Genomic DNA, 224198 nt, shown 5'->3' on the forward strand with positions numbered 1-224198 from the left:
TCCGTGGAGGGCGCGGCCGAGCTGGCGCCGCGGCTGCCGTCGTCGAGGCGCGCGGCCAGCGTATCGGCCCGTTCCGCCATCACGCGGTAGCGCCGCTGCAAGAGCAAAATCGAGCGCGCCAGTTCCGGCATGTTTTCCACCAGCATTTTCAATTCCGCCATCGAGGTGGGCGGCGCGTCGGGCAATTCGCCGAACACGTCGCGCACGTCCGCCACCAGGCTGGCGCTGTCGTGTTCGGAAAAGATTTGCGGGTCAACGCCCAGCACCGTGCCGATGCGCAGCAGGATCGGCACCGTCAGCGGGCGCTGGTTGCGCTCCATCTGGTTCAGGTAGCTGGGCGAGATGCCCAGGGCCTTGGCCAGCGCCACCTGGGTCATGCGCCGCTCCTCGCGCAGCCGCTGCAGGCGCACGCCCATGAAAACCTTTGCCATCGCGTTTCCTCTTCCCCGTTTGTGGAATCTGCAAATTTACAATCTTTGCAGATTAACAGATTCGTCTTTGCATTATCTCGCATTTTCACGCCTTGTTTGCGTTGGGGATTGTGCGAATAATGCAAACAGACCTATACCAACCAGGAGACTCCGAGTGACCACGCAAAACACAATTCCGACCGTTCCCCTCTTGATCAACGGCGAATGGGTTGAATCCCGCACCACCGTCTGGCGCGACGTCGTCAACCCCGCCACGCAGGAAGTCCTGGCCAAGGTACCGTTCGCCACGCCCGATGAAGTCAACGCGGCCATCGCCTCGGCCCAGCGCGCCTTCAAAACCTGGCGCAAGACGCCGATCGGCGCCCGCGCGCGCATTTTCCTGAAATTGCAGCAGCTGATCCGCGAAAACATGGCCGACCTGGCCGCCACCCTGACGATGGAACAGGGCAAGACTTTGCTGGACGCGGAAGGCGACGTCTTCCGCGGCCTGGAAGTGGTGGAACATGCGGCCAATATCGGCACCCTGCAAATGGGCGAATACGCGCAAAACGTGGCCGGCGGCGTCGACACCTACAGCGTGATGCAGCCGCTGGGCGTGTGCGCCGGCATTACCCCATTCAATTTCCCCGCCATGATCCCCCTGTGGATGTTCCCGATGGCGATTGCCTGCGGCAATACCTTCGTGTTGAAACCATCGGAGCAAGACCCGCTCGTGACGGAAAAACTCGTGCGCCTGGCCTTGCAGGCGGGCATCCCGGCTGGCGTGTTGAACGTCATCCACGGCGGCGAAGACGTGGTCAACGCCCTGTGCGACCATCCGGACATCAAGGCGATCTCGTTTGTCGGCTCCAGCAAGGTGGGCACGCATGTGTACCAGCGCGCCAGCCTGAACGGCAAGCGCGCGCAATGCATGATGGGCGCCAAGAACCACGCCGTCGTCTTGCCGGACGCCAATAAAGAACAGACCCTGAACCAGTTGCTGGGCGCCGGTTTCGGCGCGGCCGGCCAGCGCTGCATGGCGGCGTCCGTCGCCGTGCTGGTGGGCGAGGCGCGCGAGTGGCTGCCGGAACTGGCCGCCAAGGCGCAAACCCTGACGGTGGGCGCGGGCAAGGATAATCCGGACCTGGGCCCCGTGATCTCGTGCGCGGCGAAAGAACGCGTGTTTGGCCTGATCGCCAAGGGCGTGGAGCAGGGCGCCGTGCTGACGCTCGATGGCCGCGACGTGAAGGTCGATGGCTATCCGAACGGCAACTTCGTCGGCCCGACGATCTTGTCCGGCGTAAAACCCGGCATGGTCGTGTATGACCAGGAAATCTTTGGTCCCGTCCTGATCGTCGTCGAAGTCGATACCCTGGACGAAGCCATTGAACTGGTGAATGCGAATCCGAACGGCAACGGCACGGCCCTGTTCACGCAGAGCGGCGCGGCCGCGCGCTATTTCCAGGAAGAAATCGACGTGGGCCAGGTCGGCATCAACGTGCCCATTCCCGTGCCCGTTCCCCTGTTCAGCTTTACGGGCTCGCGCGGCTCCAAGCTGGGCGACCTGGGCCCGTTCGGCAAGCAGGTCGTGCTGTTCTACACGCAGACGCAGACGATTACCCAGCGCTGGTTCACGGATGCGGCCTCGGTGGGCAAGGTCAACACCACCATCAGCCTCAAGTAAGGAGCTGCCATGGACTTTGAATTGAGCGACGAGCAGCGTGAGTTCCAGCAGGCGGCGCGTGCGTTTGCCGAAGGCGAACTGACGCCGCACGCGGCGCATTGGGATGCGGAATCGATCTTCCCCGTGGAAACCATCGCCAAGGCGGGCGAGATGGGCTTTTGCGGCCTGTACACGCCGCAGCGCTGGGGCGGCCTGGGCCTGTCCCGCCAGGATGCGGCCATCGTGTTTGAAGAGCTGGCCGGCGGCTGCACTTCGACCACGGCCTACATCACGATCCACAACATGGCCACCTGGATGCTGTCGCGCTGGGGCCAGGAAGCCCTGTGCGACGAGTGGGGGCCGGCCCTGGCCGCCGGCCAGAAGCTGGCCAGCTATTGCCTGACGGAACCGCAGTCAGGATCGGATGCGGCGTCCTTGCGCACGAAAGCCGTCAAGGAGGGCGACTTTTATGTGCTGGACGGTACGAAAGCGTTTATCTCGGGCGCGGGCCAGACGGACATGCTGATCGTCATGGCGCGCACGGGCGGCGAGGGCGCGGCCGGCATTTCCGCCTTTGCCGTGCCGGCGAATTTGCCCGGCATCGTGTATGGCAAGAAAGAAGAAAAGATGGGCTGGAACAGCCAGCCCACGCGCATCATTAGCTTCGACCAGGTGAAAGTGCCTGTCGGTAACTTGCTGGGTGCGGAAGGCGAAGGCTTTGCCATCGCCATGAAGGGCATCGATGGCGGGCGCATCAATATCGCCGTGTGCTCGGTGGGCACGGCGCAGGCGGCCCTCACGCGCGCGCAAACGTACATGAAGGAGCGCACGCAGTTCGGCCGCGAGCTGGCCCAGTTCCAGGCCCTGCAATTCAAGCTGGCCGACATGCTGACGGAACTGGTGGCGGCGCGCCAGATGGTGCGCCTGGCGGCCTGGAAACTCGACCAGGAAAGCCCGGACGCCACGGCATATTGCGCCATGGCAAAGCGTTTCGCCACGGACGTGGGTTTCAATGTGGCCAACGATGCGCTGCAGTTGCACGGCGGCTACGGCTACATCCGCGAGTACCCGCTCGAGCGCCACGTGCGCGACACGCGCGTGCACCAGATCCTGGAAGGGACGAATGAAATCATGCGCCTGATCGTCGCGCGAGCGATTTTGAAAGACGGCGCCACGGAGACCTTACGATGAGCAAAGTGTATACAAATTTACTGCTGGAACGCCGTGGCCACACGGCCCTGGTGACCCTCGACAACCCGCCCGCCCATACGTGGACCCTGGCCAGCCTGAACGCCCTGAAGGAACTGGTGGCCGACCTGAATGCGGACGCCGACGTGTACGCTCTCGTGATCACGGGCGGCGGCGCCAAGTTCTTCTCGGCCGGCGCCGATCTGAACGTATTTGCCGACGGTAACAAGGACACGGCATTCGCCATGGCCGCCGCGTTTGGCGAGGCGTTCGAGGCATTGTCCGCGTTTCGCGGCGTCAGCATCGCCGCCATCAATGGCTATGCCATGGGCGGCGGTCTTGAATGCGCGCTCGCGTGCGACATCCGCATCGCCGAGGAACACGCGCAGATGGCCTTGCCGGAAGCCTCGGTCGGCTTGCTGCCATGCGCGGGCGGCACGCAGCACTTGCCGTGGCTGGTGGGCGAAGGCTGGGCCAAGCGCATGATTTTGTGCGGCGAGAGAGTCGATGCGGCCAAGGCCCTGGCCATCGGCCTCGTCGAGGAAGTTGTTCCAACCGGCAAGGCTGCCGCCACGGCGTTGGCCCTGGCCGCCAAGGTGGCGCGCCAGAGCCCGAGCAGCGTGACGGCATGCAAGACCCTGATCCAGGGCGCGCGCAGCCGTCCGCTCGTCGATTCCCTGCCCGATGAACGCACCCTGTTCCTGGGCCTGTTCGATACGCAAGACCAGAAAGAGGGCGTGCAGGCGTTCCTGGAAAAACGTCCGGCGGAGTGGAAGAATGGTTGAGACTTTGCTTGAAACCGTGAAAATCGAGGAGCGCGACTGTCCTGGCGGCATGAAGCTGGGCGTCATCACCCTCGACGCGCCCAAATCCCTGCACGCGCTGACCCTGGACATGATACGCGCCATCGACGGCGCTCTCGTGCGCTGGGCCGCTGACGACGCCGTCGCCTGCGTGGTGCTGCAGTCGTCGACCGACAAGGCCTTTTGCGCGGGCGGCGACGTGCGCAGCCTGCGTTCGGCCGTGGTGGAACAGCCTGGTGTCGTGCCGAACCCGCAGGCGCTGGCCTTCTTTGCCGAGGAATACCGGCTCGACCACCGCATCCATACGTATGCGAAACCGCTGCTGGTGTGGGGCGGCGGCATCGTCATGGGCGGCGGCCTGGGCCTGATGGCCGGTGCCAGCCACCGGGTCGTGACGGAAAGCACGCGTATCGCCATGCCGGAAATCACCATCGGCCTGTTCCCCGACGTGGGCGGCAGCTGGTTTCTGGGCCGCATGCCGGGGCGCAGCGGTCTGTTCCTGGGTTTGACGGGCGCGCCCTTGAACGGGGCCGACGCCCTGTTCGCGGGCCTGGGCGACTATTTCCTGCGCCAGGAAGAGCGAAACATGGTGCTCGACGCGCTGACGCTGGCGCAATGGCAAGCCAGTCCGCAAGCGAACAGCGAGCAGCTGGACCGCCTGCTGCGCGGCTTCTCGGCGCCATCCTCCATGCTGCCCGTGTCCGAAGTGCGCGCTAACTTCGACGCCATCGCCGCGCTGACGCAAGCGCCCACCTTGCCCGAAGTGGTGGCCGCCATTGCCGCGTATGACGGCGATTCGGTCTGGTTGCAAAAGGCGGCCCACTCGCTGGACAAGGGCGCGCCCACTTCGGCCGCGCTGGTGTGGGCCATGCGCGAGCGCACGCGCCATCTGAGCCTGGCGCAAGTGTTCCAGCTGGAACTCATTGTCGCCGTCCAATGTTGCGCCCATGCAGACTTCAGCGAAGGCGTGCGTGCCTTGCTGATCGACAAGGACAACGCGCCGCAGTGGCAGCCGGCCAGCCTGGCCGAGGTCAGCGAGACGTATCTCAATGAATATTTCACGGCGCCATGGGATAGCCATCCTTTGCGCGACCTGCATTAAAAGAACAACAGGAGACACATATGCAACATATCGCTTTTATCGGCCTGGGCAACATGGGCGCGCCAATGGCCCGCAACCTGGTGGCCGCCGGCTTCCACGTGTCCGTGTTCGACCTGGCGCCGGCGGCTGTGGCGTCGCTGGTCGAGGCGGGCGCCACGGCAGCCGCGTCCGCCAGCGCGGCCGTGCAGACGGCGGACGCCGTCATCACCATGCTGCCAGCCAACAAGCACGTGCAGGAACTGTACCTGGCGGCAGGCGGCGTGCTCGATTCGGCCAAGCCCGGTGCCCTGTTCATCGACTGCAGCACCATCGCCGCCGACGTGGCGCGGCAAGTGGCGCAGGCGGCCAGCGAACGCGGTTTTGCCATGATCGATGCGCCCGTCTCGGGCGGCACGGCGGGCGCGGCGGCCGGCACGCTGACCTTCATCGTCGGCGGCAGCGAGGCGGCCTTGCAGCAGGCGCGTCCCCTGCTGGAAAAGATGGGTAAGAACATCTTCCATGCTGGCGAGGCGGGCGCGGGCCAGGTGGCGAAGATTTGCAACAACATGCTGCTGGGCATACTGATGGCGGGGACGGCCGAGGCGCTGAACCTGGGCGTGGCGCATGGCCTCGATCCGAAAGTCTTGTCCGACATCATGGCCAAGAGTTCGGGGCGCAACTGGACCCTGGAAGTGTACAACCCGTGGCCCGGCGTCATGGACGGCACGCCCGCGTCGCGCAATTACACGGGCGGCTTCGGCACGGCGCTGATGCTGAAGGACCTGGGTCTGGCGCAGCAGTCGGCCCTGTCGGCGAACGCGCCCACGCCCTTGGGCGGGCTGGTGCGCCAGCTGTACCAGATGCATGCGCAAGCCGGCTATGCGCAGCAGGATTTCTCCAGCATCGTGCAGATGCTGCAGCCGGGCTTGGATAAACCCGCCTGAGGAATTTTGGACAAAAAAAAGCCCGCTGGTGAAAGCGGGCTAAATCCAATTCTTGGAAGAGTTGGAGGAGACAGATGCATTATGCTGCATCGCCACATATAACTCCAATTTATCTTTCGAATATCAAATATAGATTTTCGTGATATCTCTTCCTGGCAGCCGCGTCGCGGCTGCCAGCGCCACAGTCTTAGCCTGGATTGCAGGCGATCTGCACGGTGGTCACGTTTGCTTCACCCATCACACCGACGCCCGTGTTGGGTGCCACGGTGCATTTCAAGCCGGTAGGCTGGGTAAATACGCTGATGCCATACTTGTCGCCATCGGCAACAGGCGACGCCAGAGTGAAGGTCGTGCTGCCTTTGGCCACCGTGGTTTGCGCATTGCCGTTGATCAGGACCAGGCCGTCGGCTGTCAGGCCAGTCACCGTGCCGCCTACCGTGTACGCGTTTCGCGCACAGGAAACCGATGCCTGGATACTGACGTAGTGACCGGCCGAGCCGGTTCCGCCACTGACGGTGCAAGTCATGTGGGCTGGCTGGGTCTGTACGGTGATGTTGTAGTCGGTGCCATAGTCGATGCGCTTGCCAAAGGTAAACGAGGTCTGGCCGGCTTTGATCGGGAGCGGATCGCCGCCATTGACCAGGACCAGGCCTTCGGTGTTCAAATTGCTGACGGTGCCACCGACATCATACGAGGCCTTGCCGCCGCAAGCAGCCAATCCCAGGGTCAACAGCAGCGCGGCGATAAGGCGCAGGCAGGATAACTTCATGTATTTCTCCAATCCAATATAGTGGTGACGAATCGCGTGGCTTACTGCGCCGTGCAGTTCAGTGCGGCGCCGGTCGTGGCGGCTGAGCCCATGGTGCCGACGACATCGCGGCCGTTGGCACTGGCAGAACCCACGAAACTGCACGTCTGGCCTGTTGGATACGTCGCGATGGAAATATTGTAGGCGATGCCGTCATTGACATTCGGGAACGTATAGCTGGTGCTGCCTTTCAGCGGGCTGGTGGTGATATTGCCGATGGCCAGGGTCAAACCGTCGGCGGTCAGGCCCGTGATCGTGCCGCTCAGCGGGTAGGTATTGGTCACGCAAATCACCTGGGCCGTGGTCACGGTATAGCTCGATGCCTTGCCGGCGCCATTGGTAATCGTGCACACGGCGCCTTTTGGCTGTTGCGCGATGGTGATATCGTAGCGGTCATCGGTGCTGACCAGCTTGGTGAAAACAAAGGAAGTCTGGCCTGAGGTGACAGGCAGGCGTTCGCCGTCATTCAGCAGAATCAGGCCATCTTTTGCCAGATTGACGACTTGGCCGCTCAGATACAGATTGCCGCCGCTGCCGCCGCAGGCCGCCAATGTGACGGCGCAAGCCGCCGCCAGCATCGAGCGCAGGTACAAATTTTTCATACATTCTCCAAAACGAATTAGGTTGGGTAGCGCAACGCGGACGCTGGCGCCGCATTGGAATGGCGCCTATTTTAGTCTATCTGGCAAGCCGGATGATCTTGCCTTGTATCACCCTGTAACAATTTTTCGCCGGGAAGCGCCGGCCCGGCCCCATTTCATGGGGGCGCCGCCATGCCGGCGGCGGCGATCGGTGCGACAATAGCTGCGGGCTGCGCACCGTGACGCGGCATCTATATAGTGAGTTCCATGTCTCTTGCCCCTGTAAAACCTGCCGTGCCGCCCAAGGCCATCCTCTTCGACCTCGACGATACCTTGTGGCCCATCGCGCCCGTGATTGCCGCCGCCGAAACCCTGCTGCACGACTGGCTGGCCACGCATGCGCCCAAGGTGGCGCAGCAGTTTTCCATCGAGCTGTTGCGCCAGCACCGTCTGGCCATGCTCAATGAACAACCGCATTTCCATGGCAATTTGATCGAGCTGCGCCGCGCGGGCTTGCTGACCGCCTTCGAGGCCGCCGGCGAAGATCCCGCCCTGGTCGACGGCGCCATCGCGCAGTTCCTGGCCGCGCGCCATCGCGTGCAGCCGTATGACGATGTCTTGCCCGGCCTGGCCTGGATGGGGCAGCGCATGCTGGTCGGCTCTATCTCGAATGGCAATGCGGACCTTGAAATTATCGGCCTGGCGCAGCATTTTAAAGTGTCGATTGCCGCCAGCGATTTTGGCGTCGCCAAGCCTGACGCCAGCATCTTCCTGGCCGCTTGCGCCGCGCTGGGCGTGGCGCCGCATGAGGCCGTGTATGTCGGCGACGATCTGTATTTCGACGTGACGGGGGCGCAAGGGGCGGGCATGCGTGCCGTGTGGATGAACCGCAAGGGCAGCGACGCTCACCTGGCCGCCGGCGTGCAGCCCGACGCCATCTGCGCCAACTTTGATGAATTGCTGCTGTGGCTGCAGGGGCAGCTGGAAGATTGATCGCCGTCGGACGGGCGAACGTGCATAATAGGCGCTGTTGATGCACGTTCGGCCGCTTTCGTTGCCGCTTGCTTAACAATATGCTTGTTTAAAGAATATTTGCTTACCTAAGACACCATGCAACTCGATACACGTGCCCAAACACTGCTGAAAGCCCTGGTCGAGCGATATATCGCCGACGGCCTGCCGGTCGGTTCGCGCGCCTTGTCGAAAATTTCCGGCCTCGACCTGTCGCCGGCCACGATCCGCAACATCATGGCCGACCTGGAAGAGCTCGGTTATGTGTCCAGTCCGCATACTTCGGCCGGACGCATCCCCACGCCGCGTGGCTACCGCATCTTTGTCGACACCTTGCTGACCGTCCGGCACCTGGACGAGCACCTGGTGGAGTCGCGCATGCGCCTGCAGACGCCGCAGCCGCAAAAAACCATCGCCAACGCGGCGCAGATGCTGTCGTCGCTGTCGCAGTTCGCCGGCGTCGTGCTCAGCCCGCGCCGCGAATCCGTGTTCCAGCAAATCGAATTCCTGCGCCTGTCCGAAAAGCGCATCCTGCTCGTCATCGTCGCGCCCGGCGGCGATGTGCAGAACCGTTTATTGCTGACGGAGGCCGACTATACGCCGGCGCAACTGGTGCAATCGGCTAATTACATCAACCAGAATTATGGCGGCCTGTCGTTCGACGCCGTGCGCGTGCGCCTGCAAGGCGAGCTGCGCCAGTTGCGCGACGACATGGGCAGTTTGATGCAGGCGGCCGTGGAGGCGGGCAGCGAAGCGATGGCCGACCATAGCGACGACATGGTCATTTCCGGCGAGCGCAACTTGCTCAGCGTGAGCGATCTGTCATCGAATATGCATTCGCTGCGCCAGATGTTCGACATGTTCGAGCAAAAGACGGGCTTGATGCAGCTGCTCGACGTGTCGAGCAAGGCGACGGGCGTGCAGATTTTCATCGGCGGCGAATCGAACCTGGTGCCGATGGATGAGATGAGCGTGGTGACGGCGCCGTATGAAGTCAACGGCAAGATCGTGGGAACGCTGGGAGTGATCGGACCGACGCGCATGGCTTACGAGCGCGTCATTCCGATCGTCGACATCACGGCCAAGCTGCTGTCGAGCGCGCTCAGCCATCATTGATGCGGTTCAATGCTGCGCCGGCCGGCCCCTTGCGGGAACGGCCGGCGTGGGTCAGGCTGTTTTGTGCGGGCAAGCTGTCTTGGTGCAGTTGCCGTAGATGGCCAGGGCGTGTTCGGCGATCTTGAAGCCGCGCTCTTCGGCCACTTTTTGCTGGCGGATTTCGATTTCTTCGTCGAAGAATTCTTCGACCCGGCCACAGTCGAGGCACACCAGGTGGTCGTGGTGGGAGCCTTCGTTGAGTTCGAAAATCGCCTTGCCGGTTTCAAAATGGTTGCGGTTAAGCAAGCCGGCTTGTTCGAATTGCGTGAGGACACGGTAGACAGTTGCCAAGCCGACATCCATATTGTCGGCCAGCAGAATCTTGTAGACGTCTTCCGCGGTCAGGTGGCGTACCGGGCTACTCTGGAAGATATCGAGTATCTTCAGCCGTGGCAGGGTGGCTTTCAGGCCGCTTGCCTTGAGATCACTAGGATTGTTACTCATGTTTGTTGCTCGTATGTGGGTCAGGTGCTTTATCATATAGCGTTTTGTCGGGGAGTGCCAAAATATGCTTTTTTTTGGCGGGCCGGTCACTCCTGGCGTTTTGTTCATCCAATTGAGGTCATTTATGCGCGTAACCCCGGCTGTATTGCCATCTCTCTGGCACCGTATTTCATTTCGAGCACCAGTCGTGGCAGGCATGGTCTGTGTCGCGCTGGCCGTGTCCGGCTGCGCCAACCGTGGCATTCTTGGCGAAAAGCCGGCAGCTGCTCAAAAAGAAGGCAAGGCACTGGTTCCCGAACAGGGCGCACAAACGACCACCATTACGCCGCTGCAAAAATTCATGTGGTTTTTCTCGCCCTACCGTCCTGACATTCAACAAGGCAACTTTGTCTCCGAAGAGATGCTGGCCCAGTTGAAAGTAGGCATGACGCGCGACCAGGTGCGTTTCGTCCTCGGCACTTCGCTGCTGACCGATATCTTCCATGCCGACCGCTGGGATTATCCATTCCGCCTGGCGCGGGGCAGTGGCGAAACCACCAGCAGCCGCGTGGTCGTGTACTTCGGCAAGGATGGCAAGGTTGAACGTTTCGAAGGCGGCAACTTGCCGACGGAGAAAGAGTATATCGACCGCATCGCCGGTCCGTCGCCATTCGCCAAGGTCGCCAAGGCTGACGTGCCTGCCGCCGTCGTGCCATCGCCCGTGGCGCCAAGCGCCGTGCCGGTACCGGCCGATGCCGCTCCTGCCATTCCTGTGAGCAAGCCTGACGTTGCACCAGCACCAGCAACGGCGCCTGCCGCCGAGCCAGCACCGACGCCTGCCGCCGAACCCACCAAATAAGTTGTTGTAAGAGAATAAAATGACTGAACTGAAAATTGCCATCGCTGGCGCCAGCGGCCGCATGGGCCATATCCTGATCGAAGCGGTCAGCAACGCACCCGACGCCGTGCTGGCCGGCGCCCTCGACCGCGCCGGCTCGCCGTCCGTCGGCCAGGATGCCGCCGCCTTTCTCGGCAAGCCTGCCGGCGTGCTGATCGCGTCGGACCTTGCCACCGGCCTGGCCAATGCCGATTACCTGATCGACTTCACGCGCCCCGAAGGCACTTTGCAGCACCTGGCGTATTGCGCCGAGCATGGCATCAAGATGATCATCGGCACCACCGGTTTCGATGACGCGGGCAAGGCCGCCATTGCCGCCGCCGCCGAAAAGACGGCCATCATGTTCGCGCCGAACATGAGCGTGGGCGTGAATGTCACCATGAAGCTGCTGGAACTGGCCGCGAAAAGCCTGTCCGAAGGCTACGACATCGAAATTATCGAAGCGCATCACCGCTTCAAGGTCGATGCGCCATCGGGCACGGCCCTGCAAATGGGTGAAGTGGTGGCCGGCGCCCTGGGCCGCGACCTGAAGGAATGCGCCGTGTACGGCCGCGAAGGCGTGACGGGCGAACGCGATCCGTCGACCATCGGCTTTGCCACCATCCGCGGCGGCGATATCGTCGGCGACCATACGGTGCTGTTTGCCGGCATCGGCGAGCGCATCGAGATCAGCCACAAATCGAGCAGCCGCGTCACCTACGCCCACGGCGCCCTGCGCGCCGCGCGTTTCCTGGCCGACAAGCCGACGGGCCTGTTCGACATGCAGGATGTGCTGTCGCTGAAGAACTGAGGAGTACCATGGCCACTGCCCTCCTGAATGGAAAAGACATCACCGATGAAGCGAGCTTTCACGCACAATGCGTGCAAGCCTTCGGTTTCCCCGCGTTCTACGGCAACAGCATGGATGCCTGGGTCGATTGCCTCAGCTACCTGCGCGACGATGAAAACATGACGCAGTTCCGTTTGAAACCGAACGAAGTGCTGGACATCGTGGTGCAGGACGCTGACGTGATGAAGGCGCAAGTGCCTGATTTGCTGGAAGAAATCACGTTTTGCATCGCCGGCATCAATGAGCGCTATGACGATTACGGTGAAAAACCGGCATTGAAACTGGTACTCAAGTGAATGGAATCGTAGGTCGGATTAGGCCCTGCGGGCCGTAATCCGACAACATTGTTGGCTGTGCAGGTCGGACTGCGCGCAAGCGCCTCGGCGGCCCCGCTAATCCGACCTACGTCCAGACGACCAACATTTACACCACCTTGCGCTCACGCAAGCCGTCAATCTCCGCACCGTCCAATCCCAGCCACTGCTGCAATACCTCGTCCGTATGCTGCCCCAGCAAGGGCGGCGGCAAGCGGTATTGCACCGGCGAGCCGGACAGGCGCACGGGATTGGCCACCAGCGCCACCGTGCCCGCCGTCGGATGCGGCATCTCCACTTTCAAGCCACGCGCCACCACTTGCGGGTCGGCAAAGACCTGGTCGATGCGGTTGACGGGGCCGCACGGCACGGCTTGCGCCTCGAACGCGCTGATCCACTCTGCCGTCGTGCGCATGACCGTGGTCTGGCGCATCAACGGTATCAACACCGCCCGGTGCGCCACGCGCTGCGGGTTGGTGGCGAAGCGTTCGTCCTGTGCCCATTCCGGGTGGCCGGCGACGGCGCAAAAACGCGAAAACTGTCCATCGTTGCCGATCGCCAGAATCATGTCGCCATCGGCCGTGGGAAAGTCTTGATACGGAACAATGTTCGGATGCGCATTGCCCATGCGCTGCGGCACCTTGCCTCCGCATAAGTAGTTGGCGGCCTGGTTGCCCAGCGCGGCCACTTGCACGTCGAGCAGGGCCAGGTCGATATGCTGGCCCAGGCCCGAGCGCTCGCGTTCGGCCAATGCGGCCTGCACGGCGATGGTGGCGTACAGGCCCGTCAGGATGTCCGTTTGCGCCACACCCACTTTTTGCGGTCCGGCGCCCGGCTGGCCATCGGGCACGCCCGTGATGCTCATCAGGCCGCCCATGCCCTGGATTAAGAAGTCATAGCCGGCGCGCGCCGCATACGGCCCATCCTGGCCGAAACCCGTGATGGAGCAGTACACGAGGCGCGGGTTGAGCGCCAGCAAGCTCGCCGCATCGAGGCCGTATTGCTTCAATCCGTCCAATTTGAAATTTTCCAGCAGCACGTCCGATTCGGCGGCCAGCTTGCGCACCAGGGCTTGCCCTTCAGGGGCAGCCAGGTCGATGCACAAGGAGCGCTTGTTGCGGTTGGCGCACTGGAAGTAGGCGGCCTCGGCCGTATCGCGGCCGTCCGCGTCTTTCAGATACGGCGGCCCCCAGGAGCGCGTGTCGTCGCCGCGTCCCGGCTGCTCGACCTTGACGACGTCGGCGCCGAGGTCGGCCAGCATTTGCCCGGCCCACGGGCCGGCCAGCACGCGCGACAGGTCGAGCACGCGCAAGCCGCTCAACGGCGCGGGCCGCAGGGTGGAAGCCAGGGCGTCCATCAGTTGCTGAAGGCGGCGATGCCGGTGATGGCGCGGCCGATGATCAGCGCGTGCACATCGTGCGTGCCTTCATAGGTGTTCACCACTTCCAGGTTGACCAGGTGGCGGATCACGCCGAACTCGTCGGAAATGCCGTTGCCGCCCATCATGTCGCGCGCCATGCGGGCGATGTCCAGTGCCTTGCCGCAGCTGTTGCGTTTCATGATGGACGTGATTTCCACGGCGGGCGAGCCCTCATCCTTCATGCGGCCCAGGCGCAAGCAGCCTTGCAAGCCCATGGTGATTTCCGTCAGCATGTCGGCCAGTTTCTTTTGCACCAGCTGGTTCGCAGCCAATGGGCGGCCGAATTGCTGGCGGTCCATCGTGTACTGGCGCGCCTTCAGGTAGCAGTCTTCGGCCGCGCCCAGCGCGCCCCAGGCGATGCCGTAGCGGGCGCTGTTCAGGCAAGTAAATGGACCTTTCAGGCCGCGCACGTCGGGGAAGGCGTTTTCTTCCGGGCAAAATACTTCATCCATGACGATTTCGCCGGTGATGCTGGTACGCAAGCCCACCTTGCCGTGGATTTCCGGCGCCGACAGGCCTTTCCAGCCTTTTTCCAGCACGAAGCCGCGGATCGCGCCTTCATCGTCCTTGGCCCAGACGACGAACACGTCGGCGATCGGGCTGTTGGTGATCCACATCTTGGCGCCGGAGATACTGTAGCCGCCCGGCACCTTGCGCGCGCGCGTGACCATGCTGCCCGGGTCGGAGCCGTGGTTTGGTTCCGTCAGGCCGAAGCAGCCGATGAATTCGCCCGTCGCCAGTTTCGGCAGGTATTTCTGCTTGGTTTCTTCGTTGCCGAAGGCATTGATCGGCACCATCACCAGCGACGATTGCACGCTCATCATCGAGCGGTAGCCCGAATCGACGCGCTCGACTTCGCGCGCGGCCAGGCCGTAGCAGACGTAGTTCAGGCCGGCGCCGCCGTATTCTTCGGGTATCGTCGTGCCCAGCAAGCCCAGCTCGCCCATTTCGCGGAAGATGGCGGCGTCCGTGCGGCCATGGCGGAACGATTCAAGCACGCGCGGCACCAGGCTGCCCTGGCAATAGTCGCGGGCCGCTTCCAGCACGGCGCGTTCGTCGCCCGTCAGTTGTTCTTCCAGCAGCAGGGGGGAATTCCAGTCGAATACGGTTTTGCTCATCACAGGCCTCGCAGGTGAGCGCCGGTGATCGGCGCAAGATTGAATATGGCTCATGGTAGGTTTTTGCCTAGCCTTGCGCAAACGATTTTTTTGCACCCAGACATGCGTGATGCGCATATCTTGCGGCATACTGGAGCCTTTCACCGGCCCGATACCCCCATGTCACGCAAAATTCCCATGCTGCAAGCGCTAAATTGTTTCGAAGCGGCCGCGCGCCACCAGAGCTATACGCATGCGGCGCGCGAACTGTCGCTGACGCAAAGCGCCGTGTCGCGGCAGATATCTTCCCTGGAAAGCTTTCTTGGCGTGCAACTGTTTCAGCGCACGCGCCATGGCGTGCTGCTGACCAGCGCCGGCGCCGCGTATGCGCGGCAGATCGCGGCCCGTCTCGACGGCCTGGAGCGCGACACGCTCGACACCATGGCGCGCCAGGGCGGTGGCGGCGCCTTGCAGCTGGCCTCGGTACCCACGTTTGCCACGCGCTGGCTGATGCCGCGGCTGTCGTCGCTGGCCGGTTTGCACCCCGATATCGTCGTGCATATCGATGCCTATACAAAGCCGTTCATGTTTGCCGATACGGAATACGACGGCGCCTTGTACGCGGGTACGCCCGAGCAGCTGGCGCGCTGGCCCGGCACGCGCGCCACCTTGCTCATGCACGAAGAAATCGTGCCTGTCGCCAGCCCGCGCCTGCTGGCGGCGCGCAGCGCCTGGCAGCCGCAGGATTTATTGGAACTGACCTTGTTGCAGCAAAGTACGCGCCCGGGCGCCTGGCGCCAGTGGTTTGACGCCATGCAGGTCGATGGGGAACTGGCGCGCTACGGCGCCCGCTATGAGTTGTTTTCCATGCTGGCCATGGCGGCCGTGCAGGGGCAGGGCGTGGTCTTGCTGCCCCGTATGCTGGTCGAAGCGGAACTGGCGCGCGGCGAGCTGCGCATCGCATGCGAGCGCCCACTGCGCGGCCAGCGTGCGTATTACCTGATCACGCCCGAGGCGGCACATGAGAAACTGGCCTTGCAGCAGTTCCGCGTATGGCTGCAAGACGAGGCGGCCTAGACGACCTTGGCCGTATCGAAGTGGGGATTGTCGATCAGGCCGATCTGGTTGCCGAAGGGGTCGAGCAATTCCACCGTGCGGATGCCGTCGCCCACGTCCGTGATCGGATGGTGCAGGCTGCCGCCCAGTGCAACGATGCGTTCGACTTCCTGCTCGATGCCGTCCACGCCCCAGTACGTCACGCTGCCCTGCGTGCCAGGCTGGCCGTCCGGCAGCAGCCCCAGCTCGAAGCCGCCGATGGCAAAGCCGACATAGAACGGCTGGTCGAAATACGGTGCCGTGCCGAATACCTGGCTGTACCAGGCTTTGGCCTTGTCCAGGTCGGGGACGGGATAGGTGACGGTACGCAAGCCCTTGATCATGTTCTGCTCCTGGTGAATGAAGAATAACGCCATCATGCCACCGGCGTGCGCGTGGCGATTGGAAAAATGGAAGGCGCTCACGCGCGCCGGCCCGCCAGCCACGCGTCGGGCGAGCTGCGGGCGAATTCCTGGAAGTCGTGGATCAGGTGCGACTGATCGAAATAACCATATTGCAAGGCCATCTGCGCCCAGTCCTGCTGTCCCGCCATGCTTTGCATGGCCTGGCAGGCGGCGCGGAAACGACAGATGCGGGCAAACAGCTTCGGGCTGATGCCCACTTGCTGGCGAAATTGCAGCGCCAGGTGCTGGCGCGACACGCCCAGCTGCTGCGCCAGTCCATCCACGCGCACCTGCCCCGATGCCGCCTCAATGGCCGCGATGGCATGGTCGGCCGCGCCGGCCTGGCGCCGTGGCGGCGCGGCGCGCAGGCGCAGCAGCAGATATTCTTGCAAAATGGCAATTCTTTGTGCGTTGGACAAGGGCTCGCTCCATAGCGCGTCGCCCAGGCGCGCCGCCAGCTCGCGGCCCCATAGCTGCTGCAATCCCGTGCGGCCATCGTTGAGTTCGCACAAGGGCAGCTGGAAGAAGCGTGCCGCCGCGCCCGGCTTGAAGCGGGCCGCCACCGTCTGCACCAGACCCTGGCTGACGACGGTAATCGGCGCCGTCATCATGCCGACGGCAAAGCTGGCGTCCTGCTGGTCCTGGCACAGAATATCGATGCAATTGTCGGGCAAGACCTGGTGCGTGAAGGGCGTGGCGCCCGTCTGCACGCGGCAGGTCCAGACGCAGTCCAGCCAGGGGCGCAGGGCGGGGAGGGGCGGATATTCCTGGTAGACGATCATGGCCGGCTTTGATGCAAAGAACAAGATTGCCCATATATTACACAGCATAATTGTGCGCTTGCCAAAATTTGCCGGCCCGGGCCGCCAGCGCGCCGCGCTATCGGGCGGCGACAACCAGTATAATGCTCGGTTCATATCCACTATTGGCCGCACATCATGCAAGATAAATATAGTCCCGCCGACGTCGAACAAGCCGCCCAATCGCACTGGAAGGCGATCGACGCCTATAAAGCCGTCGAACACGACCCGCGTTTCCCAAAAGGCAAGTATTTTGCCTGCTCGATGCTGCCTTACCCTTCGGGCAAGCTGCACATGGGTCACGTGCGCAACTATACGATCAATGACGTGATGTACCGCTACCTGCGCATGAACGGCTACAACGTGCTCATGCCGATGGGTTGGGATGCGTTCGGCATGCCGGCGGAAAACGCGGCCATGGCCAACAACGTGCCGCCTGCGCAATGGACGTATTCGAACATCGCCCACATGAAGCAGCAGATGGAATCGATGGGCCTGGCCATCGACTGGTCGCGCGAAATGACCGCCTGCAAGCCCGAATACTACAAATGGAACCAGTGGATGTTCCTCAAGATGCTGGAAAAAGGCATCATCTACAAGAAGACGGGTACCGTGAACTGGGACCCGATCGACCAGACCGTGCTGGCCAACGAACAAGTGGTCGACGGCAAGGGCTGGCGTTCCGGCGCGCTGATCGAAAAGCGCGAAATCCCCATGTACTACGCGCGCATCACCGATTACGCGGAAGAGCTGCTGGCCTATGTCGATGACAAGCTGCCGGGCTGGCCCGAGCGCGTGCGCATCATGCAGACCAACTGGATCGGCAAATCGACGGGCGTGCGCTTCGCCTTCCCGCATGCGATCAAGGACGCGAACGGCGCCCTGATTGGCGACGGCAAGCTGTACGTCTTTACTACCCGTCCGGACACCGTCATGGGCGTGACCTTCTGCGCCGTGGCCGCCGAACACCCGCTGGCCATCCACGCCGCGCAGACGAATCCTGCTCTGGCCGCGTTCAACGCCGAATGCAAGCTCGGTTCCGTGATCGAGGCAGACATGGCAACGATGGAAAAGAAGGGCATGCCGACCGGCCTGTTCGTCACCCATCCGCTGACGGGCGCGCAAGTGGAAGTCTGGGTCGGCAACTACGTGCTGATCACCTACGGCGACGGCGCCGTGATGGGCGTGCCGGCGCACGACGAACGCGATTTCGGCTTTGCCAAGAAATACAATCTGCCGATCAAGCAAGTGATCGAAGTCAAGGGCCAGGAATTTTCGACGGACGCCTGGCAGGAATCGTATGGCAGCAAGGATGGCGTGTGCATCGCCTCCGGCAAATACGACGGCCTGCATTTCGCGTCCGCCGTCGATGCGGTGGCCGCCGACCTGGCGGAGCTGGGCCTGGGCGAAAAGAAAACCACGTTCCGCCTGCGCGACTGGGGCATTTCGCGCCAGCGCTACTGGGGCACGCCGATCCCGATGATCCATTGCGCCGACTGCGGCGTGGTGCCGGTGCCGGAAAAAGACCTGCCGGTGGTGCTGCCGGAAGACTGCGTGCCGGACGGCACGGGCAACCCGCTGAACAAATATGAAGCCTTCCTGCAGTGCGACTGCCCGCAGTGCGGCAAGCCGGCGCGCCGCGAGACGGACACCATGGATACCTTCGTCGATTCGTCGTGGTACTACATGCGCTATACCTCGCCAGGCTCGAACGACGCCATGGTCGACGCGCGCAACGATTACTGGATGCCGATGGACCAGTACATCGGCGGCATCGAACACGCCGTCATGCACTTGCTGTACGCGCGCTTCTGGACCAAGATCATGCGCGACTTCGGCCTGGTCAAGTTCGACGAGCCGTTCGTCAACCTGCTGACGCAAGGCATGGTGCTCAACGAAACGTACTTCCGCAAGGACGCCGCCGGCAAGACCACCTGGTTCAACCCGGACGACGTGCGCTTGTCGCTCGACGACAAGGGCCGTCCGCAGTCCGCCGTCCTGGTGGCCGACGGCCAGCCTGTGGAAATTGGCGGCACGGAAAAAATGTCGAAGTCGAAGAACAACGGCATCGACCCGCAAGCGCAGATCGAGCAGTACGGCGCCGACACGGCCCGTCTGTTCACTATGTTCGCCTCGCCGCCGGAACAGACCCTGGAATGGTCGGGCAGCGGTGTCGAAGGCGCGAACCGCTTCCTGCGCCGCGTGTGGAACTTCGGCTATGCCCAGTCGGCAACGATCCAGGCCGCACTGGCTGGCGGCGCCGCACCGGCCACGGGCGACGCGCAGAAAAACCTGCGCCGCGAATTGCACAAGCTGCTGCAGCAAGCCGATTACGACTTGAAGCGCATCCAGTACAACACCGTGGTGTCGGCCTGCATGAAGATGCTCAACACGCTGGAATCGGCCAAGCTGGACGATAGCGCGCAGTCGAAGGCGCTGATCGCCGAAGGCTTCTCGATCTTCCTGCGCCTGCTCAATCCCGTCGCGCCGCACATCACCCACGTCTTGTGGGAAGAGCTGGGCTATGCGGGCGTGCACGGCGATCTGCTGAACGTGGCCTGGCCGCAGGTCGACCCGCAAGCGCTGGAGCAGTCCGAGATCGAGATGATGATCCAGGTGAACGGCAAGCTGCGCGGCTCGATCACGGTGGCCAAGGATGCGGACAAGGCCAGCATCGAAGCGGCCGCGCTGGCGTGCGAAAGTGTGCAGAAGTACGTCGAGACCACGCCGAAGAAGATCATCGTCGTGCCAGGCAAGTTAATCAGCATCGTGGTGTAATCATGACGACTTCCTCTCAAGTATCGCTGTTGGGCCGCCGCGCCGTGCTGGCGTTGGGCCTGACCGTCCTGCTGTCGGCCTGCGGCTTTCACTTGCGCGGTTCGAACGGCAGTTTCATGCTGCCGTTCGCGACGATGTACATCGGCTTGCCCGAGTCGTCGCCGCTGGCGATCGGCCTGAAGCGCTATATCCGCGCCATTGGCAGCACGGAGGTGGTCAATACCAGGGATGGCGCCGACGCCGTCCTTGAAGTGATCTCCGATCCGGAGATGAATCGTACCAAGACCATTTTGTCCCTGAACACCAGCGGCCGCGTACAAGAGTATCAACTCGGCTATTCGATCAATTTCCGCGTGGTGGACAAGGCCGGCAACCAGTTGCTGGCGCCGACGACCATCAGTCTGGTGCGCCCCATCACCTTCGACGACAGGCAGGTACTGGCCAAGGAAACCGAGGAAGCGGCGCTGTACCGCGACATGCGCAACGACCTGGTGCAGCAGATCATGCGCCGCCTGGCCGCCATCAAGCCGGTGCTGCCGGCCATGTCGGTGGCGCCGGTGACGCCGGCCGCGCCGGCCGCCCCGCAGCAGTAACGGGGACGCCATGCAATTGCGGATAGATGCGCTCGATGGGCATGTGGCCAAGCCGCTGGCGCAGCTGTATGTGATCACCAGCGACGAACACTTGCTGGCGCTGGAAGCGGCCGACAAGATCCGCCGCGCGGCGCGCGCGCAGGGCTACTCCGAGCGCGACGTGCTGACGGTGGAGCGCAGCTTCAAGTGGGGTGAACTGCTGGCGGCGAACCAGGAGCTGTCGCTGTTCGGCGATAAAAAACTGATCGAACTGCGCATCCCCACGGGCAAGCCGGGCAAGGATGGCGGCGCGGCGCTGCAAAGCTACGCGAAAAACCTCAGTCCCGACAACCTGACCCTGATCACCTTGCCCAAGCTGGATTGGGCCACGCAAAAGGCGGCCTGGGTCGCCAGCCTGCAGCAGGCGGCCGTGTATATCGACATTCCGAATGTGGAACGGGCACAGTTGCCGGCGTGGATATCGCAGCGCCTGGCCGCGCAGGGGCAAAGCGCCGAGCGTGCCAGCATCGACTTCATCGCCGAACGGGTGGAAGGCAATTTGCTCGCGGCGCACCAGGAAATCCAGAAACTGGGCTTGCTGCACGCAGCGGGCAAGCTGACGTACGAACAAGTGCAGGACGCGGTGCTGAACGTGGCCCGCTACGATGTCTTCAAGCTGTCCGAAGCCATGCTGGCCGGCGACCCGGCGCGCCTGGTGCGCATGCTCGAAGGCTTGAAAGGCGAGGGCGAGGCGCTGCCGCTGGTCTTGTGGGCCGTCTCCGAGGAAATCCGCACGCTGTTAAAATTGAAGGCCGGCATGGCGCAAGGGCGTCCGTTGGGCGCGCTGCTGAAGGAATACCGCATCTGGGGTCCGCGCGAGCGGATGATGGAACCGGCCCTGCGGCGCATTTCGCTGCCCGTGCTGGAAGCGGCGCTGCAGCAGGCGGCGCAGGTGGACAAGATGATCAAGGGTTTGCGCGCCAAGGGCTACGCGGGCGATGCCTGGGACGCCATGCTGCAACTGGGTCTGAAGATCGCCCGAGGCTAGTTTTTTACTATATGGATACGAGCATGGACATCACAGAATATATGCAGGACGTGGGCACGCGCGCGCGCGTCGCTTCGCGCGCCATGGCGCGTGCCGACAGCGCCACGCGCAACCGCGCCTTGACCCTGATCGCCGCCGCCATCGTGCGCGATGCCGATCTGCTGCGCGCGGCCAACCAGCGCGACCTCGATGCGGCGGCCGCCGCCGGCTTGGCGCCGGCCATGCTCGACCGCCTGACCCTGTCCGACGCCGCCATCGCCACCATGGTCGAAGGCTTGACGCAAATCGTGTCGCTGGCCGACCCGATCGGCGAAATCTCGAACATGAAATTCCGTCCGACGGGCATCCAGGTGGGCCAGATGCGCGTGCCGCTGGGCGTCATCGGCATCATCTATGAAGCGCGTCCGAACGTGACGGTGGACGCGGCCGGCCTGTGCATCAAGAGCGGCAACGCGACGATCTTGCGCGGCGGCTCGGAAGCGATTCACTGCAACCGCGCGCTGGCCAAGCTGGTGGCCGAGGGCTTGCTGGGTGCCGGCCTGCCTGCCGATGCCGTGCAAGTGATCGACACCACCGACCGCGCCGCCGTCGGCGCTTTGATCACCATGCCGCAGTATGTGGACGTCATCGTGCCGCGCGGCGGCAAAGGCCTGATCGCGCGCCTGATGGAAGAGGCCACCGTGCCGATGATCAAGCACCTCGACGGCATCTGTCACGTCTACATCGACGCCAAGGCGGACCTGAAAAAAGCCGTCGATATCGGCTTCAACGCGAAGTGCCACCGCTACGGCACTTGCAACACCATGGAAACCCTGCTGGTGGCGCGCGCCATCGCACCGGCCGTGCTGCCGCAGCTGGCCGAACTGTACCTGACCAAACAGGTGGAACTGCGCGCCGATCCGGAAAGCCATGCGATCCTGGCCGCCGCCGCTTATCCGCACCTGGTAGCGGCCACCGAGGAAGACTGGTCCACCGAATACCTGGCCGCCATCCTGTCGGTGAAGGTGGTCGACGGCATTGACGAAGCGATGGACCACATCAACCGGTATTCGTCGAAGCACACGGAGTCCATCATCACGGAAGACTACAGCGATGCGCTGCGCTTCCTGCGCGAAGTCGATTCCGCCTCGGTGATGGTGAACGCCTCGACGCGTTTCGCCGACGGCTTCGAATATGGCCTGGGGGCCGAGATCGGCATCTCGAACGACAAGCTGCACGCGCGCGGCCCGGTGGGCCTGGAAGGCCTGACCTCGCTCAAGTACGTGGTCTTCGGCCACGGCGAAGTACGCAAATAGTCTCATTCGAGGGCGGCCCACAAGGCGGCCCGCGCTCTTGTTTCTCTCCACCTCTGACATTGGGAACCCCATGCTCTTTCTCTGGACCAAAGCCTTCCACATCATCTTCGTCATTTCCTGGTTCGCCGGCCTGTTTTATTTGCCGCGCATCTTCGTGAACCTGGCGATGGAGACGGAAACGGTGGCCACCGAGCGCCTGCTGCTGATGGCGCGCAAGTTGTACCGCTTCATGTCGCTGCTGGCGCTGCCGGCGATGGTGCTGGGGCTGGCGTTGATGTGGATGCTGTATGGCGGGAGCCAAGGCGGCATGAAGATGCCGGGCTGGATGCACGCCAAACTGACCTTCGTGGTGCTGCTGCTCGGCTATCACCACGCTTGCGGTTCCATCCTGCGCAAGTTTGAAAAAGGTCTTAACAAGCGCAGTCACACCTGGTTCCGCTGGTTTAATGAAGTGCCGGTGGTGATGCTGCTGGCCGTCGTCGTGCTGGTCGTGGTCAAGCCTTTCTAAGGGAGTCGAAATGAGTGCAAGCCAGAGCAAAGTCGTGCAGTATTTTTTTGCGCCCCACTCGCCATGGACCTACCTGGGGCACGCGCGCCTGATGGCCATCGCCGCGAAGACGGGCGCACAGATTGACGTGCGGCCCTTTGACCTGGGCAAGGTCTTCAGCGTCTCGGGCGGCCTGCCGCTGGCCAAGCGCGCACCGCAGCGCCAGGCGTACCGCCTGGCCGAACTGGCGCGCTGGTCCGCCTTTTTGCAGGTGCCATTGACCCTGCAGCCGAAGTTCTTCCCCGTGTCGCCGGAAGCGTCGGCCAAGCTGATCATCGCCACGCGCCTGGCGCACGGCGTGGAAGCGTCGCTGAAACTGGCGCACGCCATCATGCGCGGCCTGTGGGCTGAGGAGCGCAATATCGGCGACGAGGAAACCCTGGTGCAGATCGCGTTTGACGCCGGTTTCGACGGCCGCCAGTTGCTGAAAACGTCGGAGACGGCCAGCGTGCAGGCGGAATACGACGCCAACACGGAAGCGGCCACCGCCGCCAGCGTGTTCGGCTCGCCGTGGTACATCGTCGATGGCGAAGGGTTCTGGGGGCAGGACCGCCTCGATTTTGTCGAGCGCGCGCTGGCGAAATAATTATGGAAAGATGTCAATGTAGGTCGGATTAGCGCTTTGCGCGTAATCCGACAAGCTCAGTCGGCAGCGGTGTTTGTCGGCTTACGCCCTGGCGGGCTAAGCCGACCTACGCCGACCTACGCCGACCTGCGCCGACCTGCGCAAGATATTGGATGTAGGTCGGATTGGCGCTGCGCGCGTAATCCGACAAGTTTTGAAATTTTTAGTTAATTGTTTTTCAACGGATAAAAGGTACACCATGGCTTCATATTTTTGCCCATGCCCGCGCGGCATGGAAGCGGCGCTGGCCGAAGAGCTGGGCGAGATCGCCCAGGATAGTGCGACCATGAAGGTGCACAACCAGGTGCCGGGCGGCGTCCATTGCTCCGGCGACCTGCTCGATTCCTACCGCATCAACCTGCATTCGCGCATCGCTTCGCGCGTGCTGATGCGCATGGCCCATTCCGGCTACAAGACGGAAAACGATATTTACGACCTGACCCTGGCGCAAGCGTGGGAAGACTGGTTCGGCGTGCACCACACGATCCGCGTTGACGTCACGGCCGTGAAATCGCCGCTGCGCAGCCTGGAATTCACGACACTGAAAATCAAGGATGCGATCTGCGACCGCTTCCGCGACCAGTTCAACGAGCGTCCATCGGTCAACACCAAGACGCCGGACATGCGCATCGTCGGCTTCCTCGACGCGCATACCTTCACCGTCTATCTCGACACCTCGGGCGAAGCCTTGTTCAAGCGCGGCTGGCGCGAAGAGACGGGCGACGCGCCGCTGCGCGAAAACCTGGCCGCCGGCCTGCTGCGGGTGTCGGGCTGGAAGCCTGGCATGGTGCTGTTCGACCCGATGTGCGGTTCCGGCACCATCCTGGCCGAAGCGGCGCAGATGCTGCAAGGGATTCCGCCGGGCGCCTCGCGCCAGTTCGCGTTTGAAAACTTCCACGACTTCGATCCGGCGCCGTGGAATGCCATGAAAAACGCCATCAAGGTCAATCCGCTGCCGGCCGAACCGACCATTTTCGGCAGCGATATCTCGGGCGACATGGTCGCCATGACGCGCCATAACCTGCGTTGCGCCGGCGTGCGCTTCGACGTGCCCCTGAAACAGATCGAGGCGCAGGAAGTCAAGCCGCCGAGCGACGTGCCGGGCATCATGCTGACCAACCCGCCGTACGGCGAGCGTATCGGCGTGCGCGGCGACAGCACCATCCCGGAAGATGAACTGTCGACGTCGTTCTATTCGGCCATGGGCACGACCCTGAAGCAGCGCTTCGCCGGCTGGACCGTGTTCCTGTTCACGGCCGACCTGGGCCTGCCCAAGCTGCTGCGTCTGAAGGAAGCGCGCAAGACGCCATTCTTCAACGGTGCGCTGGAATGCCGTTTGTTCCGCTTTGATATGGTCGCCGGTTACAACCGCCGCGAAGAAGCCAAGCCAAAAAATAACTGATCAAACCTGCTGCGCGTCGGGATAGGCGGCCTGTGATGCTCGCCGTACTCGTGTACGGCTGCGCTTCTCGGCCACCTCTCCCTTCCGCTCGCGACGGTTTTATCAGCTATTTTGGCGTCTGTAGACGTCTGTAGTAACGCAGTACCTCGCGCGGACCGCAACCGGTCCGCGCGCCACTTTGGATCCGCCATGTTTCCCACCCCTCCGGCCGATGTGCCGCCCGACCCGGTCACGCCCGTTCCGCCTCCCACACCGAGCCACATGGCGCCGCTGAGCCGCGGTGCGCTGGCGATGATGCTGGCCGGGCTGTCGATGCTGGGCCCCCTGTCGATCGACACCTATCTGCCCGCGTTTGGCGCGATCCAGGGTTCGCTGCAGGCGTCGCCGCTGGAAGTGCAGCAGTCGCTGACGTTCTACATGCTGGCCTTTGCCGGCATGGTGCTGTGGCATGGCGCGATCTCGGATACCTTCGGCAGGCGCAATGTCATTCTCGTGTCGCTGCTGATGTTTGCCATCGGTTCGCTCGGCTGCGCTTCGGCGCACACGGTGCATTACCTGTGGTTCTTCCGCATCATGCAGGGCGTCTCGGCCGGCGCCGGCGTGGTGATCAGCCGTGCCATCATCCGCGACCTGTATGCCGATGCGGCGGCGGCGCGGCTGCTGTCGCTGGTGACGATGATCTTTTCCATCGCGCCGGCCGTGGCGCCGATTCTCGGCGGCTGGATCGTCATCTGGTTCGACTGGCGCTCGATCTTCCTGTTCCTCGCCTTCTACACGGTGGTGCTGCTGGCGTTCTGCTACTGGCGCCTGCCGGAAACCCTGCCGATGGAAAAGCGTCAGCCCTTCAATCCCCGCTTCCTGGCGTCGAGCTATGGCCAGATCCTGCGCTCGCCGCTGTTCCACATCAAGGCCGGCATCGTCGCCCTCAATTTCGCGGGCCTGTTCCTGTTCATCACGGCCGCGCCGGAAATGCTGCCCAAGCAGCTGGGCCTGGGACCATCGCAATTCGCCTGGCTGTTCATTCCCTGCGTGAGCGGCATCTTCATGGGCGCCGCGGCGGCCAACCGCATCGCCGGCAAGGTCACGTTCGCGCGCCAGATCGGCATCGGCTTTGCCTTCCTGCTGTGCGCCGCCAGCGTCAATGTCGTGTATCACCTGTTCCTGCCGCCATCCTTGCCCTGGTCGGTGCTGCCCCTGTTCTTCTATACCTTCGGCATGTCGCTGGTGGGTCCGGGCGCGACCCTGCTGGCGCTCGACCTGTTCCCGCACATCCGCGGCACGGTGGCCTCGTGCCAGTCGTTTGCCAGCACCTTGCTGGGCGCCGTGGTGGCCGGCGTGATCTCTCCTCTGCTGTCCGGTTCCGTGCTGTGGCTGGCGTCGGGCCAGCTGGCGTTTACGGGCCTGGCGCTGGCGCTGTGGCTGATATCGCGGCGCTTCCGCCACCGTTTGCTGGGTTCCTTCAAGGCATAAGTTTCCATCGCAGAACGCTGGATTTATTTCAACTTAATTTTCTATATTGCAAGTAATATCCGGCGCTTATGATAAGATGACTGCTTTTCCCGGCATCCTCTCAGGCGACATTTTTTGGGTTACAGGAGTGGAGGATTCCTCTGAACGTGGCCGCGCTTCGCTGCTGAGCGCTCTTCCTTTTCAAACCGGCAATGCCTGATACGATGCATCAATCTGATCAAGATATTCGCAATCGCCTGCTGATTGCCCGCCTGCCGGCCATGCCGCAGATCCTCCTCAAACTGATCGCCCACCTGCAGGCCGACGATGCCGGCATGCCGGAGCTGGCCGCGCTGATCGCCAAGGATGCGGGCATGACCAGCAAGATCCTCGGCGTGGCCAGCAGCTCGGCCTACCATCGGCAGAGCAAGGTCGTCAGCCTGGAACAGTCGCTCGTGTCGCTGGGCACGGACATGATCAAGACCCTGGTCATCAGCGAATCCGTCTTCCAGACCTTCAACAGCTTTCCCCATTCCGGCAGCACGGATTTGCGCGCCTTCTGGAAGAGTTCGCTGTCGGCCGCCGTCATGGCGCGCGCGCTGGCCAAGGCCATGGCCTATCCGCACGTCGAGGAAGCATATCTGGCGGGCTTGCTGCACAACGTGGGCCGCCTGGCCCTGCTGGCCACGGCGCCGAAGGAATACGCGTTCAATTTCACGGCGCGCGACGATGCCGCCCTGTGCGCGGTGGAGCAGCGTACCTTGCAGATCACGCATGCCGAAGCGGGCGCTTGGCTGATCGAGCGCTGGCATCTCGATTCCTTCCTGGCCGACAGCGTGCTGTATCACCATGAGCCGCTGGCGCGCCTGGAAGCGAGCCATCCCCTGATCCGCATCGTGCGCCTGGCGCACCTGCTGTGCTGCCATGCCGACGATGCGGAGTCGATCACGCAGGCGGCAAGCCTGTGCGCGCTGGACGTCGAGACACTGGACGAGCTGGCCGGCAGCGTCGCGCGCCAGGTGGAGCAGGCCGCGCAGCACCTGGGCATCGACCTGGCCGGCGCGGACGATATCGCCACGCCGCCCGCCTATGCGCCGCCAGCCGTCGATCCGGTGCAGCGGCGCCTGTCCGACGAAGTGCGCAATATGGTGCTGGTGTCCGAAGTGGGCCAGACCTTCGCCCGGCAGCAGGGCGAGAGCAGCCTGCTCGAAGCCATCACGCGCTCGGCGCGCATTCTGTTCGATTTCGACACCGCCGTCATCCTGCTGCAAAACCCCACCGGCCATGCGCTCGTCGGCGTGGCGGCGGGCGAACATCAGCAGCGCCTGGCCGGCTTCTCGATCCCGCTGGCCAAGGGCGGCCTCCTGGCCGCCTCGGCGCTGGAGTGCCAGCTGGCGTTCCTGAAACGCGACATGCCGGCGCTGGGCATCGTCGAGGAGCAGCTGTTCCGCATTCTCGGTACCGACAGCCTGGTCTGCGTGCCCTTGGCGTCGGGCCAGCGCAGCCTGGGCGTGCTCATTGGCGGCGTGGCGGCGTGGCAGATTCCCGCTTGCCAGAAGCGCGAGGGTTTTCTGCGCGCGTATGCCAACCAGGCCGCCACGGCGCTGGAAACGGCCATCAGCGCGCGCGGGCTGGCGCGGCGCCAGCTCGATCACGTGACCGAGGAATACCGCGCCGCGTCGCGCCGCGTCGTGCACGAAGTGAATAACCCGCTGTCCATCATCAAGAACTATCTGAGCGTGCTCGATCACAAGCTGGAGAAGCAGGAACCGGTGTCGGGCGAAATGGCGATCCTGAACGAGGAAATCGACCGGGTCGGCCAGCTGATCGGCGGCCTGGCCGATCTGCAGCCGGCGGCTGCCAGCGGCGTGACCGATTGCGCGCGCGTGGTCGACGATGTGCTGCGCCTGTTCCGCGCCACCGACTTCCTGCCGCCGAAGATCGAGGTGGTCACGCGCATGCAGGACGCGCCATGCGAGGTGGAGGCCGATGCCGACATGCTCAAGCAAATCCTGCTCAACCTGCTGAAAAACGCCGTCGAAGCGCTGCCTGATGGCGGGCGCATCGAAGTGGCGAACCGTGGCCACGTGAACCGCGACCGCCGCCTGTACCTAGAGCTGTGCGTCAGCGACAATGGCGCCGGCCTGGCGCCGGAAGTGCTGGCCAATCTGTTTTCCCCCGTGCGCAGCAGCAAGGCAGGCGCGCATCACGGCCTGGGCTTGTCCATCGTGCATGACCTGGTCACGCGCCTGCATGGCGTGATCGGCTGCCGCAGCAGCAAGTCCGGCACCTCGTTTGAAATTTTACTGCCCATTCCCTTGCCGGCAAGCGCTGCAGCCGCGCTGCCCTCGCCCGGCAATACCGCCATGTCTTCGTAACGTCCATGAACTCCTCCGCCATTCCGTTTGACCTGGAAAACAGCCCGCGCATTTTGCTGGTCGACGACGAGCCCCGCCTGCTCGCCTCTCTCCACGAATTGCTGAAGGACCGCGGCTACCAGCTGCACACGGCCACCTGCGGCAGCGAGGCGCTGGCGCAGTTGTCGAAACTGCGCTTCGACCTGATCCTGCTCGACTTGCGCCTGCCCGACATGAGCGGCCATGAAATCATGGACCACATCAACCGGCGCGGCATCGAGGGCGACGTGATCGTCATGAGCGGCGACGTCGGCATCGAGGCGGCCATCGGCGCCCTCAAACGCGGGGCCTACGATTATCTGCGCAAGCCCTACAGCCGCGAGGAGCTGCTCAAGACGGTGGAGAACGCGCTGCAAAAGAGCCAGCTGGCGCTGGAGAACGAGCGCATCGCGCTGCAGCTGGAAAACTCGGAAAAGATGTACCGCTACCTGGTCGACAGCTCACCCGACATCATCTATACGCTGAACCACGAAGGCCGCATCACTTTCATCAACGACAGGGTGCACCAGTTGCTGGGCTTTAGCCGCGAGGAGCTGATCGGCAGCCATTACTCGATTCTCGTACACGATGAAGACCAGGAGCGGGCGCGCTATGCCTTCAACGAACGCCGCCTCGACGAGCGCGCCTCGCGCAATGTGGAACTGCGCCTGAAGTGCCATAGCGGCAGCGGCAGCGACCGGACCTTCAACAACACCCTGATGACGATTCCGCTCAATTCGATCGGCATGCACGGCCACGATCAGGAAGCGAAAAAGCAGGAGTACTTCGGCACCTACGGCGTGGCGCGCGATATCACCGACCGCAAGCGCGCCGAGGAAGTCATCTCTTACCAGGCCTATCACGACATCCTGACGGACCTGCCGAACCGCATGCTGTTCAAGGACCGCCTGGGGCTGGCCGTGATCCAGGCGCGGCGCAAGCTGACGGAACTGGCCGTGATGTTCATCGACCTCGATCGTTTCAAGCTGGTCAACGACACCCTGGGCCACGTGAAGGGCGACGAGCTGCTGCAGCAGGTGGCGCTGCGCCTGAAGGATTGCCTGCGCCGCGGCGATACCCTGGCGCGCCAGGGCGGCGATGAATTCACCATCGTGCTGCCGGAACTGCGCGACCGCCAGGATGCGCGCCTGATCGCCGACAAATTCCTCGAATGCCTGCACCAGCCGTTCGACCTCGATGGCAACCAGGTGCATATTTCGGCGTCCATCGGCATCGCCATCTATCCGGGCGACGGCGAGACCATCGACGAGCTGCTGCGCCACGCCGACATCGCCATGTACCAGGTCAAGGCGCTGGGCAAGAACGGCCACAGTTTCTATCACGAGTCCATGCTCGACGTGTCGCACCAGAAGATCGCGCTCGAGCAGAGCCTGCGCAAGGCGCTGGAGCTGAATCAGCTGGAGATGTATTACCAGCCGCAGGTGGATGTGATGACGGGCCGCATCGTTGGCGCCGAAGGCCTGATGCGCTGGAACCACCCGCAGCGGGGTTTGCTGACGGCCGGCGAATTCCTGCCGTTCGCCGAGGAAAACGGCTTGATGCTGCCGATCTCGGACTGGATGCTGGGCGCCCTGTGCCGCGACCTGGTGCAGTGGAACGCGGCTGGCGGCGAAGCCGTGCGCCTGTCGCTCAATTTGTCGCCGCAATACCTGGACCGGGGCGACTTTTTCGAGAAGATGCGCGGCGCGCTGACGCGCTACGGCATCGCGCCGGAAAAGATCGAAGTCGAGATCACGGAAAACATCTGCATCCGCAACCCGCAGTACGCGATCGAGCAGTTGAACAAGCTGTGCCAGCTGGGCGTGTCGGTGGCCATCGACGATTTCGGCACCGGCTATTCCTCGCTGTCGTACCTGCACCGCTTCCCCATCCACACCATCAAGATCGACCAGTCGTTTGTGAAGGAAATCCACGACGAGCACGGACACTATCCCGTCATCCTGGCCATCATCTCGATTGCGCGCGGCCTGGGCCTGCACCTGATCGCCGAGGGTGTGGAGACGGAAGGGCAGGCGCGCTACCTGCAGGACAAGGGCTGCACCACGATGCAGGGCTATCTGTACCACCGGCCCATTTCGCTGGGCAGTTTTATCGGCGTGCTGCAGGAGCAGAACCGCCTGATCGCCGATGCCGCTCCCGCGCCGTCCCCGACGCTGACCATCGAGGCTTGACCGTGTCGCTTGCCGATCCCCGCTACACGGCTGCTCATTACACGGCTGACTACCTGCGCCTGAAAGGACTGGCCGAGAAAGGCAATGCGAACGCCCAGCACAGCCTGGGCTTCATGTATTTCAATGGCCAGGGTATCGGGCAAAGCTATGCGCTGGCGCTGCACTGGTACGGCCTGGCTGCCGCGCAGGGACTCGAGCATGCGCAATACAACCTGGGCGTGATGTGCCAGAAGGGCCAGGGCGTGCCGCAGGATTTTGCGCAGGCGGCGCACTGGTACCAGCAGGCGGCCGAACAGGGCTACGCGGCGGCCCAGTACAACCTGGGCTGGCTGTATGCCAAGGGCCAGGGACTCGCGCAAGATAGCGGGCAAGCCATGCTGTGGTTCAGCCGCGCGGCGGAACAGGGCGACGCGGGCGCGCAAAACAACCTGGGCATGATGTATGACAATGGCAAGGGCGTGCCGCAGGACTTCGTGCAAGCCATCGCCTGGTACCGCAAGGCGGCCGAACAGGGCTATGCGCGTGCGCAGTTCAACCTGGGTCTGCGCTACGACAATGGCCAGGGCGTGCGCCAGGATCGCCAGCAGGCGACGGCCTGGATGCGCAAGGCCGCCGAGCAGGGTTATGCGCCGGCCCAGTTCAACCTGGCGCTGCGCTATGAAAATGGCGACGTGCTGCCGCAGGACAGCCGGCAGGCGATCAGCTGGTACCGGCGCGCGGCCGAGCAGGGCCACGCCAGTTCGCAGTTCAACCTGGGCCTGATTTACGACAATGGCCAGGGCGTGCCTTGCGATAAACAGGCGGCGCTGGAGTGGTATGTCAAGGCGGCGGGACTGGGGCATGCGGCGGCCCAGCACAACCTGGGCCTGCATCATGAACATGGCGCCCACGATTACGCGCAGGCGCAAGCGTTTTACCGCCAGGCCGCCGAGCAGGGCTTCCCCGCCGCGCAGTATCAGCTGGGACTGCTGCATGAGCATGGACAGGGCGTGCCTGCCGATGCGCAGGAAGCCATCTTCTGGTACCGCAAGGCGGCCGACCAGGGACATGTGCGCGCGCAGTTCGACCTGGGCCTGCGCTATGAGCATGGCCAGGGTGTGCCGCAGGATCTGTCGCTGGCGCTGGAATGGTACCGCCGCGCCGCCGAGCAGGATTACGCGCCGGCGCAATACATGCAGGGCGTCTTGCACGACCGCGACGATGGTCCTGCACCCGACAGCCAGCAGGCATGCGCCTGTTACTGCCGCGCCGCCGCCCAGGGCCACAGCCTGGCCCAGTTCGCGCTGGGCCTGCGGCACGACAATGGCCAGGACGTGCCGCAGGACTATGCCGCCGCCTGGGACTGGTATGCGCTGGCCGCGCGCCAGGGCCATGCGCGGGCGCAGATGAATCTGGGCTTGATGGCGGCCAGCGGCCAGGGCGCTCCGCTCGATTTGCAGCAGGCGTATATCTGGCTGTCAATGGCCTCGGCGGCCGGCGTGGCCGGCGCGGAAAAATCCCTGCGCCAGACGGCGGCGCGCATGCGCGAGACGGATCTGAACCAGGTGCGCGAGCGCCTGGAAGCGCTGGCCGATTAATTCACGCTCTCATTAAAATCGTCGCGCGCCACGCTGGCATTGAGGATGCCAGGTATGTCAAGAATGGGTCTTTATTTTACTGAAAACGGTTAACGCCATCTTCAAGAAAGATTGCGCATATTAATCCCGAATGAGAGTATCATAATATTCAAAAAAAATATCAAACACATAATATTCTGTCGCAGTAGTACGTTCAGTCAGGTCGTCCATCGACGATTGCACACTCGGGAACGCCTGTGAATTCGTTCAAGTGAGCAAAGGAAAGTAATATGATTTTAGTGACTGGTGGCGCCGGCTTCATCGGTTCCAACTTTGTAAGAGACTGGCTGGCGCTCAACGATGAGCCTGTAATCAATTTTGACAAACTGACCTACGCTGGCAATCTCAGCAATCTGGCCAGTCTGGAGCAAGACCCGCGGCATATCTTCGTACGCGGCGATATTTGCGATACTGCCCACGTCTCCCGCCTGCTGGCCGAACACCAGCCCCGTGCCATCGTGCATTTTGCAGCAGAGAGCCATGTCGATCGCTCGATCCATAGCCCCGGCGAATTCATTACCACCAACGTCAACGGCACCTTCAGCCTGCTCGAGGCCGCACGTGCTTACTGGTCTGGCCTGACAGGCGACGCCAGGGACGGCTTCCGTTTCCTGCACGTCTCGACCGACGAGGTGTACGGCACCCTGGGACCGAACGACCCGCCATTTACGGAAACGACGCCGTATGCGCCCAACAGTCCCTATTCGGCATCGAAAGCGGCGTCCGATCATCTGGTGCGCGCGTATTTCCATACCTATGGCATGCCGGTGCTTACCACCAACTGCTCTAACAACTATGGTTCCTTCCATTTCCCGGAAAAACTGATTCCGCTCATCATCAGCAATGCCCGTGCCGGCAAGGCCTTGCCTATCTATGGCGATGGTATGCAAGTGCGCGACTGGCTGTACGTGGGCGACCATTGCGCGGCGATCCGCCGCGTCCTGGAAGCGGGACGCCTGGGCGAGGTCTACAACGTGGGCGGCTGGAATGAAATGGCCAATCTGGAAGTCGTGCATATCTTGTGCGACATCCTCGATACGCTCGATCCCAAGGCGTCCGGCAGCTATCGCGAACAAATCACCTACGTACTGGATCGCCCAGGCCACGACCGTCGCTATGCCATCGACGCGCGCAAGATCGAGCGCGAACTGGGCTGGAAGCCGGCCGAAACCTTCGCCACTGGCATCCGCAAGACCGTCCAGTGGTATATGGACAACCAGGTCTGGGTACGTGATGTGCAGTCGGGCGATTACCTGAAGTGGGTAGAGAAAAATTACGCGGCACGCGACACAGCCGAGGAGCAGCAATAATGGGAAACGCCATCGAACGCAAGGGCATCATCCTCGCAGGCGGTTCCGGCACGCGCCTGTACCCTGTCACCATGGCCGTGTCGAAGCAGCTGCTGCCCGTGTATGACAAGCCGATGATCTACTATCCGCTGACCACGCTGATGCTGGCTGGCATACGCGACATCCTGATCATTTCCACACCACAAGATACGCCGCGCTTCCAGGAGTTGCTGGGTGACGGCAGCCAGTGGGGCATCAAACTCAGCTACGCCGTGCAACCCACGCCGGATGGCCTGGCACAGGCGTTCATCATTGGCAAAGAATTTGTCGGCAATGCGCCATCGGCCCTGATTCTGGGCGACAACATCTATTATGGCCATGACTTTGAAACGCAGTTGCGCGTAGCCTCGGCACGCACCAGCGGCTCGACCGTGTTCGCTTACCATGTCACCGATCCGCAACGCTATGGCGTGATCGATTTCGACGCGCAACGTCACGCCGTCAGCATCGAGGAAAAGCCGCTCAAGCCAAAATCGAATTACGCCGTCACCGGCCTGTATTTCTACGACAGCCAGGTCTGCGACATCGCCGCCAGTATCGTGCCTTCTGCGCGTGGCGAGCTGGAAATCACGGATGTCAACCGCGCCTACTTGGAACGCGGCCAATTGAACGTCGAATTGATGGGCCGCGGCATGGCCTGGCTTGATACGGGCACCCATGAATCCTTGTTGGAAGCGGGCCAATTCATCGCTACCATTGAAAACCGCCAGGGCTTGAAAGTTGCCTGCCCCGAGGAAATCGCTTACCGCAAGGGATATATCGATGCCGCCAAACTGGAGCAGCTAGCCCGGCCGTTGAAGAAAAACGCCTACGGTCAATATCTGTTGCGTTTGCTCGACGACAAAATATTCTGAGGTGCGCCGCGCTTTCCACCTAGTTCATACGATACCGATATACCATGCAAATCCAGACCACAGCCATACCTGACATATTGATACTCGAACCGACGGTATTCGGTGACGACCGCGGCTTTTTCTATGAAAGCTTTAACCAGAAGCGCTTTGCCGAACTGACCGGCGTTACGCGCTCTTTCGTGCAAGACAATCATTCCAAGTCGGCCAAGGGGGTGTTGCGCGGCCTGCATTATCAGATCCAGCAGCCGCAAGGCAAACTGGTGCGCGTCACCGCCGGCGCAGTATTCGACGTCACTGTCGACCTGCGTAAAAATTCGCCAAGCTTCGGTCGCTGGGTCGGCGTGGTGCTGTCGGCTGCCAACAAACGCCAGCTATGGATTCCCGAAGGCTTCGCCCACGGCTTCCTGGTAACCAGCGACAACGCTGAATTTTTGTACAAAACCACCGATTACTGGGCGCCGGAATTTGAGCGTAGTATCTTGTGGAATGATCCGGCAATCGGCATCGACTGGCCGCTGGACGGCGAACCGCTCTTGTCGGGCAAGGACAAAGCCGCGACGTTGCTGGCCCATGCCGACGTCTTTGCCTGAGCACGGCAAGACAGCCGTGCCGCATTCACTGGAACAATTATGATCCGTATCTTAATTACAGGAAAAACCGGCCAGGTTGGCTACGAACTGGAACGCAGCCTGCAAGGCCTGGGAGAAATCATCGCGCTCGACCGCAGGCAGATGGATCTGGCCGATTTGACCCAGGTACGCGACATGATCCGCCGCCTCAAGCCGACGCTGATCGTCAACCCGGCCGCCTACACCGCCGTCGACAAAGCGGAAAGCGAGCCAGAGTTGGCCATGCGCATCAATGGCGAGGCGCCGGCTGTCATGGCCGAGGAAGCAAAAAAATTAGGTGCTGCAATGATTCATTACAGCACTGATTATGTCTTTGATGGATCGAAAAACGGTCCCTATGTCGAGACCGATCCGACGTGCCCTGTCAATGTGTACGGCAGTAGCAAGCTGTCCGGCGAACAGGCGATCCAGGCAGCCGGCATCCCGCATCTGATCCTGCGCACCAGCTGGGTCTACAGCATGCATGGAAAGAACTTTCTGCTGACCATGCTCCGCCTGGCGCAGGAGCGCGACGAGCTCAGTATCGTTTCCGACCAGGTCGGTGCACCCACCTGGAGCCGCACCATCGCCGACACCACCGCGCATATCGTGGCGCAAAGCGTCATTGCCACGAACCGCCAAGCGTGGTGGGACAAACGCTCTGGTTTATATCACTTGACGGCACAGGGACAAACCAGCTGGTTTGGCTTCACTGAGGCGATCATGGCACATGCCTCGATTGCCAAGAAGCCGCGTCTCAGACCGATACTCGCGCAAGCCTACCCGGTACCCGCACGGCGGCCTGCCAATTCGGTGCTGTCTTCGGAACGGTTGAAGAAGACCTTCTGCGGATTGCCGCAGTGGCAGGATGCGTTGAAGCTATGCCAGGACTGAGGATATAAAACATGTAAGAGAAACAATTGCCGTTGTAAAGCTGAACTAACGGGGCAAGCCAGGCCCCGAGCTGCTCAGGCGGAGCCGACAGAATGCTGGCCAACGACCGGAAGTCCGAAGACCTGATCGTTGAAAACGATATCCATGTTTGCCATATGGTCCAGGTCCTGAAGAGGACGTCGCAGCCATGCGCGGCACTCCACAAATTTGCCAAGTACTCGCCATCCCGCGTAAAATGCAGGCTTCGCGGGTGTAGCTCAATGGTAGAGCAGAAGCTTCCCAAGCTTACGACGAGGGTTCGATTCCCTTCACCCGCTCCATTTTTCGCTGGCGCCTGGCTTGATGCGGCGCGGCTACTTATTTCTCCATTCCCATGTCTTCTGATACCCCAGCAAACGGCCCGGCGCGGCCGATGATGTACGATCCGACCGAACACCGCATCCGCAGTTTCGTCACCCGCGCGGGACGGCTGTCTGTCGCGCAGGCGCGCGCGCTTGAGACCTTGGGGCCGCAGTTCCTGTTGCCATTCGCCAAGGAGTCCATGGACTTCGAGCAGGTGTTCGGCCGCAAGGCGCCCGTGATCCTGGAAATCGGTTTCGGCATGGGCGCGACGACGGCGCATATCGCCAAAGCCATGCCGGAGAAGGATTTCATCGGCGTCGAAGTGCATACGCCTGGCGTCGGCAGCCTGTTGAAGCTGATCGGCGAAGAGTCGCTGACGAATCTGCGCTTGCTGCAGCACGATGCGGTGGAAGTGCTTACGCACATGATCCCAGCCAATTCGCTGGCCGGCATCCATGTGTTTTTCCCTGATCCATGGCACAAGGCGCGCCACAACAAGCGTCGTTTGATCCAGTCGCCATTCGTCAAGCAATTGACCGACCGCCTGGCGCCGGGCGGCTATCTGCATTGCGCCACCGATTGGGAAGATTACGCGGTGCAAATGCTGGACGTGCTGGGCGCCGAGCTGCAACTGCGCAATAGCGCCGATGCCTATGCGCCGCAACCGGCATATCGTCCGCTGACCAAGTTTGAAAACCGCGGTTTGAAGCTGGGCCATGGGGTGTGGGATCTGGTGTTCATCAAGAAATAAACGCATTATGGCGGCTTGCCCACCCCTGCCATTTGCATAAAAATGAAGCCTGCCGCAGCAATGCGGCGGGCTTTTTTATTACTTGCGCAGCCTTGTGCGGGCTTGGCAAAGCGGGGAAATTCCGCTAGTCTTATCTTTTTTGCATTGATTGATATTATGTCCAAGAAAATACTCGTGACCGGCGCATCCGGTTTCATCGGTTCGCATACCTGTATCGAATTGCTGGCTGCCGGTTTTGAGGTGGTCGCGGTGGATAATCTGTGCAATAGCGCGCGCGAAGCGATGGCGCGCGTGGAGCGCATTGCCGGCAAAAGCGTGCCCTTCTATGAAGCGGACGTGCGCGACCGCACGGCCATGGCCGCCGTCTTGCGCGAGCATGCCATCGATGCGGTGATCCATTTCGCCGGCTTGAAAGCCGTGGGGGAGTCCGTGGCCCAGCCGCTGATGTACATGGACAACAATGTGTCGGGCACCGTGGCGCTGCTGGAAGTGCTGGCGGCGGCGAACGTGAAGCGTTTTGTGTTCAGCTCGTCGGCCACCGTGTATGGCGATCCGGAAGCCTTGCCGATCGTGGAATCGTCGCGCCTGTCCGTGACCAATCCGTACGGCCGCTCGAAGCTGATGGTCGAGGAGATCCTGACCGATCTCGTGCATGCCGATGCGCAATGGCAAGTCGGTGTATTGCGCTACTTTAATCCCGTCGGCGCGCATGCCAGCGGCTTGATCGGCGAAGATCCGGCCGGCATCCCGAACAATCTGATGCCCTTCATCGCCCAGGTGGCCGTGGGCCGCCGCGAGCGCCTGGCCGTCTTCGGCAACGACTACGACACGCCGGACGGTACGGGCGTGCGCGACTACATCCACGTGGTCGACCTGGCGCTGGGCCATGTGGCGGCGTTGAACCGCCTGTTCTCCACCGAGGGCGGCTTTACCGTCAACCTGGGCACGGGTCACGGTTATAGCGTGCTTGATACCGTACGCGCCTTCGAGGCCGCCAGCGGCCGCAAGGTGCCATACGACATCGTGCCGCGCCGCCCCGGCGACATCGCCAGCTGCTACGCCTCGGCCGACAAGGCGAAGCAATTGCTGGGCTGGCAAGCGCAGAAAAACATCGACGACATGTGCCGCGACCACTGGCGCTGGCAGCACCAGAATCCGCAAGGCTACGCGGCGTAAAAAAGTCCGCCAGATACAAAAAATCCCGCTCACACGCAAGTGTGGCGGGATTTTTTTAACAGCGCCAGTAACTCAATGGCGCCTGAAAAATGTCTGGGGCCAGGCGCAAATCCGAAGACAGTACGGCGAGGGGCAGGCAACAACGCCCCGGGCATTTTCTCAGGCAGCCATTATGGATACAGGCCGCGTACTTCGCGCGCCTGCAGCACGCGCGTGCACGCCAGGATGAAGGTGGCGGTACGCATCGACACTTTCTTCTCTTGCGACACTTGCCATACCGCGTCGAACGCTTCGCGCATGATGCGGGTCAGGCGGCTGTTGATTTCTTCTTCCGTCCAGAAGAAGCTCGAGAAGTTCTGCGCCCACTCGAAGTAGCTGACGGTCACGCCGCCGGCGTTGGCCAGCACGTCTGGCACGATCAGCACGCCGCGGTCGGTCAGGATGTCGTCCGCTGCAGGCAGGGTCGGGCCGTTGGCGCCTTCCAGGATGATCTTGGCGCGGATGACTTGTGCGCGTTCGGCCGTGATCTGCTGTTCCAGCGCGGCCGGGATCAGGATGTCGCAATCGATGCCCCAGAAATCTTCGCGCGGCACGAATGCCTCGGCGCCCGGGAAGCCTTCGACGCTGCCCACTTCGGCCACGTGTGCCAGCAATTGCGGGATGTTCAAGCCGCCGGAATGCACGACGGTGGTCTTGTGGTCTTGTACCGCGACCACTTTCGAGCCGGCTTCAGCGAACATGCGGGCAGCGACGCCGCCCACGTTGCCGAAACCTTGCACGATGACTTTCGCGCCTTCGAGCGACATGCCGACCTTGGCGGCCGCATCGCAACCGACGACGAACACGCCGCGGCCCGTCGCATCGCGGCGACCCAGGCTGCCGCCCAGCGAGATCGGTTTGCCCGTCACCACGCCGGTCGACATATTGCCGCCGATCATGGCGTAGCTGTCCATCATCCACGCCATGACTTGTTCATTCGTGTTGACGTCCGGCGCCGGGATATCCTTGTTCGGTCCGATGATCATGCTGATCTCGCTCGTGTAGCGGCGGGTCAGGCGTTGCAGTTCGTTGCGCGACAGGGTCTTCGGATCGACGCGGATACCGCCCTTGGCGCCGCCGTATGGCACGTTGACCGCCGCGTTCTTGACCGTCATCCAGGCCGACAGGGCCATCACTTCCGACAGGGTCACGTCCTGGTGGAAGCGTACGCCGCCTTTACCCGGGCCGCGCGACAGATTGTGCTGCACGCGGTAGCCTTCGTAGTGGGCAATGGTGCCGTCATCGCGCTCGATAGGCACGTCGACCGTCAGGATGCGCTTTGGACGCTTCAGCGTTTCCACCCAGCGCGACAGGTTGCCCAGGTACGGCGTGACGCGGTCGATCTGCTCGAGGTAGACGCCCCATGGGCCCAGGTCTTCAGGATTGAGGTAGGAAGGAAGTGCGTGCTTGCTGGTCATGCTTGATAAGCTCCTGGACAAAACGGTGGTGTAATGCCGAAAAATCTACTGCGCGTCGTGCTTTGCGGCCGGCGATGCTCGCTGTACCTTGGTACAGCTGCGCTTCTCGGCCACAAATCACTGCCGCTCGCTACGATTTTTCCTGGCATTCAAAAATGCTGTGGTAGGCGCAATCAATTGAGTTGCGCGCAGCGGAACCGCATCGTAGGCGATAGCCTCATGCCCCGGCCAATGCTTTGTGCGCATCCGGTTATGCATTTATTGCATAGTTAGGAGGTCAGGATGGAATGGTGGTGACAGCCGCGCGCCGGCGTTTTTTTCCGCCGCGCGCGGCGCTTTCCTGCACCTGCACCAGGTATTGCCACAGGCTTTCGACGATCTGCTTGCCGGGGCGCAGGCTGGACGGGCGCTCGCGGTACAAGCGGATTTCCAGCTCGATTTCCCATCCAGGCGCGCCGCCGTCGGCGCGTGCCAGGTGCTTGTATTTGACGTCGCGCATGACGGCCGATTCGGGCAGGAAGGCGATGCCGCGGCCTTCCAGCGCCATCATTTTCAAGCCTTCGGCCATGTCCGTTTCGTAGCAGGTTTCCAGGAACAGGGGCGCCTTGGCGTCGGCCAGCAGCAGTTCCACCATGCGCCCCAGGTAGGCGTTGTTGGTGTAGGAGAGGAAGGGCAGCGGCTCCCTGGCGCTGCCGGGCAGGACGAAGTCCGGCACCTTGTCCTGGCCGCAGCGCGCATATGCGCGCAGGGTTTCGCGGCCCATCACCAGCATGTCGTAGCGGCCCGGATCGAGCTGCACCGGCTGGCGCGGATGGTGATAGCACAGCAGCAGGTCGCAGCCGCCGTCGACCAGCTGCAGTACGGCGTCGTGCACGTTCAGGGCCATCAAACGGCTGTTGATCGGCGCAAAACCTTCTTCCAGCGCCGTCAGCCATTTCGGCATGAAGGTCAGCGACAGGGTGTGCGGCACGGCGAAGTCGACGCTCGTTTGCGTGGCCGCGCGCTTGCCGCGCAACAGGGCGCGCACGCCGTTGATCTGCCCCAGCATTTCCAGCGCCTGCTCGTAGAACACGGCGCCAGCGGGCGTCAGCCGCGTCGGGTACGAGGTGCGGTCGACCAGGTCGATGCCGAGCCAGTTTTCCAGCGACTGGATGCGCCGCGAAAAGGCCGGCTGGGTCACGTGGCGCAGGGCCGCGGAACGGCTGAAATTATGCGTTTCAGCGAGCGAGATGAAGTCTTCCAGCCATTTGGTTTCCATCGCGGCGGCGTTCTCTTGTCAAGGGCAGGGGCTAGGTGGAGTGGTCAGGGCGTCTCGGCCGATGCCGCCGGCCGGTACAGCGATGCCGGCAGGCCGAAGAAGGAGGGCGGACCCAGGGTCGTGCCATCGAGCGAGCCACCCGCGTTCAAGGCCTTGTTGATGGCCGACAGCAAGGAGCTGCGGTCGGCGAGATTTTTTATCAGGGCGCGCGGGCCGTTGTGGAAAGTATGCTGGGCGATATCCGCGGCGACGACAAAGATCGGCTCGCGGCGCAAGGGGAACTCCACCCATTCGCCGTCCTCGTCCTGGGCGCGGAAGGTGGCGGGCAAGGTCATGTTTTCGGCGCCGGGAAGGTGCGACACCAGCACCAGGCCGAAGGCTTCCGGCACCACGTCGGCCAGGCGACGCACCGTCAGGTCGTCGCCGACCAGGGTACGTACTTGCGCTTCCACCGCGTCTTCTGCGTCAGGCTGGGCGCCGAGGATTTTCACGGCCTGGTAAATCAGGTCGGGCGAGAGTGCTTCCATTAAATCATCTCCAGGATCATGGCGACGATTTCGTCGCCGTACGAGGCCAGTTTTTTCTCGCCCACGCCGCTCACGCCGCGCATCTGCTCGAGCGAGGTGGGCTTGGCCTTGGCGATTTCGCGCAGGGTGGCGTCGACGAAAATCACGTAGGCGGGCACGTTGTGGGTGCGCGCCGTTTCCACGCGCCACCAGCGCAGTTTGTCGAAGATCGCCTGCTCGCTGGTGGACAAGTCCGTCTCGACATAACCCTTCGCCACGCTGGTGCTGCGCTTGCTGGTTTTCACCGGTTTCTGGTACTGGCGCAGCTGCACCTTCTGGCCGCCCTTGAGCACGGGGCGCGAGGCGTCCGTCAGTTTCAGCGAGCTGTATTGTTCATGGTCGACCGAGACGAGGCCGAGCGCGATGGCTTGGCGCAAAATCGATTTCCATTCCGCTTCGCCCAGGTCCGAGCCGATGCCGAAGACCGACAGCGAATCGTGGTGCCAGGTCTTGATGCGTTCCGATTCCACGCCGCGCAACACGTCGATCACGTGGCCGCCGGCGAAGCGCTGGTCGACGCGGTAGATGGCCGACAGCAGTTTTTGCACGGGCACCGTGCCGTCGAACGACACGGGCGGCACCAGGCAGGTGTCGCAATTGCCGCACGGCGAAGCCGGTTCGCCGAAGTATTCGAGCAATCGCATGCGGCGGCAGCTGAGCGTTTCGCACAGGCCCAGCATGGCGTCGAGCTTCACGCCCAGCACGCGCTTGAAGGTGTCGTCCGCTTCCGATTCGTCGATCATGCGCCGCTGCAGCACCACGTCCTGCAAGCCGTACGCCATCCAGGCGTTGGCGGCCATGCCGTCGCGGCCCGCGCGCCCCGTTTCCTGATAATAGCCCTCGATGCTTTTCGGCAGATCCAGATGCGCGACGAAGCGCACGTCGGGCTTATCGATGCCCATGCCGAAGGCGATGGTGGCGACCATGACGATGTTTTCCTCGCGCAGGAAGCGCGCCTGGTTGGCGCTGCGCTTGGCGTACTCCATGCCGGCGTGATAGGGCAGGGCGCGGATGCCGCTCTGGTTCAGAAATTCCGCCGTCTCTTCGACTTTTTTGCGCGACAGGCAGTACACGATGCCGCAGTCGCCCGCGTGTTCCGTGTTGATGAAGTCGAGCAGCTGCTTGCGGCCATTCGCCTTTTCCACGATCTGGTAGCGGATGTTCGGGCGGTCGAAGGACGAGACGAACTGGCGCGCGTCTTCCAGCTGCAGGCGCAGCGCGATTTCAGCGCGCGTCTGCGGGTCGGCCGTGGCCGTGAGCGCGATGCGCGGCACGTCCGGGAACTGCTCGTGCAGCACCGACAGCTTGATGTATTCGGGACGGAAGTCGTGGCCCCACTGGGCTACGCAGTGCGCCTCGTCGATGGCGAACAGGGAGATCTTCGACGCCTGGAACAGGTCAAGGCAGCGCTGCGTCATCAGGCGCTCGGGCGCCACGTAGACGACGTCGATGCCGCCCGTGCGCACCAGGCGCTCGATGCGGCTCGCTTCTTCGTAGGTCTGGGTGGAGTTCAGGAAGGCGGCGCGCACGCCGACTTCTTCCAGCGCGTCCACCTGGTCCTGCATCAGTGCGATCAGCGGCGAGACGACGACGCCGACGCCATCGCGCAGCAGCGCGGGAATCTGGTAGCACAGCGACTTGCCGCCGCCCGTGGGCATCAATACCAGCGCGTCGCCGCCATGGCTGACGTGGTCGACGATGTCGGCTTGCTGGCCGCGGAAGGCCGGGTAGCCGAAAACGGTTTGCAGCAGGTGCAGCGCGCGCTGGTTAAGATCTTGATTCATAGTGCCTTATTCTGCCCAAACAACCCAGCCGTAGTGGGCGCTGGCCAACACCAGCAAGCCGAACACAATGCGGTACCAGGCAAAAAACGTGAAGTCGTGCGAGCTGATATAGCGCAGCAGCCAGCGCACGCACAGGAAGGCGGAAATGAAGGCGGCCACGGTGCCCAGGCCGAACAGGGGCACGTCGGTGGCCGACAGGATGTCGCGCGCTTTATACAGAGAATAGGCGGTGGCCGCCAGCAGGGTGGGGATGGCCAGGAAGAACGAGAATTCGGTAGCCGTCTTGCGCGACAGTCCCAGCAGCATGCCGCCGATGATGGTCGAGCCGGAACGGCTGGTGCCGGGAATCAGCGCGAAGGCCTGCGCGCAGCCCACTTTCAATGCGTCGAACGGCGTCATTTCGTCGACCGAGTTGACGCGCACGGTGACGGGATTGGTGCGCGCGCGACGCTCCACCAGCAAAATCACGATGCCGCCGATGATGAAGGCCATGGCGACCGGAACGGGCTTGAAAAGCGCATGCTTGATCATCTTGCCGATAGCCAGTCCGATGACCGCCAGTGGCAGGAAGGCGATGGCCACGTTCAGCACGAACTTGCGCGACTTCGCTTCGCTGCCGAAGGTAGACAGCACGCTGCCGATGCGCTGGCGGTATTCCCAGCATACGGCAAGGATGGCGCCGGCCTGGATGGCGATCTCGAAGACATCCATGACTTCTTTCGAGACATCCTTGGTAAAGTCGAGCAGGCTGCCGGCCAGGATCAGATGTCCCGTGGACGAAATCGGCAAGAATTCGGTAAAACCTTCGACCAGCCCCATGATGATGGCTTTTAGCGCAAGAATGAGATCCATAGATGTATAAACGGGTATAAGTGGCAGGATGGGGTAAGTGCGTGGCGCCCGCAATGTGCGCGGGGTCGAAGCTTACCATGCCGCAGGCCCGTCGAGCCGATTTGGGCGCTGTCGGGCGGCGCTTTTTTAGCATCGTCCGACAGGCAGAAGGAGGATCAGGAACGTTGTTTGGCCGGCGCCACCAGGCGTGCGCTGGCTGCCACCAGCAGCAGGGCGGCGCCCAGCATGGCGAAGGCGATATTCAGGCTGGTGGCGTGCGCCACGAAGCCGATCACGGCCGGACCAGCCAGGATGCCCGCATAGCCGATGGTGGTGATGGCCGCCACCGCCAGGCTGGCCGGCATGGCATGTTGCTGGCCCGCCGCCGTGAACAGGATGGGCACGATGTTCGCCGCGCCCAGACCGATCAGCACGAAGCCGGCCATGGCCAGGCTGGCATGCGGCGCCAGCACGGCCAGGAAGAAGCCTGCCGCCGCGCACAGACCGCCGAAAGTGAGCACCCGCTTGCCGCCAAAGCGTGTGACCACCTTGTCGCCCGTGAAGCGGCCCACCGTCATGGCGATGGCGAAGGCGGCGTAGCCGAGACCGCCCTTGGCTTCTTCCACGCCGCGCGTGGTGGTCAGGAACAGGGCGCTCCAGTCGAGAATCGCGCCTTCGGCCAGGAAGACGATAAAGCACAGCAGACCGATGAAAATGACTGCGCCATGCGGCATGACGAACAGCGGCGTCTTTTCGCCGGAGGCGGACGCCGTCGGCAGCAGATGGCCTTGCGCCGCGCCCAGCACGCCGCACAGCAGCAGCATCACCACCGCGCAGGACCAGGCCGGCGTCAGTCCCAGCCACAACAGCAGGGCCATGCAGGCCGCGCCGGCAAAGCCGCCCACGCTGAACAGCGCATGAAAACCCGACATCATGGCGCCGCCGTTGGCTTTTTCGATGATCACGGCCTGGATATTGATGGCCACGTCGAAGGTGCCCATGGCCGCGCCGAACACCAGCAGCACCAGGCCGAGTTGCAGCGGCGTGGCGGCCAGCGCCAGGCCGGGCAGGATGGCGGTCAGCAGCAGGCCGGCGCCGACAATGACCTTGCGGCAGCCGAAGCGGGCCGTGAGCATGCCCGTAAACGGCATCGCGCACAGCGAGCCGGCGCCCAGGCACAGCAGCAAAATGCCGAGCGTCGCTTCATCGAGGCCCAGGCGCGCCTTGGCATAGGGAACCAGGGGGGCCCAGGCGGCCATGCCGAGGCCGGCGGCGAAGAAAACCAGGCGCGTGGCGCGTTGTTGCAAGGTGCCAGTGAGATGCATGGGGGAGCTTTTCAAGAGTCGGGGTGGATAAGTCAGGCGTGGGCGCGCAACACTTGCACGCCCAGCCGTTCAAAGGCAGCCGCGTGGGCAGCGTCGGCATCGGCTTCGAGCACCAGGTGCTGCAGCAGGCCCGTGGCCAGCACGCCGAAAGGCGCGGCCGTGCCCAGCTTGTCGCTGGTGACGGCCACGACGACCGCCTTGCTGGCGCCGGCGATGCTGCGCTTGAACTCGGCCTCGTCATAGTTGAACGCCGTCACGCCCGCGTCCGCGTCGGCGCCGCAGGCACCGAGGAAGCACAGGTCGGGATGCATGCGCTCGACCGTGCGCAGCGCTTGCGGACCCAGGCTGGCGCCGGCGCGGCGGTCGACCCGGCCGCCAGCCATGATCAGCTCGATTTCGGGACGCTCCATCAGGACCATGGCGATGGATGGCGCATTGGTGATGACAGTGAGCGCCAACTGCGGCAAGGCGCTGGCGATGGCCAGGTTGGTCGAGCCCGCATCGAGAAACAGCACCTGGCCCGTGCGCACGAGGGACACGGCCGCCTGCGCCAGGCGCGCCTTGCGCTCGGGCGCTTCCTGCTTGCGCTGCGTCAAGGTGCCGCCATCGGGCGCCAGCGGCAGGGCGCCGCCATACACGCGCTGGCACAGGCCGGCCGCCGCCATCTCGCGCAAGTCGCGCCGTATCGTGTCTTCGGACACATCGAGCTGGCGCGCCAGGTCCAGCGCCAGCACCCTGCCGTCGGCATGTAATTGTTGCTGGATCAATGCGTGGCGTTGTTTGAGGAGCAGAGTGGCGGACATATGAACTTATAAACGTGCAAGAATGTGCATGAATATACGCAAACGTGCAAACGCGGTCAATGCTTATCTGCGCGTCACGGCGGCCAACGGCTGGCTTACCGTGCAACCGCGGCGGCCTGCTTGCCTGCCTCTTCCAGCAGCCAGCCGCGAAAGGTCGCCAGGCGCGGCAGGCCTGCGGACTCCGGCCGGTAGACCACGTAGTAGGCCAGCGGCGAAAGAAAAGTCATCGCGCCGCACAGGCGTACCAGCCGCCCGGAGGCGATATCGTCATGCGCCATCACGCTGCGCGCCAGCGCCACGCCATGGCCCTCGGCCGCCGCCTGCAGCACCGCCGCCGAATTGTTGATCTTCATGCCGCGCGAGGCGGCGCTATCGCGCACGCCCGCCTTCTGCAGCCACGCTTCCCACGTTGGAAAATCGCCATGGCCATCCATCGACAGGTCGTGAATCAGCGTTTGCCGCGCCAGGTCGGCCGGCTGCCGCAATGGCGCATGCTGTTGCAGAAACGCGGGCGAACACACGGGATAGACTTCTTCATCCATCAATTTGTCGGCGCTCAGTCCCGGCCAGTTGCCGGTGCCGTAGCGCACGCCGATATCGATGCGTTGCGAGACGAAATCGACGGGCTTCAGACTGGTATCGAGCCGCACGTCGGTTTCCGGGCAGATCGATTGAAAGCGTTCAATCCGTGGCAACAGCCACTTGGCGGCGAAGGCGGGACTGACGGTCACCGTCAGCACCCCGTTGAGCGAACCTTCCTTGAGCCTTTCCAGACCCAGCAGCAAGCGGTCAAAGCCGGCGCGCAAATCCGGCAGTGCGCGCTCCGCGGCCTGCGTCGCCACCAGCCGCGTCTTGCCCGCCGTGTGCCGATGGAACAGCGGCGCGCCCAGCCAGTCTTCCAGGGCGCGCACCAACTGGCCCACGGCAGCGGGGCTGACGTTGAGTTCAGCGGCGGCGGCTGAAAAGCTCTGGTGGCGGGCGCTGGCTTCGAATGCCCGCAAGGCGTTCAGATGGATCGGTGTCTTCATGATTTTCTTCCATGGTGTCGCGTGATTGTGCGTCTCTGCGTGGCTATTTTAGTCACTCCGCAGCCGTGCCACTAAAGATTTTCTTTCAATGACTGACATTTAATCTGGTTTGTTCCCGTTTGCCGCCAAGCGCAGAATGCATTGCATCGCGGCAGTACACAACTGCCCGGAAGTTTTTCTTCAACAGCGCCTGCCTGACGGCGGGCATAGGAAAGGAATGAAAATGAGCAAGCAATTCGAAGGCAAGAAACTGCTGGTCGTGGGTGGCACCAGCGGCATGGGTCTGGCGACGGCACGCGTGGTGCTGGAGCAAGGCGGCAGCGCCGTGATCGTCGGCCACCGCGCAGAGAAAACCGAAGAGGCGCGCAAGGCATTGTCGGCGCTCGGCACGGTGTGGGCGGTGACCGCCGACCTGTCGAGCGACGCGGGCCTGGCCGCGCTGCTCAAAACGCTGGACGAACAGCATGCGGACATCGATCTGCTGGTCAACGCGGCAGGCGTGTTCTTCCCCAAACCGTTCCTCGAACACGGCGCCGCCGACTACGACCAGTATATGAATCTCAACAAGGCCTTGTTCTTCATCACGCAAAAGGTGGCCGCGCACCTGGTCGCCGGCGGACGCCCTGGGTCTATCGTCAACATCGGCTCGATGTGGGGCAAGCAGGCGATCGCCGCCACGCCATCGTCAGCGTATTCGATGGCCAAGGCCGGCCTGCACTCGCTGACCCAGCATCTGGCGATGGAACTGGCATCGAAGCAGATTCGCGTCAACGCCGTCTCGCCAGCCGTCGTGCAGACGCCGATCTACGAAGGTTTTATTCCGAAGGCGGAGGTCCATGAGGCGCTGCAGGGCTTCAACGGTTTCCACCCGATCGGCCGCGTGGGCACGCCGCTGGACGTGGCGGAAGTGGTGGCGTTTCTGCTGTCCGACAAGGCCGCCTGGGTGACCGGCGCGGTGTGGGACGTCGATGGCGGCGTGATGGCCGGCCGCAACTAAATACCTGGGGCAAGCCCGCCTTGCCCGCCTTTTCTTCACCTGATCATCAAGGAGCATCGCATGGCTTATCTGCAAATCACCCTCAAGATCGCCAACGCCAACCGCGCCGCGGCGGCTGGCGTCTATCAGCAGTACAAGGCGCCGTTCCTGGCCGGCATCGCGGGCGCGCAGTCGAAGCAATTGCTGATCCGCGAGGAAGACGTGCAAGTGCTGCATGGCTTCGACAGCGTGGGCAACGCCAATGCCTATCTGCAAAGCGCGCTGTTCAACAGCGACGTGGTGGTGGCGCTCACGCCGCTGCTGGACGCGGCGCCCGACGTGCGCATTTATACCGTGGCGTAAGCGGGCACCCGCCCGCTGCTACCTACTATTCCCTTTTTTGGAGCAAAAATCATGATGCAAGACTGGAACACCTACCGCGACTCCCTGCTGGAAAAAGTCGGCGATTACGCCGCGCAGAGCCCCGACGTGATGCGCGGCGTGATGGCCATCGACGGCGCCGCCGCCAAGACCGGCCACCTGGCGCCGAAGATCCACGAACTGATCGCGCTGGCGGTGGCCATCACCACGCGTTGCGACGGCTGCATCTCGGTGCACACGAGGAAAGCGGTGGAAGCCGGTGCGACCCTGGAAGAAATTTCCGAAGCGCTCGGCGTGGCGATCGCGCTCAATACGGGCGCCGCGCTGACGTATTCGGCGCGCGTGATGGAAGCCTACCAACAGCTGCCGAAGCAGTAAGCGCTGGCCGTTTTTTTCAACTGTGGAAGTTTGTCATGCTGATCAATGCCGATTTTTCGCGCCCCGTCATCCTGGCGCCGCACCAGTACCGCTGGGTCGCGTCGCCGCAGGGCGGCGTCGAGCGCATCATGCTCGATCGCATCGGCGCCGAGCAAGCGCGCGCAACGAGCATCGTGCGCTATGCGCCCGAATCCTTCTTCCCGCCGCATCGGCATCCGGGCGGCGAGGAAATCCTGGTCCTCGACGGCACGTTTTCCGAAGACGGCGTGGATTATCCCGCCGGCTGGTATTTGCGCAATCCGCCCGGCTCCAGCCACCGGCCGTCGAGCGGCGCGGGGGCGGTGATCTTCGTCAAGTTGCAGCAGATGCAGCCGCGCGAACAGCGCCACGTCCGCATCGACACCCGCGACCCCGCCAACTGGCGCGAGCAGCGGGGGCGGGCCGTCTGTCCGCTGTTCGACGATGCTGCCGAACAGGTCAGCCTGCAGCGGCTGATGCCGCATGAAGCCTTGCTGGCCGAGGCAGGCGGCAGCCAGGAACTGCTGGTGCTCGAGGGCGAGGTGCGCGCACGCCAGCATGCCTGCGCGCCGCGCAGCTGGATGCGCCTGCCTGCCGGCACCTTGCCCGCCATCGTTGCCGGTGCGCAGGGAGCCACCGTTTACCTGAAAGTCCGGCATGTGGCGGACACGACTTTGAAAGGATCAGCATGCAACACGCACGCATCATCATTATCGGCGCCGGCCTGAGCGGCCTGTACGCGGCCCACTTGCTGGAGCGGCTGGGCGTGGCCAATGTCGTCGTGCTCGAAGCGCGCGATTTCATCGGCGGGCGTATCGCCGGCATGCAGGCAGCTGGCGGCAGCGACCGCTTCGACCTGGGCCCGGCCTGGTTCTGGCCCGAGCAGCAGTGCGCGCTGCACCAGCTGGTCGACGGGCTGGGGCTGCAGCGCTTCGCCCAGTACGACCAGGGCGACATGCTGTACCAGCGCGCCGCAGGGGAAGCGCCGGTGCGCATGCGCACGTACGCGAGCGCGCCGCCATCGATGCGCCTGATTGGCGGCATGAATGCGCTGACCGATGCCTTGCACGGCACCTTGCGCAGCACGCGCATCGTCACCGGACAACAGGTGCTGCGCCTGCGCCATGCGGCCGAGCACGTCGAAGTGGCGAGCGCGGATGCGGCGGGCGCCGTCACCGCGTGGCGCGCCGGCCACGTGCTGCTGGCATTGCCGCCGCGCCTGGCTGCCGCCGGTATCGCGTACGAGCCGGCCCTGCCTGCGGCGCTGGCGCGCGAGTGGACCGCCACCGCCACCTGGATGGCGCCCCATGCGAAGTACGTCGCCGTCTACGAACGGCCGTTCTGGCGCGAACAGGGCTTGTCCGGTTCGGCGCGCAGCCAGAGCGGGCCGCTGGGCGAGATCCATGATGCCTCGATGCCGGGCGGCAGCGCTGCCCTGTTTGGTTTCCTGGCCATGCCGGCACGCACGCGCCAGCGCCTGGACGATGGGGTCTTGCTGGCGCATTGCCGGGCCCAGCTGGTACGGCTGTTCGGCCCGCAAGCGGCCGCGCCGCGCACCGATGCCATCAAGGACTGGTCGCAGGATGCGCTGACCGCCACCGCCGCCGACCTCGACGCCGGCGGCGAGCACGGTCACGCCCCGGCAGCGGCGCCTGCGGCCGGTCCCTGGCAGGGCCGCCTGACGGCCATCGCCAGCGAATGGTCGCCGCGCTTTCCCGGCTATCTGGCCGGCGCGGTCGAGGCGGCCGCTCTGGGCGTGCAAGCCTGGCAAGCGGCGCAGCAGCGCCCGGCGATTCCGTGACTTAACTCAACGAAGGAGAAATGAAGATGAAAGCCACTTACCGCGCCATGCAAGTGAGCCGCCCTGGCGTGCTGGAACTGGTCGAGCGCGCCACGCCGCTGCCTGGCGTGGGCGAAGTCTTGATCGCCGTCGAAGCCTGCGGCATCTGTGGCGCCGACAGCGCCGATATCGACGGCGCCGACCCGGCGCTGCAGCCGCCGCGCGTGCCCGGTCACGAGGTGGTCGGGCGCATCGTCGCGCTGGGCGAACACACGCCGGGCATCTGGCAAATCGGCCAGCGCGTCGGCGTCGGCCGTCTGGGCGGCCACTGCAACGCCTGCCCGCCCTGCCGCCAAGGCCGTTTCCAGTTATGTCAGGACCAGCCGTTCGTGGGCGCCAGCCGCGACGGCGGCTATGCCGAGATGATGCTGGCGCGCGCCACCGGCCTGGTATCCATTCCCGGGCAGCTTGATGCGGAAGAGGCGGCGCCCATCCTGTGCGCCGGACTCGCCACCTTCAATGCGCTCAAGAAGAGCGGGGCGCAGGCGGGCGATACGGTCGCCATCCTGGGCATCGGCGGCCTGGGGCATATGGCCTTGCAGTATGCGCGCCGCATGGGCTTCAAGGTGGTGGCGATCGGGCGCGGCGGCGATATTGCGCAGGACGCGCTGGAGCTGGGCGCGCACGTGTATGTCGACAGCCTGGCCGAGGATGCGGCCGCCGTGCTGCAAGCGCATGGCGGGGCGCAGGCGGTCATCACCACCGTCTCCAGCGCGGCCGCCGTGACGGCGCTGATGGATGGCCTGGCGCCAGCCGGACGGCTGGTCGTGCTGGGCGCGGGCAAGGATCCGCTGCTCGTGTCTTCCGGTAAATTGGTGGTGGGCGAACGCGGCGTGCTCGGCTCGATCACCGGCACGCCGTATGACAATGAAAAGACGCTTGCTTTCAGCGTGCTGGCCGACGTGCGTCCGCGTATCGTAACCATGCCGCTGGAACGTGCGGCCGAAGCCTGTCAGCGCATGCAGTCCGGGGACGTCAAGTTCCGCATGGTGCTGACCATGTTGCCGAAGGCCTAGGCATTCTCTTCAAGTCTGCGGCGCCGTTGCCTGCTCCAGGTCGTCGAGCCAGCGTATCGCCTGTTCGCGGCTGGCGCCGCACATCTCTGCCGACGGCTGCAATCCTGCGCAGAACGCCGGCCGTTCCGGCTGTCCGAAAATGCGGCAGCGGCTATCGTCTCCCAGCTGCACGCAGCGGACGCCAGCGGGTTTCCCGTTCGGCATGCCCGGTATCGGACTGGTGATGGAGGGAGCGATGCAGCACGCTCCGCAGTGGTCGCGGCAGTTCATGGTTATTCTTTAGTGGACGACCAGCTTGCCATCCGGCTGCCAGGGAGCAGGCGCAGGACGGCATGGCGATGGCTGGAAAGGGATCAGGGGCCGACAGTATAGCAAGTCGGCGCGGCCTGCCGCTTCCCGCCGCTTGCCTAGCGCACGATGCTGACGCGCTTGCCCGACAAAGTGCGGCGGGCCGGATCGCCATGCACGGTGATGCGGCCGGAACCGCTGGCGCGGGCGTTGACTTCATTCTGGACGGTCACGTCGATGTCGCCGGAACCGTTGCTCGCCAGATAGGCAACGTCGCTGCGCAGGGCAGCCAGGTTGATGTCGCCCGAGCCATTCACGTTGGCGTCGAGACGCTGCACGGCGCCGCTGGCGCTGATGCTGCCCGAGCCGTTGACGGCCACGTTGACGCGTTCGCCGCGTACATTGCCCAGCTGTATGCTGCCCGAACCGTTTTGCACCGCGTCCGTGTTGCCGCTGGCGAGGGCGGCCGCGTTGATGCTGCCCGAGCCATTGTTGGCCACGTCGAAGCGTCCCACGGTGCCCGACAATTCGCTCTTCATCGAACCGCGCTGCTCCAGGCTGAAATCGTCGCCATTGAAACCGCTGGCCACCAGGCGGCCCGAGCCGGAAATGGTGATCTTCCTCAATTGCGGCGTTGTGTAGATGACGTGGATGCCATTGCTGCTGCGAATGTTCGTATCGCTCCAGATGCGCAGGGTATTGCCGCTCACTTCGCTATGGATGCGCGGCTGCAGGTTGCTGTCCGCTTCGATCACCAGCGACGTTGCCGGCCCCACGCGCACGTCGATCTTGATATCGATGCGCTTCATGCTGTCGATGTCGAGCGTGTTGATGTTGCCGACCTGGCGCACGTCGCGGCTCATTTGCTCGTTGCCCTGAATGGCATTGCCGCCCGAGTCCGCATGGCGCACTTCGCCATCGTTGGAATTGATGACGATGGCGCAACCGCCGAGGGCAACGGCACAGCACAGGGCCAGCAAGGTACGCATGGTGTTTCCTTTATGATTGTTTTAGGTCAGGACAAGAAATAAGCCGGCTGCCGCGCCGCGGCTGCCGTGCTGTCGATGCCAAGATAGCAAAGCGCCTGTCTTTGCTGAACGCCAATGCGATGAACTGCGCAAAACGGGGGATGAAACGCATTCTGGTTCACCCAGCGCCATGGGGCAGGTGCCAGAGGAGGTGTCGCCAACGCCGGCACGGAGCGTACAATACCCGTGTTCGGCGTGCTGGGCGGTGCCCCGCGTCGCCCGTGCTTGACCTTGCCCGTAGACAGGGCTACTATTAATGACTCAAAAGTAAGTTATTTGGAAAGACACATGCAAGCCCCGATTGATACCAAGCCCCGCTGGGAGCGGCGCAAGGATGCCCGCCCGCAGGAATTGCTCGCCGCCGCCCTCGACCTGTTTGTCGAACGGGGCTTTGCATCGACGCGCCTGGAAGATGTGGCCAAGCGGGCGGGCGTGTCGAAAGGCACCCTGTACCTGTACTTTGAGAATAAACAAGAGCTGTTCAAGGCCGTCGTGCGCGACAATATCGTGCAGTCGATCGGCGAGGCGGAAGACAGCATGGCCGCTTCGGACAGCACCAGCGCCGAATTGTTGCGCAAGGTAATGATGCAGTGGTGGGAAGAATTCGGCGCCACCAAACTGGCCGGTTTGACCAAGCTGATGCTGGCCGAAGCGAACAATTTCCCGGAACTGGCGCAGTTTTACAACGAAGAAGTCGTCGCGCGCGGCAATGGACTGATCGTCAGTCTGCTGGAACGGGGCATGCAGCGGGGCGAATTCCGCCAGATCGATCCCGTGCTGGTCAGCACCATCCTCAGCGCACCCGTCACCATGCTCATGATGTGGACGCACTCCTTCGTGCCGTGCGAGGTCAAGGATATCGATCCGCTCGCCTATATGGATGCCTTTATCGACATGAGCTTGCGCAGCCTGCAGGCGGAGGCGCCCGGGAAAAGCTGATGCACCGGGCCTGGCTACTACCGTTCAGTTACCCCTTTTCCAAGGTTCGCCCCCCCAAATCTGCAGATCGTCGCAAATTTCCTCCATTCCCCGCCTTTATGGTTAACATGTGCTTTCAGCCAGTTCAACGATAAAATGGCGGATTATTACTTCACTTACCGAGTCCAAAGATGAATATCGAACAAGCCCGCTTCAATATGATCGAACAGCAGATCCGTCCATGGGACGTACTGGATATCGACGTGCTGGAGCTGTTGAACGTGGTCAAGCGTGAAAATTTCGTGCCGGCCGCCTATAAAAACCTGGCCTTCGTCGATACGGAAATTCCACTGGGCGGCGGCGAATGCATGTTCACGCCAAAGCTGGAAGCGCGTATTTTGCAAGACGTAGCCGTCAAGAAGCATGAAAATGTTCTGGAAATCGGCACCGGCAGCGGTTACATGGCCGCGTTGCTGGCGCACAAGGCGCGTCATGTGACGAGCGTGGAAATCGTTCCCCAATTGAAAACCCTGGCCGAGCAGAACCTGGCCGCCAACGGCGTGACCAACGTGACCGTGGAACTGGGCGACGGCGCCCAGGGCTGGAGCAAGGGTGCACCCTACGACGTGATCGTCGTGTCCGGCGCCCTGGCCGTGCTGCCGGAAGCGCTGTTGCAACAAGTCAAAGTCGGTGGCCGCATCCTGGCCATCATCGGCGAAGCGCCGATCATGTCGGCGCACCTGATCACGCGCAGCTCGGACAAAGCCTATGACACGCGCAAGCTGTTTGAAACCAATGTCACGCCGCTGCAAGCCGTGGCACCGTCGCATTTCCAGTTCTGAGGCGACCGATTCGATGGAGCATTTGAGTGCACCGCAGCTGGCCGCCTGGCTGGCTGACCCTTCCCGCCCGCGTCCGTTCTTGCTGGACGTGCGGGAACAGTGGGAGTTCGACCTGTGCCACCTCGACGGTGCCACCTTGATGCAGATGAACTCGATTCCCGCGCGCATCGATGACCTCGATGAAGACGCCGAAATCGTCTGCATTTGCCATCACGGCATGCGCAGCATGCAAGTGGCGGCCTTCCTGGAGCGCAATGGTTTTGGCAAGATCAGTAATTTGACAGGCGGCGTGCATGCCTGGGCGCTGCAAGTCGACAGCGCCATGCCGAAATACTAAGTGAATTCGCAGTAGATGCACTTCCAGGCATGTTTTTCTGCATGCCTGCGGAGGCCTGTACCCCGCTCCTGCCGGCGCGGCCGCCAGGCAGGCTGTAACCGATTTTTGATTCCATCAACTTTTGACGACTCCAACGGAGAAATGCAATGCGGAAACCCTTTATCGCCGTGCTGATGACCAGCGCCTTTGTCTCGATGACATGCTCGCTGCAAGCGCAGGCGGCCGATCTCATCCAGGTGTACCAGCAGGCGCTGGCCAATGACGCGCAGTACGCCAGCGCGCGCGCGGCCCTGTCTGCCGGGATGGAGCGGGTTCCGCAGGGGCTGGCAGGCTTGCTGCCGCAAATCTCCGCCTCGGGCAGCAATACGCGCGGCAATCAGGAACAGATCATCCAGAACAATGGCGGCAACAAGATCACTTCGCCGTCCGTCAACGTCCGCGCGAACAGCTACAACCTGACCCTGGCGCAGCCGCTGTTCCGCTGGGACCGTTGGGAAACCTACCAGCAAAGCAAGCTGGCGCAGGCGATTGCCGAAGCGCAATTTGCGCAAGTCCAGCAAGACTTGATCACGCGCGTGGCGCAAGCGTATTTCGACGTGCTCAGCGCGCAGGACAACCTGGGCGCCACGCAGGCGCAAAAAGTGGCCACGACGGAGCAGCTGGCATCGGCCAAGCGCAACTTCGAAGTCGGCACGCAAACAATTACCGACACGCACGAAGCGCAAGCGGCCTATGACCTGGTGGTGGCGCAGGAATTTGCCGCCATCAATGACCTGGCCAACAAGCGCAGCGCCCTGCAAACCATCATCGGCGAAGCGCCGACGAGCCTGGCGCCAATGCGCGCGGGCGTGGTCATCAGCGCGCCGGAACCGGCCGCCATCGAGCCGTGGGTGAGCTCGGCGGAAGAGCAGAACTACAGCGTCGTCACGGCCCAGTTCAACGTGGAATCGGCCAAGCGTGACATCGGCCGCAACCGCGCCGGCCACTATCCGACCCTGGATCTGATCGCCAACACGGGCCACACCTACACGTCCGGTGGCGGCAATGGCAGCGGCAATAACAACAACGCCATCGGCGTGCAGTGGAGCATCCCCATCTTCAGCGGCTTTGCCGTGACGAGCAAGGTGCGCGAATCGATCGCGCTGGAAAACAAGGCCCGCAACGATCTGGAAACGGCACGCCGCACGGCATCGCAAGGCGCGCGCCAGGCGTTCCTCGGCGTCAACAGCGGCCTGGCGCAAGTCAAGGCGCTGGAAGCGGCGGAAGTGTCGAGCAAGTCGGCGCTGGAGTCGAACCAGCTCGGCTATCAAGTGGGCGTGCGCATCAATATCGACGTCTTGAATGCGCAGAAACAATTGTTCTCGACGCAAAAAGACCTGTCGAAAGCCCGCTACGACACCATCATGAACGGCTTGCGCCTGAAGGCCGCCGCCGGCACCCTGAAGGAAACGGACTTGATGCCCGTCAACGCCTTGCTCGTCAAGTAAGCGCGCTCTGCTCTACATGAAAACCAGCCCCGGCAACGGCGCTGGTTTTTTTTCGCCTTGACGTGTGCTCACACGGCGCGGCTGTTGGCGAACTGGGTCAGCACGACACCGGCCACCACAAGGCCCGCGCCGGCCCAGTGCAGCGGAGAAATATGCTTGACGGCAAAACCCAGCAAGCCGTAGCGGTCGATGGCCAGCGCGGCCAGCATCTGCCCGCCGATGACGGCTGCCATGAAGGGGCCGGAACCCATGCGCGGCGCCAGCATCAGCGCGGCCGTAATATAAAACACGCCGGCCGCGCCACCGAGCCAGGACCAGCCCGGCCCGCGCACGGCGAGGTGCAAATCGGGCGCCGGCACGCGCCAGGCCAGCATCACGAGCGACGCGAGCACGGCGCTGACGGCCAGCGAGGCGATGGTGGCCCATAGCGGGTGGCCCAGATTGCGGCCCAGCGCCGCATTCGCGCCCGCCTGGAAAGGGACGACGGCGCCGGCCAGCATGGCCAGCGGGGCAAACAAGGTGATCCATCCGTGCATGTGCGACTCCCTGCGTGTTGAGTTGATGCAGTCATCGTATTATGCTGTCATCATTAAATCCAATTCGTATTTTGTCAGCTAACTATGCACCAAATGAATAATCTGCGCGCCGTCGATTTGAACTTGCTGGTGATCCTGGATGCGCTGCTGAGCGAACGCCATCTGTCGCGCGCGGCGGAACGCCTGCACATGAGCCAGCCTGCCGTCAGCCATGCGCTGGCGCGCCTGCGCCATCTGCTCGACGACCCGTTGCTGCTGCGCGGCAAAGGCGGTTTCCAGCCCACGGCGCGCGCCCTGGAATTGGCGCGGCCGCTGGCCGAAGCCCTGCAGAGCGTGCGCTCCGTGCTCGGTGGCGCCGTCTTCGAGGCGGCCACGGCGCAGCGCGTGTTTCGCCTGGCCATGTCGGATTACGGTGCGGCATTGATCTTGCCCGCTTTGCTGCGGCGTTTGCGCGTGGAAGCGCCCGGCATCGACGTGGCCGTCAGCTATGCCAGCCGTTCTGCCGTGGTGGCCGGCGTGCAGGATGGCGAGATCGATCTGGCGCTGGGCGTGTTCCCGCAACTGCCCGAGCAGTTGCACAGGGAAACCTTATTCGAGGAAACGTTCATGTGCGCGCTCGATCCGGCCAGCCTGGCGCCGGGCGAGAGCTTGAGCTTGCAGACCTATCTGGCGCGCCCCCATGTGCTGGTGGCGTCCGGCGAAGGCGGCATGGCGGCCGAAGTCGATGCAGCGCTGGCGCAGCTGGGCCAGGCGCGCCGCATCGCCGTGCGCGTGCCGTACTGGACGGTCGCACCGGATGTCGTGATGGGGACGGATTTGATATTGACGGTGGCGCGGCGTGCCTTGCAGGGCATTGAGGCGCAGGGGCTGGCGCTGTGCTCCGCGCCGTTTGCCATCGCGCCGTTTGCGTTTGAAGCGATACGGCACCGCCGCACGGACGGCGATGCGGGGATCGCCTGGCTGCGCGCGGCCATTGCGTCGGCCGCCGGGCCAGGCTGACGTCTTACAGGCCGGCGCCCTGGCCGTCGAACTTGCGTTCGATCAATTCGATCTTGTAGCCATCCGGATCGGTGATGAAGGCGATGACCGTGTTGCCGCCCTTGACGGGGCCCGGTTCGCGCGTGACGTTGCCGCCATTCGCGCGTGCCGCGTCGCAAGCGGCGACGATATCGTCGGCCGAGATGGCGATGTGGCCATACGCCGTGCCCAGCTCGTAGCTGGTGGTGCCATAGTTATACGTCAGTTCCAGTTCCGCGTGGTCGGGATTCGAACCATAGCCGACGAAGGCCAGCGTGTACTGGTATTCCGGATTGTCGCTGGTGCGCAGCAATTTCATGCCCAGGACGTTCGTGTAAAAGTCGATGGAGCGCTGCAGGTCGCCGACCCGTAACATGGTGTGCAAAATACGCATCGTAAATCCTTGATATGAATAGGGGAATGGCAGGATTTTATGCGTTTTACGGCTTTCTTGCCGAGACCGCCCCGGCTGCCCTGGTGGCAGGACAGCCGCGGACGGTGACGTTAGTGCCTCTGGAATTACTCCAGACGGGCGTCCAGCGTGATTTCCGTGGCCAGCAACTTCGATACGGGGCAACCGAGCTTGGCGCGCAGGGCCGCGTCCTGGAACGCTTCGTCGGTGGCGCCGGGAATGGTGGCCACCAGGGTCAGGTGCACGGCCGTGATGGCATAGCTGCCATCGATCTTTTCCAGGCTGACGTCGGCCGTGGTTTTCAGGGCCGTGGCGCGCAAGCCCGCCTCGCCCAGTTGGCCGGACAGGGCCATGGTGAAGCAGGCCGCGTGGGCCGCGCCGATCAGTTCTTCCGGATTGCTGCCGGGACCGTCCTCGAAGCGCGTGTTGAAACCATAGGCCACATTGTCGAGCGCGCCGCTTTCGGTGGAAATAAATCCTTTGCCATCCTTAAGGCCGCCACTCCAGACGGCTGATCCTGTTTTTTTCATGATGTACTCCTTGCGTGGTTCGAAGGTCCATCATGCGCGCCCCATTCCTGCGCTTCCGTTCGTTGTGCCACACAGGGGGCGCATGCGCGGCGCCCATGCATTCACGGCGCCGGCGTGACGCGCCAGATGACATTGCCCACGTCGTCCGCCACCAGCAGCGCGCCCGCCTTGTCGACGGCCACGCCGACGGGGCGCCCCTGCGCCTTGCCATTGCTGTCGAGGAAGCCGGCGACGACGTCCTGCGGAGGACCGCTGGGCACGCCATCGGTGAACGGAACGAAGATGACTTTATAGCCGCTGAAGGGTTTGCGGTTCCACGAGCCGTGCTGGCCGATGAAGGCGCCGCCCCGGTAGCGTTCCGGCAGCAGCGTGGCATCATAAAACGCCAGTCCCAGCGAGGCCGTATGGGCGCCCAGCGCGTAGTCGGGCGCAACAGCCGTGGCGACCAGTTCGGGACGGGGCGGCTTGACCCGCGCATCGACGTGCTGGCCGAAATAACTGTAGGGCCAGCCATAGAAGGCGCCGTCCTTGACGGACGTCATGTAGTCGGGCACCAGGTCGTTGCCCAGCTCGTCGCGCTCATTGACGGCCGTCCAGAGGGCGCCCGTCCTGGGTTGCCAGGCCAGGCCCACGGGATTGCGCAAGCCCGTCGCATACACGCGGGCCTTGCCCGTGGCCCGCGTAAATTGCCAGATGGCGGCGCGGCCATCTTCGGCCGCCATGCCGTTTTCGCCCACGTTGCTGTTGGAACCGACGGCAACATAGAGAAATTTGCCGTCGGGGCTGGCGATGACGTTCTTGGTCCAGTGGTGATTGATGGGGCCGCCCGGCAAATCCATCACCTTGACGCCGGGCGCCGTGATGGCTGTCTGGCCTTCCTTGTAAGGAAAACGCATCAAGGCGTCGGCATTGGCGATGTACAGCTCGTTACCCACCAGGGCCATGCCGAACGGCGAGTTCAGTCCTTGCAGGAACACGCTGCGCGTCTGCGCCACGCCATTCGCGTCGACGCCGCGCAGCAGGGTGATGCGGTTGGCGCTGGGCGTGGCCGCGCCCGCTTTTTTCATCTGCATCTGCATGATGGCACCCTTGATGCCCTTGCTGTCGTCCGGCTTCGGCGGGGCGTTCGTTTCCGCCACGAGCACGTCGCCATTCGGCAAGACGTACAGCCAGCGCGGATGGTCGAGGTCGCGCGCATACGCATGGATGGCCAGGCCCGCCGCGACAGCGGGGTGCTGCGCGGCCGTCCAGCGCTGCACGGGCGCCACATTCACGGTGGGAATCAGCTGCTTGTCCGGTGCGGGCAGAGTGGGCTGCGGGCCGAAGCCCACGGGCATGGCGGGCGCCTGGGCGTGGGCGAGATGGGCGCCGCAGGCAGCGGCCAGCAGGAATGAACAGACGTAACGGTGCATGGCGTACTCCGTAATATGACCAGTGCGAGTAGCGGGGAGTGACGGTTGGAGTCAGCGCGCCTTCTTTGGTTCCAGTTGCGCGTCGGGACGGGCTTGCTGCGGCGCGGCGGGCTTGACCTTTTCCACGCCCGGCTGGGCGTGCAGGTCCGTATCGACCAATCCCTGCTCCAGGTCGCTGGCCGCTTGCTGCATGATCTTGCGTGGGCGCACGTTCTGCGCATCGGGCGATTCGTCGCGCTCGTGCGGCAGACGGTCGATGCCGTCATTCTTGACCTTTTCATCGGTATTGATCTTGCGTTCGCTATGCTGGGTAACCATATGGCCTCCTGACAGAAGAATTGACGTGGGATCAGTGTCCTGCCGCAGCCAGGCTGCCAGCAAGCGGATTTGTCCATCCAGGGAGCGCTGGCGCACGCATGGATGATTCTTTTTCTGCGCTACACTGCGTGCAACACCAAGAACGCCCCTTGCGGGCACACGGCAGCCGCACTATACTGTGGATATATACAGTATCATGCGATGGCGGCGTGCGACGCGACAGCCTGGGGCGGCTTGCCACCGAATTCATTACCGAGATTTTTATGCCCGTCGATAACTACGCCGACCAGCGAGCCGAACAGCCAGCCGCGACCTTGCCAGCCCCGGGCGAGCGCTTCAACCTGGGCGCCAAGACCATTGCCCTGGTCGTGCGCCAGAATACGGATGGCATTGCCGAACCCGTGAAAAGTATCGTCGATTTCCTGCAAGTGCTGGGCCACACGGTGGTCTTCGAGGCGGAGACGGCCGCGCACCTGAACCTGGCGTTTCCCGGCGTGCGCGCCATGTCGCCGGCCGAGATCGGCGCCGCCGCCGATTGCGCCATCGTCATGGGCGGCGATGGCACCATGCTGGGCATTGCGCGCCAGCTGGCGCCATTCGACGTCCCCTTGATCGGTATCAATCAGGGGCGCCTGGGTTTCATGACCGATATTCCGCTTGAGCGCATGCTGCCCGTGCTGGCGCAAATTCTCGGCGGCCGCTTCAAGGCCGAGCGCCGCACTTTGCTCGAAGGCAGCGTGCTGCGCGACGGCGAGTCGATTCACGTGGGCATGGCCGTCAACGATGTCGTCGTCTCGCGCGGCGGCGGCGCCGGCATGGCCGAATTGCGCGTCGAGGTCGACGGCCACTTCATGTACAACCAGCGTTCGGATGGCTTGATCATTTCCACGCCCACGGGCTCGACCGCATATTCGCTGTCGGCCGGCGGCCCGCTGCTGCATCCGACCCTGGGCGGCATCGTGCTCGTGCCGATCGCCCCGCATGCGCTGTCGAACCGCCCCATCGTCTTGCCCGATTCCAGCCAGATCGTCGTGGAAATCGTGCGCGGGCGCGATATCAGCGTCAATTTCGACATGCAGACCTTTGCCAGCCTGGTGCAGCAAGACCGCATCCTCATCCGCCGTTCGCCCCATACGATTACCTTCCTGCATCCGGAAGGGTGGAGCTACTACAACACCCTGCGTGAAAAACTGCACTGGAATGAGTACCCGTCGGGCGAGGGCAAGCTCAGCTAATAGTTTCTTCACCTCAACCCGCGGTGCGCCGCCTAACCACAGAAGCCATGCTCCATACACTGTCCATTCGCGATTTTGTCATTGTCGATACCATTGAACTGGAATTTTCCGCCGGCTTCAGCGTGCTGACGGGCGAGACGGGCGCCGGCAAGTCCATCCTCATCGATGCGCTGACTTTGGCGCTGGGCGGGCGCGGCGACGCCAGCGTGGTGCGCGAAGGCGCGGCCAAGGCCGACATCACGGCCGATTTTTCCGTCAGCGAAGTGGCGCAGGCCTGGCTGGTGGCGCATGAATTCGCCAACGACGATGGCGGCGCCCTGCTGCGCCGCGTGATCGACAATGCGGGCCGCTCGAAGGCGTATATCAACGGCATTCCCGCCACGGCCGCCCAGCTGCGCGAACTGGGCGACATGCTGGTCGATATCCACGGCCAGCACGCGCACCAGTCCTTGCTGAAAAGCGAAGCGCAGCGTGCCTTGCTCGACGGCCAGGCGACGGCGCGCGAAGCGGGCGCGGAGCAGGATGCGCGGCAAGTGGCGGCGCTGCACAAGCGCTGGCGCGCCCTCGTGCGCCAGCGCGAGGAATTCGAAACGAATGCCGCCAACGTGCTGTACGAGCGCGAACGCCTGGAATGGCAAGTGGGCGAACTGGAAAAGCTGGCCGCCAAGCCCGGCGAATGGACGGAGATCACGAACGAGCACAGCCGCCTGTCGCACGCGGCCAGCCTGCTGGAAGGGGCGCAGGAAGCCCTGGCGATCATTTCGGAACAGGAAGATCATCCGATCGTGTCGCAACTGTCGGCCTTGAACCAGAAGCTGGGCAAGCTCGTGTCCGTCGATGCGGAATTGCAGCCGATCGTCGACCTGATCGAGTCGTCGCGCATCCAGCTGCAGGAATCCGTGTACGCGCTGAACAATTACCTGGACCGCGTGGAACTGGACCCGGAGCGTCTGCACCAGCTCGACGCGCGCATGGAAGCCATGCACAGCACGGCCCGCAAATTCCGCGTCACGCCAGAAGAATTGCCGGAGGAACACGCCAAGCTGTCGGAAAAGCTGCAGCACCTGGCCGACGCTTCCGATATCGAGGGCTTGCTGCGCCAGGAAGCGAAGATCGAGGCCGAGTACCGCGCCGTGGCCGAGCGATTGTCCGCCACGCGCCGCGCCGCCGCCCTGGAGCTGGGGCAAGCCGTCACGCGCGCCATGCAGGAACTGAGCATGACGGGCGGCAGCTTCGAAATCGCGCTGCACCCGTGCGATCCGGCCGCCCACGGCCTCGAGCAAGTCGAGTTTCTCGTTGCAGGCCATGCGGGCACGGCGCCACGTTCGCTGGCCAAGGTGGCCTCCGGCGGTGAACTGGCGCGTATCGCGCTGGCCATTTCCGTCATCACTTCGCACGCCACCACCACGCCGACCCTGATCTTCGACGAGGTCGACAGCGGCATCGGCGGCGCCGTCGCCGAAGTGGTCGGACGCTTATTAAAACGCCTGGGGCAGGGACGCCAAGTGCTGTGCGTGACCCACTTGCCGCAAGTGGCCAGCCAGGCCAATCAGCATTTCCAAGTGGCAAAAAGCACCCTGGACAACGGCAAGACGGCGTCGCGCATCGACATGCTCGACGCCAAGGCCAGGGTGGAAGAAGTGGCGCGCATGCTGGGCGGCCTGGAAATCACGGCCACCACGCGCAAGCATGCCCGCGAATTGCTGGCGATTTGAACGCAGGCTTAAATCCGGGGTCAGACCCCCGGACGCGTTAGCGCTGAGCTTGACGTTAGCGGCATTGAGGGGCTGACCCCCGATGTTGACGCAATGTAACTATAATAACTGCCTAATCCATCCAACGCCTTCGAAGAGCCTTCATGTCATTTCAAACAGAACCGCCGTACACGCATGGCAGCATCGACCGCAGCGCCGTAGTGCTGGTCAACCTGGGCACGCCCGATGCGCCGACCTCGTCGGCCGTGCGGCGCTACCTGAAGCAATTTTTGTCGGACCCGCGCGTGGTGGAGATACCCCGCCTCGTCTGGTGGTTCATCCTGAACCTGATTATTTTGCCATTCCGCTCGGGCCAGTCGGCCAAGAAATACGCGTCGATCTGGACGCGCGATGGCTCGCCCCTGAAAGTGCACACGCAAAAGCAGGCGAAATTGCTGGCCGGCGCCCTGGCCGAGCGAGGGCACGATGGTGTGACCGTGGCCATGGCCATGCGTTACGGTTCGCCTTCCTTGCCCGACGTGCTGGCCCAGCTGAAAAGCGAAGGCTGCGAGCGCATCGCCATTTTGCCGGCGTATCCGCAATACTCGGGCACGACGACGGGGTCCATCTACGACGCCGTATTCGCCCATTACGCTACCGTGCGTAATGTGCCGGAATTGCGTTTCATCAAGCAATATCACGAGCACGACACATATATCGACGCCTTGCGCGATTCCGTGCTGAACCACTGGGAAGCGCATGGCCGTCCGGAAAAACTGGTGATGAGTTTCCATGGCGTGCCCAAGCGTACCTTGCTGCTGGGCGACCCCTACCACTGCCAATGCCTGAAAACGGCGCGTCTGCTGGCAGAAAAGCTGAAATTAACTAAAGAGCAATACGTGGTGACCTTCCAGTCGCGCTTCGGCAAGGCCGAATGGCTGCAGCCGTACACGGCGCCCACCCTGGTGGCGCTTGCGCAGCAGGGCGTCAAGCGGGTCGATCTGCTGTGTCCGGGCTTTACCAGCGATTGCCTGGAAACGCTGGAAGAGATCGCCATGGAAGCCAAGCATGATTTCGAGACGGCCGGCGGCCAGCACTTCCATTACATCGCCTGCCTGAACGAAACGCCGGCCTGGATCGCGGGCATGGCGGAAATTGCGGAGCAGCATATGATCGGCTGGCCGACGATGAAGACGGCGCCGCAGCGCGACGCGGACAAGAAGGCGGGCGAGCAGGCGCGCGCGGCGGCGCTGGCACTGGGCGCGGCAAATTAAAGATAATTAATTTTTCCGCAATGAAAAGCCGCGCTTGCGCGGCTTTGTCATGTGTGGCGCGACAAAAGTACTATTCAGATAGCAACGCCGTCAGTGGCGATGGCCATGGCGGGGCTGGTAGAATGCCCGCTTTGCCCGGGGAAGCCTGGAAAATCAAGGGGGCGCGCACGGCTCACTGGCCGAAATGGGTCACCTTTTGTAATAAGCTGTAACATGAATCGCTGTAATTCTGGTTTTGCCGTGTATACCCCTTGAAACAATAGGATATAGCCCCATCTGCCCGTTAGTGTTGTAAAGATAGTTAGACTAACTCATTTAAGTCATTGATTGTAGGAGCTTTCTAGATGCAAGATCAGGAAAACCAAGCTGTACCTAATCCGCAAGCGGACGCCGCGGCGACTGCCCCATCGACTCCCGCAGAGCCTACTTTGGAAGAGCAGCTGGCGAGTACCGAAGCGCGTCTTGCAGAGATGCACGATGCCTTCATGCGCGCCAAGGCCGATGGCGAAAATATTCGTCGCCGTGCGCAGGAAGATGTTGCTAAAGCGCATAAATTCGCAGTGGAAAGCTTTGCCGAAGCCATGGTGCCGGTGAAAGACAGCCTGGAAACGGCGCTGACGGTGGAAGCACCGACCATCGAATCGCTGAAAGAAGGCGTCGAGATGACCTTGAAGCAACTGAACGCCGCGTTCGAGCGTAACCGCCTGGTAGAAGTCTTGCCAGTGCAGGGCGAAAAGCTCGATCCGATGAAACACCAGGCCGTTGCCGTGGTGCCAGCGGAGCAGGAAGCCAATACCATCGTGTCAGTCTTGCAAAAGGGCTATATGATTGCGGACCGCCTGCTGCGTCCAGCCATTGTCACGACCGCGCAAGCAAAATAATCAGAGTGCGGCATCAAGCAAGCCTTGAAACCATGCCGCTTTGCCACATATAAGAACCATCTGAAATCTAGCAAATAAAAGGAAAAAAATCATGGGTAGAATTATCGGTATCGATCTGGGAACCACGAATTCCTGCGTTTCCATCATGGAAAACGGTCAACCAAAGGTAATCGAAAACGCTGAAGGCGCACGCACGACGCCGTCGATTATTGCTTATCAAGAAGATGGCGAAATTCTCGTCGGCGCGCCAGCGAAACGCCAGGCCGTGACCAATCCGAAAAACACGCTGTACGCAGTCAAGCGTCTGATCGGTCGCAAGTTCGACGAAAAAGAAGTGCAAAAAGACATCGCGCTGATGCCGTATCAGATCATGAAAGCCGACAACGGCGATGCATGGATCGGCGTACGCGACAAAAAACTGGCGCCGCCGCAAATTTCGGCTGAAGTCCTGCGCAAGATGAAAAAAACGGCAGAAGACTACCTCGGTGAAGAAGTCACCGAAGCCGTCATCACCGTGCCTGCGTACTTCAACGACTCGCAGCGTCAAGCCACCAAGGATGCCGGCCGTATCGCTGGCCTGGACGTCAAGCGCATCATCAACGAGCCAACCGCGGCAGCGCTGGCGTTCGGCCTGGACAAGACCGAAAAAGGCGACCGTAAAATCGCCGTGTATGACTTGGGTGGCGGTACGTTCGACGTGTCGATCATCGAAATCGCGGATGTTGATGGTGAGAAACAATTTGAAGTGCTGTCGACCAACGGCGACACCTTCCTGGGTGGCGAAGACTTCGACCAGCGCGTCATCGATTACATCATCGACGAGTTCAAGAAGATCAACGGCATCGACCTGAAAAAAGATCCGATCGCCCTGCAGCGCATCAAGGCTTCGGCCGAGCGCGCGAAGATCGAATTGTCGTCGTCGCAGCAAACCGAGATCAACGAGCCGTACATCGCCATGGCGAACGGCGCACCGGTCCACTTGAACCTGAAGATGACCCGCGCCAAGCTGGAATCGCTGGTGGAAGAGCTGATCACGGCCACGATTGAACCATGCCGCACCGCCATCAAAGATGCTGGCGTGAAAGTGTCGGACATCGATGACATCATCCTGGTCGGCGGTATGACCCGTATGCCGAAGGTGCAGGAAAAAGTGAAGGAATTCTTCGGCAAGGATCCACGCAAGGACGTGAACCCGGACGAAGCCGTTGCCGTGGGTGCAGCGATTCAAGGTTCGGTCCTGTCGGGCGAACGCAAGGACTTGCTGTTGCTGGACGTCACCCCTCTGTCCCTGGGTATCGAAACCCTGGGCGGCGTGATGACCAAGATGATCCACAAAAACACGACGATTCCGACCAAGTTCAGCCAAGTGTTCTCGACGGCCGACGACAACCAGCCTGCGGTGACCATCAAGGTCTTCCAGGGTGAGCGCGAAATCGCCGCCGGCAACAAAGGTCTGGGCGAATTCAATCTGGAAGGCATCCCGCCAGCATCGCGCGGCACGCCACAGATCGAAGTGACCTTCGACATCGACGCCAACGGCATCTTGCATGTCGGCGCGAAAGACAAGGCCACCGGCAAGGAAAACAAGATCACGATCAAGGCCAATTCCGGCTTGACCGAGGCTGAAATCCAGAAGATGGTGAAAGACGCCGAGCTGAACGCGGAAGAAGACAAGAAGGTCAAAGAATTGGCCGAGTCGCGCAACCAGGCCGATGCTCTGGTACACTCGACCCGGAAATCCTTGACCGAATACGGCGACAAGCTGGACGCGGGCGAGAAAGAGAAGATTGAAGCGGCGATCACCGACCTGGAAGCAAGCATCAAGGCGGGCGACAAGGCTGAGATCGACGCCAAGGTGGAAGCACTGTCGAGCGCATCGCAGAAACTGGGCGAAAAAATGTATGCCGACATGCAAGCGCAGCAAGCTGCCGGCGGCGCGGAAGGTGCACAGCAAGCTGCTGGCGCATCGGACGCAGGCGCCAAGCAGGACGACGTTGTTGACGCTGACTTCAAGGAAGTCAAAGACAGCAAGTAATTGTCTTGCGCTCCCATGAACCGGGGGCAGCCGGGCTGAACGCTACATCGCGGGATTAGCCGCGAAGACCGGCCGAGCCGAGTCGCTGCCCAGTGCAGCACTCGACTCGGCTTTTTCGTGTAATTTTTACATCAGTAGATAGACTGCAAGGTGCCGACAACATGGCAAAGCGTGATTTTTACGAGACACTCGGTGTCGCAAAAAATGCTTCGGAAGAAGAGATCAAAAAGTCTTACCGTAAACTGGCGATGAAATACCATCCGGACCGCAATCCGGATAGCAAGGAATCGGAAGAAAAGTTTAAGGAAGTCAAAGAAGCCTACGAGATGCTGACCAATCCGGAAAAGCGCGATGCGTATGACCGTTATGGTCACGCCGGCGTGGACCCGAACATGGGCGGTGGCGGCGGCTTCGGCGGCGGTGCGGGCGGCTTTGCCGACAGCTTCGGCGATATCTTCGGCGACATCTTTGGCGGTGGCGGTGGACGCAGCCGCAATGCGGGACCACAGGTGTACCGTGGCGCCGACTTGCGCTACAACCTGGAAATTACACTGGAGCAAGCTGCGCACGGCTTCGACACGACGATTCGCGTGCCGAGCTGGGACAAGTGCGACACTTGTCATGGCAGCGGCGCCAAGCCGGGCACCTCGCCCACCACCTGCGGTACTTGCGGCGGTCACGGCCAGGTGCGCATGCAGCAAGGCTTCTTCAGCATCCAGCAAACCTGCCCGAAATGCCATGGCAGCGGCAAGGTCATCACCGACCCCTGCACGCCGTGCGGCGGCGCCGGTCGCATCAAGCGCAACAAGACGCTGGAAGTCAAAATTCCCGTCGGTATCGACAATGGCATGCGTATCCGTTCGTCCGGCAACGGCGAACCGGGCACGAATGGCGGCCCGTCGGGCGACCTGTATGTGGAAATCCACATCAAGCCGCACGCCGTGTTCCAGCGCGAAGGCGACGACCTGCATTGCGAAATGCCGATCTCGTTCACCAAGGCAGCCTTGGGCGGCGAAATCGAAGTGCCTACCCTGAACGGCAAGGTGTCGTTCACGATCCCGGAAGGCACCCAGTCGGGCAAGACCTTCCGCCTGAAAGGCAAGGGCATCAAGGGCGTGCGCTCCGGTTACGCGGGCGACCTGTTCTGCCACGTGGCCATCGAAACACCGGTGAAACTGACGGAAAAACAGAAAGACCTGCTGCGCGACTTTGAAAAGTCGACGACCGAGGGCGGTGCCAAGCACAGTCCGCAAAGCAAGACCTGGAAAGACAAGGTCAAGGATTTTTTTGAGTAAGCACACGTAATACCATGCGCCGGGATGCTGAAACATCCCGGCGTTTTTTTCATCACGACTGAACAATGTGCGCGCATCGCCGGCCTATGGGCGCGATCTGCGGCCAATTCAGTCGTACGCACACAATGGGAGCGATATGACCGAACAGAAAAATGGCCCGGCTCTGGCGGAACTGCTGCAGCGTAACCGCCGCTGGGCCGACTCGATGGTGGCGAAGGACCCGAACTTCTTCAAGAACCTGGAAGCGCAGACATCGCCCGAATACCTGTGGATCGGCTGTTCCGATAGCCGCGTGCCCGCCAATGAATTGCTGGGCATGGCGCCTGGCGACGTGTTCGTACACCGTAATATTGCCAACGTGGTCGTGCATTCCGACCTCAATTGCCTGTCCGTCCTGCAATTTGCCGTGGACGTGCTGAAAGTCAAACATATCATCATCGTCGGCCATTACGGCTGCAAGGGCGTGCATGCGGCCATGACGGGCACGCGCATCGGCCTGGTCGACAACTGGCTGCGCCACGTGCAGGACGTTGGCCAGAAGCACGAGCGCTATCTGGGCGACGTATTGACGAGCCGCCAGCGCGGCGACCGTCTGTGCGAACTGAACGTGGTCGAGCAAGTCTTGAACGTATGCCAGACCACCGTCGTGCAAGATGCGTGGGAACGGGGCCAGGAACTCAGCGTCCATGGCTGGGTCTACGGCTTGAAGGATGGCTTGCTGAACGACCTCGAAGTGACGGTCACGGCCGGCCACGAGCTGGCGCCGCGTATGGCGACCCGCCTGGCCCGCTACGAAGCAATCGCGTAAGCGGCGCTGGCGCCGCGTCTATGGCGCCGCGTCTATGGCGCGGCGCCTTCCAGGCGGCCCAGGTAATCGGCCGCCTCCCGCACGCCCTCCTGCGCCGCCTGGCGCAGCCAGGTTCTGGCCTGGGGAAGGTCCTGCGGCGTGCCCCGGCCTTCGGCCAGCGCCACGCCATAGTGATAGCGCGCCAGCCGCGCATAGGCGGCGTCATCGTTGGTATGGGCGCCGCGCCGCATCAGCGCCGTCGCCTGCGCCAGGTCCCTGGGCACGCCGATGCCCGTTTCATACAGCTGGGCCAGCCAAATCATCGAATACACATCGTTCCAGCGCCGGATGCAGTCTTCAAAGATGGCGACGGCCGCCGCATGGTCGCCCGTCTTGTCGGCCGCATAGCCGTATAAACACTTGATGCGCTTGTCGCTGTGCACATAGGCTTTGTAGCTGAGATCACTTTCATCCTGGCTGTCCTGGGCGTGGACGGGAACAGCGAACAGAACGGCGAGCATCAGGGCGTAGGTGCGCATGGTTTTCCTGGTCGATGGTTGAAGATTGGCAGACAAGCAAGTTGCGTGCTAGCTCCCTTTCCGGGTAAAGCCGGTGCCGCTGTGCCATTGCGTGACAGCGCCTGTTGCTGCATGGCGCAACGCGCCGCGCATATCCATAGCAGAAATGCTTCGTTTGCAGGATCGATGCGCAGGCATACAGTGGACTTCCCCAGACTCTAGTCGAGTTCCCATGTCGGCCGTCCTGAAATCCGCGTTTTCTTCCAGCCAGTTCCGCATCGAAACGTTCGACGCGCCGCTCGGCGCGCAAGTGCTGGGGCTGGACCTGTCGCAGCCGCTGTCGCTGGGCGACTTCCAGCGCCTGCACCACGCCCACCTCGACCATCATGTGCTGGTGTTCCGCGACCAGTGCATCACGCCGCAGCAGCAAGTCGATTTCAGCCGCCGCTTCGGTCCCCTGCAAATCCACGTGCTGCGCCAGTTCCAGCTGCCTACGCAGCCGGAAGTGCTGATCATCTCGAACATCGTCGAGGATGGCCAGCCCATCGGCCTGGGCGATGCGGGTCATTTCTGGCATTCCGACCTGTCGTACAAGGAAGTGCCCAGCCTCGGCTCCATGCTGCACGCGCAGGAGTTGCCGGACGAGGGCGGCGATACCGTGTTTGCGAACATGCACCTGGCCTGGGAAAGCTTGCCGGCCGCGCTGCGCCACGCCGTGCGCGGCGCCCGTGCCGAACACAGCTACCTGAGCCAGTATGAGGAGTTGCGTCGCCGCAACCCGTGGCGCCCCGCGCTGACGCAGGCGCAGATCGATGAAGTCAAACCCGTGACGCACCCCGTCGTGCGCGTGCATCCGGAAACGGGACGGCGTGCCCTGTTCGTCAGCGAACATTTCACCACGCGCATCGTCGGCTTGCCCGCCGATGAAAGCCGCGCCCTGCTCGACGAACTGTTCGCCCACAGCGTGCGCCCCGAACACCTGTATGTGCACCGCTGGCAGCCGCACGACCTGGTGTTCTGGGACAACCGCTCGCTGATGCATCTGGCGACGGGGTGTCCTCCAAACCAGCGCCGTAGGTTGTATCGCACGACTATCGAAGGCGATGCACCGTACTGATTTTTGACCGTAGTTGACCAAGGAGTGTCCATGTTGCCGATTTTGACCTTTTCCCGCCCGCGCCGTTTTCTCGCCGCCATCGCCATGCTGTGCATGGCCATGCCCATGGCCCGGGCCGAAGGCCAGATCCGCATCGCGGGCCAGCACGGCATCACCTTCTTGTTGCTCAATATTGCGCAGGAACAAAAACTGATCGAAAAGCATGGCAAGCAGCAGGGCGTCGACGTGAAAGTCGAGTGGATCACCCTGTCCGGCGGCCCCGCCATCAATGACGCTTTGTTGTCGGGCAATATCGATATCGCGGGGGCGGGCCTGGGGCCGCTGCTGACCATCTGGGACCGCACCAAGGGACGGCAGAACGTGCGCGGCGTGGCTTCGCTCGGTAATTTTCCCTACTATTTGATCAGCAACAACCCGAAGGTGAAAACCCTGGCCGACTTGACGGACAAGGACCGCATCGCCTTGCCGGCCGTCTCCGTTTCCGTCCAGGCGAGGATATTGCAGATGGCCGTGGCGAAGCAGTGGGGCGACAAGGAATTTGCCCGTCTGGATAAAATCACGCAAACCCTGCCGCATCCGGATGCGGCGGCGGCCATCATCGCCGGCGGCACGGAATTGAGCGGCCATTTCGGCAATTCGCCGTTCCAGGAGCAGGAACTGGCGCAGAATCCGAACGCCCACATCATCCTCAATTCCTACGACGTGCAGGGCGGACCCAGCTCGTCGACCCTGCTGTATGCGACGGAAAAGTACCGCAAGGACAATCCGAAGACGTACCGCGCCTTCATCGCTGCGCTGGCGGAAGCGGCGCAGTACGCGAGCAGCAATCCGCAGGGCGCGGCCGACATCTATATCAAGGTCAATAAAAGCAAGGTGGACCGTAATCTGCTGCTGAAAATCTTTGCCAATCCGCAAGTGCAATTCAAGATCGCGCCGCAAAACACCTATGGCCTGGCGCAATTCCTGCACCGCGTGAGTGCCATCCGCAACCTGCCCGACAGCTGGCGCGATTACTTCTTTGACGACCCTGCCATCACGCAAGGAGGCTGACATGAACGCACCCGCTTTTCACCTGGTACGTCCTCCGCTTGCGCTGGAACCCTTGCTCAGTGTCAAACATGTCAGCCTGGAATACCGCACGGAACAGCGTACCGTGCGCGCCACGCATGACGTCAGTTTCGACGTGTTCCGCGGCGACCGTTTCGTGCTGCTGGGGCCATCGGGCTGCGGCAAGTCGTCCTTATTAAAAGCCGTGGCCGGCTTCATCGCGCCGCGCGCCGGCAGCATCGCCATGCAGGGCGTTCCTATCAGCAAGCCGGGGCCGGAGCGTGTCGTCGTGTTCCAGGAATTCGACCAGTTGCCGCCATGGAAGACCGTGCTGGAAAATGTCATGTTCCCCTTGCTGGCTAGCAAGCGACTGGACAAGCAGGCGGCCCGCGAGCGCGCCCATCACTGGATCGCCAAGGTGGGCCTGGCCGGCTTTGAAGATGCCCATCCGCATACCTTGTCGGGCGGCATGAAGCAGCGGGTGGCCATCGCGCGCGCCCTGGCCATGCAGCCGGAAGTGCTGTTGATGGACGAGCCGTTTGCCGCGCTCGACGCTTTGACGCGGCGCAAGATGCAGGAAGAGCTGAGCCGCCTGTGGGAAGAGCTGCGTTTTACCCTCGTCTTCGTCACGCATTCGATCGAGGAAGCCTTGGTTGTCGGCAACCGCATCCTGCTGCTGTCGCCCCATCCGGGCCGGGTGCGCGCCGAACTCAACAGCCATCAGTTCGGCTTGCACAGCGCGGGCAGTACGGAATTTCAGGCTGCCAGCCGCCGCATCCACGGCTTGCTGTTCGATGAGGAAGTTGTTCCTGTTCCGCAAGCAGCTGGCGCGCAGCGGGAGGCCGTATGAGCGCGCTGCTGGAGCCGCCCATCCGCCAGGAATTCGTCTATGCGGCACCGCCGCCCGCCGGCCTCACCGTCGAGCGGCCATTGTCGCGCTGGCAGCGCTGGAGCCAGCACGCGCTGTGGCGCAAGGCTTTCATTTTGCTCAGCCTGGCCCTGCTGTGGGAAGGGGCGGCGCGCTGGACGCACAACGATTTATTGTTGCCCAGTTTCATCCAGACGGCGCAGGCGTTTATCGACGGCATCGCCAGCGGTGAATTGCTCACGCGCACGGCCGCGTCCCTCGTCGTGTTGCTGCAGGGCTATGCGGTGGGCGTGCTGGCCGCCTTCGTGCTGACCTTGCTGGCCGTATCGAGCCGCATCGGGCGCGACGTGCTGGAAACCCTGACGGCCATGCTCAATCCCTTGCCGGCGATCGCCCTGCTGCCGCTGGCCCTGCTGTGGTTCGGCCTGGGACGCGCCAGTTTGATCTTCGTCATCGTCCATTCCGTGATGTGGCCGCTGGCCCTGAACACGTATGCGGGCTTCCAGGGCGTGCCCGAGACCCTGCGCATGGCGGGCCGCAACTACGGCTTGAACGGCTTGCGGCTGGTGCTGCACATCCTCGTGCCGGGCGCCTTGCCGTCCATCGTCTCGGGTTTGAAGATAGGCTGGGCGTTCGCCTGGCGCACCCTGATCGCGGCCGAGCTGGTATTCGGCACCACGTCGGGGCAGGGCGGCTTGGGCTGGTACATCTTCCAGAACCGCAACGAGCTGTACACGGACAAGGTGTTTGCGGGCCTGGCGGCCGTCATCGTCATCGGTTTAATCGTGGAAAACATCGGTTTTCGCACCCTGGAGCGCGTCACCTTGAAACGCTGGGGCATGCAGCGGTAGTGATCTCACCATACTTATTTCAGGATCTTGCGCGCCGCCGCAATGATGTGCCGCGACAGCTGCTCCATGCGCGGCGACTGCACCTTCCACGTGTGCCAGTACAGGGCCACGTCGGCCGGGGTTTTGGGCGTGAGCATTTCCACGAGCTCCCCATCCGTGTTCGCTTTCAACAGCAATTCCGGCACCATGCCGTAGCCGAGGCCGTAGCGGATGGCGTTGAAGTGCGAGGTGGCGCCCGGCACGTAATGGCAGGGGTAGGCGCCTTCGGGCAAGCCCAGCGCCTCTAGCAGGAACGACGACTGCAGGGTGTCCTTGCGCGTGTAGGCGACGACGGGCGCCGTGCGCGCCGCCTTGCGCGTCAGCCCGTGCGCAAACCACTGCTGGCGGAACGCTTGTGTGGCCACCAGCCAGTAGCGCATCACGCCCAGCGGTTCGGCCGTGCAGCCGCGCATGGGTTTGGCTTCCGTGCTGATGCAGCCGATGGCCATGCCCGTTTCCAGCAAGGTATACGTGTGGTCCTGGTCTTCCACGGTCAGGTCCAGCAACACGCGTTCGCGTATCAACACCTCGGACAGGGCGGGAAAGAACCAGGTGCCCATCGAATCCGCGTTCAGCGCCAGCACCAGGGTCAGCGGGGCATCCTGCTGCACCGCCAGTTCCGCCTGCAAGTCCGCTTCCAGCAGCTTGGCCCGCTTCAGATACTGCATCAGCCGCTGGCCCATGCGCGTGGCGCGCGCGGGACGGCTGCGCACGATCAGCGCATTGCCGAGCTGGCTTTCCAGCGCCCGCACCCGCTGCGAAATGGCCGGCGACGTCAGGTGCAGCCGCAGCGCCGCCTGTTCGAAACTGCCCGTTTCGACGACGGCGCGGAACGCTTCCGTGTGCTTGGGATTGAGATCCATGACCGCTGCCTTACATAAGAAAAATTTATCAATACTAAATAATACTTACTTTTCATAAGGATGGGTGTGTTGCAGTGCACAATGCCTCTTTGATGGAGTGCCGCGTACGCGTATGCAGCGCGGCCTCCTGGCAGCAAGGGAATCACCTCATGGAAGCACAAGCGCAAGATACAAAGCCCCGCAAGCCGTCATCGAAACTGGCGCGCAATCTGAAATTCGGCCTGGGATTGACCCTGGGCCTGGGTTTGTCCGCCGCGCTGGCGGGCGGCTGGTGGCTGCGCCAGGCATGGCAGGATTTGCCGGCCGTCGAGCACCTGGCCCAGTACAAGCCCGCGCTGCCGCTGCGTATTTTTTCCAGCGAAGGCGAGCTGCTGGCCGAATATGGCGAAGAGCGCCGCGAGTTCCTGCCCCTGAAGGAGATCCCGCTGCGCATGCGCCAGGCCTTGCTGGCCATCGAGGATGCGCGCTTCTACGAGCATGGCGCCGTCGACTTTTACGGCTTGACGCGCGCGACCCTGGCCAACGTCGTCACGGGACACCATGCGCAGGGCGCCAGCACCATCACCATGCAGGTGGCGCGCGACTTTTTCCTGTCGCGCGAAAAGACCGTGCAGCGCAAGCTGACGGAGATGCTGCTCGCCTACAAGCTGGAACAGCACTACGGCAAGGACAAGCTGCTGGAACTGTACATGAACCAGATTTATCTGGGCGAGCGCTCCTACGGCTTTTCCGCCGCCTCGAACATCTATTTCGACAAGCCGCTGGCCGACGTCAGCATCGCCGAAGCGGCCATGCTGGCCGGCCTGCCGAAAGCGCCGTCGGCGTATAACCCCGTCGCCAATCCGCAGCGCGCCACCGTGCGCCAGCATTACATCCTGCAGCGCATGCGCGAACTCGGCTACATCACGCCAGCCGAATACGACGCCGCCGTGGCGGAAAAACTGGCCCTGAACAAGGACCGCAACAGCTCCGTGCACGCGGCCGCGTATGCGGTCGAGGAAGCGCGTCAGCTGATCGTGCAAAGCTATCCCGAAGGCGCCTACAGCATGGGCCTGGACGTGACCACCACCATCCGCATGGCGCCGCAGCGGGCGGCCGACAAGTCGCTGCGCGATGGGCTATTGAACGCGCAGGCGCGGCGCGGCTATCGCGGCCCGGAAGCGCGCCTGGCCGCCTCCGCAGACAGCGTGGCGCGCCAGCTGGCCGCCTACCCGGACAGCGGAGAAGTGCGCGCCGCCCTGGTGCGCAAGGTCGAGACGAGCGGCAAGCGCCAGCTGACGGCGCAGCTGCGCAATGGCGACGAGATCGTGCTGACGGCATCGGACGCGCGCCTGGGCGGCAAGCTGCCGCTCGACGGCAAGCGCGCCATCGTGGAAAACAGCGTCATCCGCGTGGTGCACGACGCGGCGAAAAAGCGCTGGCTCGTGAGCCAGCTGCCCGAGATGGAAGGCGCGCTCATTTCCGTCGAGGCGCACAGCGGCGAAATCGTCGCCATGGCGGGCGGCTTCGATTTTTACCGCAACCACTACAACCACGCCATGCAAGCCTACCGCCAGCCCGGTTCCAGCTTCAAGCCCTTCGTGTATTCGGCGGCGCTGGAAAAGGGCTATTTTCCCGGCACGGCCGTGGACGATACGCAGCGCCTGCTGCTGCCGCGGGAAACGGGTGCGCAGCCGTGGCGTCCGCGCAATTACGGCAACAACTATGAAGGCTTCATCAGCGTGCGGCGCGGTCTCGTGCGCTCGAAAAACCTGGTGGCCGTCAGCCTGATGCAGGCGGCGGGCCCCGGCTACGTGCAGCACTACGCCACGCGCTTTGGTTTCGAGGGCGCGCGCAATCCCGTCTCGCTGCCGCTGGCGCTGGGCGCGGGCGCCGTCACGCCGCTGCAGCTGGCGCAATCGTATGCCGTGTTCGCCAACGGCGGCGTGCAGATGCCGCCAAAGCTGATCAAGGAAGTGCGCAGCCGCAGCGGCGCGGTGCTGTTTTCCGACGCGGCGCCGCGCGCCAAGGGCGAGCCGGCACCGGGCACGCAGGTGATCTCCACGCGCAATGCCTACGTCATGGACAGCATGCTGCGCGACGTCGTCAAGAGCGGCACGGGACGCGGCGCGCTGGCGCTGGGACGCGGCGACGCGGCCGGCAAGACGGGCACCTCGAACAATGCCTATGACGCCTGGTTCGCCGGTTATTCCTCGGGCCTCGTGTCCGTCGTCTGGCTAGGCTACGACCAGCCCAAGAGCCTGGGCAATGCCACCGGGGGCACGCTGGCGCTGCCCGTCTGGCGCGATTACATGCAGGTAGCCGTGCAGGGCCGCCGCGAGCAGGTGCTGGCCGAACCGCCTGGCCTGGCCCTGCTCGACGGCGACTATGTGTATGCCGAATACCTGGCCGGCGACTGCCTGAAGGATAACTTCGCCTTTATCCACAGCAGCGTCGGCTGCGGCAGCGGCGCTGCCGATACGCGCATGGCGCACGGTGACGCTGGCGCTGGCGGCGATGGCGGCTCCAGCACGGGCACGAGCGAGGCGCGCACCCTGAGCGAAGCGCGCGAACGCGAACAAATTCTCAAATCATTTTCGGAAGAGTAAGACCATGCTGTTATATACGATCTACCTGGTGGCGATTGTCGCCGAAGCGATGTCCGGCGCCATCATGGGCATGCGGCGCGGCATGGATTTGTTCGGCATCTGCATGATCGGCACCGTCACGGCGCTCGGTGGCGGCACCGTGCGCGACGTGCTGCTGGGGCACTATCCGCTGGGCTGGATCGCGCATCCCGAATACCTGCTGTTTACCATCGGCGCGGCCATTGTGACGGCCTTTGTCGCGCGCTACCTGCACCATCTGCGCGCCATCTTTTTGCTGGTCGACGGCCTGGGCCTGGTGGCGTTTTGCGTGATCGGCTGCGACATCGCCATGTCGGCCAAGATGCATCCGGCCATCGTCGTGCTGGCGGGGATGATCACGGGCGTTTTCGGCGGCCTGCTGCGCGATATCCTGTGCAACCAGATTCCTCTCGTGCTGCAGCGCGAAGTGTATGCCACCGTGGCCCTGTTTACGGGCGCCCTGTATGTCGGCCTGTTGCACTTCAAGGTCGACAGCTCCGTGGCGCAGCTGTCGTCCATCGGCGCGGGCTTTCTGTTCCGCTTCCTGGCCTTGCACTTCGAGTGGCGCCTGCCGAATTTCAACGGCGACCGGATCCGGGGATTCGAATAGCGGCGGCGCCGTCGGGCATATCGTTAAATACCGCCCATGCAGATGTATTTGATGACCAGGTAATCGTCGATCCCGTACGACGATCCCTCCCGGCCCAGGCCCGACTGCTTGACGCCGCCGAACGGCGCCACTTCCGTCGAGATCAGCCCCGTGTTCACGCCCACCATGCCGGATTCCAGGCCTTCGGCGACCTTCCAGATGCGGCCGATGTCGCGCGAATAGAAATAGGACGCCAGGCCGAATTCCGTGTTGTTGGCCAGGGCGATCACTTCATCGTCCGTCTTGAAGCGGAACAGGGGCGCCAGTGGCCCGAACGTCTCTTCGCTGGCCACCAGCATGTCGCTCGTCACGTCGGCGATCACGGTGGGCTGGAAGAAGTTGTGGCCCAGCGCATGGCGCTTGCCGCCCAGTAGCAGGCGCCCGCCCTTGGCCAGTGCGTCGGCCACGTGCTGCTCCACTTTTTTTACGGCCTTTTCCTCGATCAGCGGACCTTGCGTGACGCCTTCGTCGGCGCCGTTGCCCACCTTGAGTTTTTGCACGGCCGCCACCAGCTTTTGCGCGAAGGCCTCGTACACGCCATCTTGCACGTACAGGCGGTTGGCGCACACGCAGGTCTGGCCCGCGTTGCGGTATTTCGAGGCGATGGCGCCTTCCACTGCCGCATCCAGGTCGGCGTCGTCGAAGACGATGAACGGCGCATTGCCGCCCAGTTCCAGCGACAGCTTTTTGATCGTCGGCGCGCACTGGCGCATCAGCATGCGGCCCACTTCCGTCGATCCCGTGAAACTGAGCTTGCGCACGAGGGGATTGGACGTCATCTCATCGCCGATCTCCTGCGACGAGCCCGTGATGACATTGAACACGCCCGCAGGCACACCCGCGCGTTCGGCCAGCACGGCCAGCGCCAGCGCGGAAAACGGCGTCATGCCGGCCGGCTTGACGAGCATCGGGCAGCCGGCCGCCAGCGCCGGTCCTGCCTTGCGCGTGATCATCGCGGCGGGGAAGTTCCAGGGGGTGATGGCGGCGCACACGCCGATCGGCTCCTTCGTCACGACGATGCGCCGGTCCGGCCACGGCGACTGCAGGGTATCGCCCGCGACGCGCTTGCCTTCTTCGGCGAACCATTCGATGAAGGAGGCGGCGTATTGCACTTCGCCTTTGGCTTCGAGCAAGGGCTTGCCCTGTTCCGCCGTCATGATCAGCGCCAGGTCGTCCGCGTTTTCCAGTATCAGGTCATTCCAGCGGCGCAGCACGGCTGCGCGTTCCTTGGCCGTCTTCTTGCGCCAGGCGGGCCAGGCGGCGTTGGCCGCGCTGATGGCGTTCCTTGTCTCCTGCGTGCCCATCACGGGCACATGGCCGATCACTTCACCCGTGGCGGGATTGCGGACGTCGGCGTGCTGGCCGCCGTCGGCATCGAGCCATAGTCCGTTCAGGTAGCATTGCTGGCGTAGCAGCGCGGGATCTTTCAGTGTGAGCATGGCAGACTTTCAGCAGTGGTTGCGTGATCGTCCATGGTAGTCCTTTTTGCCGGGCGCACGATTGCGTCCCATGTGCGGCGTCTGGCCTTCAAAAATAGTTGACCATTTTTAACCCCGTTTCGCCGCGCATGCCGTTTCATGGTCATTACCCCAATCAACCGGAGCAGAAGCGATGTCCAGCGCCCACAAGATCATATTGATGCTGTCCCTGCTGCTGTCGGCAGGCAGCCACGCCGCCGGCACGGCGCCGCGCAAGACCCTGGCGCCGTTCGCCAGCGAGCAAGCCTTGAGCAGCTACCTGCAGCAGCTGCAGGCGCGCCAGGCGGCCTTGCTGCGGGAGCAGCAGAAACTGCAGCGCGCCACGGCGCAGTATATGGCGACGGCACCCGCGCCGCCGCCAGCGCCGATGGTGGCGAAAGCGGCACCGGCGGCATCGGCAGAGGCGGCCGAATCGGTCACCAATGTGCAGACGGCGGGCGTGGACGAAGGCGGCATCGTCAAGCTGCACGGCAAGCACCTGGTGATGCTCCGGCGCGGCAAGCTGTTTACCGTACAGGTGGGGGGTAATACCCTGCAGCCCGTCGCCTCGCTCGACGCGTTCGCGCCGGGCAGCGACCCGTCGGGCAGCTGGTATGACGAGATGCTGATCGATGGCGACACGGTCGTGGTGATCGGCTACAGCTACAGCCGTGGCGGCACGGAGATCGGCCTGTTCGACATCGCGGCGGACGGCAAGCTGGCCTACCGCGCCACGTATCATTTGCGCTCCAACGATTATTATTCGTCGCGCAATTACGCCAGCCGCCTGATCGGCAGCAAGCTGGTGTTCTATTCACCCCTGTCGCTGAACCTGCGCCGGGGCGACCCGTTCGGCGGCTTTCCTGCGCTGCGCCGCTGGCGTCCCGACGCCGTACCGTCCGACTTCAAGCGCATCGCCCCGGCCACGCGCATCTACCGCACCGATGAAGAACCCGAACCAGGCTTTGGTCTGACCCTGCATACGGTCACCGTGTGCGACCTGGCGCAGCGCGACATGCGCTGCGAAGCGACGGCCGTGATGGGGCCGCAGGGGCGCGTGTTTTATGTCTCGGGCGAATCCGTTTTCGTGTGGACCACGCGCCGGGGCAGCGACTCGGGCGTGTTCCGCATTCCCCTTGACGGCTCGGCGCCCAGCGCCCTGAAGGTGGCTGGCGCGCCCGTCGACCAGTTCTCGTTCCTGGAAAGCATGGATGGCCACCTGAACGTCCTGCTGCGCGCCGAGGGCCAGGGCGACGCGATGTGGGATGGCGCGCGGGGTCGGGGCGACATGGCCCTGCTGCGCGTGCCATTGGCCACGTTTTCCGATGGCCGTGACAGTGCGCCGGCCGGCAGCTACCATCCGCTGCCCGGCGGTGGCGGCTACGGCCTGCAGAACCGCTACGTGGGGCCGTATCTGTTGTACGGCAATCCGGGCAATCCCGGACGCCGCAAGGCAGATCAGGCCTGGCCGCGCCAGCCCCTGTATGCACTGCGCTGGGCCGATGCGGGCAGCGTGCAAGCCTTGTCCCTGCCGCACGGCGTGGAGCGCATCGAGGCGCTGGGCAATGACGCCCTGGTGATCGGCGCGCAGGGCAGGGATCTGCACTTCAGCACCATCGGCCTGGCGGGCCAGGCGGCGGTCGCCACGCGCTACATCCGCGCCGACGCGGCGCAGGGCGAGTCGCGCAGCCACGGCTTTTTCTACAAGCCGCAAACGGCCGGCGAGGGCCTGATCGGCCTGCCCATCCTGGGCGCGGACGAGCGGCCTGGCCTCAACAAGCCAGCCGCCTCCGTCCTGTATCTGCGCAACAGCGGCTTGCAGTTGACGGAACTGGGCGCGCTGGCGGCGCGGCCCGGCGCGGCACCGGACGACGGCTGCCGCGCGTCGTGCGTGGACTGGTACGGCAATGCGCGCCCGCTGTTCCTGCAGGGCCGCGTCTTCGCCCTGCTCGGCTATGAACTGGTGGAAGGGGCGCTCAAGGAGGGACAGATCCGCGAAGTGCGCCGCGTCAGCTATGCGCCCATTGCATCCACTTTACGCTGAAGGCGCAGGGAAATTGTCGCTGCCGCGTAGTTCGGCTACACTGGTCCGCATGCCCGACACTTTATTGACCGCCACGGATGAAGACTTGATGCTGCGCTACAGCGCCGGCGACCTGCCGTCGTTTCGCGAGCTGTACCGGCGCCACAGCCAGGGCCTGTACCGCTTCGTGGCCTGGCGTTCGCCGCGCCGCGCGTGGGTGGACGAGATCGTGCAGGATGCGTGGGCCAGCTTGCATGCGGCGCGCGCCGGCTACCAGCCGCAGGCGGCGTTTCGCACCTATCTGTACCAGATCGCGCGCAACCGCCTGATCGACCTCCTGCGCCAGCGGGAAGGACAGGACCACGGCGAGGCGGGCGAACTGGCGGACGAGGGCGCATCGCCGCCGCAGTCGCTGGAGCAGAAACAGCAGCACGCGCGGCTGCATGCGGCCATCGCCGCGCTGCCGTCGGAACAGAAGGAAGCGCTGGTGCTGCAGCAGTTCAGCGGCATGAGCATCCTCGAGATCGCCGCGGTGACGGGGGCGGAAGCGGAAACCGTCAAGAGCCGGCTGCGCTACGCCATGCAGAAATTGCGCGCGGGCTTGGACAGCGCCGCTGGCGCGGGAGGACAGGCATGAATACGCACGATCACGACGAACCGAATGACGAGGAATTGAACGCGCTGCTGGCCAGCCTGCCGCAGCCGGCGCCTTCCAGCGCGCTCGATGCGGCCATCCTGGCCGACGCGGAAAAAGCCTTGCACCAGCCGGCGGCCGCCAACGACAGCGCCGATGGCGTGCTGCGCACTCTGCCGGCCAAGAAATCACCGGACTACCTGCAGCGCTGGCGCGTTCCGCTGGGGCTGGCCGCTGCCGTGCTGCTGACGGTAAACCTGATCGGCGTAGACTGGTTCGGCTCGAAGCCGGCGCAGTTCCCCGTGGTTGGGGAACCGGTTACGCCGGAGGTGATGCGGGAAGCCGCACCGGCCCCCGCCCCTGCGACAGAGTCCGCGCCGCCGCCGGCACCGCGCGCCATGGCCAAGGCGGCACCGAGGCCGCCGGCGCAGGCCGAGCCAGTACCAGCACATGTGTCAGTACCCGTGGCTCCCCCTGCGCCGCCGCCTCCGCCGGCGCCTGCCGCGGCAATGGAGCCGCAAGCCGTCATGCAGGCGGAAGCCGGCCTGCAGCGCCAGGCGCCCATTCAGCGCGCGCTGGCCATGCCCGCGCCCGTGGCGGCCCGCTCCGCGCCGATGCCGCCGCCCGCAAAACTCGACGCTGGCGTGTGGCTGGTGAAGATCGACGCCCTGCTCAAGGCGGGCGAAGGTGCCTTGGCGCACGAGGAGTGGACGGCGTTCCGGCAGGCGTATCCCGACTATCCGGTGGCCGAGGAGCTGCGGCAGCGGCTGGAAAAAATACCGAAGTAGCGCGTTACACGATCCCCTTCCTGCGCTCCCACACGGCGCTGCCGACGAAAATGGCGGCGCACACCCACATCACGGCCGGCAGGGCGTTTACGCCCGCCGATTGCATCAGGACGCCCGTCAGCAGGGGACCGCCGCCGCTGGTGATACCCCAGGTGGCGTTGACGATGGCGCTGGCGCTGGTCAGCGACAGGCCCGTAAACCGCTCGCCGCAGGCCACCAGGGCCAGCATGTAGATGCCGCCCGCCGCCGCGCCCAGCAACAGCAGCAAGGTCCACCACAGCCACGGCGTGCCGACGGCGAACGGCAGCAGCGGCAGCAGCAGGCAGACGGCCACGCCGCAGCCCGCGTGGACCCTGGCGCGGCCGAAGCGGTCGGCCATCCATCCCAGCGCAAATTGCAGGCCCGTGTCGCCCACCAGCACCACGGTGGCCGACAGCAGGGCCAGGTCCGTGCCGATGCCGTGCTCCATCGCATATAGCGGCAGCAAGCTCAATGCCAGCGTGTCGAACAGGGCGAAGAAGGCGGCACCGAGCACGATCATCGGCATGCGCGGCAGGATCAGGGTCCACTGCACGCCGTATTCTTGCGGCTCCTTTTCCGGGCCGCTGTTCGAGATCAGCATCAGGCCCGGCACGGCCAGCAGAAACAGCAGGCCGCAGGCGGCGAAGCTCCACGCAATCTTGTCGTTGAAGAGGGCCACGAGGGCGGGGCCGATCAGCTGGAAGAAGGTAAAACTGGTGGTGTACATGGCCACCACGCGCCCGCGCGAATTGTCGGGCGCCAGGCGGTTGACCCACGCTTCGCCGATGGTAAACAGCACGCCCATGGCGCCGCCGAACAGGAAGCGCAGCACGCACCACGCCAGCAGGTGGTCGCTGAACTGCATGGCGATCGTCGCCAGCGAGGCCACCCAGACGGCGCCCAGCATGGTGGCGCGCGCGCCGAAACGCCCCACCCAGCCCGAGACGAACGGCGAGGCGGCCAGGATGCCGAGGGCGCTGACGGCCGTGATCATGCCGATGATGTCCGTGCCCACGCCGCGCTGGTGCAGGGTCAGGGCGGTGAGCGGCATGGTGGCGCCCAGGCCCAGGCCGACCACGCCGATGCTGACCACGAGGGCGAAGAAGTCGCGCCATGGCATGGTCTTCATGGCTGCCCCCGCAAGGGATAAAAGGTGTTCGGGAGGGCGGGAAAACGGTGTGGATGCATGGGAAAGTAGGCAACTGTGCCTGCGGCGCTGGTGTTTGGCGCCGGACGGGCATATGATGATTTTAATAAAGGCAATATTGCAAAGCCGTAGTGTAGGCGATGTGCGCCGCCAGTGGCCACGTCCATCGGTGTGGCCGACTCTACCGGCTCTGCTGTACAGTGAAGCGAGCGGCAGCGCTGTCATGGCGCTGTCATTGGATCGTCACGCCAGCGAGGTAGCACCATGCGCCATCCCATCGTTCTCGTTCCCGCCTGCCAGCGCCAGCTGGGCAGCCATGCCTGGCACATGGCGCAGGACAAATACCTGCACGCCGTGCTGCGTGGCGCCGGCTGCATGCCGCTGCTGCTGCCCGCCTTGGGCGCCGATGCCGATCTGGAGGCGGCGCTGCGGATCGCCGACGGCGTCATGCTGACCGGTTCCGCCTCGAACGTCGATGCGCGCCTGTATGGCGAAGAGATCCTGCATCCCGACCTGCCGCAGGACCCCGCGCGCGACGCCACCACCTTGCCCCTGATCCGCGCCGCACTGACGTTGCAGTTGCCGCTGCTGGCCATCTGCCGCGGCTTCCAGGAAGTCAACGTGGCCCTGGGCGGCAGCCTGCACCAGGCCGTGCAGGCGGTGCCGGGCATGATGGACCACCGCGAGAACGTGCTCGATCCGCTGGCGCGCCAGTATGCGCCCGCGCACCGCATCAAGCTGATGCCCGACGGCGTGCTGTCACGGTTGCTGGGCGGCGAGAGCGAAATGATGGTCAATTCCCTGCATGGCCAGGGCATCGCCCGGCTGGCCGATGGCTTGCTGGTGGAAGCGCTGGCCGACGACGGCCTGGTGGAAGCGTACACGGTGGCCAGCGCCGCCGGCTTTGCGCTGGCCGTGCAATGGCACCCGGAATGGCAGGTCGAGGACAATCCGCAGTCCATGCGGCTGTTCGGCGCCTTCGGCCAGGCTTGCCGCGACTACCAGGAGCAGCACAGAAAGACAGAATGACAGGCGCACCGCCCGCAGTACGCGGTGTTTGATCAAGACCAGCGAGAGGGAAACATGGCAATACGCGAAAATTTCACCTATACGGATATGGATTTGTGGCTCAATGAAAAGCGCGTCACGGAAATCGAATGCCTGGTACCCGACTTGACGGGCGTGGCGCGGGGGAAGATCCTGCCGCGCGGGAAATTCACCCAGGAGCGCGGCATGCGCATTCCGGAAGCGGTACTGGGCATGACGGTGACGGGCAATTATCCGGTCGACGATGGCGGCTATGACCGCGCCATTTCCAGCACCGACCGCGACATGATTTTAAAGGCCGATCCCACCACCATCACCATGGTGCCCTGGGCTACGGACCCCACCGCGCAAGTCATCCACGACTGCTATTTTGCCGATGGTGCGCTGGTCGATTTTGCTCCCCGCTCCGTGCTGCGGCGCGTGCTGAAACTGTATGCGGACAAGGGCTGGAAACCCGTGGTGGCGCCGGAGCTGGAGTTCTACCTGACGGCGAAAAACACGGACCCCGATTTGCCATTGAAACCGCCCATCGGGCGCAGCGGCCGGGCCGAGACGAGCCGCCAGGTGTACAGCATCGACGCCGTCAACGAATTCGATCCGCTGTTCGAGGACATCTACGATTACTGCGAACTGATGAACCTTGACGTCGATACCCTGATCCACGAAATCGGCGCGGGTCAGATGGAAATCAACTTCCTGCACGGCGATCCGCTGGGGCTGGCCGACAAGGTCTTCTTCTTCAAGCGCACCCTGCGCGAAGCGGCGTTAAAACACGATATGTACGCCACCTTCATGGCCAAGCCCATGGCGGGCGAGCCGGGTTCCGCCATGCACGTGCACCAGAGCGTCGTCGATGCGAAGACGGGCCTGAACATCTTCAGCAACGAGGACGGTTCGGCCGCGCCCATCTTCAAGCATTACATCGCGGGCCTGCAGCGCTACATGCCGTCGGCCATGGCCATCGTCGCGCCCTACGTGAATTCCTACCGCCGCATCGTGCGCCACACGGCCGCGCCGATCAACATCCAGTGGGGCCTGGACAACCGCACGGTGGGCTTCCGCGTGCCCGAGTCGGGCGTGCAGGACCGCCGCGTGGAAAACCGCATCATCGGCGCCGACGCGAATCCCTACCTGGCCCTGGCCGTCACCCTGGCCTGCGGCTACCTGGGCATGACGGAACAGCTGGAAGCGACGCCGATGATGGTGGGCAGCGCCTATGACATGAAATTCGAGCTGCCGCAAGGCTTGCCCGAGGCCCTGCAGCTTCTGCGTGCGGAAGACAAGCTGCGCACGGTGCTGGGCGAGCGCTTCATCGACGTGTATGCGGCCATCAAGGACCTGGAGCACCAGGAATTCATGACCGTCATCAGTCCGTGGGAGCGCGAACACCTGTTATTACACGTTTAAAAGGAACACGCATGAGCACATCCAACAATCCGCTGGCGCCGAGCGCCGCTTTTGTATCGTCCGTGGCGCAAAAGAACGCGGCGCCGCAGGTGTACGACACGGCCGCCATCCAGAAAATGGACTCGGCCCACTACCTGCATCCGTTCACCGATTTCCAGGACCTGGCAAGCAAGGGTGCCAGGGTGATGGTGCGCGGCGACGGCGTCTACCTGTGGGATAGCCAGGGCAAGAAGATCGTCGACGGCATGTCGGGCCTGTGGTGCGTGAACGTGGGCTATGGCCGCACGTCGATTTCGCAAGCCGTGTACAAACAGATGGAGACGCTGCCCTTCTATAACAGCTTCTTTGGCACGACGAACGTGCCGGCCGCGCAGCTGGCGGCCAAGCTGGCGCAGATATCGCCGCCGCAGTTCCAGCACGTGTTCTTCACCAGTTCCGGCTCGGAAGGCAACGACACGAATTTGCGCATGGTGCGCCGCTACTGGGATATCCTCGGCTACAAGGAGCGCCACACCATCATCAGCCGCCACAACGCGTATCACGGCAGCACGGTGGCGGGAGCATCGCTGGGCGGCATGGACGGCATGCATGCGCAGGGCGGCTTGCCGATACCGGGCATCGCGCATATCGGCCAGCCCAATTACCTGGAATCGGGCCACGGCTTGTCTCCGGAAGCCTTCGGCTTGAAGGCGGCTGGCTGGCTGGAAGACAAGATCCTGGAAATCGGCGCCGACAAGGTGGCCGCCTTCATCGGCGAGCCGGTACAGGGCGCGGGCGGCGTCATCATCCCGCCATCGACCTACTGGCCCGAAATCCAGCGCATCTGCGACAAGTACGGCATCTTGCTCATCGCCGATGAAGTCATCTGCGGCTTCGGCCGACTGGGGCGCTGGTTCGGCTCCGAGCTGTTCGGCATCCAGCCCGACCTGATCACGTTCGCCAAGGGCGTCACCTCGGGCTATGTGCCGCTGGGCGGCGTGCTGGTGGGCGACAGGGTGGCCAAGGTGCTGATCGAGCAGGGCGGCGAATTCACGCACGGTTTCACGTATTCGGGCCACCCCGTGGCCTGCGCGGCCGCGCTGGAAAACATCCGCATCATCGAGGAAGAGCAGCTGGTGGCCAAGGTGGCCGACGACACGGGACCGTACCTGAAGCAGTGCTTCGCCAGCCTTGGCGAGCATCCGCTGGTCGGCTATGCGGACAGCTGCGGCCTCGTCGCGGGTCTGAACCTGGTGCGCCGGAAGGGGGCCACCGTGCACGAGAACGAGCTGTTCGACGAGGACCAAGGCGTGGGCATGATCTGCCGCGGCCACATGTTCGACAACGGCGTCATCATGCGCGCCGTGGGCGAGCGCATGATCGTCGCCCCGCCCCTGGTCATGACGCGCGCGCAGATCGATGAGATGGTGGCGCTGATACGGCTGTGCCTGGACAAGACGTATGCGGACGTGAAAGCGAAGGGCTGGGTTTAGCTCTGAGCTGGCTTAAATACCGGGGTCAGACCCGCCGGGTCTGACCCCAGTCTTTGCCGTTGGGTTTTCACCCAAATAAGCAGCATCTATGCATTTTTTGGACCGCAAAGGCGGCAGTTCCGCTAAACTTCCATCCTGGCCGCTCCTGTAGTGGCCAGTTTTTCATTTTGACACCCTCTTACCCAGAAGCTACCCACACATGACGATAGCAACACCTGCCGCGTCGGCCAGCGACGCCCAAGCGCCTTTCTTGCTGATTGATCAGCTGGTCAAGGAATTCGATGGCGTGCGCGCCGTCGATGGCATTTCCGTGACGATCAACAAGGGCGAGATCTTCGCCCTGCTGGGCAGTTCCGGCTGCGGCAAGTCGACCCTGCTGCGCATGCTGGCCGGTTTCGAGACGCCGACCTCGGGGCGCATCGCCCTGGCGGGCAACAGCATCGTCGACGTGCCGCCGCACCAGCGGCCCATCAACATGATGTTCCAGTCGTACGCGCTGTTCCCCCACCTGTCCGTGTGGGACAACATCGCTTTCGGCCTGCGCCGCGACGGCTTGCCGAAGGCGGAAGTGGCGGCGCGGGTCGAGCAGATGCTGGCGCTGGTGCAGCTGGGCCAATACGCGAAGCGCAAGCCGCACCAGCTGTCGGGCGGGCAGCAGCAGCGCGTGGCGCTGGCGCGCAGCCTGGCCAAGCGTCCGCAGTTGCTGCTGCTCGACGAGCCGCTGGGCGCGCTCGATAAGAAACTGCGCGAACGCACGCAGATGGAACTGGTCAACATCATCGAGCAGGTGGGCGTGACGTGCGTGATGGTCACGCACGACCAGGATGAAGCCATGAGCATGGCCACGCGCATCGCCGTCATGAGCGAAGGGCGCATCCTGCAGGTGGGCGCGCCCGGTGAAATCTACGAGACGCCGAACTGCCGCTTCGTCGCCGACTTCATCGGCAGCGTCAACCTGTTCGACGGCCGCATCACGGAAGACGAACCCGATCACGTGATCATCGACACGCCCGATGGCCGCCACTATGTCGCGCATGGCATCACGGGCAACCTGGGCATGGATGTCTCGGTGGCCGTGCGCCCCGAAAAGATCGGCATCCAGACCGAACCGCCCGCCTTGGAAGAACGGGCTTCGCCAGCGGAACACGGCTACAACTGCGCCCAGGGCGTGATCGTCGCCATGGCGTATTTTGGCAATGAAACGAGCTACCACGTGCGCCTCGACAGCGGCACGGTGGTGAAAGTCTCGCGCACCAACGCGGCCCGCCACGACGCCGCGCGCCTCGAGCGCGAGCAGCGCGTGTGGGTGTGGTGGGATGGCGCCGACATCGTCGTGCTGACCAGCTGAGGCCACCATGACGTCCATTTTGCAATCGCTGCGCAAGCTCGTCACCCTGCGTTGGGTCACTGGACGCAACGCCGTCATCGCCGTGCCCGCGCTGTTCCTGACGGCCGCCTTTTTGGTACCGTTCCTGATCGTGCTGCGCATCAGCCTGTCCGACATGGACACGGCAGGCAGTCCGTTCGGCGGCTTGCTGTCGTATGTCGACGGCATCGTCGTGCTGAAGGTCAAAATCGCCAACTACCTGTTCATCGCCGCCGACGAACTGTATCTGCTCACCTACCTCAGTTCCATCAAGTACGCGGCCATCACCACGGCCATTTGCCTGTTCATCGGCTACCCGTTCGCCTACTTCATGGCGCGCGCCAGGCCATCGATCCGCCCCGTGCTGATGATGCTGGTGATGCTGCCGTTCTGGACTTCGTTCCTGCTGCGCGTGTATGCGTGGAAGGGCATCCTGGCCAACCACGGCTTGCTCAACGATCTCTTGATCGCGCTGGGCGTGGTGAGCGAACCGCTGCACATGATGAATACCTCGTTTTCGCTGGTGGTCGGCATGGTGTATGCCTATCTGCCGTTCATGATCCTGCCCCTGTACGCGAACCTGGTGAAAATGGACGTGCGCTATCTGGAAGCGGCGGCCGACCTGGGCGCCACGCCCTTGCAGGCGTTCTGGCGCATCACCGTGCCCCTGTCGAAGTCGGGCATCATCGCCGGCGCCATGCTGGTGTTCATTCCGTCCGTGGGCGAATACGTGATTCCCGAGCTGCTGGGCGGCCCGGAAACCCTGATGATCGGCCGGGTGCTGTGGGATGAGTATTTCACGAATAACGACTGGGCCATGGCTTCGTCCGTGACGGTGCTGGTGATCCTGCTGATCCTCGTGCCGATGGCCATTTTTAACAAATACAAGACCGACCAGGACGCGGAGGAGCGCACATGAACGGACGTACCTTCCTGCAGCGCTGGTTCGGGCGCGGCTGGCTCTCGCTGGGCTATTTGTTCCTCTACCTGCCCATCATCGTGCTGATCGTCTTCTCGTTCAACAGCTCGCGCCAGGACATGGTGTGGAGCGGCTTCTCGCTGCGCTGGTACAGCGAGTTGATGAGCGATGCGGAAATCATCTCGGGCTTCGGCCTGTCACTAAAAATCGCCTTCATGTCGGCCACGTCGTCCGTCATCCTCGGCACCTTTGCCGCCTTTGCCTTGAGCAGTTACCAGCGCTTCCGCGGCCGCACGGTGTTTTCCGCCATGGTCAGCGCGCCCTTGGTGATGCCGGAAGTGATCATCGGCCTGTCCCTGCTGCTGATGCTGGTGTCCATGCAAAAGGTCTTCGGTTTCCCCGAGCGGGGCGTGCTGACCATCTGGCTCGGCCACACCCTGCTGGGCATGGCGTATGCGGCCGTGGTGGTGCAATCGCGCCTGCAGGAAATGAGCAAGTCGCTGGCCGAAGCGGCCATGGACCTCGGCTGCCGCGCGCACCAGGTGTTCTTCCTCGTGACCCTGCCGAACATCACGCAGGCACTGGCATCAAGCTGGCTGCTGACGTTTACCCTGTCGCTGGACGACGTGGTGCTCTCCGCTTTCCTGTCCGGCCCCGGTTCGACGACGATGCCGCTGGTGATCTTCTCGCGCGCGCGCCTGGGGCTCGATCCGCGCGTCAATGCCATCGCCGCGCTGACCATCCTCGTCGTGACGATTGCCGTGATCGTGTATGCCGTGATGCTGGCGCGCGCCGACCGCAGACGCCGCAAGCAGATGTCTGCGGCGTATTCGGCGGACCAGGAGTAAGCTGCTTGTAAACTGACACAGGAGACGACCATGACGGAAAACACCAGTTGGCATGCACGGGCCGCAGAGATCAAGATCGATGGGCGCGCCTTCATCAACGGCGAGCGCGCCTGGGCCAGGTCCGGCCAGACTTTCGACAATCTGTCGCCCATCGACGGGCGTCTGCTGGGGCAGGTGGCCCGCTGCGACGGCGCCGATGTGGAGGCGGCCGTGCAGGCCGCGCGCGCCGCTTTTGACGACCGCCGCTGGGCCGGTAAATCGCCGGCGCAGCGCAAGCGGGTATTGATCAAGTTCGCCGACCTGGTACAGAAATACGGTCCCGAGCTGGCCCTGCTGGAAACCCTGGACATGGGCAAACCGATCAAGTACAGCCAGAGCGTGGATGTGGGCGCCACGGCCAACTGCCTGCGCTGGTATGGCGAGGCGATCGACAAGGTCTACGATGAAATCGCGCCGACACCCGCCAACAGCCTGGCCCTGATCACGCGCGAACCGGTGGGCGTCGTCGCCGCCATCGTGCCGTGGAATTACCCGATGATCATGGCCGCCTGGAAGATCGCGCCCGCCCTCGCGGCCGGCAACAGCGTGATATTGAAACCGTCGGAAAAATCGCCGCTGACGGCCCTGCGCCTGGCCGACATCGCGCTGGAAGCGGGCGTGCCGGCGGGCGTGTTCAACGTGCTGCCCGGCTACGGCAACGAGGCCGGCGCCGCGCTGGCGCTGCACATGGACGTCGATTGCATCGGCTTTACGGGTTCCACGCGCACGGGGAAACTGATCGTGCAGATGGCGGGCCAGTCGAACCTGAAACGGGCGTGGACGGAACTGGGCGGCAAGTCCGCCAACATCGTGTGCGCCGATTGTCCGGACCTGGACAAGGCCGTGGCGGCCGCCGTCGGCTCCATCTTCTTCAACCAGGGCGAAAGCTGCAATGCGCCTTCGCGCCTGTTCGTGGAAGAATCGGTCAAGGATGCATTTATCGCCAAGGCGCTGGCCATGCTGCCCCGCTTCCAGCCGGGCGATCCGCTCGATGAAGCTACCGTTATGGGCGCCATCGTCGACGCCACGCAGATGCAAACAGTGATGGGCTATATCGCGTCCGGCAAGAACGAAGGCGCACAGCTGCTTGGCGGCGGCGAGGCCGTGCGCGTAGATTCGGGCGGCTATTACGTGCAGCCGACCATCTTCGGCGTGGACGCCGGCATGACGATCGCGCGCGAAGAGATCTTCGGGCCCGTCCTGTCCGTGCTGGGCTTTACGGATATCGCCGAAGCCATCCAACAGGCCAACGCCACGCCCTACGGCTTGCAGGCGGCCGTGTGGACCTCGGACATCAGCAAGGCCATCCAGACGGCGCGCGCCCTGCGCGCGGGCACCGTGCACGTCAACCAGTACGATGGCGACGACATTACCGTGCCGTTCGGCGGCTACAAGCAGTCGGGCAACGGGCGCGACAAGTCGCTGCACGCACTGGACAAGTACACGGAGTTGAAGACGACGTGGATACAGGTGGGATAATTTCTATAAGGGTACTTAAAAGGGCTAATTAAGAGTATTTTTGGCTTAAAATAGTCCTTTTGGGTGCTATTAAATTTTTCATAGCGTTGCACTTGCTAAAATTTGGATCGTATAAGTGCTAATTTAAGGATAAACTGAACACAATTAGCTACTATAAGATCCAATTGGAGCGGCCATGCAATGCCATTTTCAAATTTTTCATGATGATGCGTGGCACGATTGCGCATCGCTGACTTTGCTTGAGCCTGCAGGCGGCAATCCACGTACCGCTGCCCTGTTCGAGTATGATCTCGATTATGCCTTCTTCAAGCTTGAGAGTGGACCTGTCTCGCTGCGTTTTCCCGTCACGGCAGAGATGCAGAAGCTGACGCAATGGCCAGCCTTTATCTTTGACCTGATTCCCCAGGGAAGCGGACGGACATATCTGCTTGGGCAGCTGCAGCTGGCCGATGGTCCGGCTGCCGATTTTCCGCTGATGTGCGCCGGCGCGTTCAATCCCGTCGGGCGCGTGCGCATCGCCGAGGCCGTGCAGTACTACGCACAACATATGCATCGCCATGACAAGGGCAAGCCGCTGAGCGGCTTTTCACTGGACGAGATCATAGGTCGCGGCGATGCCTTCAATGAGCGCATGCTGATGCATGGCATGCTGGCCGCCGGCAGTCTGGGGGTGCAAGGAGCGGCGCCGAAATATCTGCTGACCACTGACCATGCCGGTCTCTGGCATGCCGATGGCGCCCTGGCGGACCAGGACGCGGCTGCCCATTTCATCGTCAAGCGTCCGCGCGGAAAGACCGCCAGCGACGCCAAGGTATTGCGGAATGAGGCCGCATACATGACTGTGGCGCGCGCGGTGGGCTTGCGCACCGAAGGCCAGTTGCGCTACCAGGACGATACTTTGTTCATTCCCCGTTTTGACCGCCGCATCCTCGATGGAAAAGTGCTGCGACTGCATCAGGAAAGCGCCGCTTCGCTGGCAGGTATCGTCGGCTTTGAAGCCACGCCCAGCCAGTTCGACCTATTGCAGGCGCTGCGCGCCGTCGTCAGCGACAAGACTGCGGAAACCATCGAATTTCTCAAACGCGATATCTTGAACCTGGCCATGCGCAATACCGATAATCACGCACGCAATACGGCGGTGCAGCAAATTGGTGCCGAGGTGCGCCTCACGCCGCTGTTCGATTTTGCACCGATGTACCTGGACCCGGATGGCATACCACGCGCGGCCCGCTGGTATCACCCGGATACCAAAAACGAGCTGCATGACTGGACGACGATACTGGCCACGATCGGCATGCCGGACGTGGAGCGCCAGCAGATCCGCCTCGCGCTGTACGGATTTTCCCAGCACGTGGTTGCGCTGGAACAGCATATGCAGGAGGCTGGCGTGGATGATGACATCATTGCTTTCCTCCGGCCACATATCGCCGGGCAGATCGAACAGCTCAAGGCATTGGGAGAGCACTGACATGGCGCGTACAAAGAAGACCGTTGACAAGGAAGAGTTGCGGCAGCGCAGGGCAGTGCTTTACGAAGCCATTGAAGCAGGAGCCGTCACGCTACAGCATGCCGTCAAGGAAATGCGCGCCATCTCGCGCATGACGCAGGCAGAGTTTGCGACGCATCGGGGCGTGAGCACGAAGGTTATCAAGGAGATCGAGAGTGGCAAGGGCAACCCGACCATCCAGACGCTGAACCGTATCGGGCAATTCTTTGGCCTGGAGGTGGCCTTTGTACGGACAGAAACGCTGCGCGAAAAAAAAATCGCCCCGGCGAGTACCGGGGCGATATCGCCTCAATAGACTACATCAGAAGCAGTGTTCCAGCGCCGGGAAGCTGCCATCCTTGACGGCTTTGACGTAGCCGGTGACGGCGTCGTCGATGCTGGCCGCGCCTTCCATGAAGTTGCGCACGAAGCGCGCCTTGCGGCCTGGGAAGACACCCAGCATGTCGTGCATGACGAGGACCTGGCCCGAGCAGTCTGGGCCGGCGCCGATGCCGATGGTGGGAATCGTCAGCATGTCGGTCACTTCCTTGCCCAGCTGCGACGGCATGGCTTCCATCAGCACGATGGCGGCGCCCGCGTTTTGCAGCACCAGTGCGTCGTTTTTCAGCTCGGCGGCGCTTTCCGTGCTCTTGCCCTGCACCTTATAGCCGCCCAGCTGGTGCACGAATTGCGGCGTCAGGCCGATGTGGGCGCAGATGGGGATGCCGCGCTCGGTGAGGAAACGGACGGTCTCGGCCAGCCAGGCGCCGCCTTCGATCTTGATCATGTGCGCGCCCGCCTGCATCAGGATGACGGCGTTGGCATAGGCCGTTTCAGGCGTGCCGTATGCGCCGAACGGCAGGTCGGACAGGATCATGGCCGACTTGCTGCCGCGCGCCACGGACGCCGTGTGGTAAGCCAGCTCTGCCACGGTGACGGGCAGGGTGGAGTTCAGGCCGTTGCAGACCATGCCGAGCGAATCGCCGATCAGCAGGATCTCCACGCCGCAGCGGTCCATCAGCGACGCGAAGCTGGCGTCATAGCAGGTCAGCATGGAGATCTTTTCGCCGGCGGCGCGCAACGTGGCCAGGGTATGGATGGTCACGGCCTTGTTGGCGACAGGCTTGGATGGCGCCGGCGCCGGTGTGGCGGCCTTGTCTTTTGCGGCCAGATCTGTTCCTTGCAAATAAGCGGACATAGGTATTCTCTAGAGTGAAAGGGGGGTGATGCTATTGCGACGCCGCTAGTGTAGTACTTTATAGGGCGGCGTGCAGGGGCGGCATTGTAGAGCAATGTCGCGTGGCGCTCAGAGTTGGCTGATGGCCTGGTCCGCCACGCCCGCCAGGTAGCTTTGCGCCGGGCCGAGGCCGGGCACGGCGATGGCCGGCGCCAGGGCCAGCAGCGGCACCAGCACGAAGGCGCGCTCGGTGAGGCGCGGATGCGGTACCGTCAGGGTGGCGCTGGCGATCTGTGCATCGCCGTACAGCAGCAAGTCCAGGTCCAGGGTGCGCGGGGCGTTGCGGTAGGGCCGTTCGCGCCCGTGCGCCGCCTCGATGGCGTGCAGGGCCAGCAGCAGTTCCTCCGCCGGCAGGGTGGTCTCGATGCGCGCCACGGCGTTGATGTAGTCGTCGCCGCTGGAATCGATGGGTGCCGTGCGGTAGCTGGCCGAGGCGTCCAGCAAGCTGGCGCCGGGCAGGCGCGCCAGACGCGCGATCGCCTCCTGCACATTCGCGCGCGCGTCGCCCAGGTTGGCGCCGATGCCGATGTAAGCGATCACTGACATTATTCGCCGCTGCTGCTGCCGGTGGTGGTGCTTCCTCCGCCTGTGCCCGTCTTGCTGCGCGTGCTGCGGCGCGGCGGGCGCTTCTTCTTGACGGCGCCCGGCGCGGCATTGGCGCTGACGAGCAGCGCTTCGCGCGTTTCCTCGTCGCCTTCATAAAAGGCCGTCCACCATTCGCCGATGTCCGCGTCGATTTCGCCCGAGGCGCAGCGCAGCAGCAGGAAGTCGTAGCCGGCGCGGAAGCGCAGGTGCTCGAGCAGTTTGTACGGCGCCTTGCCGACCCGGCGCTCGAAGCGGGGCTGCATCGACCAGATGTCGCGCATGTCGGAACCGATCTTGCGCTGCAAGGCCAGTTTTTCCGTCTGCGAATCGAGCACGTCGTCGGCCGCCAGGTGCAGCGCGGGGATGGTCGACTCGCCGGCGGCGCGGTAGGCCGTCCATTTTTCCAGCACCTGGTGCCACAGCAGCGAGGCAAACAGGAAGCCCGGCGAGACGGTCTTGCCGGCGGCGATGCGCTGGTCCGTGGCGTCCAGCGCCAGGGTGACGAATTTCGCGCCCAGCGGCTGTTCCAGCACCACGTCGAGCAGCGGCAGCAGGCCGTGATGCAAGCCTTCCTTGCGCAGCTGCTGCAGGCAGGCCAGCGCGTGGCCGCTCATCAGAAGTTTGAGCATTTCGTCAAATACGCGCGGCGCCGGCACGTTGTTGATCAGCGGTGCCATGACGGGAATCGGCGCGGCCGTGTGCGGCTCGATGGTGAATTTCAGCTTGGCGGCGAAGCGCACCACGCGCAGCATGCGCACGGGGTCTTCGCGGTAGCGCTCTTCCGGCTTGCCGATCATGCGCAAGGTCTTGGCGCGGATGTCTTCCACGCCGCCGTGGTAATCGAGCACTTCCTGCGTGGCCGGGTTGTAGTACATGGCGTTGATGGTGAAGTCGCGGCGCAGCGCGTCTTCGTGCTGCAAACCGAAGGTGTTGTCGCGCAGGACGCGGCCATGTTCATCCTTGGGCGCCGAATCGGCGCCGGCACCGCGGAAGGTCGTCACTTCCAGCAAATCCTGGCCGAACATCACGTGCACGATCTGGAAGCGCTTGCCGATGATGAAGGCGCGGCGGAACAAGCGCTTGACCTGTTCCGGCGTGGCGTTGGTGGCGATGTCGAAGTCTTTGGGTTTGACGCCCAGCAGCAGGTCGCGCACGGCGCCGCCGACGACAAAGGCCTCGAAGCCCGCTTCCTGCAGGCTGCTGGTGACGCGGATGGCATTCGACGATACCAGTTTCGGGTCGATTCCGTGTTGCGCAGGACCGAGCACGATGGGTGCCGTGGTGTCGCGCGCTGCCTCTTTTTTAACGCCGAGGATCTTGCGGATGAATTTTTTAATCATTGAATAAGTGGAGTGATGGCCAGCCGTGGAGGGATGCGTGTGCGCTCAAAGCGGTGTTGGGATTGGTCGCGACCGGGTGGGTCACGACCGACAGCAAGGGAATATCGTTGTGCGAATCGCTGTAAAAATAGCTGCGCTCGAACTGCCCCAGTTCCTTGCCCATCTTTTCCAGCCAGGCGTGGGTGTGGGTCAGCTTGCCCGCGCCCAGGGTCGGCGTGCCCAGCAGCTTGCCCGTGACATTGCCTGCGTCGTCATATTCGGGCATGGCAGCCAGCAGGTGCTCGACGCCGAGCGCATCGGCGATGGGTTTGGTGATGAAATGGTTGGTGGCCGTGACGATGGCCAGCAGGTCGCCCGCGTCCTGGTGCTGTTTCAGCAGGGCAACGACTTCCGGGCGGATGGCCGGCAAGACCACTTCGGCCATGAATTGGCGGTGCAGCGCTTCGAGGCGTTCGCGCGGGAATTGCGCCAGGGTGCCGAGCGAAAATTCCAGGTATTCCACCGGATCGAGCGTGCCGGCCTGGTATTGCGCGAAAAATTCGTCGTTGCGGCGGGTGAATTCGGCGGCGTCCACGGCACCGATGCGTACCAGGAATTCGCCCCACTCGTGATCCGAGTCGATGGGCAGCAGGGTGTGGTCGAGGTCAAACAGGGCCAGATTCATCATTCTTTCGCTTCCGCCTGCAGCAACTCGCGCAACAATGGCAAGGTGATCGGGCGTTGGGTTTCCAGGGAGTAGAGGTCGAGAGAGTCCAGCATCGTCGACAGCGAACGCATGTCGCGCCGGAAATGGGACAGCAGATAGGGTAACACGCCGGGCGACAAGGTCAAGCCGCGGGTGGTGGCCGCCTGGGTCAGGGCGGCGATTTTTTCATCGTCCGTCAAGCCGTGGATCTGGTAGATCAGGCCCCAGCCCATGCGCGTGCGCAAGTCTTCGCGCACGGGCAGCACGGCCGGCGGCACGGCGCCGCTGCACACCATGAACGCCTTGTTGGCGCGGATTTCATTGAACAGGGCAAAGGCGTCGATCTGCGCCAGCGGCGACAGCTTTTCGCAGTCGTCGAGCAGGTACAAATCCACGTCGGGCGAATACACGAATTCGGACTCGATCGAGAATGGCGAAATGTAGCGCGCGCGCTCGGTGCTGGCCAGTGCCTTGAGCAGGTGGCTCTTGCCGGCGGCCAGTTCGCCCCACAGGTAGGCAAAATGTTCGCGCGACGTGCGCGCGGCGAACTGGCGCATCAGCTGCGCCACTTCGGCATTCTGTCCCACCTCGAAGGTATCGAGGCTGTGCGCCTGGTCTGTGCCTAAATCGAGCACCAGTTGTTTCATGGCGTACGCCTTGTCCTGTTTTTCATTACTGCTTGTGCGTCGTCGTCGCTGTTGTTAGTTTAACATTTTTGTGTCTGGTGCCTGACAGAGGCGTAGCGAACGGCAGCGATTTGTGGCCGAGAAGCACAACCGTACTTGAGTACGGTGAGCATCGCCGGCCGCAAAGTGCGACGCGCAGTCGCTTATGTCAGTCACCTTGTCACGCATTATAGAAGGTGCTGGACAGGTAGTGGCGTCTTAGATGCTTAAAAGCGACCATCAGGACGGCAGAAGCGGGTAAAGCAAGCAAAACACCGACGAAACCGAACAATTGTCCGAAAGCCAATAAGGCGAAGATCACGGCCAGCGGGTTCAGGCCGATGCGCTCGCCGACCAGACGCGGCGTGAGGAAAAAGCCTTCGATGACCTGGCCGCAGCCATAGATGACGGCCACGGCGATGACGCCGCTCCAGTCGGCAAACTGCAGCAGGGCGGCGATCAGCGCCAGCATCAGGCCCAGGCCGAAGCCCAGGTAGGGGATGAACACCAGCAAGCCCGTGATGATGCCCACAGGCAATGCGACTTCAAAACCGGCGATGGCCAGCGCCACCGAGTAATACGTGGCCAGCACCAGCATGACGAGCAACTGGCCGCGCAGGTATTGCGCCAGCAGGGTGTCGACTTCCTGCGCCATGCCCACCGTGCGGCCGACCCAGCGGCGCGGCACGGCGCCGGCGATGCGCGCCAGCATCGGATGCCAGTCCAGCAACAGATAGAACAGCACCACGGGAATGAGCACGACGGTGGCCAGCCAGCCCAGCACGGCCGTGCCGCCGATGCGGGCCGAGGCCAGCACGGTGCTCCAGATTTCATCGCCGCTGGTGGCCATCTGCTGGCTCAGCATGCGCTTGATGCCCGTGCCGTCCAGGCGCACGCGGATGCCCAGGTCGCGCAGTTTCGGCGCCAGGAACTCGTTCGCCTTGCTGAGGAATTGCGGAATCTGCGCCTGCAGCAAGGGGATTTCCTTTTGCAATACGGGCACGACGATCAGTACGAGCGCCGTGATGGCGAGGAAAAACAACACTACGACGACCAGCACGGCCAGCGGACGGGGCACGTAAAAGCGCCGGTAATGCAGGCGCTGCAAGCGGTCCACGCCGGGATTGAGCACGTAGGCGAGGATGGCGGCGGCCAGGAAGGGCGTCAGGATGGGGCCCAGGCTGACGAGCAGCAGCAAGAATGCCAGCCAGACCGCGATCCAAAATGCTGTTTGCTTCTGTTCGGCGGTGATGGCGAATGGCATGTAGTTTGTGCTGTTGCGTTAAAAAAAGGCAGTTAATTACGAAATGGCGGGGCAGTTTGATAAAATAGCGTCTTGATCGACCGAATTCACCCGCTGGCGCCCTGCCGCACGATGTTGAAGAACATGCTTGCGCGCGCGTGCCGGCGGGTATCCGCCTTCTATTTTACCGCCTCCGCTGCCACCACACCATGAACCAGACTTCTAATGTTTCCCTTTCCTACCGTGACGCTGGCGTCGATATCGACGCAGGCGACGCTTTAGTCGAAGCAATCAAGCCGTTTGCCAAGCGCACCCTGCGCGAAGGCGTGATGGGCGGCCTGGGCGGTTTTGGCGCCATGTTTGAAATCAGCAAGAAGTACAAGGAACCGGTGCTCGTCTCGGGCACCGACGGCGTGGGCACGAAATTGCGCCTGGCGTTCGAACTGAACCGCCACGACACGGTCGGCATCGACCTCGTCGCCATGAGTGTCAACGACATCCTCGTGCAAGGCGCCGAACCGCTGTTCTTCCTCGATTATTTTGCCTGCGGCAAGCTGGACGTGGCCATCGCCACCGACGTCATCAAGGGCATCGCCCAGGGTTGTGAACAAGCGGGTTGCGCGCTGATCGGCGGCGAAACGGCGGAAATGCCGAGCATGTACCCGGCCGGTGAATACGACCTGGCAGGCTTTGCCGTCGGCGCCGTGGAAAAATCGAAAATCATCGACGGCACCAAGATCGCTCCGGGCGATGTGGTGCTGGGCCTGGACTCGTCGGGCGTGCACTCGAACGGTTACTCGCTGGTGCGCAAGATCATCGAAGTGGCGAAGCCGGACCTGGAAGGCGACTTCCATGGCCGTAAGCTGGCCGACGTGCTGATGCAGCCGACGCGCATCTACGTCAAGCCGCTGCTGGCGCTGATGGATGCCATGGAAGTCAAGGGCATGGTGCACATCACCGGCGGCGGCCTGGTGGAAAATATCCCGCGCGTGCTGCAGCCCGGCCTGGTGGCCGAACTGGACTCGAAGGCATGGACCATGCCGCCGCTGTTCACGTGGCTGCAACAGCACGGCGGCGTGGCTGACGCCGAGATGCACCGCGTCTTCAACTGCGGCATCGGCATGACCGTCATCGTCGCGCAGGAAAACGCCGACGCCGCCATTGCGCAATTGCAAGCGGCCGGCGAAACCGTCTCGCGCATCGGCACCATCCGCGCCCGCGTAGGCGACGAGCATCAGACCATCGTGATCTGAGCGTTACTGGCGCTGAGGGCATATGAGGCAAGGCATTCATGCCTTGCCTCACACTGGCAGAAAAAAAGCAGGCACTCGACAGTGTGCCTGCTTTTTTTTATGCAGCTGCTCGCGTTACGCAAACAGGCGGATGTACGATTTTGTCAGCGACCGCGCGCGTGTTTTTTCCCATACGCCATCCCCGCTATTGCTGTCGCGCTCACCTTTGCCGTTGGTATTGCCTTCAATTGTCATGATCGCACCAGCTTGAGAAGGTTGATCCTTGATGACCAAGCCAATATGCGAAAAGTCGTAGACAACGAAGTCGCCGGCCCTGGCGGCTTCTGTTTCTGGTAATAGCTCGATGTTTTTCTGTGCCGCCCACTTTTCCCAGCCAAATGCACTGGCGTCGCGGCAGCGCCACTTTTCGGCAGCGTTGACGGAATCGATGCCCAACGCGTCACGCACGCTTTCTTCGTGCAGCCATTCGCGCATGAGCCAGGCTGTAAAGGCTGCACACCAAGGCCAGGCACCCGGCATCATCCAAGTCGCTGACTGAAACTCTTCGATCCGCTGTCCGGTGTTATTGATGGGGCCTTCGCGCACTCCTTTTTCTTTACGCGCAAGAAAAATGAGTTTTTCTATGCTTGTGTTCATGATCCCGTCCTTTCGTGAAATTGCATACCAGCGCTTGTTCGTTATTGGAATCCGTTATTGATAAGTTTTTCTCCGACTAAATATGCGGACGTAAAGCGTTCCAGGCCATTGCTGCCGTTATTAACCTGCTTTCTGGCTAAAATAAAATTGTGTTGCAATAATGCTTGTTTTATTTCTATTTTTTTATCCGAGAGAAAAAGCGCCAGAATATTGGCCGCACATTCAGGCATATTCGCACGCTCGGGGGCATTCAATAAATCTTGTGATGGTGTCAAACGCGTTCCATAGCGCGCATAATTGTCGCGACCTGTTAGTTGGATGAAGCCACGGCCATGAAAGCGGTCCCCGTCGGGAGGCCCCTGATTACCCAGACTCTTTTTATAGTCATACAAATCGTAGGGCCGTCTGGAAGAGGGAGAGGTGTTGTATCTGGAAATGCCTTCATCGACAGGCAGGAATGCCTCTGTTTCTGCCCGGATTGTGGCTAACGCGGCCAATACCATGATTTTGTCTCCCAGGCCATGATTGCCCAATGCATCGAGTACAGGCGGCAGATAGCGCTTGATGTTATCGATGCGCGTATCGGGAAACATCTGGCTCACCACTTGCACCGAAACTTGTGTCCTGACGTCAGGCAAGTCATCGTTGTCGCACAGGTCAAGCAATGACAAGGTACGGGGGCCAGCTTCGCCATCAATGAGCAAGCCTTCGCTTTCCTGGAAGGCGACCACGGCGGCGGCCGTTGCTTGCCCGAACATGCCATCTTGCGCACCGGGATTGAACCCCCGTTCTGCCAGAGCCAATTGCAGGGCCACAACATCGCTGCCACTGCTATTGATTTTCAATAGACATTTTTTCATTATCTCTCCTTATTAAATTATTTTCTGCGCCAGAAAATTACGTATGATTATTTTTAATTGGCAGGGAGCCTGAAATGTCTATTTTTTTGCCGGGGCATGCGTTATTAAATTCGGAAGGTTATGGTAGGTCCTGCTGGTGCTGGTGGTTTGATGAATGTCAAATGGACTTATTTTTATAAAAAATCCTTTCTGTGAAAATAAGAAAGTTTTTTGAGTGAATATATGTTATGGGGAATTGACTTGCAGTAAATGTGGTGGCGTGCATGATTATTTTGAGACGGCAATGCAGAAAAGCAGGCCTCTTCGAGAGCCTGCTTTTTTACGCCTGTTGCCAGCTTACCTTGCGTGCGCCGGCTTCATGCGGCCATCCGGCTGGGAGCCGCCCCTGCCGATCATGGCCACGCTGACGGCCGAGACGAGGGAGGCGAACAGGATGTAGCCGACGATGTGCCACGGCTCGCCATTGCCCGTCTTGAGCAGGTAGGTGGCGATGATGGGCGTCAGGCCGCTGGCGAAAATGCCCGAGAACTGGTACACGAAGGAGATGCCCGTGTAGCGCACCTTGGCGTCGAACAGGTCGCAGAACAGGGCCGCTTCCGGGCCGTACACGGCCGAATACAGCACGCCCAGCGGGATGATCACGGAACACCACAGCAGCAGCGGATTGCCGGCGTGGTGCAGCATGATCCAGAAGGCGGGGATGGCCGACATGCCCGTGATCAGGGAGCCCCAGAAAAACACCTTGCTGCGGCCGATGCGGTCCGACAGGCGGCCGAAGAAGGGGATGCAGAAGCACATCACGACGGCCGACGCCATCACGCCCATCAGCGCTTCCGTGCGGTCTATCTTGATGGTGTTGGTCAGATAGGTGATGGAAAACACGCCGAAGATATTGAAGAACACGCCGTCGATATAGCGCGCGCCCATGCCTTTTAATACATTGCCCGGATAGCGCTTCAGCAGGTCGAAGAATGGAATCTGCGTCTCCGCGTTCTTTTCCTTGACGGCCTGGAACTCGGGTGTTTCCATCACGTTCAGACGTATCCACATGCCGATGAAGACGAGGGCCGCCGACAGGATGAAGGCCACGCGCCAGCCCCAGGACAGGAATTGCGCGTCGCTCAGGCTGTACGACAGGATGGCCACCACGCCGGAGGCGAGGCACAGGCCGATGGCCAGGCCGATCTGCGGCAGGCTGGCGTAGAAGCCGCGCTCTTTTGGTGGCGCATATTCGTACGCCATCAGCACGGCGCCGCCCCATTCACCACCGAGGCCGATGCCTTGCAGCACGCGCAGGAACAGCAGCAGGCCCGGCGCCCAGTAGCCGATATGGTCATAGGTCGGCAGCAAGCCGATCAGGAAGGTGGAGATGCCCATGATCATCAGGGTCATGACCAGCATGCTCTTGCGGCCGATCTTGTCGCCGAAGTGGCCGAAGATCACGCCCCCGATGGGGCGCGACAGAAAGCCCACGGCGAAGGTGCCGTAGGCCAGCATGGTCGAGACGAGCGGATCGCCGCCCGGGAAATACAGTTTGCTGAATACGATGCCGGCCACGACGCCGTATAAAAAGAAGTCGTACCATTCGATGGTGGCGCCGATCACGCTGGCCATCACGACTTTCCGCAGCTCTTTGGCCTTTTTGGGATTGTTCGGATTGTTATCCATAATATCTAGTCTCCAATCGATATCGATTATGTGTTTGATGCCTGGCTTGTCGCCGGGTCATTGGAGGCGGGGCCGCCTGCCCGCCGCTGACATCCTCCTTGCCGGGAATGGAATGGGTGGGTCAGGCCGCCTGCGGCAGCCGCACGGCGTCCGCCAGGATCATGTCGGCCGCTTTTTCGGCGATCATGATGGTGGGCGCGTTCGTATTGCCCGAGACGATTTCCGGCATGATCGACGCATCGACCACGCGCAGGTTCTGCATGCCGTGCACGCGCAGGCGCTCGTCAACGACGGCCATGGCGTCGTGGCCCATCTTGCAGGTGCCGCTCGGGTGATAGATCGACTGGCTGAAACGCCGTGCCGCGTCCAGCAGCTGCGCATCCGTCTCGAACTGCGGGCCGGGCACGAACTCTGAAATGATGTGCGGCGCCAGCGACGGCGCGGCGGCGATTTTTCGGGCCACGCGCAGGGCGGCAATCGCCGTCCGCTGGTCGCGCGGGTCGGACAGGTAGTTCGGGTAGATGCCCGGATAGGCGAGGGGATCGGCGGACTTGATCGACACGTGGCCGCGGCTGTGCGGACGCAGCTGGCACACGGACGACGTGAAGGCGGAAAACGGATGCGCGCCTTCGCCCGGCTTGTCGGCGCTCAGCGGCTGCATGTGGAACTGAATGTCGGGCCGCTCCACTTCGGGCGAGGATCGGGTAAACACCGTCACCTGGCTGGCTGCCAGAGTGAGGGGGCCGGAGCGGGAAAACACATATTGCATGCCCACCCACAGCTTGCCCCACAGGCTGTTGACTTCATCGTTCAGGGTTTTCAGGCGCGTCTTGAAGACGAGGCGGATTTGCAGATGGTCTTGCAGGTTCTGTCCCACGCCGGGCAAGTCGTGCACGAGCGGCACGCCCACTTGCTCGAGCAGCGTGCGTGGCCCGACGCCCGAGCATTGCAGGATTTGCGGCGAGCCGATGGCGCCCGCGCATAAAATCACTTCGCCGCTGGCGCGCGCCTGGCGCAGCTGGCCATCCTGCCGGAACTCGATGCCGACGGCGCGCTTGCCCTCGAACAGCACGCGCGTGATTTGTGCGCGCACTTCCACGCGCAGATTGGCGCGCTTGCGGGCGGGCCGCAAAAAGGCTTTGGCCGTGCTCCAGCGCAAGCCCTTGCTGGCCGTCTGCTGGAAGTAGCCGACGCCCTCCTGCGTGGCGCCGTTGTAGTCGGCGTTGAAGGGGATACCGCTTTCCGTGGCGCCGGCGATGAAGTGTTCGGCGATGGGGCGGCGCAGCCGCAGGTCCGACACCTTTAACGGGCCGCCCACGCCGTGGTAATCGCTGGCGCCGCGTTCCTGGTCTTCCGATTTTTTAAAATAGGGCAGCACCTCGGCATAGCTCCAGCCTGCGTTGCCCAGTTCGGCCCAGCGGTCGTAGTCCTCTTTCTGTCCGCGCACATACAGCAAGCCGTTGAGCGAGCTGGAGCCGCCCAGGACCTTGCCGCGTGGCCATTGCAACTGGCGCCCGGCGATGCCGGCGTCCGCTTCCGTGCGGTAGCACCAGTCCAGCTTCGGGTCGTGCATGGTCTTGAAATAGCCGACCGGCACGTGTATCCAGGGATTGTTGTCCTTGCCGCCCGCTTCCAGCAGCAATACCCGGTGGTTGCTGTCGTGCGACAGGCGGTTGGCCAGCACGCAGCCGGCGGAACCGGCGCCGACGACGATGTAATCGTAGTGTGTTTGCAACATGGTGCTTGTCTCCTGCGTTGCGGTATCAGCTTGCCTCGGCGGGCGTTTTTTGCGATACACTGGTCTTTATTGATTATTTTTGGAACGTCTGGTTCCATTTATAAAAGACGCGCAGCACCGGGACAAGCGGAAACCGCCGCATACGCGAGAGGTGAAACAGAACATGCATGATGCGTTTCAAAAACGGCAGGCCGAGGCCGAAGAAGATAGCCCGGCGGGTGGAGCGGTTGGGGCCGGCGCGGCGGCCAGCCATGGCGACGAGGCGCGCGGCTTGCGCGTGCTGCGCCTGATCGAGCACCTGGCCAGCGCCAGCCAGCCCCTGACCCTGTCGCAGCTGGCGGCGCGCATGCAGGTGCCCAAGGCCAGCATGATGCGCCTGCTCGATACCCTGGAACAACATGGCTATGTGCTGCGCACGCCCGTGGGACGCGGCTATGTACCGGGTGCCGCATCGACCAACCTGGCGCTGGCGACCTTGCGCAACAATGCCCTGATCCGCGTGAGCCGCAGCATCCTGGGCAGCCTGGTGGCGGCCACGGGCGAGACGTGCAATCTGGCCATTCCCGAGAGCAATGCGATCGTCTACGTGGACCGCGTGGAAACGCAGGAACCGCTGCGCCTGCACCTGGTGCTGGGCACGCGCGCGCCCATGCATTGCACGGCCAGCGGCAAGCTGTTTTTGGCGCACATGAGTTTGCTGGAGCGGCGCGCATTGCTGGCCATGCTAAACCTGCAGGCGCGCACGCCGAAAAGCATCACGGATCCCGTGCTGCTCGAGCGCGAGATCGTGCGCATCGCGCGGCTGGGCATCGGCATCGACGACGAGGAATTCGTGCACGGCATGGTGGCCGTGGCCGTGCCCATCTGCGCGGCGGACGGGCGCATCGTGGCGGCCGTCGCCTGCCACGCGCCCGTGGCGAGAAAGTCCGTGGAGCAGCTGATGCAGCACGTGCCAGAGCTCAAGGAAGCGGCCGTGAAACTGCGGCCGCTGCTGCTGGCAGAAACGGTTCACAACACCTAACAAAACCGTAGCGAGCGGATGTGAGTCGTGACCGAGACGCGCAGCTGTGCTGGGCACGGGGCCGCCGAGGCAGTGAGCATCGCAGGCCGCGACGCGCGACGCGCAGTAGGTTTGGTCAGGTGTTTAAGGTTTCAGGACCTTCGCCACCTTGGCCGCCCGCAGGCGGAATGCATCGGGCATGCCCGAACCCAGCAGCGGGCGCAGATACAGGCGGAAAGCATCGGTCACGTCCGTGCCGCTGGCGCTGATGAATTCGTTTTCCATGGTGCGCGTCTTGCCCGCGACCTCGGTCAGCGGCAGCAGTTCGTAGTCGACGGAATAAAAGCCCGTGCGCTTGATGGCGACGGAGCCGTCGCGGTCGCCCCACATGGCGAACTGCACGGCCTTCTCGCCCACTTCGCGGGCTTCGCGCTGGTCGACGTCGGAAACGCAGCCGATGAAGGAGCGCTGCAGATAGCCGAAGGTATCGCCGCGCACGCGCTTGATGCCGAGCTTGGCCTTGATTTCGTCGCACAGCAGGTCGGCCAGCGCACCCGTGCCCGACAATTGCACATTGCCGTGCGCATCGCGTTCCACCTCATTGCCCACTTGCCTGGCCAGCAGGCTGGCGATCGGCTCGCCCGATGCATCGTGGATGCCTTCCGACACGGCGATCACGCAACGGCCATACTTTTCATAGGTGGCCTTCACGTCGGCAAGGAAATTTTCCAGCACGAAGACGCGCTCGGGCAGGTAGATCAGGTGCGGGCCATCGTCGGGGAACTTTTTGCCCAGCGCCGAGGCGGCCGTCAGAAAGCCCGCATGGCGGCCCATCACCACGCCCACATAGACGCCGGGCAAGGCCGCGTTGTCGAGGTTGGCACCGGCGAACGCTTGCGCGACGAAGCGCGCGGCCGAGGGAAAGCCGGGCGTGTGGTCGCTGCCCACCAGGTCGTTGTCGATGGTTTTCGGGATGTGGATGCAGCGCAGCGGATAGCCGGCCTTGTGCGCTTCCTCGCTGACGATGCGCACCGTGTCGGACGAGTCGTTGCCGCCGATGTAAAAGAAGTGCTCGATTTCGTGCGCGCGCAGCACTTCGAAGATTTGCTGGCAGTAGGCGATGTCGGGCTTGTCGCGCGTGGAACCGAGCGCCGAGGACGGCGTGGCCGCCACCAGTTCCAGGTTGTGGCTGGTTTCCTGCGTCAGATCGACGAACTCTTCATTGATGATGCCGCGCACGCCATGCAGGGCGCCATACACGCGCGTGACGTGCTGAAAACGCCGCGATTCGAGCACCACGCCCACCAGCGACTGGTTGATGACGGCGGTGGGGCCGCCTCCCTGGGCAACAAGAATTTTTCCAGACGGCATGGGATCTCCTCGTAAGTAAAGCGGCCCTCCAGCCTACTCCTTTTTTAGCGGGACGCTGTCTTTTCCCTATGCCGCAAGGGGAATTGATCTGGCGGGCCGGCCTGCCTATTCATTCCGGCGCCCGGATATGCTCGACCAACCCCCTGCTGCGCCGTCCCGGCGCCGGCGTCAGCCAGCTGACGAGGATGGCGGCGGCCAGGCCGGCCGGCACGCCGAAGATGCCGGCGGAAATAGGAGCGATATGAAACCATTGACCGCTGGCATTGCCGCCCAGCATGGTGCTCGTATGCAGCATGTAGTACAGGCAGACGCCAAAGCCCGTCAGCATGCCGGCCAGCGCGCCCTGGTAAGTGGCGCGTTGCCAGAAGACACCGAGCACCAGCGGCGGGAACAGGGTCGAGGCGGCCAGGGAGAAGGCCACGCCCACCAGCGACAAAATGTCGGCCGGCTTTTGCGAGGCCGCATAGGCGGCGATGAAGGCCACGGCCAGCAGCAGCAATTTGGAAATCGTCACGCGCTTTTGCGTCGAGGCGCTGGGATCGACCACCTTGTAATAGACGTCGTGCGACAGGGCGTTCGAGATGGCCAGCAGCAAGCCATCGGCCGTCGACAGGGCGGCGGCCAGGCCGCCGGCCGCCACCAGGCCGGAAATCACGTAGGGCAGGCCGGCAATCTCGGGCGTGGCCAGCACCAGCACGTCGGCGTCGATGGAAATTTCCGCCAGTTGCACGATGCCGTCACGGTTGACGTCGACGATGCTGATCAGGGGACTGAGCTTGTCCACATTGGCCCAGTACGACACCCAGGTGGGCAGGTTCGCGTATTGCGTGCCGACCAGTGCCGAGTAAATATCGTACTTGACCAGCACGGCCAGCGCGGGAATCGTGAGATAGATCAACAGGATGAAGAACAGGGTCCAGAACACGGACACGCGCGTTTCGTGCACGGACGGCGTGGTGTACGATCGCATGAGGATGTGGGGCAGGGCGGCCGTGCCCAGCATCATGCAAAACACGAGGGCCAGGAAATTGTTGCGCTTGATATCGGATTGCTCCCGGTCGGCGGCGGGAAACGGCTGCGCGTGCGGAATGATCGGCTCGGCGCGTTTCTGGTTTTGCGCCTGCATCGCCTGCCACAGCACGCGTGCCTCGTCCGGGCTCTTCGGATAGGCGATCAGGTAGCGCTCCGCGTTGCGGATGTCAAACAGCGAGGTATTACGCTGGCGCAAACTGTCGAGCTGGCGCTGGGCCGCCAGGCGGCCTTGCTCCCAAGAGCCGGGCAAGCCGTCGATGCGCGCCTGGTAGCTTTGCGCGCGCTGGCGGAAGATGGCCCGCACTTCGTTTTCTTTCGGGTCCGTTTCCAGCACGTGTTCGCGCGCGCTTAGTTGCGGCAGCACCTTGCCATAGGCGATCTGCGGCACGGGATTGTCCGCATGCTTGACCGACAGCCACATGGCGGGAATCAGAAAGGCGACGAGGATGATGATGTACTGCGCCACCTGCGTCCAAGTGATGGCGCGCATGCCGCCCAGAAAGGAGCAGACGAGGATGCTGGCCAGGCCCAGGAAGATGCCGACGGAAAAATCCACGCCCGTGAAGCGCGAGGCGATCAGGCCGACGGCGTAGATCTGCGCCACGACATAGGTAAACGACACGATGATGGTGGCGGCCACGGCCACCACGCGCACGCTGGCGCCACGCTTGTCGGTGCCGCTGCCGTAGCGCGCGGCGAGGAAATCGGGAATCGTGTACTGGCTGAACTTGCGCAGGTAGGGGGCGATCAATAGCGCCACCAGGCAATAGCCGCCCGTCCAGCCCATGATGAAGGCCAGGCCGTCGAAGCCGTTCAGGTACAGGCCGCCCGCCAGGCTGATGAAGCTGGCCGCCGAAATCCAGTCGGCGGCCGTGGCCATGCCGTTGAACATGGCCGGCACCCGGCGCCCCGCCACATAGTATTCGGTGACGTTCGAGGTACGGCTGATGACGCCGATGGTGGCGTACAGCGTGATGGTGACGAGCATGAACAGGTAGCCGATCCACGCGCGCGGCATGCCTTCCTGTTCCAGTACCGACAGGGCCAGCAGGAAGGCGGCGAAACCGGCGGTAAACAGCAGGTAGTAGCGGCACAGGCGCGCAAAGAAGCTGCGCTGGCCGCTCATGCTTGCTCCTCGGCATGGAATTCCCGGTCGAGGCGCCGCATGCGCCAGGCATACAAGGCGATGATGGCCAGGTAGACGAGCGAGGCGCCCTGGGCCGCCATGTAGAAGGGCAGGGGCCAGCCGAACAGGTTCAGGTGCAAGAGCTCGCGCGCATAGAACACGGTCAGAAAGCCCGTCAGCAGCCAGACCAGCAGCAGGATGGCCGTCAGGCGCCGCGTCTTGCGCCAGTGGGCGTCGCGGCGCGCCTGCAGCTCGGGGCTGGGTGCGCGCGCGGGCTGCAGCGGCGCCGCAGGAAGGCTGGGCTTATCCATACGTGATGTCGTCCTCTTCTGGCGCTTCCGGCAACAGCAGGGCGATGCTCAGGCGCAGCAGGGTGCCTGGCAACTTCGGCGAAGTGGCGCGCGGATTGTTAAAAATATCGACTTCGGCGCCATGCTGCTGCGCAATCTCGCGCACGATGGCCAGCCCCAGGCCGCTGCCGTCGACATTGCTGCCAAGAATGCGGTAAAAGCGTTCGAACACGTGGGCCCGTTCTGCCGGCGCAATGCCGGGCCCCGTATCTTCCACTTCCAGGATGGCCAGTTCCAGGGTGCTGCGCACGCGCACCGTGACGCTGCCGCCAGCTGGCGTGTAGCGCAGGGCATTGTCGATCAGATTGCTCAGCAGCTCGCGCAGCATCATGGCATTGCCGGAAATCATGATCGAATAGGCGGGCTGTTCGAAGCCCAGGTCGATATGCTGGGCAAACGAGGCTTGCACCCAGTCCTGCACCACGCCGCGCGCCAGTTCGCTCAGTTCGATCGGCTCGAATGCCGTGCCCGCCTGCGGCTGGTTTTCCGCGCGTGCCAGGGCCAGCAGCTGGTTGACCAGGCGCGTGGCCGCTTCCGAACTTTTTGCCAGCTGCAGCAGCGAGCGGTGAATCTCGTCGTGGTCGGTCTGGCGCAGGGCCAGCTCCGATTGCATGCGCATGCCGGCCAGCGGCGTCTTCATCTGGTGCGCCGCATCGGCGATGAAGCGTTTCTGCATGTCGATCGACAGCGACAGGCGCGCCAGCATCTCGTTGAGCGAACCAACCAGCGGCGTGATTTCCTCGGGCACCTGGCCCGATTCGATGGGAGATAAATCGTCGGGCGGCCGGGCGCGTATGCGTTCCTGCAATTGCGCCAGCGGCGACAGCCCGCGCGCCAGGGCGAACCAGACCAGGGCCAGGATCACGGGCAGGATGATGAACTGCGGCAAAATCACGCCCTTGATGATTTCATTGGCCAGCTGGGCGCGCTTTTCCAGCGTCTCGGCCACTTGCACCAGCGCGCGGTGCGGATCATCGTCGTTGCCGGCAGGAATATCGAGATAGCTGAACGCCACGCGCACGGGCGTGCCGTGGATGGTGTCGTTGCGAAACAGCACCATGCCGCTGCGGTATTTGTCGGGGTCCTGCGGCGGCGGCAAGTCGCGGTCGCCGTCGAGGTATTCGCCGCGCGGACCCACCACCAGGTAATACAGGGTATCGACGTCATCGCCGCGCAGGAAGTCGCGGCCCTTGTTATTGCTGTTCTTGTCCGGCACGCGGCGCAGCAGCGCGCCGTCGGCCTGCTTGACCTGTTGCGTCAGCACGGTGACGCTGTCTTCCAGCGCATGGTCGAAGGGCTGATTGGCGATGCCCTTGGCCACCAGATAGGTGATGGCGATGCTCATCGGCCACAGCAGCAGCAGGGGCGCCAGCATCCAGTCGAGGATTTCGCCGAACAGCGAATGCTCGATGGTGTCGTCCTGCTCCGTCGTGGGCGGCTCGAACCAGTCGTCGTCGCCCGGCTCGTCCGCTGGCGCCTCGCGCGCCTTCACTTGCTGGCGGACCCGCTGGCCGGGGCTGCCGACTCGCCCGCTTCGGCGTTCAGGCGCGCCGCTTCCGAGTATTTTTCCAGGCAATAGCCAAGGCCGCGCACGGTGGCAATGCGCACGCCGCCCACCTCGATCTTCTTGCGCAGGCGGTGCACATACACTTCGATGGCGTTGTTCGACACTTCCTCGCCCCATTCGCACAGGTGGTCGACCAGCTGCTCTTTCGAGACGAGGCGGCCGGTGCGGCCCAGCAGGATTTCCAGCAAGCCCAGTTCGCGCGCCGACAGGTCGAGCATCTGGTCGTTGATGTAGGCGCTGCGCCCCACCTGGTCGTAGCTGAGGGGACCATGCTTGATGATGGTGGCGCCGCCGCCGGCGCCGCGGCGCGTCAGGGCGCGCACTCTTGCCTCCAGTTCCGACAAGGCGAACGGCTTGGCCATATAATCATCGGCACCGAGGTCGAGGCCATTCACGCGTTGCTCGATGGAATCGGCGGCCGTCAGGATCAGCACGGGCAGCAGCGAGGCGCGCGCGCGCAGGCGGCGCAGCACTTCCAGGCCGGACATCTTCGGCAGGCCCAGGTCGAGGATCAGCAGGTCGAATTCCTGGGTGGACAGGGCCGTATCGGCTTCCTGCCCATTTTTGACGCAGTCGATGGCATAGCCCGACTGGCGCAGCGAACGGGTCAGGCCATCGGCCAGTACGCTGTCATCTTCGGCAAGTAAAATACGCATGGTGAGACTTCCTCGGCTTGCGGCATAGAAGCTTGTATTGTGTTTCATTTCCCGCAAGGTGGCGAGTTTTTGTGAAAAACCAGGCTTGTATTGATCTGTTTCAAAACAAATCCACGTTCCGCTTGCATTGATCACTGTTTTTTTATACAGTACTGTCTGTGTAAAGAATTTAACCCACTGGCGCTATCGCAGGCTGCACGGTTCACGTAGATGCGTCACGTGAATCCGCAACTGTAGAACGGCTGAAAGAACATATGGACGATAAAAAAGCTGTAGTACCCGCATCGGAAAAAGCCAAGGCGCTCGCCGCCGCACTGGCGCAGATCGAGAAGCAGTTTGGCAAAGGTTCGGTCATGCGCATGGATGCCAGCGCACCGATCGAAGAAGTGCAAGTCGTGTCGACCGGTTCGCTCGGCCTCGATATCGCGCTGGGCGTGGGCGGCTTGCCGCGCGGCCGCGTGGTGGAAATCTACGGTCCGGAATCGTCGGGTAAAACCACGCTGACCCTGCAAACCATCGCCGAAATGCAAAAACTGGGCGGCACTTGCGCCTTTATCGATGCCGAGCACGCGCTCGACGTCGGTTACGCGCAAAAGCTGGGCGTGAACCTGCATGAATTGCTGATCTCGCAACCGGACACGGGCGAGCAGGCACTGGAAATCTGCGACGCCCTCGTGCGTTCGGGCAGCGTCGACCTCGTCGTCATCGACTCCGTGGCCGCACTGACGCCACGCGCCGAGATCGAAGGCGACATGGGCGATTCCCTGCCAGGTTTGCAGGCGCGCCTGATGTCGCAAGCGCTGCGCAAGCTGACCGGTTCCATCAACCGCACGAATACCCTGGTCATCTTCATCAACCAGATCCGCATGAAGATCGGCGTGATGTTCGGTAGCCCGGAAACGACCACGGGCGGCAATGCGCTGAAATTCTACGCCTCCGTGCGCCTGGACATCCGCCGCACCGGCTCGATCAAGTCCGGCGATGAAGTGATCGGCAACGAAACCAAGGTCAAGGTCGTCAAGAACAAGATCGCGCCGCCGTTCAAGGAAGCGCACTTCGACATTCTGTACGGCGCCGGCACCTCGCGCGAAGGCGAAATCCTGGACCTGGGCTCGGATGCCAAGATCGTGGAAAAATCCGGTTCGTGGTACAGCTACAACGGCGAACGCATCGGCCAGGGCAAGGACAACGCCCGTGCCTTCCTGCAAGAGCGTCCGGCGCTGGCCCGCGAAATCGAAAACAAGGTCCGCGCTTCGCTGGGCGTGCGCGAACTGCCGCCGCTGGCCGCTGAAAAGCCGGAAAAAGCGGATAAGGCCGCCGACAAGGCTGCCAAGGCTGCGGAAACCAAGGCAGAGTAGGTCGGATTAGCGCGGCAAAGCCGCGCGTAATCTGACAACACCACAGACATCAACAATGTTGTCGGATCAGACGTCAACAATGTTGTCGGATTACGGCCCAAGGGGCCTAATCCGACCTACGCATGGCTTGTTGCAAGGTGTGACCATGATCGCCGTCCCGCGCTGTTGCGCCGGGCGGCGATTGTGTTTGGGTGATGTGATTGTGGAATGAAAGACAAGGTGGGTGTATGGCCGCAGTACAACTAAGCCTGAAGGGCAGGGCGCTACGCTTTCTGTCGATGCGCGAACACAGCCGCATGGAATTGCGGCGCAAGCTGCAGCGCCATGCGCAGGAAGGCGACGACGTGGAAGCCTTGCTCGACAGCCTGGAACAAGCCAACTGGCTGTCGCAGGAGCGCTTTTCCGAGTCGCTGATCCACCGCCGCTCGGCCCGTTTCGGCAACAGCCGCATCATGGCGGAACTGCAAAGCCATGGCATCGGGGGAGAAGCGTTGCAGGAACTCAAGGCGGGCCTGGCCGAAGGGGAAGTGGCGCGCGCCTGCGAGGTGTGGCGCCGCAAGTTTGGTCAGGTGGCGCAGGATGCCGAGCAGCGCAACAAGCAGATGCGTTTTTTGATGCAGCGCGGTTTTTCGCAGCGCGCCGTGCAGGTGGCCTTGAAGGGGCTGGATCCCGACGAGGAATAGCTCATCCAGGGCTGCCCGGCCGCCACGCCGTGCCGCCAAGAACTGCGCTTTCAAACATCGTCTGATTCCAGTATGGTGACGCTGCGCGATCGGGTATGCTGGCGCTCGAACGCTGTGCGATGCGCGCAGCACCACTGATCGTGACAGGATGCAAGATGAGCAACTGGAATGCCGGCTATGTGGCCGAAATCGCCTATACCTATGGCTATTACGAAGAATTGAATCCTCTGCGCCTGCGCCTGCCCTTGCTGGCCGCCGGCCTGGCCTTGCCTGCCAGCGGCACGGCTTGCGAGCTGGGCTTTGGCCAGGGCATCAGCGCCAACATCCATGCGGCGGCGTCCGCCACGCGCTGGCATGGCAATGATTTCAATCCGTCCCAGGCCGCCTTTGCGCAGGAGCTGGCCAACGCGGCCGACGCTGGCGCGCAGTTCACGGATGAATCGTTCGCGCAGTTTTGTTGCCGCGACGACTTGCCCGATTTTGACTTTATCTGCCTGCACGGGATCTGGAGCTGGGTTTCGGCGGAAAACCGCGCGCTCATCGTCGACTTCCTGCGGCGCAAGCTGAAGGTGGGCGGTGTCGTCTTCATCAGCTACAACACGCAGCCAGGCTGGGCCGCAATGATGCCGATGCGCGACTTGCTGGCCGAACATAGCCGCGTCATGAGCGCCCCGGGCCAGGGCGTGCTGGCCAGAGTCGCTGGCGCCATCGATTTCGTCGACAGGATGATCGCCACGCAACCGCGCTACCTGGACGCCAACCCGCAACTGGCGGACCGCTTCGAAAAACTCAAGGCGATGGATGGACATTATCTTGCCCATGAGTATTTCAATGCCGATTGGCAGCCTATGGCTTTTTCCAGCGTCGCGGCCATGCTGGGCGAGGCCAAGCTCGAGTTCGCCGCGTCCGCCAACTATACCGCTCTGGTCGACATGCTGAACCTGACGGCTGAGCACCAGCAGTTCCTGGCCGAGATACCCGATCCTATTTTTCGCGAGACGACGCGCTCCTTCCTCGTCAACGAGCAATTCCGCAGGGATTACTGGGTCAAGGGCGCACGCAGGCTGACGCCGTTCGCCCAGGCCAGTGCCTTGCGGGCCGTGCGCGTGATGCTGACCGTGCCCCGCGACGAAGTGGTGTTGAGCGTGCATGGCGTGCTGGGCGACGCCGATATGGACGAGCGCGTCTATGCGCCCGTGCTGGACGCCATGGCTGACCATCGCGTGTACACGATAGGCGAACTGGAGCAGCAACTGGCTGGCAGCGAAGCCAGTCTGGCCGCCTTGCTGCAGATCATGCTGGTACTGGCCAGCAAGGGCAGCGTGTCTGCCGTTCAGGACGAGGCCGGCATCGCCGCGGCGCGACCGCAGACGGCGCGCCTGAATGCACACTTGCTGGAGCAGGCGCTGGCAAGAAGCGATTTGCACATCCTCGCCAGCCCCCTGACGGGTGGCGGTGTGGTTGTATCGCATTTACAACAGCTCTTCCTGTGGGCGAAACTGCAAGGTTGTCCAACGCCGCAAGACTGGGTGCGCACGACGTGGCCCGTGCTGCTGCGCCTGAAGCAGCTGATGACGAAGGATGGGCAGCCCTTGCTGACGGAAGAGGAAAACCTGGCCGAATTGTTGGCGCAGGCACAGTATTTTTCCGCGCGCATCTTGCCTGTGTTACGCGCACTGGGTGTGACTGACTGAGGTACGGTGCCGGCCAGCCTGCCGGTGACGGCAAGCCTGCTGCCAAGTTATTTGAATTGTGAATGATCGTCATTGATTTTGCGATTTTCGTTAATGATTTGCGGCGGGCGGCACAAGCAATAAAAAATTATGTTGCGGCGCAACTAGCGCCCTGTGTGCTACACTTTTAGGGTTTTTGCGGCGCCGCAGGTGCGGTTGCTGTTCGTAGAAGCTGCGAACAGAGTGCTTTAGGCACATGGCTGCTTACTAATTATGGCCGCGCAAGCGGCATCGGTCTTATGCCCCTGTCAACTCCCGTATCCCGGCGCGCCCTACGGCACTCCCGCGTTATCGACGTCCAAGCGTATATGCGCGACGACGGCCTGTGGGATATTGACGCCCATATCACCGATATCAAAAGCTATGACGCGACCCTGGCCTCCGGCCTCCGTCCCGCCGGCGCCCCTCTGCATGACCTCCATTTACGCATTACCGTCGATCGCGCCCTGACCATTGTCGAGGCCGAAGCTGCCTCCGATGCCGTGCCCTATCCCGGTTTTTGCGATACCATCGGCCCCGCTTACAGGGCGCTGATCGGATTGAATTTATTGAAGAATTTCCGCCGCGACTTGAAACAGCGCCTGGCGGGAATCGCCGGCTGTACCCATTTGACCGAACTGGCGCAAGTCTTGCCGACTGCGACGGTTCAGGCATTTGCCGGCGATGTCTGGTCGACCCGTGACGGTGCGAATGCTGACTTATCGCATGAAAAGCCGTTTCAACTCGACAAATGCCACGCCCTGCGCACCGATGGCGGGGCGGTTGCACAGTATTACCCGCGCTGGGTAGCCAAAGCGTGACCCCGGCGCTGTATTTCCTGTTTTTTTGCACCACTAACCGTATTTTTACACATCAGTATCAGAAGGGAAGCCAGCATGAAAATCCATGAGTATCAAGCCAAAGAAATCCTCCGGCAGCACGGAGTGACGGTACCACGCGGTATTCCGTGCATGTCCGTCGAAGAAGCCGTCAAGGCTGCGGAAACCCTGGGCGGCCCGGTATGGGTTGTCAAGGCGCAGATCCACGCAGGTGGCCGCGGCAAGGGCGGCGGCGTGAAAGTGGCAAAATCGATGGAACAGGTCAAGGAATACGCTGACCAGATCATGGGCATGCAGCTGATCACGCACCAGACCAGCGCCGAAGGCCAGAAAGTCAACCGCCTGCTGGTGGAAGAAGGCGCCGACATCAAGCAGGAACTGTACGTTTCGCTGGTCACCGACCGCGTTACCCAGAAAATCGTCCTGATGGCATCGTCCGAAGGCGGCATGGACATCGAAGAAGTGGCCGAGAGCCACCCTGAGAAGATCCACCACGTCACCATCGATCCGGGCGTTGGCCTGACCGATGCCCAGGCAGACGACATCGCCGCCAAGATCGGCGTGCCTGCCGGTTCCATCGCCGACGCGCGCGCCAACCTGCAAGGCCTGTACAAAGCCTACTGGGAAACCGACTGCTCGCTGGCCGAAATCAACCCGCTGATCGTCACCGGCAGCGGCAAGGTCATCGCCCTGGACGCCAAGTTCAACTTTGACCCGAACGCCCTGTTCCGTCATCCGGAAATCGTCGCCCTGCGCGATCTGGACGAAGAAGATCCAGCGGAAATCGAAGCGTCGAAATTCGACCTGGCTTACATTTCGCTCGACGGCAACATCGGTTGCCTGGTGAATGGCGCCGGCCTGGCCATGGCCACCATGGACACGATTAAACTGTTCGGCGGCGAGCCAGCCAACTTCCTGGACGTCGGCGGCGGCGCCACGGCAGAAAAAGTGACCGAAGCGTTCAAGATCATGCTGAAAAACCCAGGCCTGAAAGCCATCCTGGTGAACATTTTCGGCGGCATCATGCGTTGCGACGTGATCGCTGAAGGCGTCATCGCCGCAGTGAAAGCCGTTTCGCTGAACGTACCGCTGGTCGTGCGCATGAAGGGCACCAACGAAGACCTGGGCAAAAAGATGCTGGCCGATTCCGGTCTGCCTATCATCGCAGCCGACACCATGGAAGATGCAGCCAAGAGCGTCGTTGCCGCTGCTGCCGGTCAAGCTTAATTAAGGAATCAACATGTCCATTCTGATCAATAAAGATACCAAAGTCGTTACCCAAGGGATCACCGGCAAGACCGGCCAGTTCCACACCCGCGGTTGCCGCGACTACGCGAACGGCAAAGCTGCCTTCGTGGCAGGCGTGAACCCGAAGAAAGCCGGCGAAGATTTCGAAGGCATTCCTATTTTCGCTAACGTTACCGAAGCGAAAAAAGAAACCGGCGCCAACGTTTCCGTGATCTACGTGCCGCCAGCAGGCGCGGCCGCGGCAATCTGGGAAGCTGTCGAAGCTGAAATGGATCTGGCCATTTGCATCACCGAAGGCATTCCTGTCCGCGACATGATGGCCCTGAAAGACCGCATGGCTAAAGCCAACAGCAAAACCTTGCTGCTGGGCCCTAACTGCCCAGGCCTGATCACGCCAGACGAAATCAAGATCGGCATCATGCCAGGTCACATCCACAAGAAGGGCCGTATCGGCGTCGTTTCCCGTTCGGGCACCCTGACCTATGAAGCAGTGGGTCAGCTGACCGCACTGGGCCTGGGCCAATCGTCGGCAGTCGGCATCGGCGGCGACCCGATCAACGGTCTGAAGCACATCGACATCATGAAGATGTTCAATGATGATCCAGATACCGACGCGGTCATCATGATCGGCGAAATCGGCGGTCCGGACGAAGCCAACGCGGCGTATTGGATCAAAGACAACATGAAAAAACCTGTCGTCGGCTTCATCGCTGGCGTAACGGCTCCTCCAGGCAAGCGCATGGGCCACGCCGGCGCGCTGATCTCGGGCGGTGCCGATACGGCGCAAGCCAAGCTGGAAATCATGGAAGCTTGCGGCATCACCGTGACCAAAAACCCGTCGGAAATGGCGCGTCTGCTGAAAGCCATGCTGTAATTTCAGCCTGATTCATGCAGTATAAAAAAAGGAGCTTCGGCTCCTTTTTTTTGTCCGCAAGACAGGCCGATTCCCGCCCTGGGGCGACGGCGCTGGTCCGAATCCGCCCAAATGCGTCGCTTTTCTTTCCATGCCTGCCAACGCCGCCCCGGGGCGCCGCTGGCACGGCGCTTGCACCATGCACGGCGTGACCAACTGCACTCCGGGAGGATGCGATGCGCGCGCAAAGCGGATTTACCCTGATAGAACTGATGATCGTGGTGGCCATCGCCAGCATCCTGGCGGCCGTGGCCATTCCCCAGTACGGCGACTATACGATGCGGGCCAAGGTCAGCAACGTGCTGGCCGCTGCTGCGCCCCTGAAGACGGCCGTGGCCCTGTGCGTGCAGGAAAATGGCGGCGAGGCGGCCGCCTGCAGCACCCCCACCGAAGCCGTGCCCAGCGCCATCCCCGTGTTCAGCCCGACGCGCGAAGTGGCAGGCGCCAAGGTCGACAAGGGCAATATCGAGCTGACCCTGGCGGGCGACCTGGGCAGCGGCTTGGGCGGTCAGAAGGTGAACATGGAGTTGCAGCTCGGCACCAGCAGCCTGAGCTGGTTTAACAGCACCACCGTGACGAATGCGGCAGCCAAGGAAGCGATTACCCGCACGAATATTCCCAAGGTGGTGGCGACGCAGTAAGCGACACCTGCCGCGCCCGTGTCAGACGATTTTTTGCCGGTCCGCGATCAGCGCTTCATAGGTGAGGTTTTGCAGCAGCGTGTAGTGGGTCGGTTCCAGGTCGATGAATTGCACGCCATACGTATAGATTTCGGCCACTCCGGCGGCGTGGCCATTGGACGGCTTGCCCACGCTGACGTTCTGGATGCGGGCGCGCGTGTTGACGCGCATCTGATGTTTGTTCGGCTGCACCAGCAGGGTAAAGCTCAGTGCGACGCCTTCTTCATCGGGCGTGAGCATGCTGGGTGCCTCGATCAGCGCGCCCGAGACGCTGAGGTTGACGATGAACACGGGCACGGCCGCCACGTCGCGGTAGCTCAGCTGCGCGGGAATCTCCACCTTGACGCGCATGGCCGTGCGCAGGCTGGTGCCCTGGATGGCGTCGGGAAAGCTCAGGTGCACATAGTTGAGCGGACGGCCGAAGAGGCGCAGCACGCTGCACGCAAACGAACAGACGGTGATGCCGGAAAACACGCGGATGGTCAGCTTGTCGCCTTCGTTGAGCACGATGGAGGCGCCGTTTTCCATGGGAATCTTGACGATCAGGTACTCGTCCTTCACATAGCCGATCACGGTCGAGAAATGCTGGATCGGTTTGATGGTGCGGTGCGTGATGAACTGGATGCGTCCCCCCACCTGCAGATTCATGGCCTCGAATTCGAAGTCCTGGAGCTTGCTTTCTGCGGCGGGCGTGTTGCTTGTCATGCGATGCTCATCTGTATATGGTCGACTCGCAGTATGCATGATTTCTTGATGAAAAAGCATTCCTATCAATGAAATTCACTTTCGCATCGAAAAATACCATGGGCACGTGCCGGTGCGCGGTGCAGGCTTTACAATTGCGTCAATATTGACGAATGTAAATCTTATGCCACGCAGCTACTTCTGGACCATGTTGTTCCTGATCCTGCATCAAATCGACGCTGCCTACTGGAAAGAGTGGGAGATGTTTCACGTGCCGGGCGGCGTGCAGGGTTTTCTCGTGTTTAACCTGGCGGCGATTGCCGTGGTGCTGGCCGGTTACCGGCACGTGCTGCTGGCCACCCCGCGAGCGCCCCTGTATGCTTGTGTCTGCGCCGCGCTGGGCGTGGCAACGTGCCTGATCCATGCCGGCTTTGCGCTGGCAGGGCAGGAACAGTTTCACTTGCCCCTGTCCGTGGCCATCATCGCGTTGTGCCTGGTCTGCGCCATCTGGCTGCTGTGCGACTTGCGCCGCATCCGGGGCCGGCTGGCGCGCCAGGCGGCATAGTTACACTTCCGCGTGCCAATCGCCCGACTTGCCGCCATGCTTTTCCAGCACGCGCACGTTGGTCATGACCATGCCCCGGTCGACGGCCTTGCACATGTCGTAGATCGTCAGCAAGCCGATCTGCACGGACGTGAGCGCTTCCATTTCCACGCCCGTCTTGCCCGTGGTGTCGACTTGGGCGCGGCAATGCACGCTGTTGGCCGCTTCATCCACGTCGAAATCGACGGTGACGCGCGTGAGGGCCAGCGGGTGGCACAGGGGAATCAGGTCGCTGGTGCGCTTGGCGCCCATGATGGCGGCGATGCGGGCGATGCCCAGCACGTCGCCTTTCTTGGCGTTGCCGGAAATGATCAAGGCCAGGGTGGCCGGCTGCATGCGGATGGTGCCGGCGGCCACGGCGCTGCGGCGCGTGTCTTCCTTGCTGCCCACGTCGACCATATGGGCTTGGCCCGTGGCGTCGAAATGGGTCAGTTCCCCGGCGGGGGCTTGCTTGTCTGCTGTTGTCATGGCGTCAAAATAGGTGAGGAACGGGGGCGCGGCAGGCCGAATCACGGCCCCATGCCACTGGCATGGCGCGTGGGAATGGGCGCCGCTAACAAGGTATGATAGCACCCGTGAATTCAAAAACTCCCCTTCCGATCCTCGTTGAAAACGCCGCTGCGGCATGGCTGCGCCGCTTGCGGCGCGCATCCGTGCTGGCGGCATTGTCGCTGGCGGCGCCCTGTGCGCTGGCGCAAACCTATACGTCCGCGCCAGCGGCGCCATCTGCCGGCGCGGCGGCCAAGCCGGGAAGCGGCTGGACGCCCCTGGCCGTGCCGCCGGCGCCGAACCTGCCGAACCTGGGCGATACCTCGCGCGAAGACCTGTCGCCGGCGATGGAGCGCAAGATCGGCGAGGAAATCATGCGCGGCATCCGCGGCGACCGCGACTATCTCGATGACGCGCCCTTGCTCGAATACCTGAATACCTTCGGCAACGCGCTCGTGGCGGCGCGCCCCAGCGTGCGCGGCGAAACGAATTACGACTATTTTTTCTTTGCCGTGCGCGACCCCCAGTTGAACGCGTTTGCCTTGCCGGGCGGCTTCATCGGCGTGCACTCGGCCCTGGTGCTGGCGGCGCAAACGGAGGCGGAACTGGCTTCCGTGCTGTCGCACGAGATCGGCCACGTGGCGCAGCGCCATATCGCGCGCATGCTGGGCCAGCAGCGCCAGGATGCCCTGATGCCGCTGGCCGCCATGCTGCTGGCGGCGCTCGCGTCGCGTGCGGGCGGCGACGTGGCCATGGGCGTGTTTGCCGCCGGCCAGGGCCTGGCCATCCAGCGCCAGCTCAATTTCGGCCGCGACGCCGAACGCGAGGCGGACCGCATCGGTTTCCAGATCATGGGCGAGGCCGGTTTCGATACCACCGGCATGGTGGCCTTCTTCGGCCGCATGCAGGCGGCCAGCCGTTCGTACAGCGACCTGATGCCCGCCTATCTGCAGACCCACCCGCTGACGACGGAACGCATCGCCGACATCCAGGCGCGCATCCGCGAGCAGCCGTACAAACAGCGTGCGGACAGCCTGAGTTTCCACCTGGCCCGCGCGCGCGCCCGCGTGCTGCAGGATGAAAGCGTGCAAGGCTTGCTGAACGCCAAGGCCGTCTTCAAGACGCAGCTGGAACAGCAAAGCCGCTTCCAGGTGACGGCCGCCCATTACGGCTTGTCCTTTGTCGCCGTCAAGCAGGGCAAGCCGGCGGAGGCGCAAAAGGAACTCGATGCGGCCAATGCCGCCCTGCACCAGCCGGCCGGGCCGAATGTGCTGACGTCGGGCGGCACGCAGGGCCCCAATTCGCTGCTGGCGGCGATGGGGCTGGAAGTGCTGTTGATGCCGGCGCAAAAGAAGGAAGTGGCGCAACAGGCTTTGAAGGCGGCCGATGCGGCGCGCCAGCAGTTTCCCCTCTCGCGCGGCATTGCCCACCAATATGCGGAAGCGCTGATGGCTGCCGGCAAGCTGGAGCAAGCCACCTTGTACCTGCGTGAGCAGGTGCAGCTCTACAAGGAAGAGCCGGAACTGTACGATTTACTGGCGAAAGCCTATGCGGATCAGGGCAAGATGACCTTGCAGCATATGGCGCTGGCCGAATCCTACGTGCTGCAGGGCGCCACCATGGCCGCGCTGGACCAGCTGACGATCGCCCGCAAATCGACGGACGCGACCTTTTATGACCAGGCCGTGATCGATGCGCGCGAGCGCGAATTGCAGGAAAAGCGCCGCGAGCAGATCAAGGACCAGAAGGGATAAGCCTTATTCGGCTTGCGGCATCGGCTGGAAGTCGAAGGTTTGCGGCACGGCGTCGTAGCGCAGCGGCTGCACGGCGATCTCCTTGCCGTCATGCAATAGGGTCAGCTTGCCCCGGCGCTCTTCCAGCCACGCCAGCAAGGCCTCGTCGCTGGCCACCTGACCATCGACGTGCAGGGCGTCCAGCACTTGAGCCATGTCGCGGTCATCGACCTGCGCCACGACCTCGCCCTGGCGCAAGATCAAGACGCCGTTGTCGCACCAATACACCTGCTCGATCTGCTCCAGCGGCGCGCCCGTCTGCAAGACAAAACCGTGCCGCGGGTCGCTGCGGGCAATGTAGGGTGTCGCTTCCAGATTTACATACACGCGCTGCGGGCCGTTCTGGAAGAACCAGCAGCCGCGTTCGTCATGGCCGTAATTGCGGTTGATAAATCCCAGTAGGGCTTCGTGGGCGATCTTGTCGCCAGGCAGTTGTCGCTGTTGCGCATGCTGGTCGCGCATGCGCCAGTGGCCGCGCGCGTCCAGGCCCAGCCAGCCGTAGCAGTGCGGTACGTTCGGCCATTTGGCCAGGGCCTGTTTGACGAGTTCATCCATGTGTAGCGTTTTCCGTGTGCGTTTGCGAACTGCCAGCGTGACAGGTTTGCGGGGCCAGCGGCGCCATGTTGCCGCCCTCAAAAAAATGGAGCAGGCGCTGTGGCAGCCAGCGTGTGCTGCCCGGCAACTTGCCTGCCGCAAAGCCGACATGGCCGCCGTGGCGCGGATACTCGAGCGTGACCGTCGGCGCGGCGCTGCGCGGCAGGAAGCGCCCGGGCAGGAAGGGGTCGTTTTGCGCGTTCAGCACCAGGGTCGGCACGGTGATGTCCTGCAAGACGTGCTTGGCGCTGGCGCGGTGCCAGTAATCGTCGGCGTCGCGGTAGCCGTGCAGGGGCGCCGTGACGACATTGTCGAAGGCGTGCAAGTCGCGCGCGGCCAGCATGGCCTCGCGCGCGAACAGGCCGGGAAACTGTTCCAGCTTGGCCAGGCATTTCGGTTTGAGCGTGTTCAGGAACATGCGCGTGTAGAGCCGGTTCGCGCCCGATGACAGGGCCTTGCCCCCTTGCGCCAGGTCCAGCGGGGCCGACACGGCCGCCGCCGCATCGATGAAATCGGCCTGGTGCTGCGACTGGCCCAGCCAGCACAGCAGGGCATTGCCGCCCAGCGACACGCCGGCCGCATAAAATTTCCCCGTGGCGCGCGGGCGCAGGCGCTGCACGATCCAGTCCACTTCCTGCGCATCGCCCGAATGGTAAAAGCGGGGCGCCAGGTTCGCTTCGCCCGAGCAGCCGCGAAAATGCGGCACGGCGCCCGACCAGCCGCGCGCGGCCACCTCGGCCATCAGGGCGCGCGCGTAATGGCTGTTCGACGAGCCTTCCAGGCCGTGGAACAGCAGCACGAAGGGCTGGCCCGGCTGGCCGTCGACCAGGTCGACGTCGACGAAGTCGCCATCGGGCGCTTGCCAGCGTTCGCGGCGGAAGGCCACGGCCGGCTTGGCGAGGCACACGGCAGGATAAATCGTCTGCGCGTGGCCGCCAGGCAGCCAGAGCGGGGCGGTATAGGGGGCGTTGTCAATAAGCGGCAAGGACATCAGTGCAGGATCTGCGTTCCCGTGGCGTCGGCCGGCGCGCCGCCCGGGGCGATGGACGCGTGGTGCAGCACGATGCGCCAGCCGCGCGGCGTTTTCACATACACATTCGTGGCCAGCAGATGCGCCGGTGCGCCGTCTTCATTGGTGACGCCTTCGATGACCGTGTGCACCGAACTCATCAGATTGTGCGTTTCATGCAGCTGCGCGGGCACGATGTGCAGGCCGCCGCCCGCCAGGATGGTTTCCCACGAGGCGCGGATGGCGGCATGGCCGATCAGGCGCGCGCCGCCCGGGTGGATGCAGACGATTTCTTCATCGTCGGCCCATAGCGCCATCAGCGCTTCGAGGTCGGCGCGGTGCAAGGCATCGTAGAACGCCGCTTCGACTTCCGCGGCGCTGCCATTGAGTTCTTTCAGACGTTTCATGACGACTCCGGGCTGAACGGTATAACTTGATGCAAATAAAAACGGCGCGCTGGGGGCGCGCCGCTGGGCAGTTTAATGATGGCCGGCGCTGGCGCCTTCCTTCAGGGTGTAGGCCGTGCCGCAGTACGGGCACTTGGCGATACCGTCTTTGTTGAATTCCAGAAACACGCGCGGATGCGATGACCACAGCGGCATGGCCGGGTTAGGGCAGTGGGCTGGCAAGTCTTTACCGTCGAGTTCGACCGCTGGCTGGGTGGTTTTTGTCATCTTGTCATGCTCCGTGAGGCTGTATGGATGGAAGTCGGCTGCTGCCAAAACCACGATTTTAACGGATTCAGGCAGACAGCAAAAATCATGGCTAAAATGGCGGCTTGATCATCTTCGGCTGCGGCGCGGGTTTTCGCGGAAATATGGCGGCTGCAGCACCACACTGACTGGATTTGCCTTGCCGGTATCACCGTTGCCGCCCTTGTCGTCTTGCACCATTGTTGTGCAGTTACCACACTCAGCCTGCCGGGGGCTCGCATGAACACCCGCGTGAACGCCGTCCCGGCCACCAGCGACGATGCCATGCTGAAAGATGCCTGGCGTGCCGGCCTGAACCTGGGCGCGCCCACCTTGCTGGGCATCGCCGCCTGGGGCATGGTGGTGGGCGTGGCCATGGTGAAAAGCGGCCTGACCGTGGCGCAGGCGGGAGCCATGACCCTGTTTGTCTTTGCCGGCTCGGCCCAGCTTGCATCCTTGCCCCTGCTGGCCGCGCAAGCGCCCGTGTGGGTGATCTTCGCCACGGCCCTCGTCGTCAATTTGCGTTTTGTTATCTTTTCCGTGCTGCTGGCCCCGCATTTCGCCCATCTGCCGTGGCGCCAGCGCTTCGCGCTCGGCTATGTGGCGGGCGACATCACGGTGGGCCTCTTCCTGCAGCGCTATCCGCACGAAACGCCGGACCCGGCCAAGCTGCCTTTCCTGAAAGGCTTGATCTACCCCAACTGGCTGGCCTGGCAAATCGGTTCCTTCATCGGCATCGTGCTGGGCGCCGTTGTGCCGGCCGAATGGGGGCTGGGTTTTGCGGGCACGCTGGCGATCCTGTGCGTGACGGTGCCGCTCATCCTCAGCCGCGCCGCCCTGTGCGGCGTGCTGGTGGCGGGCACGGTCGCCGTGCTGGCGTTCAGCCTGCCGTATAAGCTGGGCTTGCTTGTGGCTGTGGTGGTGGGCATGGTCAGCGCCATGGCCGTGGAAGAATTGACAGAAAAATGGACAAAACGCCATGTTTGACGGCATAGCCTTGGGCAGAGCAGACGTGTGGATCGCCATCGCCGTGCTGGTGGTGGCGACTGCCGCCACGCGCAGCACCTTCTGGCTGATCGGCCACCATATTACCATTCCGCGCCGCGTGGGCGAGATGCTGCGCTATGCGCCGGCCTGCGCGCTGGCCGCCATCATCGCGCCCGACATGCTGATGGAAGGGCCGCAAGTGCACTTTGACTTGTCGAATCTGAAACTCTTGTCGGGTATTGCCGCCACGCTCTTTTTCGTGATTCGCCGCAATATGCTGCAAACCATCGTGTTCGGCATGCTGGTTTTCACGGGCTTGCGACTGTTGCATGTTTTTCAGTAAAGCAGGACAAATCGGCGATTTGGTCTGGTCATTGCGGTAAAATAGCGCACTTCCTTCCACTCGTCATCTGGATCGCCATGTCAGCTGTTCTCAACTTCATCCGTCTGCAAGATTTGATCGCCCAAAATGCACTGCAAGGCAAGCGCGTATTCATCCGCGCCGACCTGAACGTTCCGCAAGATGACAGTGGCAAGATCACCGAAGATACGCGCATCCGCGCTTCGGTGCCGGCCATCCGTGCCGCCCTCGACGCTGGCGCCGCCGTCATGGTGACGTCGCACTTGGGCCGTCCGACGGAAGGCGAGTTCAAGCCGGCCGACAGCCTGGCGCCCGTGGCGGCCCGCCTGTCCGAGCTGCTGGGCCAGGAAGTTGCACTGAAACAAAATTGGATCGACGGCGCCGGCCTGGAATCCCTGGCTGCCGGCCAGGTCGTCCTGTTGGAAAACGTGCGCGTCAACAAGGGCGAAAAGAAAAACAGCGATGAGCTGGCGCAAAAAATGGCGAAATTGTGCGATATCTACGTCAATGACGCGTTCGGCACGGCCCACCGCGCCGAGGCGTCCACGCACGGCATCGCCAAGTTCTCCCCTGTCGCCTGCGCCGGCCCGCTGCTGGCCGCCGAACTCGATGCGCTGGGCAAAGCGCTGCACGCGCCCGCCCGCCCGCTGCTGGCCATCGTTGCCGGTTCGAAAGTATCGAGCAAGCTGACCATTTTGAAAGCCCTGTCCGACAAGGTCGATAACCTGATCGTCGGCGGCGGCATCGCCAATACCTTCATGAAAGCCGTTGGCTTGAACGTCGGCAAGTCGCTGGTGGAAGCGGAACTCGTCGACGAAGCGAAAGCCATCATCGACATCATGGCCAAACGGGGCGCGCAAGTGCCGATTCCCGTCGACGTCGTGTGCGCCAAGGAGTTTTCGCCGACAGCCGCCGCCACCGTCAAGGACGTGGCCGACGTGGCGGATGACGACATGATCCTCGATATCGGCCCGAAAACGGCAGCCCTGCTGGCGCAGCAGATCGCCGCCGCCGGCACCATCGTGTGGAACGGCCCCGTGGGCGTGTTCGAATTCGACCAGTTCGGCAACGGCACCAAGACCCTGGCCCTGGCGATTGCCGAGTCGAAAGCATTTTCGATCGCCGGCGGTGGCGACACTCTGGCGGCGATTGCCAAATACGATATTACGGATAAAATCAGCTATATCTCGACGGGCGGCGGCGCTTTCCTGGAGTTCCTGGAGGGCAAGACTTTGCCTGCCGTGGAAATGCTCATGCAACGTGCTGGCTGATATAGCCTGACTGTCGTGCCACCAAGCGCAGCCTGACCGCTGCGCTTTTACCTTGCCGGCGGCTGTCTCAAACCGGCCTTGCTCACCTTCGCTCGCGCACAAGGATTCCTATGCCACGTGGTACAAAAATCGTAGCAACAATCGGCCCCGCCTCCACCGACTTCGATATCCTGGTCAAAATGATACGTGCGGGCGTCGACGTGGTGCGCTTGAATTTTTCCCATGGCAAGGCGCAGGACCATATCGACCGCGCCGCGCTGGTGCGCCTGGCGGCGGCTGAATGTGGGCGCGAAGTGGCCATCATGGCCGATATGCAAGGGCCGAAGATTCGCGTCGGCAAGTTTGAAAACACGCGCATTCAGCTCGAAGCGGGCGAGCGCTTCATCCTCGACGCCAAGTGGGGCGAAAACGGCGAACTGGGCAACCAGGAACGGGTCGGCCTCGACTACAAGGCCTTGCCGCGCGACCTGCACAAGGGCGACGTGCTGCTGCTAAACGATGGCCTCATCGTGCTGATCGTCGAGCGCATCCACGGCAGCGAAATCCACACCACCGTGAAAATCGGCGGCGAGTTGTCGAACAACAAGGGCATCAACCGCCAGGGCGGCGGCCTGTCCGCGCCCGCGCTGACGGCCAAGGACATGGAAGATATCAAGACGGCCATGAGTTTCCAGGCCGACTATCTCGCCATTTCCTTCCCGAAATGCGCGACCGACATGGAAATGGCGCGCCAGCTGGCCAATATCGCCGGCGAACCGTACCACCACAAGCCGATGATGATCGCCAAGATCGAGCGGGCGGAAGCCATTCCCGCGCTGCAGGAAATCCTCGATGCCTCCGACGGCATCATGGTGGCGCGCGGCGATTTGGCCGTCGAGGTGGGCAATGCGGCCGTGCCGGCCCTGCAGAAGCGCATGATCAAGATGGCGCGCGCGTCGAACAAGCTGGCGATCACGGCCACGCAGATGATGGAATCGATGATCGTCAACGCCGTGCCCACGCGCGCCGAAGTGTCCGATGTGGCGAATGCCGTGCTCGACGGCACAGATGCCGTCATGACGTCGGCCGAAACGGCCTCGGGCAAGTACCCGATCGAGACGGTGGAAATGATGGCCGCCATCTGCGTCGAAGCGGAGCAGTCCGAATACAACAAGCTCGATGCCGACTTCCTCAACGTCACGTTTACCCGCATCGACCAGTCGATCGCCTACGGCGCGCTGTTTACGGCCCACCACCTGCGCGTGAAAGCCATCGTGGCGCTGACGGAATCGGGTTCCACCGCCTTGTGGATGAGCCGCCACAGTATCGATACGCCGATCTATGCGCTCACGCCGAGCGTCACGACTTTGCGCAAAGCCGCGCTGTACCGTAATGTTCGGGCGTATCATCTGATGCAGAACGCTCCCAGCGCGCAAGTGCTGAAGCAGGCGGAAGAGCTGCTGGTGGCGCAGGGCATCGTCAAAAAGGGCGACATGATCGTCGTCACCTGGGGCGAACCGATGGGCCAGGTGGGCGGTACGAATGCATTAAAGATTGTGACAGTCGGCGAATTTGAATAAGGCCCAAGAATTCAGGCGCCGGCGCGGTTATTGACCACCGCGAAGCGCCGCAACGGTTTCTATTGTTATCTGGAGTATTACCATGTCTCTCGTATCCATGCGTCAACTGCTGGACCATGCCGCCGAAAACGGCTATGGCATTCCTGCTTTCAACGTCAACAACCTGGAACAAGTGCAAGCCATCATGGCTGCCGCCGATGCGCTCAACAGCCCGGTGATCATGCAGGCGTCCGCCGGCGCGCGCAAGTACGCCGGTGAAGCGTTCCTGCGCCACCTGATCGACGCCGCCGTCGAAGCGTACCCGCACATCCCGGTCGTCATGCACCAGGATCACGGCCAGTCGCCGGCCGTCTGCATGGCCGCCATCCGCTCGGGTTTTACTTCCGTGATGATGGACGGTTCGCTGGAGGCGGACGGCAAGTCGGTCGCGTCGTACGAATACAACGTGGAAGTGTCGCGTGAAGTGGTGAAATTCTCGCACGCCATCGGCGTGACGGTGGAAGCGGAACTGGGCGTGCTCGGTTCGCTGGAAACCATGAAGGGCGACAAGGAAGACGGCCACGGCGCCGACGGCACCATGACGCGCGAGCAACTGCTGACGGACGTGGCGCAAGCGGCCGACTTCGTGCAGCGCACCCAGTGCGACGCCCTGGCGATCGCCATCGGCACCTCGCACGGCGCCTACAAATTCACGCGCAAGCCGACGGGCGACATCCTGGCCATCGACCGCATCAAGGAAATCCACGCGCGCATCCCGAACACCCACCTGGTGATGCACGGTTCCTCGTCGGTGCCGCAGGAATTGCTGGCCATCATCCGCGAATTTGGCGGCGACATGAAGGAAACCTACGGCGTGCCAGTCGAAGAAATCCAGGAAGGCATCCGTCACGGTGTGCGCAAGATCAACATCGACACCGATATCCGCCTGGCGATGACGGCCGCGATCCGCAAGTATCTGTTCGAAAACCCGTCGAAATTCGACCCGCGCGACTTCCTGAAGCCAGCCCGCACCGCCGCCGAGCAAATCGTGCGCGCGCGCATGCAGGCTTTCGGCTGCGAAGGCCAGGCGTCGAAAATCAAGGTCATCACGATGGAAAAAATGGCCGAGCGCTACAAGGCCGGCGAGCTGTCGCAAATTGTGAAGTAAAATTCTGTCTGGAACGGGCCGGAAGCAATGCTCCGTGCCCGATTTTCTCGACCGGCGGGCGCCTTCCCTGCCTGCCGGTTTCGTTTCATCCAACTATTCCCCCGCTATGAACAGCCTCTATCAGACTTCCATCCATTCCCTGCCATTGCTGGGCCACGGCAAGGTCCGCGACAACTACGCCGTTGGCGACGACAAGATCCTGATCGTCACCACGGACCGCCTGTCGGCCTTCGATGTCGTCATGAATGAGCCTATCCCCGGCAAGGGCAAGGTCCTCAACCAGATGAGCGATTTCTGGTTCGAGAAACTGGGCCATATCGTGCCGAACCACCTGACCGGCGTGGCGCCGGAGTCCGTGGTGGCGCCCGAGGAAGTGGAGCAAGTCAAGGGCCGCGCCGTCGTGGCCAAGCGCTTGAAGCCCATCATGGTCGAGGCAGTCGTGCGCGGCTACATCATCGGTTCGGGCTGGAAAGATTACCAGGACACGGGCAGCATCTGCGGCATCAAGCTGCCAGCCGGCCTGCAACAGGCGGAAAAGCTGCCGGAACCGATCTTCACCCCGGCGGCCAAGGCCGAACTGGGCGAGCATGACGAAAACATCAGCTTTGCGGAAATGGAAGAGCGCATCGGCGCGGAACTGGCCGCCAAGATGCGCGACGTCGCCATTGCCCTGTACAAGACGGCCGCCGAATATGCTGCCACGCGCGGCATCATCATCGCCGACACCAAGTTCGAATTCGGCCTGGACGACAATGGCGTCATGCATCTGATGGATGAAGTGCTGACGGCCGATTCCTCGCGCTTCTGGCCAGCGGACTCGTATCAGCCTGGCATTTCGCCGCCGTCGTTCGACAAGCAATTCGTGCGTGACTACCTGGAAACACTGACCTGGGGCAAGACCGCACCGGCGCCGGCGCTGCCGGCCGACGTCATCGAAAAAACCCAGGCCAAGTACTTTGAAGCCATCGAACGCCTGACGGGCGAGAAGCTGAAGGCCTGAGATGAGCGAGCAGAATAAGCCGCTGGTCGGCGTCATCATGGGTTCGTCTTCGGACTGGGACGTGATGCAGAACGCGGTCGCCATCCTGAAACAGTTTGGCGTGCCGTACGAAGCGCAAGTCATTTCCGCGCACCGCATGCCCGACGAGATGTATGCGTATGCGAAAAGCGCACGCGCGCGCGGCTTGCGCGCCATCATCGCCGGCGCCGGCGGTGCGGCCCACCTGCCTGGCATGGTGGCGGCGATGACCATCGTGCCCGTGCTGGGCGTGCCCGTGCCGTCGAAATACTTGCGCGGCGAGGATTCCATGCTGTCCATCCTGCAAATGCCCAAGGGCGTGCCCGTGGCCACCTTCGCCATCGGCGAAGCGGGCGCGGCGAATGCGGCGCTGACGGCGGTGGCGATGCTTGCCGCCAACGACGACGCTCTGGCCGAGCAGCTGGAAGCCTTCCGTGCCACGCAAACGGCCGCCGCCAAGGCCATGGTCTTGCCTGAATAATGTGCTTGAAAAATAATGAATAGTAAATCGACTTCCCCATTGCTGCCCGCCGCCAACCCACCGGCATGGCTGGGCGTGATGGGCGGCGGCCAGCTCGGCCGCATGTTTGCCCAGGCCGCCCAGAGCATGGGCTACCAAGTGGCCGTGCTGGAACCATCGGACGCCTGCCCTGCGGGGCAGGTGGCGCAGCGCCTGGTCAATGCCGGCTACAGCGATGCGGCCGGCCTCGACGCCCTGGCCGCGCAATGCCTGGCCGTCACCACGGAATTCGAGAACGTGCCGGCCGACAGCCTGTCGCGCCTGGCCGAACGCGTGTTTGTGGCGCCCAACGCCCACGGCGTGTCGGTGGCGCAAGATCGCATCGCGGAAAAGCGTTTCTTTGTCGCTTGCGCCCCGAAATCGGGCGTGCTGCCGGCGCCGCATACGGTGATCGCCACGCAGCTTGACATCGACGGCATCGCCGACGACTTGCTGCCAGGCATTTTGAAAACCGTGCGTATGGGCTATGACGGCAAGGGCCAGTTCCGCGTGCGCACGCGCGACGAGGTGCGCGCCGCGTTTGCGGAAATGGGCGAGGTAACTTGCCTGTTGGAAAAGATGCTGCCGCTGGCGTATGAAGTGTCCGTGCTGACGGCGCGCGGCGTGGACGGCGCATCGGTCGTGTATCCGATCGCCGAAAACGTGCACCGCGACGGCGTGCTGTTTACTACCACGGTGCCGGGCCCGAACGTGTCGGACGAGAGCACCGCCATGGCGCAGCGGGCGGCGCAGGCCATGGTTGCCGAACTCGGCTATGTCGGCGTGCTGTGCATCGAGTTTTTCGTGCTGGAAGATGGCAGCCTGGTGGTCAACGAAATGGCGCCGCGTCCGCATAACAGCGGCCACTACACGATGGATGCCTGCGTCACCAGCCAGTTCGCGCAGCAGGTGCGGGCCATGGCGCGGCTGCCGCTGGGCGAGGTGCGCCAGCATTCGCCGGCCGTGATGCTCAACCTCCTCGGCGACGCCTGGTTTGCCGACGGCAGCGATGCCGCCAGCGAGCCGGCCTGGGACCGTATCCTGGCGCTGCCGGGCGCGTGTCTGCACCTGTACGGCAAGGACGATCCGCGCCGTGGCCGCAAGATGGGTCACCTGACCTTCATCGCCGCCACCTTGCAAGAGGCGCAGCAGCGCCTGCGCGATGCGTGCCTGATCCTGGGAATCGCGCCGTGAGCGTGCCCGCACACGACCTGGCGGCAGCCGCTGCCGTGCTGGAAGCGGGCGGCCTCGTCGCTTTCCCGACGGAAACCGTGTACGGCCTGGGCGCCGATGCGGAAAACCCGGCCGCCGTGGCGCGCATCTATGAAGCCAAGGGCCGTCCCTCGGACCACCCCGTGATCGTGCACGTGGCGCCGGGCGCCGACCTGGCGCACTGGTCCGATGATATTCCGGTCGAGGCGGAACAGCTGGTGGCGGCCTTCTGGCCCGGCCCGCTGACCCTGATCGTCAAGCGCGCCGCGCATATCCCCGATGCCGTTTCCGGCGGCCAGGATACGGTGGGCTTGCGCTGCCCCTCGCATCCGGTGGCTATCGAACTGCTACGCACTTTCAAGGGCGGCAACGGCGGTCTGGCGGCGCCGTCGGCAAACAAGTTCGGCAACGTCAGCCCCACCACGGCGCAGCACGTGCGCGATGAATTCACGGCGGAGCTCGACAGCGGCTTGCTGGGCCTGGTGCTCGACGGCGGGCAGAGCGACGTGGGCATCGAGTCGACCATCGTCGACCTGTCGCGCCTGGCCACGCACGGTCCCGTGTTGTTGCGTCCCGGCCATATCAGCAGCGAGCAGATCGCCGCCGTCATTGGCCGCGCACCGGCCGTGGCCGACGCGGCCGCACCGCGTGCCTCGGGCACCCTGGAATCGCACTATGCGCCACACACGCCTGTTGCGATGCAGCACAGCGACGACGTGCGCGCCACCTTGAACCGCCTGCTCAATGACGGGCGCCGCGTGGCGCTGATCCACTACTCGGATCTGCCGCCGGCCAGCGCCAGCGTGCGCCTGGCCGCCAGCCCGGAAAACTACGCACATGCGCTGTATGCCTCGCTGCGCACGATGGACCAGGTCGGCGCCGAGCTGATCCTCGTCGAAGCGCCACCGACGGGCCCCGCGTGGCTCGGCGTCAACGACCGTTTGCGGCGTGCCGCGTTCGGCTCAAGTGGTATCTTGCAGCAATTCCTGTCCTTCTGAAAAAAGCCCCGCAAGGGGCTTTTTCTTGATGCAGCGCAATAGCAATGCTTGCCACGAAACATAGTAAATCCTCCATAATTCAGCAGATCGCCCGGCCATCACAGGGCGCAGGCGGTGTTGTTATTTCGTTGATTTTTAAAGCATATTTTCTATACAAGCCTCTGGAACGATGGCATATTAGTTGGGTAACGAATAGCACGCCCGTTCGTTTAGAAACCATAAAAAAGACCGAGGAGACAAAATGCATCAAACAAAATTTGCGCTGGCCGTGCTGGCTGCGGCTGTCCTTGCAGGTTGCGGCGGCGCCAGTGGCGGTGATCAAACCTTGAAAGTCAAGTACACGGCGCAGGTGTCGTTCGGCGACAGCTTGTCCGATGTCGGTTCGTATGCCGTGGGCACAGTGCTGGCGAAAGGTGGCGGCAAGTTCACCATCAATGGCGACAATACCAAGATCAATCCTGAACTGACAGGCAAGAACTGGACCGAGCACCTGGCCGCGCAATTCGGCCTGGCCGCCCCATGCGCCGCCGAGACTGGCCTGGAAGGCAATATGGCGAAAGGCTTGTCCGTGCCACGCGTCAAGCATCCGGGCTGCTACGGCTACGCCATGGGCGGTTCGCGCGTGACCAACCCCGTCGGTCCGAACAACAAGTTGACGGGCAGCGAGCTCGGTGCCCTGACCGTGCCCGTGGTGACGCAGATCGCGAACCACCTGGCTGCTTCCGGGGGCAAGTTCAGCGGCACAGAAGCCGTCTTCGTGATGGCGGGCGGCAATGACGTGCTGTTCCAGCTCGGCGCATTGCAGGCCGGTGCGACGGCGGCCGGCAAGACGGCGGGCGCCGATGCGGGCGCCAAGGCTTTTGCCACCAATTTAACCATGGCCCTGGCCGCCGGCGCGCCCAATCCCGCCACGGCGGCCGCCTCCATCGGCGCCGCCATCAAGACGGCCAGCGCGGCGCCTGGCGCCACCTCGGCGACCATCGTCGGTGCCGCGGTGCAAGCGGCCGTGATTGCCGGCAATACGGCGGTAGGCGCGCTGGAAGTGTATGGTCCGCTGGTCACCAAGGCGCAAGCCGATGCGACGGTCACCGGCAATGCTGCCGGCGCCAAGGCCGGCGCCGATTTTGCGGCGGCCCAGGGGCCGTTGCTGATTGCCGCCATGAAACAAGCGGGTACTGAACTGGTGGCGCTGGTCAAGGATCAGATCATCGCCAAGGGCGCCAACTATGTCATCGTCAACAACTTGCCGGACGTGGCCGGTACGCCATCGGGCTTGAGCAAGGATGCCAATACCAAGACGCTCATCAATGCCATGGTCAGCGCCTTCAATGGCGAACTGAGCGGTGGCCTGAGCGGCAATGCGAAAGTCTTGCTGGTCGACGTGTTTGCCGTCAGCCATGACCAGGGCGTCAACCCTGGCCCGTATGGCTTGACCAATGTCAGCGAGACGGCGTGCGACCTGAGCGCACCTGGCAATATCCTGGGTAGCTCGCTGGTGTGCAATGGCTCGAACCTGAAAGCGGGCGACGTCAGCCACTACGCGTATGCCGACGATGTGCACCCTACGCCGTTCAACAACCTGTTGCTGGCCCGTTATGTGGCCAAGGACATGGTCGTGCGGGGCTGGCTGTAAGGAATCGCCGCGCCAGCCGCGTCCCGGGGACGGGGCTGGCGCCGGCAGCGACAAGACTGGATAGCCCGGCTATCCGCACATAATGATCAGGAGACAAGATGAAAAATCGTTTGAATACCGCTGTACGCGTGCTGGCCGCCGCCGCCGCGATGGCCATGGCGACGGGCGCTTCTGCGCAAAGCGCAGGCACCTGGATGGCCAAGGTCGGCCTCAACAAAATCACGCCCCACGTCGATAGTGGCGACATTTCTGCGCCGGCACTGCCGGGCACGAAGGCCGACGTCAAGGCGGATACCAAGCCCATCCTGACCTTTGCCTACATGATCACGGACAATATTTCCGCTGAAATGATCCTGGGCGTGCCGTACAAGCATGACCTGATGGGCGATGGTGCCATCAAGGGCACGGGCAAGCTGGGGACGGCGGAAGCCTTGCCGCCGACGGCCTTCATCCAGTACCGTTTCTTCCAGCCCAATGCGATGATCCGTCCTTACGTGGGCGCGGGCTTGACGTATGCATATTTCCAGAAGGAAAAAGGCTCGGGCCAGATGACGGCCTTGCTGGATCCGGGTGGAGCGCCCGTCACTTACCGCATGGACAACAAGCTGGCAGGCAGCCTGGTGGTCGGCAGCACCCTGTCCTTCAACGAGCGCTGGTTTGCCGACGTGGCCGTGGTCAAGACCTTCCTGAAAACCAAGGCGAAATTCTCGACGGGGCAGACGCAGGACATCAAGCTCGATCCGCTCGCCGTGAGTGTCAGCATCGGGTATAAATTTACCCTGTAAAACAAAAAATCCGCCTCGGCGGATTTTTTTTTGTCCCGCTCAGGCTGGCGGTGTATTGAACTTACCATTGTGGAAGATCAAGGGCGGCTGCGCGGCAAACGCGCATTGTTCTACTTCGCCCACGAAAATGACGTGGTCGCCTTCTGGATAGCGGCTGCGGTTGTGGCATTCGAACCAGGCCGACGCGCCTTTCAGGATGGGCTGGCCCGTGCGCGACAGTTCGTATTCCACGTCATCGAAGGGATTCGGCGTGCGCCGTGCAAAGCGCTGCGCCAGTTCCGCCTGCTCGGCGCCCAGCACATTGATGACGTAATGCGAGTTGCCGCTGAAAATCGGCATGCTGTTCGCCACCGTGCCCAGACTCCACAGCACCAGGGGCGGCGACAGCGAGACGGAATTGAAGGAACTGGCCGTCAGACCGCGGAAACTGCCGTCGGCCAGGCGCGTCGTGATGACCGTCACGCCGGTGGCAAACTGTGACAATGCCTGCCGAAAATGTGCCGTATCGAATTCTTGCGCTGGCGCGCGGGGAGAGCGTGTGTTCATGGGTGACCTGTCTATTTGCTGACATTATGCCAAAAATCGGCCACGCCAGCGCAATCGTGGCCGGCATGCCCCTTATGTGCGGTGCATCACGCGCCGTTTCAAGCGGCACTGCAGGCCATGGCGCTTTGCGTTACAGTAATGAAATGATACGTCGCACAGGCGTTGCGGGAGGACATCATGAACCAACAGACGGAAGTGGCGGTATTCGGCGGTGGCTGTTTCTGGTGCCTCGCTGCCGTGTATGGGGAAGTGCGCGGCGTGACGCGCGTCGAGTCCGGCTACACGGGCGGCACGGTGCCCAACCCCGGATATGAACAGGTGTGCACGGGCGAGACGGGCCACGCGGAAGTGGTACGGCTGGAATTCGATCCCGCCGTCATCCCTTACCACGACTTGCTGGAAATCTTTTTTACCTTGCACGATCCTACCACCCTGAACCGGCAGGGCAATGATGTCGGCACGCAATTTCGCTCCGTTATCCATTATCAGTCGGCGGAGCAGGAAAGCGTGGCGCGCAAGGTGCTGGCCGAGATGGCCGGCGTGTGGGATGCACCGATCGTCACGCAGCTGGCGCCGGCATCGGTCTTTTATCCGGCCGAGGATTACCACCAGAATTATGTCGTGCAGCATCCCTTGCAGGGCTATTGCGCCCTCGTTGTCGTGCCCAAGGTGGAAAAATTCCGCGCCATGTACGCCGAGCGCCTGAAGTAAGCGTCCCGCGTGGGCATCAGGATCAGGTCGCCAGCAGGGGCGCCGGCCTGGCGTCCTGCGCATACATGTAGTTGCGCGACCAGGGCAGGGTGGAGGAGCGCCGGCCCGCCTTCACGCAGACGATCTGGTACAGGCTGATCAAATCTTGCTCGAAGGCATAGGCGCAGCCGGCCAGGTAGACGTGCCAGATGCGGAAGCGCCGTTCGCCCGCCAGTGGACGGATCTGCTCGGCGTTGGCTTCGAAATTTTCCGTCCACAGGGCGCAGGTGCGCGCATAGTGGCGCCGCAGGTTTTCCACGTCCAGCACTTCCAGCCCCCCTTGCTGCATGGTTTTCAGGACATTGCCGATATGGGCCAGTTCGCCGTGCGGAAACACATATTTTTCGATGAATTCGCCGCCGCCATACGGCGTTTCGCCATTCTCCGGGTCGGTCGAGGTGATGCCGTGGTTCATCGCCATGCCGTCCGGCGCCAGCAGCTTGTTGATGATGGAAAAATAATCGGGCAAATGTTTCAAGCCCACGTGCTCGAACATGCCCACGCTGGTGATGCGGTCGAACTGGCCCGTGACGTCGCGGTAGTCTTGCAGGCGGATGTCGATCAGGTGGGCCAGGCCGGCCGCCGCCACGCGCTCGCGCGCCAGCGCGTACTGGTTTTCCGACAGGGTCACGCCCACGCAGCGGGCGCCATATTGTTGGGCGGCACGCATGACGAGCGCGCCCCAGCCGCAGCCGATGTCGAGCAGGGTCTGGCCCGGTTGCAGCTGGATTTTCTTCAGGATATGGTCGATCTTCTTGACTTGCGCCTGCGCCAGCGTTTCATCGCCGTGTTCGAAATAGGCGCAGGAATACACGAGGGCGGGGTCGAGGAATTGCTCGTAGAAGGCATTCGACACGTCGTAGTGGTAGCGGATGGCTTCCGCGTCCTTGCTCTTGTCGTGCGTAAAGCTGCGCACGATGCGGGCCAGCTTGCCTTCCGGTTTCAAGGTGTTGCGCGCCAGAGCATTGCAGATGGAAATCATGTCCTGGGCCGTGCCCTTGACTTCGATATTGCCTTCCACATAGGCCGAACCCAGGTTGGCCAGCGAGGGGTTCAGCAGATAGCGGGCCGAGGCGACGGTCGGCAGGCGGATGGTGACTGTGGGCGTTTCGCTGGACAGGTCGACATGCTGGCCATTCCACAATTCTATGCGCAGCGGCAAGGCAGTCTTGCTGCGGATACCGGCAATCCAGGACTTGAGTTGGTTTTGTACAAACAAAATAGCCTCCAATGAAGCGGCCGCTGTTGCGGCCGCAAATTGAGAAACAATGTCATTTAGTAACTTCTACCCTCATAGCCTACACCGATATTGACCAGCTTGCTTTGCGCCGCCTTGACTGTCCTGCTTATGGTTGCAAGCGTTGCATGCTCCATTGCCCGTCAGCACCGCGTGTAAACACGATGCGGTCGTGGAAGCGCGAACGGCGCCCCTGCCAGAATTCGATGCGTTCCGGCTGCAAACGGTAGCCGCCCCAGTGGGCCGGGCGCGGCGGTGGCGCGTCGCCGACGGCGGCCACCACGGCCTCGTAATTGCTTTCCAGCGCGGCACGGTCGGCGATGGGGGCGCTTTGCTGCGAGGCAATCGCCGACAAGCGGCTTTGCACGGGGCGCACATTGAAATACTCGTCGCTCTCGGCGGCCGTGGTTTTCACCACCGTGCCCTCGATGCGCACTTGCCGCTCCAGCTCGCCCCAGAAGAACAGCAGGGCGGCGTGCGGGTTGTGTTCGAGCTGCTGGCCCTTGTCGCTCTGGTAATTCGTGTACCAGGTAAAGCCGCGCTCGTCGAACTGCTTGATCAGCACGATGCGCGAGCTGGGCTTGCCGTCGGCACTGACGGTGGACAAGCTCATGGCGTTCGGCTCCAGCACCTGGGCTTTGACGGCCTCGGCAAACCATTTCTGGAACTGGGCGATGGGATCGGCCAGCACATCCGTCTCGCTCAGGCTCGATTGCACGTAATCGGTGCGCATGGCCGCCAGCACGGCGGCCGCGTCCGGCTGGGCTGCCGTTGCGGGCGCCTCGGGAGCGATGCCGCGGCGGCGCTGCATGGCTGTGCCCAGCTGCTCCATCTGTTGCGCACTGAACAGGCGTTTGGCCATCGGTGCCAGCTGGCCCTCTTCCTTGCTCATGTGGGCCTGATAGGCGGCCACATAGTCGCGCACGCCATGGGCGGACAGTTGCACGCCCGTGCCGGCCGCGATGGCGTCCAGTTCCGGGCGCAGGGTCAGCCAGGCCTGGTCCATGCGTTGGTGGTCGGCCAGGATTTCCGGCACCAGGGTCACCAGCAGGGCCGCATCGTCGCCCGTGGCCGTGGCCTGCAGCATGGGCATCAGGTCCTGCTCTTCATCGTCATGGTGCAGATGGGCGGCTTGATTGAAATATTGCAACACCGCCTTGGCAGCCTGCTGCGCGTCCGCCGTGTTGCCATGCTGCACCAGGTGGGCCAGCAGGTTTTGCAGGGTCGTCAGTTGCTTGCGGATCTTGTCGTGGCAATGCTTGAGCACGACGATGGGCTGGTCAAAGCCGGGAACGGAGTCGAACAGGGGAGCGGTCATGGCGAGTTCTCGTGGTGAACGGTGTGGGGGCGCGGCGACAAACGGAGCTTGTCGCTGTGTCAATTCGGCTATTTTAGAATATCCGCCAGCGCAGTGTCCGTTAAAATGGCGCCATGCATACCTCCACCAATGAACTAATTTCCATGGACTTGACCGAGATCGATTTTGAACGGCGTTTCGGCGGCATAGCCCGCCTGTACGGCGCCCCCGCTTTGGCGCGTTTTCGCGCGGCCCACGTGTGTGTGATCGGCGTGGGCGGCGTCGGTTCCTGGATCGTCGAAGCGCTGGCGCGCAGCGCCGTCGGCCGCCTGACCCTGATCGACCTCGACAATGTTGCCGAATCGAACATCAACCGCCAGATCCAGGCCATGAGCGACACCATCGGCAAGGCCAAGATCACGGCCCTGGCCGAACGCATCGAACTGATCAACCCCTTGTGCCAGGTCACGCAGATCGAGGATTTCATCACCCCCGATAACCTGGAGCAGTTGCTGGGCGGGCGCGATTTCGACTACCTGGTCGACGCCATCGACAATGCAAAGGCCAAGGCAGCCGTGATCGCGTATTGCCGCGCGCGCAACATTCCCATGCTGACCATCGGCAGCGCGGGCGGGCAGACGGACCCGACACTGATCGCCGTGCGCGATTTGTCGAAGACGGAGCAGGAACCGCTGCTCAAGAGAGTACGCAAACTGTTGCGCACCGAATATGGTTTCCCTCGTGGCGTGAAAAACAAATTCAATATCGACGCCGTGTTTTCCATGGAGCCGTTGAGCACGCCAGAGAGTGCGGAAGCGTGCGCCATCGATGGCAGCGCGCCTGCCGGCGTCACGGGCCTGAACTGTGCCGGCTTCGGTTCCAGCGTGGTGGTGACGGCCAGCTTCGGCATGGTGGCGGCCGCCCATGCGCTGAAAAGCTTGCGCCAGGACAAACTGGCCGCCGAGCCAGTGGCGGTGCCGGACGCCGCCTAAGCCACACCGCTTAAGCCACGCCGCTTAAACCAGTTTGCGGCTGGCCACGATGCGGTAGTCGCCGCTGCTTTTCAGCGATTCCACCAGCACCAGTTCATCCGCCTGCCAGGCGATGGGCGCGAAGTCCTGGCTAGCCGGCGGCGGCGCCTGGCGCGCCAGGGTCACGTGCGGCGTAAAGCGGTCGTGCTCGAAGCGGGGCGCCAGCCCCTGTTGCGCCAGCGCGCGCATGCAGGCCGCGCGCAAGTCCAGCAGGGCCGGCGAGGGCTGCGCCAGGGCGGCCCAGGCCAGCGCCAGCTGCGTGAAGTGGCTGGCGTGGTCGAACAGCAAGGGCATGGGACGCGCCGGCAATTGTGCCAGGATAGCCAGCAGGGCCGGCAGGTCGCTGGCCGGGTGCTGGCCCAGGAAGGCCAGGGTCAGGTGCAGCTTGTCCACGCGCACGGGTTTGCCTTGCAGGCGCGCCTGCCAGGCGGCCAGCGCCGCGCGCGTGGCCGCGTCGGGCCACAGCGCGTAAAACAGGCGGGGGCAATGGGTATCGGGCGACAAGTTTTTCCTATCGTTGCGGCGGTTTGCTATGATTGGTGTTCCCTGCCCACTCGCATTGGCAGGGATCTCACCGAAACTCACTGAAAGAATACATCATGACGCGTAGCTCCGTTTTGTTTGCCCTGATCTGCTCCGTCGCCGCGTCGCTGGCGCAGGCACAGGCGCCAGCGCCTGTTCCCGCCTCGGCCGTCTCGCTGAGCCCTGGCCCTGTCGCCGATAAATTGATTCTGATCGACAACAAGGTCGGCACGGGCAAGGAAGCGTCCGCCGGCAGCAATGTCACCGTGCACTACACGGGCTGGCTGTATCGTCCCCTGGCGAAAGATTCGCGCGGCAAGAAGTTCGACAGCTCCGTGGGCCGTGGCCCGTTCGACTTCCCGCTGGGCAAGGGCATGGTCATCAAGGGCTGGGACCAGGGCGTGGCTGGCATGAAAGTGGGCGGCAAGCGCACCCTGATCATTCCAGGCGAACTGGCTTACGGTCCGCGCGGCGCCGGCAATGGCGACATTCCGCCGAACTCGGCACTGATCTTCGACGTGGAACTGCTGGACGTTAAGTAATTGTTCAGTTTGGCGGCGGCGCATGCTCGCGCTGCCGCCAAAACGCGGTAGACTGGATTCTTCTGTAATTGCTGTGGAGACTCCCATGAACATCGCCAACGACGTCACTGAACTGATCGGCAACACCCCCCTGGTGCGCATCAACCGCATCGCCGCCGGCAGTGTGGCCACCATCCTCGCCAAACTCGAATTCTACAATCCCGCGCACAGCGTCAAGGATCGCATCGGCCTGTCCATGATCGTCGCCGCCGAAGCGGCGGGCAAGATCCATCCCGATACCGTCATCGTCGAGCCCACCAGCGGCAACACGGGCATTGCGCTGGCCATGGTCTGCGCCGCGCGCGGCTACCGCTGTACCCTCGTCATGCCCGACACCATGAGCCGTGAACGGCGCATCCTGCTGCGCGCCTACGGCGCCGAGCTGGTCCTGACGCCGGGCAGCGAAGGCATGCTGGGCGCCATCCGCAAGGCCGAGGAAATGGTGGCGGCCGACCCGCGCTATCTGATGTTGCAGCAATTTAATAATCCCGCCAATCCCGCCATCCACCGCGCCACGACGGCCGAGGAAATCTGGCGCGATACGGATGGGCAAGTCGACATCGTCGTCGCCGGCGTAGGCACGGGCGGCACGATTACCGGCATCGGCGAAGTGCTGAAGGAACGCAAGCCCGGCCTGCAAATGATTGCCGTGGAACCGGAAGCGTCGCCGATGCTGTCGAAGGGTACCAAGGGGCCGCATCCGATCCAGGGCATCGGCGCCGGTTTCGTGCCGCAGATACTGAACACGACCATCTACGACGAAATCATTTGCGTCAAGAACGACGACGCCTTCGCCACGGCGCGCCTGGCCGCCAGCGATGAAGGCTTGCTGGTCGGCATCTCGTCGGGCGCCGCCCTGTGGGCCGCCCTGCAAGTGGCGCGCCGCCCGGAAAACGCGGGCAAGACCATCGTCACCATCATCCCGTCGTTCGGCGAACGCTACCTGAGCACGGCCTTGTACGCTGGACTCGGCGATTGATTTTTATTAAGCAGCAGCGGCAGGTCTATCCCTTCCGCCAGCGCCCGGTTGCCCGCATCGCCCGGGTGCAGATGGTCGCCCGAGTCGTAGGCGGGCAGCAGGCGCAGCGGATGGGCGGGGTCGCGCGCCAGTGCGTCGAAGTCGAGCACGGCGTCAAACAGGCCGCTGGCGCGTATCCACGCGTTCAGTTGCTGGCGCAGCGCATCTTTTTCTTTTTGATAATAGTCGCTCAAGGGCGTGCCGGGCAGGGCGCCTTCGAACGGCATCACAGTGGCGCCGATGACGCGCACGCCGCGGCTGCGCGCCTGGGCCACCAGCTGCGCGTAGCCGCAGCTTAATTCTTCCAGTGTCGGTCTTTGTGCCCGAGGCGCGAACGCCGTGCCGGGCCAGCTGATGTCATTGATCCCCAACAAGACGACCACCGTGCGCACGCCGGGCTGCGCCAGCACGTCGCGCTCGAAGCGGGCCAGGGCGTTCTCACCCATGCCGTCGGACAACAGCCGTCCGCCGGAAATGCCCGCATTGATCACGGCCACGCCGTGCGGCGCCAGGCGTTCGGCCAGGAAATCGGGCCAGCGCGCATCGATCCCCAGGCTGGCGCTGGCGCCATCGGTGATCGAGTCGCCGAGGATGGCCACCGCTTGCGCCCCCGGCGCCGCCTCCACCTCGATGGCACTGAGCAAGAGGCGCGCCGTGGTGGTCTGCACGCCGGGCGCGTCATCGATGCGGAGGGAGCGCGTCTGGTCCTGCGGCGCGATCCACGCCGTCTCGCGGCCATCCCAGTGAAACGTGGCAGTCGCGCTGGGCTGCGGCAGGTGGACGCTCACCGTCAGGCGCGCCAGGTCCGGCACGGACAGGTTGATGGGGTCGCTGACGAGCGGCGCGCCCGGTGCCATGGTGGCCGCCGGCTGGCCGGAAAACGTCAGCGTGCGCAGGCTGCCCGCTGCGATGGCCGAACCGGAAGCGGCCAGGGCCACGGTGGCCGCGCCGATGCGCAGCGGCACCTTGCCGTAGGCATTCGACAGCACGATGCGCACGCGCGGGCCGCCCACGCTGAGGCGCGCCACCTGGCGCACGGTCTGTCCGTGCAGCACGGCGGGCACGTTGGCGGGAAGCACAAAGTCGCTGCCCCACACGGCTTGCGGACTGGCCGTCCAGCTGGCCAGCCAAGTGGAGACGGGGGCTGGTGCAGGTTCGGCGTTGGCGGCCTGGAGCGGGCTGGCGCTGAATGCCAGGCTCAGCAGGGCGGCGGGGAGGAGGGAATGTCGTTGCATGGCGGCTCGCTTTATCAAGGGGAATGTGCGCATGATGAAAGCAAAGCCATTTATGTACTAGACTATCCCATCGAAGAACATTTATGAGTTGAATTCACAATGGCCAGACTGGAAGTGAACCGTTCCGGCGAACTGGAAGTGTTTGTGCGCGTGGTCGAACTGGGCGGCTTTTCCGCCGCCGCGCGCGCCTGCGGCATGACGCCGTCGGCCGTCAGCAAGCTCGTGTCTCGGCTGGAAGAGCGCCTGGGCGCGCGCCTGTTGAACCGCTCCACGCGCCAGCTGCAGCTGACGGCCGAAGGCTGCGGCCTGTATGAACGGGGGATGCAGGTGCTGGCGGCGCTGGACGAGGCCGAGCGCTGCGCGGGCGTGCAGGATGTGCCGCGCGGCAAGATCAGGGTGAATGCGAACGTGCCGTTCGGCCAGCATTTTTTGCTGCCGCTGGCGCCGCTGTTTCTCGAGCGCTATCCCGAGGTGACGCTCGACATCGTGCTGACCGATACCGTGGTCGATATCCTCGAGCAGCGCACGGACGTGGCCGTGCGGGCCGGTCCCCTGAAAAGCTCCAGCCTGCTGGCGCGCAAGCTGGGCCAGACGCGCATGGCGATCGTGGCGGCACCAAGCTACCTGGCGCGGCGCGGCACGCCGCGGGCGCCGGCCGAGCTGGCGTCGCACAATCTGCTCGACGCCAATTACGCGCGCGCCCGCTCGGGCTGGCCGCTGCGCCTGCCCGAGGGCGACCTCGTCGTGCCCGTCGTGGGCAATGCGCAGGCCAGCGATGGCGAAGCCTTGCGGCAACTGGTGCTGGCGGGGCTGGGCCTGGCGCGCCTGGCGGCGTTCCAGGTGCGCGCCGATATCGCGGCGGGCCGATTGCAGGCCGTGCTGGAAGCGTTCAACCCCGGCGACAGCGAAGACGTGCATGCCGTCTTCGTGGGGCAGGGCGGGCACGTGCCGCTGCGCGTGCGCGTTTTTCTCGACTTTCTGGCGCAGCATGTCGACCTGGCTTGATGCGATAGGCTGCAGGCGGACACGGCCGCGCAGTACAATATCGGACGGGCCGCAATGGTTCGGCCCGTATTGTGCCTTTGAATGGAAATATGTTCCTGGTAAAACCTGAACGCCGCCGCCTGCTGCAGGTGGGCGCAACCGTGGCTGTCATCGCGCTGGGCCTGGCCTCGCGCGCCTATCCCCAATTCCTCCCCGCCGCGCTCGGCAAGTATCCGGGCGACGCCCTGTGGGCCATGATGATCTTCTTTGCGCTGGGTATCTTCGCCACGCGCATGCGCACGTGGCAGCTGGCGCTGACTGCGCTGCTGATCTGCTTTGCCGTGGAATTCGGCCAGCTGGTCCAGACGCCCTGGCTCGTGGCGCTGCGCGCGCATCCGCTGGGGCATCTGGTGCTCGGTTCCACCTTCGGCTGGGGCGATTTGATCGCCTACACGGCGGGCGTGGCGATCGCGGCGCTGGTGGATAAAGCGGCGCTGTTCAAGCGCCGCTAGTCCCGGTTACTTGACGTTCCCTTCCGCATCGCGCAGTTCCACGGGCGCCAGTTTCAGCTTGCTCAACTGCTGCGCGATCTTCGCCTGGTCGCCCACGCCGATGACGATCAGCTTTTCCGGCTGCAGGTATTTTTTCGCCATCTGCTGCACCTGCTTGTCCGTCACACCCGCAAAGCGCTGCGGCAAGGTCGCGTAATAGTCGAGGCCCAGGCCGTAGACATAGGTGTTGGCCATGCTGGCGCTGATGCTGGCATTCGTCTCGAACTGGCCGGGCAGCGACAGCACCTGCGAATTGCGCGCATTCGACAATTCCTTGGCCGTCAAGGGTTTGGCGATCATGGCGCGGATTTCCTTGAAGGTTTCCGACACGGCCGCGCCCGTCACGTCGGTGCGCACGCCGGCCGCGATCGAGAACGGTCCCGGCTGGCTGCGGTACTGGAATTGCGAGCGCACGCCATAGGTGTAGCCCTTCTCTTCGCGCAGGTTATTGCTTAGCCGACTCGTAAACAAGCCGCCCAGCGCCGCGTTCATTACTTGCAGCGGCGCATAGTCGGGCGTCGCGCGGGCCACGGCGATGGTCGACAGGCGCACGGCCGTCTGCGGCGCGCCCGGCTTGTCGACGAGGATCAGCCTGGCTTTCGTCGTGGCCGGCGCCGCCGTCACGGACGGCGCCACCGCGCCCGCCTTCCAGCTGCCGAACTTGGCTTCGGCCAGTGCCTTCAATTGCGCCGCATCGATGTCGCCCGAGACGATCAGCGCCGCATTGTTGGGCACGTAATGCTGCTGCCAGAACGCCTGCAGGTCGGCGCGGCTGGTGGCTTTCAGGGCCGCTTCCGTGCCCAGCTGGATGGTGCCGTACGGATGTTGCGGGCCGTACAGGGCCGCCGCTTCCACGCGGGCCGCCACGGCCGCCGCGTTTTCGCGCTGCTGCGCCAGTTCGCCGATGCGGCTGGCGCGCTGGCGCTCCACTTCATCTTGCGGAAATTGCGGGTGCTGCACCACGTCGGCCAGCACGTCGAGCGCTTGCGGGAAGGTGGTTTTCAGCGACGTCAGCTGGGCGAACGAGGCGTCCGCGCCGGAACCCGTACCGAGGAAAGCGCCGAGTTGCGCCACGTCATCGGCGATCTGCGGCGCGCTGCGCGTACTGGTGCCTTCCTGCAGCAATTGCGCCGTGAAGCCCGACAAGCCCGGCTGCGCCAGCGGATTGGCGCCCGAACCGCTCTTGATGACCAGCTGGCTGGACACGAGCGGCACGGCCGGGTTGTAGTTGTGGATCACCGTCAAGCCATTGCTCAGGGTGAAGGAGGTCGCTTGCGGCAGCACGATCTTCGGCGCGGGACCGGCCTTCGGCACCGCGTTGCGCCATGGCTCGTCCGCATTGATGGCCGTGCCTGGCGCCGGCTTGACCTTGCCCGGCGCCGGCGTCGCCACTTCCGGACCCAGGTCCGGCTTGCCCGGTACGCCATAGACGACCACGCGCGCCTGGTTTTTCAGGTAGGTGTCGACGGCGCGCTGTACGCCGGCCGCCGTCACTTGGCGGTAGCGCTCGATATCCTTGCCCAGGTAGCCGGGGTCGCCCAGGTACTGGTTGTACTGGTTCATCATGTTGGCATTGCCGCCCACTTTTTCCACCTGGCTCAGCATGGCTGTTTCGATGCTGTTGCGGGCCCGTTCGATTTCCTTCTCGCTGGGCCCCTGGGCGCGCAATTGCTCCAGCTCCGCCTGCATGGCTTGCTCGATTTCCTCGGGCTGGTGGCCGGGGCGCGCCGTCACGTCGAGGGTAAAAACGGAGGTGAGGGCGTTCGAGCTCTGGTTGGCGCCCACGTCCTGCGCGATCTGCTTGTCGTACACCAGGGATTTATACAGGCGGCTGGACTTGCCGCCGGCCAGTATCTGCGCGGCCATCGACAGTTCCGCATCGTCCTTGGCATAGGCGGACGGCGTCAGCCAGGCCATGAAGACGCGCGGTAGCTCGACCCGGTCCTGCACCACGATGCGGCGCTCCTGCGTGATGGGCGGCGTCACGACGTCGGGCTTGGCCACGGCGGGGCCGCTCTTGAAGCTGCCGAAGTATTTGTTGACCAGCTCCTTGGTCTTGGCCTTGTCGATGTCGCCCGCGATCACCAGGCTGGCATTGTTGGGGCCATAGTATTTGGTGAAGAATTCCTTGATGTCGGCCAGTTTCGCGTTCTGGATGTCCGCGTGCGAACCGATGACGCTGGCGTAATACGGGTGGGTCTTCGGGAACAGCTGGTGGTACAGCGCTTCCTGCACGATGCCGTAGGGCGCGTTTTCCACGCTCTGACGGCGTTCGTTGCGCACCACGTCCTGCTGGTTCGTCAGCGCCGTCTGGTCGAGCACGTCGAGCAGATAGCCCATGCGGTCGGAATGGGCCCACAGGGCCAGTTCCAGCTGGTTCGACGGCACCGTGTCGAAATAATTGGTGCGGTCAAAATCCGTGCTGCCGTTCGAATCGGTGGCGCCCGCGCCTTCGAGCAATTGGTCGGCCATGCCGCGCGGCACGTGCTTGGTGGCGGCAAACATCATGTGCTCGAACAGATGGGCAAAGCCCGTCAGGCCCGGTGCTTCATTCGCCGGTCCCACGTGGTACCAGATGTTGACGGCCGTGACGGGCAATTTATGGTCTTCCACGAGAATCACGTCCAGGCCGTTCGGCAAGGTGTATTTTTCGTAGGCGACATTGGGCACGGCCGTGGCTGCCGTCGCGGCAGCGGCGCCGGCGGCGTGGGCGAGCGTGAGCGGGGCGCCGTACAGCGACAGCATCAGGGCGGGAATGGCCAGCAATTTGATCGGTTTCATGCATGCTTCCAGGCTAGGGTGGGGAAGACGCTGCGGCCCGCTCGTGGCTGGCCCAGCGCGATGGTGCTACGGTTGATACAGCAGGGCCGCGCCGCCCAGCACCAGCAGCGCGCAGGCGAGCGAGACGATGGCCGCCGCGCCCAGCAAACGCCATTCGCGCGGCGTAAAAAGGGGGGCAGGCCCGGGCGCTTGCGGCACCGGCCGGGCCATGGCGGGCGCTGCTTCGGCCGGCAAGCCGCCCGTGGCGCGCGCCTGCGCGGCCAGCGCCTGCGTGGCGGCGTCCAGCAGGGCCAGCTGGCGCTCGACGGTGTCCGCCAGCACCGCTTCGTTCAGCGCCACCAGGGCGAATATCGGGTCGTCGACGTCGACCTTGATGCCCGTCTTGTCGAACACGTGGCTGCGCAGTGTGTGCCGGTCCATCTACCACTGCACCTTGTCGAGCTGTTCGAAGATATCGCGGTAGACGACCTTGATGCGCTGCTTTTCCATGATGTTGAACTTGTCGTTCTGCAGCACTTCCTGCATCGTCAGGCGCGCCGTGTTCATTTTCTTGACGTCCGCGCCGAAGGTGTCGGGGTTGCGCTGGCTCAAGGTGATGCTGCCTTTCACGCGCGCGCGGTTATCGGCATACGATTGCGATTCGACGAATTGCTTGCCGGACGCCGATTGCAGCAGGCCGAAGTGTTCGTTTTGCCACAGCACCAGCGGCACCTTCGTCGCTTGGGCCGTCGCGACAAATCCCGTGGCCGTGTCGTGCAGGGTGTCGCCGCCGCCGACGATGGTGTGGATGTACACCTTGCGGCCCGATTCTTCCAGCAGCGAAAAACAGTCGTTTTCCAGCAGGTAGCCCATCAGCGGCGAAAACGTGTTCGCGCCATTGTCGATCACGCAGTTGCCGTCCGTGTCGAGGATATCGATCATCAGCGCGTCGAAGCGTTTCGGATCGATGTTGCGCGCATCCGTCATCACGGGCACATGCTTGACGTTCATCGCCTTGTAGCGCGAGAACGTGGCGTTTTCCTGATCGGTGTCGTAGCAGCGCAGCGGCGTGTCGTCCTTGCCGCCTATCCACTGGGCCAGCAGGGTCGAGACGAGGGTCTTGCCGATGCCGCCCTTGCCCTGCAGGATGAAATGTACCGTGTTTTGCATTGCGACTACTCCAAGTTGTTGCGTCAGTGACAATCAAAGATCCGTGACAGCGGCGCTGGCGCCCGGGCAGGCCACGACTGGCATTTTTACCACAATCCTTTGCAAAGATGCCATGCGCGCGCGCGAATCTGGTTATGATGTTAATCAGGATACCATTGATACAAAGCAAGTTTTGTGTGAAAAATGCACCCCAGAGTGTGAACGAGGACGCAGTGCCGATCTCCAGTCTCGATAAAGCCGACATTGACCGTTTGAATCAGCAAGCCCTGTCCTGTCTGATCGGCAACCGCCGCCAGGCACGCCGGCTGGCGCAGATGGCGCTGGCGGCGGCGCAACGGCAACAGTATGCGCGCGGCGGCGCATATGCGGAACTCAATCATTGCTGGCTGTCCTATTATGCGGGCGAAACGGAGCCGTCGTGCGAGCGCCTGCGCGACTATTTCAAGCAGACCTGCGACCTGGAAGGTGGCATGGAAGTGGCCGCCCTGCAGGGCGCGTATGCGAGCCGGCGCGGCGACTTCGCCGATGCCGAGCAGCATTTCCTGCAGGCGCGCAGCCAGGCCGCGCAGATCCCAGACTCGCTGCACAAGTTCATGCTGTACGCGCGTCTGGGCGTCGATGCCCTGAACCGTGGCGATACGCAGGACGGCCCGCGTAATTTCCTGCTGGCGCTCGACATTGCCGAGCGTTTCGGCAGTCCCGCGCACCGGGTCAACAGCCTGTCGAACCTGGCGTCGTCGCAGCATGACCTGGGCAACGATGAAGACGCCATCCCCCTGCTGGTCGAGGCGCTCGACATCATCGGCACGCAAAAGCTCAAATACCAGCAAACCATCGTTTCGGCCAACCTGGCCATGTGTTTATTAGCCACCGGCAAGCCGGCCGAGGCGCTGGCGCTGGTCGAGCCGTTTTACGAGTGGCCGGAAGAAGACCTGGCCGTGCGCGCCTTCCTGTTCTGCATCGCCGCCCATGCCGCCATCCTGCTGCGCCAGCCCGAGAAGGCCTTGCAATTGCTGCTGCGGGCCGAAGACTATGCGCGCCGGGGCCAGGACCTGGAGGAGCAGATGCATGCATGGCTGGTGCGCGGCAAGCTGGACCTGCACGCGGGCCAGACGGCGCAGGCGCTGGCGTCCCTGACGCAGGCGCACAGCCTGCTGAGCTGGACGCGCAATCCGTTTCACCAGCAACAGATCCTGCGCGGCCTGGCCGACATCAATGCCCAGCTGGGGGAATGGCAAACCGCGTACGGTTTCCTGCAGCAATTCCAGGCCGCGTACGAGGCCAGCAGCAAGTCGGCGCGCGCCTCGCGCAGCCTGATGCGCAATCTGGAAAAGGAAATGCACAGCCTGAAGGCCGAGCGCGACAAGGCGCTGGAGCTGCAGGCGGCGCGCGAATCGGAAAACGTCAAGCTCGAGCACCTGAACCGCGAACTGGCGCACCAGATCCTGCACGTCAATTCCTTGCAGGACAGCCTGAAGGAGCAGGCCATGCGCGACCACCTGACGGGCTTGTACAACCGCCGCCATTTCGAAACCTGCCTCAATGCCATCTTGCACGAGGCCGACGCGGATGCGCCCGTGGCCATCGCCATCATCGACCTGGATTTCTTCAAGCGCGTCAACGACACCTACGGGCATAATTTTGGCGACGAAGTGCTGATCCAGTTCGCGCGCCTGGTGGAAGGCCAGCTGCGCGGCAGCGACATGGTGTGCCGCTATGGCGGCGAGGAATTCTGCCTGCTGTTGCGCGAAGCCGACAGCCTCATCGCCGCGCACAAGATCGATGATATCGCCGCGCGCTACCGCCAGCTGCTGATCCAGCAGGCGCCGCACAGCTTGACGGGCTGCACCTTTTCAGCCGGCATTGCCGAATATCCGCGCCACGGCGCCGGCCGCCATGAATTGCTGATGCGCGCCGACAGCGCCCTGTACGCGGCCAAGCAGGCGGGCCGCGACCGCGCCTGCATCGCCGGCGCTACTGAATAAAACGCAGCAGTTCCCGCAAGGCGTGCGCCACCGCCTGCTCGCGCACGGCTTGCCGGTCGCCCGCGAACACCAGCCGCTGCGTCTGCACGCGCCCGTCCATGGCCCAGCCGAAGCAGACGGTGCCGACGGGCTTGCCCGGCACGCCGCCTGTGGGGCCGGCGATGCCCGTGGTCGAGACGGCCACCTGGGCTTCGCTGTGGGCCAGGGTGCCTTGCGCCATGGCGGCCGCCACTTCCTCGCTGACGGCGCCGTGTGCGGCGATCAGTTCGGCGGGCACGCCCAGCATGCTGGTCTTGGCCCCGTTGGAATAGGTGACGAAGCCCCGTTCGAACCAGGCGCTCGAGCCCGAGATGTCGGTGACGGCCTGCGCCACGCCGCCGCCCGTGCACGATTCGGCCGTGGCCAGCAGCAGGCCTTTCGCCTGCAAGGCCAGGCCGACGGCGGTGGAGAGGGGGACGAGTTCCTTGCTCATGGATGGCTCCTGTGTGCGGTGAAAATGGTGGCAAGACTGTAGCATGGCCGACGGTAAAAGAAACTTTCCCCGGTCACAGCGAAAATGCGTACACTCTTTTATACATTTGCTACCACTTCGGGCCGGCAGGCGCTCTGTCGCTGCGCCACCCTGGTGCGCATCGCTCGAACAGGCAGGCGGCATGGTGCCGCGCCTTCATATGCATTATCTTTACTCGGTTGTCATGGCAATTCTGAACTGGACCTGGTGGCGTCATCCTGGCCCCCTGCGCCGCCCTGTGCGCGGCGCTGCTCGCCGCTCCCTGCGCTGGGGCTGGCTAATGCTGCTCCTGGGCGTGCTGTGCGCCGATGCGCGGGCGCAGGTGCCGGGGGAGCTGGAACGCCAGGTGAAGGCCGGATATCTGTACAAGTTTGCCGGCTATGTCGAGTGGCCCGACGGCAGCTTTGCCCGGCCCGACTCCCCGCTGGTGATCGGCGTGGCGGGCGCCGATGCGCTGGCCGAGCAGCTCGAACAGAGCGTGGCCGGGCACAGCGTCAACGGCCGCGCCGTGCAAGTGAAAAAAGTGCGCCGCGGCGACGCGCTGGCCGGGCTGCACGTGCTGTACCTGGGCGCGCTGGATAAAATGGCGCTGCAGGAAATGCTGGCCGCCAGCCGTGGCCTGGCGTTGCTGACGGTGTCCGATTCGGATGAGGTCTACGCGATGGGCAGCATGATCAATTTTGTGATGGCCGAAGACAAGGTGCGCTTCGACGTGGCGCTGAAACCCGTGGCGCAGGCGCATATCCGCATCAGCGCACGCATGCTGCTGGCCGCCTACCGCGTGCAGACGGGAGGCGCCTAGATGATACGACTGCGTTCCATCCGCCACAAGCTGATGTCGGTGGTCTTGCTGACCACCCTGGTGGCGCTCGTCATTTCGCTGGGCACCATCGTCGCCTACGACTTGCGCGCCTACCACCGCAATCTGGTGGCCGACATCAGTACCCAGGCCGAACTGCTCGGGCACATGAGTTCGGCCGCGCTGGCCTTCGACGACGAGCGCCTGGCGCTGGAAAACCTCAATCTGATGCGCATCCGCCCGCGCGTGACGGCCGGCGCCCTGTACAAGGCCGACGGCAGCCTGTTTGCCAGCTACCGCGCGAATGAACGCTTGGGCGAGCTGCCGGCGAAGGCGGGCAAGGAAGGCGTCAGCATCGCGGGCAAATCCGTCGAATTGTTCAAGCCCATCGTCGACAATGGCGAGCTGCTGGGCACCGTGTATCTGCGCGCCGATTACGAGCTGGCAGGCCGCACGGCCGATTACCTGGCCATCGCGCTGGGCGTGACGGTGCTGGCGCTGCTGGTGGCCTTGCTGCTGCTGCGCCGCCTCGATTTCGTCATCACGCAGCCCATCCTCGACATCGCCGACGTGGCGCGCGAAGTGATCGAGACGGGCGACTACTCGCGCCGCGCGCGCAAGCTCAGCGTCGACGAGGTGGCGCAGCTGGTCGATTCCTTCAACAAGATGCTGGCCGAGATCGAGCTGCGCACGCAGGCGCTGGAGCGCTCGAACGGCGAGCTGGCGCGCGAGGGCGAGCAGCGCACCCAGGCGCAGCAGGAAGTCATGCGCCTGAACCAGGAGCTGGAAGTACGCGTGCACGAGCGCACGATGCAGCTGGAAATGACGAATGGCGAACTGGCCATGGCGATGGAAGAGGCGCGCAGCGCCAACTATGCCAAGTCGGCGTTTTTGTCGTCGATGAGCCATGAATTGCGCACGCCGCTCAACGCCATCCTGGGCTTCGCGCAAATCCTCAGTTCCGACCGCCTGCCGTCGACCCTGGAGCAAAAGAAGGAGTTCGCCGGGCATATCCTGAAATCGGGGCGCCACCTGCTGACCTTGATCAATGAAATCCTCGACCTGGCGAAGGTGGAATCGGGCACCGTCAGCCTCTCGCTCGAACCGGTGGGCCTGGACGCCATCTTGCAGGAGTGCCGCGACATGATCGCGCCGCTGGCCAGCCAGCGCGGCATCGGCATGACCTTTCCCGACGCTTGCCCCCTGAACGTGCTGGCCGACCGCACGCGCCTCAAGCAGATTCTGTTGAACCTGCTGTCGAATGCGCTCAAGTACAACCGCGAGCAGGGACAGGTGGCCATCGATTGCGCGCCGCAGGCGGACGGACGGGTGCGCATCAGCGTGCGCGATACGGGCGTGGGCCTGGACGGCGAACAGGTGGCGCTGCTGTTCCAGCCCTTCAACCGGCTGGGGCAGGAGGGCGGCACGGAAGAAGGCAGCGGCATCGGCCTGGTGGTCACCAAGCGCCTGGTGGAGCTGATGGATGGCAGCATCGGCGTGAGCAGCGCGCCCGGCGAGGGCAGCACCTTCTGGATCGAGCTGCGCGTGGTCGACGCCTTGCCCGCACCCGACCTGCTGGCCTTGCCGCGGCCCGACCTGGCCGGGGCGCTGCTCGATCACAGCGCCCCCGTGACCTTGCTGTACGTGGAAGACAATCCCGCCAACCTGACCCTGGTCGAGGAAATCGTCCGCTACTGCCCGCAATTGCAGCTGCTGACGGCCACGGATGGCCGCCTGGGCGTGGAAATGGCGCGCACGCACCTGCCGCAGCTGATCCTGATGGACATCAATCTGCCGCACGTGAACGGCACGGAAGCGCTGAAGCTGCTGCGCGCCGATCCCCGCACGGCGCACATTCCCGTCATCGCCCTGACGGCCAACGCCATGCCGGGCGACGTCGAGCGCAGCATGGCGCTGGGCTTTTACCGCTACCTGACCAAGCCGATCAACCTCGATGAATTTACCGAGGCGATCAACAGCACCCTGGCCTATGTGGCGCAGCAGCGCCGGCAGAAGGGAACAGGCGCGCCATGATCAGCCAGGCCGATATCTATGCGGCGAAAATTCTCATCGTCGACGACCAGGACGTCAATTTGCGCCTGCTCGAGCATTTGCTGCAAAGCGGGGGCTACACGGCCATCAGCAGCACCCTCGACGCGCGCGCCGTGGCCGGCCTGCACCAGCGGCACCAGTTCGACCTGATCATCCTCGACCTGGTGATGCCCGGCATGAGCGGCTATGAGGTGATGGATGCCTTGCGTCCGCTGGAGCGGGAAGGCTATCTGCCCGTGCTGGTGATCGCCGCCGACCCGGACGCCAAACTGGCGGCGCTGGAAGCGGGCGCGCGCGACTTCATCAGCAAGCCCTTCGACGCGCTCGAAGTGCTCACGCGCATCCGCAACATGCTTGAAGTGCGGCTGCTGCACCGCGCCGCGCGCCACTACAACACCTTGCTCGAACGCACGGTGAGCCAGCGCACGGCCGAACTGCAGCGCTTTCGCGGCGCCATGGACGCCACCACGGACGCCATCTTCCTCGTCGACGTGCTGGGCATGACCCTGGTCGACGTCAACGACGGCGCGTGCCGCCTGCTCGGCTATGCGCGCGCCGAACTGCTGGCGCTGGCGCCCGGCAGCCTGCTGCCGTCGCCGCCGGCCCCGCCGCTGGCCGCGCTGCCGGGCGGCCCGGCCCACCTGGCCACGGAAGTGACGGAATGCGAACTGGTGCGGCGCGACCTGAGCCTGATACCCGTGGAGCTGGGCTGGCACTGGTATGCGCAGGCGCCTGTGATGGGCGGGCAGGCTGCGGGCGGCCTGCTGCTGATCGCCGTGGCGCGCGACATCAGCGAGCGGCGCCAGGCGCAGGAGCGCCTGAAGCACCTGGCCCATTACGATGGCTTGACGGGCCTGCCGAACCGCAGCCTGTTCTACCAGACCCTGGCCCAGGCCGTCGAACTGGCGCAGGAAAAAAGCTGGCGCATCGTGGTGCTGTTCATCGCGCTGGACCGTTTTAAAAGCATCAACGACACCCTGGGCGCGGCGCTGGGCGACGAACTGCTGCGCCAGTTCAGCAACCGCCTGGTCGAATGCGTGCGCCTGCGCGACACGGTGGGGCGCCTGGGCAACGACGAATTCGCGCTGATACTGACCATGAGCCGCAACCAGCAGGAAGCCGTGGCCGTGGCCAACCAGGTGCGCGAAGCCCTGCGCGCGCCGTTCGACTTGCGCGGCCACGCGGCCACCCTGACGGCCAGCATCGGCATCGCCATGTATCCGGACGACGCCACCGACCCGGAAACGCTGATCAAATACGCGAATACGGCCATGGGCGGCGCCAAGCAGGCGGGCCGCGACGGCTACCGTTTTTTCACGGCCGGCATGAACGTGCAGGTGCTGGCGCGCCTGGACCTGGAACTGGCGCTGCGCCATGCGCTCGAACACGAGCAGTTCATCCTGTATTACCAGCCGAAGGTGGATTTGCGCACGGGCCGCATCAGCGGCGTGGAAGCGCTGCTGCGATGGCGCCGCCCCGGCTACGGCCTGGTGGCGCCGGCCGAATTCGTGCCGGTGCTGGAAGACACGGGCCTGATCGTGCGCGTGGGCGCCTGGGTGATCCAGGCCGCCTGCCGCCAGATCGCCGAGTGGCGCGACAGCGAAGTGGGCCCCGTGCACGTGGCCGTGAACGTGTCGAGCCGCCAGTTTGCCGAAGGCGACCTGGAAGGCGAAGTGACGCGCGCGCTGACGCGGCACAACGTGGCGCCCGAGCTGCTGGAGCTGGAACTGACGGAAACGGCGCTGATGTCGAACGCCGAGCGCACCATCGTCGTGCTGGGAAAATTGAAGAAGATCGGCGTGAAGGTGGCCATCGACGATTTCGGCACCGGTTACTCGAGCCTCGCGTATCTGCAGCGCTTCCCCATCGACAAGCTGAAAATCGACATCGCCTTCGTGCGCAACATCACCAGCAACCCGAACGACGCGGCCATCGCGCTGGCCATCGTCAGCATGGCGCACAGCCTGAAACTGAGCGTGGTGGCCGAGGGCGTGGAATCGCGCCCGCAGCTCGAATACCTGCGGCGCAACCGCTGCGACGAGATCCAGGGCTTTTATTTCAGCCGCGCCCTGCCGGCGCTGGAACTGGGGCAGATGATCGCCGCGGGCGCCGGCCTGCCGCCCGGCCACGACCCGGCCGCCCAGCCGGCGCAAACCCTGCTCATCGTCGACGACGACGTCAACGTGCTGTCGTCGCTGCACCGCCTGTTCCGTCCCGAGGGCTACCAGATCCTCACGGCCAGCACGCCGGCCGAAGGGTTTGAAATGCTGGCCCTGCACCGGGTGCACGTCATCGTCTGCGATCAGCGCATGCCCAGCATGAGCGGCACGGAATTCCTCAGCAAAGTAAAAGAGCTGTACCCGGAAACCATCCGCATCATCCTGTCCGGCTACACGGGCCTGGAAGCGGTGCTCGACTCGATCAACCGGGGCGCCATCTACCGTTTTTACACGAAGCCGTGGGACGACACCCAGCTGCGCGACAACATCCGCCTGGCCTTCCAGCACTACTGGATGGTGAACCAGCCGGGGCTGGCGCGCGTGGCGGTACGCTAGCTCAGTCGCTGAAGTGGTCGAACGAGCTCAGTTGTAAATCCAGCGGCTGTCCGGCCGCATCCACCAGCCGCAAGCCTGCATGCGTCTCGATGCGGCCCACGCGCGTGGCGGGCGTGCCGCAGCTGATCGCCAGTGCGGCGATGGCGTCGCGCGACGATGCGGGCGCCGTGAAGCACAGTTCATAGTCGTCGCCGCCGGCGGCCGTGTAGCGGCGGCGCAGGCCTGTTTCCTGCCGCGCCAGCACGGGGCCGGCCGGCAGGGCGTCGACGTCGAGCGTGGCGCCCACGCGCGACGCTTTCAAGATGTGACCGAGGTCGCCGACCAGGCCGTCCGAAATGTCAATGGCGGCATGCGCGAGGCCCGCTTCGGCCAGCGCGCAACCGAGCGTCACGCGCGGCGTCGGTGTGTGCATGCGCGCGCCTGCAGTGGCCAGGTCGGCTGGCGATAATTCCTGTTCCATGCGGTAGCCGGCCAGTGCCAGGCGCGCGTCGCCCAGGGTGCCGCTGACCCAGATGTCGTCGCCCGCCACGGCCGCGCTGCGGCGCAGGGCCTGGCCCGGCGCCAGTTCGCCAAACACGGTGATGCAGATATTTAAGGGGCCCTTGGTGGTGTCGCCGCCGATGAGTTCGCAATCAAAGGCGTCGGCCAGCGCGAACAGGCCGTCGGCAAAGCCGGCCAGCCAGGCGCGTTCCGCTTGCGGCAGCGCCAGGGCCAAGGTAAATGCCACGGGGCGCGCGCCCATGGCGGCCAGGTCGGACAGATTCACGGCCAGGCTTTTGTGGCCGAGCATGCGGGCGTCGGCGCCGGCAAAGAAGTGCCGGTCCTCGACCAGCATGTCCGAGGAGATGGCGATCTGCTTGCCGGCCGCTGGCGTCATCAGCGCGCAATCGTCGCCGATGCCCAGGGTAGCGCGGCCGGGGCGCTGGCGCACGAAATAGTGTTTGATCAGGTCGAATTCGGAAAGCGCGTCGTGTGGGGCCATGGCGTGGTCTGTTCGTTGAGTGATGGTGTGGCCCGGCTATTATAGGCTGGCCTACAATACAGGCCTTTGTCACTGCCGAGCAACTTGCCATGCCCCTTTCCGATATCCACGACTTACTGCAATCCTGGCTCGACCACGGCTGGTTGTGCGACCCGCAAGCCGTCGGCTTGGCTACCTTCGAGGCGCAGGAGCTGGTGGCGCGCGGCTTCGACGCCATCAGCGACGGCGGCCAGCTGTGCCTGTACGAGGACGAGCGCCTGTTCCGCCGGGGCAAGCGGCCCGTGCAGGCGTCGTTCAAGGCGTATCTGCAGCGCGGCCAGCTGGGCGCGAATGGCCTGGACCTCGGTTACCAGGTGCACCTGGCCGGTTTCCTGCGCGCGGCGCGGCAGCCTTTGCCCGCGTTTCGCGTGCTGCTGGAACAGGGCGGCCGCAGCGGTGCCCTGCTGTTCGACAGCGGCCTGGTGCTGCAGTTTGCCGCCAATTTGCGCGGCAAGCCCCGTCATTACTATCTGACCCTGGTCGAGGGGCACGTGGCCGACGCCGAGCTTGCGGACCGCGACAGCGATATCGACTTGCGCGCGGCCAGCGTGGGGCATGTCCAGGCCCTGTACGACAGCCGCGACCCTGCCGACCTGCAGCGCCTGGCCCGGCGCGGCAATGCAGCGCTGCGCGAGCTGGCGCAGCTGCTCGCTGCTTAGCCCTTCTTCGCCTGCGCCATGCCTTGCAGCAGCTTGGCCAGCAACTGGTCGAGCTGGCGCTGCTCGTCCGCGCTCAAGGCCGACAGCATGGCGCGCTCGTTCTCCACGTGCAGCAGCACCAGCTTTTCAATCAGTTCCAATCCCCTTTGTGTCAGGGCCACCAGCACGCCGCGCCGGTCCGTCGGGTGCTTCTGGCGTTCGATCAGGCAGGCCGCTTCCAGCCGGTCGATGCGGTTGGTCATGCCGCCCGAAGACAGCATGGCCGCCTCGTACAGGGCCGTCGGCGTCAGCGCATACGGCGCGCCCGAGCGGCGCAATGTCGCCAGCACGTCGAATTCGCCCGGCTGCAAGCCGTGTTCGGCGAACAGGGGATTGAGCCAGTCGCGCGCCATCAGCTGCGCCACCGTGCCCAGCTGTCCCACCAGCTGCATGGCGCGCGTATCCATCTGCGGCAGCTCGCGCTGCCATTGTGCGGCGGCAAATTGCGCGCGCGTGTGTTCTTGCGGGGTATCCGTCATGGTGTAGGCATTTATCTCGACATCAAGATAGATTTCTATCTTTATGTTAAGATACTTTTCATCAAGTGATTATGTCACGCATTAAACCATGTGCCTCCCTGCGAGGCAAGGACTACTCTGCCATGCCTGTTGAACGCCCCGTCTCTTCTCCGCTGCCCTCGTCCACCCTGCTGGTGGCCGCCATCATCCTGCTGGGCCTGAATTTGCGCCCCATCCTGGCCGCCATCGGCCCCTTGCTCGACAGCATCCAGGCCAGCACGGGCCTCAGCAATGCCGACGCGGGCTTGCTGACCACCGTGCCCGTGTTCGCCATGGGCGTGTGCGCGCTGGCGGGCGCCCAGCTGCAGCGCCGCCTGGGCGTGGCGCGCGGCATCAGCCTCGGCATCGCCATCATCGCCGCCGCCTGCGCCTTGCGCTGGCCCTTGCACGGCAGCGGCGGGCTGATCGCCACGGCGGCCCTGGGCGGCCTGGGCATCGCGCTGGTGCAGGCGCTGCTGCCGGCCTTCATCAAGCGCCATTTCCCCGAACGGGCGGGCCAGCTGATGGGCTTTTATACGACGGGCATCATGGGCGGCGCGGCCATCGCCGCCGCCTCCGCTTCGCCCTTGGCGCAAAGCTGGGGCTGGCAAGCGCTGCTGGCCCTGTGGGCGCTGCCCGCCGTGGCCGCCGCGCTGCTGTGGCGCCGCGCCGCCGCCTCGCGCGTGGAGGTGACCGGCGGCGCGGGCGCCAGCCTGCCCGTGGGCAGCCGCCGCGCCTGGCTGCTGATGGTGTTCTTTGGCATCGGCACGGGGGCGTACACGCTGGTGCTGGCCTGGCTGCCGCCGTTTTATACGGAACTGGGCTGGAGCGCGGCCGACAGCGGCTTGCTGCTCGGTGGCCTGACCCTGGTGGAAGTGCTGGCGGGACTGGTGATTTCCAGCATCATCCACCGCTTCCCCGACCGCCGCATCCTGTTATTGTCGGTCTTGCTGGCCGTGCTGGCCGGCCTGGCTTGCCTGATCGTGGCGCCCGCGCAGCTGGCCATTCCCGCCGTGATCCTGCTCGGCTGCGGCATCGGCGCGCTGTTCCCCCTGTCGCTGATCGTCAGCATGGACCACGTGCGTGACCCGGCGGGCGCCGGCGCCTTGCTCGGCTTTGTGCAGGGCGGCGGCTACATCATCGCCAGCAGCATGCCCTTCATCGCCGGGCTGATCCGCCAGCATTCGTCCAGCCTGGCCCAGGCGTGGATGGTGATGGCGGGGGGCGTGGTGCTGTTGCTGCTGATCGCCGTGCGCTTCGCGCCGGGGGCGCGGCTGGCCGGTGCGCGCTAGCGTGCGCCGGACGCGTATCCTGAACTGCTATATTGCGCCGACCCGTCAATTCAGGAGCCCGCCACGCATGGATATCGTCGACCACTATTTAACCGGCTTGCGCCAGGCCATGCCGCCGGAACCGCTGGCGGAGCTGGCGCTGGCCAGCGGCGCCAGCGCGGCGCAACTGGCCAGCTTGCGCCAGGCCTATCCGCTGTGCCCGGACAGCCTGCTGCGCCTGCTGGGCCAGTACAATGGCACCTATTACCAGGAGTATCCCGGCGGCATGGTGCTGGTGTACATGCTGGGCTCGGACGTGTTCGAGTACCCGTATTACCTGAGTTCCGTCGAACAGATCCTGGAAGACCGGCAAGCGAACCAGCGCAGCATCGCCGATATCTACGGCCATTACCTGGACGACGACCCCGGCATCGTCGATACCCGCATCGACGCGGGCATCCAACAGGGCCAGCGCCTGTGTTTTTCGCATTGCATGAACAATGGCGGCTCCTCGCGCCTGTATGTCGATTTCACGCCCGCGGCGTCGGGCAAGGTGGGGCAGGTCGTGCGCTTCCTGCACGATCCCGACAACTACCAGGTCATCGCCGACAGCTTCGACGCGTATCTGCAAATGCTGATCGATGACGGCTACGGCTTCCTGATCGATGACAATTTCGAATAACCGGGCCACGCCGCCGTCCCTGCTGCCTGCCAACCGCCGCATCGTGCTGTCCGGCGAGGATGCGCTGCGCATCCTGCGCGAGATCGAATTCCTGCTGCAGTCGCTGCAGCACATCGGCCGCCATTATTATCCCGACGGCGAAGATGACGGCGCCGATGTGCTGCGCCGCGCCCGGTATTGCGCGGAGACGACGCGCTTCATCGACGAGGAGCAAGCGACGACGCGCCTGGCCCTGATGCGGCGCATCCTGTCCGCCCCATTTGACACCAGCCTGGGTGACGACGACATGGACGATCTCGAGCGCGCCGTCGCCGCGCTGCCGCTGTGGCGTGCTCCCGGCGACTGATCATAAAAACTAATTGAAATCTAAAATTTGATAGTTTTTCCTGTTCAGGACGTTTGTGCCGCCGGACGGCCTTACAATGCTAGGTTATGCGTTTTCGTGATATCAGACTGTGGCTAGCGGAAAATACCTAGCTAATTGAAAGAATCGGTCTGATAAAATCCGGAACACCCGATCGACCAAACAGGAAGGCAGCACAGCATGGATTCGTCATCTGATAAAAAAGAAGAATTGCGTCAACAATTGCGCTTGGCCGCACTCGAGTATCACGAGTGCCCGCGCCCCGGCAAAATCAGCGTGACGCCGACCAAACAACTGACCAACCAGCGCGACCTGGCACTGGCCTACTCGCCAGGCGTGGCGGCACCGTGCGAAGAAATCGTCATCGATCCGGCGAATGCCTATAAATACACGGCGCGCGGCAACCTGGTGGCCGTCATCACCAACGGCACGGCCGTGCTGGGACTGGGCAATATCGGCCCGCTGGCCGCCAAGCCGGTGATGGAAGGCAAGGGCGTGCTGTTCAAGAAATTCGCCGGCATCGACGTCTTCGACATCGAAATCAACGAATCGGATCCCGATAAACTGGTCGACATCATCGCGTCGCTGGAACCGACCTTCGGCGGCGTGAACCTGGAAGACATCAAGGCGCCCGAGTGCTTCTACATCGAGCGCCAGCTGCGCGACCGCATGAAGATTCCCGTCTTCCATGACGACCAGCACGGCACCGCCATCATCGTCGGCGCGGCCATCCTGAACGGCCTGAAAGCCGTCGGCAAGAAGATCGAGGACTGCAAGCTGGTCGTGTCGGGCGCGGGCGCTGCGGCGCTGGCCTGCCTGGACCTGATCGTCGACCTGGGCTTCCCCCTGAAAAACATCTACGTCACCGATCTGGCTGGCGTGGTCTACAAGGGCCGCGCGGAACTGATGGATCCGGACAAGGAACGCTTCGCGCAAGACACGCCGCTGCGCACCCTGGGCGAAGTCATCCCGGACGCCGACATCTTCCTCGGCGTGTCCGCCGCCGGCGTGCTGAAACAGGACATGGTGCGCAAGATGGCGCCGAACCCGCTGATCCTGGCGCTGGCCAACCCGAATCCGGAAATCCTGCCGGAAGAAGTCAAGGCCGTGCGCAGCGACGCCATCATCGCCACGGGCCGGTCGGACTATCCGAACCAGGTCAACAACGTGCTGTGCTTCCCCTACATCTTCCGCGGCGCCCTCGATTGCGGCGCGACGACGATCACGCGCGAGATGGAAATCGCCGTCGTGCACGCGATCGCCGATCTGGCGCACGCCGAGCAGTCCGACATCGTGGCCACTACCTACGGCATCAGCAACCTGTCGTTCGGTCCTGAATACCTGATCCCGATGCCCTTCGATCCGCGTTTGCTGATCAAGATCGCGCCGGCCGTGGCCAAGGCAGCCGAGGATTCCGGCGTCGCCACGCGTCCGATCAAGGACTTGCAGGCGTACGCGGACAGCCTGCAGCAATTCGTCTACCGCAGCGGCACCTTCATGAAGCCGCTGTTCCTGATGGCCAAATCCACGCCGGCCGAACTCAAGCGCATCGTCTACGCCGAAGGCGAAGAAGAGCGCGTGCTGCGCGCCGTGCAAGTGGTGGTCGATGAAAAACTGGCGCGTCCCATCCTGGTGGGCCGTCCGCCCGTGCTCGAAGCGCGCATCCAGAAGTTCGGCCTGCGCCTCAAGCAAGGCGTCGATTTCGACGTCATCAACCCGGACTTCGACGAGCGCTATCGCGATTACTGGAACACGTACTACGCGATGACCAGCCGCAAGGGCGTCACCGAGGAATACGCGAAGCTGGAAATGCGCCGCCGCCACACCCTGATCGGCTCGATGATGATCCACAAGGGCGATGCCGACGGCATGATCTGCGGCACCTTCGGCACCACCCAGCTGCACCTGAAATACATCGACCAGGTGCTGGGCAAGCGCGCCGGCAGCAATGTCTACGCCGCCATGAACGTCTTGATCATGCCGGAACGCCAGCTGGTGATGGTCGACACGCACGTCAATGAAAACCCGGACGCCGAGCAGCTGGCCGAGATCACCATCATGGCCGCCGAAGAGATGACCCGTTTCGGCCTGTCGCCGCGCGCGGCCCTGCTGTCGCACTCGAACTTCGGTTCCAGCGACAGCGCCTCGGCGCAAAAGATGCGCGCCGCCCTGGCCATCGTCAAGGAACGCGCGCCGGACCTGGAAATCGACGGCGAAATGCACGGCGATACGGCCCTCGACAGCAAGCTGCGTCAAAAACTCATGCCGAATTCGGCACTGAAGAACGACGCCAACCTGCTCGTCATGCCGAACATCGAGTCGGCCAACATCGCCTACAACCTGGTGAAGACGGCGGCCGGCAACGGCATCGCCGTGGGTCCGATCCTGCTCGGCTGCGCCAAGCCCGTGCACATCCTGACGCCATCGGCCACCGTGCGCCGCATCGTCAACATGACGGCCTTGTGCGTGGTCGACGCAGTGGCCCAGCGTAAGGTCTAAGCGTTAGCTGCACATGAAAAGCCGCCCCATCCGCAAGGAGGGGCGGCTTTTTTACGTCGGTTGCACGGGCAGGGCCGTGGCGGCCGGATGGCGGCGCAGGTAATAGTGGCGGTACAGCATGATCTCGCCCCATACCAGCAGCAGCGCGACCAGCGCGAACAGGCCCAGCGTGATCTTGAGCGAATTGAAATACGCGCCGGCCTGGCGCTTGATGGCGTCGACGAAAATCATCGGCACTGACTTGTCGAGTTTGCTGAAGTCGGCCTGGCGCGCCACGTCGGTGGTCAGGCGCACGGCCAGGTCGGTGCCCAGCGCGGCCAGCTCGCCCGTCGCCTGGCCACGGAAGTTGGCGCCCTTGAGCGCTTCGCCGAGCAGGCCGACCCTGGCGATCAGCTGTTCCTGCAGCACTTGCGTCAGCAGCACGCTGCCGCGGCGCAGGATGAATTCATTGATCCAGTGCGCCTTGCTGCGTTCCCAGTAGCTGCTGGACGTGGGCTGGTAATACATGCCTTGCACGTAGGGTTCGAGCAGGCTGCGCACGCTGATGGGCTGGCCCGGGGCGATCAGCTTGACCTGCTGCTCCAGGTAGACGCGCAGCGCCGGCATCTGCGCTTCGACCACCGGCTGCAGGTCGTGCTCGAGGGCCTGATTGACCATGCGGTGTGCGCTGTGCACGGCGCCAAACCCGCCGCCGAGGAGCGGCAGCGCGAGCAGGATCAACACATAGCTGAGCTTGGCGGCCACATGCCAGGCGCGCGGACGGCGCACGAGCAGGCATTTTCTGGCCAGCTGGTAGCAGATGCCGAGCGCCAGCACAAAGCCGAGCATGCCATACAGCAGCATCGATGGCAGGGCGGTCCACAGCAGTTCACTGCCGAACGGCGCCAGGCTGCTGCCCCAATTGATCATTTGTTGCTTCATCTACATTGCCTTGATATGGAAAATCAGGCAAGTATAGCCATTGTGCAACAGAACGTGGCGCGCGGGATCTCAGTGCGCCATCAGCACGGGCAAGGTCATCTGGCGCAGCACCGTTTCCGTCACGCCGCCCAGCAGGATTTCGCGGAAGCGGGCGTGGCCGTAGCCGCCCATGACCAGCAGGTCCGCATGCACTTCGGCCGTCATGGCCAGCAGCGCCGCGCCGACGTCGCCCGTGGTGACGGCGGGGCGCACCTCGACGGGCACGCCATGGCGGCTCAGGTAGGCGGCGATGTCGGCGCCCGGATGGCGGGCCGGCTGTGCGTGGCCGGCCGGCGGGTGCAGCAGGGCCAGCACCACCAGGCGCGCCGCGCGCAGCAGCGGCAGGGCGTGGCCGATGGCGCGCGTCGCTTCCATGCTGCCATCCCAGGCCACCACCACGGTGTTGTCCACTTGCGCGAATTGACCGCTGCGCGGCACGATCAGCACGGGACGGGCCGCGTTCAGCATGACGTAGGGCACCAGGTCGCTCATGGCGCCGGGCAGCGCTTCGCTGGCGTCGTGCTGGCTGAGCACCGTCAAGTCGCTGTAGCGGGCGCTGACGGCCAGGCCGCCATCCTCGTCGTCTTCGATCAGGCGCCGCTCGAGCGAAACGGCGCCGGCCTGGCGCGCCAGCGTTTCAAACTGGTCCAGCGCCTGCTCCGCCTGTCCGTGCAGGGCATTGATCTGCGCCGCCACGGCGCCGCCGCGCATGCCGCGGTTGTTTTCCAGGGTAAAGCGCGACACGCCCGTCATGGCGGCGCCGATCAGGTGCGCCTGGTGCGTGTGCGCCAGCCGCGCCGCGATGGCGATGCGCTGCGGCGCATGGCGCGACAGGTTGGCGTGGACGAGGATGGATTTGTAAGCCATGGTGTCATTCGCTAGTCAGGGTGGCAACAAGGCTAGAACGGCAACACGGGCAAGTCCAGCATTGCCGTGCCGGCGGGCGGTTTTCTTATGCGGGGCTTGACGTGGGTCAAAAAAACACGGGCGAGGGCCTTTCGCAAGGCGATAGCCAGGAGATTGCGAGCTGTTTGATGTGCATCAAAATGCGGGGTCCGCCACCAGCCATAATGGCCTTGAACTCCTTGCCCTTCCAGTGGTCTGCATCGGCGCCGGCGCCATCTGTCCGGCACTTCTTTGTGTGACGCAACAACGCTGGCCGTGGCGGGAGTTCACTTCTCGGGCTTCCAGGCCTTCTCGTATTCTTTTCGGCCAGCACGCGCAGTGTGGCGCCTTGCCTGGAGTCATGCTACATTCGCGTCCTGTTTTTCTGAAAGGATGACGATGCCTTTAGGTAATAACGGTAACAACTTCTTGCAGCACAATCAGCAAGCCTGGGATGCCCAGGCTGCACGGAACAGCCCGTGGTCGCAACCCGTCGACAGCGCCACCATCGCCGCGGCCCGTGCCGGGCAGTGGCAAATCCATCTGACGCCCGGTCCCTTGCCAGCCGGCTGGCTGGGCGAGGTGCGCGGCAAGCGCATCCTGTGCCTGGCCGGTGCCGGCGGGCAGCAGGCGCCCGTGCTGGCTGCCGCCGGCGCGCACGTCACCGTCTTCGATCTGTCTGAACAGCAACTGGCGCAAGACCGCATGGTGGCCGAACGCGACGGCTTGCAACTGGCCACCGTCCAGGGCGATATGCGCGATCTGGCCTGCTTTGCCGACGCCAGCTTCGATGTCATCATCCACCCCGTGTCGAACCAGTACGTGCCCGATATCGCCCCCGTGTGGCGCGAATGCGCGCGCGTGCTGGCCGATGGCGGCGTGCTGCTGAGCAGTTTCTTTAACCCAGCCGTCTTCATCGGCGACCGCGATCCGCAATGGGCACAGCAGGGCTTGATACGGCCACGTTTCGTGCTGCCGTATTCGGATGTGGAGGATATGGATGCCGATGCGCTGGCGGCGCGCATGGAAAAGGGCGAGGCGCTGGTCTTCGGCCACGGCCTGGACAGCCAGATCGGCGGCCAGCTGGCGGCGGGCTTCGTGCTGGCCGGTTACCACGAGGAAATGCATCCCCACCCGCGCTTTGAAATTGAAAAATTCCTGCCCAGCTTTATTGCCACGCGGGCCGTCAGGCTGGCGCGCGCGCTATAGCGATCATTAGTTGTACGGCTGCAAGTCCAGCCAGACGGCGTACGACAGGCGCTTGCCGTTCCACAGGCCGCCGCCGCGGATGACGGCGTCGCACGAGGTCAGCTGGCCCACCAGATCCATGCGGCCCAGGTTGCGGCGCAGGCGCAGGGCGTCGTTGTGCGACAGGTAGCCCACCAGCAGGCCGTCGATGAAGACGGCGATGGCCTTGTCCTGGAACGGATTGGCATCGTCGCAGACGAGCAGGGCCAGGCATTTTTCTTCCGCGTTGCCGGGGCCGTGTTCGCCGGCCAGCCTGGCGATGGCGGGTTGGTACATCGCTTCGTTTTCCACTTCCGACGCAAAGCGCCCCTCGTCGCTCCAGTGGTGCGCCGGTGCGCCCGCAGGGATCGCCGGCACGTACTGGCGCACGGACACGAGTGGCTTGTGCAGCGGTTTGACGGGCGTGCGGCCGCTGAAGACGTGGTACAGCAGGGCGATGACGATCACGATGGCAAGCAGGTAAAGCATGGTATCTCTCTGATTTCTAAGGGGGAAGCCGGGATCGCGGGCATGCCGCGCGGCGTTGCCGCTACTATAGCAAGTTCGCCGCCCGGTCCCGGGTAAATCTGGCCATCAGATGACGCCGCCGGCGCAGCGCCAGCGGATCGTTCAGCACGATGGGCGAGGCGCCCGTCAAGCCCGAATAATACTGGCCGTGCCGGCGCAGGACGAAGGCATAGTCGTGCAGCGCGTGGCCGCGTGCCAGCATGCGCGCATCGCAATCGACCTCGATGGCAAAGCGCAGCCGGTGCAGCTGCCACCACAGGGGCACATTCCACGGCATGATCACGATCAAGCCGTAGGCCAGGGCCAGCAACTGCGGATCGCGCGTGGCCAGCCGGCATTGTGCATGCGCCAGCAGCAGCGCTTGTTGTTGGGGAGGAATCAGTTGCAGCCAGACGGGCATCACGATGCGCGGCCGCAGCAGTCCCGCCACGCAGGGGCCGATGCCGCCGCTCAAGTACACTGGCGTGCCCAGCAGCGATGTTTTCTGCCAGCGCCGCTGGTGCGACAGCAGCCAGATGCTGCGTAGCGCCAGCAGCAAGAGTATGCCGCTCGATAAGGCAAACCAGCCCAGTTTCAGCTGCGCCTGCTCCGCCGGCATGGCCTTCAGCACGCCGGGCAGCCACGCCAGGGGCAAGATGACGGACGCGGCGATGGCCGCCAGCCACAGCCAGCGTGTCGTGCGCCCGCGCCGTTGCCGTGCGCGCTCGGCGCGCCAGGCGGCAGCGCTCAACAGCAGCGCCAGCACCATGCAGCACAGCAGCCAGACCGGCATCGGGCGCCTAGCGCTTCAGCGCCATGCCGACGGAGGCGGGCGCCGTGTGCTTGAAACCGAACTGCGCGTACAGGTCTTGCGCCTGGCCATCGGCGATCAGGCAGACGTACGCGCTTTCCGGCACGTCGCTGTCGATGAACTGGCGGATTTCGCGCATGATCAGCTTGCCCAAGCCCTTGCCCTGGTGGGCCGGCAGCACGGCGATATCGACGACCTGGTAAAAACAGCCGCCATCGCCGATGACCCTGCCCATGCCGACGACCTCGTCGCCATGCAGCACTTGCACGGCAAACAGGGAATTCGGCAAGCCCTTGGCCGCCGCCTCCGCGGTTTTCGCGCTCAGCCCGGCGGCGACGCGCAGCTGCTGATAGGTGGCGATGGAGGGAATGGCCAGGCGGGTGGTGTAGGGCGATGCGGCGGTCAAGACGGTCTCCTGTGAATTGGTTGGAGCGGCAATTATAGGCGGCCATGCGTTTCTGGGGCGGCACGCTTTATTCGCCGCGCCCTATGTCGTGCGCGGCGCTTTTGCGCTATGGTGGCGTCATCCAATTATTTGTTGAAAGCATGCCATGTCCGCAGGATTTACCGCCACCGAGTTGTCCGTCATCCATGAAGACGACGCCCTGATCACCACCCTGGCCGCGCCAGCGTGCAAAGGCGAGCCCGTCTACCTGATGCTGCAGCGCGCCGATGAATACGACGAGCAGGACGTCGCTACGGGCATGGACGAACCGTATATTGAATATGGCGGCCAGGAATTTGCGTGGTATGGCCACATGCACGCCGTGATCCTGCATCCGAACCGCCTGTCCGTGCAGATGGATGCCGAGGCCGCCATGCAGATGGATGACGACGGCCAGATCGACGTGCGTTTCAACTTGACGCCCGAGCGCTACGCCCAGCTGCAGCAGGCGCTGCGCACCACGTTCGAGGGCTGCGATTACTATCGCGAAGAACGTTGATCTGCGCGGACGGCGCACGAGCGGATCAAGGTTCAGGAGGATCATCACGAGCAATAACATAGGCATTCGCGTGATCCATAACGGTAAAGAAATTTACGCAGTAGCAGAACCCTCACGCTTATGCGCACGGCATTCGAGGTAAGCCGAAAGAAAGGTTTTTCTTGCCGTATATCAATCATGTCAACCAGTCCACATGGAAATTCGTTATTCCTCAAGGAAATATTTGATTCAGTTTTTAAGGGATGTCTATGCGTAAAATACTTGTCTTGCTTCTTCTCGGAACGATTCTCGGCGGCTGTGCTGGGCAGCGTGTTTCTTCTGATGATCCGATAAACAGAGCGCTGAAGCTTTGTGGACTTGGTATGGATACCAAGTCTGCCGACGTATACAAGGCTGCCGTGGATTTTGCAAACAAAAAAGGCTCTGTCTCATTTGGTAGCGAGGTGTCTGAAGCAGTGGATACGCAGATTGGTATTCTGTTAAAGCAAACGGATTTGAAGTCTGACACTGGGCGTAAGGATGTTGTGGACGAAATCCAAAGGACCCGCCAGTGTGTCATTAGCCAAGTTGAGCTAGCAAGACCTCTCAAGAAGGCTGAGCTGCTTGAGCTATGTCGGGTTGATGTCCAAAGAAAGATTTCTCCACCGGGAAACACATCCTATGGCACGCTTCGCAACTGGAATCAAGCATCAGGTAGTTTCAGTGATTCAGAGATTGTGACGATGACTGGATTATTTGATACTCGCGGAAGCTCATCGTTCTGGCTAAGGGCGCAATGCGATCTTCAGGGAGGTACGTTCAATGAGGCAGTGATTCAGCATAGCAATAACTAGCGACAGAGTCAGAGCGATGCGTACGTCACTTCTAGTGGGGAGTAACGGCCCAAGAGGCTATTTCGTGTCCTTTTAGTTTCTTTTATCATGGATTTGATTCCTGCAAATTTCTCGGCTTTCTCGGAACTCCATTCCGTATCTCATTCGAGTAATTTTCGCAGTACTGCATCATTTGCTTTCTGGCCGGTAGGGGCCCAGTGCGGTTGCAGGCCCGCCAGTTGGGATCGATGACTGCATGTGTCAGTTAGTGCTCGATGAGGTCGAGGTGCTCACCCAACACTTCATCGAGGTTGGCTTGCGCCATCGCCATTTCCCGTGGGGGGGGGGCTCCGCGCTCTAGAAAGAAGTACTGGGTCATATCGCTAAATTCAATAATGTATGCGATTTGTAAAGCGACGGGCAGCCAATAAAAAACCCGCAGCATCTGGCGATGGGCGGGTTTGATCAGGTGCAACTAAAGTGTTCTGTGGGGGAGCCGGAATCGAAAACCGCTCTGTTAACTCAGCCAATATCCAAAAATACCATCATAAATACCATCATTGGAGAAAAAGTTCTTCGTTACCATTCCACTTGGAGCGGTTGCTGGTGACTTCAGACAAATAGTCTAGTACAAAAAACGTCAAATGCTAGTACTCGCGTTGAAGTTTTTTTGACTTTGTATTTTCGTCCCTGCAAGCATCGGCAGTGAGGGAATACCTTCTTGAAAAGCATGGCCGAAACTACTGCGTTTTTTTGAGGTGGCTGCTTCTGTATTGCGGTGTCCGCTTACGCCCCAAACCGGACATAATCCTCAGTGGGTCGAAGTAACGGCTAATCGGCTAGCACACTCCTGGCCGGCTCCAAAATATAGGCTTCAAAATCATCAAACGCTTCGTTTGAAAGGAAGTACGCATTAAGACACTCTTCGCCGGATTGCACATACTCATCCCAAGGACGTCGTGTTTTGGGTGCGCCATAGACTAGGGCAGAGCACAGTCCAACAAACTCCCACCCAATGCAAGAGTAAGCCAACTTAACCGCGTCGTTATATGCAGCGACTGCGTCTTTCTCATATCCAAATAACGAGCCGATTTTTGCATACGAAATGAACGGCAATGTTTTTAGCCCTTGGTTCATTGTGTTGATCTGTCGTTCTGGTTCCTCGTACTGCCTATACAAACCAGATAAGCTCGCCATGATAGTACGAGGCCAATAGAGGCGATCCAATTCTAATAGCGCGTCGTCAACGTAACTCATTTTTTTCCTTATTCGCCGTTTCAGCCCTGTCTGCTTTTGGCCGTATGCTGTCGTCACCGGGAGCAGGAGCGGTTGAGTCGAACCAATCAATCGGGAACCCAAATTTTTTTCGGCACGGTTCGCACGTAAAGAAAAAGTAGGCCTAAGCAGATCCAAAAGCCATTTCTATAGATTCTCTCTTCCGGAAAAGTGAAGTTCAACATCGCACATAACAAAATCAAACCTGCGATCAATGACGCACCAGCGAAGGCAAGTCGTCGTGCATTATTCTCAGTCATCATCCTCTCCCGGGGCACTTCGTTCAGTGCAGTATATGCGAAAGCGTGAATACGTCTGCTTCTGGCCGGATACTGTCGGAGGTCAGAATAGCACCTTGCGATGTTCCCCAACGCCTGTACCTATTGGCTCAACCATGACCCGCCCGGAAAAATCAGATGCCACCACCTGGACAGTTGCGGAGGCGTCGTTGCGCCTGTATTCGCAGATAAGCTCGTAAGCCTCAGTGCACGAGACTAAGGCGCACTGGTGCGAACTTGCGTAAACAATGACGTCCTTCGTGCCTACATATTCCCTAATCAAAGAATCCACCAAATTCACGTCGAGTACGTTCTCTTTTATGAGGTGGTGATATCCGTCCGCCGCTGAAACGCGGAAGTAGCAAAACTTTCTCATCAGGGTTTGAATCTCTCGCGGCGTCATCAATGTCGATTCAATATGTTGTCATCTTTGGCGGCAACGTCGGCTTTTGGCCGGCCGATTGCCGCCGTTGCCAGGTTCCCCCTGCGGACATGCACCCCGCTGCAAGCACTATAAATCTTAGAGGCCCATAACAGCCTCGAAGAGATGACGAACCCAATTTCTAAACGCGAGGCGTTTGGACTCATGTTGCCTCAGCCGATGCATCAACAACCACGTTGCATACAAGGCGATTATAACGGCGCACGCTGCACTGATGATGGCTGTGAAGATCTGTATAGCTGGAAGCATAACCATCTGTCCTCATTTTCACTACGTCCGCTTGTGGCCGGTTGCCGTCATTGCCAGGTTCTGCCCCATACCAGACTGTCGAAGGGGCTGTTCAGGCCCCGAACACAGTACTTTCAATCCAAACCCGTTCGCCCGGGTGATGCTCCTCGATAGTCGCAAGCGCCCGCTGAATCGTCGCTTGGTCGGCATCCGTGAAAGAGTACGTGAAACGAGTGACATTGCTGCGCTCAAGCTTCGCAAATTCTGCTTCTGACAATGCATCCGCGCTGCACCATACGGGAGTCTTGGTCGCCTCTGAAGCATCCAAAATTTCTCGCAAACCTCGTGGGGTTAGTGCTAGGTACACCATGTCATCCTCGTTTTTTGATCCAAAAAAGCATAGCTGCCCCAAGGTCTGCTTCTGGCCGGTTGGTATCGTTCGCAGGTTCCGCCCGAAGCGGACAGATGGATTCGTTACACCGATGGTTGCGCATTTACGAACAGCACTACGTCAGAAACGGTACGCACTTTGTCGTAATACGGGTTGCGCTCGGTCTGTTCTAGCGATCTTCCGGCCCGCAAAGCAACGTCCACTATGAGATCGTCCACGTCATCGACATCCAAGCCTAAATCGCCCGTGAGCGAGTCCGATGCTCGCACTGGAAACGCGATGAACGGCCTAAGAAAAACTTGCAATTCCTGATGCACCGCGCGGATGATCCAGGTGTCGGTTTTTCTTTTGTCAAAACTGCGGGCGAAGTGGCATATCGATTCGCCTTCGCGGGCGTAAGCCAGGGTTTGAAGGCGATGCTTTTCACGCCGATTCAAAACGGTGGTCCAGACATAAAAAACACAGACCAAAGTACCGGTAACGCCCAAAATCCGAGCAGATGACGCGTAAATAAAGTACCCGAACCCGATTGCTACCACGACCATGAACACCTTCAGCGGGATGACAGGCCGTTTGGCATGCTGCGCCATTTGCCTTGACGGCAGCCGTGTTGCTTCCATTGCTACTCCTTTTATGCCTCATCATGATTATTCATCGTCCGCTTCTGGCCGGTTGCCGTCGTTGACCGGTTGAATCCGCAGCCGATAGCCGCCCCCGAGAATAGCAAATTGTCAAACGGAAAACTACACGTATTATCACGCCCGTGCAAATGACTCCCCACGTGCCAGACAGTCGCCGCCATGTCGAAATGCTAGCGGGAACGCTGCTGCCCAGGTCATAGGCCCGCACGCCGCGAAAGCCGCGTCCCTTGATGGCCTTAGCGATCATGGTCCTGCTCTTTCACGCCCAAGAGTGCCAGTCGCAGGCGGCGCGTTTCCGCGATCAGCCGCTGCAGCAGGGCGTCGGCCACGGCGACGCGGCCGCCTTCGTTGGCGAGATGGGTCAACTGATTCAGGTTGGACGCCAGGCGGGCCAGTTCCACGTAGTGTTCGCGGTTGATGGCGGCGACGGGCGGCGGGGGCAAGACGCGCGCCAGCGCTGCGGTGCGCAGCCATTGCGCGGGACGCATCTGCATGCGGGCGGCGCGTTCCAGCAGCGCCGCATGTTCGGCGGCCGAGACGCGCACGCCGATGGTGGCGCCGCGCACGGCGGCCGGGTCGCCTTTCGGGCGGCCGCCTTGTCGCTTGCGTGGCGTGGTCTCGGCGTGCATCGATGCTCCTGGCGTGGTGGGCGAGCGCAGCGAGGATGGCCCCGCAGGGCAAGCCGGTTTGAGCGAAGCGAAAACATGGCTTGCTCCTCGCCAGCCCACGCGCCCGCGGCTCCCCGGTCTTTAATGTAGGCGCGGGCCAGCCGCTTTTCTTACGCGATATCAAACAGCGCGGGCGCTGTCGCGAAACAGGACGACGGCGGATGCGGGTGGACGCACGCCTTGTCGCCCATCGTGGCGCGCAGGCGACAGGCATGCGTATCGCCGCACCTGTTCCTGCCAGCGCCGCCGCTGGTTTTCTTTCTCCAGGCGGGCGTCGCCGTCAGGCTGGCGCTGGCGGCGTGGCGACGCCGTCGCGCAGGGCGTCGAGATAGTCGGCCCAGCGCTGCATCATGGCGCGGCGCGCAGGCAGGTGCGCCGTGCGGTTGTAGGCGCGCCCGTTCGGATCGATGACGCTGTGCGCCAGCTGGTGCTCGATCAGGTCCACGCGCTCCTGCAGCACTTCGTCGAGGATGGTGCGGGCCATGGCGCGGAAACCGTGGCCGGTCATGACTTCCTTGGCATAGCCCAGGGACCGCAGCGCCGCATTGATGGTGTTTTCGCTCATGCAGCGCTGGCCGCTGCGCAGGCCGGGAAACACGTAGCGGCCTTCGCCGGTGACAGGCTGCAGCGCGCGCAGGATCGCCACGGCCTGTGTCGGCAGCGGCACCAGGTGTTCGAGCTGCATTTTCATTTTCCTGGCCGGGATGCGCCACTCGGCGGCATCGAGATGGATTTCGCTCCATTCGGCGGCGCGCAGTTCGCCGGGACGCACGAACAGCATGGGCGCCAGTTTCAGCGCCGCCACCGCCGTGGCGTGGCCGTGGTAGCCATAAATGGCGCGCAGCAGCGGCGCGACATCGCCCGGTTCCGTCAGTGCCGGGTAGTGCGTTCTCGGCACCGGCGTCAATGCGCCTTTCAGGTCCGCCGTGACGTCGCGCTCGACGAGGTCCATCGCCACGCCGAAGCGCAGCACCTGGCCGCACAGCTGCTTGATGCGGTGCGCCGAATCGATCGCGCCGCGCGCCTCGACGCGCTGCACCACGCGCAGCACGTCGCGCGGGCGGATGGTGTTGAGCGGCATCTTGCCCAGGTAGGGGATGACGTCGCCTTCGAGCCAGTTGCCGACTTTCTTTTGCGTACTGGCGCTGCCGTTGCGCTGGATGGTGAGCAGCCACTGGCGCGCCAGCTTGTCGAAGGTGTTCAAGGCAGCGCTGCGCTGCTCGGCCTTCTGCGCGCGCTTGACGGCGTTCGGATCGATCCCTTCGGCCAGCGCCTTGCGCGCGTCTTCCGCCTTGCGCCGCGCCTGGGCCAGGCTCACGCGGGGGTAGACGCCCAGGGCCAAGGTCTTTTGCTTGCCCGCATGACGGTAATTCAACCGCCAGTACTTGCCCGTACGGGTGACCAGCAGGTACATGCCGTACAGGTCGGGATACTTGTCGCCGCTGGGCGTGCCCTTGTAGACGGCATGGCGGATAAGCAGATCGGACAGTGGCATGGCGCACTCCCTGATGGTATTTTTTTAGAGAAAATCCTAAATCCAGCAAAAAGTACCAACAAAATTCATGGCTTTTAATGTACGCCGATGGACAAATACGGACAACAAAAAACCCGCTCTCCTATGACGAAGGCGGGTTCCTGGATATTTTTCGAGCTTCTACTGCTGTGTTCTGGTGCCGGGAGCCGGAATCGAACCGGCACGCTGTTTCCAGCGCGGGATTTTGAGTCCCGTGCGTCTACCTATTCCGCCATCCCGGCAACGCGAGACGCATTATCACTGATTTGTCACAATCTGGCAAGTTTTATGCTTGGCGTGTGTTTTGCCCAAGCCTGCAGAATCTGTGACGATGCCGATTCCAGCGCAAGAAGCGGAGTGCCGCGCCTGGCTTGCCGGCCTATCTTTTCCCTTTCAACCACATGAAGGGGACGCAAATGTTACAACTGGAAAATAAGGTCGCGATCATCACGGGTGCCAGCTCGGGCATTGGCCATGCGGCGGCGCGCCTGTTCGCGCGCGAGGGGGCGCGGCTGGTGCTGGTGGCGCGGCGGCGGAAGGAACTCGATGCGCTGGTGGCGCAGCTGGCGGACGGCGGCGCGCAAGCCGTGGCCTGTGCCGGCGATGTAGCCGAGGCGGCGTGCGCGCAAGCGGCCGTGGCGCTGGCGCTGCAACGCTTTGGCGGCGTCGATATCGCCTTCAATAATGCGGGCACCCTGGGACCCATGGGGCCCACGCAGGAAGTTGCCCTGGAAGACTGGCGGGCGGCGGTCGACACCAATCTCACCAGTGCCTTCCTGGCCGCCAAATATCAGCTGCCCGCCATGGCGGCGCGCGGCGGCGGCTCGCTGATTTTTACCTCGACCTTTGTCGGTCATACGCTGGGCATGTCCGGCATGGCCGCGTATGCGGCCAGCAAGGCGGGCGTGATCGGTTTGACCAAGGCCCTGGCGGCCGAGTATGGCACGGCGGGTATCCGCGTGAATGCCCTGCTGCCGGGCGGCACCGATACGCCCATGGGGCGCGCAGTGGCGAATACACCCGAAGCGCTGGCCTTCGTGGCGGGCTTGCATGCGTTAAAACGCCTGGCTACGCCGGACGAGATCGCCCGCTCGGCGCTGTACCTGGCGTCCGATGCCTCGAGCTTCACCACCGGCACGGCGCTGCTAGCCGATGGCGGCGTGTCCATCGTGCGCGCATAAAGCACGCGCAGAAACGCCGACGGCCCGGGGATGAGCCGGGCCGTCGGTTGTGTGCGCTACATCAAGCTCAGTTTCAAGCTCAGTTGTGAACCGAGTTCAGCTGGCGCGCGATGATGTCGTGGTTGAGCCAGATGACGGGCGCTGGCGGTTCCGACATGGTGTGGAACATCAGCGGGCCCGTGCCTTCCAGCACCAGCGAGCTCAGGTGGTCGGTGATCAGTTCCTTGCGGTCCTTGTGCAGCTTGGTGATGTCGTCCGAGGTGCCGATCATGACGTCGGCCAGCTCTGGCGTGTTGTCCATCGGCCAGGCGGCGAAGTTGCGGAACTGCACGCTGGTGGCGTCGCCGTTGTAGGCGGCGATACGGTCGAGCAAGTCTTGCAGCGACACGCCGTCTTCCAGCAAGCCCTGGCAGATTTTCCACTGTTCTTCGGCCCAGGCAGCGCCGCCTTCTTTTTTCAGCGCGTCGAGCAGGGGGAACAGGGACAGTTCCACGCCGACGAAAATGTCGGACGAATTCGTGCGGATTTCCGGGCAATTGAAGACGGTCGCCTTGATGCCTTTTTCCCACGCGGCCTTGGCCACGTTTTCCAGGCGCATCTTGGCCAGGCCTTGCGTGTAGTTGCTGTAGGTTTGCCACTGGTATTTGCCGTCGATCAAGATCTCGGTGCCGTGGTAGCCGTAGGCGCTGTAGCGCACCTGGCCGCCCGTTTGCTCGATGCGGGCGCGGATGGCGGCGCTGCCGTCGATCAGGTGCTGCAGGGTGTTGGCCGTGACTTCGTCGAAGTTCATCAGGATCAATTTACCCAGGTCGCTGTCGAGCAGGGCGCGCGAAGACATGAAGCGCTCGCCGCGGCCTTTGTAGATGCGGTTGGCGATCGCCAGGAAGACCTTGACCTTTGGAATGCCGCCGGCCATGGTGTGGGCGAAATACACATTGCTGCCGTCAGGAATCAGGCTATCCAGCTCGGCCATGGCTTTGGCCACGGACGCGCTGAAGCGGGCGATGCCGGCTTCGCGGCAGCGTTCGATCTGCGCCCAGTCCAGCTTGTCTTCTTGCCAGCTTTTCAGGGTCATGTCGGCCAGCAGGGCCGTCGGCGTCGGTTCGCCGGCGGGCGCGTCGAGGTCGAAACCGGCCATCAGCGGCACATTGATGATGCGGCCGCCCAGGTTGGCTTCGGCTTCGGCCAGCTCTTCCGCGTTCAGCGGGCGCAGCGCCATGTTTTCATCGCGGCGGCCGACCGTCATGCCGACGATATTCATGCCCGCCTTGCGCGCTTCGTCCAGCAAGCCATTCACATAGCCGCGGCCGAACAGCTCGCCGAACAGCACAAAGGTGTCGCCCTTGCGGAAGATATTTTTTTGCGGGATGTCTCTCAGGGACGTGATCTCGGTCATGGTGTCAATTCATTCAAAAATTAGCAGGGCAGATGGCTGTTGCTGCTGCCCGCTGGTTCAACATAGTGTGAAATTATGCGCCATTTCAGCGGGGAAAATCTTCTTGCGAATGATTCTCGTCTGGAATGGCATCTTCTTCTTCATGCAGCTCTTATTCTTTCGCCAAGGCGTATTTTACGCTGCCCCGGCGTACAGCGCCCGCAGACTGGCCCGGCAGGCGCCGATATTACCTCAGCTTGGCCGCGCAGGTCAGTAAAATTGATCTAAAACAAATCCTGTTGTCCCGAGACCAGGCGCGAAAAATCGTCGCCGAGAAAGGGCAAGATGGCGTCCGCCACCGGCTGCAGCTGGCGCGTCAGGTAATGCTGGTAGTCGATGGGCGAGCGCTGCGTTTCCAGCGGTTCCGGCCCCGCCACCGTGATGACATAGCTGATCCAGCCGCCGTTCTGGTATTGCAATGGCCGTCCCTGCGCCAGGTTGTAGGCGTCGGCCGTGCGCGCCGCGCGCACGTGGGGCGGCACGTTGCGCTGGTAATCGTCGAGCGGGCGGCGCAATCGCTTGCGGTAGACCAATAAGGCGTCGAACTCGCCGCGCACCGTGCGCGCCACGTAGTCGCGCACATAGTCCTGGTAGGCGGCGCGCTGGAAGATGCGGCGGTACAAATCCTGCTGGAATTGCTGCGCCAGCGGCGTCCAGTCGCTGCGCACCGTTTCCAGGCCCTTGTAGACCATCTGTTCGCTGCCGTCGGGCTTGCCGACGAGGCCCGCGTAGCGCTTCTTGCTGCCTTCTTCCGAGCCGCGGATGGTGGGCATCAGGAAACGCCGGTAATGGGTCTCGAATTCCAGTTCCAGCGCATTCTCGAGGCCGAATTCTTCGCGCAGATGGGCGTCCCACCAGGCGTTCACGTGCGCCACCAGGGCGCGGCCGATCTTGCCCGCCTCTTCATCCGTATGCGCTGTTTTGAGCCACACAAACGTGGAATCCGTGTCGCCATAGATCACCTGATAACCTTGCTCGGTGATCAGCTCGCGCGTGCGGTGCATGATGTCGTGGCCGCGCAGGGTGATCGACGAAGCCAGGCGCGGATCGAAAAAGCGGCAGCCGCTCGACCCCAGCACGCCGTAAAACGCGTTCATGATGATCTTTAACGCTTGCGACAGCGGCGCGTTGCGCTCGCGCTTGGCCGCCTCGCGCCCTTGCCATACCTGTTTCACGATGGCAGGCAGGCAATGTTTTACGCGTGAAAACTGCGCACCCCGGTAGCCAGGCACGGTATCGGCCTCATCGCCGCTGGTGCCCACCACCAGGCCCACGGGGTCGATCAGGAAAGTGCGGATGATGGACGGGTACAGGCTTTTATAGTCGAGCACCAGCACGGAATCGTACAGGCCCGACTGGGAATCCATGACGAAGCCGCCGGGGCTGTTTTCGCCCGAGATATCGCCCAGGTTGGGCGCCACGTAACCCTGCCGGTGCATCAGCGGCAAATACAAATGTTCGAAAGCGGCCACGGAGCCGCCGCTGCGGTCGGCCGCCAGGCCCGTCACGCTGGCCCGTTCCAGCAGGAAGGTCAGCAACTCGGTCTTGGCGAAGATGCGCGTGACCAGCTCGCAATCCTTGAGGTTGTAGCGGGCCAGCGCGGGCTTGTCTTCGCGGAACCGCCGGTCGATCTCGGCCATGCGCTGGTAGGGGTTGTCGATGGACTTGCCTTCACCCAGCAAGGTCTGCGCCACGTTTTCCAGGCTGAACGAAGAAAAATTCCACGTCGCCGAGCGCAAGGCTTCGATGCCGTCGATGATCAGGCGTCCTGCGGCGGCGGCAAAGTAATGCTCTTGCTTGCCGCCATGCTCGCGCCATTCCATCACGGCGCCGCCGCGTCCCAGTTTCAACGGTACCTGGTAGCGCTCGGCGTGTTCGCGCAGCACGCGCAAGTCGAATTGCACCAGGTTCCAGCCGATGATCGCGTCCGGATCGTGCCGCTCCATCCACGTGTTCAGGCGCTCGAGGATCTGTGCGCGGCTGTCGCAGTAGTCGAGGTCGAAGTCGAGTAGCTCATCGCCGCCGTTTTGCGGCCCCAGCATGTAGACCTGGCGCTGGCCGCAGCCTTCCAGGGCCAGCGAATACAGCTCGCCATGGGCCGTCGTCTCGATATCGAGCGAGGCCAGTTTCAAGCTTGGCCGGTAGCCGGGCGCCGGTTTCAGCTGCACGTCCTGCCCTGTTTCCGCGATGAACGTTACCGGCGCCGTAATGAAACGCTCCATCAGGTAGCGCTCGGGCGGGCGGATGTCCGCTTCGTACACGTCGATGCCGTGCGCGCGCAACTGCTTTTCCAGCTTCAGCAAATGCCGGTATTGCTTGCAGTACAGGCCCAGCACGGGACGGTGGTGAAAATCGCACAGCGACAGGGGGCGCAGTTCGGCATGGCGCTCGCCGCGCAGCAGCTGTTGCGCTTGCTCCTGCTGCTCCATGGGGATAAAGGCGACGGCCGTCTGCACGGGCAGGCGCACGTGGCGGGGCCCGGCGTCCGTTGCCAGCCAGAAATCGACCTCCGTGCCGGCGGGCGTGTCGCGCCAGTGGCGGGTCAGAATGAAGCCCTGTTCGGGCGGGTGCTGCGCGTTGCCTGTCATGGTGCCGTGAGTGTCTGGTGTGCTGGGCTGCACATTACAGCAAGCTGACGCAGGGCGGGGGCGGTTGCGGCTATAATTTTCTGCATCGAAGACGATAACAAGAGCGCGCCGCGCCACCCACCCCGGAGACAGCATGCAAGCAATGAGTTATGTACACGGCGCCCACGAGACGCCGTTGATCGGCGAAACGATAGGCGCCTACCTGGACGGCATCGCCGAGCGCTATGGCCAGCACGATGCCCTGATCGTGGCGCACCAGAACGTGCGCTGGACGTATCTGGAATTCCAGCAGCGCGTGCACCGGCTTGCCGCCGGCCTGTTGAAACTGGGCTTGCAGCCGGGCGACCGGGTCGGCATCTGGTCGCAGAATTGCGCCGAATGGGTGCTGACGCAGTTTGCCACGGCGAAAGCCGGTTTGATCATGGTCAACATCAACCCCGCCTACCGCCGCTCCGAACTCGAATACGTGCTCGACAAGGTGCAATGCAGCGCGCTGATCCTGTCGCCCAGCTTCAAGTCCAGCGATTATCTGGCCATCGTGCAGGACGTGGTGCCGGAAATCGCCCGTTCGCGCGCCGGCGCCCTGCAGTCGCCGCGCCTGCCGCAATTGCGCCACGTCATCCGCCTGGGCGTGGCCGCCACGCCGGGCATGCACAACTTCGACGCGGTGATGGACGGCATCACCGACGCCGACCTGGCGCACCTGGACGAAGTGAGCGCTGGCTTGCAGTTTGACGACGCCGTCAACATTCAGTTCACGTCCGGCACCACGGGCGCGCCGAAGGGCGCCACCTTGACGCACCACAATATCCTGAACAACGGTTTCTTCATCGGCGAAGCCATGCGCCTGACGGAACGGGACCGCTTGTGCATCCCCGTGCCCCTGTACCACTGCTTCGGCATGGTGCTGGGCAACCTGGCCTGCGTCACGCACGGCGCGGCGATGGTATTTCCTGGCGAAGGCTTCGATCCGAAAGCCGTGCTGGAAACGGTGCAGGCCGAGCGCTGCACGGGATTGCATGGCGTGCCCACCATGTTCATCGCCATCCTCGATCATCCTGATTTCAAGCAATACGACTTGTCCCGGCTGCGCACCGGCATCATGGCCGGCTCGCCTTGTCCGATGGAAGTCATGACGCGGGTCATCGAATTGATGCACATGGCGGAAATCACGATTGCGTATGGCATGACGGAAACGTCGCCCGTCAGCTTCCAGACGTCGATCGAAGACCCGCGCGAGATGCGCGTCTCGTCCATCGGCAGGGTCCACCCGCACCTGGAAGTGAAAATCATCGATGCGGAAGGCCGCATCGTGCCGCGCGGCGAAAAGGGCGAATTGCTCACGCGCGGCTATTCCGTGATGCAGGGCTACTGGGGCGATCCTGAAAAAACCAGCGAAGCCATCGACGCGGCGCGCTGGATGCACACGGGCGACCTGGCCGTCATCGACGACTACGGCTTTTGCAGCATCGTCGGCCGCTCGAAGGACATGGTGATACGCGGCGGCGAAAACATCTACCCGCGCGAAGTCGAGGAATTCCTGTACCGCCACCCGAGCGTGCTCGACGTGCAATGCGTGGGCGTGCCGGACGCCAAGTATGGTGAAGAACTGTGCGCCTGCATCATCCTGCGCCCGGGCACGCAGGCCACCAGCGAGGATATCCGCGCCTTTTGCGACGGGCAAATCGCCTATTACAAGATTCCCCGCTATGTGCGCTTCGTCGAGGAATTCCCCATGACGGTGACGGGCAAGATCCAGAAATATGTATTGCGCAAGCAGGTGGCGACGGATCTGGGCTTGAGCACGGAATAAGTTTTTCGCCCGCCCATAAAAAAACACCGGGATGCTCGCGCGGCCCGGTGTTTTTTATTGATGCGGCGTCAAGCTCAGGCCATCGCGGCTTGCGGTGCGCGCGCTGGCGTGCGGCGGCGCATGAAGGCTAGCAAGCCCAGGCCGGCCAGCAGCATGGCGTAGGTGCCTGGCTCAGGTACGGCCGACACGTTGACCGTGTTGAAGCCGGAACCGTTCATCGCGACGTGACCACGATTGATCGAGCTGACCGAATTGGCGATCAGGGTGCCGTTCATGTCGCCCGAACCGGAGAACGCGCTGTGCGGCGCCAGGATGCTGCCGTTGATGCCGACGTTCTGCAGGTTAGTGGTGGTGGCGTTGGCGAAGTTGAACAGCGTGCGGTTGGCGAAACTGGCGAAATTGTCGAAGCCGCCGCTCATGGTGATGTCGGTGGCCGTGCCGTTGATGATGATGCTGGCCGTACTTTTCAGCGAGGACAGGTCCAGCGTCAGGTTATGCAGGTTCGACGCATCGATGTTGAAAATATTCACGTCGGCGTTGACATTGCCGACCAGGGTCATGTTGCCGTACTGCGAGATCACGGTGCCGTTCGATTGCAGCTTGGCCACGTCGCCCGACAAGGTCGTCAGTTGCTGCTTGGCGCCTGCGAAGTCCAGGGTGGAGGCATTGCCTTTGCTGATGTTGTCTTTTGGAAACCATTGTGGCGCCGTCAGGGTGGCGTTGGGGTTGCTGACGCCGTACACGGCCGAACCGCTGAGCGTGCCCCAGCCCGTGTTCAGGTTGCCGCCAGCAACGACCGAATTGACGGCGCTGCCTGGCTTTTTATTCGTGCCGACATTGTAGTTGTCCAGATAGATATTGCCGCCAGCGGCAATGCTGCCGCCGACGCTGGTAAAACCGCTGGCGCCGCTGCTGCCGATGTTGCCAAAGATAAAGGCCGAGTAGCCATTGGCAACGCCGAGGTCGACCACGGTGGCTTGTGCCGAAGCGCTGAAGGCGAAGGCGAACAGGGCGGCGCTGATGAGCGGCAAGGTACGGGTAGCAAATAATTTCATGGACAATCTCATAGTCAATTAGGGGACGATTCGGGCGGGAAAGCAACACACCGCCATCGCGCAGCCGGCTATTATAATATAAAAAACAATGTTAGTTCAATTTAGGTAATTAACTATATTTCAAGGCAACACTTTTCCTATAGTCAGCAATTGTCTGGCGGACATAAAAAAACCGGGGCTGGCCCGGTTTTTTGCTGTTTATCTGACGCGCTGGTACAGGCGGAAGCGTTCCACGTCATCCGTGGGGCGGCGTCCTTCCCACAGCTTGATCCAGTCCGCACCGTGGTGTTCCGGCAGCTTTTCCTTGTTATCCGGAACTTTAATGCTGTCTTGCAACAAGAACACGTCGCAATGCTGTTGGCCCACATTGGCAAACGGCAGGTGGCCGTAGTAGGCGAACGAGGCGCGCTGGGCGGCGCCGACATTGCTGTTGATGCAAGTAGTGCCCGGCGGCAGGTGGACGGAAATCTGGTGCGCGACGCTGGCGTAGCTCTTGCTGTAGTTCAGCGGCGGCAGGAACAGGGTCATGATCAGCACCCAGATCAGGATCAGGCCGCCGGACGACAGCACCACGGCGCGCCACAGCACGGCTGGCTGGCGCGAGATGCGCCAGTGCACCAGCGCCACCCAGCCCGCGCTGGCGCAGGCGGCGACGAAGAAGGCCAGCAAGTCCAGTTCGGGCTTGAAACCTGGCATGAGTTTCAGGGCGTTATGCGACAGTTTCGGCGGCCAGCCCGTCAGGATGGCGAACCAGAACAGCCACAGTGCGAGGGCGCAGATGGTCAGCACCATCACGGAGAACCAGTCGATGGCGTTGATGGCGCCCCGTTTCATGGTCAGCAAGCCGAACGCGGCCATCACGGCCAGCGGCGGCAGCAGCGGCAGCAGCTGGCTGGGGTCGGGATCGGGATGGCACAGGCCCAGGATGGCCAGCATGGCGACAAAGGTCAGCGGCACGACGATGTGCAGCACGTGGTGCTGGCGGCGCCAGGCATACACGGCCCAGGCGGCGAACGGCCAGGCGGGCCAGAAGAACCAGATACCCACACGCCAGAAGTATTGCAGGCTCTTCAGGCTGGGGGCGCTGAACTGGCGGCAATTCCATTCCATCCACGCTTGCAGCGGCGAATGGCCGTATGGCTGCAGCAGTTCGCCCGGCAACAGCCAGACCAGGGTCAGCGCGATGCCGATCAGGATGGCCAGCGCCAGGTGGCGCACGCTGCGCAGCAGCGGCAGGCGCAGGAAGACGGTGCACAGCAGCAAGGCGATGCTCAGCGCCGCCGGCGTGATCCAGCCGCGCGCGAGGGTCAGGCCGCCCAGCGCCAGGCCCAGCAGGGCCGCATTGCGCACGGACGGGCCTTCCACGTAGCGCACGGCGCGGTACAGCAAATAGGCCATCAGGGACACGTACAGCGCTTCGGCCGTGATGTCGTGGCTGTGCTGCAGCAGGCCCAGGCAGCCCAGGTAGATGAGCACGGCGGCATCGGCCAGGGTGCGGCCGAAATCGTCCGGCTCGGGTTGGCCACCGAAGGCCAGGCGCAGCGGCTGGGCGTCGTTGCGCCGGCCCAGGTTGAAGGCGGTGTACCAGACGGACAGGGTGCTGACGACGAAGATGCCGATGGTCGACATGCGCGCGCCAAAGACGTCGCCGTCAATCCAGCCGAACAGCTTGATGAAGATGGCGCCCAGCCAGAAGGCCAGCGGGCCTTCATCGAGCAGCGACAGGCCGGCGATGTTGGGCCACAGCCAGTCGTTCAGGCCGCCATGCGCCATGGTCCACATGATGCCGAAACTGGCGGCATCATCGTTCTTCCACGGTTCGCGGCCGATCAGGCCAGGCAGGATGTACAGCAGGCCGAGCGCAAACAAGGCCCATCGTGGCAGCGCGAGTGTGGCAGCGGCGGGAAGGCGGACTGGCTTCATCGATAATCGGTATCAGAATAGTGGCAAGACGCGACGAATGGCGTCGGGTATGCGCGAGTATAAAGTAAAGCGGCCAAAGACAAAAAAGGCAGCCGTGGCTGCCTTTTCTCTGGCAGCCGGAGCTGCCCTGTTTTGCCGCAAAGCGGCAAAAATCAGCCTGCTGCGACTGCGGTTTTCGAACCAACCGAACCGAACTTCTGACGGAACTTCTCGACGCGACCGGCGGTATCGACGATTTTGTGCTTGCCCGTGAAGAATGGGTGCGATTCAGCCGAAACCTCGATCTTCACCAGCGGGTATTCTTTACCGTCGTGGGTGATTTTTTCGCGGGTTTGGATGGTCGAGCGGGTAACGAATTTGAAATCGCACGACAGATCGTGGAAAACAACTTCGCGGTATTCTGGATGGGTATCGACTTTCATGGTCTTCTCTCTAGTTTGGTAGCCAAACAGCACTTCGTCGGTCGTCCTGCTTCTTGACCCGATTGCCGATCACTTGCCAGGTTTAAAATAATGCAACCGTCGATTATATAGCGCTTTCGGGGCGCAGGCAATAAAAAAGCCGCTCAATGAGCGGCTTTGCATGATCGCGTGTGCTTACGCCGGGCGCAACGTAGGTCGGATTAGCGCGCTAGCGCGTAATCCGACAACACCACCGTCTTCGCCAACAATGTTGTCGGATTGCAGCCCTGCGGGCCTAATCCGACCTACGATACACGGCAGGGGAATTTAGCCGCCCCGGCGCATCATGTCGAAGAATTCGGCGTTGTTTTTGGTCGCCTTCATCTTGTCGAGAATGAACTCCATCGCCTCGATCTCGTCCATCGAGTACAGCAACTTACGCAGGATCCAGATTTTTTGCAGCTCGTTCGGCTTGATCAGCAGTTCTTCGCGGCGGGTACCCGATTTGTTCAGGTTGATTGCCGGGTAGACGCGTTTTTCGGCCAAACGGCGTTCCAGATGCACTTCCATGTTGCCGGTACCCTTGAATTCCTCAAAGATCACGTCATCCATGCGCGAACCCGTTTCGATCAGCGCCGTGGCGATGATGGTCAGCGAGCCGCCTTCTTCGATATTGCGCGCGGCGCCGAAGAAGCGTTTTGGACGTTGCAGCGCGTTCGCGTCGACACCGCCGGTCAGGACCTTGCCCGAGGCAGGGATGACGGTATTGTAGGCGCGTGCCAGGCGGGTGATCGAGTCGAGCAGGATGACCACGTCTTTTTTCATTTCGACCAGGCGCTTGGCTTTTTCCAGCACCATCTCGGCCACTTGCACGTGGCGCGTGGCCGGCTCGTCGAAGGTCGAGGCGACGACTTCGCCGCGTACCGAGCGTTGCATTTCGGTCACTTCTTCCGGACGTTCGTCAATCAGCAGCACGATCAGGGTGATATCCGGGTGGTTGGCCGTGATCGCATGGGCGATGTGCTGCAGGATTACGGATTTGCCGGATTTCGGCGACGCCACCAGCAAGCCGCGCTGGCCTTTGCCGATCGGGGCGATCAGGTCGATGATGCGGCCGGTGATGTTTTCCTGGCCATTCATTTCACGTTCCAGGCGCAGCGGCTCGTTCGGGTGCAGCGGCGTCAGGTTTTCAAACAGGATGCGGTGTTTCGACATCTCCGGCGATTCGCCGTTGACCTTGTCGACTTTGACCAGTGCGAAATAGCGTTCGCCATCTTTCGGGGTCCGTACCTCGCCTTCGATCGAATCGCCGGTGTGCAGATTGAAGCGGCGGATTTGCGAAGGGGAGATGTAAATATCGTCGGTGGACGCCATGTAGCTGGCGTCAGGCGAGCGCAGGAAGCCGAAGCCGTCAGGCAGCACTTCCAGGGCGCCGTCGCCAAAAATCTGTTCGCCGGACTTGGCGCGTTTTTTCAGGATAGCGAACATCAGCTCCTGTTTGCGCAAGCGGGCTGCGTTGTCAATGTCAAGACCGATCGCCATCTCAAGCAGGGCGGATACGTGTAGGGCCTTTAGTTCGGATAAATGCATATGTGTTGAGTGTCCCGAGACGGGATGTAAAGGTAGGGGAGGGGACTGCGTGGCGTTGATTAATTATTGGGGAAGGCTGTGCACGAATGAGGCAAAGCCGCTTCCCGGTCTATCCAGTCAGGCGGCGCTGCGGGCGCAGCGCTGCCCATCATACATTAAATGTTGCTGTCGACGAAAGCGGTCAACTGGCCCTTGGCCATGGCGCCCACTTTTTGAGCAGCTGCAGCACCATCCTTGAACAGGATCAGGGTCGGGATGCCGCGGATGCCGAACTTGGCAGGTACCGCCTGGTTGGCGTCCACGTCCATCTTGGCGATCACGATGCGGCCGGCGTATTCCTTGGCCACTTCTTCCAGGATCGGGGCGATGGCCTTGCAGGGACCGCACCATTCTGCCCAGAAGTCGACCAGTACTGGCAACTCGGATTTCAGGACGTCTGCTTCAAAAGATGCATCGCTAATGTGTTTGATATTTTCGCTCATATTTTCCTCAAATGAGGGTGGGATCAATAATGCCTGGAATTCACCATACGCTGGTTCGCCATCCATGCTTCCTGGAATGCAGTGAGAAGATGGGGGCAATGGGCACAAATTCAATGTTCTTGGAAGGTGCGACCAGAGGTATGCAGGCGGGGATGGCTGAAATAATAACCCATTTTTTCAAAGCGTGGCGATTATTGCAGAAAAACTTGAGGCATATCGCCAGCATATCGCTCCAGCGCGTGCCGCCAGGGCGGCAAAGCCGCATGCCTGCTGGCTTGCGGCGCCGTGTCCCGCCTCCCGGCCTGGCTCCGCGCTCAGGCTTGCGCGCCGGCCTGACGCGCCGTGTGCTGCAGTTGCAAGTTCACCATGAGCTGCAATTCCGCGCTTTCCATCGGCTTGCGGAAGGTGCCTAATATATGCAGGCCGTTGGCCATGGCCAGGCGTTCGGCCGCCAGGCGCACGGCCGAATGCAGTCCCGACAGCAGTACTACGCCGCCGCGAAAGCCGTTTTCAGCCGCCATGCGCAAAAATTCGATGCCGTCGATATCGGGCATGGACAGGTCGCAAATCAGCAGGTCGGGCTGGTGCTGCTTCAGAGTGGCCAGCGCCTGTTCGCTGTGCGACTCGCAGCGGATGTCGAACGGGCCCATCTGCTCGAGCATGTCGCTGAGCACGTCGAGCATGAAAACGTCGTCGTCCAGCAGCAATACGCGCAATGGCGCCAGGCCTGCTTCGCTGTGTTCCCGGCTTGCTTGGTTTGATACAGTAGTCATCGTCCTGTCTTCCTATTGATATGCTGCATCGCTGTCGATGCCGATACCTTGCCTTAACGGAATTTGGCGGTAGCTAATCGTCATTGGCAAAGCTGGTGTTATTCATGATTTGTTCGGTAATCTGTTCCAGCAGGGGCCACAGGCGCGCGACGATGTGCCGGGCCCGTTCTGCCTCGTCGGCCGCTTCGCCCGGCGCCAGGGTTTCCAGGTTGTGGCACAGCTCGGCCAGTCCCAGGGCACCCACGGTGCGCGCCGACGACTTGATGCGGTGTCCCAGTTCGCGCACCTGGTGCACGTCGCCGCGCGCCAGGGCCGCATCGATGTCGCCAAAGCCATCCTGCGTCGTCTGCAGGAACTTGAAGGCGAATTTGCGCACCTTTTCCGGGTTGTAACCGAGCAGCTTGGCCAGGATCGACAGGTCGATCACCTGCGGGTCGCCCGCCAGCGTCGTCTTGAAGGCGGGTGCGGCGCGGCTGCGCGCCGGTGGCGGGGGCGTGTCGCGCGCCGGCAGCCAGCTGGCGATGGTCTGGTACATCATGGCCGGCTGGATGGGCTTGGAAATGAAATCGTCCATGCCCGCGTCCAGGCAGCGCACGCGGTCTTCGCTGGTTGCCGTGGCCGTCATGGCCAGCACGCGCAGGTGCGCCAGCTGCGGGTCGGCGCGGATGTGGCGCGTCGCCTGCAAGCCATCCATCAGCGGCATCTGCACGTCCATCAGCACGCAGTCGAACTGCGTCTGGCGCAGCAGGTCGAGCGCTTCCTCGCCATTGTTGGCCAGACAGACGGAGGCGCCCGCTTCTTCCAGCAATTCCAGTGCCACCTGCTGATTAAACGTGTTGTCTTCCACCAGCAGAATGCGCGCATGCTTGAGCGTGCGCATCACCAGGGCCGCGTCGGCGCTGGCGCGCATGGCCGCCGCCGTCTGCACCATGCTGTCGAGCATGGCGGGCGCCGCCTGGTCGGAAATGCCCAGGTTGGCTGTGAACCAGAAGGTGCTGCCGGCGCCGGGACGGCTGTCGACGCCCACGTCGCCGCCCATCAGCTGCGCCAGCTGCTTGCAGATGGCCAGGCCCAGGCCCGTGCCGCCATATTCGCGCGTGGTGGACGTGTCGGCCTGCTGGAAGGACTGGAACAGCTTGCTCATTTCATCCTGCGACAGGCCGATGCCGTGGTCGCATACTTCAAAGCGCACCAGGCAGTGCCTGGCGTCTGCCACCACCTTGCGCACCTTCACGGTGATGCTGCCCTGTTCGCTGAACTTGATGGCGTTATTGGCGTAGTTGATCAGCACTTGTCCCAGGCGCAGCGGGTCGCCCACGAGCACGGCCGGCAATTGCGGGTCGATTTCAAACAGCAACTCCAGGTTCTTGCCGGCGGCGCGCGGCGCCACTACCGTCATCAGCGTTTGCACGACGTGGTCGAAACTGAAGTTGACGCGCTCGATTTCCAGCTTGCCCGCCTCGATTTTCGAAATGTCGAGAATGTCGTCGATGATGCCCAGCAAGTGTTCGCCGGCAAAACGGATTTTTTCCAGGTAATCGCGCTGGCGCGGTTCCAGGTCCGTTTTCAGGGCCAGATACGCCATGCCGATCACGCCATTCATCGGCGTGCGGATTTCATGGCTCATGTTGGCCAGGAATTGCCCCTTCGCCAGGCTCGCTTCTTCGGCCACCTGCTTGGCCTGGTCTAGCTGCTCCGTGCGCTGCGCCACGCGCTCTTCCAGATGTTCATTGAGTTCGCGCAAGGCGCTCTCGCTGCGCTTGTGATACGTGATGTCCGTCAGGCTGGCCACCACCATGCCCACCTTGCCGTATTCATCGCGGATGGCCTCGGTATTTACGGACAGCCACGACAGGCTGCCGTCGGGCTGTTGCACACCCATCAGCACGTCGCGCATGGCGACACCCGTCGACAGGGTGATGTGCACGGGATGGCTGCGCTGGTCGAAGGGGGAACCGTCTTCGTGGATCGCTTGCCACAGGCTGTTGCCGGCCGGACTGGCCGCCAGCATGCGCTCGGCAGCGGCATTGCTTTCCAGTATGTGGCCGTGGCTGTCCTGCACCACCAGCCCGTTCGTCACGGCGCCGAACACGGACGCCATGCGCTGGCTCGAGTTCGACAGGGCGATCGACGCCTGGCGCCGCTCCGTGATGTCGGTGATCATCGCCAGGGTGCCGCCCGGCTCGCCGTTGTCCGACTGGATGCTGGTGCTCGACAGCAAGCCCCACAGGCTCGACTGATCCTTGCGGAAGAAGCGGAAATCCACCTGGTCCGGCTGGCTGGCGGCACTGCCGTGGCTGGCCAGGCGGCGCTGCATCAGCAGCTGGCTGTCGCGGTCCATGAAGTCGAGCAGGGGACGGCCCAGCATTTCCTGCACCGTGTAGCCGAGCATGTGCGCCATCTTTGGGTTGACGAAGGTGGTCTTGCCATCCGCATCCGTCATCCAGATGCCTTCGGCGGCCGTCTGCACGATCAGGCGGTAGCGTTCGGAACTGGCGTGCAGCGCTTCCTCGGCGCGTTGCCGCTGCGTCATGTCGCGCAGCGAGACGATGGAAAATACTTGCCCGGCCATGCGCAGCGGCGACAGGCTGACCTTGGCCGGGAAGTGCGTGCCGTCGCGGCGGCGCGCCATCATCACCCTGCCCGGCAGGCTGTGCCGCGCTTGCGGGTCGCCCACGGAGTGGCTGGCCGTGCTTTCCGGTACCAATTGCTCCAACGACATGCCCGTCAATTCGGCCAGCGGATAGCCGAAGCAGCGCGCGCCGATCTGGTTGGCGTAGTGCACCTTGCCTTCGACGTCGGCCACCAGCATGGCTTCGGGTGCCGCTTCCAGCATCGAGCGCATGCGCGATTGCTCATCCTGTTTGCGTTCGCTGATATCGCAGACGATGCCGCTGGCCTGCGTGGCGGCGCCATCCGAGGCGCGTGTCAGCACGGCGCCGCGCGCCAGCAGCCAGCGCCAGTGGCCGTCGCTGTGGCGCAAGCGGAATTCGCAATTGAAGGTGCCGGGCGCCTGGCCATCCAGATGCTGGCGAAAGGCCAGGCTCAGGCGCGCGCGGTCGTCGCGGTGCACTTCGGCCAGCCACTCGTCCAGTGCATGGTCGAGCCTGGCGCTTTTGTCGCCCAGCACGTCCTGGTACTGGGGCGCGAACTGCAGCCGGTCGGCCTGTCGCCGCCAGGTCCAGCCAGCCATGGCCGCGCCGCGCAAGGCTTGCCCGGCGTCCTGTTCGGCCAGGGCATGCGCGGGCAGCAGCAGGCGGCGCAACTGTTGCCGCAGCCGCCAGGCTTGCCAGCAAGCCACTCCCGCCAGGGCGGTGGCGCTGGCGGCAGCGTAAGGCCATAGCAATGTTGGCGCCATGCCGTGTACCGCCGCCTGCACCGGCAAGGAAAGCGTCATGCCTGCCGCCAGCATCGTATGAGCGAGACGATGCAGCGCAGGGCGCCGTCGGCGTGATGCGCTGAAACTCGTGTGGCTGCAATACGACAAATGCATCCCTTTCTGGGGCATGATGGAACTGGGCTGACAGTGCATGATGCGCGCTCAAATAAACGCCTGCGGCGCTTTCTGGCGGCAACTATAGCATCGAATATTTGCTCGGGGTATTTAAGTTCTGAAACAGCCAAAACGGGATTTTTTTTGCCCCGGAATGGCTGTTTTTTTCGCGATTTGGTGAGAATCTGAGAGAAAGTCGGCGCGAAATCGTGCTACTCAATCGAGGCGATAGCCTTTAGGTGAAACTTCCGGCAAACTGATAGCGGTGTCCGGGATGCCACATGGTGGCGATCGAGGCGATCTTGCCGCCCGAGCGCGTCTGGCGGCGCAGGACCAGGCACGCCTGTTTCGTGTCGATGGCCAGCATTTCGGCGATGTCGCGCGGCGCCGACAGCGCTTCGATGCTGTAGGTGGCGCCTTGCAGGGGCGCGGCGGCCATCAGGTATTCGTTCGGCGTGATGCTGGAAAAATCCTGCGTCATGTAGTCGGGCGCGCACTCGGGGTTGACCCAGCGGTCTTCCACCTGGATCGGCACGCCGTTTTCAAAATGCACGATCAGCGAGTGGAACAGCGGGTGTTCCGGCGGCAGGCCGAATTGCTTGGCCAGCAAATCCGAGGCTTTCGTACGTTCCAGCAATTGCAGGCTGCTGCGGTGGATATGTCCGCGCGCCCGCACTTCATCGGCGATACTCTTGATTTCCAACAAGGTCGCCTGGTATTTTTGCTGCGCCACATAGGTGCCGGAACCCTGGCGCCGCGTCAGCACCTGTTCGCTGGTCAGTTCGCGCACGGCGCGGTTGACCGTCATGCGCGAGACGCCGAATTGTTTCACGAGGGCTTGCTCGGAGGGAATCACGTCGCCTTCCTTCCAGCGCCCGGCGGCGATGCCGGCCAGCAGAAAATCCTTGATGCGCTGGAAAATGGGCGTATTTTCCTGGGTAGTATGATCGTCCAATGCGGTTTCTCCGGGGCGCGGGCAGGGCGCGCCGCCGGCTGGAGGCGCGATGGCCGATTTTAGCACCGAGCAAGGCAGGCGCCGCCAGCCTTTTTTGAATTCAAAAGCAAGCGCCGGAGTGTGGCGCGCGCGGGTGCTGGCTATGCTGGTGACTTATTATTGATTTGCACGGAGTTCGCCATGGAACACGCTTACCTGACTGACGATGAACGCTGGGACGCCCTGCAGCGGCGCGCGCCCGATGCCGACGGCGTCTTTTATTACTCGGTGCGCACGACGGGCGTGTATTGCCGCCCTTCCTGCGCGGCGCGTCCCGCCTTGCGCCGCAACGTGGCTTTTCACGCCACGTGCGAGCAGGCGGAGGCGGCCGGTTTCCGCCCCTGCCTGCGCTGCAAGCCGAACTTGCCGCCGCTGGCCCAGCGCCAGGCGGCCATCGTGGCCGACATCTGCCGTTTGATCGACGCCAGCGACGAGCTGCCCGACCTGGACGCGCTGGCGCAGGCGGCCGGCATGAGCCGCTTTCACTTCCACCGCGTCTTCAAGGCGCACACGGGCATCACGCCGAAAGCCTACGCGGCGGCGCGGCGCGGCGAGCGCCTGAAGGCCGGCTTGCAAGGCGCGGCGAACGTCACGGAAACGTTATATGCGGCCGGCTTCAACTCCAGCGGCCGTCTGTATGCCGCCACGCCCGGCTTGCTGGGCATGACGCCGGGCGCATTCCGTGCCGGCGGCAGCGGCGCCGTGATCCGCTTTGCCATCGGCGCCTGTTCGCTGGGCGCCATCCTCGTGGCCAGCACGGACAAGGGCATCTGCGCCATTTTGATCGACGACGACCCGGAACTGCTGCTGCGCGACTTGCAGGACCGCTTTCCGCAAGCCGAGCTGCGCGGCGCCGAGCCTGACTATGAACAGACGGTGGCGCAGGTGGTGGGCCTGGTCGAGGCGCCGGCGATCGGACTGGACTTGCCGCTGGACGTGCGCGGCACCGTGTTCCAGCAGCGCGTCTGGCAAGCCTTGCGCGAAATTCCCGCCGGCAGCACGGTCAGCTATGCCGAGCTGGCCCGCCGCATCGGCGCGCCGAAAGGCGCGCGCGCCGTGGCGGGCGCCTGCGCCGCCAATGCCCTGGCCGTCGCCATCCCCTGCCACAGGGTGGTGCGCAACGATGGCGCCTTGTCCGGTTACCGCTGGGGCGTGGAACGCAAGCAGGCGCTGCTGGAACGCGAGGGCGAACGGTGAGGGCGCTCGATTGGCGGCAGATCGAGGATGAGCTGAATCAATATGGCTGCGCCGTCGTGCCGGGCTTGCTCAATCCTGCGCAGTGCGCGGCGCTGGCAGCGCAGTATGACGATGCGTCGCGCTTTCGCAGCCGTGTGGTGATGCAGCGCCATGGCTTTGGACAGGGCGAGTACCAGTATTGGGCGCATCCGCTGCCCGATGTGGTGGCTGGCCTGCGCGAACAGCTGTACGGACCGCTGGCGGCGATTGCCAACCGCTGGCACGCCAGCATGGGTCTGGAGACGCGCTTTCCCTCCAGCCACGCCGATTTCCTCGCGCGCTGCCATGCGGCGGGGCAAACGCGGCCCACGCCCTTGCTGCTGCGCTACCGCGAAGGCGATTACAACTGCCTGCACCAGGACCTGTATGGCGAGCACGTGTTTCCGCTGCAGCTGGCCGTGCTGCTGTCGCGCCCGCAGGACGATTTCACGGGCGGCGAGTTCGTGCTGACGGAGCAGCGCCCGCGCATGCAGTCGCGCTTGGAGGTCGTGCCCTTGATGCAGGGCGACGCCGTGATCTTTCCCGTGGCGCAGCGCCCCGTCAACGGCACGCGCGGCAGTTACCGCGTCAACATGCGCCATGGCGTGTCGCGCCTGCGCTCGGGCATGCGCCACACCCTGGGCATCATTTTTCATGATGCGAGCTGAACGGTAGGTGCGGCGCTTGAGTTTCCGCAATTACATGGCATGATGGTTACTCCCTGTCACTTTTCACTGTTGCCATGTCCGCGTTGCTCCGCCTGTTGTGCCTGTTGACCATCTTCCTGCTGCCCGCAGCCCATGCGGACGATGGCGCATCCTCGCTCGTTGCGGAAGCCGCGACCGCCATCGCGCCGTCGCAGGCCGCCCCCGTCAAGACGGCGCCATTGATGTTTGCCAACCGCAAGGTATTCGTCTTCCGCGCCGCGCTGGCCGGCTATCCGCCCGATGAACGGGCCATCGGCGCGCAGCGCCGCCTGGAAAGCGTGCTGGCGAAAAACGGTCCCTTGCAGGCGAGCACGCGCATGATTCCAGAAGGCACGCAAGTGCTGCTCGATGGCGTGCAGCTGTTCGTCGTCGTGCCTGGCGACGTCAACTTGCTGGCCGGTGACACGACGGAAAGCGTGGCGAAAACGGCCGCCGGCGAGTTGAGCAAGGCCGTGTTTGACTATCGCGAACAGGGCAGTTGGCGCTACCTGGCGATCGCCGCCGCCGTGTGCGCGGCCGCCACGCTCGTGTTCTGGCTGGTGTGGATGGGCTTGACGCGCTTGTACCGCTGGGCCAAGCGCCGCAGCGGCATCCTGCTCGCTTCGCGCCTGCGCGACGTGCGCCTGAAAAATGTGCGCGTGCTCGACGCCGAACACTACATCGCCTTCGCGTATCAGTTGCTCAGCGCCGTGCTGTGGGGCTTGCGTCTGATGGCCACGTATCTGTGGGCCGCCTTCGTGCTGGGTCGCCTGCCTTACACGCGCTCCTGGGGCGAAAGTCTGAGCGGCTACCTGTTCGACGTGGCGGCCGACGTCTTTCACGCCATCATCGGTGCCTTGCCTGGGCTGGTGCTGGTGTGCGTGATCTTCGCCATCGCGCGCCTGATCGCCGCCACGGCCGCTTCGCTGTTCAAGCGCGTGGAAAGCGGCGAATTGCAGATCGGCTGGCTCGACAAGGACACGGCCCTGCCCACGCGCCGCATCGCCAGCGTGGTGATCTGGCTGTTCGCGCTGGCCATGGCGTATCCGTATTTGCCCGGTTCGCACACGGCCGCTTTCCAGGGGCTGTCCGTGCTGGTGGGCTTGATGGTGTCGATCGGCGCGTCGAGCATCGTGGGCCAGGGCGCCAGCGGCCTGATCCTGATGTACACGCGCGCCCTGCGCAAGGGCGAATATGTGCGCGTGGGTGACTGCGAGGGCACGGTGGTCGAGTTGGGCATGTTCGAGACGCGCCTGCGCACGGGCCTGGGCGAGGAGGTCGCCTTGCCGAACGCCTGGGTGATGTCGCAAACGACCAAGAATTATTCGCGCGCCCAGCCCGGCGGCGGCTTCGTGCTCGACTCCACCGTCACCATCGGCTACGCCACGCCGTGGCGGCAAGTGCACGCCATGCTGGAACTGGCAGCGTCGCGCACAACGGAACTGTCGACCACGCCGAAACCGTACGTGATGCAGCTGGCCCTGCAAGATTACTACGTGCAATACCGCCTCGTCGCCTACGCCAGCGCCGAAGTCCCCCGCCAACGCGCCGAAGTGCTGAACCGCTTGCACCAGAACATCATCGACGTCTTCAACGAGTTCGACGTGCAGATCACCTCGCCGCACTACATCGACGACCCGAAAGAATCGCACGTGGTGCCGCCCGGTGAATGGTTCAGGGCGCCGGCGAAGCGGGGGGAGGAATCGATTGAGGTGGTTCCGCCCAAGTTTTGAACGCGAGGCGTGGTCTGTGCGTGACGGATGCAATGGCACGCGCTATCTTGGTTTTTCCTCGGGAGCGCAGGTATTCTTGCCATTTGTCAGCTGAATCACTTGGAATCCCCCGGCGGGTGCCGCGAGCAGGCAGAAATCTGCGGAGTAGCGCGAAGTGGGATCGGACGCGGATGGCGGCCTTCCCAGGAAGGATACGCCATACACTTTTCCCGCCACCAGCGGCGCGGCAGCGCTGCTCTCTGCCCCCTCGGGAGCCTTGCCATAGCGCACGCATCCCTTGTTTGGCAGACGATAGCTGGGATCGCCAAACGAGGCATTGGGAAACATGACCGTCCATACATCTTTCCAGCCATTCGGCCCAGGTGTGCTGATCGTCAGCATCTTCAGGCTGACAGGCCCCCTTGAGCGTTCCTCTTCGCTGGCAATTTTGAAGCAGGGAAGGCCAGCCTCAGTCATGACGGCGGCAGTGCCCATGCGCGACCACGCCGAGGCATCCATGCTCGTCAAGGTCGCCAGCAGACAAAGAATAAGGTGGCGATGATTCATGGCATGCCTTGCGTTATCGGGAAGAATTTCTGGCTGGGCACGTATCATCCATCCAGGCCTGTGTATCGCTTTTGATGACGACGAGGCGTGGCTTGGCAGAGACCTGCTGTACGAGACAGAACTTTGCCACATATCCATAGGTTGGATCGGCAGGATCGGCTGGCCTGCCATTCAGAAATACCTCGTACACCCTGCCGGTCTTCAATTCAGGCGCGGGCACGGCGTCGGCATGTGCCGGAATATTCCCATAGGTAATGCAATTTGTTGAAGACAGCGGAATTTTCTTACCGTCCGTCATGAGAAACCCCCATATTTCCCTCGTTGGCTTGACCGTCACGTCGGACACGCTCAAGGCGCCGAGGAAGGGCTGGCCGTTGCGCCTCTCTTCCTGTTTGGAAATGCTAAAGCAGGGCACGCCATTGATCGAGGTAACTTCGGCATCGGCCATGCGTGAGCGCGCGTAGCCGTTCATACTTGAGAGCGCGAGCAGTATGAACAGCGTTGGATTGATGCTAGCGGGGCGTTGGGCAGACTTCATCGATCCAGGCCTGCATGTCGCTGTTGACGGGAATGATTTGCTGGCCGCCAGCAGCCGTAGTTCTCACGCAGAATTTTCCTTGGTAACCATAGGTTGGATCGGACGGATCTTTAGGGCGGCCATTCAGAAATACGCTATAGAAATGTCCTGGAATAAGAATTTTTGGTTTAATTCCTGTAGCAGTAGGGGGCAAATCTCCATAACGAATGCACGAATCTGCATGGATTGGAATAGGCCAATCTGGAGGTGCAGAGAAAGACCATACCTTCTTGACGGGTTGAACGGACAGATCGGAAACGATCAATGCCCCGAGCATTGGTGTGCCATTGCGTGCCTCTTCTTTTTTTGTAATGGAAAAGCACGGCATGCCGTTGACAGAGTGAATGTGGGCATCAGCGATGCGCGACCACGCCGAGGCATCGATAGCCGCCAGTGCGGCAAGTAGAAATAACAGTGTGTGACAATATGGCATGGCGATCCTCGCACTATCTGATGAGCGAATGCTCCGGGCAACTATCCTGTTTCCACGCGGGCGTGTCGCTGCCAATGGCGATGATTTTTCGTTCACCAGCGGGCGTGGCAACGATACAGAATTTCCCTCTGTAGCCATAGGTCGGGTCGGAAGGATCATCTGGACGCCCATTCAAGAAGACGCTGTAAACCCGCCCGGTTTGCAGTTCAGGGGCAGGCGTGCCATTTACGCCCTGTGGAATATCGCCATAGAGAAGGCAGATTTTTGATGAAAGCGGAATTTTTCTTCCTCCGGTCATCACATAGCTCCATACTTTGGTAGCCGGTTTTACTGACAGGTCTGAAATACTGAGTGCCCCCAGGAGTGGCTGACCGTTACGTTTCTCTTCCGTTTGTGAGATTGTGAAGCAGGGCGTGCCATTCACTGAATTGATTTCAGCATCGGCGATGCGTGATGTTGCACCCGCATCAAGGTATGTCGACGAGAGGAGTACGCTCGATATACCCGCCAGGTAAATTCTTTTCACTTTTTCTATTGATGAAAAAATCATTGAGTACCTCTTCATAAACTGCTTGGTCATTAGCATATTGCTCCTGGCGCATTGCGGAGGAATCCTTTAAGTATTTCAATGCGTAGTAGTCGGCTAACAAGTCTCCTTGTGCCTCCATGTTGTAGTCGGCTAATTTTTTTTGGGACGACAAAACGTACTTGTAGTCCAGTCCTATTCTGAATGCTCCACGCATTGCCACCGGATATTTCAGTTGATATTGCCAAACATGGACCATTTCATGAATGAACCAATGACGCTCGGTATTATCTGCATTGGAAAAATCGTCCAGAAATCTCGACTCATGAAAGTACATTTCCCCATTGGGTGTCATGGCAGTGTTTTTTGGTTGGAACAGCCATAGATAAGGCCTCTTGTGAATTTTGACTTTGCTATAGTCGACGGCATCCTCGAAAATCATCCATGCCATGTCTATTTCACCCTGGGTAAGCGGGCGAGCAATGCTATCGATTTTTACCTGTTTTACTGATGTATCGATATCCTTGTCGGTTGTTTTTACGTCTTGTAGCTCAAGTATGATCGCCGTTGGCGCCACAGGGGCAGGTGCAGCGGAGCAGCAGGGAAGGCTGTCTTCTTGTGGGAAAAACTCCACCATCGTTATTTGCTCTTCCCGCTTGCTGGCGATGCGCCCCGTGCGTCCCTTCGCATCCGTCGTGCCCGTCCACGTTTCGCCATTGCTCAAGGTGAGCCGGTAGTCGGCGTGGGCCAGCGGCACCTTGTTTTGCGAGACGAATTCCAGCTGTTCGTCGTAGCCGCAGCACCAGCATTCGTCGGGCTGGCCGGCCAGGCGGTGCAGTTCGCAGCCGCTTGTCGCGTTGCGCAGGGTGGCGCCCAGCACGGGCTGGCCGTCGGCGCTGAAGGTGACGATCATGCTGTCGAAGCGCGCGCCCAGGCTTTTCTTTTGATGGGCCACGAGCTTGAAGAACACGTCGCACGCGGTGGTGCTGATGACATGGTGCCTGGCCATGGAACCTCCGCGATAAAACGCCAGCGTAGGCCAGCGGCGGCGGGGAGGTATTGACTGGGCGCAAGGCTTGGGCGCTTGCGTTAAGATGCAGGGCGTCGCAAGATACAACGAACAGAAAGAGAATCATGTCCCGTGCCTCACACACCGAAGCCTCCCGCACCGCCCGCAGCCTGGCCTCCGCCCTGATCGGCGACCCGTTCTACCGTGCCGTCACGGTGGCGTGCGGCGAGGATGAAGCGGCGCGGCTGGCCATGCTGGAAGCCTATTTCGCGCTGGCGCTGGCCGAGGGCGAGCAGGCGGGGCGCGTCGACCTGGCTGATGCGGTAGGAAATGGTGCCGCCATCTGGACGACGGATGCGCCGGCAGCCCAGCGCCAGGCCGCCTACGCGCAGCGCGAGGATGCCTTGCACGTGCTGCTGGGAGAGCAGGGCTACGCGCATTTCACGGCCATCGTCGGGAACATGGAGCACGCGCTGGCGCCGCATGCCCTGCAGGATGCGTGGTATCTGTCGATCGCCGGTATCGCGCCGGATGCACAGGGCAGGGGATTGGGTGCGTCCGTGCTGGCGCCGGGACTGGCTGCCGTCGATGCGGCGGGCGCCGCGTGCTTCCTGGAGACCTACAACGAGCGCACCCTGCCGTTTTATGCCCGCCTGGGCTTCGTGGTGGCGGGGCGTTACGCGGAAGCCGTCACGGGCTGCGATTACTGGCTGATGGTAAGGCCGCCGCACGCTGCCTGATTGACCATTTTGCCAATTTCTATACACTCGTCTTTTCACTCATTTATTAAAAGACCTGGAGATGGAAATGCCGACCCCGCACCTGCGCCGCACCCTGCTAGTTCTCGCCTGCCTGGGCACCTTGACCCACGCCCATGCCGACACGGTCATCGACAATGCGAATGGCTACACGCTCGACGCGAATGGCAAGGTGCGGCGTTTTACGGCGCTGGCGTTTGACGACGCTGGAAAACTCCTCGCCGTCGGCAGCGCCGCGCAGGTGAAACGCAAGGCGGCCAAGGGTGCCCTGCACGTCGACGTGCAGGGAAAAACCGTGCTGCCCGGCCTGATCGACGCGCACGGCCACGTGTTCGGCCTGGGGACGATCGCCAGCGGCGTGATGCTGTACGGTTCGTCGTCGCTGCAGGCCGCCGTGCAGGCCGTGGGCGACTTCGCCCGCGCGCATCCCGAGCGCAATTGGATCGTCGGCAGCGGCTGGAACCAGGAAATCTGGAAGCTGGGGCGCTTTCCCACGGCCGCGGAACTCGATGCGGCGGAAAGCGCGCGGCCCGTGTGGCTGCGCCGGGTCGATGGCCACGCGGGCTGGGCCAACAGCCGCGCGCTGGCGCTGGCCGGCATCACGCCCGCCACGCAAGATCCGGCCGGCGGCAAGATAGTCCGCGATGCGGACGGCAATGCCACCGGCGTGCTGGTCGACAATGCCATGGACTTGATGGATGCCGTGCTGCCCAAGCCGGGCGACGTGGAAAACCGCGCCGCCCTCGATGGCGCGCTGGCGCAGCTGTCGCAGGCGGGCCTGACCAGCGTGCACGATGCGGGCATCGGCCAGATGCAGGACCGGCTGTTCCGCGACTATGCGGACCACGGAAAATTGACGGTGCGCGTCTACGGCATGATTGCCGATACCACGGAAGACTTCGACGCATTGTCAAAAAGCGGCCCATTAAAAAGCTATGCGCGCGACATGTACGCCTTGCGCGCCGTCAAACTGCTGTCCGACGGGGCCCTGGGCAGCCGCGGCGCGGCCCTGCTGGCGCCGTACAGCGACGATCCTTCTACCAGCGGCCTGCTGTTCTACAAGGACGACGCCATGCGCGCGAAGATGGAAAAAGCCATGCGCGCCGGCTACCAGGTGAACGTGCACGCCATCGGCGACGCGGGCAACCATCAAATCCTCGACGGCTATGAAGCCTTGATCGCGCAATACCATAGCGTGGGCCTGCGCCACCGCATGGAGCACGCGCAGGTGGTGCAATTGAGCGACATCCCCCGTTTCAAGAGTCTGGGCATCGTGCCGTCGATGCAGCCCACGCACGCCACGTCCGACCAGAACATGGCGGAGCAGCGCGTGGGCCACGAACGCATCAAGGGCGCGTATGCGTGGCGCACCTTCCTCAAGCAGGGTTCGCGCATCGCCTGCGGTTCGGACTTCCCCATCGAGTCGCCGAACCCGTTCGAGGGCATCCACGCGGCCGTCACGCGGCAAAACAGCGAGGGGTTCCCGGCCGGCGGCTGGTATCCGCAGCAAGCCATGACGGTCACCGAGGCGCTGCGCTGCTTCACCTTGGACGCGGCCTGGGCGGCGCACCAGGAAAAGGTCATCGGCACGCTGGAAACGGGCAAATGGGCGGATTTCATCGTCGTCGACCAGGACCTGTTCAAGGTGTCACCAGCCGCCATCGGCAAGACGCAGGTGCTGCAGACGTGGGTGGCGGGCAAGCGCGTGTTCGAGAAAAAATGAGGGCCGGGGTCAGACCCGTCGGGTCTGACCCCAAAAGAAAATCTGTTGACTTGGTTGTATAGACAACCTATGCTGGGAGTACAGGAGCGGTCTAAATACGCCCGCTCGCACCCTACGAGGAGACAGCATGAACAGCACAATGGACACCGATCCACGCTTTGATGCCAGCCGTACCATCCGCGCCCCGCGCGGCACGGTCATGGCTTGCAAGAGTTGGCAGGCCGAGGCGGCCTACCGCATGTTGCAAAACAACCTGGACCCGGAAGTGGCGGAAAATCCGCAGCACCTGGTCGTCTACGGCGGCATCGGCCGCGCGGCCCGCAACTGGGCCTGTTTCGACCAGATCCTCGCCTCGCTGCGCGAGCTGGAAGACGACCAGACTTTGCTGATCCAGTCCGGCAAGCCGGTGGGCGTGTTCCAGACCCATGCGGACGCGCCGCGCGTGCTGATCGCGAACTCCAACCTGGTGCCGAAATGGGCCAATTGGGAACACTTCAACGAACTCGATCGCCAGGGCCTGTTCATGTACGGCCAGATGACGGCCGGCAGCTGGATCTACATCGGCACGCAGGGCATCGTGCAGGGCACGTATGAAACCTTCGCCGAGGCGGGCCGCCAGCATTTCGGCGGCGACTGGGGCGGGCGCTGGATCCTGACGGCGGGCCTGGGCGGCATGGGCGGCGCGCAGCCGCTGGCCGCCACCATGGCGGGCGCCGTCTCGCTCAATATCGAATGCCAGCAAAGCAGCATCGACTTCCGCTTGCGCACGCGCTACCTGGACAAGCAGGCGGCCAGCCTGGACGAAGCTTTGGCGCTGGTGAAATATCACACCGAACGCAAGGAAGCCATTTCGATTGGCCTCCTGGGCAACGCGGCCGAAGTGCTGCCGGAATTGGTGCGCCGCGCCAAGGCGGGCGGCCTGGTGCCGGACCTGGTGACGGACCAGACGTCCGCGCACGACCTGGTCAACGGCTACCTGCCGCGCGGCTGGAGCGTGTCGGACTGGAAGGCGGCGCAGCAGGACCCGCAGCGCCACGCGCGCCTGACGGTGGCCGCTGCCGATTCCTGCGCCGCCCACGTGCAGGCCATGCTCGATTTCCACGCCATGGGCGTGCACACTGTCGATTACGGCAACAACATCCGCCAGGTGGCGTTCGATCAGGGCGTGCAGAACGCCTTCGACTTCCCCGGTTTCGTGCCCGCGTATATCCGCCCGCAGTTCTGCGAAGGGCGGGGGCCGTTCCGCTGGGTGGCCCTGTCGGGCGACCCGGAAGACATCTATAAAACGGATGCGAAGATCAAGGAGCTGTTCCCGCACCACAAGCAGGTGCACCACTGGCTGGACATGGCGCGCGAGCGCATCGCCTTCCAGGGCCTGCCGGCGCGCATCTGCTGGCTGGGACTGGGCGAGCGCCACATCGCCGGCCTGGCCTTCAACGAGATGGTGCGCACGGGCGAACTGAAGGCGCCCATCGTCATCGGCCGCGACCACCTGGACACGGGTTCCGTCGCCAGCCCGAACCGCGAGACGGAAAGCATGAAGGACGGCACGGACGCCGTCTCCGACTGGCCGCTGCTCAACGCCATGCTGAACACGGCCGGCGGCGCCACCTGGGTCTCGCTGCACCATGGCGGCGGCGTGGGAATGGGGTATTCTCAGCATGCGGGCATGGTCATCGTGGCCGACGGCACGGACAGCGCGGCGAAACGCCTGGCCCGGGTGCTGGTCAACGACAGCGGCTCGGGCGTGATGCGCCATGCCGATGCCGGCTATGAAACCGCAGCCGCCTGCGCCAAGCGCAACGGCCTGATTCTTCCAATGCTTCCTTGAGACCTTGATGCGAATGACTATGACACAGCATGCCAAAAGTTGGACCCTGAAACCGGGCGCGATGACCCTGGGCGACCTGCGCGCCGTCTGGGCCGCGCCCGCCAAACTGATCCTCGCCGCCGAGGCCTATCCCGTCATCGAGGCGTCGGCCGGCGCAGTGCAGGCCATCGTCGCCAAGGGCGATGCGGCCTACGGCATCAACACGGGCTTCGGCCTGCTCGCCAAGACGCGCATCCCCGATGAAAAGCTCGAGCAATTGCAGCGCAACCTGATCCTGTCGCACTCCGTCGGCACGGGCGAACTGCTGTCGGACGCCGTCGTGCGCCTGATCATGCTGATGAAGATCGGCAGCCTGGCGCGCGGCTTTTCCGGCGTGCGCCCGCTGATCGTCGACACCCTGATCGCCCTGTACAACGCGGGCATCATGCCGGCCATTCCCGCCAAGGGCTCCGTCGGCGCCTCGGGCGACCTGGCACCGCTGTCGCACATGACCCTGGCCATGCTGGGCGTGGGCGAGGTGCGCGTCAACGGCGAATTGATGGCGGCGCCCGATGCCTTGGCGCAGGCGGGCATCGCGCCCGTCGTGCTGGCGGCGAAAGAAGGCCTGGCCCTGATCAACGGCACGCAGGTGTCGAACGCGCTGGCGCTGCATGGCCTGTTCATGGCCGAGCGTCTGCTGGAAGCGGCCATGGTCACGGGCGCGCTGTCGCTCGACGCGGCCAAGGGCAGCGATGCGCCGTTCGACGCGCGCGTGCACGCCGTGCGGGGACAGCCGGGGCAGATACTGGCCGCGCAGATGTACCGCCAGCTGGTAGCCAACAGCGCGATCCGCGCCTCGCACCTGGAAGGCGACGAGCGCGTGCAGGACCCGTACAGCCTGCGCTGCCAGCCGCAAGTCATGGGCGCCTGCCTCGATCTGATCGGCAACGTGGGCCGTACCCTGCTGATCGAAGCCAATGCCGTCACGGACAATCCGCTGATCTTCCAGGATGGCCCCAACGGGCAGGCGGAAATCGTCTCGGGCGGGAACTTCCATGCCGAGCCGGTGGCCTTTGCCGCCGACACGCTGGCGCTGGCGATCGCCGAAATCGGCGCCCTGGCCGAGCGCCGCATCGCGCTGCTGATCGACGCCACGTTGTCCGGCTTGCCGCCGTTTCTCGTGCGCGATCCGGGCGTCAATTCCGGCTTCATGATCGCCCACGTGACGGCCGCCGCGCTGGCGTCGGAAAACAAGTCGCTCGCCCATCCGGCCAGCGTCGACAGCCTGCCCACGTCCGCCAACCAGGAAGACCACGTGAGCATGGCCACGTTCGCCGGGCGCCGCCTGGACGACATGGCGCACAACACGGCCGTCATCGTCGGCATCGAGTTGCTGGCCGCCGCGCAGGGCATCGATTTCCACCGTCCGCTGAAAACCTCGCCGCACCTGGAGCACGTGCACCACCAGCTGCGCCAGAAAGTGCCGTTCTTCGACGCCGACCGCTTCTTTGCGCCCGATATCGAAGCGGCCAAGCAGATGGTGTTGCAGGGTGAATTGAGCAGCACCTGCAAGAATTTGTTCGCCCCGCTGTACGCTTAAGCGGGAGCAAGGAGACAAGCATGGATTTCCGCTTCAACGAAGGCAGCATCCCGCTGCTCGTGTCGATGCCCCATGTGGGCACCGACATACCGGACGATATCGCCGCGCGCATGACGCCGCAGGCCCTCATCAAGGCCGACACGGACTGGCATTTGCGCGAGCTGTACGGCTTTTTGCAGGAGATGGACGCGTCCGTGCTGTCGGCGCGCTGGTCGCGCTACACCATCGACTTGAACCGCCCGCAGGAAGACACGAATCTGTACCCGGGCCAGGACACGACGGGCTTGCTGCCCAACGATACCTTCCACCGCGAGCCGCTGTACCTGGCCGGCAAGGAACCCGATGCGGCCGACGTGCAGCGCCGATTGCAGCGCTACTGGGCGCCGTATCATGCGCAGCTGCGCGCGGAACTGGACCGCCTGCTGCGCGTGCATGGCGCCGTGGTGCTGTGGGATGCCCATTCCATCGCCTCGCATGTGCCGCGCTTCTTCGACGGCAAGCTGCCCGACCTGAACTTCGGCACGGCCGATGGCGCCAGCTGCGACAGCGGCCTGACGTCCGCCGTGGTGGATATCGCGCGCGCGCAGGATGCATTTACCGTGGCCTTGAATGGCCGCTTCAAGGGGGGGCATATCACGCGCCATTACGGCCAGCCGGCCAAGCGCGTGCATGCGATCCAGCTCGAGATGTGCCAGTGCCTGTACATGAATGAACCTGGCATGGACGAGGCGGCGCCATTCGGCTACCGGCCCGACCTGGCGGCCCGGGTGCAGCCGCTGCTGCGCCAGATGATGGAAGCGGCCGTGGCATGGGTGGCGCGTTGAGTACCTGTCTGTTCGCGCGCCACGCGCTGCTGCCGCAAGGCTGGCGCCGCGACGTGCTGCTGGAATGGGATGCGGCCGGCGACTTGACGCAGATTACAGAGAGCGTCGCGCCGCCGCCCGGCGCGGAAGTGGCCGAGTATGTCTTGCCCGGCATGGTCAACCTGCATTCGCATGCCTTCCAGCGGGCGCTGGGCGGCATGACGGAGGTTGCGGGTGACGAGGTTAATCAGGTAGCGGACAGCTTCTGGACCTGGCGCGAGCTGATGTACCGCTTCGCGCGCGGCATCACGCCGGAACAGATGGAGTCCATCGCCGCGCAGCTGTTTGCCGAATGCCTGCGCCATGGCTACACGTCCGTCTGCGAATTTCACTACCTGCAGCGCGATGCGGCTGGCGCCCTGTATGCGCGTCCCGCCGAAACGGCTGAACGGGTGCTGGCCGCGGCGCGCGTCAGCGGCATCGGCATGACCATGCTGCCCGTGCTGTACAGCCATGCGGGCTTGGGCGCACAGCCCCTCAAACCCGAGCAGGCGCGCTTCCGCACGGGTGTGGACGATGTCTTGCGCATCATCGAGGCGCTGGCGCCGCAGCGCGGCGGGCAGGTGGAAGTGGGCTTTGCGCCGCATTCGCTGCGCGCCGCCGGCATGGCGCAGATCCGCGAAGTGGCGCAAGCGCTGCCCGCAGATCGCCCTATCCACATCCACATCGCCGAGCAGCAGGGCGAGGTGCGCCAGTGCCTCGACTACAGCGGCCGGCGCCCGGTGCAGTATTTGTACGACCAGGTCGACGTCGATGCGCGCTGGTGCCTCGTGCATGCCACGCATGTGCAGCCCGACGAGGTGGCGCGGATGGCCGCCAGCGGCGCTGTCGCGGGCCTGTGCCCGACGACGGAGGCGAACCTGGGCGACGGCCTGTTCCCGCTGGCCGAATTCATCGCCGCCGGCGGGCGTTTCGGCGTCGGCAGCGACAGCCACGTGTCGCAGTCGCCCGTGGAAGAATTGCGCTGGCTCGAATACGGCCAGCGCTTGCAGCGCCAGCAGCGCAATGTGGCCGCCACGCCGGAGCAGCGCCATGTGGGCGACTATCTGTGGCAGGCAGCCTTGCGGGGCGGCGCGCAGGCGGCCGGACGCAAGCTCGGTGCTTTGGCACCGGGCTGCCGCGCCGATGTGCTGGTGCTCGACGACGCGCATGTGAACCTGTGCGGCGTGGACATCGCCGACGTGCTGGGCAGTTTTATCTTCTGCGGCAACGACAAGCTGGTGCGCGACGTGCTGTGCGGCGGCCAGTGGCAGGTGCGCGACGGGCGCCACGTGGCGCAGGACGCCATCGCCACCGCCTACAAGCGCACCCTGGCACAACTGAGGGCGCTCTGATGGCGACCTTCATCCCACAGGAATACCTGCGCGCCGCGCCGTGGAAAAACGGCGGCGGCAGCACGACGGAAATCGCCATTTCTCCGCCGGACGCCGGTTTCGACGATTTTGACTGGCGTATCAGCCTGGCGACGATCACGGCCAGCGGGCCGTTTTCCAGCTTTCCCGGCATTGACCGCAGCCTGATGCTGGTCGATGGCGACAGCGTGCAGCTGACGCTCGACGGCACGCGCAAGGTGGTTTTGAGCGCGGCGCAACCGATGCTGTGGTTTCCCGGCGAGGCCGCCGTGGAGGCGCAGGTCAAGGGGCCGACGACGGATTTCAATGTGATGACGCGGCGCGACCGCTGCCGCCATCAGCTGGAAAAAATCACGGCGCCGGGCAAGCTGGTACGGCGCAGCACGGCGACCCTGCTGTTCGTCGCCGGCGAAGGCCACGTGCTGGCGCGCGGTGGCGAGCAGCAGTTCGCGCTGGCCCGCCATGACGCGCTGCTGCTGGACGCCGACGATGCGCAGGAATGGCGTCTCGACGCCTTGCAGCGCACGGCCGTATTGCGCGTCGACCTGTTCATCTAGGAGAGAAAAACGATGCAAGACTGGGACATGGTCATCCACAACGTCCACCTGGCCACGATGGAGCACGGCTACGGCGAGCTGCTCGACGCGGCCATCGCCGTCAAGGATGGCCGCATCGCCTGGTTCGGTCCCGGCGACGAGCTGCCGGCCAGCGGCGCGGTGCTGATTGACGGCCAGGGCTGTTGGCTGACGCCCGGCCTGATCGACTGCCATACGCACATCGTCCACGCGGGCAACCGCAGCGACGAATTCGAGGCGCGCCTGAATGGCGCCAGCTATGAAGACATCAGCCGCGCCGGCGGCGGCATCATGTCCACCGTGCGCGCCACGCGCGCGGCCAGCGACGATGAATTGCTGCGGCAAAGCCTGCCCCGCGTGCTGGCGCTGCTGGCCGAAGGCGTGACCACGCTGGAGATCAAGTCCGGCTACGGCCTCGATGCGGACAGCGAGGCGAAGATGCTGCGCGTGGCGCGCCGCATCGGGCAAGAGCTGCCCGTATCCGTGCGCACCACCTTCCTCGGCGCGCACGCGCTGCCGCCCGAATACGCGGGACAGGCCGATGCGTATATCGAGCTGCTGTGCGCGCAGATGCTGCCCCGGCTGGCCGGCGATGGACTGGTTGACGCCGTCGACGCGTTTTGCGAGCGCATCGGCTTTACGCTGGCGCAAACCGAAACGGTGTTCGAGGCGGCGCAGGCGCTGGGCCTGCCCGTCAAACTGCATGCGGAGCAGCTGTCGGATTTGGGCGGCGCGGCGCTGGTGGCCCGCTACGGCGGCCTGTCGGCCGACCACCTGGAATTCCTGTCGGACGAGGGCATCGCCGCCATGGCGCGGCATGGCACGGTGGCCGTGCTGCTGCCGGGCGCGTATTATTTTTTGCGCGAAGTACAGCAACCTCCCATCTCAGATTTGCGCGCGGCCGGCGTGCCGATGGCCGTGTCCACCGATTGCAACCCGGGCACGTCGCCGATGACGTCATTGCTGCTGGCGATGAACATGGCGTGCACCTTGTGGCGCTTGACGCCGCAGGAAGCGCTGGCCGGTGTTACGTGCCATGCGGCGCGCGCGCTGGGCTTGCAGCAGGAAACGGGCAGCCTGGCAGTGGGCAAGCGCGCCGATTTCGCCCTGTGGCGCATCGCGCGCCCGGCCGACCTGGCGTATGCGCTGGGCCTGAACCCGTGCGCGGGCGTGGTGCACGGCGGTGTCTGGCGCGCGCCGGTGGTAAGCTTGCCGGATTGATCATCCGTCCTGGAGCGCCGCGTGCGTGCTGCCTATTTGCCGTTTTACTTGCTGTTGTTACTAGTCTTCTCCGCCGCGCCCATGTCCTCCCTTGCCATGGATGGCGGCACCCTGAAGGTGGGTTCGAAGCGTTTCACGGAATCGTACATCCTCGGCGAAATCGTCAAGCAGAGCGCCGCGCCGCACGTCAGGGCGCAGCACCGCCAGGGCCTGGGCAACACGGCCATCGTGCTCGCCGCGCTGCAGGCGGGCAGCATCGACGTATATGCCGAATACATGGGCACCATCGCCAGCGAAATTCTCAAGCACGACAAAGCCATCGACCTGACGCAGATGCGGCGCGAGCTGGCGGCGCTGGGGCTGGGCGTGGCCGTGCCGCTGGGCTTTAACAATACGTATGCGCTGGCCATGCGCGGCGATGAAACATCCATCACGAGCCTGGCGCAGCTGGCGCAGCACCCGGCCCTGACATTCGGCCTGTCGCATGAATTCATCGGCAGGATCGATGGCTGGCCGGGCCTGGCCGCGCGCTATGGACTGCCGCAGCGCCCGCGCGGACTCGATCACGGCATCGCCTATGAAGCGCTGGCGCAGCGCCAGGTGGATGTGATCGACATCTATTCGACGGACGCGAAGATCCGCCAGTATGGCTTGCGCGTGCTGGCTGACACGCAGCAGTATTTTCCCCGCTACGACGCCATGCTGCTGTACCGGCTCGACGTGCCGCAGCGTTTTCCTGCTGCCTGGCAAGCCTTGCAAGGGTTGCAGGGGCGCATCAGCGAGGGCGACATGATCGCCATGAATGCGGCCGTGGAAATCGACGGCAAGAGCTTTGCCGGCGTGGCGCGGCAGTGGCTGGCATCGGGCAAGCGGGCGAACACACCGGCCGCCGCGCGCAGCGGTTTGCTCGATAAAATCATCGGCGACGATCTGTGGACCCTGACGCGCCAGCACCTGACGCTGGTACTGCTGTCGGTGGCCCTGGCGTGCCTGATCGGCATTCCGCTGGGCGTACTGGCGGCGTTTTCGGCGCCGCTGCGGCAAACCGTGCTGGCCTTCGTCGGCGTGCTGCAGACGGTGCCGTCGCTGGCCCTGCTGGCGATATTGATTCCCGTGCTGGGCATGATCGGATTGGTGCCAGCGCTGGTGGCGCTATTCGTGTACGCCTTGCTGCCCATCGTGCGCAACACGTGCACGGGCATCTTGCAGGTGCCGCAAGGCTTGCGCATGGCGGCGCTGGCGCTGGGCTTGAGCCGGCGCGACCGCCTGCTGCATGTGGACTTGCCGCTGGCCTTGCCCGTGATGCTGGCGGGCGTGAAAACGGCGGCCGTGATGAGCGTGGGCACGGCCACCATCGCCGCCTTCATCGGCGCGGGTGGCTATGGCGAACGCATCACCATCGGCCTGGCGCTGAATGACAACGACATGCTGCTGGCCGGCGCGATCCCCGCAGCCGTGCTGGCCCTGCTGACGCAAGGCCTGTTCGAACTGGTGGAGCGTTGGGCCGTGGCCGGCCGGCAGCGCTGACGGCATCACGGTTACAGCGAGTGCAGTTTCGAGCGCACCGAGACGACGGCCTGGTGCAGGATGCGTTCGGCCTGGAAGTCGTTTTCGCGCTGTTCGGCGATGGCTTGCAAGTCGCGCGTGTAGCGTTCCAGGCGGGAACGCAGGTAGGCGCGGTAGATCTTCATGACGAGCGGTTTGGCAGAGACATTCATGATGTGGCTCCCGGATACGAAATGATGCGTTCATTTTGTGTGAGCGGAATGCCGCCACTTTGCGTCATATCAAACGCCATGACCCCGTCAAATTGGCGCGTTTGACATTGCGCAATGCCCCCAACGTCGCAGATGCCACACTGAATCTTCCCTGCTCGCCTGGACATCATCAGCCGCGAGCCCTGATCCCATCAAGCATACTCAAGGAGCGTCGCATGGTCATTTTTGCCGTGGTTGCTGGCTGCATCGCCTGCCTGACAGTGTACCAAATCTATAAAAATTCGCAGGGTGGCAGTGGGGTTGCGCAACAACATATCGGCTTGCACGGCACATTGATTGAACCACGGAAATAATCAGTGTCATCCGAGCGACACTTGGTGACACTTGGTTAGCAGATTTAAGTCAAATGTAAGGCCCGGTAAGCAAATGTAAAGGTCTGCGCCATCGCAAGCGGCTGCGTTTATATTGATAACCGTTGATTGCATTCTCCCCCTCCCACTTGACAATGGGTTCACCCCGCGGTGCCGCTAGCCCGCGGGGATTTTTTTTGGGGAACTTACTCTGACGGTTCCAATGCAATGGCTTTCGGCGTGCCTGCCGACAATTGCGTCAAGGCATCGCCAGCCACGCGGCAGATGCGCCAGTCCGGCATCACGTCCGCGCCCATGCCCTGGTAGAAGTTGATCGCGTTTTCATTCCAGTCCAGCACCGACCATTCGAAACGGCCGCAATCGCGTTCGACGGCCAGTTGCGCCAGCGCCACGAGCATCTGCTTGCCATAGCCCTTGCCGCGCACCGATTGCTTCACGTACAGGTCTTCCAGGTACAGGCCCTTGCGGCACAGGAAGGTGGAAAAGTTGTGGAAGAACAGGGCGAACGTCACTACTTCACCATGTTCCTCACCGACCAGCGCTTCGCACGCGGGGTGCTTGCCGAACAGGCTGTCGTGCAGCATGGATTCCTTGGCGATCATCATGTGTTCGAGTTTTTCAAACACGGCCAGTTCATGGATCATGCCGAAGATGGCCGCCACGTCGGATGCGGTCGCGGGACGGATGGCGAGGGAGGAAGAGGTGCTCATGTTGCCTTTGCGGATGAAGTGGTGGAAAGAGAGGAAACGGCAGCCGTCTTGCGCGCGCCCGACGTCAGGGCCCAGGCCACGCTGGACAGGCACAGCACCATGCCCATCCATTCGATGGGGGCAGGCCGGTAATGTTCGAACTGCACCGACAGCAGCACGGAAATGACGGGTGTGACGACGCCGATATACACGGTCTTTTGCGTGCCGATGCGCGCGATCAGGGTGAAATACGCGCTGAAGGCGATCACCGAGCCGAAGAGGGCCAGATACAACAATCCCATCCAGTAACTGGGGCGCGCGGGCAGCTGCCAGGACTGGCCTGTGGCGATGGCCCAGCAGGCCACCATCAAGGTGCCCCACAGCATGGTCCAGGCCATGGTCAGCATCACATTGCCGGACTGTTCGCGCACTTTCATGACGAGGGCATTGCCTGCCGTGCTAGACACGGTGGCCACCAGGGCCAGCATGAAACCGAGCAGGAAATGCCCGTTGCCGCCACCGAGGATGTCGTGCAGCGCCGCGCCGATGGACTGGTAAAACAGCAGCACGATACCGCAGATGGCGACAAACGCCGCGCAGCAGGTGCTCCAGGTGATTTGTGTGCCGAAGGCAATGCGGTTGAGCAAGGGCGTCCAGAACACCATCAACGCGAACAGCACGCTGACGAGGGCCGACACCAGGTATTGCTCCGAACTATACGTACACACATAGCTGAGGGCAAACGAGGCCAGGCCCTGCAGCAGCATCCATTTTTGCGCGCGCCAGGGCAGGCGCAGGCGGTCGCCGCGCACGGCGCACCAGGCAAACAGGGTGGCGGACGCGAGGCCAAAGCGGTAGACGACGGAAACGGCGGGGGCGACGTCGCCCAGCTGCAAGGTGATGGCCCAGAAGGTGGAGCCCCAGATCAGGCAGGCAATGATGAACAGGAGAGGAGAGGACATCGCGCAAGTATACGGGCATCGCGCAGCGATGGCGAGCGGGCATCGTGCAGCGATGGCGAGTGCGGTCGAGCTTGCTCGATGTGTTGCCAAGAAACACCAGGCATTGAGCCAGCGCAGTGCTTCTGGAAAATATTGAATTTATGAAAATATTTACATTAATATCAAGTAAATATTTTCCGGATTGCATCTTTGAAGGGGACCGCCATGCCAGCCTCACTGCACATCAAAGTATGGAGCGTGCTTGTGTATGTCGTCGTGACTGCTGTGATTGCCATCTGGCTGCACCCTTCTGCCTTGCTCGCTGCCGGCGCATTCGGCTGAGCGCATGCGCCGGCAAGCAGATCAGTGGGTGACGCGGGTCTTGCGGCCGTCCGACAGCAGGCGCACGCGCTCGCCGGGGCGGAACAGCTCGTCGGCGTCTTGCACGATGGCGCGCATGTCGCCATTGTCCAGGCGCACGGTGATTTCCAGGCCGGGTTTGTTGGACGCGTTCGCTTCGATGCTCTTGCCGGCCATGCCGCCGGCGACGGCGCCGAGGATGCTGGCCGCAATGGCGCCCTTGCCGCCCCCGACTGTCGAGCCGGCCACGCCGCCCAGCGCCGCGCCAGCCAGCACGCCCGTGCCCGTTTCGCCCTTGTCGATGGTTACCTGGCGCACGGATTCAACCGTGCCCATGCGAACCGATTGTTCATTCTGCGCCTGGCGCGCGTTGTAGACATTTGCCGAGTTCGGTTGTACGGCGCAGCCGGCCAGGGTGGCGAGCAATGCCACTGCAATAATTGGTGCTTTCATGTAGGACTCCCTTGGACAAAAGTTGGTTGCCGATTGCGTCGACCGGCAGATGATGACTTATCATAAGGACACTTGCCTAAGATAACTAGTTGCGAATAGTAAAAATCTGTTACTGGGCCCGCGTGACCGAGTGGCCACGTGACCGCCTGCCGCTCAATACGCCAGCCGCAGGCGCCGGTACAAAAATCCCAGCACGAAGAGCGGACCCACCAGCAAAAAGCGCAAGTCGTCGAGAAACGACGGCTTCTTGCCTTCGATCTGGTGGCCGATGAACTGGCCTATCCAGGCCAGCACGAACAGCGCCAGCGACGCGGGCAGGATGGTCAGCGGCGGCATGAGCTGCAGCAGGCCCAGCATGGCGGCCAGCATCGCCAGCATGCCCGCCGCAAACGGGCGCGACAGCTTGTAGTAATAGTATAAGGCCAGGATACTGCCGAGCAGCGCCACGCTGGGATGCACGCTCCACAGCAGCCCCAGCAAGCTGAAAACGATCAGCGGCACGCACACGATGTGCACCCATTCATTGACATGGTTGCGGTGGCTTTCGCCATACTGGGCCAGCAGGGTGTCGATGGTGCGCATAGGCGGTCTCTTGTGTGGTGTTCTGGCTGGAAATTCTACACCGGAACTCAGGCAACCGCCCGCAGCGAACCGCCCGCAGAATTGTTGTATTGGAAATTCTGGGCTATTATTTCCAATTGGAAATGTTTTCACTCACTGTACAGATGGAATAAAGGTATCCGTGACATTGCAAGCCAGCCACCCTGATTACCAGCGCTATTCGATGGCGTCCCTGCAACAAGCCCTATCCGGCGCCGACGGAGCCGATGCGGCACGGCGCCAGCGCATCGAAGCGGAAATTGCCCAGCGCCAGCAGGATGACCATGCGGCAGAACAGCGCCAGTGGGCAGCGCGGCCGCAGGACAAGCCGCTCGATCCGGCCACTGCCGCGCTCAAGGAAGCAGCTGGCCCCTTTCTGCGGTCTGCGGGCTATGTGTTGCTGTTCGCATGGGTGGTGTTGCGAGTTGCGGGCTTGCTGGAAACCTTGCAGACAGGTAGCCGGACCTATGTGTTTGGCAATCTCGGTTTGTTGATCTTTGGTGCCTGCCTGGTGCGCGGCAAGCTGCGCGCGGCAGTATGGCTGCGCTGGCTGGCGGTATTCTGGATCGTGCCTGCCGTGCTGGCGATCGATTTCCTGTTTCTGCAGCCGATGTCCCTGACGGTGATGCAATTCAAGCTCGCACCCGGCTATCGTATCTGGTCGGTGCTGGAAGCCGTGCTGTCATTGTGGGTCATTCATTACCTGTATCGTCAGCTGGGTATGCCTGCCGTCATGGCCGCCTGCGATGCCAGGGGCTACAAGCGACGCGATCTGCGCATCCCTGCCATCTGCGGCCTGATCCTCGGCATGGCTGGCGTGGCTTTCCAGCTGCATGCCTCGCATGGAGATACGGCTACGCAGGCGCGTGCGATCGTGGCGCAACGCTATGGATCGGGCTACCAATACCATGTCAACGGCGTCGGCAATGCCGTCACACCGCAAGGCAGATTTCATACGGCACAGGTACTGGTGTGGGATGACAAGGGCATCATGTCTGTGCCCGTGCAATGGCCTCAGTAAAATAGACGCTGTCCCCAATCCTGCAGGATGCCGCTTTTGACCCGCTTATTGTCTGTTGAACCGGCCATGCCGGACCCGCGCAAGCGCTGTTTCGCCCCCGTCGTCGACGCCGGCACGCGCTTATTGATATTGGGCAGCCTGCCCGGCGAAAAATCGCTGGCGCATAGCCAGTACTATGCGCACCCGCAAAACAAGTTCTGGATGCTGCTGGGCGAAGTGCTGGGCGTGGATTTGAGCAGCCTGCCCTATGAAGAGCGTCTGGCAAGCTTGCTGGCGCACGGCGTGGGATTGTGGGACGTGGTGGCGCAGGCGCAGCGCACGGGCAGCCTGGACAGCAATATCCGCGCCCGCGACGATAACGACCTGGTGGCCCTGGCCGCCAGCTTGCCGCGGCTGCACACGATCGCCTTCAACGGCGGCACGGCCGCCAAGCTGGGCGTCAAGGTACTGGGTGAGCACGCGCAGCGTTACCGCATCGTCAGCTTGCCGTCGAGCAGTCCGGCGTACACGCTCGCGTATGCGCAGAAATTGCAGGCGTGGCTGTCGCTGCGTGGCCAACCGGAGCCGGCCGCGCGTTAATCGTGTTGCCGGCCTTTACGCAGGCGCGTACGGCTGCGCTTCCAGTGGTTGCCCCTTGGCATCGAATCTCAGCGCCACGGACAAGTTGGTGACGCCGATGGTGGCCAGCGCGTCGCAGATGTCGTCGACTTCGTCCTGCAGGTCGGCGGCCAGGTCCAGCGGCTTGTCGGCGCTGTGCAGCAGTGCGCCGCCCGCCGTGCTGACGTTGACGCGCAGCAGCATTTCACCGTGTTCATCGGCCGGGCCGACGACCACCGAGACGTCACCCGCGTCCACCTTGTTTTCCGCCAGTGCATGGTTGATGCCGGACATCATCTGCAGCATCGCATATTCGCTCATGCCTTGTTCCTTGCCGCCGTGGAACAAGTCCTGGTAGAGGAAGCTCACTTCCAGCGCGCTGCCGGCCGGCGCCAGGCAGCGTTTCACCAGGTCGCCCACTTCCGTCGTCCACTGCTGGTAGCGGGCCATGCGCGCATCAAACCAGGCGTCGAGCGCCGCTTCGTCCTTCGGTTCCGTATAGAACGGGTCGTCTACGCGCTTCAGGGCAAAGCCCAGCAGGAAGCGCAGTTCGACGGCCGTGTCCTGCGGGCCGAAAGCCGTCTCGCTCCAGCCGACGATGCTGCTTTCCAGGCCCGGCGTGGCGACGATTTTCTTGTCTGTCATCGACGAATAGGCCTCGCGCACCATCTCATGCAGATGGCTATAGGTAATGCGGTCGATTTCATCGAGGTCATAGGCATGGCTCATCAATACCACCTTGGCCTTGGCGCTTTCCAGTTCTGCTTGCTGGAAACTTTTCACCAGCGCTTCGAACGCGTCCTGGTCCTGGAAACTGTCCGCTTCTTTCAGGCCGCCCGTGCTTTGCACCAGCAAGGGCACGACGAAGGCGTTGATTTCCATGGCCGGGGCGTTTTCGCGGCGGATCACGGAAATGGACGCCGCTTCCTCGATATGGCTGCGCAAATACTGGTAGGCGCCCACGTCTTCGTACTTGGAACGCTCGATGGCGTCGTACAGGATTTCATCCTTCTTTTGATTCAAGGCCTTGCGGATCAGGCGGCCGAATTCGACGGCTTGCTCGGCCAGCACCGTGCCCTGCGATTCGCTGTCTTCCTGCTCGGCCAGGTTCAGGGCCATCGTGCACAGCATGCGCGTGACGGATTCGTCCTTGTCTTCAGGCGTGTTGGCGGATTTACGGGGGACAGGGCGCTTATTTTGGGGCATGGCGATCAACAGGTTAAGGAATACGGGTCAGGCAAACGGAAACGGGCGCCAAGGCTTTGCCTGGCGCCGGGACAGATCATACAGGCGGACGCGGCCGCCTGATACTTCAATGGTCGGTATCGAACATCTCGTGCAGCTCGTCGAGCAGGTCGGCGGCTTCTTCCTGCGACAGGCCAAGATGCTGGCATGCAAGCTCACCGCCCTTGTCCCACTCGAGCGAGGTACTGTTGCCATGGTAGCGCTGAATGCCCTTTTCGGCCAGCAGCGACAGGGCGACGAGCGAGCGGATGGCATCGTCCGTGGACGGGTCGGCCAGCACCGTGTAGTCGTGGTGGTGCAAAATCGCCCAGGAAACGTCGGAGGACAGGCCCCAGTTGCGTGCCAGCAAGCAGCCGATGGCTGCGTGGTTGGTCTGGTGGCGCGCGTCTTCCAGGGCCGTAAAACAATTGTGCGCATCGTTGGCCGCCGCCGCGTACGTGTTGACGTAGTCGGGGAAGCGGTTCATCAGCAGGGGCACGCCGATGTCGCAGAACAGGCCGAAGGTGTGGGCGATGTCGGGCGGGGCGATGCGCAGCTTGCGCGAGGTAAATACCAGGGCGCGCGCACGCTTGGCCGACACATCCCAGAAGTGGGTCAGTTCCACGCCTTCCGCTTCCAGCGCCTGGCGCGCCAGCAAGCCCGTCATCATGGCGCTGCACTGGTTAATGCCGAGAAAGTTGATGCCTTGCTCGACGGATTTGGCCTTGCGCGCGGCGCCATAGAACGGCGAATTCGCCAGTTTCAGCAGGGCGCCGGACATGCCGACATCGTCGGCGATGATGCGCGCGATGCGGCGCGGCGACGGGTCTTGTTCGGCCAGTTCACGCTGCAAGTCGACCAGCAGGCTGGGACGCGGCGGGATACGGATGGAACGCATCAGGGCGTCAACCGGATCTTCCTGCACTACCTGCTTTTGCGCTGCCGCTCTCATCATCATTGCCTTGCCTGTGGTTATTCTGTTGCGCACTGCCGCTGCCAGCCTCGTGGGCGTCTGGTGCAGTGCCCGACGATTATCGCTGTTTATGCATGGCAATAGTTCGTCTCTGCAAATTATTCTGGAAAAAATCCCCGTTTTGGCTTGCTCCATCCCCTATTTTCCACATTTTACGACGCTCCCTATCCCGATACTCATGATGGAAAAATCAAGTTTTATTTGTTTTCAAGGTGGGGCCAGGCGTGCTGCGGACAGTGCGGCAGTACAATTGCCGGATGAAAAAAATCCTCGCGGGTATCGATTTTGCGGACGATTCCAGCAGCGTGGCGCGCCAGTTGATCGGCGTGACCGTGCTGGTGGACGGCGTGGGCGGGCGCATCGTGGAAACGGAAGCGTATGACCGGCTGGACCCCGCCTCGCACACGTATGGCGGCATGACGCCGCGCAATGCGGCCATGTTCGGCCCGCCCGCGCACGCCTATGTCTACCGTTCGTACGGCATTCACTGGTGCCTGAACTTTGTGTGCCGCGAAGCGGGCCATGGCGCGGGCGTGTTGATCCGCGCCATCGAACCGCTCGTGGGACTCGATACCATGCGCGAACGGCGCGGCGTCGAGGATGCCCGGCAGCTGTGTTCTGGGCCGGGCAAGGTGTGCCAGGCGCTCGGTGTGAGCCATCTGCAGAACCGGCTGGCGCTCGATGCGCCGCCGTTCATGCTGCTGGCCCGCGAGGATGAGGTTGCGGTACGGGCGGGGCCGCGCATCGGCATTTCCAGGGCGATGGAGACGCCTTGGCGTTTCGTGCTGGCAGGCTCGCCCTACCTGAGCAAGCCGATGCGCGCGCCTGTCATCGAGTTACCTCGCTAGCCACGCCGGCGTTGGGGCGCATCCTTGGCGTTACGCATGCCGGGCTTGCCGCGCAGCGGACTGTGCAGCGCGCGCCGGTCCTGGGGTGGCGTCATGGCGGGGTCTTGAAAGGCGTCGTCGTCCGCGCCGGCGGGCGTGGCCGGCGCGGCTGGATCCAGGGTAAAGACGCTGACCGCCGCCGACAGTTTGACGGCCTGGTCCTGCAAACTGGCCGCCGCCGCTGCCGCCTGCTCCACCAGGGCCGCGTTTTGCTGCGTGACGTCATCCATTTGCGCGACGGCCTGGTTTACTTCCGTGATGCCCGACGCCTGCTCGGCGCTGGCCTCTTTCACGCGCTGGATGATCTCGTTGACTTGCTGCACCGAGGCCACGATGGCGCCCATGCTGTCGCCCGCCTGCTGCACGGCCACGCTGCCGCCGTCGATGGTGGTGACGGAGGTGGCGATCAGGGTCTTGATTTCCTTGGCCGCCTGCGCCGAGCGCTGCGCCAGGGTGCGCACTTCCGACGCCACCACGGCAAAGCCCCGGCCTTGTTCGCCCGCGCGCGCCGCCTCCACCGCCGCGTTCAGCGCGA

General features: G+C 63.0%; 212 protein-coding genes, 2 tRNA genes and 3 pseudogenes (2 of these 217 running past the window's edge). 123 read left to right on the forward strand and 94 right to left on the reverse strand.

The features are described from left to right. On the reverse strand, positions 1-431 hold the 5' portion of the coding sequence (locus AC1RBA_RS19845) for a short-chain fatty acyl-CoA regulator family protein (protein WP_070220554.1). Its footprint begins 952 nt before the window's first position; the window shows 431 of its 1383 coding nt (coding positions 1-431); it begins with the start codon at positions 429-431; its stop codon lies beyond the left edge, outside the window. A 154-nt stretch (positions 432-585) separates the two neighbouring features. Here AC1RBA_RS19845 and AC1RBA_RS19850 point away from each other — a divergent pair, with 154 nt between their 5' ends. The 5 genes and pseudogenes from AC1RBA_RS19850 to mmsB all read left to right on the forward strand — a co-directional run. Beyond that, a complete protein-coding gene (locus tag AC1RBA_RS19850; RefSeq protein WP_492419644.1) occupies positions 586-2094 on the forward strand; it encodes a CoA-acylating methylmalonate-semialdehyde dehydrogenase in 1509 nt (502 codons plus the stop codon). A gap of 9 nt (positions 2095-2103) precedes the next feature. Next, complete coding sequence (locus tag AC1RBA_RS19855) at positions 2104-3264, forward strand: acyl-CoA dehydrogenase family protein (protein ID WP_492419645.1); 1161 nt, start codon at positions 2104-2106, stop codon at positions 3262-3264. Next, on the forward strand, positions 3261-4046 hold the full coding sequence (locus tag AC1RBA_RS19860; protein WP_492419646.1) for an enoyl-CoA hydratase: 786 nt from the start codon (positions 3261-3263) through the stop codon (positions 4044-4046). Before AC1RBA_RS19855 ends, AC1RBA_RS19860 begins: the two co-directional genes overlap by 4 nt. Next, on the forward strand, positions 4039-5166 hold the full coding sequence (locus AC1RBA_RS19865; protein WP_492419647.1) for an enoyl-CoA hydratase/isomerase family protein: 1128 nt from the start codon (positions 4039-4041) through the stop codon (positions 5164-5166). The genes AC1RBA_RS19860 and AC1RBA_RS19865 overlap by 8 nt, the downstream gene beginning before the upstream one ends. A 14-nt stretch (positions 5167-5180) precedes the next feature. Then, positions 5181-6089, forward strand: a pseudogene (gene mmsB, locus AC1RBA_RS19870) (3-hydroxyisobutyrate dehydrogenase); the annotation flags it as partial. A gap of 187 nt (positions 6090-6276) precedes the next feature. Here mmsB and AC1RBA_RS19875 read toward each other — a convergent pair. Then, positions 6277-6858 carry a hypothetical protein gene (locus tag AC1RBA_RS19875; protein ID WP_492419648.1) on the reverse strand — a complete coding sequence of 194 codons (582 nt, stop codon included), beginning with the start codon at positions 6856-6858 and terminating at the stop codon, positions 6277-6279. Positions 6859-6899: 41 nt separating this feature from the next. Then, complete coding sequence (locus AC1RBA_RS19880) at positions 6900-7499, reverse strand: hypothetical protein (protein WP_070220540.1); 600 nt, start codon at positions 7497-7499, stop codon at positions 6900-6902. A 246-nt stretch (positions 7500-7745) separates the two neighbouring features. On the opposite strand from AC1RBA_RS19880, the gene AC1RBA_RS19885 reads away from it, so the two are divergent. Beyond that, entirely contained in the window at positions 7746-8471 is a 726-nt protein-coding gene (locus tag AC1RBA_RS19885) for an HAD family hydrolase (RefSeq protein WP_070220538.1), read from the forward strand. Between the two features lie 117 nt (positions 8472-8588). Next, on the forward strand, positions 8589-9605 hold the full coding sequence (hrcA, locus tag AC1RBA_RS19890; protein WP_034745713.1) for a heat-inducible transcriptional repressor HrcA: 1017 nt from the start codon (positions 8589-8591) through the stop codon (positions 9603-9605). A 51-nt stretch (positions 9606-9656) separates the two neighbouring features. Here hrcA and fur read toward each other — a convergent pair whose 3' ends face one another. Then, positions 9657-10088, reverse strand: coding sequence for a ferric iron uptake transcriptional regulator (gene fur, locus AC1RBA_RS19895; RefSeq protein ID WP_034745717.1), 432 nt, complete (start codon positions 10086-10088; stop codon positions 9657-9659). A 196-nt stretch (positions 10089-10284) separates the two neighbouring features. On the opposite strand from fur, the gene AC1RBA_RS19900 reads away from it, so the two are divergent. Genes AC1RBA_RS19900 through AC1RBA_RS19910 form a run of 3 tightly spaced genes read left to right on the forward strand, consistent with a single transcriptional unit; the run spans position 10285 to position 12090 of the window. Then, positions 10285-10926, forward strand: a complete 642-nt coding sequence (locus AC1RBA_RS19900; protein ID WP_492419755.1) for an outer membrane protein assembly factor BamE — start codon at positions 10285-10287, stop codon at positions 10924-10926. Positions 10927-10945: 19 nt separating this feature from the next. Next, positions 10946-11755 (forward strand): 4-hydroxy-tetrahydrodipicolinate reductase, encoded by an 810-nt coding sequence (gene dapB / locus AC1RBA_RS19905; protein WP_099374061.1) that lies wholly within the window; start codon positions 10946-10948, stop codon positions 11753-11755. Positions 11756-11763: 8 nt separating this feature from the next. Next, positions 11764-12090 (forward strand): barstar family protein, encoded by a 327-nt coding sequence (locus AC1RBA_RS19910; protein WP_492419649.1) that lies wholly within the window; start codon positions 11764-11766, stop codon positions 12088-12090. A 127-nt stretch (positions 12091-12217) separates the two neighbouring features. Here the strand turns inward: AC1RBA_RS19910 and AC1RBA_RS19915 are convergent, their stop codons facing one another. Then, positions 12218-13465, reverse strand: coding sequence for a CaiB/BaiF CoA transferase family protein (locus tag AC1RBA_RS19915; RefSeq protein ID WP_492419650.1), 1248 nt, complete (start codon positions 13463-13465; stop codon positions 12218-12220). Next, positions 13465-14646 (reverse strand): acyl-CoA dehydrogenase, encoded by a 1182-nt coding sequence (locus AC1RBA_RS19920; protein ID WP_070220528.1) that lies wholly within the window; start codon positions 14644-14646, stop codon positions 13465-13467. Before AC1RBA_RS19920 ends, AC1RBA_RS19915 begins: the two co-directional genes overlap by 1 nt. A 159-nt stretch (positions 14647-14805) precedes the next feature. Here AC1RBA_RS19920 and AC1RBA_RS19925 point away from each other — a divergent pair, with 159 nt between their 5' ends. Further along, the gene (locus AC1RBA_RS19925) at positions 14806-15702 is read left to right on the forward strand and encodes a LysR substrate-binding domain-containing protein (RefSeq protein WP_070220526.1); all 897 of its coding nucleotides are present in this window, start codon (positions 14806-14808) and stop codon (positions 15700-15702) included. On the opposite strand, the gene AC1RBA_RS19930 is transcribed toward AC1RBA_RS19925, so the two are convergent. Beyond that, positions 15699-16100, reverse strand: a complete 402-nt coding sequence (locus AC1RBA_RS19930; RefSeq protein WP_227742056.1) for a VOC family protein — start codon at positions 16098-16100, stop codon at positions 15699-15701. The genes AC1RBA_RS19925 and AC1RBA_RS19930 overlap by 4 nt on opposite strands. A 41-nt stretch (positions 16101-16141) precedes the next feature. Continuing rightward, the gene (locus AC1RBA_RS19935) at positions 16142-16930 is read right to left on the reverse strand and encodes a DUF6597 domain-containing transcriptional factor (protein WP_492419651.1); all 789 of its coding nucleotides are present in this window, start codon (positions 16928-16930) and stop codon (positions 16142-16144) included. 132 nt (positions 16931-17062) lie between these two features. Here AC1RBA_RS19935 and leuS point away from each other — a divergent pair, with 132 nt between their 5' ends. From leuS to galE, 18 genes are all read left to right on the forward strand, one after another. Then, complete coding sequence (leuS, locus tag AC1RBA_RS19940) at positions 17063-19702, forward strand: leucine--tRNA ligase (RefSeq protein ID WP_492419652.1); 2640 nt, start codon at positions 17063-17065, stop codon at positions 19700-19702. Positions 19703-19704: 2 nt separating this feature from the next. Continuing rightward, a complete protein-coding gene (locus AC1RBA_RS19945; protein ID WP_492419653.1) occupies positions 19705-20295 on the forward strand; it encodes an LPS-assembly lipoprotein LptE in 591 nt (196 codons plus the stop codon). Positions 20296-20305: 10 nt separating this feature from the next. Further along, positions 20306-21322, forward strand: a complete 1017-nt coding sequence (gene holA / locus AC1RBA_RS19950; RefSeq protein WP_058048018.1) for a DNA polymerase III subunit delta — start codon at positions 20306-20308, stop codon at positions 21320-21322. Positions 21323-21333: 11 nt separating this feature from the next. Next, positions 21334-22617: a glutamate-5-semialdehyde dehydrogenase gene (locus tag AC1RBA_RS19955; protein WP_492419654.1), complete on the forward strand. Its 1284-nt coding sequence runs from the start codon at positions 21334-21336 to the stop codon at positions 22615-22617. Positions 22618-22687: 70 nt separating this feature from the next. Further along, positions 22688-23125 carry a CopD family protein gene (locus AC1RBA_RS19960; RefSeq protein WP_070220518.1) on the forward strand — a complete coding sequence of 146 codons (438 nt, stop codon included), beginning with the start codon at positions 22688-22690 and terminating at the stop codon, positions 23123-23125. 10 nt (positions 23126-23135) lie between these two features. Further along, positions 23136-23750 carry a 2-hydroxychromene-2-carboxylate isomerase gene (locus tag AC1RBA_RS19965; protein ID WP_070220516.1) on the forward strand — a complete coding sequence of 205 codons (615 nt, stop codon included), beginning with the start codon at positions 23136-23138 and terminating at the stop codon, positions 23748-23750. A 238-nt stretch (positions 23751-23988) separates the two neighbouring features. Next, the gene (locus AC1RBA_RS19970) at positions 23989-25191 is read left to right on the forward strand and encodes a THUMP domain-containing class I SAM-dependent RNA methyltransferase (RefSeq protein WP_492419655.1); all 1203 of its coding nucleotides are present in this window, start codon (positions 23989-23991) and stop codon (positions 25189-25191) included. Positions 25192-25380: 189 nt separating this feature from the next. Next, the gene (locus tag AC1RBA_RS19975) at positions 25381-26661 is read left to right on the forward strand and encodes a multidrug effflux MFS transporter (protein WP_200880291.1); all 1281 of its coding nucleotides are present in this window, start codon (positions 25381-25383) and stop codon (positions 26659-26661) included. Positions 26662-26864: 203 nt separating this feature from the next. After that, on the forward strand, positions 26865-29018 hold the full coding sequence (locus tag AC1RBA_RS19980; RefSeq protein WP_492419656.1) for an HDOD domain-containing protein: 2154 nt from the start codon (positions 26865-26867) through the stop codon (positions 29016-29018). A 5-nt stretch (positions 29019-29023) separates the two neighbouring features. Next, the gene (locus AC1RBA_RS19985; protein WP_070220512.1) at positions 29024-31228 is read left to right on the forward strand and encodes an EAL domain-containing response regulator; all 2205 of its coding nucleotides are present in this window, start codon (positions 29024-29026) and stop codon (positions 31226-31228) included. A 2-nt stretch (positions 31229-31230) separates the two neighbouring features. After that, a complete protein-coding gene (locus tag AC1RBA_RS19990; RefSeq protein ID WP_254679544.1) occupies positions 31231-32805 on the forward strand; it encodes an SEL1-like repeat protein in 1575 nt (524 codons plus the stop codon). Between the two features lie 269 nt (positions 32806-33074). Beyond that, on the forward strand, positions 33075-34154 hold the full coding sequence (gene rfbB / locus AC1RBA_RS19995; RefSeq protein ID WP_070220508.1) for a dTDP-glucose 4,6-dehydratase: 1080 nt from the start codon (positions 33075-33077) through the stop codon (positions 34152-34154). Beyond that, positions 34154-35047: a glucose-1-phosphate thymidylyltransferase RfbA gene (gene rfbA, locus AC1RBA_RS20000; protein ID WP_070220506.1), complete on the forward strand. Its 894-nt coding sequence runs from the start codon at positions 34154-34156 to the stop codon at positions 35045-35047. The genes rfbB and rfbA overlap by 1 nt, the downstream gene beginning before the upstream one ends. 44 nt (positions 35048-35091) lie before the next feature. Then, the gene (gene rfbC, locus AC1RBA_RS20005; RefSeq protein WP_070220504.1) at positions 35092-35637 is read left to right on the forward strand and encodes a dTDP-4-dehydrorhamnose 3,5-epimerase; all 546 of its coding nucleotides are present in this window, start codon (positions 35092-35094) and stop codon (positions 35635-35637) included. 39 nt (positions 35638-35676) lie between these two features. Beyond that, positions 35677-36549, forward strand: a complete 873-nt coding sequence (gene rfbD / locus AC1RBA_RS20010) for a dTDP-4-dehydrorhamnose reductase (RefSeq protein WP_492419657.1) — start codon at positions 35677-35679, stop codon at positions 36547-36549. Between the two features lie 246 nt (positions 36550-36795). Next, positions 36796-36869, forward strand: a tRNA-Gly gene (locus tag AC1RBA_RS20015). Positions 36870-36961: 92 nt separating this feature from the next. Then, positions 36962-37642, forward strand: coding sequence for a tRNA (guanosine(46)-N7)-methyltransferase TrmB (trmB, locus tag AC1RBA_RS20020; RefSeq protein ID WP_409027703.1), 681 nt, complete (start codon positions 36962-36964; stop codon positions 37640-37642). Between the two features lie 156 nt (positions 37643-37798). Then, positions 37799-38818, forward strand: a complete 1020-nt coding sequence (gene galE / locus AC1RBA_RS20025; RefSeq protein WP_492419658.1) for a UDP-glucose 4-epimerase GalE — start codon at positions 37799-37801, stop codon at positions 38816-38818. A 170-nt stretch (positions 38819-38988) separates the two neighbouring features. Here the strand turns inward: galE and AC1RBA_RS20030 are convergent, their stop codons facing one another. The 8 genes from AC1RBA_RS20030 to gcvA form a co-directional block, all read right to left on the reverse strand. Next, on the reverse strand, positions 38989-40275 hold the full coding sequence (locus AC1RBA_RS20030; protein WP_070220497.1) for a Glu/Leu/Phe/Val family dehydrogenase: 1287 nt from the start codon (positions 40273-40275) through the stop codon (positions 38989-38991). Between the two features lie 277 nt (positions 40276-40552). Then, positions 40553-41533, reverse strand: a complete 981-nt coding sequence (locus AC1RBA_RS20035; RefSeq protein ID WP_070290862.1) for a LysR family transcriptional regulator — start codon at positions 41531-41533, stop codon at positions 40553-40555. Between the two features lie 44 nt (positions 41534-41577). After that, on the reverse strand, positions 41578-42060 hold the full coding sequence (locus AC1RBA_RS20040; RefSeq protein ID WP_070290863.1) for a hypothetical protein: 483 nt from the start codon (positions 42058-42060) through the stop codon (positions 41578-41580). Further along, positions 42060-43883, reverse strand: a complete 1824-nt coding sequence (gene recQ, locus AC1RBA_RS20045; RefSeq protein WP_070220494.1) for a DNA helicase RecQ — start codon at positions 43881-43883, stop codon at positions 42060-42062. Before recQ ends, AC1RBA_RS20040 begins: the two co-directional genes overlap by 1 nt. A gap of 6 nt (positions 43884-43889) precedes the next feature. Further along, on the reverse strand, positions 43890-44735 hold the full coding sequence (locus AC1RBA_RS20050) for an undecaprenyl-diphosphate phosphatase (RefSeq protein ID WP_070220493.1): 846 nt from the start codon (positions 44733-44735) through the stop codon (positions 43890-43892). A gap of 155 nt (positions 44736-44890) precedes the next feature. Further along, positions 44891-46039 (reverse strand): MFS transporter, encoded by a 1149-nt coding sequence (locus AC1RBA_RS20055; RefSeq protein WP_070290864.1) that lies wholly within the window; start codon positions 46037-46039, stop codon positions 44891-44893. A 32-nt stretch (positions 46040-46071) separates the two neighbouring features. Further along, positions 46072-46842, reverse strand: coding sequence for a DeoR/GlpR family DNA-binding transcription regulator (locus tag AC1RBA_RS20060; RefSeq protein ID WP_492419659.1), 771 nt, complete (start codon positions 46840-46842; stop codon positions 46072-46074). Positions 46843-46937: 95 nt separating this feature from the next. Further along, a complete protein-coding gene (gene gcvA / locus AC1RBA_RS20065; RefSeq protein ID WP_492419660.1) occupies positions 46938-47870 on the reverse strand; it encodes a transcriptional regulator GcvA in 933 nt (310 codons plus the stop codon). A 223-nt stretch (positions 47871-48093) separates the two neighbouring features. Between gcvA and AC1RBA_RS20070 the strand changes: the two genes are divergently transcribed. Genes AC1RBA_RS20070 through AC1RBA_RS20095 form a run of 6 tightly spaced genes read left to right on the forward strand, consistent with a single transcriptional unit; the run spans position 48094 to position 52479 of the window. Continuing rightward, positions 48094-48867 carry an SDR family NAD(P)-dependent oxidoreductase gene (locus tag AC1RBA_RS20070; RefSeq protein ID WP_070220755.1) on the forward strand — a complete coding sequence of 258 codons (774 nt, stop codon included), beginning with the start codon at positions 48094-48096 and terminating at the stop codon, positions 48865-48867. Positions 48868-48927: 60 nt separating this feature from the next. Beyond that, positions 48928-49209: a hypothetical protein gene (locus tag AC1RBA_RS20075; RefSeq protein ID WP_070220486.1), complete on the forward strand. Its 282-nt coding sequence runs from the start codon at positions 48928-48930 to the stop codon at positions 49207-49209. Positions 49210-49260: 51 nt separating this feature from the next. After that, positions 49261-49605 (forward strand): carboxymuconolactone decarboxylase family protein, encoded by a 345-nt coding sequence (locus AC1RBA_RS20080; protein ID WP_070311714.1) that lies wholly within the window; start codon positions 49261-49263, stop codon positions 49603-49605. Positions 49606-49640: 35 nt separating this feature from the next. Then, a complete protein-coding gene (locus tag AC1RBA_RS20085; protein ID WP_492402195.1) occupies positions 49641-50351 on the forward strand; it encodes a cupin domain-containing protein in 711 nt (236 codons plus the stop codon). Continuing rightward, complete coding sequence (locus AC1RBA_RS20090) at positions 50312-51424, forward strand: flavin monoamine oxidase family protein (protein WP_492402196.1); 1113 nt, start codon at positions 50312-50314, stop codon at positions 51422-51424. The genes AC1RBA_RS20085 and AC1RBA_RS20090 overlap by 40 nt, the downstream gene beginning before the upstream one ends. Before the next feature lie 26 nt (positions 51425-51450). Next, positions 51451-52479, forward strand: coding sequence for an alcohol dehydrogenase (locus tag AC1RBA_RS20095; protein ID WP_492419661.1), 1029 nt, complete (start codon positions 51451-51453; stop codon positions 52477-52479). 9 nt (positions 52480-52488) lie between these two features. On the opposite strand, the gene AC1RBA_RS20100 is transcribed toward AC1RBA_RS20095, so the two are convergent. Together AC1RBA_RS20100 and AC1RBA_RS20105 are read right to left on the reverse strand one after the other, a co-directional pair. Further along, on the reverse strand, positions 52489-52749 hold the full coding sequence (locus tag AC1RBA_RS20100) for a YkgJ family cysteine cluster protein (RefSeq protein ID WP_070220477.1): 261 nt from the start codon (positions 52747-52749) through the stop codon (positions 52489-52491). A gap of 137 nt (positions 52750-52886) precedes the next feature. Next, positions 52887-53756, reverse strand: a complete 870-nt coding sequence (locus AC1RBA_RS20105; protein WP_492419662.1) for a head GIN domain-containing protein — start codon at positions 53754-53756, stop codon at positions 52887-52889. Between the two features lie 327 nt (positions 53757-54083). On the opposite strand from AC1RBA_RS20105, the gene AC1RBA_RS20110 reads away from it, so the two are divergent. The 4 genes from AC1RBA_RS20110 to AC1RBA_RS20125 all read left to right on the forward strand — a co-directional run bounded on the left by AC1RBA_RS20110 (position 54084) and on the right by AC1RBA_RS20125 (position 57379). Further along, positions 54084-54734 carry a TetR/AcrR family transcriptional regulator gene (locus tag AC1RBA_RS20110; protein WP_326459767.1) on the forward strand — a complete coding sequence of 217 codons (651 nt, stop codon included), beginning with the start codon at positions 54084-54086 and terminating at the stop codon, positions 54732-54734. A 170-nt stretch (positions 54735-54904) separates the two neighbouring features. Then, positions 54905-55555 (forward strand): protein-L-isoaspartate O-methyltransferase family protein, encoded by a 651-nt coding sequence (locus AC1RBA_RS20115; RefSeq protein ID WP_070220472.1) that lies wholly within the window; start codon positions 54905-54907, stop codon positions 55553-55555. 13 nt (positions 55556-55568) lie between these two features. Further along, entirely contained in the window at positions 55569-55892 is a 324-nt protein-coding gene (locus AC1RBA_RS20120; protein WP_034788759.1) for a rhodanese-like domain-containing protein, read from the forward strand. Positions 55893-56038: 146 nt separating this feature from the next. Continuing rightward, positions 56039-57379 carry a TolC family outer membrane protein gene (locus tag AC1RBA_RS20125; RefSeq protein WP_492419663.1) on the forward strand — a complete coding sequence of 447 codons (1341 nt, stop codon included), beginning with the start codon at positions 56039-56041 and terminating at the stop codon, positions 57377-57379. A 68-nt stretch (positions 57380-57447) separates the two neighbouring features. Here AC1RBA_RS20125 and AC1RBA_RS20130 read toward each other — a convergent pair whose 3' ends face one another. Next, a complete protein-coding gene (locus AC1RBA_RS20130) occupies positions 57448-57915 on the reverse strand; it encodes a DMT family transporter (protein ID WP_070220468.1) in 468 nt (155 codons plus the stop codon). 93 nt (positions 57916-58008) lie between these two features. On the opposite strand from AC1RBA_RS20130, the gene AC1RBA_RS20135 reads away from it, so the two are divergent. Further along, positions 58009-58914, forward strand: coding sequence for a LysR substrate-binding domain-containing protein (locus AC1RBA_RS20135; protein ID WP_492419664.1), 906 nt, complete (start codon positions 58009-58011; stop codon positions 58912-58914). Positions 58915-58918: 4 nt separating this feature from the next. Here the strand turns inward: AC1RBA_RS20135 and gloA are convergent, their stop codons facing one another. The 4 genes from gloA to AC1RBA_RS20155 all read right to left on the reverse strand — a co-directional run bounded on the left by gloA (position 58919) and on the right by AC1RBA_RS20155 (position 61604). Then, positions 58919-59326, reverse strand: coding sequence for a lactoylglutathione lyase (gene gloA / locus AC1RBA_RS20140; protein WP_086137871.1), 408 nt, complete (start codon positions 59324-59326; stop codon positions 58919-58921). A 125-nt stretch (positions 59327-59451) separates the two neighbouring features. Beyond that, positions 59452-59874, reverse strand: coding sequence for an OsmC family protein (locus AC1RBA_RS20145; protein ID WP_298402647.1), 423 nt, complete (start codon positions 59872-59874; stop codon positions 59452-59454). A gap of 101 nt (positions 59875-59975) precedes the next feature. Further along, positions 59976-61286, reverse strand: a complete 1311-nt coding sequence (locus AC1RBA_RS20150) for a PQQ-dependent sugar dehydrogenase (RefSeq protein WP_492419665.1) — start codon at positions 61284-61286, stop codon at positions 59976-59978. A gap of 51 nt (positions 61287-61337) precedes the next feature. Beyond that, on the reverse strand, positions 61338-61604 hold the full coding sequence (locus AC1RBA_RS20155) for a hypothetical protein (protein WP_070220458.1): 267 nt from the start codon (positions 61602-61604) through the stop codon (positions 61338-61340). Positions 61605-61867: 263 nt separating this feature from the next. Here AC1RBA_RS20155 and AC1RBA_RS20160 point away from each other — a divergent pair, with 263 nt between their 5' ends. From AC1RBA_RS20160 to can, 7 genes are all read left to right on the forward strand, one after another. Beyond that, positions 61868-62839: an NAD kinase gene (locus tag AC1RBA_RS20160; protein ID WP_227742053.1), complete on the forward strand. Its 972-nt coding sequence runs from the start codon at positions 61868-61870 to the stop codon at positions 62837-62839. Between the two features lie 47 nt (positions 62840-62886). Next, positions 62887-64554, forward strand: coding sequence for a DNA repair protein RecN (gene recN / locus AC1RBA_RS20165; protein WP_070220456.1), 1668 nt, complete (start codon positions 62887-62889; stop codon positions 64552-64554). A 143-nt stretch (positions 64555-64697) separates the two neighbouring features. Continuing rightward, positions 64698-65807, forward strand: coding sequence for a ferrochelatase (gene hemH, locus AC1RBA_RS20170; protein ID WP_492419666.1), 1110 nt, complete (start codon positions 64698-64700; stop codon positions 65805-65807). Between the two features lie 344 nt (positions 65808-66151). Beyond that, positions 66152-66688, forward strand: coding sequence for a nucleotide exchange factor GrpE (gene grpE / locus AC1RBA_RS20175; protein ID WP_034788734.1), 537 nt, complete (start codon positions 66152-66154; stop codon positions 66686-66688). Positions 66689-66779: 91 nt separating this feature from the next. Next, complete coding sequence (dnaK, locus tag AC1RBA_RS20180) at positions 66780-68723, forward strand: molecular chaperone DnaK (protein WP_492419667.1); 1944 nt, start codon at positions 66780-66782, stop codon at positions 68721-68723. Between the two features lie 161 nt (positions 68724-68884). Continuing rightward, complete coding sequence (dnaJ, locus tag AC1RBA_RS20185) at positions 68885-70018, forward strand: molecular chaperone DnaJ (protein WP_034745985.1); 1134 nt, start codon at positions 68885-68887, stop codon at positions 70016-70018. A gap of 136 nt (positions 70019-70154) precedes the next feature. Further along, positions 70155-70826 carry a carbonate dehydratase gene (can, locus tag AC1RBA_RS20190; RefSeq protein WP_034788731.1) on the forward strand — a complete coding sequence of 224 codons (672 nt, stop codon included), beginning with the start codon at positions 70155-70157 and terminating at the stop codon, positions 70824-70826. Between the two features lie 32 nt (positions 70827-70858). On the opposite strand, the gene AC1RBA_RS20195 is transcribed toward can, so the two are convergent. Next, positions 70859-71344, reverse strand: a complete 486-nt coding sequence (locus tag AC1RBA_RS20195; RefSeq protein WP_099409052.1) for a tetratricopeptide repeat protein — start codon at positions 71342-71344, stop codon at positions 70859-70861. Between the two features lie 211 nt (positions 71345-71555). On the opposite strand from AC1RBA_RS20195, the gene AC1RBA_RS20200 reads away from it, so the two are divergent. From AC1RBA_RS20200 to AC1RBA_RS20215, 4 genes are all read left to right on the forward strand, one after another. Further along, on the forward strand, positions 71556-72440 hold the full coding sequence (locus tag AC1RBA_RS20200; RefSeq protein WP_492419668.1) for a TauD/TfdA dioxygenase family protein: 885 nt from the start codon (positions 71556-71558) through the stop codon (positions 72438-72440). An 84-nt stretch (positions 72441-72524) separates the two neighbouring features. Continuing rightward, on the forward strand, positions 72525-73490 hold the full coding sequence (locus AC1RBA_RS20205; protein ID WP_409028719.1) for an ABC transporter substrate-binding protein: 966 nt from the start codon (positions 72525-72527) through the stop codon (positions 73488-73490). Between the two features lies 1 nt (position 73491). Beyond that, complete coding sequence (locus AC1RBA_RS20210) at positions 73492-74337, forward strand: ABC transporter ATP-binding protein (protein ID WP_070311703.1); 846 nt, start codon at positions 73492-73494, stop codon at positions 74335-74337. Then, positions 74334-75206, forward strand: a complete 873-nt coding sequence (locus AC1RBA_RS20215; protein WP_492419669.1) for an ABC transporter permease — start codon at positions 74334-74336, stop codon at positions 75204-75206. The genes AC1RBA_RS20210 and AC1RBA_RS20215 overlap by 4 nt, the downstream gene beginning before the upstream one ends. Before the next feature lie 14 nt (positions 75207-75220). On the opposite strand, the gene AC1RBA_RS20220 is transcribed toward AC1RBA_RS20215, so the two are convergent. Beyond that, positions 75221-76108, reverse strand: a complete 888-nt coding sequence (locus AC1RBA_RS20220) for an HTH-type transcriptional regulator ArgP (protein ID WP_070311701.1) — start codon at positions 76106-76108, stop codon at positions 75221-75223. 149 nt (positions 76109-76257) lie between these two features. On the opposite strand from AC1RBA_RS20220, the gene AC1RBA_RS20225 reads away from it, so the two are divergent. Together AC1RBA_RS20225 and AC1RBA_RS20230 are read left to right on the forward strand one after the other, a co-directional pair. Then, positions 76258-78696: a penicillin-binding protein 1A gene (locus tag AC1RBA_RS20225; RefSeq protein WP_492419670.1), complete on the forward strand. Its 2439-nt coding sequence runs from the start codon at positions 76258-76260 to the stop codon at positions 78694-78696. A 4-nt stretch (positions 78697-78700) separates the two neighbouring features. Further along, positions 78701-79324 (forward strand): trimeric intracellular cation channel family protein, encoded by a 624-nt coding sequence (locus AC1RBA_RS20230; RefSeq protein ID WP_070220436.1) that lies wholly within the window; start codon positions 78701-78703, stop codon positions 79322-79324. A gap of 23 nt (positions 79325-79347) precedes the next feature. On the opposite strand, the gene gabD is transcribed toward AC1RBA_RS20230, so the two are convergent. Then, a complete protein-coding gene (gabD, locus tag AC1RBA_RS20235) occupies positions 79348-80802 on the reverse strand; it encodes an NADP-dependent succinate-semialdehyde dehydrogenase (protein WP_492419671.1) in 1455 nt (484 codons plus the stop codon). A gap of 172 nt (positions 80803-80974) precedes the next feature. Here gabD and AC1RBA_RS20240 point away from each other — a divergent pair, with 172 nt between their 5' ends. From AC1RBA_RS20240 to AC1RBA_RS20250, 3 genes are read left to right on the forward strand one after another with little or no spacing between them, the layout of a single operon-like run. Next, on the forward strand, positions 80975-82864 hold the full coding sequence (locus AC1RBA_RS20240; protein ID WP_492419672.1) for a beta-propeller domain-containing protein: 1890 nt from the start codon (positions 80975-80977) through the stop codon (positions 82862-82864). Positions 82865-82913: 49 nt separating this feature from the next. Then, on the forward strand, positions 82914-83480 hold the full coding sequence (locus AC1RBA_RS20245) for a sigma-70 family RNA polymerase sigma factor (protein WP_076565886.1): 567 nt from the start codon (positions 82914-82916) through the stop codon (positions 83478-83480). After that, positions 83477-84265, forward strand: coding sequence for a hypothetical protein (locus AC1RBA_RS20250; RefSeq protein WP_492419673.1), 789 nt, complete (start codon positions 83477-83479; stop codon positions 84263-84265). Before AC1RBA_RS20245 ends, AC1RBA_RS20250 begins: the two co-directional genes overlap by 4 nt. 4 nt (positions 84266-84269) lie before the next feature. Here AC1RBA_RS20250 and AC1RBA_RS20255 read toward each other — a convergent pair whose 3' ends face one another. Next, positions 84270-85415, reverse strand: coding sequence for an MFS transporter (locus tag AC1RBA_RS20255; RefSeq protein WP_492419674.1), 1146 nt, complete (start codon positions 85413-85415; stop codon positions 84270-84272). Between the two features lie 282 nt (positions 85416-85697). Here AC1RBA_RS20255 and AC1RBA_RS20260 point away from each other — a divergent pair, with 282 nt between their 5' ends. From AC1RBA_RS20260 to AC1RBA_RS20300, 9 genes are all read left to right on the forward strand, one after another. Beyond that, on the forward strand, positions 85698-86462 hold the full coding sequence (locus AC1RBA_RS20260; RefSeq protein WP_492419675.1) for a gamma-glutamyl-gamma-aminobutyrate hydrolase family protein: 765 nt from the start codon (positions 85698-85700) through the stop codon (positions 86460-86462). Positions 86463-86516: 54 nt separating this feature from the next. After that, complete coding sequence (locus AC1RBA_RS20265) at positions 86517-87887, forward strand: glutamine synthetase family protein (RefSeq protein ID WP_035822563.1); 1371 nt, start codon at positions 86517-86519, stop codon at positions 87885-87887. Positions 87888-87898: 11 nt separating this feature from the next. Next, entirely contained in the window at positions 87899-89359 is a 1461-nt protein-coding gene (locus AC1RBA_RS20270; protein ID WP_492419676.1) for an aspartate aminotransferase family protein, read from the forward strand. A gap of 199 nt (positions 89360-89558) precedes the next feature. Next, on the forward strand, positions 89559-90707 hold the full coding sequence (locus AC1RBA_RS20275) for an ABC transporter ATP-binding protein (protein ID WP_070290893.1): 1149 nt from the start codon (positions 89559-89561) through the stop codon (positions 90705-90707). 7 nt (positions 90708-90714) lie between these two features. Continuing rightward, positions 90715-91644: an ABC transporter permease subunit gene (locus AC1RBA_RS20280; protein ID WP_492419677.1), complete on the forward strand. Its 930-nt coding sequence runs from the start codon at positions 90715-90717 to the stop codon at positions 91642-91644. Then, positions 91641-92492, forward strand: a complete 852-nt coding sequence (locus AC1RBA_RS20285; RefSeq protein WP_070220415.1) for an ABC transporter permease — start codon at positions 91641-91643, stop codon at positions 92490-92492. Before AC1RBA_RS20280 ends, AC1RBA_RS20285 begins: the two co-directional genes overlap by 4 nt. Before the next feature lie 30 nt (positions 92493-92522). Next, complete coding sequence (locus tag AC1RBA_RS20290) at positions 92523-94010, forward strand: aldehyde dehydrogenase (protein WP_492419678.1); 1488 nt, start codon at positions 92523-92525, stop codon at positions 94008-94010. 175 nt (positions 94011-94185) lie between these two features. Continuing rightward, positions 94186-95478 (forward strand): type II toxin-antitoxin system HipA family toxin, encoded by a 1293-nt coding sequence (locus AC1RBA_RS20295; protein WP_492419679.1) that lies wholly within the window; start codon positions 94186-94188, stop codon positions 95476-95478. Position 95479: 1 nt separating this feature from the next. Next, positions 95480-95812, forward strand: coding sequence for a helix-turn-helix transcriptional regulator (locus AC1RBA_RS20300; protein WP_034746036.1), 333 nt, complete (start codon positions 95480-95482; stop codon positions 95810-95812). 6 nt (positions 95813-95818) lie between these two features. Here the strand turns inward: AC1RBA_RS20300 and panB are convergent, their stop codons facing one another. From panB to AC1RBA_RS20330, 6 genes are all read right to left on the reverse strand, one after another. Further along, positions 95819-96694: a 3-methyl-2-oxobutanoate hydroxymethyltransferase gene (panB, locus tag AC1RBA_RS20305; RefSeq protein ID WP_175445216.1), complete on the reverse strand. Its 876-nt coding sequence runs from the start codon at positions 96692-96694 to the stop codon at positions 95819-95821. A 108-nt stretch (positions 96695-96802) separates the two neighbouring features. Beyond that, positions 96803-97279: a 2-amino-4-hydroxy-6-hydroxymethyldihydropteridine diphosphokinase gene (gene folK / locus AC1RBA_RS20310; protein ID WP_492419680.1), complete on the reverse strand. Its 477-nt coding sequence runs from the start codon at positions 97277-97279 to the stop codon at positions 96803-96805. After that, positions 97279-98658 carry a polynucleotide adenylyltransferase PcnB gene (gene pcnB, locus AC1RBA_RS20315; protein WP_230501830.1) on the reverse strand — a complete coding sequence of 460 codons (1380 nt, stop codon included), beginning with the start codon at positions 98656-98658 and terminating at the stop codon, positions 97279-97281. The genes folK and pcnB overlap by 1 nt, the downstream gene beginning before the upstream one ends. After that, positions 98651-99322, reverse strand: a complete 672-nt coding sequence (locus AC1RBA_RS20320) for a histidinol-phosphatase (protein WP_070220747.1) — start codon at positions 99320-99322, stop codon at positions 98651-98653. The genes pcnB and AC1RBA_RS20320 overlap by 8 nt, the downstream gene beginning before the upstream one ends. Then, positions 99322-99990 carry a DnaA regulatory inactivator Hda gene (gene hda / locus AC1RBA_RS20325; RefSeq protein ID WP_058048421.1) on the reverse strand — a complete coding sequence of 223 codons (669 nt, stop codon included), beginning with the start codon at positions 99988-99990 and terminating at the stop codon, positions 99322-99324. Before hda ends, AC1RBA_RS20320 begins: the two co-directional genes overlap by 1 nt. A 199-nt stretch (positions 99991-100189) precedes the next feature. Next, positions 100190-101272: an AI-2E family transporter gene (locus tag AC1RBA_RS20330; RefSeq protein WP_070220405.1), complete on the reverse strand. Its 1083-nt coding sequence runs from the start codon at positions 101270-101272 to the stop codon at positions 100190-100192. A 188-nt stretch (positions 101273-101460) separates the two neighbouring features. Here AC1RBA_RS20330 and purM point away from each other — a divergent pair, with 188 nt between their 5' ends. After that, positions 101461-102504, forward strand: a complete 1044-nt coding sequence (purM, locus tag AC1RBA_RS20335) for a phosphoribosylformylglycinamidine cyclo-ligase (protein ID WP_070290899.1) — start codon at positions 101461-101463, stop codon at positions 102502-102504. A 114-nt stretch (positions 102505-102618) separates the two neighbouring features. Here the strand turns inward: purM and AC1RBA_RS20340 are convergent, their stop codons facing one another. The 4 genes from AC1RBA_RS20340 to AC1RBA_RS20355 form a co-directional block, all read right to left on the reverse strand. Further along, positions 102619-103140: a CHAP domain-containing protein gene (locus tag AC1RBA_RS20340; RefSeq protein ID WP_139143080.1), complete on the reverse strand. Its 522-nt coding sequence runs from the start codon at positions 103138-103140 to the stop codon at positions 102619-102621. 41 nt (positions 103141-103181) lie between these two features. Next, the gene (locus AC1RBA_RS20345) at positions 103182-104000 is read right to left on the reverse strand and encodes a peptidoglycan-binding protein (RefSeq protein ID WP_070290901.1); all 819 of its coding nucleotides are present in this window, start codon (positions 103998-104000) and stop codon (positions 103182-103184) included. A 336-nt stretch (positions 104001-104336) separates the two neighbouring features. Next, on the reverse strand, positions 104337-105668 hold the full coding sequence (locus tag AC1RBA_RS20350) for an MFS transporter (protein ID WP_492419681.1): 1332 nt from the start codon (positions 105666-105668) through the stop codon (positions 104337-104339). Between the two features lie 121 nt (positions 105669-105789). Continuing rightward, a complete protein-coding gene (locus AC1RBA_RS20355; protein ID WP_492419682.1) occupies positions 105790-107406 on the reverse strand; it encodes a GMC family oxidoreductase in 1617 nt (538 codons plus the stop codon). A 163-nt stretch (positions 107407-107569) separates the two neighbouring features. Between AC1RBA_RS20355 and AC1RBA_RS20360 the strand changes: the two genes are divergently transcribed. Further along, positions 107570-108427: an IclR family transcriptional regulator gene (locus AC1RBA_RS20360; protein ID WP_492419683.1), complete on the forward strand. Its 858-nt coding sequence runs from the start codon at positions 107570-107572 to the stop codon at positions 108425-108427. A gap of 123 nt (positions 108428-108550) precedes the next feature. On the opposite strand, the gene AC1RBA_RS20365 is transcribed toward AC1RBA_RS20360, so the two are convergent. The 5 genes from AC1RBA_RS20365 to AC1RBA_RS20385 form a co-directional block, all read right to left on the reverse strand. After that, positions 108551-109777: a 6-phosphofructokinase gene (locus tag AC1RBA_RS20365; RefSeq protein WP_492419684.1), complete on the reverse strand. Its 1227-nt coding sequence runs from the start codon at positions 109775-109777 to the stop codon at positions 108551-108553. 109 nt (positions 109778-109886) lie between these two features. After that, a complete protein-coding gene (locus AC1RBA_RS20370) occupies positions 109887-111935 on the reverse strand; it encodes a sodium:solute symporter family protein (protein WP_492419685.1) in 2049 nt (682 codons plus the stop codon). Beyond that, on the reverse strand, positions 111932-112246 hold the full coding sequence (locus AC1RBA_RS20375; RefSeq protein ID WP_083293552.1) for a DUF4212 domain-containing protein: 315 nt from the start codon (positions 112244-112246) through the stop codon (positions 111932-111934). The genes AC1RBA_RS20370 and AC1RBA_RS20375 overlap by 4 nt, the downstream gene beginning before the upstream one ends. After that, positions 112239-113777, reverse strand: coding sequence for a sensor histidine kinase (locus AC1RBA_RS20380; RefSeq protein ID WP_409027737.1), 1539 nt, complete (start codon positions 113775-113777; stop codon positions 112239-112241). The genes AC1RBA_RS20375 and AC1RBA_RS20380 overlap by 8 nt, the downstream gene beginning before the upstream one ends. Continuing rightward, entirely contained in the window at positions 113774-114508 is a 735-nt protein-coding gene (locus tag AC1RBA_RS20385; RefSeq protein ID WP_070220391.1) for a response regulator, read from the reverse strand. The genes AC1RBA_RS20380 and AC1RBA_RS20385 overlap by 4 nt, the downstream gene beginning before the upstream one ends. A 254-nt stretch (positions 114509-114762) precedes the next feature. Here AC1RBA_RS20385 and recA point away from each other — a divergent pair, with 254 nt between their 5' ends. The 7 genes from recA to AC1RBA_RS20420 all read left to right on the forward strand — a co-directional run bounded on the left by recA (position 114763) and on the right by AC1RBA_RS20420 (position 121902). After that, on the forward strand, positions 114763-115866 hold the full coding sequence (gene recA, locus AC1RBA_RS20390; protein ID WP_070220389.1) for a recombinase RecA: 1104 nt from the start codon (positions 114763-114765) through the stop codon (positions 115864-115866). Between the two features lie 227 nt (positions 115867-116093). Next, positions 116094-116549 carry a recombination regulator RecX gene (recX, locus tag AC1RBA_RS20395; protein WP_034788658.1) on the forward strand — a complete coding sequence of 152 codons (456 nt, stop codon included), beginning with the start codon at positions 116094-116096 and terminating at the stop codon, positions 116547-116549. Between the two features lie 155 nt (positions 116550-116704). Further along, complete coding sequence (locus tag AC1RBA_RS20400; protein ID WP_492419686.1) at positions 116705-118243, forward strand: methyltransferase regulatory domain-containing protein; 1539 nt, start codon at positions 116705-116707, stop codon at positions 118241-118243. Positions 118244-118521: 278 nt separating this feature from the next. Beyond that, the gene (locus AC1RBA_RS20405; protein ID WP_492419687.1) at positions 118522-119082 is read left to right on the forward strand and encodes a DUF2889 domain-containing protein; all 561 of its coding nucleotides are present in this window, start codon (positions 118522-118524) and stop codon (positions 119080-119082) included. Positions 119083-119157: 75 nt separating this feature from the next. Continuing rightward, on the forward strand, positions 119158-120327 hold the full coding sequence (sucC, locus tag AC1RBA_RS20410) for an ADP-forming succinate--CoA ligase subunit beta (protein ID WP_070220383.1): 1170 nt from the start codon (positions 119158-119160) through the stop codon (positions 120325-120327). A gap of 13 nt (positions 120328-120340) precedes the next feature. Beyond that, entirely contained in the window at positions 120341-121222 is an 882-nt protein-coding gene (gene sucD / locus AC1RBA_RS20415; RefSeq protein WP_034746085.1) for a succinate--CoA ligase subunit alpha, read from the forward strand. Between the two features lie 215 nt (positions 121223-121437). After that, complete coding sequence (locus AC1RBA_RS20420; protein ID WP_070220381.1) at positions 121438-121902, forward strand: pilin; 465 nt, start codon at positions 121438-121440, stop codon at positions 121900-121902. A gap of 21 nt (positions 121903-121923) precedes the next feature. On the opposite strand, the gene AC1RBA_RS20425 is transcribed toward AC1RBA_RS20420, so the two are convergent. Further along, positions 121924-122646 carry a flagellar brake protein gene (locus tag AC1RBA_RS20425; RefSeq protein ID WP_070220379.1) on the reverse strand — a complete coding sequence of 241 codons (723 nt, stop codon included), beginning with the start codon at positions 122644-122646 and terminating at the stop codon, positions 121924-121926. Positions 122647-122809: 163 nt separating this feature from the next. Between AC1RBA_RS20425 and AC1RBA_RS20430 the strand changes: the two genes are divergently transcribed. Beyond that, positions 122810-123190, forward strand: coding sequence for a DUF6713 family protein (locus tag AC1RBA_RS20430; protein WP_492419688.1), 381 nt, complete (start codon positions 122810-122812; stop codon positions 123188-123190). Here the strand turns inward: AC1RBA_RS20430 and moaC are convergent, their stop codons facing one another. After that, positions 123191-123697, reverse strand: a complete 507-nt coding sequence (gene moaC / locus AC1RBA_RS20435; protein ID WP_070220374.1) for a cyclic pyranopterin monophosphate synthase MoaC — start codon at positions 123695-123697, stop codon at positions 123191-123193. 185 nt (positions 123698-123882) lie between these two features. Between moaC and AC1RBA_RS20440 the strand changes: the two genes are divergently transcribed. Beyond that, positions 123883-125472, forward strand: coding sequence for a M48 family metalloprotease (locus tag AC1RBA_RS20440; protein WP_070220741.1), 1590 nt, complete (start codon positions 123883-123885; stop codon positions 125470-125472). Between the two features lie 3 nt (positions 125473-125475). Here the strand turns inward: AC1RBA_RS20440 and AC1RBA_RS20445 are convergent, their stop codons facing one another. The 4 genes from AC1RBA_RS20445 to AC1RBA_RS20460 all read right to left on the reverse strand — a co-directional run bounded on the left by AC1RBA_RS20445 (position 125476) and on the right by AC1RBA_RS20460 (position 127788). After that, positions 125476-126066 (reverse strand): DUF2946 family protein, encoded by a 591-nt coding sequence (locus AC1RBA_RS20445; RefSeq protein ID WP_070290913.1) that lies wholly within the window; start codon positions 126064-126066, stop codon positions 125476-125478. Beyond that, the gene (locus AC1RBA_RS20450) at positions 126059-127096 is read right to left on the reverse strand and encodes a YheT family hydrolase (protein ID WP_492419689.1); all 1038 of its coding nucleotides are present in this window, start codon (positions 127094-127096) and stop codon (positions 126059-126061) included. Before AC1RBA_RS20450 ends, AC1RBA_RS20445 begins: the two co-directional genes overlap by 8 nt. Beyond that, positions 127096-127521, reverse strand: coding sequence for a YybH family protein (locus tag AC1RBA_RS20455; RefSeq protein ID WP_070220368.1), 426 nt, complete (start codon positions 127519-127521; stop codon positions 127096-127098). Before AC1RBA_RS20455 ends, AC1RBA_RS20450 begins: the two co-directional genes overlap by 1 nt. Positions 127522-127593: 72 nt before the next feature. After that, a complete protein-coding gene (locus AC1RBA_RS20460; RefSeq protein WP_070220739.1) occupies positions 127594-127788 on the reverse strand; it encodes a zinc-finger domain-containing protein in 195 nt (64 codons plus the stop codon). Between the two features lie 258 nt (positions 127789-128046). Here AC1RBA_RS20460 and AC1RBA_RS20465 point away from each other — a divergent pair, with 258 nt between their 5' ends. From AC1RBA_RS20465 to AC1RBA_RS20515, 11 genes are all read left to right on the forward strand, one after another. Further along, complete coding sequence (locus AC1RBA_RS20465) at positions 128047-128793, forward strand: AzlC family ABC transporter permease (RefSeq protein ID WP_492419690.1); 747 nt, start codon at positions 128047-128049, stop codon at positions 128791-128793. Then, positions 128786-129136, forward strand: a complete 351-nt coding sequence (locus AC1RBA_RS20470; RefSeq protein WP_070220364.1) for an AzlD domain-containing protein — start codon at positions 128786-128788, stop codon at positions 129134-129136. Before AC1RBA_RS20465 ends, AC1RBA_RS20470 begins: the two co-directional genes overlap by 8 nt. A gap of 77 nt (positions 129137-129213) precedes the next feature. Beyond that, on the forward strand, positions 129214-130425 hold the full coding sequence (locus AC1RBA_RS20475) for a phosphoglycerate kinase (RefSeq protein ID WP_492419691.1): 1212 nt from the start codon (positions 129214-129216) through the stop codon (positions 130423-130425). 110 nt (positions 130426-130535) lie between these two features. After that, positions 130536-131984 (forward strand): pyruvate kinase, encoded by a 1449-nt coding sequence (gene pyk, locus AC1RBA_RS20480; protein WP_070220360.1) that lies wholly within the window; start codon positions 130536-130538, stop codon positions 131982-131984. An 82-nt stretch (positions 131985-132066) separates the two neighbouring features. Beyond that, positions 132067-133131 (forward strand): class II fructose-bisphosphate aldolase, encoded by a 1065-nt coding sequence (fba, locus tag AC1RBA_RS20485; RefSeq protein ID WP_010401625.1) that lies wholly within the window; start codon positions 132067-132069, stop codon positions 133129-133131. Positions 133132-133237: 106 nt separating this feature from the next. Then, complete coding sequence (locus AC1RBA_RS20490; protein ID WP_070220356.1) at positions 133238-134131, forward strand: phosphoribosylaminoimidazolesuccinocarboxamide synthase; 894 nt, start codon at positions 133238-133240, stop codon at positions 134129-134131. A gap of 1 nt (position 134132) precedes the next feature. After that, positions 134133-134630 carry a 5-(carboxyamino)imidazole ribonucleotide mutase gene (purE, locus tag AC1RBA_RS20495; RefSeq protein WP_070220354.1) on the forward strand — a complete coding sequence of 166 codons (498 nt, stop codon included), beginning with the start codon at positions 134133-134135 and terminating at the stop codon, positions 134628-134630. A 15-nt stretch (positions 134631-134645) separates the two neighbouring features. Beyond that, entirely contained in the window at positions 134646-135842 is a 1197-nt protein-coding gene (locus tag AC1RBA_RS20500) for a 5-(carboxyamino)imidazole ribonucleotide synthase (RefSeq protein ID WP_492419692.1), read from the forward strand. Further along, complete coding sequence (locus AC1RBA_RS20505) at positions 135839-136858, forward strand: L-threonylcarbamoyladenylate synthase (protein WP_492419693.1); 1020 nt, start codon at positions 135839-135841, stop codon at positions 136856-136858. Before AC1RBA_RS20500 ends, AC1RBA_RS20505 begins: the two co-directional genes overlap by 4 nt. Before the next feature lie 241 nt (positions 136859-137099). Beyond that, the gene (locus AC1RBA_RS20510; RefSeq protein WP_492419694.1) at positions 137100-138491 is read left to right on the forward strand and encodes an SGNH/GDSL hydrolase family protein; all 1392 of its coding nucleotides are present in this window, start codon (positions 137100-137102) and stop codon (positions 138489-138491) included. 98 nt (positions 138492-138589) lie between these two features. Next, a complete protein-coding gene (locus AC1RBA_RS20515; protein ID WP_070290920.1) occupies positions 138590-139276 on the forward strand; it encodes an OmpW/AlkL family protein in 687 nt (228 codons plus the stop codon). 39 nt (positions 139277-139315) lie between these two features. Here the strand turns inward: AC1RBA_RS20515 and AC1RBA_RS20520 are convergent, their stop codons facing one another. Then, positions 139316-139822 (reverse strand): flavin reductase family protein, encoded by a 507-nt coding sequence (locus AC1RBA_RS20520; protein ID WP_070290921.1) that lies wholly within the window; start codon positions 139820-139822, stop codon positions 139316-139318. Positions 139823-139999: 177 nt separating this feature from the next. Here AC1RBA_RS20520 and msrA point away from each other — a divergent pair, with 177 nt between their 5' ends. Further along, a complete protein-coding gene (gene msrA / locus AC1RBA_RS20525; RefSeq protein ID WP_492419695.1) occupies positions 140000-140533 on the forward strand; it encodes a peptide-methionine (S)-S-oxide reductase MsrA in 534 nt (177 codons plus the stop codon). A gap of 22 nt (positions 140534-140555) precedes the next feature. Here msrA and AC1RBA_RS20530 read toward each other — a convergent pair whose 3' ends face one another. Then, complete coding sequence (locus AC1RBA_RS20530) at positions 140556-141791, reverse strand: class I SAM-dependent methyltransferase (protein ID WP_492419696.1); 1236 nt, start codon at positions 141789-141791, stop codon at positions 140556-140558. A 127-nt stretch (positions 141792-141918) separates the two neighbouring features. Beyond that, the gene (pdxH, locus tag AC1RBA_RS20535) at positions 141919-143127 is read right to left on the reverse strand and encodes a pyridoxamine 5'-phosphate oxidase (protein WP_492419697.1); all 1209 of its coding nucleotides are present in this window, start codon (positions 143125-143127) and stop codon (positions 141919-141921) included. 113 nt (positions 143128-143240) lie between these two features. On the opposite strand from pdxH, the gene AC1RBA_RS20540 reads away from it, so the two are divergent. Then, a complete protein-coding gene (locus AC1RBA_RS20540; RefSeq protein ID WP_492419698.1) occupies positions 143241-144098 on the forward strand; it encodes a tRNA threonylcarbamoyladenosine dehydratase in 858 nt (285 codons plus the stop codon). Positions 144099-144122: 24 nt separating this feature from the next. On the opposite strand, the gene thpR is transcribed toward AC1RBA_RS20540, so the two are convergent. Next, entirely contained in the window at positions 144123-144641 is a 519-nt protein-coding gene (gene thpR / locus AC1RBA_RS20545; protein ID WP_492419699.1) for an RNA 2',3'-cyclic phosphodiesterase, read from the reverse strand. Positions 144642-144736: 95 nt separating this feature from the next. Here thpR and AC1RBA_RS20550 point away from each other — a divergent pair, with 95 nt between their 5' ends. Then, positions 144737-145201 (forward strand): FKBP-type peptidyl-prolyl cis-trans isomerase, encoded by a 465-nt coding sequence (locus AC1RBA_RS20550; protein WP_034780576.1) that lies wholly within the window; start codon positions 144737-144739, stop codon positions 145199-145201. A gap of 85 nt (positions 145202-145286) precedes the next feature. Further along, positions 145287-146219, forward strand: coding sequence for a cysteine synthase A (cysK, locus tag AC1RBA_RS20555; RefSeq protein ID WP_492419700.1), 933 nt, complete (start codon positions 145287-145289; stop codon positions 146217-146219). Here cysK and AC1RBA_RS20560 read toward each other — a convergent pair. Continuing rightward, a complete protein-coding gene (locus AC1RBA_RS20560; RefSeq protein ID WP_492419701.1) occupies positions 146180-147493 on the reverse strand; it encodes an SGNH/GDSL hydrolase family protein in 1314 nt (437 codons plus the stop codon). The two genes, cysK and AC1RBA_RS20560, sit on opposite strands and share 40 nt — an antisense overlap. 99 nt (positions 147494-147592) lie before the next feature. Here AC1RBA_RS20560 and AC1RBA_RS20565 point away from each other — a divergent pair, with 99 nt between their 5' ends. Then, positions 147593-148498, forward strand: coding sequence for a LysR family transcriptional regulator (locus AC1RBA_RS20565; RefSeq protein WP_492419702.1), 906 nt, complete (start codon positions 147593-147595; stop codon positions 148496-148498). 89 nt (positions 148499-148587) lie between these two features. Then, positions 148588-148989 carry a ribosomal maturation YjgA family protein gene (locus AC1RBA_RS20570; protein ID WP_492419703.1) on the forward strand — a complete coding sequence of 134 codons (402 nt, stop codon included), beginning with the start codon at positions 148588-148590 and terminating at the stop codon, positions 148987-148989. A gap of 6 nt (positions 148990-148995) precedes the next feature. Here the strand turns inward: AC1RBA_RS20570 and AC1RBA_RS20575 are convergent, their stop codons facing one another. The 3 genes from AC1RBA_RS20575 to AC1RBA_RS20585 form a co-directional block, all read right to left on the reverse strand. Further along, positions 148996-151809, reverse strand: a complete 2814-nt coding sequence (locus AC1RBA_RS20575; protein WP_492419704.1) for a M16 family metallopeptidase — start codon at positions 151807-151809, stop codon at positions 148996-148998. A gap of 66 nt (positions 151810-151875) precedes the next feature. Next, complete coding sequence (locus AC1RBA_RS20580) at positions 151876-152229, reverse strand: hypothetical protein (protein ID WP_492419705.1); 354 nt, start codon at positions 152227-152229, stop codon at positions 151876-151878. Then, on the reverse strand, positions 152230-152958 hold the full coding sequence (locus tag AC1RBA_RS20585) for a P-loop NTPase family protein (RefSeq protein WP_070220320.1): 729 nt from the start codon (positions 152956-152958) through the stop codon (positions 152230-152232). A 212-nt stretch (positions 152959-153170) separates the two neighbouring features. Here AC1RBA_RS20585 and AC1RBA_RS20590 point away from each other — a divergent pair, with 212 nt between their 5' ends. Next, the gene (locus AC1RBA_RS20590) at positions 153171-154943 is read left to right on the forward strand and encodes a GGDEF domain-containing protein (protein ID WP_492419706.1); all 1773 of its coding nucleotides are present in this window, start codon (positions 153171-153173) and stop codon (positions 154941-154943) included. Here AC1RBA_RS20590 and AC1RBA_RS20595 read toward each other — a convergent pair. Beyond that, on the reverse strand, positions 154933-155415 hold the full coding sequence (locus tag AC1RBA_RS20595; protein ID WP_230501887.1) for a CinA family protein: 483 nt from the start codon (positions 155413-155415) through the stop codon (positions 154933-154935). The genes AC1RBA_RS20590 and AC1RBA_RS20595 overlap by 11 nt on opposite strands. 223 nt (positions 155416-155638) lie before the next feature. Between AC1RBA_RS20595 and AC1RBA_RS20600 the strand changes: the two genes are divergently transcribed. From AC1RBA_RS20600 to AC1RBA_RS20610, 3 genes are read left to right on the forward strand one after another with little or no spacing between them, the layout of a single operon-like run. Further along, positions 155639-156256: a TOL_0243 family YfiR-like periplasmic protein gene (locus tag AC1RBA_RS20600; protein ID WP_162995783.1), complete on the forward strand. Its 618-nt coding sequence runs from the start codon at positions 155639-155641 to the stop codon at positions 156254-156256. Then, positions 156257-158287 carry a sensor histidine kinase, YfiR-like protein-associated gene (locus AC1RBA_RS20605; protein WP_070220315.1) on the forward strand — a complete coding sequence of 677 codons (2031 nt, stop codon included), beginning with the start codon at positions 156257-156259 and terminating at the stop codon, positions 158285-158287. Further along, complete coding sequence (locus tag AC1RBA_RS20610) at positions 158284-160860, forward strand: EAL domain-containing protein (RefSeq protein WP_070290933.1); 2577 nt, start codon at positions 158284-158286, stop codon at positions 160858-160860. The genes AC1RBA_RS20605 and AC1RBA_RS20610 overlap by 4 nt, the downstream gene beginning before the upstream one ends. A gap of 1 nt (position 160861) precedes the next feature. Here the strand turns inward: AC1RBA_RS20610 and thiL are convergent, their stop codons facing one another. Beyond that, complete coding sequence (gene thiL, locus AC1RBA_RS20615) at positions 160862-161842, reverse strand: thiamine-phosphate kinase (protein ID WP_492419707.1); 981 nt, start codon at positions 161840-161842, stop codon at positions 160862-160864. 89 nt (positions 161843-161931) lie between these two features. Here thiL and AC1RBA_RS20620 point away from each other — a divergent pair, with 89 nt between their 5' ends. Beyond that, positions 161932-162540 carry a hypothetical protein gene (locus AC1RBA_RS20620; RefSeq protein ID WP_492419708.1) on the forward strand — a complete coding sequence of 203 codons (609 nt, stop codon included), beginning with the start codon at positions 161932-161934 and terminating at the stop codon, positions 162538-162540. On the opposite strand, the gene AC1RBA_RS20625 is transcribed toward AC1RBA_RS20620, so the two are convergent. Continuing rightward, positions 162537-163058 (reverse strand): MarR family winged helix-turn-helix transcriptional regulator, encoded by a 522-nt coding sequence (locus AC1RBA_RS20625; RefSeq protein WP_492419709.1) that lies wholly within the window; start codon positions 163056-163058, stop codon positions 162537-162539. The genes AC1RBA_RS20620 and AC1RBA_RS20625 overlap by 4 nt on opposite strands. Positions 163059-163180: 122 nt before the next feature. On the opposite strand from AC1RBA_RS20625, the gene AC1RBA_RS20630 reads away from it, so the two are divergent. The 4 genes from AC1RBA_RS20630 (at position 163181) to AC1RBA_RS20645 (ending at position 167892) form a co-directional block, all read left to right on the forward strand. Continuing rightward, entirely contained in the window at positions 163181-164368 is a 1188-nt protein-coding gene (locus AC1RBA_RS20630) for an MFS transporter (protein ID WP_070220310.1), read from the forward strand. 67 nt (positions 164369-164435) lie between these two features. Next, complete coding sequence (locus AC1RBA_RS20635; RefSeq protein ID WP_492419710.1) at positions 164436-165029, forward strand: SMI1/KNR4 family protein; 594 nt, start codon at positions 164436-164438, stop codon at positions 165027-165029. After that, complete coding sequence (locus AC1RBA_RS20640) at positions 165013-165375, forward strand: hypothetical protein (protein WP_492419711.1); 363 nt, start codon at positions 165013-165015, stop codon at positions 165373-165375. The genes AC1RBA_RS20635 and AC1RBA_RS20640 overlap by 17 nt, the downstream gene beginning before the upstream one ends. Positions 165376-165573: 198 nt before the next feature. Further along, positions 165574-167892, forward strand: coding sequence for an NADP-dependent malic enzyme (locus AC1RBA_RS20645; RefSeq protein ID WP_492419712.1), 2319 nt, complete (start codon positions 165574-165576; stop codon positions 167890-167892). Positions 167893-167943: 51 nt separating this feature from the next. Here the strand turns inward: AC1RBA_RS20645 and AC1RBA_RS20650 are convergent, their stop codons facing one another. Then, positions 167944-168813, reverse strand: a complete 870-nt coding sequence (locus AC1RBA_RS20650) for a hypothetical protein (RefSeq protein ID WP_492419713.1) — start codon at positions 168811-168813, stop codon at positions 167944-167946. 69 nt (positions 168814-168882) lie between these two features. Beyond that, entirely contained in the window at positions 168883-169719 is an 837-nt protein-coding gene (locus tag AC1RBA_RS20655; RefSeq protein WP_492419714.1) for a universal stress protein, read from the reverse strand. Positions 169720-170130: 411 nt separating this feature from the next. On the opposite strand from AC1RBA_RS20655, the gene AC1RBA_RS20660 reads away from it, so the two are divergent. Then, the gene (locus AC1RBA_RS20660; protein ID WP_070290941.1) at positions 170131-170946 is read left to right on the forward strand and encodes a class I SAM-dependent methyltransferase; all 816 of its coding nucleotides are present in this window, start codon (positions 170131-170133) and stop codon (positions 170944-170946) included. 6 nt (positions 170947-170952) lie between these two features. On the opposite strand, the gene AC1RBA_RS20665 is transcribed toward AC1RBA_RS20660, so the two are convergent. The 3 genes from AC1RBA_RS20665 to AC1RBA_RS20675 all read right to left on the reverse strand — a co-directional run bounded on the left by AC1RBA_RS20665 (position 170953) and on the right by AC1RBA_RS20675 (position 172688). Further along, a complete protein-coding gene (locus AC1RBA_RS20665; protein WP_492419715.1) occupies positions 170953-171453 on the reverse strand; it encodes a hypothetical protein in 501 nt (166 codons plus the stop codon). 64 nt (positions 171454-171517) lie between these two features. Continuing rightward, complete coding sequence (locus AC1RBA_RS20670) at positions 171518-172264, reverse strand: M56 family metallopeptidase (protein ID WP_492419716.1); 747 nt, start codon at positions 172262-172264, stop codon at positions 171518-171520. Between the two features lie 7 nt (positions 172265-172271). Next, positions 172272-172688, reverse strand: coding sequence for a GNAT family N-acetyltransferase (locus tag AC1RBA_RS20675; protein ID WP_492419717.1), 417 nt, complete (start codon positions 172686-172688; stop codon positions 172272-172274). Between the two features lie 145 nt (positions 172689-172833). Between AC1RBA_RS20675 and AC1RBA_RS20680 the strand changes: the two genes are divergently transcribed. After that, complete coding sequence (locus AC1RBA_RS20680; protein ID WP_492419718.1) at positions 172834-173226, forward strand: Imm10 family immunity protein; 393 nt, start codon at positions 172834-172836, stop codon at positions 173224-173226. Positions 173227-173474: 248 nt separating this feature from the next. Continuing rightward, positions 173475-174059, forward strand: coding sequence for a hypothetical protein (locus AC1RBA_RS20685; RefSeq protein WP_139143082.1), 585 nt, complete (start codon positions 173475-173477; stop codon positions 174057-174059). Between the two features lie 244 nt (positions 174060-174303). Here AC1RBA_RS20685 and AC1RBA_RS20690 read toward each other — a convergent pair whose 3' ends face one another. From AC1RBA_RS20690 to AC1RBA_RS20715, 6 genes are all read right to left on the reverse strand, one after another. Further along, positions 174304-174513 (reverse strand): hypothetical protein, encoded by a 210-nt coding sequence (locus tag AC1RBA_RS20690; protein ID WP_492419719.1) that lies wholly within the window; start codon positions 174511-174513, stop codon positions 174304-174306. Between the two features lie 356 nt (positions 174514-174869). Then, on the reverse strand, positions 174870-175295 hold the full coding sequence (locus tag AC1RBA_RS20695) for a hypothetical protein (RefSeq protein WP_121669352.1): 426 nt from the start codon (positions 175293-175295) through the stop codon (positions 174870-174872). Positions 175296-176735: 1440 nt separating this feature from the next. Further along, complete coding sequence (locus AC1RBA_RS20700; protein WP_254679546.1) at positions 176736-177272, reverse strand: hypothetical protein; 537 nt, start codon at positions 177270-177272, stop codon at positions 176736-176738. A 257-nt stretch (positions 177273-177529) separates the two neighbouring features. Further along, a complete protein-coding gene (locus AC1RBA_RS20705; RefSeq protein ID WP_070290948.1) occupies positions 177530-177922 on the reverse strand; it encodes a plasmid mobilization protein in 393 nt (130 codons plus the stop codon). A 319-nt stretch (positions 177923-178241) separates the two neighbouring features. Then, a complete protein-coding gene (locus tag AC1RBA_RS20710; RefSeq protein ID WP_492419720.1) occupies positions 178242-179456 on the reverse strand; it encodes a tyrosine-type recombinase/integrase in 1215 nt (404 codons plus the stop codon). 173 nt (positions 179457-179629) lie between these two features. Beyond that, positions 179630-179716 (reverse strand) — tRNA-Leu (locus tag AC1RBA_RS20715). A gap of 174 nt (positions 179717-179890) precedes the next feature. Here AC1RBA_RS20715 and AC1RBA_RS20720 point away from each other — a divergent pair. After that, positions 179891-180655, forward strand: coding sequence for an SDR family oxidoreductase (locus AC1RBA_RS20720; protein ID WP_492419721.1), 765 nt, complete (start codon positions 179891-179893; stop codon positions 180653-180655). 79 nt (positions 180656-180734) lie between these two features. Here AC1RBA_RS20720 and AC1RBA_RS20725 read toward each other — a convergent pair whose 3' ends face one another. Continuing rightward, complete coding sequence (locus AC1RBA_RS20725) at positions 180735-182051, reverse strand: enoyl ACP reductase FabMG family protein (protein ID WP_070224195.1); 1317 nt, start codon at positions 182049-182051, stop codon at positions 180735-180737. A gap of 263 nt (positions 182052-182314) precedes the next feature. Then, positions 182315-184678, reverse strand: a complete 2364-nt coding sequence (locus AC1RBA_RS20730; RefSeq protein WP_492419722.1) for a DNA polymerase II — start codon at positions 184676-184678, stop codon at positions 182315-182317. 133 nt (positions 184679-184811) lie between these two features. On the opposite strand from AC1RBA_RS20730, the gene AC1RBA_RS20735 reads away from it, so the two are divergent. Next, a complete protein-coding gene (locus AC1RBA_RS20735) occupies positions 184812-186491 on the forward strand; it encodes an AMP-binding protein (RefSeq protein WP_492419723.1) in 1680 nt (559 codons plus the stop codon). A gap of 74 nt (positions 186492-186565) precedes the next feature. Here the strand turns inward: AC1RBA_RS20735 and AC1RBA_RS20740 are convergent. The 9 genes and pseudogenes from AC1RBA_RS20740 to hutC all read right to left on the reverse strand — a co-directional run. Further along, positions 186566-186685, reverse strand: a pseudogene (locus AC1RBA_RS20740) (PEP-CTERM sorting domain-containing protein); the annotation flags it as partial. A 45-nt stretch (positions 186686-186730) separates the two neighbouring features. Beyond that, positions 186731-187558: pseudogene (locus AC1RBA_RS20745) on the reverse strand (choice-of-anchor A family protein); the annotation flags it as partial. Between the two features lie 186 nt (positions 187559-187744). Further along, positions 187745-189469, reverse strand: coding sequence for an ArnT family glycosyltransferase (locus AC1RBA_RS20750; RefSeq protein WP_070311644.1), 1725 nt, complete (start codon positions 189467-189469; stop codon positions 187745-187747). A gap of 152 nt (positions 189470-189621) precedes the next feature. Next, positions 189622-189891 carry a type B 50S ribosomal protein L31 gene (locus tag AC1RBA_RS20755; RefSeq protein WP_034746247.1) on the reverse strand — a complete coding sequence of 90 codons (270 nt, stop codon included), beginning with the start codon at positions 189889-189891 and terminating at the stop codon, positions 189622-189624. Positions 189892-190197: 306 nt separating this feature from the next. Then, a complete protein-coding gene (gene rho, locus AC1RBA_RS20760) occupies positions 190198-191460 on the reverse strand; it encodes a transcription termination factor Rho (protein ID WP_034746249.1) in 1263 nt (420 codons plus the stop codon). Positions 191461-191615: 155 nt separating this feature from the next. Further along, positions 191616-191942, reverse strand: coding sequence for a thioredoxin TrxA (gene trxA, locus AC1RBA_RS20765; RefSeq protein WP_070224200.1), 327 nt, complete (start codon positions 191940-191942; stop codon positions 191616-191618). A gap of 314 nt (positions 191943-192256) precedes the next feature. Then, positions 192257-192715 (reverse strand): response regulator, encoded by a 459-nt coding sequence (locus AC1RBA_RS20770; RefSeq protein WP_070224201.1) that lies wholly within the window; start codon positions 192713-192715, stop codon positions 192257-192259. Positions 192716-192788: 73 nt separating this feature from the next. Beyond that, on the reverse strand, positions 192789-196112 hold the full coding sequence (locus tag AC1RBA_RS20775) for a PAS domain-containing hybrid sensor histidine kinase/response regulator (RefSeq protein WP_070224301.1): 3324 nt from the start codon (positions 196110-196112) through the stop codon (positions 192789-192791). A gap of 331 nt (positions 196113-196443) precedes the next feature. After that, complete coding sequence (gene hutC, locus AC1RBA_RS20780) at positions 196444-197163, reverse strand: histidine utilization transcriptional repressor HutC (RefSeq protein ID WP_070224202.1); 720 nt, start codon at positions 197161-197163, stop codon at positions 196444-196446. Between the two features lie 180 nt (positions 197164-197343). On the opposite strand from hutC, the gene ada reads away from it, so the two are divergent. The 3 genes from ada (at position 197344) to AC1RBA_RS20795 (ending at position 200836) form a co-directional block, all read left to right on the forward strand. Continuing rightward, positions 197344-198399: a bifunctional DNA-binding transcriptional regulator/O6-methylguanine-DNA methyltransferase Ada gene (ada, locus tag AC1RBA_RS20785; RefSeq protein ID WP_070224302.1), complete on the forward strand. Its 1056-nt coding sequence runs from the start codon at positions 197344-197346 to the stop codon at positions 198397-198399. Next, entirely contained in the window at positions 198396-199085 is a 690-nt protein-coding gene (locus AC1RBA_RS20790; protein WP_492419724.1) for a 2OG-Fe(II) oxygenase, read from the forward strand. Before ada ends, AC1RBA_RS20790 begins: the two co-directional genes overlap by 4 nt. A gap of 74 nt (positions 199086-199159) precedes the next feature. After that, positions 199160-200836 carry a mechanosensitive ion channel family protein gene (locus AC1RBA_RS20795; RefSeq protein ID WP_492419725.1) on the forward strand — a complete coding sequence of 559 codons (1677 nt, stop codon included), beginning with the start codon at positions 199160-199162 and terminating at the stop codon, positions 200834-200836. Between the two features lie 42 nt (positions 200837-200878). On the opposite strand, the gene AC1RBA_RS20800 is transcribed toward AC1RBA_RS20795, so the two are convergent. From AC1RBA_RS20800 to AC1RBA_RS20820, 5 genes are read right to left on the reverse strand one after another with little or no spacing between them, the layout of a single operon-like run. Further along, complete coding sequence (locus AC1RBA_RS20800) at positions 200879-201382, reverse strand: hypothetical protein (protein WP_492402257.1); 504 nt, start codon at positions 201380-201382, stop codon at positions 200879-200881. A gap of 13 nt (positions 201383-201395) precedes the next feature. Beyond that, complete coding sequence (locus tag AC1RBA_RS20805; protein WP_492419726.1) at positions 201396-201920, reverse strand: hypothetical protein; 525 nt, start codon at positions 201918-201920, stop codon at positions 201396-201398. Next, on the reverse strand, positions 201895-202392 hold the full coding sequence (locus AC1RBA_RS20810) for a hypothetical protein (protein WP_139143094.1): 498 nt from the start codon (positions 202390-202392) through the stop codon (positions 201895-201897). Before AC1RBA_RS20810 ends, AC1RBA_RS20805 begins: the two co-directional genes overlap by 26 nt. A gap of 13 nt (positions 202393-202405) precedes the next feature. After that, positions 202406-202942: a hypothetical protein gene (locus tag AC1RBA_RS20815; RefSeq protein ID WP_139143095.1), complete on the reverse strand. Its 537-nt coding sequence runs from the start codon at positions 202940-202942 to the stop codon at positions 202406-202408. After that, positions 202860-203927, reverse strand: coding sequence for a hypothetical protein (locus tag AC1RBA_RS20820; RefSeq protein WP_121670523.1), 1068 nt, complete (start codon positions 203925-203927; stop codon positions 202860-202862). The genes AC1RBA_RS20815 and AC1RBA_RS20820 overlap by 83 nt, the downstream gene beginning before the upstream one ends. A 125-nt stretch (positions 203928-204052) precedes the next feature. Between AC1RBA_RS20820 and AC1RBA_RS20825 the strand changes: the two genes are divergently transcribed. From AC1RBA_RS20825 to AC1RBA_RS20865, 9 genes are all read left to right on the forward strand, one after another. Then, on the forward strand, positions 204053-204667 hold the full coding sequence (locus AC1RBA_RS20825; protein WP_492419727.1) for a GNAT family N-acetyltransferase: 615 nt from the start codon (positions 204053-204055) through the stop codon (positions 204665-204667). A gap of 67 nt (positions 204668-204734) precedes the next feature. Continuing rightward, positions 204735-206408 carry an amidohydrolase gene (locus AC1RBA_RS20830; protein ID WP_492419728.1) on the forward strand — a complete coding sequence of 558 codons (1674 nt, stop codon included), beginning with the start codon at positions 204735-204737 and terminating at the stop codon, positions 206406-206408. Between the two features lie 127 nt (positions 206409-206535). After that, positions 206536-208239: a urocanate hydratase gene (gene hutU / locus AC1RBA_RS20835; protein WP_121670522.1), complete on the forward strand. Its 1704-nt coding sequence runs from the start codon at positions 206536-206538 to the stop codon at positions 208237-208239. 19 nt (positions 208240-208258) lie between these two features. Continuing rightward, a complete protein-coding gene (hutH, locus tag AC1RBA_RS20840; protein WP_070291008.1) occupies positions 208259-209818 on the forward strand; it encodes a histidine ammonia-lyase in 1560 nt (519 codons plus the stop codon). Between the two features lie 20 nt (positions 209819-209838). Beyond that, complete coding sequence (gene hutG, locus AC1RBA_RS20845) at positions 209839-210642, forward strand: N-formylglutamate deformylase (RefSeq protein ID WP_492419729.1); 804 nt, start codon at positions 209839-209841, stop codon at positions 210640-210642. Continuing rightward, complete coding sequence (locus AC1RBA_RS20850) at positions 210627-212015, forward strand: formimidoylglutamate deiminase (protein ID WP_492419730.1); 1389 nt, start codon at positions 210627-210629, stop codon at positions 212013-212015. Before hutG ends, AC1RBA_RS20850 begins: the two co-directional genes overlap by 16 nt. Next, the gene (locus tag AC1RBA_RS20855; protein WP_492419731.1) at positions 212015-212590 is read left to right on the forward strand and encodes a HutD/Ves family protein; all 576 of its coding nucleotides are present in this window, start codon (positions 212015-212017) and stop codon (positions 212588-212590) included. Before AC1RBA_RS20850 ends, AC1RBA_RS20855 begins: the two co-directional genes overlap by 1 nt. A 12-nt stretch (positions 212591-212602) precedes the next feature. Beyond that, complete coding sequence (gene hutI / locus AC1RBA_RS20860) at positions 212603-213829, forward strand: imidazolonepropionase (protein WP_492419732.1); 1227 nt, start codon at positions 212603-212605, stop codon at positions 213827-213829. 81 nt (positions 213830-213910) lie between these two features. After that, positions 213911-215356, forward strand: coding sequence for a glycine betaine ABC transporter substrate-binding protein (locus tag AC1RBA_RS20865; RefSeq protein WP_492419733.1), 1446 nt, complete (start codon positions 213911-213913; stop codon positions 215354-215356). Positions 215357-215367: 11 nt separating this feature from the next. On the opposite strand, the gene AC1RBA_RS20870 is transcribed toward AC1RBA_RS20865, so the two are convergent. Then, entirely contained in the window at positions 215368-215547 is a 180-nt protein-coding gene (locus AC1RBA_RS20870) for a hypothetical protein (protein ID WP_034746290.1), read from the reverse strand. Positions 215548-215606: 59 nt separating this feature from the next. Between AC1RBA_RS20870 and AC1RBA_RS20875 the strand changes: the two genes are divergently transcribed. After that, positions 215607-215900 (forward strand): hypothetical protein, encoded by a 294-nt coding sequence (locus tag AC1RBA_RS20875; RefSeq protein WP_492419734.1) that lies wholly within the window; start codon positions 215607-215609, stop codon positions 215898-215900. Positions 215901-216103: 203 nt separating this feature from the next. On the opposite strand, the gene AC1RBA_RS20880 is transcribed toward AC1RBA_RS20875, so the two are convergent. The 4 genes from AC1RBA_RS20880 to AC1RBA_RS20895 all read right to left on the reverse strand — a co-directional run bounded on the left by AC1RBA_RS20880 (position 216104) and on the right by AC1RBA_RS20895 (position 218943). After that, complete coding sequence (locus tag AC1RBA_RS20880; protein WP_070224219.1) at positions 216104-216628, reverse strand: GNAT family N-acetyltransferase; 525 nt, start codon at positions 216626-216628, stop codon at positions 216104-216106. Beyond that, positions 216625-217569 carry a DMT family transporter gene (locus AC1RBA_RS20885; protein WP_492419735.1) on the reverse strand — a complete coding sequence of 315 codons (945 nt, stop codon included), beginning with the start codon at positions 217567-217569 and terminating at the stop codon, positions 216625-216627. Before AC1RBA_RS20885 ends, AC1RBA_RS20880 begins: the two co-directional genes overlap by 4 nt. Before the next feature lie 342 nt (positions 217570-217911). Next, positions 217912-218361: an outer membrane lipoprotein gene (locus tag AC1RBA_RS20890; RefSeq protein WP_034780449.1), complete on the reverse strand. Its 450-nt coding sequence runs from the start codon at positions 218359-218361 to the stop codon at positions 217912-217914. A gap of 153 nt (positions 218362-218514) precedes the next feature. Then, entirely contained in the window at positions 218515-218943 is a 429-nt protein-coding gene (locus AC1RBA_RS20895; protein WP_099409131.1) for an Mpo1 family 2-hydroxy fatty acid dioxygenase, read from the reverse strand. Here AC1RBA_RS20895 and AC1RBA_RS20900 point away from each other — a divergent pair. Continuing rightward, a complete protein-coding gene (locus AC1RBA_RS20900; RefSeq protein ID WP_492419736.1) occupies positions 218933-219982 on the forward strand; it encodes a hypothetical protein in 1050 nt (349 codons plus the stop codon). The genes AC1RBA_RS20895 and AC1RBA_RS20900 overlap by 11 nt on opposite strands. Before the next feature lie 66 nt (positions 219983-220048). After that, positions 220049-220561 (forward strand): DNA-deoxyinosine glycosylase, encoded by a 513-nt coding sequence (locus AC1RBA_RS20905; protein WP_492419756.1) that lies wholly within the window; start codon positions 220049-220051, stop codon positions 220559-220561. Positions 220562-220576: 15 nt separating this feature from the next. Here AC1RBA_RS20905 and AC1RBA_RS20910 read toward each other — a convergent pair whose 3' ends face one another. Both AC1RBA_RS20910 and AC1RBA_RS20915 read right to left on the reverse strand, forming a co-directional pair. Then, positions 220577-221785 (reverse strand): hypothetical protein, encoded by a 1209-nt coding sequence (locus AC1RBA_RS20910; protein ID WP_492419737.1) that lies wholly within the window; start codon positions 221783-221785, stop codon positions 220577-220579. A 106-nt stretch (positions 221786-221891) separates the two neighbouring features. Continuing rightward, entirely contained in the window at positions 221892-222758 is an 867-nt protein-coding gene (locus AC1RBA_RS20915; protein ID WP_070224224.1) for an HDOD domain-containing protein, read from the reverse strand. 275 nt (positions 222759-223033) lie between these two features. On the opposite strand from AC1RBA_RS20915, the gene AC1RBA_RS20920 reads away from it, so the two are divergent. Next, entirely contained in the window at positions 223034-223624 is a 591-nt protein-coding gene (locus AC1RBA_RS20920; protein WP_492419738.1) for a DNA-3-methyladenine glycosylase, read from the forward strand. On the opposite strand, the gene AC1RBA_RS20925 is transcribed toward AC1RBA_RS20920, so the two are convergent. Next, a protein-coding gene (locus AC1RBA_RS20925) for a methyl-accepting chemotaxis protein (protein ID WP_070291018.1) crosses the window boundary here: on the reverse strand, positions 223621-224198 show its final stretch. It continues 1120 nt past the right edge of the window; 578 of the gene's 1698 nt are visible here — the last part of the coding sequence; its start codon lies off the right edge, out of view; its stop codon occupies positions 223621-223623. The genes AC1RBA_RS20920 and AC1RBA_RS20925 overlap by 4 nt on opposite strands.

The organism is Janthinobacterium sp. GW823-FHT03B06, from assembly GCF_058796955.1.

What these genes read in the sequence shown, in the direction of transcription:
- AC1RBA_RS19855 (WP_492419645.1), top strand. Translation starts at nt 2,104, where the DNA reads ATGGACTTTGAATTGAGCGACGAGCAGCGTGAGTTCCAGCAGGCGGCG.
- AC1RBA_RS19860 (WP_492419646.1), top strand. Translation starts at nt 3,261, where the DNA reads ATGAGCAAAGTGTATACAAATTTACTGCTGGAACGCCGTGGCCACACG.
- AC1RBA_RS19865 (WP_492419647.1), top strand. Translation starts at nt 4,039, where the DNA reads ATGGTTGAGACTTTGCTTGAAACCGTGAAAATCGAGGAGCGCGACTGT.
- AC1RBA_RS19875 (WP_492419648.1), bottom strand. Translation starts at nt 6,858, where the DNA reads ATGAAGTTATCCTGCCTGCGCCTTATCGCCGCGCTGCTGTTGACCCTG.
- AC1RBA_RS19880 (WP_070220540.1), bottom strand. Translation starts at nt 7,499, where the DNA reads ATGAAAAATTTGTACCTGCGCTCGATGCTGGCGGCGGCTTGCGCCGTC.
- AC1RBA_RS19885 (WP_070220538.1), top strand. Translation starts at nt 7,746, where the DNA reads ATGTCTCTTGCCCCTGTAAAACCTGCCGTGCCGCCCAAGGCCATCCTC.
- hrcA (WP_034745713.1), top strand. Translation starts at nt 8,589, where the DNA reads ATGCAACTCGATACACGTGCCCAAACACTGCTGAAAGCCCTGGTCGAG.
- fur (WP_034745717.1), bottom strand. Translation starts at nt 10,088, where the DNA reads ATGAGTAACAATCCTAGTGATCTCAAGGCAAGCGGCCTGAAAGCCACC.
- AC1RBA_RS19900 (WP_492419755.1), top strand. Translation starts at nt 10,285, where the DNA reads ATGGTCTGTGTCGCGCTGGCCGTGTCCGGCTGCGCCAACCGTGGCATT.
- dapB (WP_099374061.1), top strand. Translation starts at nt 10,946, where the DNA reads ATGACTGAACTGAAAATTGCCATCGCTGGCGCCAGCGGCCGCATGGGC.
- AC1RBA_RS19910 (WP_492419649.1), top strand. Translation starts at nt 11,764, where the DNA reads ATGGCCACTGCCCTCCTGAATGGAAAAGACATCACCGATGAAGCGAGC.
- AC1RBA_RS19915 (WP_492419650.1), bottom strand. Translation starts at nt 13,465, where the DNA reads ATGGACGCCCTGGCTTCCACCCTGCGGCCCGCGCCGTTGAGCGGCTTG.
- AC1RBA_RS19920 (WP_070220528.1), bottom strand. Translation starts at nt 14,646, where the DNA reads ATGAGCAAAACCGTATTCGACTGGAATTCCCCCCTGCTGCTGGAAGAA.
- AC1RBA_RS19925 (WP_070220526.1), top strand. Translation starts at nt 14,806, where the DNA reads ATGTCACGCAAAATTCCCATGCTGCAAGCGCTAAATTGTTTCGAAGCG.
- AC1RBA_RS19930 (WP_227742056.1), bottom strand. Translation starts at nt 16,100, where the DNA reads ATGATGGCGTTATTCTTCATTCACCAGGAGCAGAACATGATCAAGGGC.
- leuS (WP_492419652.1), top strand. Translation starts at nt 17,063, where the DNA reads ATGCAAGATAAATATAGTCCCGCCGACGTCGAACAAGCCGCCCAATCG.
- AC1RBA_RS19945 (WP_492419653.1), top strand. Translation starts at nt 19,705, where the DNA reads ATGACGACTTCCTCTCAAGTATCGCTGTTGGGCCGCCGCGCCGTGCTG.
- holA (WP_058048018.1), top strand. Translation starts at nt 20,306, where the DNA reads ATGCAATTGCGGATAGATGCGCTCGATGGGCATGTGGCCAAGCCGCTG.
- AC1RBA_RS19955 (WP_492419654.1), top strand. Translation starts at nt 21,334, where the DNA reads ATGGATACGAGCATGGACATCACAGAATATATGCAGGACGTGGGCACG.
- AC1RBA_RS19960 (WP_070220518.1), top strand. Translation starts at nt 22,688, where the DNA reads ATGCTCTTTCTCTGGACCAAAGCCTTCCACATCATCTTCGTCATTTCC.
- AC1RBA_RS19965 (WP_070220516.1), top strand. Translation starts at nt 23,136, where the DNA reads ATGAGTGCAAGCCAGAGCAAAGTCGTGCAGTATTTTTTTGCGCCCCAC.
- AC1RBA_RS19970 (WP_492419655.1), top strand. Translation starts at nt 23,989, where the DNA reads ATGGCTTCATATTTTTGCCCATGCCCGCGCGGCATGGAAGCGGCGCTG.
- AC1RBA_RS19975 (WP_200880291.1), top strand. Translation starts at nt 25,381, where the DNA reads ATGTTTCCCACCCCTCCGGCCGATGTGCCGCCCGACCCGGTCACGCCC.
- AC1RBA_RS19980 (WP_492419656.1), top strand. Translation starts at nt 26,865, where the DNA reads ATGCATCAATCTGATCAAGATATTCGCAATCGCCTGCTGATTGCCCGC.
- AC1RBA_RS19985 (WP_070220512.1), top strand. Translation starts at nt 29,024, where the DNA reads ATGAACTCCTCCGCCATTCCGTTTGACCTGGAAAACAGCCCGCGCATT.
- rfbB (WP_070220508.1), top strand. Translation starts at nt 33,075, where the DNA reads ATGATTTTAGTGACTGGTGGCGCCGGCTTCATCGGTTCCAACTTTGTA.
- rfbA (WP_070220506.1), top strand. Translation starts at nt 34,154, where the DNA reads ATGGGAAACGCCATCGAACGCAAGGGCATCATCCTCGCAGGCGGTTCC.
- rfbC (WP_070220504.1), top strand. Translation starts at nt 35,092, where the DNA reads ATGCAAATCCAGACCACAGCCATACCTGACATATTGATACTCGAACCG.
- rfbD (WP_492419657.1), top strand. Translation starts at nt 35,677, where the DNA reads ATGATCCGTATCTTAATTACAGGAAAAACCGGCCAGGTTGGCTACGAA.
- trmB (WP_409027703.1), top strand. Translation starts at nt 36,962, where the DNA reads ATGATGTACGATCCGACCGAACACCGCATCCGCAGTTTCGTCACCCGC.
- galE (WP_492419658.1), top strand. Translation starts at nt 37,799, where the DNA reads ATGTCCAAGAAAATACTCGTGACCGGCGCATCCGGTTTCATCGGTTCG.
- AC1RBA_RS20030 (WP_070220497.1), bottom strand. Translation starts at nt 40,275, where the DNA reads ATGACCAGCAAGCACGCACTTCCTTCCTACCTCAATCCTGAAGACCTG.
- AC1RBA_RS20035 (WP_070290862.1), bottom strand. Translation starts at nt 41,533, where the DNA reads ATGGAAACCAAATGGCTGGAAGACTTCATCTCGCTCGCTGAAACGCAT.
- AC1RBA_RS20040 (WP_070290863.1), bottom strand. Translation starts at nt 42,060, where the DNA reads ATGGAAGCACTCTCGCCCGACCTGATTTACCAGGCCGTGAAAATCCTC.
- recQ (WP_070220494.1), bottom strand. Translation starts at nt 43,883, where the DNA reads ATGAATCAAGATCTTAACCAGCGCGCGCTGCACCTGCTGCAAACCGTT.
- AC1RBA_RS20050 (WP_070220493.1), bottom strand. Translation starts at nt 44,735, where the DNA reads ATGGATCTCATTCTTGCGCTAAAAGCCATCATCATGGGGCTGGTCGAA.
- AC1RBA_RS20055 (WP_070290864.1), bottom strand. Translation starts at nt 46,039, where the DNA reads ATGCATCTCACTGGCACCTTGCAACAACGCGCCACGCGCCTGGTTTTC.
- AC1RBA_RS20060 (WP_492419659.1), bottom strand. Translation starts at nt 46,842, where the DNA reads ATGTCCGCCACTCTGCTCCTCAAACAACGCCACGCATTGATCCAGCAA.
- gcvA (WP_492419660.1), bottom strand. Translation starts at nt 47,870, where the DNA reads ATGAAGACACCGATCCATCTGAACGCCTTGCGGGCATTCGAAGCCAGC.
- AC1RBA_RS20070 (WP_070220755.1), top strand. Translation starts at nt 48,094, where the DNA reads ATGAGCAAGCAATTCGAAGGCAAGAAACTGCTGGTCGTGGGTGGCACC.
- AC1RBA_RS20075 (WP_070220486.1), top strand. Translation starts at nt 48,928, where the DNA reads ATGGCTTATCTGCAAATCACCCTCAAGATCGCCAACGCCAACCGCGCC.
- AC1RBA_RS20080 (WP_070311714.1), top strand. Translation starts at nt 49,261, where the DNA reads ATGATGCAAGACTGGAACACCTACCGCGACTCCCTGCTGGAAAAAGTC.
- AC1RBA_RS20085 (WP_492402195.1), top strand. Translation starts at nt 49,641, where the DNA reads ATGCTGATCAATGCCGATTTTTCGCGCCCCGTCATCCTGGCGCCGCAC.
- AC1RBA_RS20090 (WP_492402196.1), top strand. Translation starts at nt 50,312, where the DNA reads ATGCAACACGCACGCATCATCATTATCGGCGCCGGCCTGAGCGGCCTG.
- AC1RBA_RS20095 (WP_492419661.1), top strand. Translation starts at nt 51,451, where the DNA reads ATGAAAGCCACTTACCGCGCCATGCAAGTGAGCCGCCCTGGCGTGCTG.
- AC1RBA_RS20100 (WP_070220477.1), bottom strand. Translation starts at nt 52,749, where the DNA reads ATGAACTGCCGCGACCACTGCGGAGCGTGCTGCATCGCTCCCTCCATC.
- AC1RBA_RS20105 (WP_492419662.1), bottom strand. Translation starts at nt 53,756, where the DNA reads ATGCGTACCTTGCTGGCCCTGTGCTGTGCCGTTGCCCTCGGCGGTTGC.
- AC1RBA_RS20110 (WP_326459767.1), top strand. Translation starts at nt 54,084, where the DNA reads ATGCAAGCCCCGATTGATACCAAGCCCCGCTGGGAGCGGCGCAAGGAT.
- AC1RBA_RS20115 (WP_070220472.1), top strand. Translation starts at nt 54,905, where the DNA reads ATGAATATCGAACAAGCCCGCTTCAATATGATCGAACAGCAGATCCGT.
- AC1RBA_RS20120 (WP_034788759.1), top strand. Translation starts at nt 55,569, where the DNA reads ATGGAGCATTTGAGTGCACCGCAGCTGGCCGCCTGGCTGGCTGACCCT.
- AC1RBA_RS20125 (WP_492419663.1), top strand. Translation starts at nt 56,039, where the DNA reads ATGCGGAAACCCTTTATCGCCGTGCTGATGACCAGCGCCTTTGTCTCG.
- AC1RBA_RS20130 (WP_070220468.1), bottom strand. Translation starts at nt 57,915, where the DNA reads ATGCACGGATGGATCACCTTGTTTGCCCCGCTGGCCATGCTGGCCGGC.
- AC1RBA_RS20135 (WP_492419664.1), top strand. Translation starts at nt 58,009, where the DNA reads ATGAATAATCTGCGCGCCGTCGATTTGAACTTGCTGGTGATCCTGGAT.
- gloA (WP_086137871.1), bottom strand. Translation starts at nt 59,326, where the DNA reads ATGCGTATTTTGCACACCATGTTACGGGTCGGCGACCTGCAGCGCTCC.
- AC1RBA_RS20145 (WP_298402647.1), bottom strand. Translation starts at nt 59,874, where the DNA reads ATGAAAAAAACAGGATCAGCCGTCTGGAGTGGCGGCCTTAAGGATGGC.
- AC1RBA_RS20150 (WP_492419665.1), bottom strand. Translation starts at nt 61,286, where the DNA reads ATGCACCGTTACGTCTGTTCATTCCTGCTGGCCGCTGCCTGCGGCGCC.
- AC1RBA_RS20155 (WP_070220458.1), bottom strand. Translation starts at nt 61,604, where the DNA reads ATGGTTACCCAGCATAGCGAACGCAAGATCAATACCGATGAAAAGGTC.
- AC1RBA_RS20160 (WP_227742053.1), top strand. Translation starts at nt 61,868, where the DNA reads ATGCCCGTCGATAACTACGCCGACCAGCGAGCCGAACAGCCAGCCGCG.
- recN (WP_070220456.1), top strand. Translation starts at nt 62,887, where the DNA reads ATGCTCCATACACTGTCCATTCGCGATTTTGTCATTGTCGATACCATT.
- hemH (WP_492419666.1), top strand. Translation starts at nt 64,698, where the DNA reads ATGTCATTTCAAACAGAACCGCCGTACACGCATGGCAGCATCGACCGC.
- grpE (WP_034788734.1), top strand. Translation starts at nt 66,152, where the DNA reads ATGCAAGATCAGGAAAACCAAGCTGTACCTAATCCGCAAGCGGACGCC.
- dnaK (WP_492419667.1), top strand. Translation starts at nt 66,780, where the DNA reads ATGGGTAGAATTATCGGTATCGATCTGGGAACCACGAATTCCTGCGTT.
- dnaJ (WP_034745985.1), top strand. Translation starts at nt 68,885, where the DNA reads ATGGCAAAGCGTGATTTTTACGAGACACTCGGTGTCGCAAAAAATGCT.
- can (WP_034788731.1), top strand. Translation starts at nt 70,155, where the DNA reads ATGACCGAACAGAAAAATGGCCCGGCTCTGGCGGAACTGCTGCAGCGT.
- AC1RBA_RS20195 (WP_099409052.1), bottom strand. Translation starts at nt 71,344, where the DNA reads ATGCGCACCTACGCCCTGATGCTCGCCGTTCTGTTCGCTGTTCCCGTC.
- AC1RBA_RS20200 (WP_492419668.1), top strand. Translation starts at nt 71,556, where the DNA reads ATGTCGGCCGTCCTGAAATCCGCGTTTTCTTCCAGCCAGTTCCGCATC.
- AC1RBA_RS20205 (WP_409028719.1), top strand. Translation starts at nt 72,525, where the DNA reads ATGCTGTGCATGGCCATGCCCATGGCCCGGGCCGAAGGCCAGATCCGC.
- AC1RBA_RS20210 (WP_070311703.1), top strand. Translation starts at nt 73,492, where the DNA reads ATGAACGCACCCGCTTTTCACCTGGTACGTCCTCCGCTTGCGCTGGAA.
- AC1RBA_RS20215 (WP_492419669.1), top strand. Translation starts at nt 74,334, where the DNA reads ATGAGCGCGCTGCTGGAGCCGCCCATCCGCCAGGAATTCGTCTATGCG.
- AC1RBA_RS20220 (WP_070311701.1), bottom strand. Translation starts at nt 76,108, where the DNA reads ATGGATCTCAATCCCAAGCACACGGAAGCGTTCCGCGCCGTCGTCGAA.
- AC1RBA_RS20225 (WP_492419670.1), top strand. Translation starts at nt 76,258, where the DNA reads ATGGAAGCACAAGCGCAAGATACAAAGCCCCGCAAGCCGTCATCGAAA.
- AC1RBA_RS20230 (WP_070220436.1), top strand. Translation starts at nt 78,701, where the DNA reads ATGCTGTTATATACGATCTACCTGGTGGCGATTGTCGCCGAAGCGATG.
- gabD (WP_492419671.1), bottom strand. Translation starts at nt 80,802, where the DNA reads ATGCTCACACTGAAAGATCCCGCGCTGCTACGCCAGCAATGCTACCTG.
- AC1RBA_RS20240 (WP_492419672.1), top strand. Translation starts at nt 80,975, where the DNA reads ATGTCCAGCGCCCACAAGATCATATTGATGCTGTCCCTGCTGCTGTCG.
- AC1RBA_RS20245 (WP_076565886.1), top strand. Translation starts at nt 82,914, where the DNA reads ATGCCCGACACTTTATTGACCGCCACGGATGAAGACTTGATGCTGCGC.
- AC1RBA_RS20250 (WP_492419673.1), top strand. Translation starts at nt 83,477, where the DNA reads ATGAATACGCACGATCACGACGAACCGAATGACGAGGAATTGAACGCG.
- AC1RBA_RS20255 (WP_492419674.1), bottom strand. Translation starts at nt 85,415, where the DNA reads ATGAAGACCATGCCATGGCGCGACTTCTTCGCCCTCGTGGTCAGCATC.
- AC1RBA_RS20260 (WP_492419675.1), top strand. Translation starts at nt 85,698, where the DNA reads ATGCGCCATCCCATCGTTCTCGTTCCCGCCTGCCAGCGCCAGCTGGGC.
- AC1RBA_RS20265 (WP_035822563.1), top strand. Translation starts at nt 86,517, where the DNA reads ATGGCAATACGCGAAAATTTCACCTATACGGATATGGATTTGTGGCTC.
- AC1RBA_RS20270 (WP_492419676.1), top strand. Translation starts at nt 87,899, where the DNA reads ATGAGCACATCCAACAATCCGCTGGCGCCGAGCGCCGCTTTTGTATCG.
- AC1RBA_RS20275 (WP_070290893.1), top strand. Translation starts at nt 89,559, where the DNA reads ATGACGATAGCAACACCTGCCGCGTCGGCCAGCGACGCCCAAGCGCCT.
- AC1RBA_RS20280 (WP_492419677.1), top strand. Translation starts at nt 90,715, where the DNA reads ATGACGTCCATTTTGCAATCGCTGCGCAAGCTCGTCACCCTGCGTTGG.
- AC1RBA_RS20285 (WP_070220415.1), top strand. Translation starts at nt 91,641, where the DNA reads ATGAACGGACGTACCTTCCTGCAGCGCTGGTTCGGGCGCGGCTGGCTC.
- AC1RBA_RS20290 (WP_492419678.1), top strand. Translation starts at nt 92,523, where the DNA reads ATGACGGAAAACACCAGTTGGCATGCACGGGCCGCAGAGATCAAGATC.
- AC1RBA_RS20295 (WP_492419679.1), top strand. Translation starts at nt 94,186, where the DNA reads ATGCAATGCCATTTTCAAATTTTTCATGATGATGCGTGGCACGATTGC.
- AC1RBA_RS20300 (WP_034746036.1), top strand. Translation starts at nt 95,480, where the DNA reads ATGGCGCGTACAAAGAAGACCGTTGACAAGGAAGAGTTGCGGCAGCGC.
- panB (WP_175445216.1), bottom strand. Translation starts at nt 96,694, where the DNA reads ATGTCCGCTTATTTGCAAGGAACAGATCTGGCCGCAAAAGACAAGGCC.
- folK (WP_492419680.1), bottom strand. Translation starts at nt 97,279, where the DNA reads ATGTCAGTGATCGCTTACATCGGCATCGGCGCCAACCTGGGCGACGCG.
- pcnB (WP_230501830.1), bottom strand. Translation starts at nt 98,658, where the DNA reads ATGATTAAAAAATTCATCCGCAAGATCCTCGGCGTTAAAAAAGAGGCA.
- AC1RBA_RS20320 (WP_070220747.1), bottom strand. Translation starts at nt 99,322, where the DNA reads ATGAATCTGGCCCTGTTTGACCTCGACCACACCCTGCTGCCCATCGAC.
- hda (WP_058048421.1), bottom strand. Translation starts at nt 99,990, where the DNA reads ATGAAACAACTGGTGCTCGATTTAGGCACAGACCAGGCGCACAGCCTC.
- AC1RBA_RS20330 (WP_070220405.1), bottom strand. Translation starts at nt 101,272, where the DNA reads ATGCCATTCGCCATCACCGCCGAACAGAAGCAAACAGCATTTTGGATC.
- purM (WP_070290899.1), top strand. Translation starts at nt 101,461, where the DNA reads ATGAACCAGACTTCTAATGTTTCCCTTTCCTACCGTGACGCTGGCGTC.
- AC1RBA_RS20340 (WP_139143080.1), bottom strand. Translation starts at nt 103,140, where the DNA reads ATGAACACAAGCATAGAAAAACTCATTTTTCTTGCGCGTAAAGAAAAA.
- AC1RBA_RS20345 (WP_070290901.1), bottom strand. Translation starts at nt 104,000, where the DNA reads ATGAAAAAATGTCTATTGAAAATCAATAGCAGTGGCAGCGATGTTGTG.
- AC1RBA_RS20350 (WP_492419681.1), bottom strand. Translation starts at nt 105,668, where the DNA reads ATGGATAACAATCCGAACAATCCCAAAAAGGCCAAAGAGCTGCGGAAA.
- AC1RBA_RS20355 (WP_492419682.1), bottom strand. Translation starts at nt 107,406, where the DNA reads ATGTTGCAAACACACTACGATTACATCGTCGTCGGCGCCGGTTCCGCC.
- AC1RBA_RS20360 (WP_492419683.1), top strand. Translation starts at nt 107,570, where the DNA reads ATGCATGATGCGTTTCAAAAACGGCAGGCCGAGGCCGAAGAAGATAGC.
- AC1RBA_RS20365 (WP_492419684.1), bottom strand. Translation starts at nt 109,777, where the DNA reads ATGCCGTCTGGAAAAATTCTTGTTGCCCAGGGAGGCGGCCCCACCGCC.
- AC1RBA_RS20370 (WP_492419685.1), bottom strand. Translation starts at nt 111,935, where the DNA reads ATGAGCGGCCAGCGCAGCTTCTTTGCGCGCCTGTGCCGCTACTACCTG.
- AC1RBA_RS20375 (WP_083293552.1), bottom strand. Translation starts at nt 112,246, where the DNA reads ATGGATAAGCCCAGCCTTCCTGCGGCGCCGCTGCAGCCCGCGCGCGCA.
- AC1RBA_RS20385 (WP_070220391.1), bottom strand. Translation starts at nt 114,508, where the DNA reads ATGCGTATTTTACTTGCCGAAGATGACAGCGTACTGGCCGATGGCCTG.
- recA (WP_070220389.1), top strand. Translation starts at nt 114,763, where the DNA reads ATGGACGATAAAAAAGCTGTAGTACCCGCATCGGAAAAAGCCAAGGCG.
- recX (WP_034788658.1), top strand. Translation starts at nt 116,094, where the DNA reads ATGGCCGCAGTACAACTAAGCCTGAAGGGCAGGGCGCTACGCTTTCTG.
- AC1RBA_RS20400 (WP_492419686.1), top strand. Translation starts at nt 116,705, where the DNA reads ATGAGCAACTGGAATGCCGGCTATGTGGCCGAAATCGCCTATACCTAT.
- AC1RBA_RS20405 (WP_492419687.1), top strand. Translation starts at nt 118,522, where the DNA reads ATGCCCCTGTCAACTCCCGTATCCCGGCGCGCCCTACGGCACTCCCGC.
- sucC (WP_070220383.1), top strand. Translation starts at nt 119,158, where the DNA reads ATGAAAATCCATGAGTATCAAGCCAAAGAAATCCTCCGGCAGCACGGA.
- sucD (WP_034746085.1), top strand. Translation starts at nt 120,341, where the DNA reads ATGTCCATTCTGATCAATAAAGATACCAAAGTCGTTACCCAAGGGATC.
- AC1RBA_RS20420 (WP_070220381.1), top strand. Translation starts at nt 121,438, where the DNA reads ATGCGCGCGCAAAGCGGATTTACCCTGATAGAACTGATGATCGTGGTG.
- AC1RBA_RS20425 (WP_070220379.1), bottom strand. Translation starts at nt 122,646, where the DNA reads ATGACAAGCAACACGCCCGCCGCAGAAAGCAAGCTCCAGGACTTCGAA.
- AC1RBA_RS20430 (WP_492419688.1), top strand. Translation starts at nt 122,810, where the DNA reads ATGCCACGCAGCTACTTCTGGACCATGTTGTTCCTGATCCTGCATCAA.
- moaC (WP_070220374.1), bottom strand. Translation starts at nt 123,697, where the DNA reads ATGACAACAGCAGACAAGCAAGCCCCCGCCGGGGAACTGACCCATTTC.
- AC1RBA_RS20445 (WP_070290913.1), bottom strand. Translation starts at nt 126,066, where the DNA reads ATGGATGAACTCGTCAAACAGGCCCTGGCCAAATGGCCGAACGTACCG.
- AC1RBA_RS20450 (WP_492419689.1), bottom strand. Translation starts at nt 127,096, where the DNA reads ATGTCCTTGCCGCTTATTGACAACGCCCCCTATACCGCCCCGCTCTGG.
- AC1RBA_RS20455 (WP_070220368.1), bottom strand. Translation starts at nt 127,521, where the DNA reads ATGAAACGTCTGAAAGAACTCAATGGCAGCGCCGCGGAAGTCGAAGCG.
- AC1RBA_RS20460 (WP_070220739.1), bottom strand. Translation starts at nt 127,788, where the DNA reads ATGACAAAAACCACCCAGCCAGCGGTCGAACTCGACGGTAAAGACTTG.
- AC1RBA_RS20465 (WP_492419690.1), top strand. Translation starts at nt 128,047, where the DNA reads ATGAACACCCGCGTGAACGCCGTCCCGGCCACCAGCGACGATGCCATG.
- AC1RBA_RS20470 (WP_070220364.1), top strand. Translation starts at nt 128,786, where the DNA reads ATGTTTGACGGCATAGCCTTGGGCAGAGCAGACGTGTGGATCGCCATC.
- AC1RBA_RS20475 (WP_492419691.1), top strand. Translation starts at nt 129,214, where the DNA reads ATGTCAGCTGTTCTCAACTTCATCCGTCTGCAAGATTTGATCGCCCAA.
- pyk (WP_070220360.1), top strand. Translation starts at nt 130,536, where the DNA reads ATGCCACGTGGTACAAAAATCGTAGCAACAATCGGCCCCGCCTCCACC.
- fba (WP_010401625.1), top strand. Translation starts at nt 132,067, where the DNA reads ATGTCTCTCGTATCCATGCGTCAACTGCTGGACCATGCCGCCGAAAAC.
- AC1RBA_RS20490 (WP_070220356.1), top strand. Translation starts at nt 133,238, where the DNA reads ATGAACAGCCTCTATCAGACTTCCATCCATTCCCTGCCATTGCTGGGC.
- purE (WP_070220354.1), top strand. Translation starts at nt 134,133, where the DNA reads ATGAGCGAGCAGAATAAGCCGCTGGTCGGCGTCATCATGGGTTCGTCT.
- AC1RBA_RS20500 (WP_492419692.1), top strand. Translation starts at nt 134,646, where the DNA reads ATGAATAGTAAATCGACTTCCCCATTGCTGCCCGCCGCCAACCCACCG.
- AC1RBA_RS20510 (WP_492419694.1), top strand. Translation starts at nt 137,100, where the DNA reads ATGCATCAAACAAAATTTGCGCTGGCCGTGCTGGCTGCGGCTGTCCTT.
- AC1RBA_RS20515 (WP_070290920.1), top strand. Translation starts at nt 138,590, where the DNA reads ATGAAAAATCGTTTGAATACCGCTGTACGCGTGCTGGCCGCCGCCGCC.
- AC1RBA_RS20520 (WP_070290921.1), bottom strand. Translation starts at nt 139,822, where the DNA reads ATGAACACACGCTCTCCCCGCGCGCCAGCGCAAGAATTCGATACGGCA.
- msrA (WP_492419695.1), top strand. Translation starts at nt 140,000, where the DNA reads ATGAACCAACAGACGGAAGTGGCGGTATTCGGCGGTGGCTGTTTCTGG.
- pdxH (WP_492419697.1), bottom strand. Translation starts at nt 143,127, where the DNA reads ATGACCGCTCCCCTGTTCGACTCCGTTCCCGGCTTTGACCAGCCCATC.
- AC1RBA_RS20540 (WP_492419698.1), top strand. Translation starts at nt 143,241, where the DNA reads ATGCATACCTCCACCAATGAACTAATTTCCATGGACTTGACCGAGATC.
- AC1RBA_RS20550 (WP_034780576.1), top strand. Translation starts at nt 144,737, where the DNA reads ATGACGCGTAGCTCCGTTTTGTTTGCCCTGATCTGCTCCGTCGCCGCG.
- cysK (WP_492419700.1), top strand. Translation starts at nt 145,287, where the DNA reads ATGAACATCGCCAACGACGTCACTGAACTGATCGGCAACACCCCCCTG.
- AC1RBA_RS20560 (WP_492419701.1), bottom strand. Translation starts at nt 147,493, where the DNA reads ATGCAACGACATTCCCTCCTCCCCGCCGCCCTGCTGAGCCTGGCATTC.
- AC1RBA_RS20565 (WP_492419702.1), top strand. Translation starts at nt 147,593, where the DNA reads ATGGCCAGACTGGAAGTGAACCGTTCCGGCGAACTGGAAGTGTTTGTG.
- AC1RBA_RS20570 (WP_492419703.1), top strand. Translation starts at nt 148,588, where the DNA reads ATGTTCCTGGTAAAACCTGAACGCCGCCGCCTGCTGCAGGTGGGCGCA.
- AC1RBA_RS20575 (WP_492419704.1), bottom strand. Translation starts at nt 151,809, where the DNA reads ATGAAACCGATCAAATTGCTGGCCATTCCCGCCCTGATGCTGTCGCTG.
- AC1RBA_RS20580 (WP_492419705.1), bottom strand. Translation starts at nt 152,229, where the DNA reads ATGGACCGGCACACACTGCGCAGCCACGTGTTCGACAAGACGGGCATC.
- AC1RBA_RS20585 (WP_070220320.1), bottom strand. Translation starts at nt 152,958, where the DNA reads ATGCAAAACACGGTACATTTCATCCTGCAGGGCAAGGGCGGCATCGGC.
- AC1RBA_RS20595 (WP_230501887.1), bottom strand. Translation starts at nt 155,415, where the DNA reads ATGAGCAAGGAACTCGTCCCCCTCTCCACCGCCGTCGGCCTGGCCTTG.
- AC1RBA_RS20600 (WP_162995783.1), top strand. Translation starts at nt 155,639, where the DNA reads ATGGCAATTCTGAACTGGACCTGGTGGCGTCATCCTGGCCCCCTGCGC.
- AC1RBA_RS20605 (WP_070220315.1), top strand. Translation starts at nt 156,257, where the DNA reads ATGATACGACTGCGTTCCATCCGCCACAAGCTGATGTCGGTGGTCTTG.
- AC1RBA_RS20610 (WP_070290933.1), top strand. Translation starts at nt 158,284, where the DNA reads ATGATCAGCCAGGCCGATATCTATGCGGCGAAAATTCTCATCGTCGAC.
- thiL (WP_492419707.1), bottom strand. Translation starts at nt 161,842, where the DNA reads ATGGCCCCACACGACGCGCTTTCCGAATTCGACCTGATCAAACACTAT.
- AC1RBA_RS20620 (WP_492419708.1), top strand. Translation starts at nt 161,932, where the DNA reads ATGCCCCTTTCCGATATCCACGACTTACTGCAATCCTGGCTCGACCAC.
- AC1RBA_RS20625 (WP_492419709.1), bottom strand. Translation starts at nt 163,058, where the DNA reads ATGACGGATACCCCGCAAGAACACACGCGCGCGCAATTTGCCGCCGCA.
- AC1RBA_RS20630 (WP_070220310.1), top strand. Translation starts at nt 163,181, where the DNA reads ATGCCTGTTGAACGCCCCGTCTCTTCTCCGCTGCCCTCGTCCACCCTG.
- AC1RBA_RS20635 (WP_492419710.1), top strand. Translation starts at nt 164,436, where the DNA reads ATGGATATCGTCGACCACTATTTAACCGGCTTGCGCCAGGCCATGCCG.
- AC1RBA_RS20640 (WP_492419711.1), top strand. Translation starts at nt 165,013, where the DNA reads ATGACAATTTCGAATAACCGGGCCACGCCGCCGTCCCTGCTGCCTGCC.
- AC1RBA_RS20645 (WP_492419712.1), top strand. Translation starts at nt 165,574, where the DNA reads ATGGATTCGTCATCTGATAAAAAAGAAGAATTGCGTCAACAATTGCGC.
- AC1RBA_RS20650 (WP_492419713.1), bottom strand. Translation starts at nt 168,813, where the DNA reads ATGAAGCAACAAATGATCAATTGGGGCAGCAGCCTGGCGCCGTTCGGC.
- AC1RBA_RS20655 (WP_492419714.1), bottom strand. Translation starts at nt 169,719, where the DNA reads ATGGCTTACAAATCCATCCTCGTCCACGCCAACCTGTCGCGCCATGCG.
- AC1RBA_RS20660 (WP_070290941.1), top strand. Translation starts at nt 170,131, where the DNA reads ATGACGATGCCTTTAGGTAATAACGGTAACAACTTCTTGCAGCACAAT.
- AC1RBA_RS20665 (WP_492419715.1), bottom strand. Translation starts at nt 171,453, where the DNA reads ATGCTTTACCTGCTTGCCATCGTGATCGTCATCGCCCTGCTGTACCAC.
- AC1RBA_RS20670 (WP_492419716.1), bottom strand. Translation starts at nt 172,264, where the DNA reads ATGCCGGTCTGGCTGCTGTGCTGCATGGTGCTGGCGCTGCTGTTGAGC.
- AC1RBA_RS20680 (WP_492419718.1), top strand. Translation starts at nt 172,834, where the DNA reads ATGTCCGCAGGATTTACCGCCACCGAGTTGTCCGTCATCCATGAAGAC.
- AC1RBA_RS20685 (WP_139143082.1), top strand. Translation starts at nt 173,475, where the DNA reads ATGCGTAAAATACTTGTCTTGCTTCTTCTCGGAACGATTCTCGGCGGC.
- AC1RBA_RS20695 (WP_121669352.1), bottom strand. Translation starts at nt 175,295, where the DNA reads ATGAGTTACGTTGACGACGCGCTATTAGAATTGGATCGCCTCTATTGG.
- AC1RBA_RS20700 (WP_254679546.1), bottom strand. Translation starts at nt 177,272, where the DNA reads ATGGAAGCAACACGGCTGCCGTCAAGGCAAATGGCGCAGCATGCCAAA.
- AC1RBA_RS20705 (WP_070290948.1), bottom strand. Translation starts at nt 177,922, where the DNA reads ATGCACGCCGAGACCACGCCACGCAAGCGACAAGGCGGCCGCCCGAAA.
- AC1RBA_RS20710 (WP_492419720.1), bottom strand. Translation starts at nt 179,456, where the DNA reads ATGCCACTGTCCGATCTGCTTATCCGCCATGCCGTCTACAAGGGCACG.
- AC1RBA_RS20720 (WP_492419721.1), top strand. Translation starts at nt 179,891, where the DNA reads ATGTTACAACTGGAAAATAAGGTCGCGATCATCACGGGTGCCAGCTCG.
- AC1RBA_RS20725 (WP_070224195.1), bottom strand. Translation starts at nt 182,051, where the DNA reads ATGACCGAGATCACGTCCCTGAGAGACATCCCGCAAAAAAATATCTTC.
- AC1RBA_RS20730 (WP_492419722.1), bottom strand. Translation starts at nt 184,678, where the DNA reads ATGACAGGCAACGCGCAGCACCCGCCCGAACAGGGCTTCATTCTGACC.
- AC1RBA_RS20735 (WP_492419723.1), top strand. Translation starts at nt 184,812, where the DNA reads ATGCAAGCAATGAGTTATGTACACGGCGCCCACGAGACGCCGTTGATC.
- AC1RBA_RS20750 (WP_070311644.1), bottom strand. Translation starts at nt 189,469, where the DNA reads ATGAAGCCAGTCCGCCTTCCCGCCGCTGCCACACTCGCGCTGCCACGA.
- AC1RBA_RS20755 (WP_034746247.1), bottom strand. Translation starts at nt 189,891, where the DNA reads ATGAAAGTCGATACCCATCCAGAATACCGCGAAGTTGTTTTCCACGAT.
- rho (WP_034746249.1), bottom strand. Translation starts at nt 191,460, where the DNA reads ATGCATTTATCCGAACTAAAGGCCCTACACGTATCCGCCCTGCTTGAG.
- trxA (WP_070224200.1), bottom strand. Translation starts at nt 191,942, where the DNA reads ATGAGCGAAAATATCAAACACATTAGCGATGCATCTTTTGAAGCAGAC.
- AC1RBA_RS20770 (WP_070224201.1), bottom strand. Translation starts at nt 192,715, where the DNA reads ATGACTACTGTATCAAACCAAGCAAGCCGGGAACACAGCGAAGCAGGC.
- AC1RBA_RS20775 (WP_070224301.1), bottom strand. Translation starts at nt 196,112, where the DNA reads ATGACGCTTTCCTTGCCGGTGCAGGCGGCGGTACACGGCATGGCGCCA.
- ada (WP_070224302.1), top strand. Translation starts at nt 197,344, where the DNA reads ATGGAACACGCTTACCTGACTGACGATGAACGCTGGGACGCCCTGCAG.
- AC1RBA_RS20795 (WP_492419725.1), top strand. Translation starts at nt 199,160, where the DNA reads ATGTCCGCGTTGCTCCGCCTGTTGTGCCTGTTGACCATCTTCCTGCTG.
- AC1RBA_RS20800 (WP_492402257.1), bottom strand. Translation starts at nt 201,382, where the DNA reads ATGAATCATCGCCACCTTATTCTTTGTCTGCTGGCGACCTTGACGAGC.
- AC1RBA_RS20805 (WP_492419726.1), bottom strand. Translation starts at nt 201,920, where the DNA reads ATGAAGTCTGCCCAACGCCCCGCTAGCATCAATCCAACGCTGTTCATA.
- AC1RBA_RS20810 (WP_139143094.1), bottom strand. Translation starts at nt 202,392, where the DNA reads ATGCCATATTGTCACACACTGTTATTTCTACTTGCCGCACTGGCGGCT.
- AC1RBA_RS20815 (WP_139143095.1), bottom strand. Translation starts at nt 202,942, where the DNA reads ATGATTTTTTCATCAATAGAAAAAGTGAAAAGAATTTACCTGGCGGGT.
- AC1RBA_RS20820 (WP_121670523.1), bottom strand. Translation starts at nt 203,927, where the DNA reads ATGGCCAGGCACCATGTCATCAGCACCACCGCGTGCGACGTGTTCTTC.
- AC1RBA_RS20825 (WP_492419727.1), top strand. Translation starts at nt 204,053, where the DNA reads ATGTCCCGTGCCTCACACACCGAAGCCTCCCGCACCGCCCGCAGCCTG.
- AC1RBA_RS20830 (WP_492419728.1), top strand. Translation starts at nt 204,735, where the DNA reads ATGCCGACCCCGCACCTGCGCCGCACCCTGCTAGTTCTCGCCTGCCTG.
- hutU (WP_121670522.1), top strand. Translation starts at nt 206,536, where the DNA reads ATGAACAGCACAATGGACACCGATCCACGCTTTGATGCCAGCCGTACC.
- hutH (WP_070291008.1), top strand. Translation starts at nt 208,259, where the DNA reads ATGACACAGCATGCCAAAAGTTGGACCCTGAAACCGGGCGCGATGACC.
- hutG (WP_492419729.1), top strand. Translation starts at nt 209,839, where the DNA reads ATGGATTTCCGCTTCAACGAAGGCAGCATCCCGCTGCTCGTGTCGATG.
- AC1RBA_RS20850 (WP_492419730.1), top strand. Translation starts at nt 210,627, where the DNA reads ATGGGTGGCGCGTTGAGTACCTGTCTGTTCGCGCGCCACGCGCTGCTG.
- AC1RBA_RS20855 (WP_492419731.1), top strand. Translation starts at nt 212,015, where the DNA reads ATGGCGACCTTCATCCCACAGGAATACCTGCGCGCCGCGCCGTGGAAA.
- hutI (WP_492419732.1), top strand. Translation starts at nt 212,603, where the DNA reads ATGCAAGACTGGGACATGGTCATCCACAACGTCCACCTGGCCACGATG.
- AC1RBA_RS20865 (WP_492419733.1), top strand. Translation starts at nt 213,911, where the DNA reads ATGTCCTCCCTTGCCATGGATGGCGGCACCCTGAAGGTGGGTTCGAAG.
- AC1RBA_RS20870 (WP_034746290.1), bottom strand. Translation starts at nt 215,547, where the DNA reads ATGAATGTCTCTGCCAAACCGCTCGTCATGAAGATCTACCGCGCCTAC.
- AC1RBA_RS20880 (WP_070224219.1), bottom strand. Translation starts at nt 216,628, where the DNA reads ATGAGCACCTCTTCCTCCCTCGCCATCCGTCCCGCGACCGCATCCGAC.
- AC1RBA_RS20885 (WP_492419735.1), bottom strand. Translation starts at nt 217,569, where the DNA reads ATGTCCTCTCCTCTCCTGTTCATCATTGCCTGCCTGATCTGGGGCTCC.
- AC1RBA_RS20890 (WP_034780449.1), bottom strand. Translation starts at nt 218,361, where the DNA reads ATGAAAGCACCAATTATTGCAGTGGCATTGCTCGCCACCCTGGCCGGC.
- AC1RBA_RS20900 (WP_492419736.1), top strand. Translation starts at nt 218,933, where the DNA reads ATGGTGCGCATAGGCGGTCTCTTGTGTGGTGTTCTGGCTGGAAATTCT.
- AC1RBA_RS20895 (WP_099409131.1), bottom strand. Translation starts at nt 218,943, where the DNA reads ATGCGCACCATCGACACCCTGCTGGCCCAGTATGGCGAAAGCCACCGC.
- AC1RBA_RS20905 (WP_492419756.1), top strand. Translation starts at nt 220,049, where the DNA reads ATGCCGGACCCGCGCAAGCGCTGTTTCGCCCCCGTCGTCGACGCCGGC.
- AC1RBA_RS20910 (WP_492419737.1), bottom strand. Translation starts at nt 221,785, where the DNA reads ATGCCCCAAAATAAGCGCCCTGTCCCCCGTAAATCCGCCAACACGCCT.
- AC1RBA_RS20915 (WP_070224224.1), bottom strand. Translation starts at nt 222,758, where the DNA reads ATGATGAGAGCGGCAGCGCAAAAGCAGGTAGTGCAGGAAGATCCGGTT.
- AC1RBA_RS20920 (WP_492419738.1), top strand. Translation starts at nt 223,034, where the DNA reads ATGAAAAAAATCCTCGCGGGTATCGATTTTGCGGACGATTCCAGCAGC.